The organism is Vibrio sp. G-C-1, assembly GCF_021728015.1.
In the GTDB taxonomy this organism is placed as follows: Bacteria; Pseudomonadota; Gammaproteobacteria; order Enterobacterales; family Vibrionaceae; genus Vibrio; species Vibrio splendidus.
Map to the genome: position 1 here is coordinate 57,383 of NZ_JAKKCR010000004.1, position 230,686 is coordinate 288,068.

175 protein-coding genes, 11 tRNA genes and 3 pseudogenes (2 of these 189 cut by a window edge) are annotated in these 230,686 nt (G+C 43.8%); 85 read left to right on the plus strand and 104 right to left on the minus strand.

What is annotated here, in order from left to right:
* From L3V36_RS07600 to L3V36_RS07620, 5 genes are all read right to left on the minus strand, one after another.
* Window positions 1–97: the 5' portion of a hypothetical protein gene (locus L3V36_RS07600; protein WP_102482662.1), read on the minus strand. 515 nt of this gene lie to the left of the window's left edge; 97 of the gene's 612 nt are visible here — the first part of the coding sequence; the start codon lies at window positions 95–97; its stop codon lies beyond the left edge, outside the window.
* A complete protein-coding gene (locus L3V36_RS07605) occupies window positions 94–429 on the minus strand; it encodes a hypothetical protein (protein ID WP_017079279.1) in 336 nt (111 codons plus the stop codon). Before L3V36_RS07605 ends, L3V36_RS07600 begins: the two co-directional genes overlap by 4 nt.
* 115 nt (window positions 430–544) lie before the next feature.
* A complete protein-coding gene (locus tag L3V36_RS07610) occupies window positions 545–1,381 on the minus strand; it encodes a DUF4198 domain-containing protein (RefSeq protein ID WP_017095754.1) in 837 nt (278 codons plus the stop codon).
* 100 nt (window positions 1,382–1,481) lie between these two features.
* Entirely contained in the window at window positions 1,482–2,000 is a 519-nt protein-coding gene (locus tag L3V36_RS07615) for a DUF2271 domain-containing protein (RefSeq protein ID WP_102447423.1), read from the minus strand.
* A 97-nt stretch (window positions 2,001–2,097) separates the two neighbouring features.
* Window positions 2,098–2,727 carry a PepSY-associated TM helix domain-containing protein gene (locus L3V36_RS07620; protein WP_102447424.1) on the minus strand — a complete coding sequence of 210 codons (630 nt, stop codon included), beginning with the start codon at window positions 2,725–2,727 and terminating at the stop codon, window positions 2,098–2,100.
* A 398-nt stretch (window positions 2,728–3,125) separates the two neighbouring features.
* Here L3V36_RS07620 and L3V36_RS07625 point away from each other — a divergent pair, with 398 nt between their 5' ends.
* Window positions 3,126–3,446 (plus strand): hypothetical protein, encoded by a 321-nt coding sequence (locus L3V36_RS07625; protein ID WP_017082146.1) that lies wholly within the window; start codon window positions 3,126–3,128, stop codon window positions 3,444–3,446.
* Window positions 3,447–3,612: 166 nt separating this feature from the next.
* Here L3V36_RS07625 and L3V36_RS07630 read toward each other — a convergent pair whose 3' ends face one another.
* From L3V36_RS07630 to L3V36_RS07660, 7 genes are all read right to left on the minus strand, one after another.
* Entirely contained in the window at window positions 3,613–4,791 is a 1,179-nt protein-coding gene (locus L3V36_RS07630) for a hypothetical protein (RefSeq protein WP_065607091.1), read from the minus strand.
* Window positions 4,788–5,408 (minus strand): energy transducer TonB, encoded by a 621-nt coding sequence (locus L3V36_RS07635; RefSeq protein WP_054542423.1) that lies wholly within the window; start codon window positions 5,406–5,408, stop codon window positions 4,788–4,790. The genes L3V36_RS07630 and L3V36_RS07635 overlap by 4 nt, the downstream gene beginning before the upstream one ends.
* 19 nt (window positions 5,409–5,427) lie before the next feature.
* Window positions 5,428–5,832 (minus strand): biopolymer transporter ExbD, encoded by a 405-nt coding sequence (locus tag L3V36_RS07640; RefSeq protein ID WP_004731145.1) that lies wholly within the window; start codon window positions 5,830–5,832, stop codon window positions 5,428–5,430.
* Window positions 5,829–6,389 carry a MotA/TolQ/ExbB proton channel family protein gene (locus L3V36_RS07645; protein ID WP_017081048.1) on the minus strand — a complete coding sequence of 187 codons (561 nt, stop codon included), beginning with the start codon at window positions 6,387–6,389 and terminating at the stop codon, window positions 5,829–5,831. Before L3V36_RS07645 ends, L3V36_RS07640 begins: the two co-directional genes overlap by 4 nt.
* Window positions 6,389–7,765: a MotA/TolQ/ExbB proton channel family protein gene (locus tag L3V36_RS07650; protein ID WP_102447425.1), complete on the minus strand. Its 1,377-nt coding sequence runs from the start codon at window positions 7,763–7,765 to the stop codon at window positions 6,389–6,391. The genes L3V36_RS07645 and L3V36_RS07650 overlap by 1 nt, the downstream gene beginning before the upstream one ends.
* Window positions 7,765–8,532, minus strand: a complete 768-nt coding sequence (locus tag L3V36_RS07655; RefSeq protein ID WP_102447426.1) for a DUF3450 domain-containing protein — start codon at window positions 8,530–8,532, stop codon at window positions 7,765–7,767. Before L3V36_RS07655 ends, L3V36_RS07650 begins: the two co-directional genes overlap by 1 nt.
* A 179-nt stretch (window positions 8,533–8,711) precedes the next feature.
* A complete protein-coding gene (locus tag L3V36_RS07660) occupies window positions 8,712–10,829 on the minus strand; it encodes a TonB-dependent siderophore receptor (protein ID WP_102447427.1) in 2,118 nt (705 codons plus the stop codon).
* 548 nt (window positions 10,830–11,377) lie between these two features.
* Between L3V36_RS07660 and L3V36_RS07665 the strand changes: the two genes are divergently transcribed.
* Entirely contained in the window at window positions 11,378–12,682 is a 1,305-nt protein-coding gene (locus L3V36_RS07665) for a dicarboxylate/amino acid:cation symporter (protein WP_017093555.1), read from the plus strand.
* A gap of 185 nt (window positions 12,683–12,867) precedes the next feature.
* Here the strand turns inward: L3V36_RS07665 and L3V36_RS07670 are convergent, their stop codons facing one another.
* From L3V36_RS07670 to L3V36_RS07680, 3 genes are all read right to left on the minus strand, one after another.
* The gene (locus tag L3V36_RS07670) at window positions 12,868–14,253 is read right to left on the minus strand and encodes a sensor histidine kinase (protein ID WP_102447428.1); all 1,386 of its coding nucleotides are present in this window, start codon (window positions 14,251–14,253) and stop codon (window positions 12,868–12,870) included.
* A complete protein-coding gene (locus L3V36_RS07675; RefSeq protein WP_017082140.1) occupies window positions 14,250–14,915 on the minus strand; it encodes a response regulator transcription factor in 666 nt (221 codons plus the stop codon). Before L3V36_RS07675 ends, L3V36_RS07670 begins: the two co-directional genes overlap by 4 nt.
* A gap of 80 nt (window positions 14,916–14,995) precedes the next feature.
* Window positions 14,996–15,469 (minus strand): NYN domain-containing protein, encoded by a 474-nt coding sequence (locus tag L3V36_RS07680; RefSeq protein ID WP_004731130.1) that lies wholly within the window; start codon window positions 15,467–15,469, stop codon window positions 14,996–14,998.
* Window positions 15,470–15,704: 235 nt separating this feature from the next.
* Between L3V36_RS07680 and L3V36_RS07685 the strand changes: the two genes are divergently transcribed.
* Window positions 15,705–16,256 carry a DUF4174 domain-containing protein gene (locus L3V36_RS07685; RefSeq protein ID WP_017079291.1) on the plus strand — a complete coding sequence of 184 codons (552 nt, stop codon included), beginning with the start codon at window positions 15,705–15,707 and terminating at the stop codon, window positions 16,254–16,256.
* A 51-nt stretch (window positions 16,257–16,307) separates the two neighbouring features.
* Here L3V36_RS07685 and cobA read toward each other — a convergent pair whose 3' ends face one another.
* From cobA to nirB, 4 genes are all read right to left on the minus strand, one after another.
* The gene (cobA, locus tag L3V36_RS07690; protein ID WP_102447429.1) at window positions 16,308–17,084 is read right to left on the minus strand and encodes a uroporphyrinogen-III C-methyltransferase; all 777 of its coding nucleotides are present in this window, start codon (window positions 17,082–17,084) and stop codon (window positions 16,308–16,310) included.
* 459 nt (window positions 17,085–17,543) lie between these two features.
* Complete coding sequence (locus tag L3V36_RS07695) at window positions 17,544–18,359, minus strand: formate/nitrite transporter family protein (protein WP_102447430.1); 816 nt, start codon at window positions 18,357–18,359, stop codon at window positions 17,544–17,546.
* Window positions 18,360–18,482: 123 nt separating this feature from the next.
* A complete protein-coding gene (nirD, locus tag L3V36_RS07700) occupies window positions 18,483–18,806 on the minus strand; it encodes a nitrite reductase small subunit NirD (RefSeq protein WP_004731122.1) in 324 nt (107 codons plus the stop codon).
* Window positions 18,807–18,821: 15 nt separating this feature from the next.
* Complete coding sequence (nirB, locus tag L3V36_RS07705; protein ID WP_017079295.1) at window positions 18,822–21,380, minus strand: nitrite reductase large subunit NirB; 2,559 nt, start codon at window positions 21,378–21,380, stop codon at window positions 18,822–18,824.
* Window positions 21,381–22,000: 620 nt separating this feature from the next.
* On the opposite strand from nirB, the gene L3V36_RS07710 reads away from it, so the two are divergent.
* Window positions 22,001–22,456: a plastocyanin/azurin family copper-binding protein gene (locus L3V36_RS07710; protein ID WP_228011024.1), complete on the plus strand. Its 456-nt coding sequence runs from the start codon at window positions 22,001–22,003 to the stop codon at window positions 22,454–22,456.
* A gap of 169 nt (window positions 22,457–22,625) precedes the next feature.
* Here L3V36_RS07710 and L3V36_RS07715 read toward each other — a convergent pair whose 3' ends face one another.
* The 5 genes from L3V36_RS07715 to L3V36_RS07735 are packed head-to-tail and all read right to left on the minus strand — an operon-like array spanning window position 22,626 to window position 28,642.
* Window positions 22,626–23,069: a CopD family protein gene (locus L3V36_RS07715; RefSeq protein WP_102447431.1), complete on the minus strand. Its 444-nt coding sequence runs from the start codon at window positions 23,067–23,069 to the stop codon at window positions 22,626–22,628.
* Between the two features lie 9 nt (window positions 23,070–23,078).
* Window positions 23,079–25,805, minus strand: coding sequence for an arsenate reductase (azurin) large subunit (locus L3V36_RS07720; protein WP_198595629.1), 2,727 nt, complete (start codon window positions 25,803–25,805; stop codon window positions 23,079–23,081).
* On the minus strand, window positions 25,805–26,389 hold the full coding sequence (locus L3V36_RS07725; protein WP_102447432.1) for an arsenate reductase (azurin) small subunit: 585 nt from the start codon (window positions 26,387–26,389) through the stop codon (window positions 25,805–25,807). Before L3V36_RS07725 ends, L3V36_RS07720 begins: the two co-directional genes overlap by 1 nt.
* Window positions 26,386–27,552, minus strand: a complete 1,167-nt coding sequence (locus L3V36_RS07730) for a cytochrome c peroxidase (protein WP_102447433.1) — start codon at window positions 27,550–27,552, stop codon at window positions 26,386–26,388. The genes L3V36_RS07725 and L3V36_RS07730 overlap by 4 nt, the downstream gene beginning before the upstream one ends.
* Entirely contained in the window at window positions 27,539–28,642 is a 1,104-nt protein-coding gene (locus L3V36_RS07735; RefSeq protein WP_102447434.1) for a cytochrome c peroxidase, read from the minus strand. Before L3V36_RS07735 ends, L3V36_RS07730 begins: the two co-directional genes overlap by 14 nt.
* 137 nt (window positions 28,643–28,779) lie before the next feature.
* On the opposite strand from L3V36_RS07735, the gene L3V36_RS07740 reads away from it, so the two are divergent.
* The 13 genes from L3V36_RS07740 to L3V36_RS07800 all read left to right on the plus strand — a co-directional run bounded on the left by L3V36_RS07740 (window position 28,780) and on the right by L3V36_RS07800 (window position 46,884).
* Window positions 28,780–30,768, plus strand: a complete 1,989-nt coding sequence (locus L3V36_RS07740; RefSeq protein WP_102447435.1) for a hypothetical protein — start codon at window positions 28,780–28,782, stop codon at window positions 30,766–30,768.
* 232 nt (window positions 30,769–31,000) lie between these two features.
* A complete protein-coding gene (locus tag L3V36_RS07745; protein ID WP_017087539.1) occupies window positions 31,001–31,516 on the plus strand; it encodes a sigma-70 family RNA polymerase sigma factor in 516 nt (171 codons plus the stop codon).
* Window positions 31,517–31,520: 4 nt separating this feature from the next.
* Complete coding sequence (locus tag L3V36_RS07750; RefSeq protein ID WP_237296642.1) at window positions 31,521–32,459, plus strand: FecR domain-containing protein; 939 nt, start codon at window positions 31,521–31,523, stop codon at window positions 32,457–32,459.
* An 86-nt stretch (window positions 32,460–32,545) separates the two neighbouring features.
* Complete coding sequence (locus L3V36_RS07755; protein ID WP_102447437.1) at window positions 32,546–35,671, plus strand: TonB-dependent receptor; 3,126 nt, start codon at window positions 32,546–32,548, stop codon at window positions 35,669–35,671.
* Window positions 35,672–35,905: 234 nt separating this feature from the next.
* Window positions 35,906–37,249 carry a PKD domain-containing protein gene (locus L3V36_RS07760; protein WP_017094791.1) on the plus strand — a complete coding sequence of 448 codons (1,344 nt, stop codon included), beginning with the start codon at window positions 35,906–35,908 and terminating at the stop codon, window positions 37,247–37,249.
* 359 nt (window positions 37,250–37,608) lie between these two features.
* The gene (locus tag L3V36_RS07765; RefSeq protein WP_017094790.1) at window positions 37,609–38,997 is read left to right on the plus strand and encodes a PKD domain-containing protein; all 1,389 of its coding nucleotides are present in this window, start codon (window positions 37,609–37,611) and stop codon (window positions 38,995–38,997) included.
* A gap of 194 nt (window positions 38,998–39,191) precedes the next feature.
* The gene (locus tag L3V36_RS07770; RefSeq protein WP_102447438.1) at window positions 39,192–39,920 is read left to right on the plus strand and encodes a Slam-dependent surface lipoprotein; all 729 of its coding nucleotides are present in this window, start codon (window positions 39,192–39,194) and stop codon (window positions 39,918–39,920) included.
* 90 nt (window positions 39,921–40,010) lie between these two features.
* On the plus strand, window positions 40,011–41,549 hold the full coding sequence (locus L3V36_RS07775; RefSeq protein ID WP_102447439.1) for a surface lipoprotein assembly modifier: 1,539 nt from the start codon (window positions 40,011–40,013) through the stop codon (window positions 41,547–41,549).
* 292 nt (window positions 41,550–41,841) lie between these two features.
* Window positions 41,842–42,798 carry a tonB-system energizer ExbB gene (exbB, locus tag L3V36_RS07780; RefSeq protein WP_017087532.1) on the plus strand — a complete coding sequence of 319 codons (957 nt, stop codon included), beginning with the start codon at window positions 41,842–41,844 and terminating at the stop codon, window positions 42,796–42,798.
* 2 nt (window positions 42,799–42,800) lie between these two features.
* Window positions 42,801–43,229, plus strand: coding sequence for a biopolymer transporter ExbD (locus L3V36_RS07785; protein ID WP_017087531.1), 429 nt, complete (start codon window positions 42,801–42,803; stop codon window positions 43,227–43,229).
* On the plus strand, window positions 43,229–44,119 hold the full coding sequence (locus L3V36_RS07790; protein ID WP_102447440.1) for an energy transducer TonB: 891 nt from the start codon (window positions 43,229–43,231) through the stop codon (window positions 44,117–44,119). The genes L3V36_RS07785 and L3V36_RS07790 overlap by 1 nt, the downstream gene beginning before the upstream one ends.
* Window positions 44,120–44,362: 243 nt before the next feature.
* Entirely contained in the window at window positions 44,363–45,553 is a 1,191-nt protein-coding gene (locus L3V36_RS07795) for a hypothetical protein (RefSeq protein ID WP_102447441.1), read from the plus strand.
* Between the two features lie 392 nt (window positions 45,554–45,945).
* Entirely contained in the window at window positions 45,946–46,884 is a 939-nt protein-coding gene (locus tag L3V36_RS07800; RefSeq protein WP_017093023.1) for a VirK/YbjX family protein, read from the plus strand.
* Window positions 46,885–47,390: 506 nt separating this feature from the next.
* Here L3V36_RS07800 and L3V36_RS07805 read toward each other — a convergent pair.
* The 5 genes from L3V36_RS07805 to L3V36_RS07825 form a co-directional block, all read right to left on the minus strand.
* Window positions 47,391–47,464: transfer RNA gene (locus L3V36_RS07805), tRNA-Cys, on the minus strand.
* Window positions 47,465–47,528: 64 nt separating this feature from the next.
* A tRNA-Leu gene (locus L3V36_RS07810) sits at window positions 47,529–47,615 on the minus strand.
* Window positions 47,616–47,695: 80 nt separating this feature from the next.
* Window positions 47,696–47,771, minus strand: a tRNA-Gly gene (locus L3V36_RS07815).
* Between the two features lie 50 nt (window positions 47,772–47,821).
* Window positions 47,822–47,895 (minus strand) — tRNA-Cys (locus L3V36_RS07820).
* Window positions 47,896–47,978: 83 nt separating this feature from the next.
* A tRNA-Leu gene (locus tag L3V36_RS07825) sits at window positions 47,979–48,065 on the minus strand.
* A gap of 349 nt (window positions 48,066–48,414) precedes the next feature.
* Here L3V36_RS07825 and L3V36_RS07830 point away from each other — a divergent pair.
* Window positions 48,415–49,203 (plus strand): lipase, encoded by a 789-nt coding sequence (locus tag L3V36_RS07830; protein WP_208775345.1) that lies wholly within the window; start codon window positions 48,415–48,417, stop codon window positions 49,201–49,203.
* 97 nt (window positions 49,204–49,300) lie between these two features.
* Here the strand turns inward: L3V36_RS07830 and L3V36_RS07835 are convergent, their stop codons facing one another.
* The 7 genes from L3V36_RS07835 to L3V36_RS07865 all read right to left on the minus strand — a co-directional run bounded on the left by L3V36_RS07835 (window position 49,301) and on the right by L3V36_RS07865 (window position 55,301).
* Window positions 49,301–51,166 carry a methyl-accepting chemotaxis protein gene (locus tag L3V36_RS07835; protein WP_102448425.1) on the minus strand — a complete coding sequence of 622 codons (1,866 nt, stop codon included), beginning with the start codon at window positions 51,164–51,166 and terminating at the stop codon, window positions 49,301–49,303.
* A 320-nt stretch (window positions 51,167–51,486) separates the two neighbouring features.
* Window positions 51,487–51,560, minus strand: a tRNA-Cys gene (locus L3V36_RS07840).
* A gap of 64 nt (window positions 51,561–51,624) precedes the next feature.
* A tRNA-Leu gene (locus L3V36_RS07845) sits at window positions 51,625–51,711 on the minus strand.
* A gap of 80 nt (window positions 51,712–51,791) precedes the next feature.
* Window positions 51,792–51,867, minus strand: a tRNA-Gly gene (locus L3V36_RS07850).
* A gap of 50 nt (window positions 51,868–51,917) precedes the next feature.
* A tRNA-Cys gene (locus L3V36_RS07855) sits at window positions 51,918–51,991 on the minus strand.
* A 197-nt stretch (window positions 51,992–52,188) separates the two neighbouring features.
* Entirely contained in the window at window positions 52,189–53,634 is a 1,446-nt protein-coding gene (gene viaA, locus L3V36_RS07860; RefSeq protein WP_065682476.1) for an ATPase RavA stimulator ViaA, read from the minus strand.
* Between the two features lie 11 nt (window positions 53,635–53,645).
* Window positions 53,646–55,301: an ATPase RavA domain-containing protein gene (locus L3V36_RS07865; RefSeq protein WP_017078724.1), complete on the minus strand. Its 1,656-nt coding sequence runs from the start codon at window positions 55,299–55,301 to the stop codon at window positions 53,646–53,648.
* A gap of 287 nt (window positions 55,302–55,588) precedes the next feature.
* Between L3V36_RS07865 and L3V36_RS07870 the strand changes: the two genes are divergently transcribed.
* The 12 genes from L3V36_RS07870 to L3V36_RS07925 all read left to right on the plus strand — a co-directional run bounded on the left by L3V36_RS07870 (window position 55,589) and on the right by L3V36_RS07925 (window position 67,755).
* Entirely contained in the window at window positions 55,589–56,104 is a 516-nt protein-coding gene (locus L3V36_RS07870; RefSeq protein WP_029222202.1) for an NUDIX hydrolase, read from the plus strand.
* A gap of 39 nt (window positions 56,105–56,143) precedes the next feature.
* Window positions 56,144–57,148 (plus strand): low-specificity L-threonine aldolase, encoded by a 1,005-nt coding sequence (ltaE, locus tag L3V36_RS07875; protein WP_017095444.1) that lies wholly within the window; start codon window positions 56,144–56,146, stop codon window positions 57,146–57,148.
* Window positions 57,149–57,918: 770 nt separating this feature from the next.
* Window positions 57,919–58,443 carry a hypothetical protein gene (locus L3V36_RS07880; protein ID WP_017095442.1) on the plus strand — a complete coding sequence of 175 codons (525 nt, stop codon included), beginning with the start codon at window positions 57,919–57,921 and terminating at the stop codon, window positions 58,441–58,443.
* Between the two features lie 77 nt (window positions 58,444–58,520).
* On the plus strand, window positions 58,521–59,018 hold the full coding sequence (locus L3V36_RS07885) for a hypothetical protein (RefSeq protein ID WP_004731190.1): 498 nt from the start codon (window positions 58,521–58,523) through the stop codon (window positions 59,016–59,018).
* A gap of 95 nt (window positions 59,019–59,113) precedes the next feature.
* Window positions 59,114–59,839 carry a molecular chaperone gene (locus tag L3V36_RS07890; protein WP_029222589.1) on the plus strand — a complete coding sequence of 242 codons (726 nt, stop codon included), beginning with the start codon at window positions 59,114–59,116 and terminating at the stop codon, window positions 59,837–59,839.
* Between the two features lie 2 nt (window positions 59,840–59,841).
* Window positions 59,842–60,528: a fimbria/pilus periplasmic chaperone gene (locus L3V36_RS07895; RefSeq protein WP_102454513.1), complete on the plus strand. Its 687-nt coding sequence runs from the start codon at window positions 59,842–59,844 to the stop codon at window positions 60,526–60,528.
* A gap of 91 nt (window positions 60,529–60,619) precedes the next feature.
* Window positions 60,620–63,004, plus strand: coding sequence for a fimbria/pilus outer membrane usher protein (locus L3V36_RS07900; protein WP_102447788.1), 2,385 nt, complete (start codon window positions 60,620–60,622; stop codon window positions 63,002–63,004).
* Window positions 62,994–63,875 (plus strand): hypothetical protein, encoded by an 882-nt coding sequence (locus L3V36_RS07905; protein WP_029405217.1) that lies wholly within the window; start codon window positions 62,994–62,996, stop codon window positions 63,873–63,875. The genes L3V36_RS07900 and L3V36_RS07905 overlap by 11 nt, the downstream gene beginning before the upstream one ends.
* Window positions 63,876–63,969: 94 nt before the next feature.
* Window positions 63,970–64,653 (plus strand): response regulator transcription factor, encoded by a 684-nt coding sequence (locus L3V36_RS07910; protein ID WP_208775344.1) that lies wholly within the window; start codon window positions 63,970–63,972, stop codon window positions 64,651–64,653.
* Window positions 64,654–65,027: 374 nt separating this feature from the next.
* Window positions 65,028–65,342: a cytochrome c gene (locus tag L3V36_RS07915; RefSeq protein ID WP_208775342.1), complete on the plus strand. Its 315-nt coding sequence runs from the start codon at window positions 65,028–65,030 to the stop codon at window positions 65,340–65,342.
* 167 nt (window positions 65,343–65,509) lie between these two features.
* Entirely contained in the window at window positions 65,510–66,445 is a 936-nt protein-coding gene (gene ylqF / locus L3V36_RS07920; protein WP_004731276.1) for a ribosome biogenesis GTPase YlqF, read from the plus strand.
* 284 nt (window positions 66,446–66,729) lie between these two features.
* On the plus strand, window positions 66,730–67,755 hold the full coding sequence (locus L3V36_RS07925) for a GGDEF domain-containing protein (RefSeq protein ID WP_181258492.1): 1,026 nt from the start codon (window positions 66,730–66,732) through the stop codon (window positions 67,753–67,755).
* Window positions 67,756–67,924: 169 nt separating this feature from the next.
* On the opposite strand, the gene L3V36_RS07930 is transcribed toward L3V36_RS07925, so the two are convergent.
* Entirely contained in the window at window positions 67,925–68,470 is a 546-nt protein-coding gene (locus L3V36_RS07930) for a GNAT family N-acetyltransferase (RefSeq protein WP_017095435.1), read from the minus strand.
* 166 nt (window positions 68,471–68,636) lie between these two features.
* Between L3V36_RS07930 and L3V36_RS07935 the strand changes: the two genes are divergently transcribed.
* The 3 genes from L3V36_RS07935 (at window position 68,637) to L3V36_RS07945 (ending at window position 71,978) form a co-directional block, all read left to right on the plus strand.
* The gene (locus L3V36_RS07935; RefSeq protein WP_004731281.1) at window positions 68,637–69,779 is read left to right on the plus strand and encodes a fatty acid desaturase; all 1,143 of its coding nucleotides are present in this window, start codon (window positions 68,637–68,639) and stop codon (window positions 69,777–69,779) included.
* Window positions 69,780–70,058: 279 nt separating this feature from the next.
* Window positions 70,059–71,480 (plus strand): endonuclease/exonuclease/phosphatase family protein, encoded by a 1,422-nt coding sequence (locus L3V36_RS07940; RefSeq protein WP_029406010.1) that lies wholly within the window; start codon window positions 70,059–70,061, stop codon window positions 71,478–71,480.
* Window positions 71,481–71,687: 207 nt separating this feature from the next.
* Complete coding sequence (locus tag L3V36_RS07945; protein ID WP_017090127.1) at window positions 71,688–71,978, plus strand: putative quinol monooxygenase; 291 nt, start codon at window positions 71,688–71,690, stop codon at window positions 71,976–71,978.
* 393 nt (window positions 71,979–72,371) lie between these two features.
* Here the strand turns inward: L3V36_RS07945 and manA are convergent, their stop codons facing one another.
* From manA to mngA, 4 genes are all read right to left on the minus strand, one after another.
* A complete protein-coding gene (gene manA / locus L3V36_RS07950; protein ID WP_017093749.1) occupies window positions 72,372–73,559 on the minus strand; it encodes a mannose-6-phosphate isomerase, class I in 1,188 nt (395 codons plus the stop codon).
* A gap of 2 nt (window positions 73,560–73,561) precedes the next feature.
* Window positions 73,562–74,728 carry a glycerate kinase gene (locus tag L3V36_RS07955; protein WP_208775341.1) on the minus strand — a complete coding sequence of 389 codons (1,167 nt, stop codon included), beginning with the start codon at window positions 74,726–74,728 and terminating at the stop codon, window positions 73,562–73,564.
* Between the two features lie 45 nt (window positions 74,729–74,773).
* A complete protein-coding gene (gene mngB, locus L3V36_RS07960) occupies window positions 74,774–77,443 on the minus strand; it encodes a mannosylglycerate hydrolase (RefSeq protein WP_208775340.1) in 2,670 nt (889 codons plus the stop codon).
* A gap of 237 nt (window positions 77,444–77,680) precedes the next feature.
* Window positions 77,681–79,615, minus strand: coding sequence for a PTS 2-O-a-mannosyl-D-glycerate transporter subunit IIABC (mngA, locus tag L3V36_RS07965; protein WP_017076045.1), 1,935 nt, complete (start codon window positions 79,613–79,615; stop codon window positions 77,681–77,683).
* 318 nt (window positions 79,616–79,933) lie between these two features.
* Between mngA and L3V36_RS07970 the strand changes: the two genes are divergently transcribed.
* The 4 genes from L3V36_RS07970 to L3V36_RS07985 all read left to right on the plus strand — a co-directional run bounded on the left by L3V36_RS07970 (window position 79,934) and on the right by L3V36_RS07985 (window position 83,918).
* Complete coding sequence (locus tag L3V36_RS07970) at window positions 79,934–80,650, plus strand: GntR family transcriptional regulator (RefSeq protein WP_017076046.1); 717 nt, start codon at window positions 79,934–79,936, stop codon at window positions 80,648–80,650.
* 220 nt (window positions 80,651–80,870) lie between these two features.
* Entirely contained in the window at window positions 80,871–81,767 is an 897-nt protein-coding gene (locus L3V36_RS07975; RefSeq protein WP_102447734.1) for a hypothetical protein, read from the plus strand.
* Window positions 81,768–81,946: 179 nt separating this feature from the next.
* Entirely contained in the window at window positions 81,947–82,771 is an 825-nt protein-coding gene (locus L3V36_RS07980; protein ID WP_208775351.1) for a DUF481 domain-containing protein, read from the plus strand.
* 235 nt (window positions 82,772–83,006) lie between these two features.
* On the plus strand, window positions 83,007–83,918 hold the full coding sequence (locus L3V36_RS07985) for a 2OG-Fe(II) oxygenase (protein ID WP_208775338.1): 912 nt from the start codon (window positions 83,007–83,009) through the stop codon (window positions 83,916–83,918).
* A 201-nt stretch (window positions 83,919–84,119) separates the two neighbouring features.
* On the opposite strand, the gene L3V36_RS07990 is transcribed toward L3V36_RS07985, so the two are convergent.
* The 4 genes from L3V36_RS07990 to L3V36_RS08005 form a co-directional block, all read right to left on the minus strand.
* Window positions 84,120–87,197 carry an efflux RND transporter permease subunit gene (locus L3V36_RS07990; protein WP_208775336.1) on the minus strand — a complete coding sequence of 1,026 codons (3,078 nt, stop codon included), beginning with the start codon at window positions 87,195–87,197 and terminating at the stop codon, window positions 84,120–84,122.
* Window positions 87,184–88,536, minus strand: a complete 1,353-nt coding sequence (locus tag L3V36_RS07995; protein ID WP_102447738.1) for an efflux RND transporter periplasmic adaptor subunit — start codon at window positions 88,534–88,536, stop codon at window positions 87,184–87,186. The genes L3V36_RS07990 and L3V36_RS07995 overlap by 14 nt, the downstream gene beginning before the upstream one ends.
* Window positions 88,537–88,730: 194 nt before the next feature.
* Window positions 88,731–89,924 carry an outer membrane protein transport protein gene (locus tag L3V36_RS08000; protein ID WP_102447739.1) on the minus strand — a complete coding sequence of 398 codons (1,194 nt, stop codon included), beginning with the start codon at window positions 89,922–89,924 and terminating at the stop codon, window positions 88,731–88,733.
* Window positions 89,914–92,133, minus strand: a complete 2,220-nt coding sequence (locus tag L3V36_RS08005; RefSeq protein ID WP_102447740.1) for an alpha/beta hydrolase-fold protein — start codon at window positions 92,131–92,133, stop codon at window positions 89,914–89,916. The genes L3V36_RS08000 and L3V36_RS08005 overlap by 11 nt, the downstream gene beginning before the upstream one ends.
* A gap of 357 nt (window positions 92,134–92,490) precedes the next feature.
* Between L3V36_RS08005 and L3V36_RS08010 the strand changes: the two genes are divergently transcribed.
* From L3V36_RS08010 to dcuC, 3 genes are all read left to right on the plus strand, one after another.
* Window positions 92,491–93,210 carry a winged helix-turn-helix domain-containing protein gene (locus tag L3V36_RS08010; protein WP_102441294.1) on the plus strand — a complete coding sequence of 240 codons (720 nt, stop codon included), beginning with the start codon at window positions 92,491–92,493 and terminating at the stop codon, window positions 93,208–93,210.
* Window positions 93,203–93,709 carry a hypothetical protein gene (locus tag L3V36_RS08015; protein ID WP_004731312.1) on the plus strand — a complete coding sequence of 169 codons (507 nt, stop codon included), beginning with the start codon at window positions 93,203–93,205 and terminating at the stop codon, window positions 93,707–93,709. The genes L3V36_RS08010 and L3V36_RS08015 overlap by 8 nt, the downstream gene beginning before the upstream one ends.
* 461 nt (window positions 93,710–94,170) lie before the next feature.
* Window positions 94,171–95,538 (plus strand): anaerobic C4-dicarboxylate transporter DcuC, encoded by a 1,368-nt coding sequence (dcuC, locus tag L3V36_RS08020; RefSeq protein ID WP_016785306.1) that lies wholly within the window; start codon window positions 94,171–94,173, stop codon window positions 95,536–95,538.
* A gap of 230 nt (window positions 95,539–95,768) precedes the next feature.
* Here dcuC and L3V36_RS08025 read toward each other — a convergent pair whose 3' ends face one another.
* Together L3V36_RS08025 and narQ are read right to left on the minus strand one after the other, a co-directional pair.
* Window positions 95,769–96,401 carry a response regulator gene (locus tag L3V36_RS08025; protein ID WP_017076057.1) on the minus strand — a complete coding sequence of 211 codons (633 nt, stop codon included), beginning with the start codon at window positions 96,399–96,401 and terminating at the stop codon, window positions 95,769–95,771.
* On the minus strand, window positions 96,388–98,118 hold the full coding sequence (narQ, locus tag L3V36_RS08030) for a nitrate/nitrite two-component system sensor histidine kinase NarQ (RefSeq protein WP_102447741.1): 1,731 nt from the start codon (window positions 98,116–98,118) through the stop codon (window positions 96,388–96,390). Before narQ ends, L3V36_RS08025 begins: the two co-directional genes overlap by 14 nt.
* A gap of 253 nt (window positions 98,119–98,371) precedes the next feature.
* Here narQ and napF point away from each other — a divergent pair, with 253 nt between their 5' ends.
* From napF to L3V36_RS08085, 11 genes are all read left to right on the plus strand, one after another.
* Window positions 98,372–98,851: a ferredoxin-type protein NapF gene (gene napF, locus L3V36_RS08035; protein WP_102447742.1), complete on the plus strand. Its 480-nt coding sequence runs from the start codon at window positions 98,372–98,374 to the stop codon at window positions 98,849–98,851.
* A 23-nt stretch (window positions 98,852–98,874) separates the two neighbouring features.
* Complete coding sequence (locus tag L3V36_RS08040) at window positions 98,875–99,180, plus strand: chaperone NapD (RefSeq protein WP_017076060.1); 306 nt, start codon at window positions 98,875–98,877, stop codon at window positions 99,178–99,180.
* Entirely contained in the window at window positions 99,177–101,666 is a 2,490-nt protein-coding gene (gene napA / locus L3V36_RS08045) for a periplasmic nitrate reductase subunit alpha (RefSeq protein ID WP_208775334.1), read from the plus strand. The genes L3V36_RS08040 and napA overlap by 4 nt, the downstream gene beginning before the upstream one ends.
* Window positions 101,667–101,790: 124 nt before the next feature.
* A complete protein-coding gene (locus L3V36_RS08050; RefSeq protein ID WP_004731324.1) occupies window positions 101,791–102,252 on the plus strand; it encodes a nitrate reductase cytochrome c-type subunit in 462 nt (153 codons plus the stop codon).
* Between the two features lie 29 nt (window positions 102,253–102,281).
* Window positions 102,282–102,863, plus strand: a complete 582-nt coding sequence (locus L3V36_RS08055; RefSeq protein ID WP_004731326.1) for a NapC/NirT family cytochrome c — start codon at window positions 102,282–102,284, stop codon at window positions 102,861–102,863.
* 11 nt (window positions 102,864–102,874) lie between these two features.
* On the plus strand, window positions 102,875–103,012 hold the full coding sequence (locus L3V36_RS08060) for a TIGR02808 family protein (protein ID WP_004731329.1): 138 nt from the start codon (window positions 102,875–102,877) through the stop codon (window positions 103,010–103,012).
* Between the two features lie 419 nt (window positions 103,013–103,431).
* Entirely contained in the window at window positions 103,432–104,640 is a 1,209-nt protein-coding gene (locus L3V36_RS08065; protein WP_208775349.1) for a TolC family protein, read from the plus strand.
* A 1-nt stretch (window position 104,641) separates the two neighbouring features.
* On the plus strand, window positions 104,642–105,868 hold the full coding sequence (locus tag L3V36_RS08070) for an efflux RND transporter periplasmic adaptor subunit (RefSeq protein WP_102447745.1): 1,227 nt from the start codon (window positions 104,642–104,644) through the stop codon (window positions 105,866–105,868).
* Window positions 105,858–109,013: an efflux RND transporter permease subunit gene (locus tag L3V36_RS08075; RefSeq protein WP_102447746.1), complete on the plus strand. Its 3,156-nt coding sequence runs from the start codon at window positions 105,858–105,860 to the stop codon at window positions 109,011–109,013. The genes L3V36_RS08070 and L3V36_RS08075 overlap by 11 nt, the downstream gene beginning before the upstream one ends.
* Window positions 109,003–109,689 carry a response regulator transcription factor gene (locus L3V36_RS08080; protein ID WP_102447747.1) on the plus strand — a complete coding sequence of 229 codons (687 nt, stop codon included), beginning with the start codon at window positions 109,003–109,005 and terminating at the stop codon, window positions 109,687–109,689. The genes L3V36_RS08075 and L3V36_RS08080 overlap by 11 nt, the downstream gene beginning before the upstream one ends.
* Window positions 109,686–110,987: a HAMP domain-containing sensor histidine kinase gene (locus L3V36_RS08085; protein ID WP_208775332.1), complete on the plus strand. Its 1,302-nt coding sequence runs from the start codon at window positions 109,686–109,688 to the stop codon at window positions 110,985–110,987. Before L3V36_RS08080 ends, L3V36_RS08085 begins: the two co-directional genes overlap by 4 nt.
* Before the next feature lie 161 nt (window positions 110,988–111,148).
* Here L3V36_RS08085 and L3V36_RS08090 read toward each other — a convergent pair whose 3' ends face one another.
* The gene (locus L3V36_RS08090) at window positions 111,149–112,111 is read right to left on the minus strand and encodes a DUF2860 domain-containing protein (protein WP_102447749.1); all 963 of its coding nucleotides are present in this window, start codon (window positions 112,109–112,111) and stop codon (window positions 111,149–111,151) included.
* 590 nt (window positions 112,112–112,701) lie between these two features.
* A complete protein-coding gene (locus L3V36_RS08095) occupies window positions 112,702–113,379 on the minus strand; it encodes an SH3 domain-containing protein (RefSeq protein ID WP_102447750.1) in 678 nt (225 codons plus the stop codon).
* Window positions 113,380–113,475: 96 nt separating this feature from the next.
* Here L3V36_RS08095 and L3V36_RS08100 point away from each other — a divergent pair, with 96 nt between their 5' ends.
* Window positions 113,476–114,051 carry a hypothetical protein gene (locus L3V36_RS08100; RefSeq protein WP_102447751.1) on the plus strand — a complete coding sequence of 192 codons (576 nt, stop codon included), beginning with the start codon at window positions 113,476–113,478 and terminating at the stop codon, window positions 114,049–114,051.
* A 269-nt stretch (window positions 114,052–114,320) separates the two neighbouring features.
* Window positions 114,321–114,563 (plus strand): hypothetical protein, encoded by a 243-nt coding sequence (locus L3V36_RS08105; RefSeq protein WP_017062621.1) that lies wholly within the window; start codon window positions 114,321–114,323, stop codon window positions 114,561–114,563.
* A 169-nt stretch (window positions 114,564–114,732) separates the two neighbouring features.
* Here the strand turns inward: L3V36_RS08105 and L3V36_RS08110 are convergent, their stop codons facing one another.
* Window positions 114,733–115,191: an Lrp/AsnC family transcriptional regulator gene (locus L3V36_RS08110; protein WP_017078313.1), complete on the minus strand. Its 459-nt coding sequence runs from the start codon at window positions 115,189–115,191 to the stop codon at window positions 114,733–114,735.
* 149 nt (window positions 115,192–115,340) lie between these two features.
* Between L3V36_RS08110 and L3V36_RS08115 the strand changes: the two genes are divergently transcribed.
* Both L3V36_RS08115 and L3V36_RS08120 read left to right on the plus strand, forming a co-directional pair.
* The gene (locus tag L3V36_RS08115; protein ID WP_102447752.1) at window positions 115,341–116,270 is read left to right on the plus strand and encodes a DMT family transporter; all 930 of its coding nucleotides are present in this window, start codon (window positions 115,341–115,343) and stop codon (window positions 116,268–116,270) included.
* A 158-nt stretch (window positions 116,271–116,428) separates the two neighbouring features.
* The gene (locus tag L3V36_RS08120) at window positions 116,429–116,911 is read left to right on the plus strand and encodes an exoribonuclease R (protein ID WP_102447753.1); all 483 of its coding nucleotides are present in this window, start codon (window positions 116,429–116,431) and stop codon (window positions 116,909–116,911) included.
* 152 nt (window positions 116,912–117,063) lie between these two features.
* On the opposite strand, the gene L3V36_RS08125 is transcribed toward L3V36_RS08120, so the two are convergent.
* The 5 genes from L3V36_RS08125 to L3V36_RS08145 form a co-directional block, all read right to left on the minus strand.
* Entirely contained in the window at window positions 117,064–118,437 is a 1,374-nt protein-coding gene (locus L3V36_RS08125; RefSeq protein ID WP_102447754.1) for a HAMP domain-containing sensor histidine kinase, read from the minus strand.
* Between the two features lie 66 nt (window positions 118,438–118,503).
* A complete protein-coding gene (locus L3V36_RS08130) occupies window positions 118,504–119,235 on the minus strand; it encodes a response regulator transcription factor (protein ID WP_017086843.1) in 732 nt (243 codons plus the stop codon).
* Window positions 119,236–119,317: 82 nt separating this feature from the next.
* Window positions 119,318–119,998 carry a spondin domain-containing protein gene (locus L3V36_RS08135; RefSeq protein ID WP_102447755.1) on the minus strand — a complete coding sequence of 227 codons (681 nt, stop codon included), beginning with the start codon at window positions 119,996–119,998 and terminating at the stop codon, window positions 119,318–119,320.
* 9 nt (window positions 119,999–120,007) lie between these two features.
* Complete coding sequence (locus tag L3V36_RS08140; protein ID WP_017093725.1) at window positions 120,008–120,691, minus strand: spondin domain-containing protein; 684 nt, start codon at window positions 120,689–120,691, stop codon at window positions 120,008–120,010.
* Window positions 120,692–121,078: 387 nt separating this feature from the next.
* Window positions 121,079–121,420, minus strand: coding sequence for a YggL family protein (locus L3V36_RS08145; RefSeq protein WP_004731398.1), 342 nt, complete (start codon window positions 121,418–121,420; stop codon window positions 121,079–121,081).
* Between the two features lie 254 nt (window positions 121,421–121,674).
* Here L3V36_RS08145 and L3V36_RS08150 point away from each other — a divergent pair, with 254 nt between their 5' ends.
* Window positions 121,675–123,711, plus strand: coding sequence for a PhoX family phosphatase (locus tag L3V36_RS08150; protein WP_017093724.1), 2,037 nt, complete (start codon window positions 121,675–121,677; stop codon window positions 123,709–123,711).
* Between the two features lie 206 nt (window positions 123,712–123,917).
* On the opposite strand, the gene L3V36_RS08155 is transcribed toward L3V36_RS08150, so the two are convergent.
* From L3V36_RS08155 to L3V36_RS08165, 3 genes are all read right to left on the minus strand, one after another.
* Window positions 123,918–124,538 (minus strand): LysE family translocator, encoded by a 621-nt coding sequence (locus tag L3V36_RS08155; protein WP_004731394.1) that lies wholly within the window; start codon window positions 124,536–124,538, stop codon window positions 123,918–123,920.
* 134 nt (window positions 124,539–124,672) lie between these two features.
* Complete coding sequence (locus L3V36_RS08160) at window positions 124,673–125,959, minus strand: DEAD/DEAH box helicase (protein ID WP_004731392.1); 1,287 nt, start codon at window positions 125,957–125,959, stop codon at window positions 124,673–124,675.
* Between the two features lie 182 nt (window positions 125,960–126,141).
* Window positions 126,142–127,125: a GTP-binding protein gene (locus L3V36_RS08165; RefSeq protein ID WP_017082085.1), complete on the minus strand. Its 984-nt coding sequence runs from the start codon at window positions 127,123–127,125 to the stop codon at window positions 126,142–126,144.
* Between the two features lie 541 nt (window positions 127,126–127,666).
* Here L3V36_RS08165 and clcA point away from each other — a divergent pair.
* On the plus strand, window positions 127,667–129,073 hold the full coding sequence (clcA, locus tag L3V36_RS08170; RefSeq protein WP_017078301.1) for a H(+)/Cl(-) exchange transporter ClcA: 1,407 nt from the start codon (window positions 127,667–127,669) through the stop codon (window positions 129,071–129,073).
* Between the two features lie 351 nt (window positions 129,074–129,424).
* The gene (locus L3V36_RS08175; RefSeq protein WP_004731381.1) at window positions 129,425–130,372 is read left to right on the plus strand and encodes a TDT family transporter; all 948 of its coding nucleotides are present in this window, start codon (window positions 129,425–129,427) and stop codon (window positions 130,370–130,372) included.
* Between the two features lie 156 nt (window positions 130,373–130,528).
* Here the strand turns inward: L3V36_RS08175 and hmpA are convergent, their stop codons facing one another.
* Window positions 130,529–131,725 (minus strand): NO-inducible flavohemoprotein, encoded by a 1,197-nt coding sequence (hmpA, locus tag L3V36_RS08180; RefSeq protein ID WP_102447757.1) that lies wholly within the window; start codon window positions 131,723–131,725, stop codon window positions 130,529–130,531.
* Between the two features lie 349 nt (window positions 131,726–132,074).
* On the opposite strand from hmpA, the gene norR reads away from it, so the two are divergent.
* Window positions 132,075–133,667 carry a nitric oxide reductase transcriptional regulator NorR gene (gene norR / locus L3V36_RS08185; protein WP_004731373.1) on the plus strand — a complete coding sequence of 531 codons (1,593 nt, stop codon included), beginning with the start codon at window positions 132,075–132,077 and terminating at the stop codon, window positions 133,665–133,667.
* 89 nt (window positions 133,668–133,756) lie between these two features.
* On the plus strand, window positions 133,757–134,116 hold the full coding sequence (locus tag L3V36_RS08190) for a glutaredoxin (RefSeq protein ID WP_208775330.1): 360 nt from the start codon (window positions 133,757–133,759) through the stop codon (window positions 134,114–134,116).
* A gap of 112 nt (window positions 134,117–134,228) precedes the next feature.
* On the opposite strand, the gene L3V36_RS08195 is transcribed toward L3V36_RS08190, so the two are convergent.
* Window positions 134,229–134,864, minus strand: a complete 636-nt coding sequence (locus L3V36_RS08195) for an OmpA family protein (protein WP_029222001.1) — start codon at window positions 134,862–134,864, stop codon at window positions 134,229–134,231.
* Window positions 134,865–135,134: 270 nt separating this feature from the next.
* Here L3V36_RS08195 and L3V36_RS08200 point away from each other — a divergent pair, with 270 nt between their 5' ends.
* The 6 genes from L3V36_RS08200 to L3V36_RS08225 all read left to right on the plus strand — a co-directional run bounded on the left by L3V36_RS08200 (window position 135,135) and on the right by L3V36_RS08225 (window position 140,759).
* Window positions 135,135–135,761, plus strand: a complete 627-nt coding sequence (locus tag L3V36_RS08200; protein ID WP_102503683.1) for a thioredoxin domain-containing protein — start codon at window positions 135,135–135,137, stop codon at window positions 135,759–135,761.
* 114 nt (window positions 135,762–135,875) lie between these two features.
* The gene (locus L3V36_RS08205) at window positions 135,876–136,349 is read left to right on the plus strand and encodes an FKBP-type peptidyl-prolyl cis-trans isomerase (protein WP_004731366.1); all 474 of its coding nucleotides are present in this window, start codon (window positions 135,876–135,878) and stop codon (window positions 136,347–136,349) included.
* 156 nt (window positions 136,350–136,505) lie between these two features.
* Window positions 136,506–137,096: a TetR/AcrR family transcriptional regulator gene (locus L3V36_RS08210; protein WP_102503684.1), complete on the plus strand. Its 591-nt coding sequence runs from the start codon at window positions 136,506–136,508 to the stop codon at window positions 137,094–137,096.
* A 138-nt stretch (window positions 137,097–137,234) separates the two neighbouring features.
* Window positions 137,235–138,266: an NADP-dependent oxidoreductase gene (locus tag L3V36_RS08215; protein ID WP_208775328.1), complete on the plus strand. Its 1,032-nt coding sequence runs from the start codon at window positions 137,235–137,237 to the stop codon at window positions 138,264–138,266.
* A 38-nt stretch (window positions 138,267–138,304) separates the two neighbouring features.
* Window positions 138,305–138,925, plus strand: a complete 621-nt coding sequence (locus L3V36_RS08220; protein ID WP_004731417.1) for a glutathione S-transferase — start codon at window positions 138,305–138,307, stop codon at window positions 138,923–138,925.
* Window positions 138,926–139,076: 151 nt separating this feature from the next.
* Window positions 139,077–140,759: an RluA family pseudouridine synthase gene (locus L3V36_RS08225; protein ID WP_208775327.1), complete on the plus strand. Its 1,683-nt coding sequence runs from the start codon at window positions 139,077–139,079 to the stop codon at window positions 140,757–140,759.
* Window positions 140,760–141,027: 268 nt separating this feature from the next.
* Here L3V36_RS08225 and L3V36_RS08230 read toward each other — a convergent pair whose 3' ends face one another.
* The 3 genes from L3V36_RS08230 to L3V36_RS08240 form a co-directional block, all read right to left on the minus strand.
* On the minus strand, window positions 141,028–141,321 hold the full coding sequence (locus L3V36_RS08230) for a YkgJ family cysteine cluster protein (protein WP_017076090.1): 294 nt from the start codon (window positions 141,319–141,321) through the stop codon (window positions 141,028–141,030).
* 167 nt (window positions 141,322–141,488) lie between these two features.
* Window positions 141,489–142,673 carry a D-alanyl-D-alanine carboxypeptidase family protein gene (locus tag L3V36_RS08235; RefSeq protein WP_017088884.1) on the minus strand — a complete coding sequence of 395 codons (1,185 nt, stop codon included), beginning with the start codon at window positions 142,671–142,673 and terminating at the stop codon, window positions 141,489–141,491.
* Window positions 142,674–142,851: 178 nt separating this feature from the next.
* Complete coding sequence (locus L3V36_RS08240) at window positions 142,852–143,442, minus strand: DUF4136 domain-containing protein (RefSeq protein ID WP_017081524.1); 591 nt, start codon at window positions 143,440–143,442, stop codon at window positions 142,852–142,854.
* A 267-nt stretch (window positions 143,443–143,709) separates the two neighbouring features.
* On the opposite strand from L3V36_RS08240, the gene L3V36_RS08245 reads away from it, so the two are divergent.
* On the plus strand, window positions 143,710–143,964 hold the full coding sequence (locus tag L3V36_RS08245) for a YgjV family protein (RefSeq protein WP_010430226.1): 255 nt from the start codon (window positions 143,710–143,712) through the stop codon (window positions 143,962–143,964).
* A gap of 134 nt (window positions 143,965–144,098) precedes the next feature.
* On the opposite strand, the gene L3V36_RS08250 is transcribed toward L3V36_RS08245, so the two are convergent.
* Window positions 144,099–145,562 carry a sensor domain-containing diguanylate cyclase gene (locus L3V36_RS08250; protein ID WP_208775325.1) on the minus strand — a complete coding sequence of 488 codons (1,464 nt, stop codon included), beginning with the start codon at window positions 145,560–145,562 and terminating at the stop codon, window positions 144,099–144,101.
* 295 nt (window positions 145,563–145,857) lie between these two features.
* The gene (locus L3V36_RS08255; protein WP_208775316.1) at window positions 145,858–149,025 is read right to left on the minus strand and encodes a glycosyl hydrolase family 18 protein; all 3,168 of its coding nucleotides are present in this window, start codon (window positions 149,023–149,025) and stop codon (window positions 145,858–145,860) included.
* Between the two features lie 450 nt (window positions 149,026–149,475).
* Between L3V36_RS08255 and L3V36_RS08260 the strand changes: the two genes are divergently transcribed.
* Complete coding sequence (locus tag L3V36_RS08260) at window positions 149,476–151,062, plus strand: BCCT family transporter (RefSeq protein WP_004731433.1); 1,587 nt, start codon at window positions 149,476–149,478, stop codon at window positions 151,060–151,062.
* Between the two features lie 120 nt (window positions 151,063–151,182).
* On the opposite strand, the gene L3V36_RS08265 is transcribed toward L3V36_RS08260, so the two are convergent.
* A complete protein-coding gene (locus L3V36_RS08265; protein WP_102462811.1) occupies window positions 151,183–151,545 on the minus strand; it encodes a RidA family protein in 363 nt (120 codons plus the stop codon).
* Between the two features lie 113 nt (window positions 151,546–151,658).
* Complete coding sequence (locus tag L3V36_RS08270) at window positions 151,659–152,423, minus strand: PhzF family phenazine biosynthesis protein (protein ID WP_208775347.1); 765 nt, start codon at window positions 152,421–152,423, stop codon at window positions 151,659–151,661.
* Between the two features lie 197 nt (window positions 152,424–152,620).
* Here L3V36_RS08270 and L3V36_RS08275 point away from each other — a divergent pair, with 197 nt between their 5' ends.
* Window positions 152,621–153,067 carry a DUF417 family protein gene (locus tag L3V36_RS08275; protein WP_102495030.1) on the plus strand — a complete coding sequence of 149 codons (447 nt, stop codon included), beginning with the start codon at window positions 152,621–152,623 and terminating at the stop codon, window positions 153,065–153,067.
* Window positions 153,068–153,243: 176 nt separating this feature from the next.
* Here L3V36_RS08275 and L3V36_RS08280 read toward each other — a convergent pair whose 3' ends face one another.
* The 9 genes from L3V36_RS08280 to L3V36_RS08320 form a co-directional block, all read right to left on the minus strand.
* Window positions 153,244–153,528, minus strand: a complete 285-nt coding sequence (locus L3V36_RS08280) for a YciI family protein (RefSeq protein WP_065682785.1) — start codon at window positions 153,526–153,528, stop codon at window positions 153,244–153,246.
* A gap of 44 nt (window positions 153,529–153,572) precedes the next feature.
* Window positions 153,573–154,091, minus strand: coding sequence for a GNAT family N-acetyltransferase (locus tag L3V36_RS08285; protein ID WP_208775315.1), 519 nt, complete (start codon window positions 154,089–154,091; stop codon window positions 153,573–153,575).
* Window positions 154,092–154,161: 70 nt separating this feature from the next.
* Window positions 154,162–154,626 (minus strand): acyltransferase, encoded by a 465-nt coding sequence (locus L3V36_RS08290; protein ID WP_208775313.1) that lies wholly within the window; start codon window positions 154,624–154,626, stop codon window positions 154,162–154,164.
* Between the two features lie 125 nt (window positions 154,627–154,751).
* Entirely contained in the window at window positions 154,752–154,901 is a 150-nt protein-coding gene (locus L3V36_RS08295; RefSeq protein WP_004731446.1) for a hypothetical protein, read from the minus strand.
* 145 nt (window positions 154,902–155,046) lie between these two features.
* The gene (locus L3V36_RS08300) at window positions 155,047–155,562 is read right to left on the minus strand and encodes a GNAT family N-acetyltransferase (protein WP_017081515.1); all 516 of its coding nucleotides are present in this window, start codon (window positions 155,560–155,562) and stop codon (window positions 155,047–155,049) included.
* 31 nt (window positions 155,563–155,593) lie between these two features.
* Entirely contained in the window at window positions 155,594–155,950 is a 357-nt protein-coding gene (locus L3V36_RS08305; protein ID WP_208775310.1) for a hypothetical protein, read from the minus strand.
* 241 nt (window positions 155,951–156,191) lie between these two features.
* On the minus strand, window positions 156,192–157,439 hold the full coding sequence (locus tag L3V36_RS08310) for a RidA family protein (RefSeq protein ID WP_208775308.1): 1,248 nt from the start codon (window positions 157,437–157,439) through the stop codon (window positions 156,192–156,194).
* Between the two features lie 621 nt (window positions 157,440–158,060).
* A complete protein-coding gene (locus L3V36_RS08315; protein ID WP_151408439.1) occupies window positions 158,061–158,531 on the minus strand; it encodes a hypothetical protein in 471 nt (156 codons plus the stop codon).
* Window positions 158,532–158,563: 32 nt separating this feature from the next.
* Window positions 158,564–159,448 carry an AraC family transcriptional regulator gene (locus tag L3V36_RS08320; protein WP_017108095.1) on the minus strand — a complete coding sequence of 295 codons (885 nt, stop codon included), beginning with the start codon at window positions 159,446–159,448 and terminating at the stop codon, window positions 158,564–158,566.
* A 193-nt stretch (window positions 159,449–159,641) separates the two neighbouring features.
* Here L3V36_RS08320 and L3V36_RS08325 point away from each other — a divergent pair, with 193 nt between their 5' ends.
* The 6 genes from L3V36_RS08325 to L3V36_RS08350 all read left to right on the plus strand — a co-directional run bounded on the left by L3V36_RS08325 (window position 159,642) and on the right by L3V36_RS08350 (window position 165,578).
* Window positions 159,642–160,790 (plus strand): iron-containing alcohol dehydrogenase, encoded by a 1,149-nt coding sequence (locus L3V36_RS08325; protein WP_208775307.1) that lies wholly within the window; start codon window positions 159,642–159,644, stop codon window positions 160,788–160,790.
* 225 nt (window positions 160,791–161,015) lie between these two features.
* Window positions 161,016–161,762: an amino acid ABC transporter ATP-binding protein gene (locus tag L3V36_RS08330; protein ID WP_017078274.1), complete on the plus strand. Its 747-nt coding sequence runs from the start codon at window positions 161,016–161,018 to the stop codon at window positions 161,760–161,762.
* Entirely contained in the window at window positions 161,762–162,559 is a 798-nt protein-coding gene (locus L3V36_RS08335; RefSeq protein WP_017072207.1) for an amino acid ABC transporter permease, read from the plus strand. Before L3V36_RS08330 ends, L3V36_RS08335 begins: the two co-directional genes overlap by 1 nt.
* A gap of 12 nt (window positions 162,560–162,571) precedes the next feature.
* On the plus strand, window positions 162,572–163,381 hold the full coding sequence (locus L3V36_RS08340; RefSeq protein ID WP_012600468.1) for a transporter substrate-binding domain-containing protein: 810 nt from the start codon (window positions 162,572–162,574) through the stop codon (window positions 163,379–163,381).
* Between the two features lie 133 nt (window positions 163,382–163,514).
* A complete protein-coding gene (locus L3V36_RS08345; protein ID WP_017081503.1) occupies window positions 163,515–164,441 on the plus strand; it encodes an amino acid ABC transporter permease in 927 nt (308 codons plus the stop codon).
* A 192-nt stretch (window positions 164,442–164,633) separates the two neighbouring features.
* Complete coding sequence (locus L3V36_RS08350; RefSeq protein WP_102512046.1) at window positions 164,634–165,578, plus strand: ADP-ribosylglycohydrolase family protein; 945 nt, start codon at window positions 164,634–164,636, stop codon at window positions 165,576–165,578.
* A gap of 249 nt (window positions 165,579–165,827) precedes the next feature.
* Here L3V36_RS08350 and L3V36_RS08355 read toward each other — a convergent pair whose 3' ends face one another.
* Window positions 165,828–167,834: a TonB-dependent siderophore receptor gene (locus L3V36_RS08355; RefSeq protein ID WP_208775305.1), complete on the minus strand. Its 2,007-nt coding sequence runs from the start codon at window positions 167,832–167,834 to the stop codon at window positions 165,828–165,830.
* Window positions 167,835–167,854: 20 nt separating this feature from the next.
* Here L3V36_RS08355 and L3V36_RS08360 point away from each other — a divergent pair, with 20 nt between their 5' ends.
* Window positions 167,855–169,057, plus strand: coding sequence for an AraC family transcriptional regulator (locus L3V36_RS08360; RefSeq protein WP_208775304.1), 1,203 nt, complete (start codon window positions 167,855–167,857; stop codon window positions 169,055–169,057).
* Window positions 169,058–169,158: 101 nt separating this feature from the next.
* On the opposite strand, the gene L3V36_RS08365 is transcribed toward L3V36_RS08360, so the two are convergent.
* The 3 genes and pseudogenes from L3V36_RS08365 to L3V36_RS08375 all read right to left on the minus strand — a co-directional run.
* Window positions 169,159–169,704: a hypothetical protein gene (locus L3V36_RS08365; protein WP_102444217.1), complete on the minus strand. Its 546-nt coding sequence runs from the start codon at window positions 169,702–169,704 to the stop codon at window positions 169,159–169,161.
* 88 nt (window positions 169,705–169,792) lie between these two features.
* Window positions 169,793–170,206 (minus strand): annotated as a pseudogene (locus tag L3V36_RS08370) (GNAT family N-acetyltransferase).
* A gap of 38 nt (window positions 170,207–170,244) precedes the next feature.
* Window positions 170,245–170,460, minus strand: a pseudogene (locus L3V36_RS08375) (hypothetical protein); the annotation flags it as partial.
* 6 nt (window positions 170,461–170,466) lie between these two features.
* On the opposite strand from L3V36_RS08375, the pseudogene L3V36_RS08380 reads away from it, so the two are divergent.
* Window positions 170,467–170,667, plus strand: a pseudogene (locus tag L3V36_RS08380) (LysE family translocator); the annotation flags it as partial.
* 57 nt (window positions 170,668–170,724) lie between these two features.
* Here the strand turns inward: L3V36_RS08380 and L3V36_RS08385 are convergent.
* The 5 genes from L3V36_RS08385 to L3V36_RS08405 all read right to left on the minus strand — a co-directional run bounded on the left by L3V36_RS08385 (window position 170,725) and on the right by L3V36_RS08405 (window position 174,297).
* The gene (locus tag L3V36_RS08385; protein WP_102447780.1) at window positions 170,725–171,282 is read right to left on the minus strand and encodes a hypothetical protein; all 558 of its coding nucleotides are present in this window, start codon (window positions 171,280–171,282) and stop codon (window positions 170,725–170,727) included.
* A 215-nt stretch (window positions 171,283–171,497) separates the two neighbouring features.
* Window positions 171,498–171,929: a GNAT family N-acetyltransferase gene (locus L3V36_RS08390; RefSeq protein ID WP_102447781.1), complete on the minus strand. Its 432-nt coding sequence runs from the start codon at window positions 171,927–171,929 to the stop codon at window positions 171,498–171,500.
* Between the two features lie 120 nt (window positions 171,930–172,049).
* Window positions 172,050–172,544, minus strand: coding sequence for a GNAT family N-acetyltransferase (locus L3V36_RS08395; RefSeq protein WP_102447782.1), 495 nt, complete (start codon window positions 172,542–172,544; stop codon window positions 172,050–172,052).
* Between the two features lie 72 nt (window positions 172,545–172,616).
* Window positions 172,617–172,955 carry a zinc ribbon domain-containing protein YjdM gene (locus tag L3V36_RS08400; RefSeq protein WP_004731484.1) on the minus strand — a complete coding sequence of 113 codons (339 nt, stop codon included), beginning with the start codon at window positions 172,953–172,955 and terminating at the stop codon, window positions 172,617–172,619.
* A gap of 178 nt (window positions 172,956–173,133) precedes the next feature.
* Window positions 173,134–174,297, minus strand: a complete 1,164-nt coding sequence (locus L3V36_RS08405; RefSeq protein ID WP_004731486.1) for a threonine/serine exporter family protein — start codon at window positions 174,295–174,297, stop codon at window positions 173,134–173,136.
* Between the two features lie 523 nt (window positions 174,298–174,820).
* On the opposite strand from L3V36_RS08405, the gene L3V36_RS08410 reads away from it, so the two are divergent.
* The 3 genes from L3V36_RS08410 (at window position 174,821) to L3V36_RS08420 (ending at window position 175,591) form a co-directional block, all read left to right on the plus strand.
* Window positions 174,821–174,895, plus strand: a tRNA-Gly gene (locus tag L3V36_RS08410).
* Between the two features lie 38 nt (window positions 174,896–174,933).
* A tRNA-Gly gene (locus tag L3V36_RS08415) sits at window positions 174,934–175,008 on the plus strand.
* 325 nt (window positions 175,009–175,333) lie between these two features.
* The gene (locus L3V36_RS08420; protein WP_102447783.1) at window positions 175,334–175,591 is read left to right on the plus strand and encodes a hypothetical protein; all 258 of its coding nucleotides are present in this window, start codon (window positions 175,334–175,336) and stop codon (window positions 175,589–175,591) included.
* Between the two features lie 108 nt (window positions 175,592–175,699).
* Here the strand turns inward: L3V36_RS08420 and L3V36_RS08425 are convergent, their stop codons facing one another.
* The 5 genes from L3V36_RS08425 to L3V36_RS08445 all read right to left on the minus strand — a co-directional run bounded on the left by L3V36_RS08425 (window position 175,700) and on the right by L3V36_RS08445 (window position 183,291).
* Window positions 175,700–176,284, minus strand: a complete 585-nt coding sequence (locus L3V36_RS08425; RefSeq protein ID WP_208775302.1) for a cupredoxin family protein — start codon at window positions 176,282–176,284, stop codon at window positions 175,700–175,702.
* A gap of 106 nt (window positions 176,285–176,390) precedes the next feature.
* Window positions 176,391–179,534 carry an efflux RND transporter permease subunit gene (locus tag L3V36_RS08430; protein WP_208775300.1) on the minus strand — a complete coding sequence of 1,048 codons (3,144 nt, stop codon included), beginning with the start codon at window positions 179,532–179,534 and terminating at the stop codon, window positions 176,391–176,393.
* On the minus strand, window positions 179,531–181,273 hold the full coding sequence (locus L3V36_RS08435) for an efflux RND transporter periplasmic adaptor subunit (protein ID WP_208775299.1): 1,743 nt from the start codon (window positions 181,271–181,273) through the stop codon (window positions 179,531–179,533). The genes L3V36_RS08430 and L3V36_RS08435 overlap by 4 nt, the downstream gene beginning before the upstream one ends.
* 11 nt (window positions 181,274–181,284) lie before the next feature.
* A complete protein-coding gene (locus L3V36_RS08440) occupies window positions 181,285–182,727 on the minus strand; it encodes a TolC family protein (protein ID WP_004731496.1) in 1,443 nt (480 codons plus the stop codon).
* 99 nt (window positions 182,728–182,826) lie between these two features.
* Window positions 182,827–183,291 (minus strand): hypothetical protein, encoded by a 465-nt coding sequence (locus tag L3V36_RS08445; protein ID WP_017059270.1) that lies wholly within the window; start codon window positions 183,289–183,291, stop codon window positions 182,827–182,829.
* A 233-nt stretch (window positions 183,292–183,524) separates the two neighbouring features.
* Here L3V36_RS08445 and L3V36_RS08450 point away from each other — a divergent pair, with 233 nt between their 5' ends.
* Window positions 183,525–204,731, plus strand: coding sequence for a VCBS domain-containing protein (locus tag L3V36_RS08450; RefSeq protein ID WP_237296649.1), 21,207 nt, complete (start codon window positions 183,525–183,527; stop codon window positions 204,729–204,731).
* Between the two features lie 233 nt (window positions 204,732–204,964).
* On the opposite strand, the gene L3V36_RS08455 is transcribed toward L3V36_RS08450, so the two are convergent.
* From L3V36_RS08455 to L3V36_RS08480, 6 genes are all read right to left on the minus strand, one after another.
* On the minus strand, window positions 204,965–206,278 hold the full coding sequence (locus L3V36_RS08455) for an HlyD family type I secretion periplasmic adaptor subunit (RefSeq protein WP_048614198.1): 1,314 nt from the start codon (window positions 206,276–206,278) through the stop codon (window positions 204,965–204,967).
* Complete coding sequence (locus L3V36_RS08460; protein WP_208775444.1) at window positions 206,271–208,517, minus strand: ABC transporter transmembrane domain-containing protein; 2,247 nt, start codon at window positions 208,515–208,517, stop codon at window positions 206,271–206,273. The genes L3V36_RS08455 and L3V36_RS08460 overlap by 8 nt, the downstream gene beginning before the upstream one ends.
* Window positions 208,514–210,160, minus strand: coding sequence for an ABC transporter ATP-binding protein (locus L3V36_RS08465; protein ID WP_065681744.1), 1,647 nt, complete (start codon window positions 210,158–210,160; stop codon window positions 208,514–208,516). Before L3V36_RS08465 ends, L3V36_RS08460 begins: the two co-directional genes overlap by 4 nt.
* A 208-nt stretch (window positions 210,161–210,368) precedes the next feature.
* Window positions 210,369–210,974 (minus strand): CatB-related O-acetyltransferase, encoded by a 606-nt coding sequence (locus L3V36_RS08470; protein ID WP_108189584.1) that lies wholly within the window; start codon window positions 210,972–210,974, stop codon window positions 210,369–210,371.
* 419 nt (window positions 210,975–211,393) lie between these two features.
* Window positions 211,394–212,506: an NADH:flavin oxidoreductase gene (locus tag L3V36_RS08475; protein ID WP_065681742.1), complete on the minus strand. Its 1,113-nt coding sequence runs from the start codon at window positions 212,504–212,506 to the stop codon at window positions 211,394–211,396.
* A gap of 301 nt (window positions 212,507–212,807) precedes the next feature.
* Entirely contained in the window at window positions 212,808–213,443 is a 636-nt protein-coding gene (locus L3V36_RS08480; RefSeq protein WP_065605620.1) for an SDR family oxidoreductase, read from the minus strand.
* 231 nt (window positions 213,444–213,674) lie between these two features.
* On the opposite strand from L3V36_RS08480, the gene L3V36_RS08485 reads away from it, so the two are divergent.
* Window positions 213,675–215,633 (plus strand): winged helix-turn-helix domain-containing protein, encoded by a 1,959-nt coding sequence (locus L3V36_RS08485; RefSeq protein WP_065681741.1) that lies wholly within the window; start codon window positions 213,675–213,677, stop codon window positions 215,631–215,633.
* A gap of 174 nt (window positions 215,634–215,807) precedes the next feature.
* Here L3V36_RS08485 and L3V36_RS08490 read toward each other — a convergent pair whose 3' ends face one another.
* From L3V36_RS08490 to L3V36_RS08505, 4 genes are all read right to left on the minus strand, one after another.
* Window positions 215,808–216,929: a phospholipase A gene (locus L3V36_RS08490; RefSeq protein WP_208775442.1), complete on the minus strand. Its 1,122-nt coding sequence runs from the start codon at window positions 216,927–216,929 to the stop codon at window positions 215,808–215,810.
* 4 nt (window positions 216,930–216,933) lie between these two features.
* On the minus strand, window positions 216,934–217,614 hold the full coding sequence (locus L3V36_RS08495; protein WP_208775440.1) for a DUF3313 family protein: 681 nt from the start codon (window positions 217,612–217,614) through the stop codon (window positions 216,934–216,936).
* A 126-nt stretch (window positions 217,615–217,740) separates the two neighbouring features.
* Complete coding sequence (locus tag L3V36_RS08500; protein WP_208775438.1) at window positions 217,741–220,788, minus strand: efflux RND transporter permease subunit; 3,048 nt, start codon at window positions 220,786–220,788, stop codon at window positions 217,741–217,743.
* 9 nt (window positions 220,789–220,797) lie between these two features.
* Window positions 220,798–222,021 (minus strand): efflux RND transporter periplasmic adaptor subunit, encoded by a 1,224-nt coding sequence (locus L3V36_RS08505; RefSeq protein WP_208775437.1) that lies wholly within the window; start codon window positions 222,019–222,021, stop codon window positions 220,798–220,800.
* 172 nt (window positions 222,022–222,193) lie between these two features.
* Between L3V36_RS08505 and L3V36_RS08510 the strand changes: the two genes are divergently transcribed.
* The 3 genes from L3V36_RS08510 (at window position 222,194) to L3V36_RS08520 (ending at window position 226,066) form a co-directional block, all read left to right on the plus strand.
* Window positions 222,194–222,454 (plus strand): hypothetical protein, encoded by a 261-nt coding sequence (locus L3V36_RS08510; RefSeq protein ID WP_054542538.1) that lies wholly within the window; start codon window positions 222,194–222,196, stop codon window positions 222,452–222,454.
* A gap of 146 nt (window positions 222,455–222,600) precedes the next feature.
* The gene (aspT, locus tag L3V36_RS08515; protein WP_208775435.1) at window positions 222,601–224,319 is read left to right on the plus strand and encodes an aspartate-alanine antiporter; all 1,719 of its coding nucleotides are present in this window, start codon (window positions 222,601–222,603) and stop codon (window positions 224,317–224,319) included.
* Between the two features lie 148 nt (window positions 224,320–224,467).
* On the plus strand, window positions 224,468–226,066 hold the full coding sequence (locus L3V36_RS08520) for a bifunctional aspartate transaminase/aspartate 4-decarboxylase (protein WP_208775434.1): 1,599 nt from the start codon (window positions 224,468–224,470) through the stop codon (window positions 226,064–226,066).
* A 112-nt stretch (window positions 226,067–226,178) separates the two neighbouring features.
* Here the strand turns inward: L3V36_RS08520 and L3V36_RS08525 are convergent, their stop codons facing one another.
* The 4 genes from L3V36_RS08525 to fhuB all read right to left on the minus strand — a co-directional run.
* Window positions 226,179–226,868: a hypothetical protein gene (locus tag L3V36_RS08525; RefSeq protein WP_017091282.1), complete on the minus strand. Its 690-nt coding sequence runs from the start codon at window positions 226,866–226,868 to the stop codon at window positions 226,179–226,181.
* Complete coding sequence (locus L3V36_RS08530; protein WP_208775432.1) at window positions 226,868–228,064, minus strand: outer membrane protein transport protein; 1,197 nt, start codon at window positions 228,062–228,064, stop codon at window positions 226,868–226,870. Before L3V36_RS08530 ends, L3V36_RS08525 begins: the two co-directional genes overlap by 1 nt.
* A 93-nt stretch (window positions 228,065–228,157) precedes the next feature.
* Window positions 228,158–228,970 carry a crotonase/enoyl-CoA hydratase family protein gene (locus tag L3V36_RS08535; protein WP_017094755.1) on the minus strand — a complete coding sequence of 271 codons (813 nt, stop codon included), beginning with the start codon at window positions 228,968–228,970 and terminating at the stop codon, window positions 228,158–228,160.
* Window positions 228,971–229,222: 252 nt separating this feature from the next.
* Window positions 229,223–230,686, minus strand: the 3' portion of a protein-coding gene (fhuB, locus tag L3V36_RS08540) for a Fe(3+)-hydroxamate ABC transporter permease FhuB (RefSeq protein ID WP_208775431.1). The gene runs 531 nt beyond the window's last position; the window shows 1,464 of its 1,995 coding nt (coding positions 532–1,995); the start codon falls outside the window, past its right edge — the gene reads right to left on this strand; it ends in the stop codon at window positions 229,223–229,225.

Here is a 230,686-nt window from a genome sequence, read left to right on the forward strand (position 1 = left end):
TAGCAACCGTGGCAAAGCTCAGAATGAACACAATGATCAGCCCTACCCATTTACCTTCTCTGCCGCCCGTGTCAGCACGTACACCTTGAATCATCATTTCTCGCTGATCTCAACAACGTCTACTTCAACAGGAAACTCGTGGCCAGAATCAAACACAAGGTAGAACTCAGTGTCAGGGTTTGGAAACTCAACGATAGAGCGCTTATCCGTCATCTCTTTTGCAATCAAATTATCTTCGTAGTCGTACATCTCAACCGCGTAATCAATCGCTTTACTACCGTCTGAATAGCCCGCTTCGCAAGCAACGGTTTTGCCTTCAAACCAGCAACTCATCAGGGGAAAGTGTGCTTGCGCAGGTAATGCAGCGAAACCAAGTCCCAAAGCCAAGCATGGAGTGATTATCGATTTTAGTTTTGTTTTTATTGTCATGGTTCGTACCCTAGCCACAGTGCAAATTCTCAGAAGTAAACTGAGCGATAAAGGGCTCAAATGAGCCCTTAAGTTTTTTGGTCGTTTAATCAGGGATCTAGCCCCGATATCACAATTATTGAAGCAGTGCTTCGAACGTTAGGTGAACGTTCGCGCTTGCTTTGTCTGCCAGTGGGTTGTCAATCAACTCACCTTTGTAGTTCGCTTTCATTACGTAACGACCAGCCACGTCTGGAGTGAACGTGATTTCGCCGTTCTCATCACTCACTACATCAATCTGTTCTTGGTGGTTGCGGTAAAGCGTGCCTTCACGAGTGATTTCCGCTTTCACGTCTTTTTGAATTTCACCGTTGTAGAAGAATTGGAACGTTACTGGTTCACCTTCAATGATGTCTGAAGGGTGCGTTACTGGCTTCATTTCAAGTAGCTTGCCTTCAATTTTGAAGACTGAATCCGATGGCTTACCCACTGTGATGTAGCTTTCTGCACGGGTGAAACTAATTTGTGTTACCACGTCACGCGATTTTTCTGGAAGAACTGAATCACGTTCCGCTTTGTTTGCTTTGATCCATTTCACTGTGTCACGACGACCCGCTTTGTATTGCGTGTAGTAAGAAGGCTCATTGTTGATTGCAACTTTGTGCGTACCTTCTTCTTCGAAGTAGAAATCAAAAATAGAACGACGTTTGCCGCGAACAACAAAGTTAGGACGTTCGCTACGGCCATCAGGCATGATGATATGAGCGTTTTCACTGCCTGCTGGCTTATCGAAAACGAACGTACCGTGAGATGCAGTCACGTCGAACGTTAGCCAATCGCCGCCTTCTTTCGATACGGTAAAGTGTGATGGCAAAATCCAGCGTGGGTGAGCTTGTGCCGTTGTCGTCGCTGCTAGGCCGAATGCCATCACACCCGCTAGTGCAAGTGCCTTAATTTTTGTCTGTTTCATCATGTTAAATTCCATTATTTATAATTGTTAGCCGTGTCGCTCTATCTGAGCCTACGATGACGACTGTCTATTCTGTTCAGTTTGCTTTTGCTATTCGCACTTACTATTTAGCGATGTAGTTCAGAGTGATTTCACCCGTCTCTTCTGTCGCCTTTAGCTCATAAGAAGCATTTACATCCGTTAGCGATACTTTTTGACGAAGGTAATTACGGCCGCCGTGTTCACGCACAACCTCGATATGAACCGTGTATTCGCCTTGCTCTAGAGTTTGGCCATCATCGCTCTTACCATCCCAAACGAAACGGTACTGGCCAGCAGGACGCGTTGCAGAAGTCACTGCATCAACCAATTCACGATCGTAACGCCCAACTTTTCTCCACCAGCTACGTAAGTCTTTAAGCCATTCATCTTTACCGACCCACAGCTCAATCGTTTTCACTGATTTTCGTTCACTGTTCTCTACCCACACCGCCACATAAGGACGCGCGTACATAGAGGTATCGATCTTTGGAAGCTTAAAGTTCACATCAAGTTTTGCCGTATCAGGGATCACTTGTGCCATACCTAGGCTTGGCAAAAGAGATAAAGCAAGAAGCGCCTTGCTCCAGTTCATTTTTTTCATGTTTAACAACCTTTTAAATCCGTTTAACCTTTTGTTCGTTCTTCAGGCTGATTCACTAAACTGACTCATCAGCCTAATTCATCAAGCTAACGAGGGGTTAAGGTACGGCGACAAAATAGATAACAAGCGAGATTGCAGACCCAAATACCGTCCATTTAATGGAGGTATTGAGTGTTTTTTTCTTAGGTAACAGTAAGCACACGCCAGTAAGCACAAAGAAGATCATCAACAGTGCAGTGATATCGATGAACCACTTCCATACTTCACCGCTATTACGCCCTTTGTGTAGGTCGTTCAAAAGTGCGATAACGCCGTAATTGGTGGTTTCGACTTCCACCATTTCAGACGCCACGTCAACGAACACAGAGGCGTTGTAGCCTGGTCCTTTGAAGTCCATAGACACTTCACCGATCAGCAACTCACCGCCTTCAATCTCGGCGTAGATGTCTAAACCTGAAGGAACGCCAGATAGGTTGGCTTCTTCAAGCAGAAATGTTTCAAAGGCCGTTTCGTCGGCTTTTAATCGCCCGTCTTGGATTGAAAATAAACTTGTAGGAAGCGTTAACGTAGACCGTTGGATATTGGGTTGGGTTGATTCAAATAACTCAGGTCGATTAAGGGTGATACCTGTCACTGAGAAGAAAAGAACAACGAACAGAAGCGCCATTGAAATATAAACATGAAGTCGACGAGCCCATGATTGAACCGCCCTACTTTTTAACGACATACAAACCAATACCTATAAATTTTATGGCGTCAATTTAGTTGATAATCATTCGTATTGGCATTCAATTTACATTGTTTACGTTTGCCGAGCGGCGTAAGCAAATTTACATAACATTACAAGGGAAGTAATCGAACTGCTTATCTACTCTGTTAACATGTAAATCTTGTTAACGTTTAGAGCTGGCGGTAATAACAGTTTCAAACGTCAATGTGATTCAACCCAAAGATCATCGATAGAAAGCAATAGGTGGATACACCGTGCATTTAAGAAAGGAAAGCTGGAAGTATTTAGAACTGAGATCACTATCAAGATCATTAACATCACGATCTGTTCAAGAGTAGTTTAAGCTTATTGTCTATAAAACGAGCATGGCGATACATGTTTAAAAGGATTTTGAAATGCGTATTATTATTTTAGCTTTTACCCTGTTGGTAACGGCTTGTACTAGCCAGATTATCGGCACTGACGAACATATCGAGAGTTATATCGGCTCCAATATTGCCGACGCCCAAAAGTTGTATTTAACGCCTCACTCTCAAGCTGTTTCATTTTGGGAGTCGCGCACGTTTGCTTGGGTAGAAACTCAAACCCCACTCGAGAATGGCGAAACACAACATGCTTTCAAAAACCCCTATCGTGACTGCACTATCAACTGGGTTGCTGACCAAAACGGAATGATCATCGCGGGATCGCACAGTGGCGAGATGTGTAGCCCTTAACTTTGCCTTTGCTCATACCTCGATCAAACACCAAGGCCTAATGAAACACTAAGGCTCAATTTTATTCAATATATAAAAAAGGGTGTCATTTGAACGATCAAATGACACCCTTTTGCTTTTCTTGTTTCTAATGTGCTGTTTCTTGTCTTCTGTTTGCTATGAGCGGTTAGACGTTTCCGTTGTCACTTACCGTTCTAAGCTGAGTCAGGTATTTGATCCAACCTTTCGCCTCAGAAGAGGGCTCAATGTTATTCGCACGCTTGGCTTGAGCAAGGGCGTTATCTAAGTTCTTAAGCTTGTACCATGAACGCACTTTCGCTAAAGCAACGTCGGCTTGTTTGTTTTTGTCTTTCACTTTGTCTAAAACAACCAACGCTCGGTCATAGTAACCTTGCTGAACCAATAGCTGTGCCACATTCCAGTGGTATTGAGTGTCTTTTTTAGAGGCTAACGTCCACACTTCAATGGCATTGTCCCACTCTTTAGCTAGCTGCCAGTAAGTTGCTTGCTCAGCCAGAAGTTGAACATCGCTGTTCGCGTCATCTAACTTACTTATTTCTTCAGCAGCTCGTTCTGGAATGCCGCGTTTGGCATAAAGCTGTGCTAATAAACGGCGATCCGAATTTTTAAGCTCAACGCCCTGTAAATCAGCCAGTGCTAACGTGTTCAATGCATCACGATTACGTTCCAATCTTAGCTGAATACCGACAAGTTGACGCCACCAGTTATCTTTCTCTGGTTGAAGTTCAATGAGGCTTTCCAGTGTCGGAATAGACTGCTTCCACTGTTTTAACTGAAGCTGTGCGCCCAATTTTAGCGATAGAGGCGACAACTCTGCTTTTGAATTGAATTTGTCTCGATTACCGATGGCAACTAAGACTTTCGACCAGTTTTCAATTTGGTATTCAGCTTGTGCAATTCGCATCCAAAGCGTGTCTTTCTTTTCTTTTTCTGGCGCTGTTTTCACTAACTCGTAATAGTGCGGAAGCGCGTTTTTAAACTGCTGATCGTTCAACAACAAATCAGCCAGCATGCGCTTCGTTATCCAAGCTTGCTCATCAACCAGTAAATTACTGTCGACCGCATAAGTAAGCTGCTTAATTGCCGTGTCGGTTTTTCCATCTTGCCAGTAAAACACACCCAGCATACGAGCTACGTATGCTTTGTCGTAGCCTTTAGAAAGCTCCAAGCCTGCAAGAACGTCAATCGCCTGTTTAACCTGTTCATCTTGAGCAAGCTTGTGCGCCTTTTGAACACGAATAGCAGTATATTGAGTTAGCTCTTTTGCTTGTGTTGTAAGGGGCATTAACAACAAGCCCACTAATATCCATATCTGTTTCATCATTTTGCCAACTTAAACTCTAGTTTCACGGTTTGACCAACCTGAGCTATCGCTTTTCCATCGACGACTTTTGGTTGATATTTCCATTTTTTAAGTGCTCTCATCGCTTCACGTTCAAACATACGACGTGGGTTTGCGTCAGTGACTTGAATGTCAATTGGGCGTCCCGTTTCATCGATGGTAAAAGACATAATGACATGGCCTTCAGCGCCGCGCTTCAGCGCTTTTGCTGGGTAACGAGGTTCTACTCGATACAGAGGCATTGCCTGTTGGTTCGACCCAAAATCAGAAAATGTCGGCGCGTTAATCGCTAAGCCATCAACCGATGTATTCAAATCCAATGACGGCAGTGAAGACATCGAATTCAGAGGCGTAACTTCAGCTTGTGACTGAGACGTTTTCGCTTCCGGTGGCGGCTCTGGCATTTCTGGTTTTTCAGGGACTGCACGCTGTCTTCTTTGGACTTCTTGTTCTTGTTCCACCATCACCATATTGAAACTTAACGTCTCACTATTATCTGGTGAACGTTGGTGGCCATTATCGACCATCCAAGCCATAAAAGAAAACAGAGCTAAGCCCAATGCGCCCGCTAGCGGTAAAGCAAGAAATAGGCGAATCATTTATGAAGATCCTCCAAGATCATCGCTTTTCAGCAGCAAGCGCAATGTTTTTAACACCCGCACCTTTAGCAGCGTCCATCACTTTAACAACCGTACCGTTGTAAGCGTGTTCATCCGCTTGAATAACCAAAGAAGCATCAGGTTGTTCTAGCAACAAGTGTTCTAACGTTGCTTGGACACGTTCAACATCAACAACACGTTTATCGATGAAGATGTCATTCGCAGAAGTAATCGCTACAAAGATGCCCGCATCCTTTTGGCTTACTACGTTAGACGCTTGTGGTCGATTGACTTCAACCCCTGACTCACGAACAAATGAACTGGTCACAATAAAGAAAATAAGCATGATAAATACAATATCAAGCATCGAAGTAAGGTCTATTTGAGCCTCTTCGTTTTTAGAATGACGTCGACCGAGTCTCATCGTTGACTCCTTAAAGATTTTTCTAATTTCAATTCTAAGCGGTTACACACTTTCGCTAAACGAGCGTGAACAAACATGCCCGCTAATGCAGCAACCATACCTGCCATGGTTGGCAGTGTTGCCAACGAGATACCTGAAGCCATCAATTTAGGGTCACTGCTTCCTTGAGTCGCCATGACATCAAAAACAGAGATCATACCGGTAACGGTACCTAACAAGCCCAACATAGGACAGATAGCGACTAACAGCTTAATAAAATTCAAGTTTTGGTTAAGCAAGATACTCGCTTGCCCTAACCAACCTTCACGAATGGCTTTAGCATGCCAAGAAGAGTGATCTTCTCTTTCATGCCACTTTGTAATCCAAACTTGGCGTTGCTTTGGAAAGTAGAACGCTAGATAAAGCACGCGTTCTACCACAAGCACCCAATACACTAGGACAACAGCGGCTAGCCACCACAGGACGAAACCGCCCTGCTCCATAAAGCTTGATAAAGACAGCAGCCAGTCACTCGTTAACCAACTCGCTGGTAATAGAGAACCCGACAAAATATCCATTACGCAGCAGTCCCAACTGGTGAAACAACAAGTTTTGATTCAACCGTCTTCTCTGCCTGTTCAGCAACAAGGCCAATCCCTTGTTTCTCAAGAATATTGCGAATGTTCTCTGATTGAGTGCTAAGAATGTTATGTGCCAGTAGTAGTGGCATTGCAGCAACAAGACCAAGTACGGTTGTTACAAGCGCCATCGAAATACCACCCGCCATCACTTTAGGGTCGCCATTGCCAAACTGTGTAATCACTTGGAATGTTTCGATCATGCCGGTTACGGTACCCAACAAGCCAAGCATAGGTGCGAGCGCTGCTAGAAGTTTCAGCATCGACAAACCTTTCTCTAGGTGAGTCTGTTCATCAACGACCGCTTCTAAAAGACGTAGCTCAAGTGCTTCAACCGTTTGGTTTTGTTCTTTGTTGTAAACCGCAAGAACGCGACCCAGAGGGTTGTCACCCGCTTGTTCAGGGTTCTTAAGTTGTGCGCGAATTTTCTGACGAGCGATAGCCAAAGAAATACCACGAACCAATGCGATGATTAAACCAATTGCCAACAAGCCAAGAATCACTTTACCAACAACACCACCCGCTTGAAGGCGGTCAGTTAGGCTTGGTTCCAAAGCTAATTGATCTAGCATGAATCCACGAGAAGGGTCGACAACCACGTTAGACACGTCGCCATTCGCTAATGCAGATAGCGATGCTAAAGTTGGACCATTCGATGGTTGTTTCAGATACGCAATCGCATCTTCACGCTGAGTGTTCCAGCTAACATAGCCTTGTTCTGTTACTAGGCCGATTGAGCCTAAGCGATAAGCGTCGACAGTTTGTGTGTTGCCTTCACCATTGATGAATGCAATTTGAGATTTGCTAAGCTCAGAGCTCGCTTGGATCTGTTCAACCATGCTCATCCACAAACCGGTCAGCTGTGGCATTGAAGGCAGTGATTTAGCATCAATGATTTGATCAACAGTTGCCGTGTGTTCAGCGCGATCAACACTGTTCACGGTTGAGCTAAGCTCTGCGCCCAATTCTTTTGCGTTCTGTCGAACGACACCGAATAGCTCACCAAGGCTGCCAGTTTCTAACCGTAACTTCTCTTCTAAACGAGCAAGTTTGTTTTCGTTATCGCTGAAGGTTTGAGTAAGAACGTCTGTAGCGCCTTGGACTGAAGTACGTTTCGCTTCAAGCTGCGCCTTGATCGCTTTCAGTTCTTGTTCAGTCTTTTTGAAGTCAGCTTCACGCACTACGTTGTGAGAAGCTTGGGTACGATTCTCTGATTTAGCCTTGTTAACTAGCTGAGCAGTCGTATCAGAAGCTGAGAAAGCAGAAAATGAAATTGAAGTAATACAAAGCAATGCTGCTAATGGCTTTAAGTTCATTACTTAACCTCCGCAACAGTTAAAGAAACAGGTAAAGTAATCAAGCTTGGAGCCGCTTGTTGACCAGCAATATCGTAGGCTTTATCTAGCTCAGACTTCATCGAAGAATCAAGCTCTTGCCATTGTTCTTCTGTTTGATCCCAAGACCAATATTGGCTGCCATTTAGATTGCGAGCGACTAAAGAGATGCGACCTAGGTGCAGTACATCAGCCTCAATCGTTTTTTCACTGGTCAATGCTACACGACCTTGATAAACACCCAGCTTGATACCGTAGTCCATCTCAATTTGATATGCCTCTAGGATACGACGATACTTTTCTGCATCACTTACATCCGCGCGAGTCATCATTGCTTGCAGCTTTTCAACTCTTTCTAGACGCTGTTCTTTCTTGATTGGCACATCTTGCTCAACTAACTGCTGAAGGCCATCAATCATTTGGTACATCAGAGGCACAACACCTTGACGTGTATATTTGATTTCGTCGATCTGCCCTTCAATGCTCTGAGCTTCTTGATTCTGGCTCTCAACCAATGCAGCAAGGTGATCGTGATAGATTTCTAAGTTCTTAACTTCTTCTTGCAGACGCTCAATCTCAGCTTGCAGCATTAAAGTCGCTTGTGAGCTTTTATCAATAACCTTTTGGCTCGAAGCCGACGCGTTATTGGTCTTGTTTTGAATTGATTGAGCTTGATCCAAGCTGTTTGCCATCGAAGACGTTGCAACCAAACTGATCGCAAGTGCTAGGCTAGTTTTTAAAAGATTCATAATTGTAGTCATTTACTATAAGAAGAAGGTCAAATGAGTTTTATTGATAAGCAGTCTCATTATCATTAAAAGTCACTCGCATTACTAGGGATATTTTTACTAAATAGCAGAATCACGAAAGGGGAAAGTCGAAACCTTCCCCTTAGTATTTAAGCTATCAATGACATCCTACAGACAAATTAGTATTTAACCTGTAGTGTTGCCATGTAGTTGCGACCTTCGCCAACAACTACGCTACTTGTGCTGCCGCCTTCAAGGTAATCTGTATCAAACAGGTTTTCTACATTGAAACGAGCAACGAAATCTAGGTTTTCGTCATACTTCATTGTATGGGCGATACCCATGTCTACACGAGTGTAAGCATCTTTCTTAAACGTGTTAGCGCTTTCTGTATAACGCTCACCTACATGGTAAACACCTAGGTTTACATCAGTACCATTGTTGAATGCATAAGTAGACCAAATACTTGCAGTAAACTCAGGAACGTCTGCTGGAGTTTTACCTTCAAGTGCAGGATCATTTTGGTATTCAGCATCCAAGAACATGGTTGATGCACTCAAAGAGAATGCTTCCGTCATGTAGCCCGTTGCAGCCAGTTCAACACCCGTATGAACTTGTTCACCAACTTGAGTTGTACGTGCGTCTTTACCGTTGTTGTTTGCCGGGTCTAGATCTTCCGTCACTTGCATGTTCGATTGAGTGATTTGGAAAACCGCTCCAGATACGAACAGACGTTCGTCAAACAGTTCCCACTTAGAACCTAGTTCGTAAAGCGTACCCTTCTTAGCATCTTGAGACTGACCAAAGTTCACGTCATCTTTATCTGTGATTTCGCCAACAGGTTCGAAACTTTCAGAGTAAACCGCGTAAATCGAACCATTAGGCGCTGGTGAATAAATCACACCAAGCTTAGGAAGGATGTTGTTGTAGCTTTCTTCTTGATTAGAACTGCTCGTCGTTTTGTCGTAAGCGAAACGTACGCCACCAAGTACTTGCCACTGTTCAGTCAGTGTTACTAGATCTTGAACGTAAAGACCGTAGTGTTGGCTTTCAGAGTGAGACACTTCATTGTCGTTCTTGTAGCTAACGTTAGAAGGCATATCAAAGCCGTTACCACATGCAGCGGCAGCTTCTGCTTCTGTTGCGTTGACACATGTGTAGCCAGAATCGTATAAACGCTCGTAATCGTAATGAAGACCATTCACACCAACAAGTAGGCGGTGGTTGACACCTAGTGCATCGAAATCACCAGTAAAATCTACATAAGCCGTATCAAACGTCCATTCATCGTGACGGTCTGATACCTTGTAGCCGTAACCGCCGCTCTTATCGCTATATACTGTGTTGTTTGATTCTGTACGTTGACGTTCATAGAACTGACGGCTGATGCCTGTCTTCACAGACCAAGCGTCGTTCAAGTTAGCGGTTACAGATGCACCGTAGTTTGCAACGTCGTTATCTGTTTGAGCAAAGCGTTGGTCATTAACCGTGTTAGGGTCGATAACTTTACCAGTAGAAGTATCGATTTTAGAACCGTTGTCTAAATCGCCCTCTTCAATAGTGCGGTCGTAGTGCACAGACAACATGATGTCTTCGTTAATATCGTAATCAACAAATAGACCACCAACGAAACGATCCGTCTCTACATCTGTACCATCAAAACGTGTGCGGTAAGAGTCTTGATTTTCTTGTGAAACAATGAGACGAGCACGTAAGGTTTGGTCATCGTTCAATGAGCCACTTACATCAGCAGTAGTACGAGTGTAGCTATCAGAACCAATATCTTGGCTTACGTTAACTTGAGTTTCATATGTTGGCTTCTTAGAAACCATATTCACAAGACCGCCGGGAGCAGACTTACCGTAAAGTAGACCAGCTGGGCCTTTCAATACTTCAACTCGCTCCAAAAGCTCTACCGGTTGGCGGTAATGAGACCAGTGTTGAACACCATCACGCAGGTAACCAGAGCTACTCTCCAAATTAAAACCACGAAGCGTGAAACGCTCACGGTTAGTTGACTTAGAACCCGCACCAACAGATGCGTCGTTCTTAAGAACTTCACCTAACGTACTTGCACGCTGTTCATCGATGATTTGCTCATCGATTACTGAAACTTGTCCCGGAGTCTCTAATTGAGTCGCCTCCATGCGCATTGCTGTTGTGTTTGTGTCGGCCTTGTAACCGTAGTCACGACCTTCAACAACCATGTGCTCGTCTGTTTTTACTGTTTCTGCCAATACTGCTGGTGAAGCTAATACTGCGCCGATCACTAAGGCCAATGGGCTCTTTGAAAACATGTCCTTTACTCCGCTTTTATTCTTTTGTACGAGCACTTTGTTATTTATTCGATGTGCTCTGTTGAACCGTTTCCGGTACCACTGAATCATTTCGGGAGTGAATATAAGTGATAACTATTACCATTTGCATTAAATTTACATTCTTTGCATTCGTAAAGATTTGTAAAGCCCACTGAACGTACACTTTCTTTAGCTCAACAAAATCAATTCAATACGTTAATTGAGCGTGCAGATCTGTAAACATGAATTCAACATTTCACTATAAGGTCATTGGTCTGATCAATCTAAACAGCCAAGAGCAATACAAATACTGTCTTGTCTTATTTACTACCTTTGAAACGACTGATTTATGTATAAAACCCTCGATAAATGTAAATAAATGGTGAATTATTTTGTTTTCATTTGTTTAATTTACACAATTATCAGTGACTCTGATCACATCTATAATTTCAAACTCATTTTTTGTTTTTCGATTTGATCAACCGACTGCTAATCTCCCGCTCACTTTGAAAAGGTATCAAAGTTATAAATAATAAGGAGTGTTCTAAATGAATACCAAGAAACCTATGTCTCTAACTGGTCGAGTTATCCTCGGTATGGTCGTGGGCATATTAACGGGATTTGCCATTCAATCCCTTTTTGCAGACAGCGGATTTGTTAACAACTACATCGTTAACGGACTCTTTGAAGTAGGCGGACAGATTTTTGTCGCCAGTTTAAAAATGCTTGTTGTGCCACTAGTCTTCGTTTCACTAGTGTGCGGTACAAGCTCTCTTAAAGACTTATCAACTCTTGGCCGTATGGGTGGCAAAACGCTTGCACTTTATATCGGTACTACAGCCGTTGCTATCACTCTAGCACTCACTATCGGTAACCTGTTCCAACCTGGAGCTGGTGCGGATCTTACTGCTGCGAGCTCTTTCAAATCAGCAGATGCCCCTTCTTTGGGCCAAGTAATCATCGACATGTTCCCAACCAACCCTATTCAGGCGATGGCTGAGGGCAAAACGCTGCAAGTGATCGTATTTGCTGTGTTGTTTGGTATTGCTATCAGTGCAGCGGGTAAACCTGGCGAGCGTATCGCAGCGGTATTCTCTGACTTGAACGAAGTGATCATGAAGCTTGTCGCACTTCTGATGAACCTTGCGCCTTACGGTGTGTTCTTCTTGATGGCAAAGCTGTTCTCTGGCCTTGGTTTAAGCGCAATTTGGAACCTAGCAGAATACTTCTTAGTACTTGCTGGTACCCTACTTCTACACGGTTTGGTTACCTACAGTGCAATGCTTAAAGGATTCACAGGCCTAAGCCCGATTACGTTCTTACGTAAGATGGAAGATGCAATCATGTTTGCATTCTCAACGGCATCTTCAAACGCAACGATTCCAGTAACGATGGAAACGGCTAAAAACCGCATGGGCGTAGACAACAAAGTCGCTTCTTTCACTGTACCGCTAGGTGCAACAGTGAACATGGACGGCACTGCTATCATGCAGGGTGTTGCAACGGCATTTATCGCACAGGCATACAACATCGACCTGACCATGGGTGATTACCTTATGGTTATCCTAACAGCGACATTGGCGTCTGTTGGTACTGCAGGTGTTCCAGGTGTAGGTCTTGTTATGCTAGCGATGGTATTGAACCAAGTTGGTCTACCGCTTGAAGGTATCGCGCTTATCATGGGTGTTGACCGTCTTCTTGATATGATTCGTACCGCAGTAAACATCACAGGTGATAGTGCCGTAACTATCATTGTGGCTAAGTCTGAAGGTTCTTTTGACGAAGCTCGCTTCAATGACCCTGCTGCTGGTGAGAAAGAAGAAGAAGTTAAGCTAACACGCCAACAGGCATAATCTAGCTTTTCTGTCGCTCTTACCTTCAAGCTAAGGCGTAATTAATGGCTATGCCTAGCTGATAATCAAAAGCATATAAACAAAAACGCCACTGCTAATGCAGTGGCGTTTTTTTATTGGGCTATGTTTCTTAGCACGCTTTCAGTCATAGTTATCTATGGAGCAAGACAGGTAACAGCAGGAAGCTAATCGGCGATTGGGAACATTAGATTTACTCTCAATCCCCCACCTTCTCTATTCTCAGCGGTTACATGCCCATTCATCACACCCATGGCTTCCTTCACGATCGCAAGGCCTAAGCCGTAACCGCCAGACTGTTTGTCTCGGGCTGACTCTATGCGAGTAAACGGATCGAAAATCCCTGCAATCTTGTTATCAGGAATGCCATCACCGTCATCTTCTACAGATATGACACTGTAACGTTTATCGGTTAACAGTTCATAGGTAGTCACGACAACATGAGCATTCTCACCCGCATATTTGATCGCGTTACTCACCAAATTACCGATAACTCGAAGGAGTAACCTTTCATCAACATTAACCATTGATGTCGGCGTCTCTAAATCACCAATCAAGGTTTGATTCGGTTTTAAATCATTTTGCATCTGCGCGATTAGCATCGAACAATAATGCTCAAGATGCATCAAGCTTAACTTGGAGTCATAGCGAGACGTTTCTAGACGGCTGAATTCAAGGATCTCACCCACCAACTTGTTCATCTCTTCCGTTTCACTTTCCATTCGCTCAAGCAAGCCTATGCTCTTATCATCTACCTTACTGCGCAACAGGTGCAATGCGAGGTTTTGCCTTGCCAATGGTGTTCTAAGCTCATGAGACACATCACGAATCAAACGGCGTTGCTTTTCAGCGAGAGACTTAATCTCTACCGTCATATGATCAAAATCATGAGCAAGTTCGTTGAATTCACGCGTCGTGGAATTTAACTCAGAAACAACACTGACAGTGAAGTCGCCTTGCGCAAGTCTGCGGCTCGCTTCTCTTAATCTATCCAGCGGCTGCTGCAGGCTTTTCGCCATGATAATTGAGAACAGAGACAACACGATCAAAGCTATTACCGCTTTCAACATGTAAGAATATGGCGCAAAGGATTTAGCCGGGTGGAACTGGTGTGGGAGTTGGATAACCAGTGTTTTACCGTTATTGAGTGGCAGGCCGAATATCGGCTTACTCACACGATCACTAAGTTGGTGATCTAACGTTCGCAAGTACTTGAGTTTGAATTCAAAGTGCGGGTGCATGTGTCGATGAGTAATGGGTCGATTGTTTTCGTCGATAACAAACAGATAGTAGCCTTGAGCATTACCCCAGTCGGCTAACTCATCCATGTCACCTTCCTCAATCAGCACATTGGCTTGGTAGGCGAGGTCGAGCATTTCAGATTTTACCGATTCAGGTACCTTCAATAAGGCTTTCATCAACGCTCGTTCCGCGACGCCTTGGAGGATCAAGATGCTTACTAGGATCACCGTCAGGTAGCTGAATAATTGAAACGTTAAGCCATCCTTACGCTTGGCAATAAAATCAGGGCAACGCAGCAGTTTTTGGCTCATACCCCTACCGACTCTAGGTAGCTATAACCTTTACCACGAACGGTTTTGATGTGTTGTTTAGACAAGCCAGCCTGAACAAGCTTTCGTCGTATATTACTGATGTGCATATCTAAATTACGATCGAAAGGACAAAGCTCTTTCTTTAGAACATGGATTTGAAGGTCAGATTTAGATACGACAATCCCGTCATTTTTGACAAGATAATCCAACAGGTCTTTTTCAGTGCCCGTGAGAGGTAAACGAGAAAGTTGTTCACACAAGCCCTGATTAGATGAAGCCAAAGATTGCCTTTGACGTTCAAAACCAACGCGGCGCAAGATCACCTTGATGCGAGTCAGTAGTTCAGGAACATTGAAAGGTTTGGCGATGTACTGGTCGGCTCCAGCTTGGTAGCCATCCAGCATAGAGGCATCGTCGTTTAGTGCAGTCAGCATAAGAATGGGAGTAGCAAAACGCTGACAAATACGCCTTGCCACTTGAATTCCGCTCAAGTTTGGAAGCATTACGTCTAGTAGAACCAAATCGACAGGGTTCGATTGAATAAACTCTAGCGCAGATTCACCACAATGAACGGTATCAACGTGATACCCCTCATTTTCCAATACTTCACCCAGTAACTCACACAACTGGATATCATCATCAACAACTAAAACGCGAGACATTGCACACACCGATAAATAAGAACAGTTTGCATTCTAATTATCGTTATTATTGATTTCAATTATAAAGTGCGGGATTTCCTCTATAGAAGAAAATCTTTTTCAATCGGTACAAATTTTGAGGCAGAATCGATAAGATTTTGAGCAGTTAACCCCGGAACACCATACACTTCAACAGGTTTGCCAAAACGCTCTTTGATTCGCTCTACAAGGATTTCGAAATCACCATCTCCTGATACCAAAACAATCGTATCAACCGTCTCTGCAAGTTCTATCGCGTCTAACGCAATACCTACATCCCAGTCGCCTTTTGCACTGCCATCTCGGCGCTGAATAAAGGGCTTTAACTTCACATTAAAACCCACACCACGAAGGATATGGTGAAATTGACGCTGCTTTGGATCTTGGCTTGAGATTGCGTAAGCATTAGCTGCCACAACGTTACGCCCTTCCGTGGCAACATACCAAAACTGGTTATAGTCGAAGTTAGAACGGTATTTGTCGCGCGTTGTGTAGTAAACGTTCTGAACGTCGACCAAAATTGCTATGTTTTCCATAATTTCATACCTTTAGATTTTCCGTATACCCTATTCTATTCAACTCTAAAATGCGAGCCGCTTTCTTTAATAAAAATGAACTCATTAGCTATGCTTAACGTAGTTGTTATTCGCTTAACGTAGCTGTTATTGGCTTAACGTCGCTACTATTAGCTTAACGTAGCTGTTATTGGCTCAACGTAGTTGTTATTCGCTTAACTCAGAGCTTGTTTGAGTTTATCAAGGAAGGTGGAACATGCAGTACCGACAAATAATCAGATCATATCTTCGCAGCGACAGCAACGGCTCAGTGTTGCCACGTTGCTGTGCAGCATTAGCCAGAGCACTATCCAAATCACTGAAAACTCTATTAACAAGCGCGGTTATGTTTATGATTCTGTCAGTCAACTCGTTACACGCTTACCCAGCCTACTCTCACTCCAAGGCCTTACCGCACCGCAGTGTGATCTATTTTGCACCGAAAGAAGATTCTGCCGTCAAAGAGTTTCTCAATGAAGTGTTGATCAATAACTGTCAATTGGATGAACGAGACGTGGTTATCATAGTCATCGCGGAAAGCGGCTACACAGTTCCTACTTGGCTTGAAGAAGAATTTAACTTAGAGGCGGTAACCGACAGCTATGGAATACCGAAAGGCTCACATACTGCTGTTTTGATAGGTAAAGACGGAAAAGAAAAGCACCGATGGAATGGGAAGACTGATTGGAACCTTATCACCAACATTATTGATGAGATGCCTATGCGCCAAAAAGAAATGCAGCGACAAAGTAGCCGCTGCAGTATTTGATTCTTAGTCAGCTAAGCGGTCGCTTAACACACTAACTTGTAAATTAATCAATTAAGCTTGCTTGTTAAACCAAGCCAATTTTTCATGAAGTTGGGCAACGCTACCTACCACAATCAATGCTGGGCTCTTTGCAACGCTCGCAAGATTGGCTAAGTCACTCAAACCACCACGGAACACTTTCTGCTCTTGACGCGTACCATTCTCAATAATCGCAACCGGCATGTCTGTTCGCATACCGTTATCCAGTAAGTTTTTCTGAATGTTCGGGCTCTCTTTGAGACCCATGTAAAACACGATCGTATGATTGTGTTGAGCAAGCGAACGCCAATCAATATCTTCACCATCTTTCTTTAGGTGACCAGTAATGAATTGAACGCTTTGTGCGTGATCTCGATGTGTTAGCGGAATGCCTGCGTAAGCCGTCGCGCCCGCCGCTGCCGTGATTCCGGGTACCACTTCAAACTTCACACCATTTTCAGCGAGAGTTTCACACTCTTCGCCACCACGACCAAAGATAAACGAGTCACCGCCTTTAAGGCGAACAACATGCTTGTTTTCTTGCGCTTTAGTCACGAGCAGTTGGTTGATCTGATCTTGCGGTACACAGTGATGGTCGAGCTTTTTCCCCACATACAGCATTTCTGCATCGGAGTTAGCCATTGCCAAGATATCTTTAGATACTAAGCGGTCATAAACGACCACATCAGCCTGCTGAATAACGCGTGCCGCTTTTAGGGTAAGTAACTCTGGATCACCAGGGCCCGCGCCTACTAATGAAACCAATCCTTTGGTTACTTCTTTAACATTCGATGACGATACTTCTGACATGCTGTGCTCCGAAGGTTTGCTTGTTTTATCTCAAGCTTCAATCTATGTGATAAGTCACTGTATTCATGATGACTTATCCAAATCCTTAACCCTTAGACTATCAGGTGTTGAGCTAAATATTCAGTCTAAATACTAACGAAGATAGAAGTAATTATAACAAAACAGTCTATTGCAGGTATTTTATACCAATCGTAGTAAATAACTGTTCATCCTAGCTGGTTAAAACGCTCGATAACTTCGTTAGAATTTTTGATTGTAGAATAACTACTTATCGAAAAATTCCGCCTTGTTCTCAAGCCTTTTTCCTGCGCTATTTCTGATCACTTACTTACTGTGATTGGTATTACTCAATAAAAATCAGCGCATTGATGATGTTTAAGGCTTTCGAACTAAAAAAGCCCCAAACATGTTGTTGGGGCTCTTAATCTCATACTAAATTACGTTTCACCGTATTCAGAATTACTTAGCACCTAAAGAAGGAGCGGTTCTAGCGTGTGTTAGGAACAAAGGTACACATGTTAAGAACAAACCACCTACGATGTTACCTAGGATTGTTGGGATAAGGTTGAAGTTCAACCATGTCGCGATACCGAAATCAGCGCCTAGAATCATACCCAGTGGGAATAGGAACATGTTTACTACTGTATGCTCGAACACTAGTGCGAAGAAGATGAAGATTGGGAACCACATCATTGCGACACGACCAGACACAGTACGTGCTGTCATGTTACCAATCACACCTAGACAAACCATTAGGTTACAGAAGATGCCGCGCACGAAACATGTGATCCAGCCGTCCATACCCATGTTTTCAAAACCTAGGCTGCGACCAGTAGAAACAGTGATGAATTTCTGCGCTACTGCATTTGGTTCTAGAGAGAAATTACCCGTTAATGAGATAGCAACCAGTACCGCAACGATTAGAGAACCGATAAGGTTACCAAGGCCAACGATACCCCAACAACGCAGTACACGACCCCAAGTCACACCTGGGCGGTTATCGAATTTCGCTAAAGGAGCAAGGCCGAATACACCTGTTACTAGGTCATAGCCCATTACGCTTAAAATGACAAAACCCACAGGGAACACAAGTGCGCCAACGATGCCGATACCTGTTTGCACGATAGCCGTGATTGCTACAACAACGGCAAGAGAAAGAATGATGCCTGCCATTGTGCTTCGAATCAGAAGATCACGAGTACTCGTTTTCGTTTTCGCTTCACCCACATCGATCATCGTTTGAACGAATTCAGCTGGTTTAAAATCAGGAGACATAAGGTTGTCCTTAAAAAGTTAAAATTAAAAGTTAAAATCGGATAGGAAAAGGTTCTAGTTGCCGAACTAAGGCAATGTCGATAACTAGAACCCTTGATCTATCAAATCTTGTTACGTATTCGATTATGCTGAGATTTCAACAGCACCTTTGGTAATACGAGCTTTATACGCTTTAACGCTGAAGTTCTCGTCTTCCATGCACACACCTGTTGCTAGGTTAAAGCGTTGTTTCTTAAGTGGGCTCGCCACCCAAAGCTCACCTTTGTGCTCAACCGTTAAACCGCGAGATAAAACGTTTGATTGGAAAAACGGGTCAGTATTACTAATAGCGAACACTTCTTCGGCTTTAGTTGGGCGGAAAATAGCAACTTGCTCACCACCAACCAATGCACAAACACCGGTACCTGGAATAATATCTTCGATCTTACAAACTTTGGTAAATGCCATGATGTCGTCTCCCAATTAAACCAGTTCAACGTGAAGGATGTCGCCCTTCGCTTCTGGGTGTTTTTCAGTAAATGTTGCTGGGCGGTGTTGTTCACGGCCATCGTCAACAAACACAACGTTTTCATCACGATCATCAGCATTGATGAAGTGTGAGAAGCGCTTAAGTTGAGCTTCATCGTTGATAGTGTCAGTCCACTCACAAGCAAAGTTACCCACTAGGCCAGCGACGTCAGCTTCAAGCTGGTCGTTGATGCCAAGTTTATTATCAACAATCACTTCACGTAGGTAGTCAACGCCGCCTTCTAGGTTGTCCATCCATACCGAAGTACGTTGTAGTGGTGCAGCCGTGCGGATGTAGAACATCATGAAACGGTCGATGTATTTCAGCAGTGTTTCTTGGTCTAAGTCGCTTGCCAATAAATCTGCGTGACGAGGCTTCATACCACCGTTGCCACACACATACATGTTCCAACCAGCGTCCGTTGCGATAATACCTAAATCTTTACCTTGAGCTTCAGCACACTCACGAGTACAGCCAGACACACCGAACTTCATCTTATGAGGAGTACGGATGCCTTTGTATCGGTTCTCGATCATCACGCCTAGGCCAACTGAATCTTGAACGCCGTAACGACACCAAGTTGAACCTACACATGTCTTAGCCATACGAAGTGCTTTTGCGTAAGCTTGACCCGTTTCGTAACCTGCAGCGATTAACTTCTTCCAGATTGCTGGTAAGTCATCTTTCTGAGCACCGAATAGACCGATACGTTGTGCACCAGTGATCTTCGTATATAGGTTGTATTCAGCCGCAACATCCGCAAGAACGCTTAGAGCTTGAGGCGTTACTTCGCCACCCGCCATACGAGGGATAACCGAGTAAGTACCATCTTTCTGAATGTTACCTAAAAAGTTGTCGTTGGTATCGTGCAGCTTTACTAGCTCAGGCTTAAGGATGTGGTCACCCCAGCAAGAAGCAAGGATAGAACCCGCTAGAGGCTTACAGACTTCACAGCCGTAGCCTTTACCGTATTTCTCAAGTAGCTCGTCGAATGTTTTGATTTCTTCGATACGAATCAGGTGGAAAAGCTCTTGGCGAGAGTAAGCAAAGTGCTCACAAACGTCGTTCTTCACTTCTACACCCGCTTTTGCAAGTTCAGCGTTTAGCACAGAAGTTACAAGTGGAATACAACCACCACAACCTGTACCTGCACCGGTTACTGCTTTGATATCACCAATGGTATGGTGACCTTCAGCAACCGCTTGAGCGATCTTGCCTTTGGTTACGTCGAAACAAGAACAGATAACGGCAGTTTCCGGTAATGAATCAGCGCCAAGCGTTGGTTTTTCACCACCAGCGTGTGCTGGAAGAATCAATGCATCTGGGTGTTCTGGTAGGTCAATTTCGTTCAACATAAGTTGAAGAAGGTCACCGTAATCAGAAGTATCGCCAACCATTACTGCGCCAAGCAGTTTCTTGTTGTCTTCAGAAACGATTAAGCGTTTGTAAACTTCTTGCTCTTCGTTTTGGTAAACGTAGCTTTTACAGCCAGGAGTACGACCGTTTGCATCACCGATTGAACCTACTTTCACGCCCAGAAGCTTAAGCTTCGCAGACATGTCAGCACCTTCAAATGTGCTTTCGTTACCAACAACGTGGTCAACGGCAACTGTCGCCATCTTGTAACCAGGAGCCACTAGCCCGTAGAACGTTTGGTTCCAAGACGCACACTCACCGATTGCGTAGATATCTTTGTCTGTCGTTTGACAGTGATCGTTGATCTCGATACCACCGCGAGGCGCAATACCTAGACCCATTTGACGAGCAAGTTTGTCTTGTGGGCGAATACCAGCAGAGAATACGATGAAATCAGTTTCTAGCTCAGTGCCGTCTGCAAAACGCATCACGTTACGAGCTTCAGTGCCTTCAGGAGCAATTTCAAGCGTGTTCTTGCTTGTATGGACATTGACACCCATACGTTCGATCTTTTGACGAAGCTGATTACCACCTGCAAGATCAAGCTGCTCTGCCATAAGCTTTGGAGCAAACTCAACAACGTGAGTGGTTACGCCAAGCGCTTTAAGTGCGCCTGCTGCTTCAAGGCCAAGTAAACCACCACCAACAACAACACCAGATTTAGAATTCTTAGCGGTCGCTTCGATAGCTTTTAAGTCTTCGATAGTACGGTAAACAAAACAGTCTTTGCCTTCGTGGCCTTTAATCGGCGGTACGAATGGGAAAGAACCCGTAGCAAGGATAAGCTTGTCGTATTGAATTTCACGACCAGTGCTTGAGTAAACTGTTTTCTTTTCACGGTTAACGTTGATAGCACGTTCGCCGATCAGCATATTGATGCCGTGTTTCTCGTAGAAACCTTCTTTAACTAAAGAAAGTTCATCTGCAGTGTGGTGTGAAAAGTAAGAAGAAAGGTGAACACGGTCATACGCAACACGTGGTTCTTCACAGAACACCGTAATGTCCATGTTTGCAACATCTGTCTTCTCGACTAAATCTTCGATATAGCGATGGCCTACCATCCCGTTACCGATTACGACTAGCTTCATCTTGCTCATAAGAATTCCTGAAGGTTATATATTTCTTAACTACACGAATAATGAATTATGAAAGAAAATGAAAATATGATGTAAATCAATTACGAAAACGAACTACCCGAAAGGGGTAGAACAAAAGAGGTAGATCTGCTTATTTATCGAGCTAAGCAAACGAATAACCTTGGTTCTGATAGGGTTTAGCGGGATTTTATATACACTTTGGCGCACTTGAAAGAGTGTTGTAAAGTTTCACAATAGGTTAGCAATAACGTAAGTAAATGACAATCATTTTCATTTACTGACTTAACACAACGCTGAAACTTACGTTAATTTCCAAATTCATGAAGAACTATGTGCAGTTATGAAAGGCTTTCGCCGAATGAATGATCAAAAAATGAACATTGAATCATAATGTCATCCATTTTATTAAATCCGAATCGTGACAAACAACTCGCAAAATGTCCTTAGATTATTAACGAGCCTTGAAGACAAAGCTTTCCCAGTTATCAAACTGTTAATTTAATTGATCCAGCACATATAGCATTCAGATTCACCGAAACTATATCAAATCAAGCTTTCAACCAAACAGTGAATAAATTAAAATTATTGGAAATAATTCTCATTTGATAGAGCCAACGACTATGCGTGTACTTCTACTGATCTTAACTATCATTGCCACTCCTGCACTTGCTGAAACAAAAGTCATAAAACAAGTGATGGACATGAATTCTGAGAACATCGACAAGATGTATCAATTTATTCCTGATTACGTAGAAATCGAACCTGGTGATAAGGTGCTTTTTAAAGGAACCGTTGGCTCTCATACAGCCCATAGTATTCAAGGGATGCTTCCTAACGGCGCTAAACCTCTTATGATATCCGGGTCAAACGCTCAGGAAGTCACTTTTGATAAGCCCGGAGTTTATGGCATAAAATGTAAAGTACATCACCGACACGGAATGGTGGCGCTAGTGGTCGTGGGTGACCCAAGTGTTAACTTAGAAGAAGCTCGCACTGCAGCCAAAAAACGTGTGAGTCGCCGAGCTCAGAAGAAGATGCAAGGCTTGCTCGATCAAGCAGAGCAAAAGGTTCAATAACCTTTGTCCCTACTTTTAAAGCACCGACTCTCCATTTGGTATTGAGATAGGAATGCCTGTCTGAAAACGGTTTTCGGGAGTCAGTAACAAGAAACAGCGCCGAATTAGCGCTGTTTCTTGTTATCTACTTAGACATGGTCAAATATTCCGCACTAAACGTACAAACATATCAAACTAGCCACCCCGTTCTGAATGAAACTCCGACAACCACAAACAAAATTGAAATAATAGTCACTGGCACAATGTGCAGCGCCATATCAACCAAGTTGTTCTTCGATAGTTTTGGAATCACACGAAAGCGTGCGTCTAGGGCCAGCAATACCGTCAGAGACAGCAACGTCAATTTAGTGGCAATGCCATGAGCCAATGGAATCGACATATCAAACCATAAGCTAACGTCCGGCAACATGTGATAAGCGAGCATCAACCCGGTCACCACTTGAACTACCAAAGCAGGCATTCCCACCTTTTCGTACCCTTGCTCGAATTCCAATAACATTTCTGGAGAACGGTGTTTCAAGACTTTAGGAAGGATAACGACGCTGAGAATAATGTGCCCTCCCGTCCAAATGGTGGCAGCCAATACATGCAAAACCAATAATACGCCAAACATAAACTTCCCTTACACAATGTTACGTGGTGCAAAGGAGAACCCTTCAAACTCACGCTTATATTTTGATTCACCAATTTTCTTTATTTTGGCGACGCCCATTTTGTAGTTGTAGTTACCACTGATTTGGTCAACTACCCTTGTTGTTAAAGCATTCGCTGGGTTCTTCATGTCCATCATATTGCAATACAACACACCTTTCTTCGTGGCTGAGGTGACAATCGCAACGGCTTTAATCTCCGCGTAATCCAGTTGAATGTGACCATTTTTCATTAGGTTACTAAACTGGAAATCGTCTGACTCGATACCCAGAATCGTATCTTTAAAATTGGCCACCCGCTCCGAGTACACCAGCACTTCATCTCCGGCTTCTATGCCCCGTTTTTCCGCATCTTCTGGGTGTACTTCAATCCAGTTTTCAGGCCAACGATGAGTGATGTAAGGCCTGCGCTCGGTATCATCAAACCCTGACTGCCAAATTTCGTTAATACGACCATTCGAAAACCATAACTCGTCCTGTTTTGGGGTAAGCCAAGCGTGGAAATCACTGAACAGATCCCAAGGGTGCTTTTGAAGATTGACCTTCCCCGTCTGACTATTAAATTGAGTGAGCTGTTTACGCATAATATTGGCGCCTTGAGGCCCATCTTGCAGCCCTTTGTCGACCAGATCACCCCAACTCATTTCAGTATCATGTAGGCGTTTAGTGCCAATCAGCTTTTTGGTGTCATAGTTATAAAATACAGGGCCTTGGATCCCTTCGGTACCAAATTCAGCGAGCTTTTGATGAAGTGTTTTTCCTTCAGAATGTGCTGCAACTTTGATCATATTGAAATCTTTACGGCTACCGCGACTAAATCGCGATGACTCTTCGGCTACGTCATTCGAGTTTTGCCAATCAAACCCGTCGTACCCCATTCGCGAAGCCATTTGAGCAACGATCCACCAGTCTGGCTTAGCCTGACCCGGCGCATCAGCGAACTGTTGGTAAAGGCGCAGCCGACGCTCACCATTAGCACGCATGAAATCCTCTTCCCCCCAAGTCGCAGCCGGAAAGATGATATCGGCAAACTGTTTACCTATAGGATCACGTAAGTAAATATCTTGATTGATGACGACCATTCCACCGGAATCTGCACGCTTTTTGAGTGTATCTATAATGTGCTGTTTATCACGTCGCGTCGCTTGGTGAGGGTTACGTGTCGTTAAATCAGTGAATTTCTCTTTCAACCCATAGCTGCCACACATAGCTTGAATCCATGTTGTACCAATGACATGTGCCATACGGGTATGCCCGGAATAGAGGTACCTATCGGTGTCTATTGAGCGTCTGCGTCTGCCCGCCACTTTTTCAGGAGACTTGTTCCTTGGAAGTTTCCCACCCGCTAACCCACCGCGTTGATGCCCACCAAATCGACCAATAACACGCCCTTCTCGGCCACCAGTACCGATGATCGTTGCAAGGGAGGCGATGGCGTTGGTATTTCCGGTATTGTTCGACCAATAAAAGCCCTTCTCTATACCAATTGATGCTTTAACTCTTTGACCATTCACTGGCATTGCCAACATCTCGGCAGCTTTGTGGATCTTCTCGACGTCGATACCCGCTATCGACGCGGCATACTCAGGTGCGTATTCTTTCTGCTCTAAATTCCATTGCTTATAATCATCAAAGCCATCGGTTTGGAACTTGCCCCAAGTGGTTCTCCACTGCCAAGGTGTGTTACGTGTACCTTGGCCAAAGCCAGAGCTTGATTCCCACTTATTATTGACCCAGTTTTCAATCCATTCATTGTCTTGCCAGCCTTGCTCTAAGATCACACGAGCAATTGCGCCAATCACAAGATTATCGCTACCGGGATTAATATCGAGGTGCAATCCACCTTGAGCTTTAAGCCACGCTATCCCTGCAGTTTCACGAGGGTTCAAAATCACGGTTTTCATTCCACGATGCACCGCAGGCATAATGAACTGCGTAAAAATGATGGTTTTGGTCTCATACGGATCCGTTCCGCAGATCATCAAAGTATCTGCCGCGCCCCAATCATCATAACTTGGAGCAAAATTATCAAAACCCGCATCTCGAAAGCCCGGGGTTGCGGTGACATCTGACGGCGTGTCATGAAACGAAAAATTCGCAGTATTGACATGACGCAATGCATACTTTGTTATTGCATAGGTGTTTTCAATATACTGATAAGAATACGTTTTTACGCAGTAACTGTTCGAACCGTGCGTATCAATCACGTGACGACCAACTTGGGCTGCAATATCCAGCGCAAAATCCCATTCTACAGGTTGTAACTGACCGTTAATTCGAACAAGTGGTTGTTTCAATCGATCTTTGGTTGGTGTTTCTGGGTTATAAAGCTTTCTTGCGAGCAGTCCACCACGAACAGAAGAATCACCGCCTTTATTGACGACCTGTATGTCTTTGTCTGCGACTACAACCACATGGTGTGGTTTGCCATTATGCGAAACAATATTATGTTGCTGTGGCGAAACCCAAGCTTGTAATGCATGAACGGGGAAGTCGACAGCAAACGCATTTTCGTTAGCGCGATCTCCACCTGAAGGGCTATTTACAGGCCAACGATAAACCTTATAACCGCACGCCACGATACAATAATCACAGGCTGTTGTGATAACTTCAGCATGAACAGGAGGCAGTAAAGTATTAGTCGGTTGCAGATACTGACGGTTTAAAGGAGATTGATTGCTTGAAGAAGATTCACTCATTAAACTACCTCCACATCGATCAGGTTTTCCATGCGACCAAAGATCAACCCCATAACGCCAACTGCATAGATGTCGTCACCTTCGAGCTCGAGCAGTACTTGAGGTAAGCTCTCAAAGGCTTGACCAGACACCATAATTCCATGGCGACGCAAATCAAATGTAGATAGATGGAATGGACACTGACCTACAATGCGATGCTCTCCTGTTGCTTTATAAGCACCGGTTAAAGGCCCACCTTGATGAGTACACGTCATCGAGTACGCCACAATATCGCGCTGTAACCCTATCCCACCGCCACATTCGATGTCGGATTTAACGAGCATCGCAATCGAGTTTTTTCCTCCATCTGGATATTGAAAGTGAACCGGAGTGTGGTTACTAAGTTGGCTTAACTGGGCGATTTTCTTACGCGGGTAACCGACAACACGACCTTCAACTTGAGTTTCAGAATCAGTCCCAGCAAATAAGGTAAGAGGAACCATAGATACGGCAGTAGCCGCACCGGAATAAAGTAAAAAATCACGTCGTGACATCATGCATTTGTTGTGTCGTTTACTCGAATTTTGCTCTGAGTTGGCGATCATTTTTCTGCTCCAGCAAGTTCTTCTTTAGTAAATAGCGGTTGGTATTCTGGAATGGTTGGCTCTTCAATAAAAATCTGCTCACCTGAAAATGCTTCTACAAAGCTCCGTAAGTTCTTTTTATCTTGTTCCGTTAAACCAAGAGGTTGAATCAAAGCAGATTTAGTCTGAGGGTATCCAGTAGTGCGCCCATCATCTGCCACACCACCTCGGTCGTAGAAATCAATCACCGCTTCTAAAGTTGGAATAGTGCCATTGTGCATGTAGGGCGCAGTGTATTTTGTATAACGTAGGCTTGGCGTTCGAAACTTACCTAACATCTCTTTACGTTTAGCACGAAAGTAAGCTCCGGGATCGGCCTTTGTGGTTCGGTACATCTCTTCGGTGACACCTTTAGAATAAAGCTCAAATCGAAACGTTATCTGTGCCAGTCCATCATCATCCCACCAAGGGCTTGGCGGCACGCCAATGTTGTAGAATTTTTGGTCAGATGCCAAAGCCCCGTTGTGACAAGCAATGCAATTCGCTTTGCCTTCAAACAGAGCTTTACCCTTCAATTGGGACTCAGACAAAGCGGTTTTGTCACCGAGTAAATAGTTGTCTATTGGTGTGTCACGTTGAACCATCGTGCGTTCAAACGCGGCTATAGCGCGCCAAGCGTTATGTATTTTCGGAGTATCATCACCAAACACTCGCTTAAAGCGTTCAACATACTCAGGAACTAAGGCTAAACGCGCTTCCATGATGTCATCTTCACCATTACCCGCGACCGCGCCCTTCGCTGCATCTTTGGCTTGCACTTCCAGTGACATAGCGCTGCCCGCCCAAAAAAATTTGTCATAATAAGCCGCATTAATAATCGTTTGGCTATTACGCCAATGTACCGTACCCGGATATCCCATGGATAAGTCATCAGGAAAACCCCAGCCCTGAGATTGAATATGGCAACCAGCACATGGGCTCGTCGTATCGCCACTTAGCCGACCGTCATAAAATAAGATCTTTCCCAACTCTATTTTTGCAGGCGTTTGTTTATTGTCCGCTGGTACAGGCACCTCCCCGAGAGGCTCAAGCTTTACTTTTGCATTAACAACATTGGGAAGCCCCGTTATCCCAATAAAAATAAAGAGTGCTGCCTTTAATACAGAGCGCTTAGTTACGAGCATTTGACCAATCCTCCGTGTATTCGTAGCCGAAGTCATAGTCTAACCATTCGTATTCTTCGCCTATAAGGGCGTCTCCAGATAACGATTCCAGAAAGGCCACCAGCGCCTTTTTCTCTTTTCCCGTTAAAGAAAGAGTGGTGAGTCGAGAGTCTTTATTTGAGTCTTCGCCACCGCCTTGATTATAAAACTCAACCACATCTTCAAGCGTGGCCAGCATGCCATTGTGCATATACGGCGCAGTTTGAGTCAGCTCTCGCAGCGTTGGCGTAATGAACTTACCGCGATCACTACCATCCGCTTTATGAGTTTGAACATGCGTACCAACATCACGCTTTAACGTTAAGTAATCTTGCACACCCATAAACATGTTGTAGGCGAGAAAAGATTGATGCCGCATTGGGTCTAAAAATATCTCATGATTTTCTGGCACTCCGGTATTGTGTGCCTTTCCGTCCGAAAACAGAGCGCCACGATGGCATTGGTTGCACCCCGCTTTGCCTGTGAACAGCTTTTCTCCCTGGCTCGCTAAGTCGCTAAGCTCACCCTTGTCAAAAGGGACGTTTTTCGAAGTCAATGTTTTTAGGTATTCAGGCAGAGCTTTACGTACTCCGCCATTTGACGGTTCTCCAAGATTGGCCGCTTTAAACATCTCGACGTATATAGGGTCTTGTTTGAGACGTTCCTGCATCAAACGCATGTCCATATTCATCAGCCAGTCTTCAGTGATATTCTCCCGCACCACATCGTTTAGATTGGTGCCAATACGACCATCGTGAAACCACACCTCTTTATAGGCTGCATTAATAAGTGTTGGAGCATTGCGAAATCCATCACTCCCCGTATAGGCAGGGCTCAACGGTTCAGGGTAAGAAAAGCCATTCGCCGGAATATGGCAACTGGAACACGAAATCGAGTCATCCCCTGACAAGCGCGTATCAAAAAACAGTCGTTTACCGAGTTCTGCTTGAGCTGGATCGATATCTAAAGGAAGCAAAGCAGCATGTAAATTCATCGTAAAAAAGGAGCACAATGCTACGCAGACTTTTCGAGCGAAGCTTTGAAGTGTGGACTGTGCTCGTAAAACACTCATCGGCATTCCTTTTTAAGGATTATTATCAATGAAGCCTATTATTAACACGTGAAACATTAAAGATATGATTAGGATCATACAATTCGGAATGATAAGAGTTATTATTCAAACTTGTTAGTTCAGTGGTACTAAACCCTATGTCTCTCGATAAATTCCTTCTCTGTGTCGAACATACCTATCTTGCTGGGAACGTATCCGATCAAATTCTAGCAACTCAGTTTCTCGCTCAATTTTCGCAAACTAAACACCTCTTGCTTACAGGTTTAGAATCCAGCGCTGTAGATGTTGTTATCACAAGCCTAGAATGTTTAGCTCAAGACAAGCATGCTCCTATCAAAGACATCATTCATTGCTTTCAACAGTGGGATGACAGCGAAGTAAAACTAGCCGCATTGAATGCTATTGAGCACAACAACGATTCAGAACAAGCGAAGGGATTATTGATAGACGTCGTTTGTGACGATATCGATTACTGGGAAGGTGAATGGAATGATGGTGATGATATCCGTTTGAATGCTGCACGTATTTTGGATAACCATGAAATTAATTTAGATTATATTCAAGCGAGTCGTTTACTGCCCCTACTTCGAAGTGACCCTGAGCCTGATGTTCAGGTCAAACTAGTCTCAGTGCTATCGCGTCACTCACCGGCACTACTTAAAGAGAACTTTGCAGTAACGCGCACAAGTGATATGCGTATGTTATTGAAAAGCACACCGGATAAGATAACGTTATTCAAAGCCACGCAACACCAAGATCTACGTTGCCAGCAAATCGCCTTTCAACGCCTGTCTCAAATGAACAGTCGTGAGTATTTGCAAATGTTTTTAACTGGCCTTTCGCACTTAGACCCACTGATAAGACAAACATCTCTCAGTACATTGGAAAAATGGAATTACCAAGTCGACATTAAGCACCTTGGTCAGCACGACTTATTGCAAGAAATTCCAATCGATATCCTTTCGGCACTGCTTAGCGATAATCACAAGCAACAACTCGTGAATCAATGGCAAGATAAACGGCAGCCCCCTCATTCAATAACGGCGATACTTCAGTTAATTTCGAGCTTAAACCCGCAGAGTAAACAAGCCCAACTTAGCCGATTTATGCCAGTCTTTTATGAGAAGTTTTCGAGCTTAGACGAAGCGACTCAACTTGATTGCTTGAATGTTTTATTAAGTGACGTATCACAAACCCTAAGCCTTGCCTTTATCCGTCAGCAACTGCAATCGGGCACTTGCAGTAATTCGGTGAGGCGACAACTCATTGAACACCTATCTTATACTCTAGCACCGAGTTCTCAGGCCTATCTAAAAGAGCTCATAGTCGACTTACCTGTAATTATTACAACCAATCAAACAGAAAGAGAAACGGCGACAACAGAAGTACCACATCGAGAACTTGACGGTCCGAATGATGACGCTAGTGCCACACAGCCTCCTATCACTTCCACGCTTGATTCGTTGAGGCAATCAGCGCATTCAAAACCTTCAACAAGACATGCTCGAACCAAACGAGTTGCAATCGAAAGCTTGTCAAACCTAGCGTTAGCGATTGAATACTGTCAAGACAAGCAATATCTGATGGAGCTTTGCTCGACTAAAAAATTTACCAGCCTATCCAACGCTGAATTTCACGCGCTAGTCATTGCCTTGCGTTGTCATCATATCAACTTGACCGACGTTGAGACGCCCTACTTCAACCAATCGGTATTAGATCTAGTCTTGAATGATGATTGTTCCAATCTCGAAAGTATCATCGATTGGCTTGGTACTCTCTGGATCGATCAACACCGTTTACAACTAATAGCCTCTGAAAGCCTCGCTCTACAAGTCTGTTTAGTGCGATATACCACTGACGAAACAGAATTACTCGGGCTACTAAAGCACCCTTATATTGGTATCCAAATCGCAGCGCTGAAGCAATTAAAACAGTCTGGTGGTTGCTCACATGAAGAGCTAGTTAGCTTGATCTTAAAAGAACCCGTACTTTATCCTCAAATCTCTCTTTTTGATGCCAATACAGTCTACAACGTACTTGCTGAGAAAATCCAAGGTTCACCTTCAATAGCTCTACAAGCTGCCCTTGCGTTTCTAGGTGCGACAGATATTGATATGACTCATTGACCAATGCATTAAGCATTAAGCATCAATTCTGGAATCCTATAATTTGGGGTAATGTTATGCCCCCTCAACCAGACTACGCTTAAATCAACCTTGCATCCTTTTTAATCACTTAACAAAATTAAATACATTTATAAAATATTTATGTAGCACATATTTGCATTTCTGATATATTTCTCAATCCGTAATGATAACAGTTATCATTACGATTCGAATTACTAGGGAGTATCAGGCAATGACATTAACAAGCCCTGCCAATATGGAACGTATAGACAATATGTACCAAGAGCATTATGGCTGGCTTTCGATATTTATTAGGCGCCGTTTAGGTTGTCCGGATACCACTGCGGACTTAGTTCAAGACACCTACCTCCGTTTACTGACTCGCGGAAAATTACCAGAATATAAAGATTCACGTAAATACCTGACCCATATAGCCAAAGGTCTAGTGATCGATTTGTATCGTCGGAAACGAGTTGAATCGGCCTATCTCGAACTGATCGAAAGCGAACCATTACAAATTACTGGCTCGCCAGAAAACCATACAATAGTAGTAGAAGCTTTAGTTGAGATTGACTCTCTGTTGCACCGGTTACCTATAAAATCTCGCCAAGCCTTGTTGATGCGTCAGATAGAAGGAAAGAGTTACAAAGTTATCGCAGAAGAACTGCAAGTCTCTATCTCTTCTGTCGAAAAGTATGTAGCTAAAGCCTTACAAGGTTGTATGCTAGCTATGTTAGACGATGCGTAATCCTATGCACAAGCTAACACGAGAAACCTTAACAGAAGCGTCAAACTGGATGGCTCGTCTATGGGCAGATGATGTCACACAACAAGACCAAGATGCCTTCCTTTGCTGGAAGAACGCTCATCCGCAGAATGCCGAAGCATGGAAAAAACTAGAACTAATACAAAATAAGTTTGCAAACGTTCCTCAATCGGATATTAGCCGACAAATCTTGACTCCGAAGAAATCGGCTCTTTCTAGGCGAGATATGCTTATGTTAAGTGGTCTTTCCTTCACTAGTCTAGCTGTTGGTATATCGACTTATCGAACAGCACCTAAAGGTGTTGAGTATGCAACTGCCACTGGTGAAATGAAATCAGTGATTTTATCCGATGGCACCGAGATCGCACTCAATACCGCTTCGCAGATCTATGTCGAGTTTAACCAACACCACCGCCAATTACATCTAGTTACAGGTGAGGTGTTGATTACAAATTCACACCATAGAACACCTCTATCTGTCTCGACTATTCAAGGTCGAGTACTACCTCTAGGGACACAATTCACAGTTCGCGAACATGATGCCGCCACCGAAGTGTGCGTTTACGAAGGCGAAGTGAAATTGCAACCGATGCTAGGAATGGGGACTTCCCATATTTTGGCAGGCCATCAAGCAAGCTTCAACCGACGTACAGTTTCCAGTATTGAAAGAAACAAAAGTACCGGAGCACTGTGGTTATCTCAAAAGATATTAGCCGAAGCTACGCCTTTAATTGAGTTCATAAACGAGTTATCTCGGTACCGTCGTGGAATACTCAATATTGACCCTTCATTGAAAGATTTGAAACTGACCGGTATTTTCTCAACGAGCAATATCGACCAAACACTATATAACATCAGTCAGATCTTACCTATCAAAATTCAATACCGCACACCTTTGTGGGTCACCATTAAACCTAAATATTGAAACTAAATCGTATAAACATTACGGATTTCAATTATTCATCCGGTGTATCAGACAGTTAAGCGAGTCTAAATACCAATAAGGAAATAATGGTGCCGTATAATACACCACGTCAGTTGCTCTCTGTGTTCATAAAAGCCAACCTTGGTGTGGCGGCGATAATGCTGCCTTACACCGTAATGGCAGATACATCCCAACAATATAATATACCAGCAGGAACTCTTGATAGCGTTCTTAACCAGTTTGCGGTTGAGTCTGGGGTTGAGTTCTATCTCAATTCTTCTCTTTCAGAAGAACTGTATACGCAAGGTTTAACTGGCGATTACCAGCCAGAACAAGCGCTGAATATTTTACTAGCAAATACGGGGTTAGATGCACAGAAACAACCTGATGGAGTGTACTATGTTTCCCCTTCATCTGATGAAATGACACTTGATGCCATTCAAGTAAGAACTCACTTTGAGGATGCCTACCAGCGTGATCAAGAAGGTGGAATGGCCGTATACGATGCCGACGTTGCCACGGCCTACTTAGGTAAAGAAGAAATCGAACGTTTCAAAGGAACAACAGCCGCCGACTTGTTTACAGGTGTAAGCAATGTTCACAGTGGCGAGTCTCGAAACGGTGGAGGAAGTATAGACCCCAACGTTCGCGGTGTGCAAGGGTTTGGTCGTGTACCTGTCGTGATTGATGGAACCGAGCAAGCCATTTCTGTTTACAACGGTTATCGCGGCTCTTCAAACAGGAACTACATTGACCCTAACCTCATAGGTAGCATGAAGGTGTACAAAGGTGCCCAATTGAGCTCCGACATCAATACCTCTACAGGTGGTGCTGTTCAAGTTACGACATTGCAACCACAAGATATAGTCCCTGAAGGTGATGAATTTGGTATAGAAATCATTACTGAAACAAGCAGTAATTCAGTTGCGCCAAACAAAGCGCGCTTGCATACGGGAAAGCGCTGGCAAGATGTTCCAGCTTATGCAGACATCGGGGGGGTACCACTTTATGATGATCCAGAATTACGTTTCCAAACTCGTGATAATAAAAGTAATGATCCTTTTAATGGTGAAGATATCGCTTACCGCCTTGCTCTCGCCGGAATAACACCAAAATTTGAATGGCTTGCCGCTTATGCTTATCGTAACCGTGGTAATTATTATTCGGGCACCAACAAAGACGAGTTTTATTCCAAACCGTCAAGTGAAGGTGGTGAGAATATAATCCAAGGTCGCAACCCATATTTAGAACCAGAACATATGGCTTTAGTACATAGGCCTGGGCATGAAGTACCTAATACATCCTCTGAAATGGAATCGGTACTGGTTAAAGGAACGTTTAATTTTAACGATTATTATAAATTGCAATTCAATGCCCGATATACAGAAAGTATTCACGGTGAAATACTCGCAAGTCGTTCAGATTATCGAAATACAAATGGATTACCTCAATGGCCTTTAGCCAATGCAAAAATGCAGGCTTATAGCCTAAAATATCGAGCTAACCCAACCAACCGCTTTCTTGATTTAAGCACTAATCTTTGGCTTACTAAAACCGATTCAAAAAGTAACACTGGTTATGGCTTTCCTAATTTTGTCAACAGAAGAAGCGAAACACCTGATACTATCATTAACACTTCAACCGTAAATCGTGATGAAAGTCGATACGGGTTTAACTTCAAAAATAAAATGCTATTAAGTAGCTCACTTGATCTGACCGTTGCTGGTAGCTATCAAAAACATGAACTTATGCCCAAAGAAGGGCTCGAGTACATGATTAACTTTTACCAAGGCGCGGTAAGAGCAGGCGAACGTGAAGAGTACAATGGCTCAGCCAAAGTCGAATGGCGACCGTTAGACTCACTAATTCTTAATGCTGGTGTTAGATACATCTCATACAACTCCACAGATTACTACATAGAAAACCGAGTCAACGCGGGTGACATTTCAAGTCTAAAAGAATACAAAAAAGATGGTTACCACCTCAGTTACCAAACTTTAGAAAACTATGCGGCAGAAGAAATCGCCCAAAACGTTGCTAACGCAGAACATGAAGTGCGAGTAACATTCAGCAAAAGTAACATCACTCAAGAAATAACACGTTTAAAAAATTTAATCTATCAATTCCCTAGTCAGGCAACTGAAAATAAAGCATCTCTTAAAACTAAGCAGCAGGAACTAGCTAACTTTGATTCGCTACTCGCCTCAAAGATTCAGCAAGGAACTAATGCAGCTCAAAACCAAACAACTTTCATCGAAGAACATTCAGCCGATTGGCTAGTAAATAGTCGCAATGATTTAAATCTAGCTAATAATGCTTGTAAAAATGCAATGCAAAAAGACAATTATGTTAAAGGCAGCTGCACTGCAAAAGCTATTGAATTAAAAGAAGTTTACAACACCGATTACAAAAATAGCGGAAGTGGCTGGATGCCCTCTTTAACTGCGACTTGGTTATTCAATGATAATAGCCGTATTTATGCCAGATACGCTGAAACTCTCCGCTTCCCTAGCTTATTTGAAAGTACCAGTGGCTTTAGTGGTAATCCAAGTGCCTCCGCTCCATTACAACCCGAAAGAGCACGTTTATTCGAAACGGCCTACGTCCATTACTTCGACAATGCCAGCGCTAAAATCACCTATTTCGACCAGATCATTGAAAACGTTATGGACCGAGATAGAGACAGTTTTGCGTTTGCAAATTTAGACAGCCAACGCACCAGCGGCATAGAATTAAATACTCATTATGACAATACCGACTATTTCGCCGATGGGTCTTTTGCCTATAATTTCCGCAATGAAGTTTGTGATAAAAATACAGCAGCACAACTCTACGCATACGACACGATTAAAAAAAATACGCCTTCGGATGAAACATGTGTTCGAGGGGGCTTTTCCAAACAAAGCTTCCTAGCCGCTCATGCGGCTCCTGAATACACGGCCAATTTGTTGTTGGGGGCTCGTTTTTTCAACCAAGATTTAGAAGTAGGTTTTAGGACCAATTATGTTTCAGGCAGCCATGATGAAGATGTAATAAAACGTACCGATGTGACAACTTACGATGCTTATATGAAATATAAATTCACTGAAAAGATCGCAGGCGAACTCGTGGGAACAAATCTGTCAGATGTTTACTACCTAGAAGCAGGTTCTGTTTCCGGCATGCCAGCTCCAGGAAGAACTATCGGTGTAAAACTAAGTGGAAAGTTTTAGATGCCATTTAGTTTGCCCTTGATAACTTAGCCTGCTTTCCTAACTTCATCCTGCTCTAGTTACTAAATAAGTAAATGGATAGATAACAAAATAAAAAACGCCTTAAATTGGGCGTTTTTTATTTACGGATTCGCTCAACTCAAACGGTATATATATGAAACTAAAAATCAGATATGGCTACGAACTGAACCAAACTACGTTCAAGTAGCCTTCAGCACAATTAGGATGAAATACATGAAGTCGAACTTTAAATGGACATTACTTGCTTTAACTATTCCAACTTTAATCGCATGTGGTGGAGGCAGTTCAAGCTCAAGCTCAAGTTCAACACCCGCAGCGCAAGATCCTTTGGGTTTAGCGGTGATCTCCGCGCAAAGTGTCGCGAAGGTTAACAGTCGAGTTCGAGTTGATGGGCTTCAGAGTGAAGGATTAGATGGAGAATCTCTTAGCTACCAATGGGAAATCAGTAATAAACCGGAAGGGAGCACAGCTTCACTTAATAACGCCAATGCTGTCTCTCCATACTTCACTCCGGATATAGCTGGTAACTACACCTTAGATTTGGTCACAAAAAGTGGTAGTAAAGACAGTGAAAAAGTCTCTTATGTAATCGATGTAAGTGATGCGAGCACTAATACGCAGCCGATTGTCGATCTAGATTTTCCTGACAGTGTCGCTATTGGTAAAACCGTCGATCTACATTCACAAGCTTATGATGCAGACGGTGATGTGCTGACTTACCAATGGGCACTACTTTCATCGCCAAGTAATGCCACAATGAAATTAACAAACAGTGCCACTCCAACAGCAAATCTCCTTTCCAACACTGCCGGAGATTACCAATTAAAGCTAACAGTGAGTGATGGCTACGAAACAATATCTGAAGAAGTGACTGTTTCATATTCTGCTGAAAATGTAGCGCCTAAAGCTAGCGTAAAAAACAAGCAAACATTTGAATTAGGTACAAGTGCACTGCTTGACGCAACAGCAAGTACTGACGGAAACGATGACCAAATAACCTACGAATGGAAAGTGGTTTCTCAACCAGAAAACAGCACGGCAACGCTAAGTAGCACAACAGATGAAAAACCGAATTTTACCCCTGATTTAATTGGCGACTATGTATTGTCCCTTACCGTTTCTGATGGCGAATTAACCAGTAAAAAAGAGTACATTCGTTTATCTGCAACAGAAGTCGGAACCAGTGACCTTATTCTTAAGTATGCGGAAGATACCACGGCTAGAGCATGGCCATTTGCTGAACAATTCACTTCGAATATTTCGACTACGGGCGATGCACCAGCTCATGTTCTACTAGGCACTTTTAGCCTTGAAGCTGTAGGTAAGGACTATACAATTAATGAGACAACCGCTATCGATTATATTGGTAATGTTGATGCGGTAATGACAGGAATGAATGCTGGTCAGGTACTAAATGCTGGCGATAAAATTAACGTAAAAATGTGGGCAGAGCCAACCCAAGGTCAATTATCAATGATTTCATATGGTTTCATTGTTGATACAACTTTAGAGCAATATATGGGACTGGGGTATATGTATACTTCAACGGCTGAATAATAAGAACGTAGTTGCTTGAAGCTAATGCTATAGCATTATCGCTAGGAATAGAGATAAGAACAACACTATTACGTTTTAACTATGTTCAAGAAACTCTTAATTCGTATCATCGACGATATGATGAGTTCTATGAAATGTTCAAATCCGAGTGTCAGAACACTCGGATTTTTCCTTATTCAATTAGACAGACTCTATTACTTAGCCTAACCCTCATTCAAAACTCAGGTTTTCCTTTAAGGGTTTTCATAGTTCGTTCGGTGTATCGGTTAGGACATCATTACAACTTTCAAAACCGACTGGATAAACGATGAGCGTATACCTCTTTGTATTCCATTCAAGATTTGTATCAGGAATTATAAATGCACATTAATTTTCATTGGGCACCCATCTTATTGTTTGCTGCGCTATCAACAGGCTGTAACAGTGGTGGGGATAGCAACACTCCAAGTACCGACCCAGGTTTACAGAACAACCAGAGACCGATTGCGATTGCAGGCATAAATCAGCAAGTGAAAGAAGGCGATCGGGTACAACTCGATGGAACCTCAAGCATTGATTATGATAAAGACGAAATTACCTATCAATGGTCTTTGAGTTCAACCCCGCTTCAAAGCCTAGCGGAACTGTCTCAGGTCGATGCAATCAAGCCCACATTTATAGCAGACAAGTTAGGAACCTATGTTGTTGATCTTGTCGTTCATGATGGAACCACCAGCAGCCGAACCAACCAAGTAAAAGTTGTTGCGGTTTCTGATGGAGAAAACTCACCACCGACGGTTTCGATATCTCGGGACCATTATCGTGCTAATCTAATTGATTTTGTTACGATTTTTGACAACGCAAGCGATGCTGACGATGACGAGTTAATATATCGCTGGAAAATCATACAACAACCAGAAAACAGTAACCCAAGTCTGGATAATACTTCTTCTAAATATCCAAGGTTAACGACAGATACTATCGGCGATTACATTGTGGAGCTTACTGTATCCGATGGTTTAGCATCCGCCAGTGATACAGCCACTGTTTCTTTCTACTATGAGAACGTCCCACCAATTGTTAGAGGGACAGGAAGCCCTATCGGTGCCATTGAAGGCATGACCATTCCATTAGACGCAAGTACAAGCGAAGATCCAAATGGTGACCCGATCACTTTCCAATGGTCATTCATCTCAAAACCTCAAGCATCAAACACTGTCATTGTTAACCCAAGCTCACCAAAACCTCATTTTTTAGCAGACGTAGCTGGTGACTATGGCATTACTGTCGAAGTCAGTGATGGAGAGTTGTCATCATTTCCATCAAAAGCTGCCTATGTGCGCGTGGCTTCGCTGACGGGCCCCCATGCAAAGGTAATGATTGATGATGACCCCAACCCTGTTCTATTACCGTATCGCAATACATGGACCATTGATAAGACACAAGATAGCGGTGACCTCCCAGACTATTATGAACTGGGCACTTATACATTTGAAGCCGTAACCAATGACATCACTCTAACGGTTAGTACCCTCCGAGATCGATCGAATACAGTACAACCAATAGCTCGAACCCCCTTTGGTGAATTAAAGGAAAGACAAATATACGTTATTCCAGCTGGCACAAAAGAAGTCATTACAATCCTTTCCCCTCCGACTTCAGGTCAAACCACGGATATAGGCCTTGGTTTTGCATGGAGCCTCTATGGCTTGGGTGATTACAGTCCAATCCGAAGAGCGGGTGGGAATTACATATTCACCAGTCGATAGCCAATATATTTACTTAGATTTATCCATTCAACAAAGCGCTTATGAACTTAGGCGCTTTTTTTTATTTTATATTTGTTTACGGGTTTGGACTTTTACTTCGGTGTATTTGATGAAAGCAAGTGAGATGTCTGTCGCGCGCACCGGGCAACTGGCTTGATTTCAATCATTTAAAATACATTTAAAAGGAATAGAAAATGAAACCAGTTCAACTTTCATGGATCGCAGCAGCATTTCTTGGTCTAAGCCCTGTCGTTCAAGCCGGTTTTGACGGTGCTATCAGCGACAATTCACTTCGCCAAGTTGGTGAATCAGAAGTTTATGTGCCATTTTTCCACTCAAAAGGCAAAGCAGGGATCGGCAGCGCTACCGGCAAACGCGTCGACATCGACGGCTTAGTCGATAATATTTTCAACAGCAAAGTACGAGACAATGTGATTAGTGTTGGGAGCAAGCACTTCAGTAAATCTCATTATAATTTCGTACAAGTTGCGAACCAAGACATTTGGTTTGGGGAATGGTATGAGGGTAAACAAGACGCAGATTTCGATAACCGAACGGTTTACTACGTAGGGAACGATGCAGGTACAACAGTACCAACTAGCGGAACTGCAACTTACAACATCACAGGCATTAATAAGTTTAGTGGCAGCAATAAATTGTCTGGAACATTTAATGCTGATTTCAATAACCAAACTTTAACGGGTAGTATCTCGAATGCAACCCTGGATGTTGATGTGAATAGCACTATAGACTCTGCAACGGCGTCGTTCAACGGAAGTGCAACCGCTACACAAGCTGGTTCTGTAACCCAAGGTTCATCTCAAGGTCACTTCTTCGGTGCGGATGCCGCATCTTTAGCCGGTATCGCGACATTCACTAGTAATAGTGATCTTGATACTGCCTTTGGTGGTGAAAAGCAGTAACACTTTAGCCTAAACCAAAGAAGCAGCACGCGCTGCTTCTTTCTTTTTCATCTGTGCTTCACTTATAAGCACTCGCGCATTAAGACATCCATGAAGTTCAACCTTTCACAACGATTATTCCTACCGCTTATTTCTTTTGTCGTCATTCCAAGCGCATTAGTCAGTTTGCCGAGTGTGGCATCTAACCCAGATACTAGCCTTCGAATTGAACAACAAGATGCGCTATCGGCAGTCGAAAAAGAAAACGCCATTTTAGCTGAAGAGCTGCAAGATGAAGAACAGCGACAAAACGCGCAGCAATCATCTTCTAATTTAATTGACCCTTCAATAGCGGATCCTGAGTCAACGTTCAACATAGATATTTCGGATTCAAACCAAGTCGCCCAAGCCTTGCACCTTTCTGCTCAGCAGCATAATTGGGGCTTAGCTCAGCAACTACTTAGCCATTATCAGCTATTCGATAACGCAGACCCGCTGCTTATTCACTATGTTCGAGGTGGTATTTATCGTTCACAAAGCGAGCTAAAACGTGCACAAGAGGAATACACTCAGTTAATCACGTTACAACCCAACTTTATGCCAGCGCAATTAGAACTAGCACGCGTTCTATTCGAAAACCACAACAACTCAGAGTCATTAGAATTATTCAAACAAATTGAAGCTTCACTCCCATCTAACAACCCTCGAACTCAAGGTATTCAACGAACCATAGATGTATTTTCAAGTGCGCTTAAAGCTCGTGATGACTGGGGCGGTTCCATTAGTTTCGGGCCATCGTTTAATGACAATCTAAACAGCTCTTCCGAAAGCTACACATGTTTAGTTCATAGCGATATTGGGCAATGCATCATCGATAGAGTCACCCCAAAAAAGCAACAGGCTTTTGGTATCGATTATGAAGCGAGCTTAAATAAACGAACCTCACTCACTGGTCATCATGGCGTTTCTTTTAGTGGGCTCACCTATGGCACTCGTTATTCAGGTCATGACGAATATGATGAGCAAACCGTCAAAGCGAGCTTTGGGTACAGTTATCAGAGCCAAAGAGATCGCGTGTCCTTCGCACCACAATTTGAGTTCAATACGTTTGCAGGAAAAAGCCTGTATTTAAGTTCCGGAATCAAACTGGATTGGTTCAAAACCGTAAACAAACAAAGTGCATTTAAATTCGAAACCAAAGCTGATTATCAAAACTATCAACCAGGAAAACTGGATTATCAGTCTGATTGGCAATTCTCAACCTTGTTCACTTATTGGTATCAATTACCTGAAAAATGGTTGTTATTTGGAGGCTTGGACTGGACAGATAAACGAAATGATCAAAAAGTTCATGCTTATACTTTGTCTGGCGTTCGACTTGGGGTTAATAAAAACGTCAGCCCATGGTTAGACATCAGTCTATTTGCTTCTTTGAGAGATCGCCGATATCAAGATTTCAGTGCTTTACTTGGAGATAAGCGACATGACAGAGAACAAAATTACACCTTAGTCATTCACTCACCAAGTATTGAGTATTTAGGCGTGTCTCCCACCCTTAGCTGGACTCATAAACGAGTGAAAAGCAATATTGACTGGCTTTATACTTACCAACAGAATGAAATCGGCTTAAAGCTCACTAAACGCTTCTAGATGGAGAGAAATTCACACGTAAAGGAAATATTTCGACCGTCTAAAAACCTTTGAGAAATAGAGTGTTCGAAAGATAGATTGATTGATTGATTGATTGATTAAAATAAGCGCTTTTAAACCATACAAAAAATTTCTTCATGTTTTGGTGAATACGAGCCTCAAAGGTAAAGATTATTTTAAATTCGATAAATTTTAAAATAATCTTACGGCTTTATCATTCTCATTCGGTATCCCTTTCAGAACATACTGCAAACCTTTTTTGCTAATACTTATTACCTAATGAGCAACCACAATGAATACGCTTTTTTTTCGCCTAATGTCAGTGCTTTCCGCACTGGCCATTACTTCGCAGGCTAACGCGACAGCAGAAACATCTCAAACATCTGCACTCTCAGCTTCTTCAACGACAGCGTCGTCTCAATTACAAGTAACTCAGCCACCACCAAATGAAACCTCAACTAACACATTGTTAGATCAACCCTATCTTGATCACCCCATTGTCGAACAACAACTAGCCCCGCCTTCAAATCCTCTAATTACACACGACTTTTCCGCTCTGGGCATGTACCACGCTGCGGATTGGATAGTGAAAACAGTTATGATCTCTCTTCTAATTGCGTCTGTAATGAGCTGGGCTGTTTTTATAACCAAGCACGTCCAATTATCCCTTGCGACTAAGCGAACGAAAAAATTACTTGCTACACTGGTAAACAGCGAAAGTATGATGGATGCGGAAACCGCCATAGCTCACCACAAAGCGAATGAAACATCGTTAATAACCGCGGTTCAACATGAGCTTTATATGTCCTCCCTTGGCCACGCAACTGGTGACGGTATTAAGGAGCGAGTGCAGTTGCGACTAGAGCGAGTTCAAACTGAACTCGGTCGCAATATGACATCGCTTACTGGTATTCTTGCCACTATAGGGTCGATTGGTCCCTTTGTAGGTCTGTTTGGTACGGTATGGGGGATCATGAATGCCTTTATCGGAATAGCAAAGTCCAAAAGTACTACCTTAGTTGTTGTAGCCCCAGGAATAGCAGAAGCTCTACTTGCCACGGCAATTGGACTTATAGCAGCAATCCCCGCTGTTATTATGTATAACTACTTCACTCGGTTTATTGGAAAGTACAGAGCGTTAGTCACAGATGTGTCTACAGCGAGTATGGTGTTAGTCAGCAGAGAGCTCGATAGAAGAAACAGCGACAATGAAAGCAACCTTGATTTAGATGTAAAAAAGGTAGGTTAATAATGGCTTTTAAAACCTCTGCAAACAATGATGAAATGACTGAGAATCATGAAATAAATGTCACGCCTTTAGTCGATGTGATGTTAGTGCTACTAATCATAGTGATGGTCGCCTCACCGCTAGCAACAGTTAATGTTCCCGTAGATTTACCGTCATCCTCAGCAACACCTCAACCACCACCAAAGAGCCCCTTTTATTTAACGGTACAAGAAGGGTTAGTTTTAACTTTAGGTGAAGACTTAACGGTTCCATTGAGTCAAATAAAGCCCGCCTTGGATCGGGCCTTAAAAGGGCAAGAAAAACGCATCTACCTCCGAGCAGACAAAGAGCTCAATTACCAAGACTTAATGACGGTAATGAATACACTCGTAGCGTCTGGTTATAGCCAGATAGCTCTAGTTGGTGTCGAATCACCATTGGAACGACAATAATGAGCTTATTGGCAGACCCTAACTACAGAATGATTGAACCTCGAAATAGATTTCTATTTTTTGGGTTGAGCGGAAGTATCATTCTACATATATTGTTTGTTGTTGCGTACATGTGGACCCCTGAATACAACTTTACCCCTCCAGTACAGGCAGCCCCAATAATGGTGAGTATTGTAGGCCCGTTAGCCGCCAGTAAGCAAAAATCAGAAGACACTGACTTAGGTGAACCCCAGCAAGAAATCATTCAACAAACGGTACAGAAGATGATAACGCCAGACCCCAGTTCTGCACCGAAAGCCCCTACTCCACAGCTAGTGAAAGGAAAAAAAACGTCTCCATTTTTGGCTCCAGAAAAACCTAAAAAAGACAGACAGAAAATACAGGCAAAACCCGTTAAGGCAGAGATCGATAAAATAAAACCAATAAAGCCTAAGCCTAAGCGACCAGAACCCAAGATAGTCAAAGCCATTGCAAAAGAGTATCCAGAACAAAAGCTTCAAACAATCATGCAGAAAGCCCAATCTAAGCAAAATATTGCGACACAAAAAACAGCAGATGCTGCATCTGCTTTACGAAAAGGCCAACTTTCAGAAAATGGACGTATGGCGAGGGTGAATTGGCAACAAACACTCCATGCTCATCTAGAGAAGCAAAAAAAGTACCCTAGAAAAGCAAAACGAATGAAACAAAGAGGAACACCTGTTATTCGCTTCACAATGGACAGAAAAGGCCATGTCCTTGACGTAGTGTTAGTGAAGAGCTCAGGGACTTCTTCCCTAGATAAAGAAGCCATTGATCTTGTTTATCGAGCTCAGCCTCTCACTAAACCTCCGAGTACAATCGCAGGCAATAAACTGAGCCTGACGCTACCAATCAACTTTACTTTTTAAGGTTGCAAACCTCTGGCGGTAGTCGGTTAATAACTCGCGAACGATGAGGTAGCAAAAATCATTTCTTAATGGCCTCTATATTATTGATTTAGGCTAAGTACAATTGGGGGTTGCCTGGCGAACCAACAGATCACGGGCATTGTAAGACATTGTATGGGTATGTATTACAGCAACTGCAATCACCCAATATCACATGACATCTCGGTATATTAGCACCACGTTCTAAATCATAAGATGTGTACTATGAAAGTGTTATCTTTAACTGCGTTCGCTGCCACTGTTCTTCTTGTCGGTTGTAATAGTTCAAGCCAAAGCAAGCCTGTGGCAAGCCAAGAAAATGTCAAACCATCCGTTGTTCACGGGATCACAATAGAAGCGGTCCCTTCTCAGTTCTCTGCGTATTCCAAAGCAGGTTATAACCGACATGTCGCGGTCAATGCCCCTAATGGCAAATCTATCCATATTCTAATTATGGATCGCCTGAGCGATTATCAGATAGTCAAAGCAGTCAATGTTCTCAACCACTATCTAACCCCCGTTGATGGCACTAAATACGGGAGCGCTGACTCAAAACGCGATATTGCAAATGCTATGGCGAACAATGGCGCAATATTGAAACTAATGAATTATCACGATGAGCCCCAATATAACGACGATTTGGATGGCCAACCCTTGTTCGAAGAGGAAATTCAAGTAGAAGGCGGAGAATGGTACGTTCGACAGGATTATGAAGAGCATCGCGATGCGTCTTACGAAGAAATTCTCCACCTAGTCCATGACTATGGTATTGGTGTTCTTAACTCCCCTCAAAGTGGCGAATCGGCATTACCTTTATTTCAAAAAGAGCTGAATACAATACAGACTCAGGCTTTACATAATGCCTATACACCTCCAGTTGACACTTTGGTAGAGTGGCAAGAAGAAGTCAGTGTTGACCAAGAGTACTTTGCAGCCGTCATTGATAGCTATTACGGGCTTTGGGGGGCGTATAGTGGCGAAGGTATGTGGGGGTTATACAAAGTTAAAACTCGCGACGACTTTTCTACAAGAGATCCTAACGCGCAATATATTACTGAACAGATTTTCTCTCCAACACTGACTTACGACGCATACATTGCTGATACATTCACCGGCACTTTTAAAATGCAATATGACCCAGCAACGCCCTACACTCATCACTCTCAATACCTGACGAAACTAACGCTATCGGGCAAGAATAACGCAAATATTGAGATCAATGGATATGATAATAAGGTAACCGGAAATTTAGGTGTTAATACGGTTGTAGTACATGGTCCTACAAGTGAATACCAAATCCACAATCTTGGGGGCGGTAAATTTCAGCTCAATGACACCGTTGCTTCGCGTGACGGCTTGAACGTGCTATCCAGTATCGAAAAAGTGCAGTTCACTGATCAGGTTTGGACTCTTTGATTCACATACACGCGTTTACTGAACAAGCAGAGATACGATTGATAGTACCTCTTCCCTTAGAAACTCCGCACAAGACACCGGAGGTAGATCGGGCACGAAGCTTTCAGAACATTCCTTTCCCAGGAGCAAACTCAGCTTGACGAGTTTTTCACACTTTAGCCTCTGATACACACATTGGCGAGAAACGTCGAACAATGAGCAAGCCTTACTTAAGCTTGCTTTTCTCTCTTTTTAAAGACATCTAATACGTCCATTATCGAGCTCTCGTTCAATCGTTTGTTTTTTTGGGCAGCCCTTCTTAGCTTTGTATAAATTTGAATTACATTAAATTACGTCAAATTACATTAAATCACGTTAAATTGCGTCATTCATTTCAAAAGAAGCACCGGCTAATGACTGATCATCAAATGACCATGAACAAATCCATCGTTCATCAAAGTAAGACTATTTACTCAGAGCAGTTTGCAGAGAACTTTCACCCGATCTGGATTTACCGCATAAAATTTATTGCGCGAGCGTTATTCTACAGAAAGGCATTCAACTACTTGGCTAATAACATTGAAGAGTCTGTGTTAGAGATGCTGTGTACACGCTCGCATCGCTTTTTGGAAAAACCTTTTCGCCCGTACATCATCAAAAACAACCCGGCTATCGATCGCTCAGAGCTTGTTATTGAGCATTACAAAACAGCATCAGAACTGATATCACCAACATTAATGAAACAGATCTATACAGATTCCAAAGGGCTCACTCTTATGACCTTTGAGATTAATGAGATCTTATACACTGTGAAATTGGTATATGAAGAGCGCTATCAAAAAGAAGGCGATATGAGCTTAGTACTGCATAGCCAAGAGGACGGTAACTTCTACACAATCTCCTTTATCCTCGGGAATGAAAATGGGATCCGTTGCATTAAGATTGGCGGGTTGCAAGGTCCACGCAGTAACGAGACCAGCAACGAGAAGATAAAAAACCTGACTCGTAAACTTTATGGCCAACGTCCAAAAAGTCTGATGGTAAGCCTACTGAGTATCCTTGCTCAGATCTGGGGTATAGAGACCATTCTTGCGGTGAAGACACAGTCTCACACTTTTGCGGCTAAACGCTATAAAAAAGGGCGAATTAAGACCGACTACGACGCATTATGGATTGAATTGGGCGGCACCGAATACGACCGTAACTTCTATTCGCTTAGCGTTAATGCACCACGTCGCGACATCGAAGGTATGTCTCGTTCTAAACGTTCTATGTACCGCCGCCGCTATGAATGGTTAGACAACACCAAAACGACATTCGAAGAAGCATTAAAATACTCTTATGACGAGTGATAAATTAGGCACTATGAATACACGAGTATCCACCACTTTTCTCCGAATCGTGAAAAGTAACGCGGTGTATATCCTCAAAATTAACAATCTCGATATCACCTGAATGACAGTTAGAACTCGTACTTAGTTAAATGGCAGTACCACTTCGATTCACGAGATCGCAGTCAGTAATGATCATCACTGACACCTTTGTGCCTAATAACATTTCAGTTAACACTTGCCAGCTAAAAGTTACCACCAACTCTACTAATTTTTTTATTTAAGCTTCGTGTACGCTTTCCGCCCGACAAGACAAAGATCAGAGACATACCAGAGGCTTTCCCTTCGGTATGTTCGCACCAAATTTCCACACAACTCATCAGCGCAGATATTTCCTCGCATACCCTTCCCCTAGAAATTCCGTGCAAGATACCGGAGATAGACAAGACAAAAAGCTATCGAAACCAAAACCACTTTCCTGAAGACGTAAAAAAGCCCGACCATTTCTGATCGGGCTTTCTAAATAATGGAGGCGCCTCCCGGAGTCGAACCGAGGTCCACGGATTTGCAATCCGCTGCATAGCCACTCTGCCAAGGCGCCTTCAATAGTGTTTTAAGAGAACAACTCTTTTGAACATTACCAAACAAGATAACAATCAAATAGATGGTGCCCCGGGCCGGACTTGAACCGGCACAGCGCGAACGCCGAGGGATTTTAAATCCCTTGTGTCTACCAATTCCACCACCAGGGCACGCAATTCTTTATTGCGATGCCGATTACTGAAAAGTAAAACACCATCTTAATGTCAAAATGAATCAACATTACAATATTTGGAGCGATACATCGGGTTCGAACCGATGACCTCAACCTTGGCAAGGTTGCGCTCTACCAACTGAGCTAGTATCGCATTTTCATTCTACTAATTTCTTACCTTATCAAAACGTAAGAGAAAGAGAATGGAGGCGCCTCCCGGAGTCGAACCGAGGTCCACGGATTTGCAATCCGCTGCATAGCCACTCTGCCAAGGCGCCTTTATCAACATAAAAATATATTGAAGTGTTTTAAGAGGACTACTCTTTGTTCAACACTCTACTCAAAGTAGAAACTAGATAGATGGTGCCCCGGGCCGGACTTGAACCGGCACAGCGCGAACGCCGAGGGATTTTAAATCCCTTGTGTCTACCAATTCCACCACCAGGGCAACGCAATCATGCGATGCTGATTACTGAAGAGTAAAACACCATCTCTCTTCGACCTAAGCCGTGAGAACGAGGTGTACTTTAACGGATAGAAAAAATTCGTCAACAGTAAATTTTATCTTTCAATTCAAGTGATTAATTATCGAACTCAAACGAATGAATTTAGTGCAGCTTGTACGGTTCTTATTCGTAGATTTTGAGTTTGAGTTGGAATTCAAAGGCCGAATTCCCATTTTCAGACTCACAAAATACTGTCAATTCCATTGAATTAAGGAAACACGCCTTCGTTTTCATGTGCTTTTCACATTCAAAGGCTAGAGTTTTAAGTAACGACTATTACGAAATGACAACGTGAAGCCACTAAAACGATACCAATATGAGCGCTACGCTGTGCTCTGCAACCTCGCCTACCCTAGAGTTTTTAAACAAACTCGTTACGGTTTTGACCCTAATGGACAGCGCATCATAAAGAACCAGTTCGGAAAAACCATGATTCGAGTCTTATGGAGCAGCGACAAAGATGAAGTCGTCGTGGTTATCAAGGGGTCACACAGCGTTTCTGACTGGCTACTCACTTTTGCACTATGGACCAGAAGCTGTAAAAGGATTGGGCTGAACTATCGTGTTCATGCTGGTTTCTATCATCTCATGTTCCAAGAAAGCCAACCAAGTCGTAACGAAGACAAGCTTGGACAAACCGTTATCGAACGCTTAGAAGCTACGCTCACACCTTTGTTAAAGCAAGGGAAAAGAATTTCGATCACCGGGCACTCTTCTGGTGGCGCTATTGGCTGTGTGTTTGCTGATTACTTCGACCAAAAATACCCAGGTTGTATTAAACGAATCGTCACGTTTGGGCAGCCCGCGGTCGGTGATTGGAGTTTCAAAAAGAACTACCGTTTAAGCAAGAAGACCTACCGAATATGTTGTGACATCGACATCGTGACCTTTATGCCCCCGGTTCCCCTATTGTATTGGCATGTAGGCAAAATACTTTGGCTCTATAACGGCAGGATTTACGAAAACACACCGACGTTAATACGCCTCGGGCGATCAATATTCAGTTGGTTAATCCGGCCTTTCTCTTATCACCTAATGAGTAAGTATATTCGTAACAAAGACTTCTTTGATAAACATTGAGCATGCTCTATAAATAAAAAAGAGCACACGCTTTTACAGCCAGTGCTCTTTCTAGTTTCTAATTGATCTTTGTGCTTAAGCTAATATTAGCCTGAACTTAAAGCTTGAATCGTGACAGCTCTTGTTTCAAGTCACTCGCTAAATGACTTAGCTGATCGGCTTGTGAAACCGCATCGGTCGCATCAACTGCCATCACATCACTCACTTCACGAACAGATTCGGTATTCGCATTGATTTCAGCGGTAACCAGTGACTGCTCTTCAGCAGCAGAAGCTATCTGAGTTGCCATATCGCTGATCATCTGAATTGCCTCACGGATTTGAGCTAAGCTCTCTCCGGCCATATCCACGTCATGTACGCTTGTTTTCGCCATATCGTGGCTTTGTGTCATCACTTTAACGGCACCACTAGTTGCTTGTTGTAAGCGCTTGATCTTGTCTTCGATCTCTTCTGTTGAAGCATAAGTTCGTTGAGAAAGCACTCGAACCTCATCGGCAACCACTGCAAAGCCTCGACCTTGTTCGCCTGCCCTTGCTGCTTCAATTGCCGCATTGAGTGCAAGTAAGTTAGTTTGCTCCGCTATTTCGCGAATCGTCGCCAAGATAGACGCGATTTGCTGGCCATGCTCTTCAAGCTCACTGATAATAGACACAGCGCTTGTTAGTTCTGTTGCAAGCTCATTGATCGATGATTGGCTTTTAGCCATCTGTTGGAAACCTTGTTCGCTCAACTCAACAGAGTGAGTCGCACTTTTGGCCGTACTATCAGCATTCGTAGCAATTTCTGCTGTTGCTGTCGCCATTTCTGTTACAGCTGTTGCAACCATCGTGATCTCATCTTGTTGCCTGCTTACACTATCACTGCGTTTTAATGCGCTGCTGTTGGCGTGTTCAGCTCCGTTATTCATTGCCGTCGAAACATCAGTCACGTTTTTCATCATTGCATGGAGTCTATCTACGAACACATTGAACTTGTCGGCAAGTTGCCCTACTTCATCTTTACTCGACACTTGAAGGCGCTGTGTTAAATCACCTTCCCCTTCCGCAATATCAGCTAATGCTGCACTCACTCGACCCAGCTCAACTAATTGACGAGCCACAAACCATGAGGTTGCTGCAGCCATAACGATCAATACAATCAAACCTGTGGTGATTTGGCTAATCAACATATCGAACAGGGGCTGCTCCAGTACGTCTTTATCCATTTCAATCACAAGTAGCCAGTCGGTGCCTTTAATAGGCTCAGCCATGATCACGCGCTCATCACCACTAACTTGTGTAAAAATTGTCGTTAAGTTTTGTGCAGCACTGTTTAATCCAGAAACACTTAATTCAGGTGCTATCTCTTTGACTTGCTTAAGGATGAAATCTTTATTCTTATGAGCAACAACCGTGCCTTGCTTATCAATTAGGATCGCTCGTCCATTACCTGGAACCTGAATAGCCAACACATCTTCAATTAGCTTGTCTAAGGCAAGGTTAGATGCGACAACACCTATGATCGAGCCATTCTCGGTCACAGGATCGGTCAATGTCACCACTAAGGTTTGCATGGTTACACTCACATACGGCTTGGTTGTTACTGCACGGTTCTCAGCTAAGGTTTGTTTATACCAACCTCGAACTCTTGGGTCATACCCCGCTTTATTCAATGAAGGATCATGACGGAACATCTCACCTTCTTTGTTACCGTAATAACTCAATCCAAACCCACCAGATACCAAGGTTTGACGTAAATGAGGAACGATATCTATTGAAGGGTTAAGCTGTACTTGTTGTTTAAGCCCATGTACTGCTTGTTTCTTATCGTAAAACCAGTCACTGATGCCCTTTGCATGGGCTTGAAGTGTATTACGACTTTCACTTTCTATAGCTTGCCAGCTGTTTGTTTGAAAAGTCTTATAACCCATGAAAAGAAGAATGGCAGATGTAACAGCAATCGCCAAAACTACAGAGAAAACCATTTTTCTCTTTAGACTAAATTGCATATTTAAGAACCTCTTATAGAATAATTAAAGAAATATAAAGAGGGACACTATCACTCATGCGCATGTTTTAATTAGGGTTATCCCATAAAACAATGAAACAAATTGAGCATTGTGGTTAATTGTGACTTTGATTTATTTAGCGGTTTATCAACAAAGGCTCGACTTAGGATTCCACCAAAACGGCGTTGGGCTTAGCAAATATCAAAGGGAGAAATGAAGAGGTAAGGATGAAGAAACAAGAAGCAAAGCACCAGAAACGAAAAAACCAGCCACGAGGACTGGTTTTTTCTAAATGATGGAGGCGCCTCCCGGAGTCGAACCGAGGTCCACGGATTTGCAATCCGCTGCATAGCCACTCTGCCAAGGCGCCTTCAATAGTGTTTTAAGAGAACAACTCTTTTGAACATTACCAAACAAGATAACAATCAAATAGATGGTGCCCCGGGCCGGACTTGAACCGGCACAGCGCGAACGCCGAGGGATTTTAAATCCCTTGTGTCTACCAATTCCACCACCAGGGCACGCAATTCTTTATTGCGATGCCGATTACTGAAAAGTAAAACACCATCTTAATGTCAAAATGAATCAACATTACAAAATTTGGAGCGATACATCGGGTTCGAACCGATGACCTCAACCTTGGCAAGGTTGCGCTCTACCAACTGAGCTAGTATCGCAATTTCATTCTTCTAATTTCTTACCTTATCAAAACGTAAGAGAAAGAGAATGGAGGCGCCTCCCGGAGTCGAACCGAGGTCCACGGATTTGCAATCCGCTGCATAGCCACTCTGCCAAGGCGCCATTTTTCAACACGTTAGTACCGACTAAACGTTAGCCCCGCTGTGTTCGGGTGCCTACTTTACGGATTGAGTGAAGATAGTCAAACAAAAATGTGAATTTAAATTCTGTTTGCTGACATTTAAATCAAATTGCTGCATGTTCGATCTCTTCAATCAAAAAACACACAGCAAAAACGATTTAAATAAGATGTTCTAGCGCTACCACTTCTTCATGAAGCGGCCAACGAGACTCGGATGATACGACCAACAGTGATCAAACATGGTCATAAGTTGAGGGTTACCATACTTAGAAAGACTAACCGCATGGAAACGGTTTTTGTGCTCTTTCAATTTTTCAACCTGAGCAATCATTTCATCAGATTGCTTAGGGGCAATAAAGTCAGAAAGTACGATCAAATCTGCGTTCTTGTATTTATCACCCGTCATCAGGTCAATCGACTTCATGAGTACAGGTTCTAGATCCGTACCGCCGTGGAATGAATAGCTTAAGAAGTCACTCGCTTCACGCAGGCCATCTTGTCTTGTTAACTCATAGGTAATCTGCTCAGAAGAGAACAGAATCACGTAACAATCTCTCTCTTCCGCAAGCGCGATTTGCATCAAAGCGTAAGCCATTGCTTTGGCTGACTGCTCTGGGAACCCACTCATAGAACCAGAGGCGTCTACACAGACGATGAACGGACCTTTTTCAATATCGACGTTTTTGCTATCGGGCTTTTGCGCTTTTACTTTACGTAACGTGCGTGACTTACCTTGCGAGCGATAGCTAAGTAAACGTTTGTCGGCCAAATGTTTATAAAAGATAACCTCAAGCTCAGGATAAGCTAGGAACATGGTCTCGTTCGGCAGCATTTTGTTCAGGTCATCACTTTCGTGAATTCCTACAATATCATCGACCGCCTCATCACTTTTCTCTTCAACCATCTGCAGTTCTTCTACAGGGGCTTTGTGTAACGAAGGATCATCTTCCTCGCTCGCCATACGACCTAGCTTTTCAGCGATATCTTGCAGGCCTTTGTGCTTATTCAGGAACTCAGCATGACGCTTCATGATGGTGAGATCAGTTTTGCTTAATTTGGCAGACGCCATGTCCCACAAGCGCCCTACGCTACCCTCATCACCCGACTCCGTCACTTTATCCATGTTTTTCATGGTTTCCATGCGTTGATAAAGATCAGCTAAGACTTTTTCTTTGCTTGTTTCGAGTTCGGTTACTTGAGCTTGCTTAATCGCGTCTGACAGTGATTGGTACCATTGGTCGCAAAAATAGTGTGGAAACATCGCGTTATAAACGCCTTTGTTGTTTTCCATCAAGCGTCTTGCTTGTAGATAAAACGCCGAGTGCCACTCCAGTTTTTTGATAACACTGTCTATCTCATCAAAGAACTGCGGTTCATCCCAATAGATCACTTCTTGGTAAAGTGCGATTTCCTCTTGGAAGCGATCAGTTTCACACACTTTAGTGACGCGTTTTTTTACTTTACCGCGCCATTTAACTAAGTGGTTTTTCACTGATGTTTTAACGCCTTTGTTCTCAGCAGCCATCATGACTTGAGAACGAGCGATGAGATCATTCATCGCGGTATCAATTATGCCTGAATCAGCCACCATCAAAGCGAGGTTTAAGCCGTCTGCTCCTAACATATGCTCTCCCCTTACTCGAAGTACTGACTCATGAACTTAATACGTTGTGCGATCTTGCTACTCTTCACTTTTGTCGTTTCGAGATCTTGCGTTACTGCTTGCAAGCTTGATTCCATCGCTTTCGGTAAATCAGGGTCTATATAGTTATGAGGTAGCGCGTCATGGAATTCAGTGCGAACTCGTTTTAACTTGAATTCAGCTTCAGTTAACTGCTCTAGGGCTTTCTCAGCACCACTCAACCACTTGTTGTACAATTCTTGGTCTAAACCGTCAGTTGTAACCACACTCACCAGTACAGAACGATTAGCAATATCTTTAATGACTAACTGGTTCGATGCATCCAAGTCGAGTTTTAAACGGCATAGGTTTTTATTTTCGTTAACGTAACCGTAAATGTCGCCATGGCCTTCTTTAAGAACTCGATCAAAATCGTCTTTGGCTACGTATACCCAACGGCTATCGCCTTTCTCAGATTCAGACACCGACATGTTGCTTTGTAACATCACCAGTTTAACTAGGTTGTATGCACTGCCGACGCTGTACATTTTCGCGTTCTTGATGTCATTCTGATAAACGTCTTTACGCAACAAGCCGCTGGTTGACTCCATAGAGAGCGACACAGACAGCGTTGATTCAACATCGTCTTGAATCTCTTCAAGTTCTTCACGGGACATTTCAATTTGAGCTTTCGACTCTTGTTGGTCGAACGCTCGGTTCAATGCAAAGTCTTTTACCACACTACGAACCACATCACGCGATTCTGGGCTATGCCATAAACAATCTTGCAGTAGCATAATATCCAGCGGGTTTACGCTATCACGACCACTGAAGAATGCACTAGCCTTCAACAGCTTGACCGCTTTCTTCCAGCGTCTGTCCGATACATATAGATCAGTTTCAGTAGCCGAACTTTGCTTTTTGACAGTCTCTTCGAGCATGGTTTTCAGTTCAAATAGCTTATTGAACGAGTTATCTGTCAATTCCAGGTTATCGAGCTCTTTCTGCCATTGATGGTATTCAATATCAGTAATCGCCAATCCTTTTGGAATCACAGCTTCCTGAGAGGTACCCGTCGTCAGCATCGATTTGAAGTTTTGTTTGTTTTGAATTCGGTTTACGAACACGCGAACGAGCATCCGGTCGTAAAGAGCTTCTAAGCCGCTGTCTTCATCTGGAAGTTCGTTGGATGCAGACACTAATAAGCGCATCGGTACGCGCTCGATGTCTGCGCCATTTTTGAATGTCTTTTCGTTAACGACCGTAAGCAACGTATTTAGGATTGCAGGACCTGCTTTCCAGATCTCATCAAGAAATACAACTTGCGCTGTTGGTAGGTAGCCTTCGGTCAGTCTGACATAACGACCGTTATCTTTTAATTCTTGAATACTTAGTGGGCCGAACACTTCTTCTGGAGTAGAGAAACGTGTCATTAAATATTCGAAATAGCTACTGTTGTCAAAAGCCTGGATGAGGCGTTTAGCGATGAGGCTTTTTGCGATGCCCGGAGGGCCTAATAGAAACACACTTTCGCCAGCCAGGGCCGCCAGTAAACAAAGCTTAATCGTGTCTTCTCTTTCATAAACGCCATCAGAGAGAGCATGTGCCAATTTGTTAATTCTTTCAGAGAGTAGCGCCTTGTCAGCATGTGAGGAAATAGAAGGGTTCATGCGTTACTCCGAAAATCTTTGAACAGTTGAGAGTGTAGATACGTTTTTATACATTTGTTAGCACTTTGTTACAAGTATCTTTTATTATTGAGTTGCCTTTATATCAGATGGTTACGCTGCAATTTTCGCGCAATCATAGATTCCAATTATGAGAGTAACATCACGAATGGCGTGAGATTAAATCTATTACTAAGCCTAATTTTTCTTTTATTTTCGACACCATAGACGTTATGGTGGTACACGTCTTCAGTTATACGAAAAATTGGCAAGGAATGTGGCCAAATTGCATGAGTAAAGTTATCCATCAATGGAAAAGTATTTCTCTCATCGAAGAGAACGTGACGCTCCCTACGAACGTCGTGGTAAAACATACAACAATACACCACCCTGGCGCGGCCGTTATTCTTCCTATCACTTCGTCAGGAAAAATCATCCTCATTAATCAGTTTCGTCCTTCTCTTAAGAAATGGCTTTTGGAGCTACCTGCAGGCACGATGGAAATTGATGAGACACCTCTTCAATGTGCCCAGCGCGAATTGGAAGAAGAAACCGGTTACAGTGCAACTTCTTTTCAGAGCTTAGGACAAGTCACACCTTTGGCTGGATTCTGTGATGAGATTCAGCATTTATTTGTCGCAAAACATCTTAGCCTCACTACCCGATTTGAATGCGACGAAGATGAAGTTATAGAAGTGATAGAGCTGAGCTTAGAAGAACTGCACAACAAAATACGACACGATCAAATCACCGATACAAAAACTATAGCTTGTTTAAGCAAAGCCCAACTATGTGGCTATCTATAGCCAACTATATGACTACCTAAAGTACTCTAGGAGAGAAGCATGGACTTTCGTTCTGATACCGTAACTAAACCTTCGCAAGCTATGCGTGATGTAATGGCAAATGCAGAAGTGGGCGATGATGTTTATGGCGATGACCCAACCGTAAACGAATTGGAACAGTGGGCTGCCAATGAAACCGGCTTTGAAGCAGCGATGTTCACTTCTTCAGGGACACAAGCCAACCTACTTGGTTTAATGGCACACTGTGAGCGTGGTGACGAATACCTTTGTGGCCAACAAGCGCATAACTATAAGTATGAAGCCGGCGGTGCCGCGGTACTTGGTTCTATTCAACCTCAGCCAATTGAAAACAACCCAGACGGCACACTTGACTTTAAAAAGCTTGCTGCTGCAATTAAACCAGACGACAGCCACTTTGCTCGAACTAAGCTGCTTAGTTTAGAAAACACGATCAATGGTAAAGTGCTGCCAATGTCTTACCTAGCGGAAGCACGTGAGTTCGTAAACCAACACGGCTTACAAATGCACCTAGATGGCGCGCGCGTTTATAATGCAGCAGCGGCGCTGGATGTACACATCAAAGAGATCGCACAGCACTTCGACTCTATGACAATTTGCTTATCAAAAGGTTTAGGCGCTCCAATCGGTTCACTACTCCTTGGCAACAAAGCGTACATAGCTAAAGCTCGTCGACTGCGTAAAATGGTCGGTGGCGGTATGCGCCAAGCGGGTATTCTTGCCGCCGCAGGTAAAATGGCGCTGACTGAGAACGTAGCTCAACTTAAAACTGATCACGAGAACGCGAAAAACCTAGCGATTGGCCTAAGTAAACTAGAAGGCTTCTCTGTTAATCCTGATTTCATTCAAACGAACATCGTGTTCGCTAAGTTAGATGAGTCTGTTGATATTAACCGCATCACACGAGAGTTAGGTGAACAAGGCATTACTATGTCGCCTGGTAATCCAGTACGTTTTGTTACCCATAGAGACATCAGTTCAGAAGACATCGTTACTTTCCTAACAAAGCTAGAAAATGCGCTTTAACTCTTGACGAGATTAGCCTCTATAGCAATTGAGATTTGAGCTTCCCCTGTGGGAAGCTTTATTCTTTCAGCAAAATCATTAACCAATTCCACAGCCCAAATAGCCTTCGACACATGCTAGTTTTCTAATAAACACACTTGATTGACTGGAACAGAACGCAATCTCGTTTTGGCCTATGAGAATACCCTCTGAGAATTATTCTAACATTTAAACATTAAATTATTGTTTAAGTTTAATTTATATTAATGGATTATCCGCATTGTATTATCACTAAAGGTAAATGACTTAGTCATAATAGCTTAAAGTGTTTAATCACCACGCACACGGTAATTAAAAATAGAATGCATCAATCCTAATAGACCCTTGTAAAGAACTAATTTTAATAAAGAAAAGTAGATAGTCGCTGTCCATTATTACAATCTAGAATCGCTACAATCAACTTATAAATTAAATAATCAAATTAGTGTTTTCGCTAACAATGCTGTCACATTCATGATGACAGTAACCCATCAAAAAACCCAAAACGTCCGTGTAGACCATAGTCCTATTTTAATCAATTAAATAAAAAACCTCCGTTAATACTAGCATTGAGTAAAACCAACCTATCTAATTGAATATTAAATTATTCTCTAATAATTTCACTTCTACCTCTCTGCTTAAAATCATACTAAAACTCATACTTCTCCTAAATAATAAACTTTTTTTACTACTTCACCATTTTTTAAAGCACTTATAGTTTTGAAAGTTAAGCAACAAGTTACATTCAATCAGTGAGAGGTGAAATTATGGTTAGAGTATTTCGGATTCTTCATAACTTCATCGTCTCCGTGTTAATTTTTAGTCTGTCACTTTCATTCTATGCTAGAGCTAACAACTTAACGTTAGGAATTAGTGGTCAGATCAAAGATCGATGCGAAATAAACTTTTTCTCTGGCAACATTATGAATTTTACGGAACACCGTGATGTGCAATCGCTGCCTTTTAATATGTATTGTAACCGTCCGTTGGGTATAACGATCAACTCAAAATATGGAGGCTTAAAATATCAACACCAAGGGGTTGATATTATTGAAAGTTACAATTTGTCATTACAAATAGACGAAATTCGTCTTTACGAAAGTAGGCACAGCAGCCAACTTACTTCACCGGTAATGATAAACAGTTCTGGTGTTATTCCTTTCGCTCAACATGGGAGCCTTAGGGTAGCACTCGAAAATAGCTTGCGTTTCGCAGGTTATTATCAAGACGTTATTGAGATCGAAGTTTACCCTTCGATTCATAGCGTGACAAAGTGAAAACTCTGCAATGTATCTGCAGAACAACAAACGCTCAGCAGTATTCGAGCCAATCATTTAAGATAAAGGAATTTCTAATGAAAAAGCTAACACTCTACGCAGCAACAGTCACTGCTATTTTTGGTGCTCAAGTCCAAGCCGCTCCTGGTGATGTCCAGTTAGTTGGTTTTGTTTCACCTGTATGTGAAGTTACTGGTCTTTCAACGCAACTGATGGACTTCGGTAACGTCTCTCAAATTCAAAACCTTTCTGTTAGTGGTCTTAACATGAAGTGTAATGACGTCGATGGTGCAACTGTGACACTGACAAGTGCTGAAGGTGGTCTAGAGTCAGACGATAGCGAAGACTACGCTCTTACCTACGATGCAACATTTAATCCTTCAGGTTTAGCTGCTTTCACGCTTAATGCACCAGGGGGCCCAGGTCTAAATGACGTTTCAGTCAGTAATTCTTATGGCGGTTCTGGAGCATTAGCGACAGGTGTTGCCGCATCTATTGATATTGTGACGACAGAAACCTCCCCGTGGGCAGGTGGCTACTCAGATACATTAACCGTAAATATCACCTCAAATTAGAGGTTAATAAGTCGGGGGCTATTATTTGGCCTCCGACTTAATCTCGATATCAATATCAATATCAACGACATAAGTTTAATTTGGAGCTCTTCGCTATGTATAAATGGATCATGCATAAATGGATCGTTCTTTTCCTATTGTCATTCACTTGTCTGTCCGCTCATGCGTTCAAAGTCGAACCGATGTCTATGGAAATGACACCGCTTGGCAAAAGAGCTCAAATGACCATGAGGGTTGAAAATTCTTCAACCGAACCACTCACGGTTGAATTGTCTCCAGTATTTATGACCATGAACGAATATGGAAAAGAGACCACGACGCCTGCAGATGACGAGCTATTAGTGATACCGGTGACCGCAATAATAGAACCTGGACGATCGCAATCCATTATGGTGCGGTATTTGGGCGATCCTTCCATCACAGAATCTAAAGCCTATCGCATTGCTGTTAAGCAAGTAAAAGTTCAAAGAGCGAGCAGTAATCAAGGGCAAGTAAGTCTTTTACTTCAGTTTAATACGCTTATCAACGTGCGACCTCAGAACACAGCTTCCCAGCTAGAAATTAAAAGCATCGAGCAAAATGACAAAAAGAACAAATGGGTTCTTGAAGTACTTAACAGTGGTAATAGTTATGGTCGATTAACCAATACAACATGGAAGATATCTGATGGTAAAAATTCAACCTATTTAAAAGGCGTAGAAATCGCTAAACGTATTCCGGGTACTTTGGTCCTTCCCTACTCCACTCGATTTTTCGAAATGCAGCCTCTTAAAAATTATGACGTGAACACCCTATCGATTGAAATAGAGCAGGATCAATAGCAATGAGACGCTATATCTTGGGTGGGCTCATTTATTGGCTTCTGTGTGCACAAACGTTTGGCATAACATTGTTTCCAACCGTCATCGAGCTCAATACAGATCACCGGGCAACATCGCAACTGGTTGTCACTAACAATTCAACACAAGCTCTCCCACTAGAAGCTAACGTTCGTCGTTTGAACTTCTTATCTGATGGCACGTTCCAAACATCAGATCTATCGAGTGAAGAGATGTTTGTGTTTCCACCAGCCGCAATGTTGGCACCCGGTGCACGCCAAGTATTCCGTATACAGTGGTTGGGAAACCGATCACTCGAAACCTCCCAAAGTTACTTTGTTCGCTTCAGTACCGTGAATATTGGCCAGAACAACGCGAGAATAAACAAACCCATCGGCTTAACAACCGGTATCAATTTACAAGTTCACTACAATGCGTTGTTACACATTCACTCATCCTCTTTAGAGCCTGACGTGAAATTACACATAGATGAACAAGGTAAACTAACACTCACTAATTCTGGGTCGCGATTTACCTATACATCGTTACTTCATTTTGCGGGGCTCGAATCTCAGAGCCAAAAAGTACATGCGGCTTTAGGTGAGCAGTTTATTCCACCACGCTCCACTATTACTTTCCCTTCTTCTTTAAATTACTTACCAATGGGCACTTACCATGGGCATGAAAACTGAAACCCATCACAAGATGTGGCAAGTTTTGTATGTCTTGGGATTAGTACTTTTTTATTGTGCCGCCTTAAGCCCTGTAGCTTGGGGTCAAGAAATGGTCTTGAACCCGACAGGACGAGATATTCAACTTACCTCTTTGTTAAGGATAAGTGACACCATACTTGGGGAAGCGGACATTATCATTACTGCAAACAATGAAATCTTGTTACCGAAGGAAAGTACGCTTTCTCTCCTTTCGTCCGTCGTAACTCAAGAAGGTATTGGGAAACTCACTGACACAACAGACGATAAGATGCTGTCCCAGCACCATTTTGAGAGCGTAGGACTGGGCCTTAGTTTCGATTTCTCTTCATTAGAATGCATCGTGACGGTACCGCCTGAATTTAGCTTAACCCAGCAATTGTCTATGAACGGTGCAGATGATTTTTATAACTATGTCGAGCCAAGTTTGCTTAGTGGATACGTTAACTTTGCCCTTTCGGCTAATGAGAGCCAATATGTCGATCAGAATTCGTCAAGGCAGGACCTCTATCGCAGTCAGTTTGACTCAGCACTTAACATTGGTTTTCTAAACTTTGAATATGAATCCTATTTAGAAAACAGTTCATCACAAGATTCGCGATACGTAAGAGAAGGATCTCGTCTTAATATTGACTTTGCAGAACAAGGCACACGACTTGTACTCGGCGATATGTACAACAGTGGTCAATCTTTTCAGGACAGCACCGACATACTTGGTATTGGCTTAACTCGAGATTTCACACTCATTCCAACCAGAAATGCACGACCACGGGCCAATCAATCATTCACACTTCAAAGAGCTTCAAATGTCGATGTCTATATAGATGGGATTGCAGTTCAGCGATTAACGCTAGGCGCCGGTAGCTATAACCTTAGTGACATACCTCTAGCGCAAGGTAGCAATGATATTGTACTCGTCATCACCGACCGCTCCGGGAATGAAGAACGCATCGAGTTCTCTGTTGCGACCGGGAACGACTTGCTCAATAGCGGTGAGTTTGAATATAGCGTCATGTATGGAGCACCTTCTGAATTACAAAATGGACAACTAGAATACCTAACCAACGAGCGTATTTTCCATGGTTATGTCGATGTGGGTATTAATCCTTGGTTAACGTTAGGTACCAACTTCCAAACCCGTGAAGATCTTTACCAATATGGTGCTACCGCGTTATTCGCTTCTACATGGGGCGTCACTGAACTCAATGCTTCGCGTAGCGAACACCCTACATTTGGAACTGGCGACGCTTACAAATTTGCGTTCGATGCGGAATTTTCCAATACGAATACGCTGTCCCCACAACTGAGTGTGAGCTATGAATATCTGACCAACAATTTTGCTGGGGTCTCAGGGTTTGATGCTTCCGATATCGATATCAACTTAACCACCCATTATGTATCTGCATTCAGCTCTATTTACCTTGGTCAGTCTTTACGCGCGGCCATGACCCTCAATTATCGCTCGGGAGTAGACAAAGAAAACGATTATTGGCTGATTAGCCCGAGTTTATCGGACGGACTGTTTGATACCCCCGCCACCTGGAGTGCCCGCGTTAACTATCGGCATAACGCAACCGAAGACGATGATATCAGCACTACTGTCACCATAAGTTGGCCTCTTAGTCGACAAACTCGTGTAGTCGGTCGTTACACCACAGAGCTTAATGAAGCCGCCTTAGATTACAGCTATCAGAATAATATTGGTAACACAGGGGGGATGTCGGCGTTTGCGAGTGTCATTACTAACGAAGAAACGGATGCCGATATGGATGCTGGTATTAACTACACGGCCAACCGTTATGAATTAAACGCGACCCACGCTTCGCGGCTTGAAGACATTAGTGGTGAAACACGAAATCACAGTACTGATGTGACTATAAGTAGTGCCCTTGCTTTTGCAGGTTCATCTGTGACGCTCGGCAGACCGGTGCGCGAAGCATTTGCTATTGTTAGCAAGCACGAAAGCCTCGCAAAAAATGACGTGGCTGTCGACCCAACAAAAGATGGTGAGTACGCACGCGTTTACCTTAAAGGAGATGCAAGTGCCATGGTTCCTGACCTTGTTGCTTATAATGGCCAAGTAGTCGGTTACGAGGTCGATAACTTGCCACCAGGGTATGACTTAGGCGATGGTGCTTTTTGGATTAAGCCTGGTTATAAACGGGGATTCCAGCTACAGATCGGATCTGATGCTGTATTAACTGTTATTGGCAAGCTATTCGATCGTCAAAGTAACAACCCTATTTCACTTGTCGCTGGTGTAGCACATTACCTTGGTGAGGCAAAACAGTTGCCGATTGACTTCTTTACCAATCGTAACGGCATATTCGCAATCTCTGGATTAAAGCCGGGAAAATATCAATTGGTACTCGACACTAAAGAACAAGAATCAGTCATCATTACCCTCAGTGAACGCAGTGACAACTTGATAAGACTAGGAGATGTTTATGTGGAATAAACAAGTTCTTTGTGGAGCCTTGTTCCTCATCGCCATAAGCCATGTACCTTCGGCATTGGCGTGTGAAGCCAGTGCCTTGGCGATTCAACCCGTCTCATCGAAATCACAATATGATGTTTTCAGCGCAGGAACGTTCGCAACAATAAACACTTACCGTATAGATGCGATCATAATAGGTGAACCCTGCAAATTAGATTTAATTTTACAACTTAACGATACAAGTCGATCGTTAAAAGGGGTAAACCAAGCAAAACTCGGCTTTGAATGGAGTGGGCAGATTGGTATGTCAGTGGCTAATCAATGGCACTTATCATTAACCGAAAACCAACCTTCGGCAACGATACAAATGCGTTTCCCAAGTAAACAATGGTTAGCGTCAGGAACCTATCGAGGGTTATTAGAAGTCTCGCCTTCTTATACCTCAAATAGTAAACAAATAGAAATTAGCCCTAGTTCACTCCCGGTATCTGTTAACGTTCCGCCTGCTGCAAAAATTCATTTTTATGGATTGACCCAACAACATTATGACCTTGATCTAGGGACTTTATATTCCAACAAGGTTATTCGTTCCGCACCTAACCTATGGGTTCAAAGCAATACAGCTTATACCATCGTTTTGGAATCATCCCATCAAGGAATGCTACGTCATGAGTCTAATGAGGCAAAATGGGACATTCCATACCAACTTTCCCTCGAAAACGACAGAGTAAACCTTGAACAACTTGACGCAAGAATTCAACGTCTTTCCGCTACGATTGGTCAGCCTATTCCTTTGAGTTTTGTCATCGGTGAGACAGAGAACAAACCAGGAGGACAATATGACGATACATTACAAATTTCTATCGAACCCCAACTTTCACAACAACCATAATTATGCAATTATATAAAAAGTGAGATATGCAACTCAATTATATAAAATCCATCATCATACAATCAAACACGATTTTTCAGTTTCGGAGTAAATTATGTATGAAAATAAAAATAATTTAAAGCACATACTCCTGGTAGGTGACAACGGTATTAACAACCAGTTTATTCAACGAGAAATAGGGAAATACAGTGATTTTTCTTTTAGCAGAGAATGTATTTTAAGCATTGAGCGCTCTCGTAATCATAAAACGTTCGATGTCGTTCTCATTAGCTACTTACTCTTGGAAAATATCGAAGATATCAACATCATCTTATCAAAAATAGAGTCCAGTAAATGGGTAGTCTATGACGTTCCCTCAGATATTACCGGACAGAGTATTACCGTAATGCAGCTATTCAACCTGTTTAATATAAAGGGGATGATTTATCAAGATGCTCCTATTGAACACCTTACACGTTGTTTAAAAACAGTATGTGATGACGATCTATGGCTACCTAGGAAGTTAATGTCACATATTTTATCCAATGCGTGCACTTATACTTTCAAGTCTCAGGTAATACTGTCTAATCTGACGAAAAGAGAGGCTCAGATATTTAAACGAGTTGTCAGAGGTGATTCAAATTTAGAGATATCAAGCGAACTATTTATTTCAGAAAGTACGGTAAAAACGCACGTATACAACATATACAAAAAAATAAATGTCACTAATAGAAAAGAAGCGATAAGAAAAGCACATTTTATCAATAGTTTAGAGACTATTATACAACCAGACATATAGTTGAAATTATGAACATAAATACAAAAATGCAGATTGCAGTTCTTTTTCAAACAGACGTATTAGAATTTAAGCCCTTGAAAGGTGACCTGATATTATTCAGTTCCTCATAGAATCACTGTCAGGGCAATAAACGAAGTTTAAATCGAATCGTCTGTGGTTTAATCACACTTTAAAAAATAGAAAAACATCCCGCCCTCTAAAATACGAGTCGAATTTGTCAACTCTCGGAAACATCACTTCTGCGGCCCCTCTACTTACCTAACAGAGCAAAAAGTACGCTTTAACTGTTAACACCATTAGTACCTATAGCAATTCAGACTTGAGCTTCCCCTTAGGGTAAGCCTTATTGTTATGTTTTTAACTGGAGTAAAAACATGACTTATCAATTCTTCGCTTTACTATTACTCACTCTTTCCCCTAGCCTTCATGCCTCTGATTTTGGCGATCCTGAACTGGGTAAAATGAAATCACCAAGTTGCGTTTTCTGTCATAGCCCCACGGGTGAAACAAGTAACACTGATTACCCCAAACTTTCGGGTCAAGATTCAACTTACCTCTATAACACGATGAAAGCGTACCAAAGCGGAGATAGACAAGGCGCTTACGCAGAAATGATGCGAGCACAACTCAGTAAGCTCGATGATCAAGACTTGAGAGATATAGCGGCTTTTTATGCTTCACAACATTAGCGGCTCCCATCTTTATTAGACCAATCATCAACTGAATAAACATCACCACGTCGCCTATACTTCAAGCAAACTCAATGAACTCATTGAAGGTCGGGATAGATATACCTTTACACGTATCATCCAAGCCTTACAATGTGCAGCAAATATATTTATCAAGGTTTATCTCTATGTCTATTCAATGGTTTCCGGGTCACATGCATAAAGCCCGCAAAGAAATCGAAGAAGTTATCCCACAGGTTGATGTGATCATCGAAGTACTGGACGCTCGTATCCCGTTCAGTAGTGAAAACCCAATGATCTCTTCACTGCGCGGCGATAAGCCTTGTGTAAAAGTGTTGAACAAGCGCGACCTTGCCGATCCTGAGCTTACTGAGCGTTGGATTGAACACTTCGAGAAAGAGCAAGGCGTTAAAGCGATTGCCATTACCACCAGCGTAAAAGAAGAAGTTAACCACGTGATGGAGCTAGTACGTAAACTGGCACCGCACCGTGAGCAAATGGGCAAGAATATTCGAACAATGATTATGGGTATCCCTAACGTGGGTAAATCGACCATTATCAACTGTTTGGCTGGACGTACGATTGCGGTAACGGGCAACCAACCTGCGGTAACTCGTCGCCAACAACGTATCAACCTGCAAAACGGCGTGATCCTTTCAGATACTCCTGGGATCCTTTGGCCTAAAGTAGAAAACCCACACAGCGGCTTCCGTTTAGCTGCGACTGGTGCGGTAAAAGATACAGCAATGGAATACGACGAAGTGGCATTCTACACAGTAGAATACCTAGCAAAGCAGTACCCTCACCTACTGCAGGAACGCTACCAAATTGAAGAGCTGCCAGAGTCTGACATCGAATTGATGGAAGCGATTGGTCGTAAGCGTGGTGCACTTCGTGCAGGTGGTCATATAGACATTCACAAATGTTCGGAAATCCTTCTTCATGAACTTCGCAGTGGTACTTTAGGTAAAGTAACGCTAGAACTACCAGAGATGATCACCAAAGAGTTGGTTGAAGTAGAAGAAGCGGCTGCACTGAAAGCTGAGCAACAGATTAAGAAGAAAGAAGAACGTCGTAAGCGTTACTTAAAGAACAAGCGCTAATCGCTATGAGTTTTTGTTAATCTCCATTAGTTTCTGTTAACCACTCTTACACCAGTCTCTAAGATATTCACGTTCTACCGATAATAGAGCGTGAATATTGCCTTGTACCGTTTGTTGATCTAGCCAACATACTGACAAATCTATAGAAATGGTCATTTACAATCCCAAAGGCTGTGACATACTACGCAAATTATTGTGTATTCATTTCGGCTAGTTTCTCAATGCGCTCTTATTCTGGGTTCAAGAATCAAAGATTTAAAACCTATTTCGATAATGAAATTTATTTGCCGTACATAAATTTTATCTACATCCCGATCTCAATATTCTGTGCTTTCATTGTTACCGACTACATTCACTTTGGTACAGAGTGTGTAACACCTATCATTTTCCGAGTCTTACTTTTTCTATTGATGATGGCTGTCGCCAGATACTGCATTACAAATAAACCCAACGCTTTAGAACTCATAGAAAGTACCTTCCTTGTAATTAGCGCGCTTTTCTTGGTCTATGTCGGCCGACTCGCTATCGAGCTGAGTAATTTCGATTACCAAGGCGGCATCATTCTCGTCATGATCTACATCGGAACCTTTTCAAGACTGTCTGTTAAATACAGCATCTCTACGCTGTCATTTATCTTTTTGGCTTATCTCATTGGCCTTGCCCCTCAGCTTTATGAAGCAGAGCCTAGTCACGAAATAGAAACCATTTCCGTATACGCTTCAGCTTATATTCTTATTGCAGCTTCTTGTTTAAGACGAGATTTCGAAGTGCATAAACGCTTCACTCAATCCGAACAGCTTCGTAAACAAGCAATACAACTCCGCAAGCAATCTAATATGTTTGAAGCCCTTTCTTATCAAGATGCGCTAACGGGTTGCTACAACCGCCTTTATCTTCATCAGGTGATCGAACCAAGCATAGACCGTCAGTTATCCATTACATCGATCATGATAGATATTGATCATTTCAAATCGATTAACGACACCTACGGCCACCAAATGGGTGATATGGTGATCAAAGAACTGGCCGATGAGATTCAAAAAAGACTACCAACCAGTAGTAACTGCTTTCGATACGGCGGTGAAGAGTTTTTGGTGATGGTCCAAGGAGAAACTGAGGCTTCAATTGAATCGCTAGTTAACTCCCTATTAGAATCTCCTTCTCTCCTTCGGTTAGAAGTAACGATTTCAATCGGTGTGAAACATGCGTCACAGGCTCTCGGCTCTGTCGAACAACTTATCGACGATGCCGATCAAGCACTCTATATTTCGAAGAAGAGCGGTAGAAATAAGATCACATGGAGTGATTAATCGCCCAGTATTTTACGCGCCTTAGCGATTCATTATAACGACCATTAATCCAATCAAAAAAGCCCCGAACAATTGAATGCTCGGGGCTTTTGTCTTTGTTCTTGTGCTTTAAAATAGCTTCGTTAAGAACCTGCTACTCAGCAAACAACCAGTACTCAACAAGAATCTACTAAGAATACACAACGCTCGCTGTTTTCTGTTCAAGTTCAACGGGAGAGCTCCAAGAAATCACTTTTTCATTCACTTGGCTGCCACATGGTGCGTTCCAAACTTGCTCTAGTTCTTCTTTGCCACCAATCGCCTGATAAAAAGCAATCGCTTGGTGGTTCTCAGACATCACCTCTAGGTAAAGCCCCGAATCAGAATAGTATTGCTGCAACCACTTTGACAATTCAGACAATAGACGCTTGCCAACACCACGACCGTGGTAATTATTGTCTACGTGTAACGCATCAATGAACGTACCACGTTCAAAGTTGTGATTACCAAACGCGCAGACGAAACCAACCAGTAAACCGCCTTCTTCAAGCAATAAAACATGTTGGTTGAAAGGAGGATTAATCAAACGAGTCTGCCAAATAACAGATCTGTCCTCCAAAACATCACTTTCTAGGTAATCATCAGCAAGAATGCCACGGTAATATAGCTTCCAGCTATCCGCGTGTAATTGGGCAATCCGCTCATAATCTTTATATTCAGCTACCTTAATTTCCATTTATTAGCCCTTAGTACTTCCATTTATGACTTGCTACTACATTTCACACTACCTTTATACAATATTTAAGCAAAACATACTAATACACGTTTACACTTTCAATATTGACTTACACGTGTACGCTGATATTCTAGCGAACAGATGTAAGCTCAATGGAAATTTACTAATGAATAGTGCCGATAAACCATCAACAAAAAAGCCACCACTAATCTGGCTCAATATTTTTGTATTCTCTTTTAGCATGCTACTTGCTGTTGTCGCGGCTCCCGTTTATGGCTACTTTTTTGGCTATGGTATGGAGCACTGGATATGGCTAGCGATCTGTTTTACGTTCTGTAACCTTTCTATCACGACGGGTTATCACCGCTTATGGTCACACAAAGCATTTGAAGCGCATTCAAGCCTAAGATTTCTATTTGCATTAGGTGGCGCATTTGCTCTACAAAACAGCGCGCTACACTGGTCTTCTGATCACCGTGTGCACCACAAGCATGTCGATAACAACGACAAAGACCCATACTCAGCAAAGCGTGGCTTTTGGTATTCGCACATCGGCTGGATGATTCGTAATTACAACACTGCAATGTACACAGATTACGAAAATTGTCGCGACCTGAAAAAAGATAAGATTGTTATGTGGCAGCACAAGCATTACGTTTTATTGGCACTACTTATGAACTTCGGTGTTCCAATCGCATTAGGTGTAATTTACGGTGACGTGCTTGGCATGTTGTTAATTGTGGGTGCAGTTCGTTTGGTCCTCAACCACCACACCACATTCTTCATTAATTCTCTTGCTCACATCTGGGGTAGCCAGCCTTTTACCGACAAAAACACAGCGCGTGACAACGGTGTGCTAGCGGTACTCACTTTTGGCGAAGGTTACCACAACTTCCACCACATCTTTGAGAACGACTACCGTAACGGCATCTACTGGTGGCAATACGATCCAACAAAATGGTTGATTAAGAGTGCTTCTTTAATGGGCTTAGCAAGCAAGCTTAAGAAAACACCACAAGCTCGTATTGAAAAGGCCGAAGCATCAATGTTATTAAAGCGCACGCAGCAAAAAATCATGCACCGTGCCGATAAGCAACAAATCGCGGAAAAGCTTCAACAGGAGTTCGATGCGCTTGTATCAAACATGAACGAATACTACGAAGTCAAAAAGCAGCTAATTGAAAGTAAACGCGAAGACGTTGTGAAAAAGTACGAACACTCAGTACTAAAGGTTCGTTACCAACAAATCAAAATGAATTTTGAACAGCAGAAGAAAAATTGGGCGATGACAGTGGAACAATATGCTTAAAGTAAAGCAATACGCTTAACACCCCAATAACAACACTGTTTGATTTTTAGACGAAAGCCTTCATTTTGCTATGGGGGCTTTTTTATTTCACAGATCTAATTAAATACATGAATTTTAAGTCTTTATTCTAATAACAGACACTAGTTCCAAATGTCACACTTTCACTGCAACAAGATGTCAACCTATAGAGCTTGCTGTGACAAATGTCACTTACAGAACGATACCCATCCCATAACATGCGCGTCCCAAAATTCTTTCAGCAATTAGCGGACCCATTTTATGAAAATGTTAAAATCATCACTAGCGCTAGCAATCTCTACTACCCTTTTATTCGGTTGCGGTGACGAGACAACAAATAACTACTACCCTCAAGAACCAACTGTTCCTTCTTCTACAGAAGCTAAAATTGCCGTATTTAATCTGTCTTTTGACCGTTATACCTACGAAGATCTTGTAGCTGAAATGAAACTGACTAAGCCAGAGCAAGATGCACTGGTTGAAGGTTGGAAAAATGACACTCTATCGGACGAAGACAAAGCGACTACGCTGAAAGTTATCCAAATTCGTAATGTTGCAGCAATCATTCAAACTGAGCGCCCAGCTGTAATCATGATGGCTGAATTTAACAACGATGGTACAGCTGAAAATAACGATGCTCTTATCGGTTTCCGCTTGAACTACCTATCTGTATCTCAAAACTCAAACAGCTTTGATCAAGACGGCACTCAGTTAGAACCGATCGTATTCCAGTATTTCACAAACTTCGCAACCAACACTGGCCTGCTTAATGAATTTGGCTTCGATCTGGATAATGATGGTGTTGCCGGAGCTCTACCTGGCGATGCATGGGGCTTTGGTAACTACCACGGACAATATGCGTTCGCTCTAATGTCTATGTATGAGATTGACCACGACAACATTCGTACATTCCAAAAGTTCAAATGGAAAGACATGCCTACAGCAACTATGCCAACAATCACTAATTGTAACGACTCTTGGAACCCTATCCCTGAAGGTATGAAGTGTGGTGATGATTGGTATACCGCTGAAGAGTGGGCAGAAGTTCGCCTTTCTTCTAAAAACCACGTTGACGCACCAATCCTAATCCCTCAAGAAGACGGTACCTCAGAGACGATTCACCTACTTATGTCTCACCCAACGCCACCTATTTTCGACACCGGTAAGAACAAAGTTCAAAATGCTGATGAAGTCAATTTCTGGGTCGATTACATCGAAGGTCAAAACTACATGTACGACGATAAAGGCGTGACTGGCGGATTAAGCACAGACGCTAAATTCGTTGTTATGGGCGACCTTAACGCTGACCCTCTTAAAGGTGATGGTGATTTGACAGCAATCAATGCACTTATGGACCACGACAAAGTTAACCGTTTAGCGACGTTCGGTCCATTAGCACCTGCCAGCCTTGGTGGCCCCGAATGTCTAGCTCTTGGCGAATGCAAAGAAGCAAACTGGGATACTCCATACCCAGGTCAAGTGACTAGCACGAGCGGACTACGCCTTGATCATGTTGTACCATCAGAAAACCTGACGATTTCAGACTCTGGTGTTTACTGGCCAGCAACGTTCGAAGACGGCCGTCTATTAATGAATGACGAGCGTGTAGGTAGCTACGGCAACGGAAAAGATGTTTCTTCAGATCACCGTATGGTTTGGATTAAAGCTGAAATCCACAACTAATACAGCCAGATAAACTCTATCAATCATGCCCGGTTCCTATAGTCGGGCATTTATTATTCTAACGTCCCTTTTAATATATCACTCCGATAACTTACTGAGGTTATGGACACAAAATCCCATAGTTATTGGATCCCAGAACTCTTTTTTCAGTCTGAATTTATACTTATATTACTTGCACTTATTGAATGGAACATCGAGGAATAAAGAATGGGCAAGCTAACGATTATTGCAACAATCGTCTCTAAAGAAGACAAAACTGAGCTTGTAAAAGCTGAGATGATTAAATTGATCGATAAAACCCGTGTTGAAGATGGTTGTATAAATTACGATCTGCACCAAGATAACAGTAACCCTGCTCACTTCGTTTTTCATGAGAACTGGGAGTCTGAAACTCATCTCGAGAAGCACTTAGCGAGCCAACACATCGCCGAGTACATGGCTGCGACTGAAGATTGTATCGAAACCTTTGTGCTTAATAAAATGACGCACATTGCCTAACCAATCACTCAGTACTGATTCAATAGAAAACCCTGCTCTGATCGCAGGGTTTTTCGTTTCTACACGCTTATATCTGCTCATTCTAATAATGAAAAAACCCGCCAGAGTAGCGGGTATGGTCAATAATCATGACTGTCAAAGACAATTAGATAATACCAATCGTAGTAAATAACTGTCAGCCTAGCTGGTTCAAAAACTTGATAACTGCGTTAGAATTTTTGATTGTAGAATAACTACTTATCGAAAAATTCTGCCTTGTTCTCAAGTCTTTTTCCTGCGCTATTTCTGATCACTTACTTACTGTGATTGGTATAACAACCATCAATCCAATATTGAGTGCCTCTTTACAGTGGCACTCTGACATTTCTTTTGCTGATCGCTAGCACGGGGGCACTAGTTAAAAGCACGAGCCAAAATGCCATTCCCTTGATATTGGTAAACACTTGAATTACTGCTTACAAAGACCGATTCTCCGGGCTTAAGAGAAACTGACCGTCCTTCTGAAGTGACGGTCGCCTCTCCTTCCACACAGAACAAGATCTCCGCGCTACGTAAATACTGTGACTTGCTCTCATCAGTCGCAGACAAGATATCAAAGCCAAAGTCATCCACTGGAATCGGATAGCTCATCTTACCCTCTTTCAATACAGGCTTAAGGCGAATATCTTCTGGCTTAATCGGCTCAAAGATCGTGTTGTCGATAAGCTCCCGAACGTCTATGTATTTGGGTGTGAGACCGGCACGCAGCACATTGTCTGAGTTTGCCATGATCTCCAAGCCTGTGCCTTGAACATAAGCGTGAGGTGTTTCTGCGAACAGGAACATCGCTTCACCGGGCGCCAGTTCAACCGTGTTGAGCATCAATGGTGCAAACAAACCAATATCACCCGGATAGTGCTGTTTGAATTCAATGCTGTATTGCAGAGCTTCACGCCCCATGGCCGTTTTGGCTGGTCGCGCATGCGCGGCATAAAGCTCATTAAGCGCAGAGGCTTTACGGTCACCTTTAAGAGACATAATTGCGCTAAAGAAAGACTTCAAAGAATCACTGTCGGCATTGGCTTTTAGTACATTACGCTCAATCGCTAACGAAGGAATATCTGCTTCTTCGAACAAGGCAATAATATCGTCGATTGGACGAAAGCCATTCATCGCTTTGTAGAAGGTCAACGCATAAACCAACTCAGGCTTGTGGTTTGGATCTTTGTAATTACGATTTGACGCATTCAAAGGGATGCCAAGTGCATTCTCTCGCTCAAAACCTAATTCAGATTTACGCTTATTCGGATGAACCTGAATCGACAACGGTGTTTCAGCTGCTAATACCTTAAATAAGAAAGGTAGTTCACCGAAACGTGCCGCCGTGTACCCACCTAAGACATCGATTCTATTTTCATCAATCATGTGAGAAAGCGGCTCACCGGTATCGCCTACTTTTGAGCAACCATTAGGATGAGCGCCCATCCAAATTTCTGCTTGAGGTTCTTGGTTTGGGTTCACAATACCAAACAGTTGGTTGATGGAGTCTTTGCTTCCCCATGCGTAGTTTTGAATAACATTGTCGAGTTTAAATAGAGACATAATTACTTCTCATTAAAAATCTGGCTGCCAAGCTTGAGCGTGGCGGCGATATTACGGGCAGTGCGAGTCAGGTTTTGATTCGCTTCTGATAAAACTTGGTCTAAAGACTGAGATGAACGTACAGTTCCAAATAAGCTAGACATTGAACCGTAAAGCTTTTCAACGTCTTGCCCCAAAGAGCCCGCAATTCCTATCGCTGGAATATTCAGCTTTTGAGCTCGCTGAGCGATACCGAAAGGTGTTTTACCTTGCAAGGTTTGGTTATCCATCTGTCCTTCTCCGGTCACGACCAGTGAAGCGCCTTCAAGCACCTTATCCGCATCTAAAGCGTCGAGTACCATCTCAATACCCGCTTTAATTTGGATATTGAATGCCAGGCTTAACCCTAGGGGTGTGCCACCAGCAGCACCAAAACCCTTGCTGTCGCGATGATTAACGCCTGTATGGGCTTGAGCGATATCGGCAAAGTGCCCAATAGCAGCATCAAGTTGTTGAACTTGAGTTTGTGAAGCCCCTTTCTGAGGACCAAACACGGCACTTGCTCCGCTTTCGCCACACAATGGATTATTCACATCACACGCGACCACGAACGTGACTTCTTTGCATCTCGGATGTAGCCCATCAAGATCGATGTTTGCTAGCTGACTTAATTCGGCGCCGCCACCAGATAACTCGTTGCTTTGCTTGTCTAGTAACTTGCCTCCCAACGCTTGTAAAATGCCAGCACCTGCATCATTGGTTGCGCTACCGCCCAAGCCGATAATGATTTGTTCAACGCCTTGGTCTAACGCATCTTTAATCAGCAACCCAGTACCGTAAGACGATGCAGTTAGAGGTGATCTTTCTTCTACGGTTAATAGGTCTAAGCCCGACGCTTGAGCAAATTCCAACAAGGCAGTTTTCACCTTAATTCCATCAAAAGTCTGCTCTAACGATGCCCAATAAGCCGTACATTCACGTCCGATTGGGTCCGTCGTTTGCAGCTGTTGTTTCTTACCATTGAGCGCCTCTAGCAACACGTCTACTGTGCCCTCTCCGCCATCGGCGAGTGGCATTTTCACAAACTCTGCGTGAGGAAAAACGTCAGCAAATCCACGCTCAATACAAGACGCAACTTGATGAGCGTCGAGTGATTCTTTAAATGAATCAGGGGCAATTACAATTTTCATTGTCGTTCACCATTCCCGCCCACCAAGGTGAGCGGGTGATTAAAATTAGAATTTGATTTGGAATGTTTTTGCTTGGCAAGATGCCAATTCACCAAAAGATAAGTCGCCAAAAGACAAGTCACCAAAGGTTTCAATTGCCACATCACTTTCACGAACTCGCTCGTCCATGCTTGTCTCTTTCCAGCTTGAAACCGCTTGAGTGAAAGAGATTGAATCTGACACTGAACCTGTTTCTGCTGGGTTGTAGACACGCATGATCAGTGCATCTTCGTCTTCCGCTTTCTTAAGTACGCTTAGTACCGCACCTGCCTGTTGCTTCGATAGCAAGCTGAAGCTCATTGGAAGGTTCTGCTCACCCACGTTTAGCTTCATCGCGTTGTAAGGGATCTTGTTGTAGCATTCGATTTGAGTGACATTGTCACGTGCTTGCGCCATGACGTTTGCGTCAATGTGGTTACCAGAGAAACCACACAGCGTGAATTCACACACTAGCTTGCCGCGCACTTGTGAATCAGGGGTCGGGATCTTGATACCTGAAGGACGACCCGGACGAAGCAATAGCTCTTCTTTGCCTAACACGCCGATACCGCGGAATAGTGTCAGTGCGAAGGTATCTCTATTTTCGTCACCTTTAGATGCAATCACTTCAAATTCACGCAGACCATTCGACATAATAGCCATACCCGCTTTGCCGTTTTCTAGCGCAGCAAAGTTCATTAACTGATACACAGGAACTGGCGCTTCTTTCCACTTCTCTTCCTCCCAAACCGCCATTGCTGGGTCATTGGTTGGTCGAGTAATGCAACCGAACTGGTTATCAGCAACCACAGTTTCAGATACAAATGGTGTTGGTACTAGCACACGTACACGGTGGTCGTCTGCTTGGTTGTCTAATTCCATGCGTACTTCAATGCGGCGGGAGCCTTGCTTCAACACCACTTGGCATTGCGCTTCAACAAAACCGTTTTGACCAGTGCGTTCTTCACGCTCTGCAAGGTTTGCTGGCACGTTCATGCGGAAAGCGATGTTCGCAACCGATTGGAAGCCTTGGTGGTCAATCGATGTTTCCACTGGGAATTCGTCTGAATACAGTAACCATTCTTGACGAGATGGAGAGTAATCGTACTCATCGCCGTCATCAGAACCGTCTTCTAAACGAAGCACTTGGTCGAATACTTGCTCTGTCTCTTTATCGAAAATAGTCAGAGTACCGTTGTCGTTTACATTGATTCGGTAGTATTCGTTTTCTAATAGGTAGTCCTTCTGCTCAGCAACTTTTACTGCGCCCTTCTCATTACCTTGAATGTGTAACGTGGTGAAGCCCATTGCTGGTACAGTGCGTTTGATTTGAATATCAAACTCCATGAACGGGTCGTAGTTACCGTAGTGAACGATTTGACGGTCTACTTTACCTGGGTCAATTTGGCGCTTGTCTTGAATGAAGTACTCAACTGGGTTTTCGTTTTCATCAAAGATAGAAAATTTTTGAGCACGGATAGTGATGGTTGTGTTCACCACTTCTTCACGCTCGTACGGAGAGAGGTTAAACATCGCCAGTTTGTCGCAACCTTCGCGATCCGGCATGTGGTCGACAATCTTACGCTTGTAGAAGTGGATTAGGTTTGTCGCCATGTCGTCCGCAAGGATGTAACGGTTTAGAATTTCTGCGTGTACCTTGTCTGAACAGCAACAACCAATCGAGTCATGAGCGTGGTTCTTCATGCTCTCTTTCCACATTTTCTCAATCAAACCATGGTGGTATTCAAAGCCTAATGTCCAAGCGATAGACGCTAGAGGCTCTAGAATATTTACAATCTTGTTTTCGATTTCTGCGTGGATCAGTTTGATGTCCATACGCGTCGAAGAGATCGTACGGTGAACACGCATGTATTTACCGTCGTTGAACTCGCCTTTGATTGTGTCGAGTTGATCGCGCGCTGCTTCTACTTTTTCGAATACTTCTTCAAAGCGACTCATTGAGAATTCGCGATCTGGGTAGATTTCGCGAAGCTTGTCCATTACTTCAAAGATATCTTTCTGAATAGGCATTTGATCGTGACCATTCGGCAACAAGATGTCTTTCGTTACCGATGGTTTTTCTAGCACTGGGAAGTACTTATCTAAACGAGCACGCAAACCTTCTTCATCTTGCGGAAGGTATTTACCAATCGCGTAACCCAGAGGGAGCACTTGTGCGGTTACTTCACTGCCGTCATTTGACTGCCATAAGAATTCTGTTTTGTTGGTGCCGTGACGCTCTGAACAACCACGCCAGAACATTGCACGCGTGATGTCGAATCCGTTGTAGATCATTGGCAGCTGTGAGCTCATGCTGAATGAATCTGGTAGGTAACCAATCTTCATTGCATCGCCAAACTTCATGCAGTCACGAATGCCATACATCATGTTACGTACAATTGACTCACCAGAAACTTGCATTGTGTCGGTTTGAGAATACCAAGGGCCAATAATTAGCTTGCCCGCTTCAACCAATGCTTTTACGCGTTCTGTATTTTCTGGTTTGATTGCGAAGTAGTCTTCTAGAACGGCTGTTTGACCATCTAGAACGTAGTATTTGTATTCTGGATCGCTCTCCAGACGGTTCATGATTTCTTCCATGTTGTTCACAAGAAGAATGCGAGATTCTTCTGTTGTGAAATACCATTCACGATCCCAGTGCATGTGAGGAGTAATGTGTACGCGTGATGTAGTCATAATCATTTACCTAAATGTATCGCTTCGAGTAAAACTAAAGTTCGAACTCAAATACGACTAAATTAAATTTTTTCAAGGGGTTAAAATTGGCTGCCACTAAATTTAGGGTGCAGAAAACCACGCCCAGAATCTGTGTGAATAAAACCGCTAGGAGCACAGGTATTTAGGACAGCCAAGTTGTTCGTTACTTTTTATATGGTGTTTTAATTACGAGCTAGAAGTGAGCTCAAAATTCAGTTAGTTCTGTGTTGCAGTACTTGCTTCAAATTTACCCTTTTTTACGGCGTGACCACGCCACATCAGAAGGGTAACGGTTGAAATCACTGTGCCGACAATCGCAGCACCGAACCAGATTGCAGCAGCAGAGAATGCGCCTAGACCTGAATCATGTAACAAGAAGATAGAGAAGATACCTGCACCCGGAGTCGATAGACCAATACCTGCCGCGCCAACCATTGCACCTGTAACGACAGAACCGAGTAAGAATGAGCCGATTACACGGATTGGATCTTCAATCGCCATTGGAATTGCACCTTCGGTAATACCCGCTAGGCCAAGAAGCCACGTTGATTTACCCGTTTCAATCTCAAAGTCTTTGAATAGACGTGGAGCGATCATGGTTGAAGCCGTTACAGTGAACGCCGATACCATTTTTACTGAACCAAAGATTGCGTAAGGGCCATAAACACCGTTCGCCATTGCACCTAAACAGAATGCGTAAGCGGCTTTGTTTACCGGACCACCCAAATCGAATGATACAAACAGACCAAGAATCGCACCCAATAACAATGCATTGGTGCCTGACATACCGTTCAACCAGTCCGTTAGACCTTGGTTTAGGAACGCTACAGGTTTACCGATAACAAATAGCATCAAGCTACCTGCCACCAAAGTACCGATCACAGGATAAAGGTAGAAAGTTAGGAAGCCGTTAAACGCAGGGCCTAATCGAACATGCTCTTTGACCCAACGCATCACATAGCCCGCAATCAAACCACCAACAACACCGCCAAGGAAACCAGAGCCAATAATGTTCGCTGCAATACCCGCGGCAAAGCCAGGGCCAAGTGCCGGTTTGTCTGCTAATGAGTAGGCTGTGTAAGCTGCCAGAACGGGAACCATTAATGTACCCAGTAGGCCGCCACCTAGTTTGCGATACATCCATAACCAAGAATCTTTTGTTGCGTAGAGCTCTTGCAGGTCAAAAATTTGCGCGATAAGAACAGCGACCGCTAGAACAGTGCCACCAGCAACAATTAGAGGAACGGCATAAGAAATACCAGAAAGTAGAGCTTGTTTTAGCTCAGTTTTCAGTGGCAGTTTCTTTGGCTTGTCGTCAGTAGCAACTTTGCGTTCGGCACCGTTACCTTTTTTCGATTCTTCAACCGCTTCATTTAGAATGCTCTCAGCGTGCTTGATAGGCTTCGCTACGGGTGTTTCTACACGAGGTATTCCGTTGAAACGCTCAACTTCTTTAATCGCAACTTCAGCAGCAAAGACACACGCTACTGCATTGTTTAATTGTTCAGCTGTTAAGCGATCTTCAATACCGTTTGCGCCCTGCTTTTCAACATGCACGTTGTAACCAAGCTTTTTTCCTGCTTTTTCTAGGTACTCTGCTGCCATATAGGTATGAGCGATGCCTGCAGGGCAAGCAGTAACACATACAATTGTCGGTGCATTTGTATCTAATTTGTCTTGTTTACCTTCTTGCTGGTTGTCGCCATCAAGCAGCGCAAAAATTTCATCGGCTGTGGTCGCTTTTAATACGGCTTCACGCACATCGTCATCAACCAGTGTGGTTGTCAATGCAGTAAGCAGATGCATGTGGGTAGAACCCGCTTCTGCATTTGGAATGGCAATTAGGAAGATAAGATTTACATCTTCGTCTTCATCCAAGCCTTTCCATTTCATGTCTTCTTTAAGCGTTGCTACAGCGAAGCCAGCTTCTTTAACCGCGTCAGTCTTGCCATGCGGTACTGCTAGGCCTTCGCCAAGCGCTGTCGGGCCTTGCTCTTCACGAGCAAATACTGCATCAAGATACTCTTGCTTGTTATGCAGTTTGCCTTGCTGATCCAGTTGGTCAGCAAGTGCGTAAATCGCTTCTTCTCGACTGCTAAACGTAGTTTGCAGATTTACGAGCGACTTATTAGTTAGAGTAGTAAGTTTCATAACCTTTTGTCCCATAGTCACGGATTAGTACGACAGTCGTCCCTGTCGACGTCATGAATAATACAACTTCAAGACATTTAATCCGTGATCACGATCTCATCAATACATATTTGTATCTAATTTGTATTTAAATGGTATTGGTAAATCCTTTAAGAAAGCTTGTTATGTATCATTTAATTTGTATTATATATACTACAAGATACCGATACGATGCTCACTCTAACCTTTTGAATTAGGATTATATAGAGCAAATCTACGCGTTTAAGGTACAGGTTCTTAAACAAAGTCTAGTTGTTCTAGCGTACAAATGAGGCAAAAATGGCAAGACTCCCGATGTATCGCCAAATCGCAGATGCAATAAGAGAAAAGATCAGCTTAGGTGAATATAAAGTTGGCGAAGCACTCCCGACAGAAGCTCAGTTGCGTGAAGTCTTTTCTGTAAGCCGTGTCACCGTAAGACAAGCACTTAAGCTATTAATCGAAAATGATGAGCTTGAAAGCGTTCAAGGCAGCGGCACTTACGTGAAAGAGAACAAAATCAATTACGACATCTATAAGCAGTCTAGCTTTCAAGAAAAGTGGGCGCATTTGGATGTGGTAACGCACAGTGAGGTTTTGGCCTTTGAAATGAAACCTTGCTCTTTGGCAATGTCTGAACATCTAGATATCAAAGAAGGCGAATTGGTTTTCTACGTAAAGCGTGTCCGTTTCATAGACAACAGCCCAATTACGGTTGAAGAAACTTGGTTGCCGGTTGCCCTATTCCCGGATCTTACCTATCAAGTAATGCAAACATCAAAATACGACTTTATTGAAAACACCAAAGGCATGGTGATTGATAGAAGTGAGCAAGAACTGGTTCCGATTCTTCCACCTGAAGACGTGGCTAAACAATTAGATATCGACCCAGCTCAACCGATTATTGAAAAGCGCACTCGTGGTTACCTTGCCAATAACACGGTATTTGAATACAGCCGAAACTACTTCACATCAAACGATTACCGATTCACTTTGGTCGCAAGACGGCAAAGATAAAACTCAATCAAGTAACGCTATGACTAACACAGAGGACGCCCGTCCTCTGTGAAAACCCTCATTCCCCTAACCGATACCCCCAACGCTACCACTACAAATATTCCTAAACCAATATCAAACAACCTCACGAAAGATCATTCACATTCATTGAAATATTCCGAGTGTCATTTGGCCATAAAATAAACGCCGAATTACAAAAACAACAGTCACAGGAATGTAGATGAATACTAAACAACTCGAGAGCGCGGTAAATGAGGTGACTTTGTTCAACCAGCATCTGCACTTAATCCAATCAGTCCATACCCTTCCGACACCAAAAGTAAACTGGGAATCTATTGCCATGGAACCCGCGCCGACAATGCCAACAGTTCGCTTCGACCATAAAGTCAAAGCCATGGAAACGCTTGATGAATACAAACCATACTGGCTGGATATGCTGTTGGGTAACAAATCTAAGTTGCACACCCTCACCACGAATATTGAGCGAGCAGCAGAAAAAGACATCGAACAATACAAAACTGAATTTGTACATTGGGTTCAGAACTACAACTACTGGGCAAAAGGCAATCAATTATCGAAAGGCGTTTTAAATAACGATAGCCAAGCAAAGCTGTCTGCCCTTTCTGAAGCTCAGCAGAACCCAATGAACGCCGCAGTGGTCGACACCAAGCTGATAAACCACAACTTTAATACCTACAAGAATGGTCACCTCTTAGAAGTCAACATTCAGGTTAATAAGCACAACGTCATCCCTAGAGAGAAAAAGGTGTTGTGCCAAGGCGAAGTAAAGTTAGAGACCCTATCCCTTTCTGAAAGTAACGCCTTATATCGTGAGTACGTGTGCAGCTGTATTCTTAAATGTGCGCTGGACTCTTTCAATGTCTTACCCGAGACAAGCGTCGTGATCAATGTTGAACAAGTTTCAGCAGAACATTCCAACGAAACTATTCTTTCGTGTCATATCGAAAAAGGATTACTGGAATTCTTATTGATTGAAGATGACAAGCCCTCTGAGATTCTTGAATTCTTTGTACATATTGAAGATTTCAACCCTCATCGAGGCAACGGATTTTCTGCGATTAAACCCATCTTCTCCCCTTTGCCTATCGCGTCGTAACTCACTCGATCTTTCGGTTAAATCATTGACTACTCATCACGACTAACCTTTGGTTGGTCGTGTTACATCACTTTATATACTTAACAATTATGTCGACAAACGCTATTTCAAAAACAACACATCCATTAAGAAAGACCGCTCTATACAAACGATATTGCAACCCGTTACCTTTAGTCGCGATGGTTCTGTCTGTGCAGGTATCCGCTGAAGAAACGGTACTGAAGGAAGAAGCAGCTTCAATTGAAGAACCTGTGCTTACAGAACCACACGAGCTTACAGAAGAGCAAGCCTTCCTAGACGAAGCGATATTGGCAGAAAAGTCGGAATCGGAACAAGAAGACGAGTCGCCTTTTACGACCCTGACTAAGCTCGGATTTATCTACTCACAAAACACAAGCTCATCTTTGTCGATCAACTCTGGAATCTCTGTTGGATACAAAAAAGAGAACTGGGGCCAACGAGTTCAATTTGATACCTACTATACCGATGCTGAAAACGATGAAGACGGCACCAATCGCTATACCACCAACTATGGCATTAGCTATGACCTGAACGAAGTCACCTATTTGGTCGCCACAACACGTTTTGAACACGACCACTTTGGTACTTATCGTAAGCAATTCATAACGGCTACAGGTCTGGGTCGCCACTTTTATGATACTGAAAGAATCAAACTCCAAGGATCTGCCGGTCCGGGTTACCGAATCAGTAAGCGACAGTCTTCTGATGAAGAGTTTCCAAACAAAGAGAACTATGAACTGATCGTCAATGCCAATATTGATGGATCATTAACCCTAACAGAAACGTTTTCTATGGGGGCAACGGCTAACATGGCTTACGGTGAAGAGAATACCAACTACAACCTAAAGGGCTATTTGAAGAACATTCTGATGGGCAATTTGGCACTCACGTTTGATACCGAATACATTTACAATACTACGGTTGCGTCAGACCAAAGTAACGCCGAAATCTACAGCTCAATGAACCTAAACTACGATTTCTAAATAACACTTCCCCCATCGATCATGCAAAAGGATTTGCATGATCGTCTAAGCTTCTCCATTACTCCGTAATTTGTTCATCATTAACTACTCCTGCCGCTTATTTACTTAAGCAGAACCGTTAAGCCACTATTTGATTATATAGAAAAAGTTAATTCTGTTTTGCCCAGTGCCCCGTTTATCTACAAACCTTGGTGTAATAGATTGGTCGCAAGCAAACAAAAGGAGCGAACACATTATGTTATCCAATCAACTAGAGCGCGCACGCGCCATCGATTTACCGACACGAGAAGCGATGCTTCAACGAGCTCCTTCTGTACAACAGTTTTGGGACAACAATAAGGGCTTGTTCAGCGAAGCTTGGAAAGAATGGGAAGCAAGTGCGGAAGGCAGCCAATTGGATTTCGATGATTCGCTGTTGGATGCCCGCCTGCGTGAAGCTGTCAGAGAAGCTTGGCAAAATCCAACGAAAGAAATCGCGGTAAAAGACTTGCTCGAAGAAATCTCTCCTGGAGTATTTAAGTTTCAGTTCTTTGATGCTGAACGTCTCGCCGAGTTGCGTGATTACTTGGAAGCGGTTTCTAACGCTCAAATTCCGCTGCGCCCACCATATGGCATAGTACTTAACCGCGGTGGAGCAATGTTAGACAGCCGTTCTGAAGGTTATTTAGCAGCGCCAAGTTTCCAAGCGTTTTACCGTGATTTGCTCGACAGTTACATGCGCCCTATCGCCCGTTTATTGTTCCCAGAAATCATGGGATACGATACACAAACTTTTGGATTCTCAATTCAGTATCAAGCGAACAAAGATACGTCTTTGCGCCTTCATACTGATGCGTCTTCTGTCACGCTCAACATTAACGTAAATATGCCAGATGAAGAGTTTTCAGGGTCAGAACTTAACTTTTATGACCTTACTACGGGTAAGATGAACCAAACAACATTCACGCCCGGTGTCGCTATGATTCATCGAGGAAACGTCGCACATGCGGCGCTGCCGATAACAAGTGGTGAACGTTCGAACTTGATATTGTGGTTGTATGGCGACCGTGGACAAATACCACACCACAATTCGCTACCAGAGCCTATAGATGCGTATCAACGTTGGACGGTACCAACCGTGGTACATGACAATTTTGTACCGTTCTAGACTGTTTTGTATCGTTCTAGATAGTTTCGTACCGCTCTAAACAGTTTCGCACCGTTCTGGACAGTTTGTACCATGTTAAATGATACAAACTCTCTTAGCCTTTCATGGCAATTGAGAGAATAAATACAAACGCGCCCACCATGGTCATGGTAGGCGCGTTTTAGTTTTCACTTCAATTGATTCGTCAGCCTATATTGCGAGTTAGGCGGATTTCGTTCTCAACCGAGTCAGTATGTCCATCTGTTTTAGATTCGCCATACCAACGTAAGCCACTGGCACTAAGAACAGTGAGAAGAACGTTCCGGCAGTCAAACCTCCGACCAACACCAAACCAATATTGATTCGACCTAATGAACCCGGCCCATCTGCTAATGCCAATGGCAATGAACCAAGGATCATCGTCAGTGAGGTCATCAAGATAGGACGCAGCCTTGAACGTGCACTGCTGATCGCCGCTTCTTTTGCACTCGTGCCAGATTTGCGTTTCTCGTTGGCAAACTCCACCAGCAAAATACCGTGTTTGGTCACTAGGCCAACCAATGTCAGTAGCCCGATCTTCGAATAAATATTGAGACTTTGACCAAATACCGACAGTGTCAAAATCGCACCCACGATACACAATGGCACCGTCAGCAAGATGATCATTGGGTCGACAAAGCTTTCAAACTGCGCGGCCAAGATCAGGAAAATAAAAATCAATGCTAATACGAACAGCACTTGTGCTCCTGCTGTTGAATCAACTAAGTCTTTAACAATTCCATTGAATTCGTAGCTCTGCGCCGGTTTCAATAAGCTTGGAACCGTATCATCAATGTAGGCTTTCACATCACTCGCCGTGTATCCGGGCATCAAATCTGCGGTAATTTCAGCGCTGTCTTTACCCATGAACGTCTTAAAGTTAGATTCCGATGTCACTTGTTTGATTGATACAAACTGAGACAAAGGAAGCCTTTGCCCCGACTGTGAATCCACATACAGCTTATCGAGAACCTTAAAGTCGCCGAGATCCTTTCGGTTAACTTGAACTTGAATGGGGTATGTATAACCGTCATCGGCTTGCAAATCTGCCGCTTTCACAGAACCAAGGAAGGTCGATAACGCGTTGGTTACGTTACTGTAATCAACACCAGACAACACAATCGCATTACGGTCAATCGACAAGTCATAACGTAATTGGTCGCGTAACATCGAATTATTAATGTTGGTCACGCCCTCATAACCCTCAAGCGCCTCAACGACCTCACTTGCGGTTTCAGACAGCACCGAGGTGTCGCGGTTAACCGTCGTCAGCTCAAGGATCATATTGGTCGCTATGCTTAAGTTATCCGCCGAGCGAACCTTGAAAGACATGCCATAAGCAGAGACCGAACTTTTCGCTTTGGCGATAAACTCGTTTACCAGTTCATCAGCTGACTGGTCACGTTCGCCCCATGATTTCAATAAAACGTGATTAGTCGGGGTCCCTTCGATGTAAGACAAGTTTGCCTCTACCGAACGATCACCTTTGAACACACTGTTAAGTTGCTCGTTGTTGTCTAGGTGATACTGACGTCCGACTCCTGTAGGAGGCGTTGAAGTGACCTCAACAAAACCAGTGTCTTCGGTTGGAAGTAGCACTTGAGGCATTGTCCAAACCGCCAAAGCAGATAGAGCAATCAATGCCAAAGCAATACCACTCATCAGTGTTTTACGCTCAAACCATTTGCTAAGCTCCTTGGTGTACAAGTCAGACAGAACATTCAGCTTCGCATCAACTTTTTTGTACCACCTTGCCGGCTTTGTAACTGGCTTAATTAAGTAAGCACACATCATGGGTGAGAGCGTTAGAGCCACAAACCCAGAGATGATCACTGCTGCAGCTAACGTGAAAGCAAATTGTCTAAATAGGTCGGCGGTTAAGCCCGACATCAAACCAATAGGGAGATACACGACCGCTAAAGTCAGCGTCATCGCTATCACAGGAAAGACAATCTCTCGGCACCCTTTGATTGCCGCATTAAAAGGGGTTTCGCCCTCTTCGATATGTCGGTAACAGTTTTCAGCCACAACAATGGCATCATCGACGACCAAACCAATCGCAAGAATGATGGCCAAGATAGTCAGCACGTTGATACTAAACCCGAGCACATGCATAACTGCAAACACACCAATCACACAGACTGGGATCGTGATAATAGGAATAGACGCCACACGAACTGAACCAAGGAACAACACGACAACGGCTGAAACAAGAACAATCGCCTCAACCAAAGTCATGAAACCTTCGTCAATTGCGGTTTTAATGAAATCAGCTTGGTTGTAGACCATCTTCATCTCAATGCCTTCTGGCAACTGAGGCTGAATCACATCTATTTGCTTCTTAACCTTATTGGCAACAGTCACTGGGTTTTCACTTTTCAGTGGCAGTACCTGAATCGACATTGCTAAGTTGTCATCGACTCGAAGAATACTCGGGGTTAAGCTTTCTTCTCCCATTTTAACTTCTGCAATATCGCCGACACGAATGATCTTGCCGTTATCAACACGAATCACCAAATCTCGCACATCATCAACACTTGTCACTTGGTTGACCGGGTTAATAGAGAAATCTCTCACCTGACCTTTGATAGTACCCGCGGTAAATGTCGCGTTGTATGAGCTTAATGTACCAACTACATCCGATGCACTCATGTTAAGCGCCATCATGCGATCGGGTTGAAGCCAAACACGCACCGCCTTTTCACTGCCGCCGTACGGTCCCCAAATACCGCCAACGCCTTGTATATGCTTAAATTGAGGCACAACCTGTTGGCTAATGTAATCGTACATATGTTGCTTCGACATCTTGCCAGTATTGACAAAAGTGATGATGTTACTGGGCATACTGGTGTCAGAAGAGTCATCAGTTACCGTTGGCTTATCCGTCATACTTGGTGGAAAATCGCCAATCGCTTCGACACTGCTGCGCAGGTTGTTCATTAAGCTGGTGTATTCGACGTCATTAATGTCATCTTCAAAGATGATTTTTAGATTACACGTTCCTTCCTGACAGTCGGTCGTCATGGTTTTCACGCTGTCTAAGCCTGTTGCCGCCGTGATCAGTTTATCTGCCACATTGCGCGACATGAACTCAGCGCTCGCGCCATTGATCGCCGCGGTTACAGTCGCCGACGGTGTTTTATGTTCAGGAAAGTATTGGATTGAGAGCTTTTGAAACGACAAAAGCCCAAGCAAAACAATGGTAATACTCAGAACAGACGCAAACACAGGGTGCTTGATACAAATCTCAGGAAGCTTCATTCAGATTCTCCTTTGTTACGGCTTCCTTGCGTTGGGTTTGCTTGCTTAAAGTTTCCTTGCTATGAGTTTCCTTGCTTTGGATTTCGCTCGATGATTGCTCAGCAGCCGCATTAGTTTGCCCACCCTCGCTATTTTCGTTGACCGCTTCGTCTACACCTTTTGTTGCTTCCGTCCAATCAACCGAAGGCTCAACCGGATGTGCTTCATCAATCTGTGTTTCGGTCTTTTCTACCTCGGGCTTAACGGTCTGCTTAGTGACCACTTTGTTTACCGGCTCCGTTATTAGCTCAACCGTTTTCTGCTCCGCATTAGGGTTCATTACCTTAACTAGAGACGCTTTCTTTAGGTTCTGTTGTCCCGTCACTACGACCTGATCACCCAGTTTCAATCCGCTTTCTACAACGACGTACCCATCGTTAGTGTTCACGCCCAATTCAACAATGCGTTGCTCGATTTTTTCGCCATTCACAATCCATACAAAACGTTGTGCATTTTTTGCTTGAACGGAATTTTGGGAAACCACCATTTGAGTCGTGTCTTCGCTCGTCATTTGGCTTACTTTGGCAAACATACCCGGAACTAAGCGATGATCTGGATTGGTCACGTGTGCGTGTACTTCTACGCGACCTGAGCTCTCATCAACCGCGGGGGCAATGTAATCCACCACACCAGAAAACGCTTCATCGACAAAAGCATCAACTTGGATAGAGACATTCTGTCCAAGTTTTGCGTTGCCCAAGTCCGACTGGCCAATGGAATACTGAACTTCGACAGGATCGAGTTTAATCAAACTCACCAACGCGGTTGCGCCATCAATTTTACTGCCCACTGAGTGGGTAAAGTTGGTTAATTGCCCATCAAATGGCGCAACCAATAAATAGTCATTCATTAGCGCTTCTTTCTGACGGAAATCAGCCGCAGCTAAATTCGCCTGCTCTCCCAGTTCTTCCACATCTTGTTGAGACATAGAGTCGGGCTGTTTCTTTAGTAATTCTTGTACTCGCTTTAATTTCGACTTTGCTAGCGCTAGAGAGCTTCTTGCTTTGTCTAGATCGGCTTTCGCTTTGGTATTGTCCAATTGAGCGATCAACTCGCCTTTTTTAACTGAATCTCCATCTTTGAAATGGATATTGAGAATTTTGTCGGAGGCACTGAATGTCAATGCAGCAGAATCCGTTGCCCTGATTTTGCCAACCTCGTTGATTGAAGATGTGAATGCTTGTTTGTGCGCTTTTTCGATAGTCACAGGAATCAAGTTTGAGTCTTGGGCAAACGATGGAGAGATATGTAAGGCAAACAGTGCCAAACAGATTGTTTTACTAAGCTTTGTAAATTTCATTTTTAATAACCATAACCGTTGAATTCGTCTGAATTAAAACGTTTTTCTAAGCAGCTATTTCTTACTTAATGAGCTTCCAGCTATTTAAATAATGCTAAAACAGCTAATAATGAGAAAAGGGCTCAACTCACTGTCGAGCCCTGCAATTTTTATATGATTCCTAAATTTTTACGTTCTGAACTCCAAAGTAAAAGTTAAAAACGATGTTGATATTGAACACCAAGCAAGAGAGCATCGGCAGTCACATCAGCAGTTATATTGGAACTCGTTCCTGGAATCGTCGTCAGGTTTTCGTCAATATCTTGTGATTCTCCGATGATAAATCCGACTCCAACGTCCACAGAACTGGCATCGGTGAAGTTATATGTCCCTCCGACCGTAAGCCAGTGACGGTTAACATCAGGAATAGAGAGCGATGTGAGTTCGTCAGTCGGGGAAATGTCGTACATGTAGCCCGCTCGTAGAACGATGTCTTTTGACATGGTGTATGTACCACCGACAGAAACATGTCCTGCATCTTTCCATTGATACTCTTTAATTGAGTCGTCATAAGAGTCAGACGTTAATGAATCAAACTCAGACCAATTCACCCACTGCAGGCTGTAGTGAAAAGCCCACTGTTCGTTGAGCTGGTGCCAACCGGAAAACTCTAGAGTGTCTGGTAGAGGTACGTTCATCTTGTCGGCAGGGACACCGCCTTTGGTAATGTCACCTTCCACTTCGATATCTGGGCTGTAACGGTAACTAATACCGAACTTGTTATGTTCGTTGACTTGGTAAGTCGCACCAACATTTGCACCCAGACCGAAACCGTCTGCATCTACATTTAACAAGTTTTGACGGTATATCTCACCCTCACCGTAGATAACATCTAGCCCTGCGCCCAAATTGATTTTTTCAGATAACTCGTAAGCCACAGCGAAACCAACATTGATACTGGAAAGCGCTGTTTTCCCTCCGAACTCATCCGCTTCGAACGACTCGTCAAACTCAACATCAGTACCGAAATTGGAATGAACTGTTGCGCCCAAGGTAAATTTCGAATCTTGAATTGGGTGAACATAATGAATGTTTGGGACTAGTGTCCCTGCGTCCAATGATTGGTCATCTAACATTTCAGTATCACCAATCATTGGTGTGTAGCTAACACTCGACACATCAATACCACTATCGATATAGATAGCGCCGACAGAGAGTGTTGGTTGCTTTATGTAAGCCATCGCAGCGCTGTTCTTAGCCACAATTGCCGCACTATCGGCCATAACAGCATCACCCGCGAATGCACGGCCTAAACCCGTTGCTGATTGTGCGTTAAGTTGGAATCCTGCGGCGTTTGTTAAACATGGAATGAGAGCAGCTGCGGTGCCCAATATGAGTTTATTCTTCATCTTGAGGCACCTCTGTTTCGATATGGTCTTCGTTATTAATGACAACAAGCGAACCGTCAGTCATCACCATCGAAGCAACAGCTAATTGTTGGGTTGTCACGGCTTCACGTACATCTGACATATTTTCGCCAGGCATACCCGGTAGGCCATTTTCATCAACGGGGCCTTCATAAGGAAACAAATACGTACCGTGTCCACCGGTTGTCGTTCTTATGACTCCACCGAGTTCGATCTGATCACGCTTTGTACCCGTTATAGGGTCTAAACCAAGGGCCGTAATTAAGGGCTCAGTGCCAGTTCGAATATTATCTGGCGCGGTATTAGGAATTACGCTATCAGGAACGTAATCAACGCCAACGTCACAGGTTTCGCCGCAATCTCCAACTGCAGCTAATAAAAGAGTCGGTTGCTCAGCCTGAACTTGACGAGAGATGAAGCTAGCAGGATCAGCACTATCAATTGTTGCTTGGACCCCTTGTTTAAGGTCGGTAACAACCAAATCGAAGATGTCATTCTCTAGCTGACTGACAAGTAGCGCATTATCGGACGAAAGTTCAACAAACTCTCTAAGTGCTTCAATACATTGTTGATTCGTTGCTTCTGCTGTACATGTATCTGGTATGACAGTTTCAGCAATACCGCGCTGAACATCTGGAGACTTCTTAACACCTTCAGACATTTCAGGTCCTAGGGTTTGAGAGGACAGAACCAAGTTGGTTAACCCCTGCCCCGGAACAACAAAGTTCACCGTATTAAATGCAAAATCAGAGTTGGTATGGAAATCAGGACTTACCTGACTAAATTCACTGACCATCACCGACATGATTCCGCCTAGGGATTGTCCAATTAAATGAACATCATCTTTTTTCACCCAGCGCTCTTGGTTCAACGCGTAACGAAGCCCCAAAAAGTCAGACACTGATTGCTGTAGGTTAGAGCGCAGTGCTAAAGGCGAATCTATGTTGATGAAAAACGCTTTGTTTGCTCTCGCGCTGATTTCCACGTGTTCCGGACTTGAGTCATAACGCATTCGCTCCCCGTGATATGGCATATCGATCGCAACAACGGCATAGCCTTTTTTCGTATATTCCGCAGCCATCAAAGAAGCAGTACCACGCTCTGCTGTAACACCATGAATAAAAATAGCTGTAGGTAACTGACTACTTTTATCCCATCCATTAGGAACATAAATATCTGCAGTTATATCTAACTCTTCGGTTATCTTCGGGGTTGGTTCTCTTTCTGTAGGAAAACCACCGTCGGTGTTTGTAATCCATTCGTAAAGTGGCGGGCAATTCTCCTTCGGTTCAAATTCATCAATGATACACTCTGATTCTCTCGCTTTAGTAAAAGGTAAATAGGAAGGAATTTTAAGTTGTTTGGTATATAGATCGTAATCTTTCTTCCGTTCTGTAATCGGATTTAACTGACCAGTAAAAGCGCTTCCAAATGCCTCATGGTTGTATTTCATCGCATCCAATGGAGAATAAGCACTCTGAGTTTTAAATTGTGCTGCATATACAGGAATACCCTTATCTGGATATAACGCATAATATGAATCAATAGCGCTTAATACTTGCTCTTGAAGAACTTCTTCTTTTTCGCTATTTAATGGCGCGTCTGAATAAATCAAATCATCAAAGCTGGCATCTGCTTTTAAATGTTCATTAAATTCAGTTTTTACCCCATCCGTTACTACAATCGAATAAGTACGACTCTCAGCTAAGCCTGATTCACATTGAATTTTAATATTGGAACCATCAGCTGATATTTGAGTGACAACTTCCTCACCTGTTAGGTCATCAATTAATACAACATTCCCGGCTAAGGTTTCGTTATTGAGTGGATAACGCTTATCAGAATTAACACTTTGTAGTGGAATTAAAATCGGTTCTGCACAAAGTCCCCAGCCGTCTAGGGCTGCGTATGAATTATTGTAGTCCTGATAATAAGCATCATTGGTCGATGACATTGCGGCAACGTCTTCACCGACTCCCGATATTGTTCCATCGTCGTCATACCCATAACCATCATTCGGTTTTGGTAATTCATTAATGTTGTAGGGAACCAATACCGAAACGGCATCTTGAGTCGAGTCTTCAGACTGACAGCCGAGTAAGGCAAGCGTAATTAGTCCACATATATATGGCTTATTGAAATCTTTCAAAACAGCTCCTTCGTAGCTTTCGCATTTAACTGGTGTGGTCATGCGATTTATCGTTATTTGAGTTGCCGATTGAGTCGGAGGTAAGCTCGACTTTTATTCGTAGAGAGCAAGGCAACACAGAGTTGGAATGACACGTTGATAAAACTACGTAAGAAATTTGAGCAGTTAACCCACACCCACTAAATCAGCGTCACCCGTTAATGATCCAATAGCTACTAACGGCAAGCACCTGAAACCGCATTAAACAACCTCAAAAAGGTATATAAGGAAATCTAATTAGGTTAATAATCAACATAAATTCAGTTACTTAAATATCAAAGACGATGAAATCAGTAAGTTTATGTTTGTTGTAAGATTTGTTATATTTAGGTTAGAACGCTTATAACAATGAGAACCCAGATGTCTGCTGAATTTATTATCAATGATGATATACAGGTCAATTTAGAAGAGAGTGAAATCCATCACTTTAAGACGGGCCGTACCTACCCAATAGGTTCTAATGAATCAGAGCTGCTTAAGTTTTTTATCTCGAGACCCAATGAGGTGATCACTCGCCAAGTTCTGATTGAACAAGTGTGGGTGTCTAAAGGTATCTACGTTGAAGATGGCAGCCTAATGCAGACCATCTCGATTTGCCGAAAAGCGTTAGAAGATAAGAGCGGGATGATCATCGTCACTGAGCGCGGTAAAGGCTACCGATTTGCAGGACAAGTGACACAAGACAAAGAACGCGCGCTGAGTAAAATTCAATCGCAACCCAAACAAGAAACGAAACAACCTGAAGACAACACGGCGACAGATAGCATAGCGACAGAAAATTCAACAACCGAGAAAACGGCCGCTACGAAAAAAACAAACAGTGTATTAGCACTGATTGCATTATTTGTAGTGACTGCGGGTTTATCCCATTATTTGTTTTCTTATTTAGATAGAAATAGCCTAGGCGAAGATCTCGTGGGTCAGCATTTTATCTCTTGTAAAATCGAATCCGACGAATTCACTTTTAACGAGTTATTCAACGTGACGCTTTATGAATATAAGGGACGAAAAATCATCATCGATAATTCAGGAAAATCTCTGAGCTTTCCAGCAGGATTTAAAGGAGTGACTTGTGAATAACAAAACGAATACAGCAATTTTTGTGGTACTGCTTGGCGTATTAGTCGGCTGGCTTTCTACTTTTATTCCTAAATCACACCTTGAAGGGCATTATTTAGCAAATACAGCATCGATTATTAACCCGTCTAATAATATGATTCATAACCAGTCTTCTATTAACATCGAATTTAAGAAGAATGACAGTTATGACCTATTATACGTGTCGACCAAGCAAGTCGGTTTTACGTCATCAGGATCTTACTCTGTCACTCAACACGACATCTCACTGGATGAGAACCAACACCAGCAAATCATCCCGAATCGCGAGTTGTCGTTTTACGAAAAAGTCATGATAAGTGAAGGTTCTACACTATCGTCTGACGCCATGCCTTACATTCCATTGAATAGAGAAGAGTTTTTACTGGTGACGCGTTATGGGATGATTCATTTTTGTAAGAAGGTAGTCTGCTCTGAGCTGTCAACGTATTCAAATGACATTCCTGACGTTGATATGAACTAAACTCGCTCGGCTATTTTTAAGCTTAATTATATTTAGTGCCAGCTTGTGTTTTAACGCTTACTTAGGCAAATAAGTAGGCGTTAAACGTAAGTAAGCGTCAAAGCTAACTAAGCATCAAAGCTAAGATTCTCACCTCTTTACTCCGATAAATACCCACTTCGTTACACATTCCCTTCCAAAGTACAAAAAACACTCACGGTTTATAAAACAACGCATCCATATGCAACTAGAACAACCAAAAGTGATCCAAGTTATATTCTAACGAGCCACAAAATTTGTTTATTAACATCTAAACAACAGTAGTTAATCACGATTTACAACCACAATTAACATCGAAAAAAATGTTTGTCTTAGATCATATCAACCTCAACTATGCCTCGTGCCACAGTGCAGTTTTCTGTACATTCATTGTCATATTCTGAAACACTTTCTTATATTTTTTAAACTTTGTGGAGATTTCTATGTTAGAGCTCTTGATCGGATTAGTGATTACCATCGCTGTTGGTTACTTTATTGTTAAAGGCTATAAAGCAGCAGGCGTATTACTAACTGCTGGCCTTGCCCTACTTCTTATTACTGGCCTTATTGGTCACACAGTCTTACCAGCTAAGGTCGCTTCTACAGGTAACATGGTTACCGACTCACTAGAATTCGTTAAGTACATGCTTCAGTATCGTGGCGGCGGCCTAGGCATGCAAATCATGCTTTTGTGTGGTTTTGCTTCTTACATGACGCACATTGGCGCAAACAACGTAGTAGTCAAACAGTTCTCTAAACCGCTTGCTGCTATTAAGTCTCCTTATGTACTGTTAGTTGCGGCATACATTGTGGCTTGTTTGATGTCACTTGCAGTAAGTTCTGCGACTGGCTTAGGTGTGCTACTTATGGCAACCCTATTCCCAATGATGACCGCAATGGGTATTTCTCGTCCTGCGGCGGTTGCGGTTTGTGCTTCACCTGCAGCGATCATTCTTTCACCAACGTCTGGTGATGTTGTTATTGCAGCTGAAAAATCAGGAATGTCTCTTGATGTGTTTGCCGTTCAAACGGTACTACCTGTTTCTATCTGTGCAATCATCGTGATGGCTGCGGCCGCTTTCTTCTGGAACAAGTATCTGGATAAGAAAGAAAACACACCAATGGAAAAAGTAGACGTTTCAGACATTGAAACAACAGCACCCGCTTTTTACGCTGCGCTGCCATTCCTACCAATCATCGGTGTTTTCCTGTTTAACGGTCGTACTATTCCAGGCCTTTCACTTGATATCTACACCATCGTCGTCGGTTCTATCTTTGTGGGCGCGATCATCGATTACGTTGTGAAAAAGTTCGACGGTGAGAAAACATTAGAAGATCTAGACTCTTGCTACCAAGGCATGGCAGAAGCATTCAAAGGCGTGGTAATGCTGTTGGTTGCAGCGGGCGTATTTGCTCAAGGCCTAATGTCTATCGGTGCAATTGATAACCTAATCGGCCTTGCTGAATCAGCTGGCGCTGGCGGCATCGCGTTAATGCTTATCCTTACGGGTCTAACGGTTGCTGCTGCTATCGCGACAGGTTCTGGTAACGCACCTTTCTATGCTTTCGTAGAACTTGCACCATCACTTGCGGCTAAAATGGGTTTGAACCCTGCGTTCCTAATCATCCCAATGCTTCAAGCATCGAACCTAGGTCGTACCATCTCGCCAGTCTCTGGTGTAATTGTAGCGACATCTGGCATGGGTAAAATCAGCCCGTTTGAAGTCGTTAAACGTACTTCCGTACCAGTAATCTGTGGTCTTATCACGGTTATCTTCGGTACGCTTGTTCTAGTACCAATGGCAGCTTAATTCTCAGTAAAATAGACATGATAATTCAGATATAAAATGCTTAAACAAAAGGCGCTGAACTTAATAAGTTCAGCGCCTTTTTAGTGTCTCTATTTGCTTATATGAGTCCCACGCTCAGATTTCAAGAAAAGCTATCGCAATTTAAATTGAGCATCATGACTATGCATCATCATTAAGCATCGAAATTAAGCAGTATGGCTTGAAATAGTTTCATTTCAAAGGAACAAGCCCTACTTCATGTCACCATAGCGTTCTAGATACAAAACCGTTGCAGCAGTACGAGAAGGAACTTGTAGCTTTTTAAGCAAGCTTTTCATATGTACCTTAACTGTCGATTCAGAAATAAACAGATGGTCAGCGATTTGCTTGTTGCGGTAACCTTTTGCGACTTCTTGAAGGATCTGCATTTCACGTTCAGTCAATTGGTCAAAAATGTCATTGCGGCTGTCTGCGTCGTTCAAGTAACGAGAAACAACACTGCTGTAGGCTTTGTCACCGCTATGTGCTTGCTTGAGCAATTCAATTAATTCATCAGGTTCAGTGTCTTTTAACAAGTAGCCATCAGCACCCGCTTTAACAATTGCTTCGATGTCTGCAGGGCTATCCGAAACAGTTAAAATGACAATGTTAGCGCTTGAACCATCAGTACGAAGAGCCTTTAAGGTATCGAGCCCAGACATGCCTTTCATATTAAGATCCAGTAGGATCAAGTCAGGCTCTTCTTCATGCGCCAGAGCGACCGCTTCAGTGCCGTTGCTTGCTTCTGCAATCACTTCGAATTCATCTTCAAAGCTCAGTAATTGGCTTATACCTCTGCGCATCAATGGATGATCGTCAACCAGCATTACTTTACAAATCGTCAACTTTAACTTCCTTCAAACTTTTATATTTTAATATGACTGTACAGCCTTTACCTTGCGCCGTTTCAATCGTTAGTTCGCCATTCAGTCTTGCCGCACGCTCCTGCATAATGCTCATCCCGTAATGGTTCATCTTCGAACTATTTGGGTCAAAGCCATCTCCATTGTCTTTAATCACGACGAGTACTTCACCGTCTTCATCGATACAGCATACATCTATCAAATCGGCATTGGCGTGTTTTATGGCGTTTATTGTTGCTTCACGAATCAATTGAAGCAAATGAACCTGGCTATGAGCATCAAGTTCAATGGATGAAAGATTATTATTTAGATTGATCTTTGCATCCGTTCTTTCACTGAGTTGTTCGAGCATTGTACTCAAAGCGTCTCCAAAGTTACCCTCTTTTATCGTTAATCTAAACGTAGTGAGTAACTCTCTTAATTGAGTATAGGCATCGGCTAAACCGTTGCCGATTTCTAATGCGATTTGTTCGGACTGTTCTCGGTGCTTATGTTCGGGTAGTTTACCAATAACACGCTTCAATAGCGTCACTTGGATTTTTAAATACGAGAGTGATTGAGCTAAAGAGTCGTGCAGTTCGCGTGCGATCGTCGCGCGTTCTTCCATGATGATCAGCTGTTCTGCTTTTTTCTGAGCACGATTATAATAAATTGCTCTCGATAACAGTTGAATAAAGCTTTCAATAAGTACCTTTGTTGTGTGCCCATGGTGATATGAGCAATAGAGGTAACCTAAAATGAGTTCATTATCATCAAGCTTCATTTCAAACTTTTCATAGTCTTGACTCGAGTCGTAACCCTCATCCAAAATCAATGAACGACCTGAATTATCGACAATCTCTAGCCTTAACGATTCAATGCCTTCAAGGCTAACTAAATGCTGCAGAATCGCCCTAAAATTTTCTGGAGCGATACGTGTAACCGTCAATTCTTGTGAGGAATAATAGAGCGCCTGCAATGATTGATTTGCGTTTTGCAGCTCTATTGTTTTCGCGTCAACAACATCTTCGAGGTTACGATAAAGAACCCCCAAGTCCTTAGCCATGGAGTTAAAGGTTTTAGTCAAAATACCCAATTCGTTATTATTCGTGACCTTTAATTGCACCTCAAAATCACTGTTTTTGATCCTCTGACTTGCTCGAACTAACGCATGTAAAGGTTTAACAACTTGCTTACGGACAAAATGAACAACAAAAAGAGATATGACTAAGATACCACCCAGACCAAATCCGCCAGCCCAAGCCAATTTTATCAGTTTATATTCTGAGTACTCTTGTAACTTGAAAACGAAACCATCAATTTCAGCGACGAAGTTTTCAACCAAAACTAAATAGTGCTTTCGGTCTTCGCTATTTAATACACGCTTAAGTTCATGCCAACGACCAATAATCAAATAGTAGTCTTCCGTTATGTCCGTAGGAACATCCCAACTGACTAATTCGGCCATTGAAGGCGAATATAAAGACTTTTCAAATTCATGGATGTGAGAATCGTAATCAACTGATTCTATTTGAATATCATGCGCTAAACGGTAACTCTGCATTCGCATAGAACCTGCCACGTTAACTGCTTCTGCGTCGTTGAGACTAGACGCCAATGTGAAGATTGCAAAACCAGTGGTAGCAACCGAAAGAAGCAATATAAATAGCAATGATTTCGCTATTGTACTTGTTACAGATGAAACCGGTTTAATAAGCAAAAGCAATGTCCTAGATAAAGGTAAGTGGCTAGCGAGAACCTATTGTCACACATCAAAAAACAGAGCTCCATTCAATATGTGACCAAACGCTTCGTAATTTATTGATCTAAGACAATATAGGATCCTATTTAGCCCTTAAGGGGTATTTATACAAATATTTCTAAAACTACACTACTTGTGAGGATAAATGACAAGATATTAACAAAACAATGATCTACAATTACAACATCTTAGCAACATCAGTAGGCAATTAGTGGTAGACCTATCGAGACGCCGCCTATTTTCTAGGCGAAAAGTAGATTCAAGCCAACTCCGATTGCCTTGGATTAAAAGCCTAGAAAGCTTCGCAGATGACTGTACACGTTGTGGCAAATGCATCGAAAGTTGCGAAACGCACATCATCATTGTTGGCGACGGTGGTTTTCCTACTGTCGACTTTTCTATAGACGAATGCACGTTTTGTTATCAATGTGCTGACGTTTGTCCTGAACCAATTTTCAAACCCAAGGAAGAGACGCCTTGGTTAGCTAAAGCAAACATCTCTGATAAGTGCTTAGCGCAACAAAACGTTGAATGCCGAAGCTGTGGTGACTTGTGTGAACCTATGGCAATTCAATTTCAACTTAGAGCAGGCAGTGTTGCTCTACCAAAAATCGAGTCAGATAAGTGTAGTGGTTGTGGCGCTTGCGTAGCAGTTTGCCCTACTTCAGCTATTCTTGTGAGTAATGCATAAAACAAAAATAACGAGAGCAATTTATGGCACTAAATGAAGTGCATATATCAAGTTTAGTCGTGCATGTGAGCCCAGAACACCTGAACGAAATCAAAGCTGAAATCGAGAAATACGATAATGCAGAGATTTACGGAGACAGTCCTGAAGGCAAAATCATCGTGGTCCTAGAAACCGAAAACCAAGGTTTTGTAACGGACACCATCGAAGCAATAAATAACATTAAGAACGTTTTAGGGACAGCTTTGGTTTACCACCAAATCGAAACTGAACTCGACGAAACGGATTTAGAAACTGGAAGCAACAATTCTCAACTTGAGGGTGAAGTATGAAAATGACAAGACGCGCGTTTGTGAAAGCAAACGCAGCTGCATCAGCGGCAGCCGTTGCAGGCGTATCACTACCAGCAACAGCAACCAACCTGATTGCTAGCTCTGATCAAACAAAAATCACGTGGGATAAAGCGCCTTGTCGTTTTTGTGGTACGGGCTGTTCAGTACTAGTAGGTACTCAAAACGGCAAAGTGGTTGCGACTCAAGGCGACCCAGAAGCACCTGTAAACAAAGGCCTTAACTGTATTAAAGGCTACTTCCTTTCAAAAATCATGTACGGCAAAGATCGTCTTGAAACTCCTCTTCTTCGTATGAAAGACGGTGAGTTCCATAAAGATGGTGATTTCACACCAGTATCTTGGGACACAGCTTTCGACGTAATGGCTGAGAAATGGAAAGCGGCTCTGAAAAAGAACGGTCCAACAGGTGTTGGTATGTTCGGCTCAGGTCAGTGGACAGTAATGGAAGGCTACGCAGCTGTTAAGTTGATGAAAGCGGGTTTCCGTTCAAACAACATCGATCCAAACGCTCGTCACTGTATGGCTTCAGCGGTAGGCGCATTCATGCGTACTTTCGGTATCGATGAGCCAATGGGTTGTTACGATGACTTTGAACACGCAGACGCATTTGTACTGTGGGGTTCAAACATGGCAGAAATGCACCCAGTATTATGGACTCGTATTACAGACCGTCGTCTAAGCCACCCACACGTTAAAGTAAACGTACTGTCTACTTACTACCACCGTTCTTTTGAGCTTGCAGACACGGGTTACATCTTTGAACCTCAATCAGATCTTGCGATTGCTAACTTCATTGCAAACTACATCATCCAAAACGATGCTGTAAACTGGGACTTCGTGAATAAGCACACGAACTTCAAGCAAGCAACGACAGACATCGGTTACGGTCTTCGTGATGACGATCCTCTACAGCAAGCAGCAGCAAACCCTAACTCAGGTGCAATGACTGCAATCACTTTTGAAGAGTACAAAGCTTCTGTTGCTGAATACTCCGTTGAGAAAGCATCTGAAATGTCAGGTGTCTCTCAAGATGATCTGATCAAACTTGCGAAGCAATATGCAGATCCAAACATCAAAGTAATGTCACTTTGGACTATGGGTATGAACCAACATACTCGTGGCGTTTGGATGAACAGCCTTGTGTACAACATCCACCTTCTAACAGGTAAGATTTCTACTCCAGGTAATAGCCCATTCTCACTTACTGGCCAACCATCTGCGTGTGGTACAGCTCGTGAAGTTGGTACGTTCTCTCACCGTCTTCCTGCAGATATGGTTGTTGCTAACCCTAAACACCGTAAGATTTCTGAAGAAATCTGGAAGCTTCCAGAAGGTACTATCCCAGCTAAGCCTGGTGCTCATGCTGTTGTTCAAGACCGTATGCTTAAAGACGGCAAGATCAATGCGTACTGGATAATGTGTAACAACAACATGCAAGCTGGTCCAAACATCAACACTGAACGTCTTCCAGGTTACCGTAACCCAGACAACTTCATTGTATGTTCTGACCCGTACCCAACAGCAACAGCTCAAGCTTCTGACCTTATCCTTCCAACAGCAATGTGGATCGAGAAAGAAGGTGCTTACGGTAACGCAGAACGTCGTACACAAGCATGGTACCAACAAGTTAAAACGGTTGGTGATGCGAAGTCTGACCTGTGGCAAATCATGGAGTTCTCTAAACGCTTCACTGTTGAAGAAGTTTGGGGCGAAGAGCTTCTTGCTAAAGCACCTGAGTACCGCGGTAAAACAATGTACGACGTGCTTTACAAAAACGGCAACGTTGACGCATTCCCATTGTCTGAAGCTCAAGAGCTTAACGACGATGCACAAGCTCAAGGTTTCTACGTACAAAAAGGTCTATTCGAAGAATACGCAACCTTTGGTCGCGGCCATGGTCACGATTTAGCACCATACGATACTTACCACAAAGTACGCGGTCTACGCTGGCCTGTTGTTGATGGTAAAGAAACACTATGGCGCTTTAAAGAAGGTTCAGATCCATACGCTAAGAAAGGTTCTGACTGGGACTTCTACGGCAAGCCAGACGGTAAAGCACTGATCATCAACGCGCCATACGAAGCGCCACCAGAAGTACCAAATGATGAGTACGACATGTGGTTATGTACAGGTCGTGTTCTTGAGCATTGGCATACAGGTACTATGACTCGTCGTGTACCAGAACTTTACAAAGCAGTACCGGATGCACTTTGTTACATCCACCCTGCAGATGCAAAATCTCGCGGCCTTCGCCGTGGTGATGAAGTTCTTATCGAAAACAAACGTGGTGAAGTTCGAGTCCGTGTTGAAACTCGTGGCCGTAACCGTCCGCCACAAGGCTTGGTATTCGTACCATTCTTTGATGCAAGAATTCTGATCAACAAGTTGATCTTGGATGCAACCGATCCGCTGTCTAAACAGACGGATTACAAGAAGTGTCCAGTTAAGATCACTAAGGTTTCTTAAGCGGAAATTGCTTTAGAACCTAGATACAAGATCTAACGTATTTAATATTGCGACTACTTTTCTCATCACTTTTTGAAAGAAGTAGTCCACTCAAAGAATTAGCCTTTAGGCGGAGAAATTAACCATGAAAAAACTGATTACTGCCCTACTATCAGCTGGTCTTTTGCTAGCTGGTGCAGTTCAAGCTCAAGCTGAACTGGATAACCCAGGCGGCATTGGTGGCGTAGAATCTCTACGTGGTGCAAGTGAACTTGAAGCTACTCGCGCAGCAGATGACTTCAAAAAGTTCCCTCGTGACCAAGTACTTGAGAGCGACTACGTATACCAACCACCTCTAGTGCCTCATACTATTCGTAGCTATGAAGTTTCTCTTAACGCTAACAAGTGTCTTTCTTGCCACAGCTGGAAAAACGCAAAAGAAATGGGTGCGACTAAAGTGAGTGTAACTCACTACATGAACCGTGAAGATGCGGTACTTGCAGACGTATCACCTCGTCGTTATTTCTGTCTACAGTGTCACGTACCTCAAGCTAATGCTAAGCCACTAGTTGAGAACGAGTTCAAACCTGTAGATTCACTGCGTTAATCGTAGCCAGACGGTAAGAGAGGCTATATATGATAAAATTACTTAAAGCGTTTTGGAAAAGACTCGCGACACCAAGTAAGGCAGCGGTAGGCGTTGTACTTTTCTTGGGGTTTGCAGGCGGTCTTTTATTCTGGGGTGCATTCAACACAGGTATGCAAGCAACCAATACGGAAGAGTTCTGTTCTGGTTGTCACGCTCCTATTGTTGCTGAAATCCAAGAAACAATTCACTACTCTAACCGCTCAGGCGTTCGTGCTATCTGTTCAGATTGTCACGTACCTCACGAGTGGACAGATAAAATTGTTCGTAAGGTTCAGGCATCTAAAGAGTTGTACGCGCACTTTATTGCGAAAACCATTAATACTGAAGAGAAGTTTAAAGCACGTCGCGCTCACCTTGCTGAACGTGAGTGGAAGCGCATGAAAGGCAATGACTCACTTGAGTGTCGTAACTGTCACCAGTTTGATTACATGGACTTCTCAGAACAGAGCCCTCGTAGTGCGAAACAACACTCAACTGCGCTAGCTTCTGGTGAAAAAACGTGTGTAGATTGCCACAAAGGTATCGCACATAAACTACCAGACATGCACGGCGTTGAAGGCTGGCAATAAGGAGCGATTGAATGAGTACTTTAGAAAGCGTAATTTGGCACATCCTAGGTTACAGTGCTATGCCAGTTATCATTCTTGGTGGCTTTGCAGGTGTTGCAGCCGTATCTCTTTGGCTTTTATCTATGACTAAAGACAAAGAAATCGATTAGAAATCGAAATTTCGTCAACTTTCACCAGTTATTTTTGAGATGAGTTGATACTAGAAAGCCACTGAATTCAGTGGCTTTTTTATTGTCTAAAAATCTTCGGCAAGCCCTTTACCACCCAAACACTAGCATTATTCTGACGCAGTTAAACAACTCTATTCTCCCCATATAATCACTCCCAAGCAGTAACCGGACTTTCATTTCACCTCCAATTTACTCGCTGTTAGGTATATCTAAAGATAAATACCTTAGAGTAAGACAGCATGAACACACACCGCCCCCTATCCGCGTTATTACTACTGGGTAGTCTGACCTATCTCACGGGTTGCGCTTCTCTATCACCAACGTCACAAACCCGTTTGAACAATACAACCCAGATTCCGGAGCAATGGGAAAGCTCTCAACGATACGTCAACACGACAATGTCGACACAATTGCTCTCGCTGTTCAACAATCAAGCTCTCGCCGATCTGGTTCAAGAAGCCCTCACCAATAACCACGACCTACATAAAACTGCACTTCGCTTGAAGCAAGCTGAACTATTAGCGGCGCAAAGTGGTCAATACCTTCAACCTTCTTTAAATACAGACTTTCAAGCCTCTAGACAAAAAACAAGTCAGATTCAGAACAGTCACAAACTGTCTTTGAATTTAAGTTGGGAGTTTGATGTTTGGGGACGCTTAGCTGACACAGCAAGCGCAGCTAACGCGAAACAACAGGCAACGCAACTTGACTATGTTTACGCACAAAACTCTCTCGCGGCTCGCGTAATAAAGGCTTGGCTTGATATCGCTTACAGAGCAAGAGTGATAGGGGTCGAGCAACGCTGGCTACAAAGTCTTTCAAACACAGAAAATATTGTACTAGAACAAGTGCTCGATGGGTTTAAAGAACAAGCAGACCTCGACACCGCTCGCGCTGCAACATCCAGAGTAAGAGCGAGTTTAGCGGCTAAAGAACAAGATCAACTTATCGCAATCAGAGGCCTTAATACCTTACGAGGTAAGAGCGACACCCAGCTTAACCAAATGATTTTCACGATCCCAGAAGTTGAAGCTCCGCCATTACGCCTTCCCGGAGAAATGATTGGATCACGTCCTGACCTCCTTGCCGCTTATCAGCAAGTGCTCGCCGCCGACAAAAGCGCGGCAGTTGCTTACAAAGATCTACTGCCTAAATTCACGCTGTCTGCCTCTGTTTATCGTAGCGGCTCAACACCAAACCAGCTTATCGATAATCCTTCCCTGTGGAATCTCGTTGGGGGGATCAGCGCACCTCTTCTTGACCAATCATCACTACAAACCCAAGCAAAAATAGCTCAGCTTCAAGCAGAAGAGAGCTTTGTTGATTACCAAAAGAAACTATTGGTTGCCATCAATGAGGTAGGAAATGCACTAGACAAAGAGTTCTACCTCAAACAACAAGAACAGCATTATCGAGATGCTTTTACATTCTCCAAGGCTAGTATGAAAAACTATCAAAACCTTTACCAGGAAGGAGCCAGTGACGTTTTGGCACTGCTTATCGCCCAACAATCTATTTACCAATCTAAAATCCAGTTGCTTAATACTCAGCGTACTCGGCTCTCAAACAGAATTACCTTAGGGTTAGCATTAGGAATGGGGGTTTAAAATGAAACAGATACTTGTTACGGCTTTGGGCTTGCTCAGTATCATTGCCACCGCGATGTACATCATGAAGTCAATCCCCGAAGAAACAACGTTAGCGCTGGAAGCTCAGCCTCGACAATATATCAAAGTCACAACAGTCGACATTGCTGCCGGGCAACACCGCTCTACCATTGAAGGTTACGGGCAGGTAATTCCAGAAGAAACTTTAACGCTCACGAGCCAGGTTTCAGGAGTGATTCTTTCGAAAGCAAAAAAATTTAAACTAGGAGAACAAATCTCTAAAGGTGATCTGCTATTTCACATTGACGATTCCAGTTACCAAGTACTGCTGGCTAACGCAGAAAAGGATCTAGCTAACGCACAACTTTCATTTTTCCAAGAACAACGCAAACATCAACGTGCTCAAAAAGAATGGAAAACTTCAGGTATAGAAGAGGCACCGAGTCCCCTCGCTTTGCGAGAACCTCAGTTTAAAGCAGCAAAGGCACGATTAAACGCCGCACTAAAAACGGTTGAAGATGCTAAACAACAACTAAGCAACACGAATATCCATGCTCCTTTTGATGCCATTGTCAGCCAAAGCAACGTCACCACAGGTGGTGTTGTTGCATCCGGAACCTCGTTGGGACAGATCAAATCCATAGAAACGGCTGAAGTACATCTTCAGCTTACGGAACGGGACTGGCAACAGCTCCCCTCCGATTTGAGTGCAATGTCGGTGACAATTCAGTCAGCATCTGATTTAGATTCAGGGCAACAATGGGCAGCACGGGCGAGTCACCTTTCACTGCTCGTGGAACAATCAACACGTATGCGTAACCTCATATTAAAAATAGACTCCCCTCTTCAACAGCCAGAGCCTTTGCTGATAGGGAGCTTTGTTAAAGTTGTCATTCAAGGTAAGAGCTACTCAGATAGTTTTGTAGTTTCATCCTCTTCCATTACTGCAGACAGCAATATTTGGTACGTCAAAGAAGGTCAACTTCATCGTCACAAGACTCAATCACTGTTTCAAGATATCGATGCGATTGGTTTTGAACAGGGCAACCTAAATCAACACATAACTTTGGTTGTAAAGCCGTTATCCAGCTACGTGGAGGGAATGCAAGTACTAGCACTCTCGGATAGCCCTCGGACAGACGACACGGACAAACTCGCATTAAATCGGAGCCTCCCGACTCCTGCCTCAGGGGCTAAATCACTTAAAGAGGTGAATGATGGACAATAACCTAAAAACTCATGGCGTTATCGCATGGTTTGTTCACAACCCTGTTGCCGCAAATCTTTTAATGGTTTTGATCATAGTCGCTGGTGGTTTTTCGGTTATCCAATCACGGGTAGAAAGCTTCCCCTCACTCCCCCCAACCAATATTACGGTAAGCGTCGAATATCAAAGTGGCTCAGCTCGCTCGGCTGAAGAAAGCATTGCGATAAAAATAGAAGATTCATTGTTAGGTGTAGAAGGCATCAAACAGATACACAGCAGTTCAAATAGTGACGGTGCCACGGTAACCATCACTAAGTCGAGTGGCTATTCACTCAACAAACTGCAACAAGATGTAAAAAGTGCGGTTGATGCTATTGGCGATTTACCTAGTGAAGCAAAAAAACCAGTGATCACACGTCAAGCCGACCTTGAAGAGGTAGTTTCAATTAACCTGTTTGGTGACGTGCCTATCGGTGCATTACAGCGTTATTTAGACGAGTTACGACACAAGCTCCTAAACTCTCCTTTGATACAAAAGGTTGATTACATTGGCCGAAAATCTCAGCAGGTCTCGATTGAAATTGACGAGGCAAAATTGCAAGCTTTCAGTCTCACGATGGAGCAAATCGTCAGCCAAATTAGAGCAGAATCATTAACCCAAACGGCCGGTCAGCTCAAAGGTTCTCAAGGGACGTTAGTTCTTAAAGCGGACCAGCAACACCGAAGTGCGAAAGAGTTCGCTTCGCTGCCAGTTAAACGCACAGCAACAGGGCAAACCATACTCTTGTCCGACGTTGCGCATATTGAATTAGGATTTGACGACGACGGCATAATTACTCGTTATAACGGCCATCCATCAGTAGGCTTAACGGTGAAAATGTATGGTCAATCAAACATCAACCAGCTAGCCCAAAAGACCAAATCCATCGTTGATGCTTACCAATTGACACTGCCGAACGGTATCCACCTAACCCAATGGAATGACCAAAGTGAGCCGATTAAGAACCGTTTATCTTTGCTACTTAAGAACAGTGCTCAAGGTATCGCTCTCGTTGTTATTTTACTGGCTTTACTCTTAAACATACGTGTGGCTTTCTGGGTTGCCGTTGGCCTACCTGTTACATTTGCTGGTGCAATGGTTCTTATGGGGGATTCTTTCTTTGGGCTCACCCTTAATGAATTAACCACCTTTGGCTTCATCATGGCACTCGGTATTGTCGTTGATGATGCCGTCGTCATTGGTGAAAGCATTTACGAACAAAGAGAGAAACACGGAGCTTCCGTTGAATCGACCATCGCTGGCGCGCAAAAAGTGGCAACACCAACCACCTTTGGTGTGTTAACGACCATCGTTGCTTTTATGTCTCTCAGCTTAGTTGAAGGAGAACTCGGTAAGATCTTTGCGCAATTTGCCATGGCTGCAACTTTCTGTCTGATTTTCTCACTCATTGAGTCCAAATTAATCCTCCCTGCTCACCTTGCCCGAGTCAGAATGGAACCGACTTCAGCGCGTGGTATTCCTGCCATATGGCACTATATTCAACAGCGTGTTCTGCGTGGTTTCAAATACATCACTTGGCATCTCTACAAACCCTGTTTGCAGCTGGTCTTACGTTATCGTTATGCCGTAATTGGTCTCTTTGTCTCTCTGTGTATCCTAATTGGCGAATCACTAATAACAGGCAAGCTTAAGTCGGTATTCTTCCCAGAGATTTCTAATAACTTCATCACTATCGAGCTCGCCTTTGAAGATGACGCTGGTTACGGATTAGTACAACGTGAAACACTTAAAGTTGAACAAATGGCTGCATCATTGAATGATTCACTAATGAGCGAATATGCGCTGTCTGTGCCTCCAATCCAAAGTGTATTGGTTGAAACCACCAATAACAGTTCGCAAATCATTGTTGGCCTTTCGAGCAACACTCAACGCCCAATCAGCGCGGGTGCTATCGCTAAAGAATGGCAATCCATGATCCCAATACTTGAAGGCATAGACAGCGCCAATTTCTTAGCCGATATGATCAGCGATAAAGCAATAAGCATAGAATTAAGAAGTCAAAATCAAGCAACGATCAGCAATGCAACTCGCGAACTGACCCATCACCTCAATAATGTACAAGGTGTTCATGGAATAAAAAGTAGCCTCGCGAATACACAGGCCCAAGTTGATATTAAAGTTAACGAAATGGGGCTAACCATGGGGCTCACCACATCGAATCTCCTACAACAACTCAACATGGTATATCAAGGTTACGAAGTGCAGCAATTTCAAGAAGGGTCGCATGAAATAAAGGTCAAGATTCAGTATCCACAGTCAAAAAGACAAACATTGGATAATCTCAAATACGCACAAATTCGCTTGAGCAATGATAAGTTAGTGCCACTCAATGCGGTAGCCAATATATCGACTCGATATGTGTCCAAAAACATTGAACGAATGAACCGTAACAGAGTCAATGTGATAACAGCTGATGTTGATAAAACTGCCGCCTCTCCAGAAGAGATCATTGATAAGCTAGATAGCGACCTGTTTAAAAGCTTACAGAATAAGTATCGTGACCTAAACATTGTCCTTTCTGGACAGCAACAAGAGCAGGAACAAATATCAAATTCACTGTATAGCGTGTTTGCTATCGCTCTTATCGGCATCTACGCATTGCTTGCAATACCACTCAACTCATATTTCCAGCCACTGCTGATCATGTGCACAATCCCATTTGGTATTGTGGGCGCCTTGATGGGACACTTAATCCAAGGGATACCCATCAGTATACTTTCTCTGTTTGGAATGCTTGCATTAACCGGGGTCGTCGTGAATGATAGCCTCTTACTTATCTCACGCTTTAATACCAAGATAATGAGCGGTGATACCGTATACGAGGCGTTAATTGAATCAGGAACAGGACGCTTAAGGGCTATTGTGCTGACTTCTGCAACCACGTATTTTGGCTTAGTGCCCTTACTGTCAGAAACCTCTCCTCAAGCTCAGTTTTTAATACCAGCAGCTACGTCAATGGGGTATGGAATCTTATTCGCAACGGTAATAACACTTCTTTTGGTACCCGTATTGCTAATGGTTCAGCAAGATATCAAGCAGCTGTATCACAACATAATTACCCAACGATCCGCTTCTTTTACTGGGGTTAAGAAAAATGAAATCTAACTTATCTATCAACGTGTTATTAGTTGAAAATGACAAGGAACTCGCCGCTTCAGTTGCAGAGTTTCTCGAATTTGAAAACATCAAATGCGATCATGCTTACAACGGGTTAAGCGGTTTTACACTCGCAAAACAAAACTACTATGACGTTATTCTCCTTGACCTAATGTTACCCAAAATAGATGGTTTTACTGTCTGTGAAAGACTTCGAGACGACGGTGACGATACGCCTATTTTGATGCTGACAGCAAAAGATACGCTGCAAGACAAAGAAGCTGGCTTCAATGCTGGCACCGATGACTACTTAATCAAGCCATTTGCAATGAAAGAGCTCGCCTTACGTATCAAGGCGCTCTCTAAGCGAAGAAGTAGCCAACAAAAAAGATTAGTACGAGGTGACCTAGTTTACGACTTACAAAACCAGCAAGTATCAAGATCAGATCAAATCTTAGAGTTAAATCGACTCAATCGAATGCTTTTAGAACTCCTCATGCGCCGAAGTCCACAAGTAGTGAGTCGCAGCGAGATAGAAGAGTGTTTATGGCCAAATGACGCACCAGAAAGTAACAACATCAAAGTGCAGGTTTATCAACTGAGACAAAAAATCGATAAACCATTTGAATCCAATTTAATTGAAACCGTCGTTGGTCAAGGTCTGAGGATAAAAGAGCAACCATGAGCATCAAAAAGAGCTTCCCAATACGGGGGCACCTAACCACCTTTTTCTTAGGCTTATCACTTCTGACAGCCTTACTATTCGGAGAGCTCTTAATCCGTCACTTTGAATATGGAATAGAAGATTCAGTAAAGATGCGACTCGCCAGTGAATGGTTGAGCTTTAACGAAGTGCGTCTTATAAATCCAGAGGCCAAACTGTCTAAATCCTACGTGGTGTCATTTTATTATGACCAATTGCCAGGCATAAAGATCGATGGCAAAGATGTACTTCGGGATGTGACATTGACAAACAATGAATTCACAGTCGTCTTCGTTGATGAAACCGTCACCAACGATATCAAGAAAGAAGCGGTCATTGGTGTCTATCGTTTTACTCTCGAAAACGGTCGTTCGGTATTTGGCGTTGCTCGGTACGACTACCGCCTGATCGGCGACACAATAGACGTGTGGTTCGATCATCGCTTCAATCTGATTATCTACATAGCTCTTGGCTATATCTTTTTTATTGTATTGGCACTTTGGCTCTACAGTTATCAAGTAGGGAAAAAAACCGAACAACTCGTCGAATGGTCAGAAAGTGCGTCCAACGACCTATTGACGAACCCCGCTCCCAACTTTAAATTTAGTGAATACAATCGCGTTGCGCTTTATCTCGAAAAGGCACTAAGTAAGAATGCGCACTTGGTAGAAAGAGAACAACGTTTCCTTTCTCATGCTAGTCACGAATTGAGAACGCCTATTGCAATCATACGAGCAAATATGGAGATTTTAGAGCGCATCTCCCTCCCCTCAGATTTACAGCGCCCGATCAATCGTATCGACCGCGCGAGCCGCAACATGCAGCAAATTACCGAAACCATGCTCTGGTTGGTCCGAAAGAGTGAAACCCCACCGAATCAGAACTCAGTGTCTATAGCCGCTTTGTTGGATAACTTAATAGAAGAGTTGGAATACTTAATTCAAGGTGAAGAGATCGACATAATTCGTGATTACGCTCATGCCCCAACGATTAAACTCCCAGAGACTCCAATCAAAATTGTAGTTGGCAATCTAATTCGTAACGCCTTCCAATACACACATAGCGGCACGATCCGTGTCTATTTCGAGAAAAACAGCATAGTGATCAAAAACATTAATACACAAGAACTTGATCTGCCATTTCAAGATAGCTTTGGCCTCGGGCAAGATTTAACCGAAAAAATATGTAAGAAGTTAGGGTGGTACCTTGAAGCACAGGAAATAGAGGGGGGCTTGCTGGCTAGACTTCACTTGCCGATTACGCCTAATACCAATGCCTAGCTGTATGTTTAATTGAGTGGCCAAGCTTCAACCTAAGCAAAGAATTCCTGTCTGCGTTAGCTAAATTTGAAGCATTGTTAATCAGATTCAGCCAGCAAATACGAGAAAGGGCTAGCAAACATGCTAGCCCTTTGAATAATCGAGAATCGGTAGTCAATAACTTAGAAGTGGTAGCTCACACCAACGCCCATAAAATACCCGCTGGTGTCATAAAATGCGATATTCGAATTGTTATTAGAATAACCAGCTAGCGCGTTGAAACCCCAGTTTTCCCAACCCATAAAGTCCATATATTCATAGCCGAGCGTTAAGCTATATTCATTATCTTCACGTGTTTTCTTAAAAACAGGGTTAGACGCATCATATGAGCTATAACTGTAATCCGCGTTCACCGAAAATGCATGGTCGTTAACTCTCTTTAGGTAAGTCAACGAGCCAGAATAACGAGAGAAGGAAACCGCATCACCATCTGCAAGGTGTTTTTGATAAGAGAAAGAGGGCTCGATGAAAGAGGTTTCAGTAATTGGCATTCCCATAGAGAGACTTGCATAATAACCTTTAGCGTCACGCTGAAGCACTTTAGTTGGTACCCCTAGGTAAAAGCCTGATTTCTCATTTTTAATATCTTGCTTGTAGACAGCAAAGTCGCCAGCTAGACCGATATCTAAGAAATTATCTAGTTGTAAACGGAAGGTATCGCCGGAAATATCTGTTTTGGTCCTTGCTGTATTGGCTATAAACGGGTCTTCCCATACTTCACCATTTGCAATAGTCGGAAGGTAAGAGAACGACATGCTCGATTCGTTGCCGTATTCCAATGTGTAACCAAATTCAAGAGCAAAAATGCCTTCGATGATATCGCCACGCGATGTACCCATAAACACCTGTTGGTCGTTATCTGCACCAAAGGTATAACGTAGCTGCCCTAATGGCACAGCAAGTGCGCTCGATTCCGAATCTCCCTTACTGTTCAAACTGCCTTTTTTAACAGAGTCTGAGTCATCTGTTTCACTACCAAATCCGACCAAAAGCCCAACTTCTCCTCCCCAACCTGGTTTATCAAGCTCAGCCAATACATTTGCACTAAACAAAATCCCGATAGGCAATAACATGCGGTAATTCATCGCAACTTCTCCTTATGAAAGTTGCCAATAGTTTGCCGACATGAAGGTAAATACAGGGTGAATAGAAGTGATATGTTTAGCTTAAATATACAGATAAAATATATAATTCAACCAATCTAAGAACCTTAGCTTTGGTTTTAAAAAATGTGGGATTATGTAATTTACCGATAAGTTACAATGAATAGAATAATTCGGAGAAGAACGGTTGATGCCCCGGCGGCAACCGAGCATTAACCATTAACGTACTGTAAGCTAGGCTTGGCTCTCAAGCACATGTTTTACATAGTGACCCGGCGCTTTGTCAATCACTGGGTTAAGTTCTGAGCCTTAATTAAATGGCTCAGGTTCCTCGTCAGCTTCAGAGCCCTGTAGCCACTGGTTTTACAGAATCCTTAACCGATAATCGTATCATAAAAACTGCAGATCCATTGTTTAAACGGAATAGCCAGATACTGCTTATATCGGATTAAATATAATGAGGTGCCAATAAAGAAGCCCACTCTGCGATAAAGTAAGATTTCAAAAATTTTACTTATGAACGGTAACCCTAAAGAATATTAATACGTCCAACACTTAAAATGGGGCGATTTTTACTTCGTAAATATTTCATTTGTATTTACATCGAAATAAATTTTATTTTCAAGAGACAGTCCGCCGCAATAAATAAAATAGACATCTCGGTCACTGTACTTCACCGATTTCACCCAACCACCTAACTCCTCGAAATCACTTGGGTCACATTCGCCATCCGAGATCAGCTCTGCAACCGTATTGCGGAACGTCTCTTTATGGAGCTTAAGATCGTCGGATTTAACCAAATATGAATCCAATATCTCTATGCTTTCTTTCTCGGAAATAATCACTTCATCATTGGATAGGCCAGACATCGAGACCCATTCGGCAGTCTGTGGCCCGCCTTCTTTTAGAACGATGTAATCTGAGATACGAGCCCATTCGCCTTGTTTCTCTAACACTTCGACCTTTTCACCTTTATAGAGGTAATCTGTTATCAACCCATCAATTTCAGGCTGCTCTACCACTTCGAGCTTTCTATCCAAAACGTAAAATTCGGTCTGTTCTGGTTCAGGCTGAAGATCCATGATAGGTGCGAGGTCAGAATCTGACTGCTGAGCAACTTCTGCAGCTGGCTCTTCCATTTTCTCTGGTGGAATTGGGTCTTTATTCATGACCAAGAAGTAATACGCCGCTCCTCCGCCCAATATTAACAACACAAGTAAAGCGATCAGCGCTTTTTTCATCAAATCCACCAGCTCTTCCGTTTTAGGTATCTTTCAAGTGTACATCAACTCATGCTGCTGCTCATCTATACTCTCTATAGAGAACGCAGTAAGTAGAGGAAAGTCATGAGTTTTTGGGTGAAGGTTATCATTGTGAGTATACCTTTGAGTGCTAATGTCGCGCTAGCAAACCATTGTGACCGTGAAAACTGGCAAGTACTGTTGGACCGCCAACTCTCATTTGAAGGGCGGTACAACCAATACACTAAAGAATTCAACCAAGTTCTCTCAACCTATGAGTCACAAACGCTGTTATCCAAACATTTCACCAGAAAGCAGATCATTGAACTTTGGGCAAAGTACGAACAAAGGTTTAATGTACAGCTCAATAGTCATATGAATACCGCTTACGATGTCTCTGAGGTTCTATTAAAACAGGCATACGTTGTGTCTACCGAGCTCGATGGCGCGGAATCTCTAACGTATTCTTGGCAAGCCGTCGCTAAACATTGCACCAACGCAAAGCTACCGCGACAGACAGAAAGTGCGCAGGTGCATGTACAAAGCTCACAATCACTCTCGCAAGATCTCCATACGCTCAGTGAAAAGTTCCGTCAGCTGTCTTCAAAATACCGCAAAGAAGCCACGATGATTGACGAAGCACGTCACACAAACCAACCGACAAACGATGGCCCAAACTGAAAACATTACTAGGTTTCATCGCTTTATCGACTGGATTTTTCCGATAAATATGCTTCCCTCTAGCCAAAATAGTCAGATAACTCGTTAATCAAAGCTTTATCAATAAGTTGTAAAACTAATGTGCGAACTATCAACAATAAAGTTCAATTTCCGACCAATGCAAGCGAGTATGTGAGATATTCATCACAAAATAGATTTACAAACGCCAAGAAATTGTTATCATGATTATTCATATAACTTAATAACAAGAAACATTTTGGCTAGGTAATATGCAAAAAACTATGGCTTTCAACTGCTTGAGTAACACGGAATGGACTGCGGAGATAAGAGGTAAACTTTTATCTGTAGCTAAACACATGGAAGAGTTCGGTTCAGTAAGTGAGCTAGAGCTATGTAAGATATTTGGAGAGACAATTTGGAATGATGGTGTGGATTATCATTCACATGCTTTTTCATTCAGAATTAACGCTCAAACTGGGGATTGTTCAATCTCTAACTTTAAGTATCACTAAGTTTTGCACCTATCATATACGGAGTGCCTTTCACGAGGCGCTCCGTTTTTTATTGCTGCGCATCTGGTATTTGACGACAGTCTTTAAGAGCAGCGGCCGCCTAGTTTAACAACGAAAGTCATTTCGTTTTCAGCTCATTTCACCCAAAGACGTCTCCCCTACCTATAGCTTAGTCAGTATAAACCGGAAGTGGCGCATTGCCTTTCACTTGCCTAATCGCAAGATGAGTATGTATATCTTTTACGTTAGAGAGTCGCTGTAGCTTTCTTGTAAATGCTTCATAAGCCATAAGATTTGGACTGACAACTTCTAAAAGATAGTCATAAGCTCCGGATACAACATGGCAGCTGATGACCTCTTCCATCTCGACAATTGCACTTTCAAATTTATCGATCGACACTTCTTGGTGGTTGTTTAAGCTCACCTCAACAAACACACTCATTGCGATGCCGACCTGTTCTCGTGACAGGCTCACACGATAGCCATCAATAATCCCTTTTTCTTCCAGTCTTTTGATGCGCCTCGCGCACGGTGAAGCCGATAAGCCAACCTCATCAGCTAACTCAGCCGTGGTTAGCCTGCCGTCTTTCTGAAGCAACTCAAGAAGATGTCTATCAATCCTATCCATAGCAAATACCGATCATTGGTTAAATTCGTTAACAATTTGGGAAATATTAGCAGAAATCATCAACCGTGACTCAAGTTCGAACAAAACTTGCCAACTTGTGGCACACCAAGTACCCCATAATGAGTCATCATCCACTTTCCTTGTTTATTATGAAGCTTGGTTACCTATCTATTATTGTCACTCTGCTCATCTGGGCGAGCTTTTTCCTTTCTCTTAAAGGCGGCGCAAATTCAGACTTAACACCTGCAGACATCGCACTGACTCGATTCCTCATACCTGCATTGGTGCTATTGCCTTTGATGTGGAAAGCACGCAGCACGATCGCTGCTGTCCCGAATCGATACTTGGCCGGTATGTTTGTGGGGTGCGGGTTACCTTATTTACTCGTTGCAGGGACAGCCATGCAGTTTGTTCCGGTATCACACGGGAGTGCTTTGGTTCCGGGAACGCTTCCTCTGTTCGTAACAGGAATCGCGGTACTCTTTTTTAAACAACCGCTTAGCCGACACCGTGTCATTGGTTTAGGTCTTGTTTTACTCGGGATATTGTTGTTTCTAGGAAATAGCTTAAGCAGCTTCAACTTTGAATACACCAAAGGTCACTTGTTGTTTTTGTGTGGCAGCTTAATGTGGGCGACTTTTACCATCTCAGCACGTGTTGCCAATCTTAATGCGCTTGTGAGTGCGGGTTTCATTTCATTTTGTTCCACTTTGCTATTGCTGGTCCTTATCCTTACAGGAACCCTCCCTAGCCATTTAATGAGTACACCAATTACTCAATGGCCAGTCACAGAGCTTGCCATACATTCAGCGGTGCAAGGCGTCGGCGCAGGCCTAATAGCGGCATTCACTTATCTCTATGCTGTCAATACATTAGGAGCAGAGCGTTCAGCCGCCTTTGGCAGTGCAACACCCGCCGTTGCAACGTTGTTGGCGATCCCACTGTTTAACGAGATTCCGGATACGATGACTTGGTTAGCGCTTGGTTCAATTTGTATCGGCAGCTTAGTCGCGAGCAACATTTTCATGAGAAACGACCAGTCTATGCAGTATCAACCGCCAAGCCATAGCAAAGCCTGATACTGCGTTCAAACCTAAATACAGTTCCCCTAAACATCAATTTTAGGGCTTGTAGTACATAGATAAGCCTACAAACGTAGGCTTATCTAAAATCTGCTTTTTCTGAACTCGCTTCTCCATTAAACTGTCCGACCTTTTTGCAGATCCAAGAGAACACCATGCAACGCGATTACACTTTAACTTGCTTAAACAACATGCCTCGTGAAGAACTAGAAGAATTTAGTTTAAGAATGATTCATCGCCTTGTCCCTGAAGATGCAATGACGGAACTGTTTACGTTCGAACAGGAAGAAGTAACCAATGAAGAGCGTATGCAATCAGCGAAGTTTGATGCGATGTTGCGAATGACAGCAATCGCGCTGAGTGAAGTGAATCTTGCGTTTAGTGAGTCGGATAACTCACAGCAAAACATCGAGCGCATGACTCGACTATTGCTTTGGCACTTCTATGCAATGTCGTTCAACCTTGAGCAAGCGATCAGCCTTGAAACTCACTGTGACAAAGTCGAGAAGATTTTGTTGAAAGCACCGGCAGAAGCATTTGGTTGGGTAAAAGAGCTAACAGAGTTGCTGCACTTCTATGCTGAACTAAATGAAGGCAATGAAGGCAATGAAGGCAACGAAGCCAAAAAAGACGCATAAAGTCCCTTCAACTTAAAAACTTCTCAACTTCTCAACTTAAAAGCTGCTCAACGAGTTGTTCGTTACTCAAAGAACAACTCGACTATCCCCTAGAACAGCGGCAAGTAGAACGATATCGAAAGAAAATAGAACTAAATCGAAGGCAGTCAGGGCTATACCGAAGGCAAATAGAAACTTTGTTGAAATGAGTTTTCTGCTTTTGTTGTTTCTAAAACACTATGATGCAGCATCAGTATCGACTGAGCGATTTTGGTGCCAATACCTAACGAACCATTAGGGGCCTCTCGTTCAACTTCATTATGGATAACGACCTTCACCCGTTTTGAATCCGATTCTAAACCTACATCTAACGACACCATTGTTCCGCTCGGGCTATGCCTCAACGCATTATCTAGCAGATTCAAGATCAGCCTCTCAAGTAAATCACCATCACCTACAGCCTTGATTCCTTGAGGCATATTGACGTTCAACTCAACATTCTTATGGCGATACTGGCTTTGAATCGTTTCTAAGCATTCGTTCATCAACACATTAAAATCAATTGAAGCGTATTGATACGTGGGCACAGGGTTATCATTCTTGGCGCTGTCGAGTAGTGAATGGAGCTGTTCAGACAACTTGTTGCCATTACGGTAAGCGACGTCAATCAACGGGTCTGACTTCGGGTTTTGAATCTTCCACGTTTCTAGGTAACCAAGAACACTCGATAATGGCGTTTTCAAATCATGACTGAGCTGTAATAAGCTTTGTCTGCGGTGTGATGACTGATACTCAAGCTGCAAAAACTGTTGTTGGATGTGTTTCGCCATCAATTGATAAGAACGTGCAATGGGCACCAATTCTGGCACTTGATGGACAAAGTTAGGTTCCAATCTAAAATCTTGCTCAGCTTGTTGCTGCAATTTATTGGTTACCGCCTCTATTGGGTTCAACAGACTGCGTTTCACTAGCAGATAAGCTCCAATCGCAAAGCCAAAAATAGAAACCAGCACAAGCCCTGCAAGTGCGATGTATGGTGTATCAACCTGAGAGTTGGTGATCACAGTATGGCGATTACTTCCTATCACCACATACAAATAACCCACCGTCGACCCTAGCTCTTCAATCGCCGCCACAGAAAATACTTTAGGAGAGCCTGGGTTGATCGGGTCTTCGCCCAAAATAGGATAAGGCTTGTCATTTAAGAACTGTTGAATGGGCGCTAGATCTATCTGATTGGCTAACACAGTGCCTTCAGGTGCTGCATTGGTGGTGATATTGCCCTGACTATCCAGAAAATAGATATCAAAATCAGGCCCTATCAACATCAAGGTATGGAATATAGATTTGAGTGCTTTGGGGTTGTAGTCGGTACCAATCATGAGAGGATTATCATCGCGCATATGAACCGCGAGCTCTTTATGTAAGCTCTGCTTAGTTCTTTGTTCTATGGTCTCTTTTTGCCAATGATAAGTGTAAGCAATTACCACACTTACCAACAAAAACCACAAACTTGTGAACAGCACTAAACGCGATTTGAAACTCATGTTCTCTCCTCGATGGCTCGTAGGTCTTACTGGCTTTTTAGTAAACTTAGGGCGCAACACATAGACCTAAGCTTTTGACTCAAACTTATAGCCAACACCCCAAACGGTTTTAATGAAATCATCATCACTATTGGGCATCGCAAGCTTGGTTCTTAGACGGTTGACCGTGCTACACACAGTATGGTGATAGCCAGAGTGATGAGTATTCCAAACGTGATCGAGCAGCTCGTCTTTGCTATACACACGCCCCGGGCGGGTTGCTAAGAAGTGAAGTAAGGTAAACTCGGTAGCAGTAAGCGGTACATCTCGGTTATTGAGTGAAACCTGATGGCGTTCAGGTTGAATAGTGAGCCCACCAAAATTCATAATCGATTCTGTTGTCATAGCCTCTTGAGTGACTGATTCAACATGGCTTAAACGGCGAAGTACGTTCCTCACTCTTGCTTGAAACTCGAGAACGCTGAAAGGTTTCGTTATGTAGTCATCAACACCGGCTTCTAAACCTGACACCTTATCTAGCTCAGCATCCCTTGCTGTTAGCATTAGTACCGGTGTCCAATCTTCTTTCTGACGGATCATCCGACAAAAATCGAGTCCATCACCATCAGGTAAACCTCGATCGAGCACGACTAGATCAAACTGACCATCCAGGTATAGATCCTGTGCTTTTTCAATCGTATTGGCTCTTTCGACAATATGGCCTTGGAACTTAAGATGCATCTGCACCAGTTCAGCTAGGTCATCATCATCTTCAACCAACAATATGTTTGCCATCAAATTTACCGCAGCACTATTCATGATCCCTGCTCTATTCGGAGTCTGCCTACCTTTCAATTGACCGGAACAGAGCAGGAATTCTTTCATCGTGCTTTCAACTCTATTATTCAGTTCGAGTAATGGTGATTCTTGCTCCTGGGTTGAGAAAACGATGATTAGCACTTAAAGCAGACGTCGTAAGGCCGTCATCTTGGCTGATTACACCAGAGTGGAAACTCACTACATCGGTGTCGTCTCGTGTGGTATTAAAACCCTCACCACCGCCCGCAGGTCCCGGAATCGTTGCAGCAAGCTCGTCGTTCAATTCCGTTCCTGAATCCCAAACATTCATGTTCATCACAAAGGTATCACCCACGGCTAATGACTTGAGTGGCAAACCGGATTCACCAACAAACGCATCATTGGTGTTCACCAACATGGAAGCAACTGAGATATACCCTTCTTGATTTGGGTCAACACGAATAGACACCGTGTCTTGCTCACCTGAAAGAATCAGCCCATTGCCTGAGATGCCTTGATAAACATTGGCGTCACTGTCACTGAGCGCAAGCAATTGTGCATTACTGCCTCCTTCCGCCAAATATTCCAGATCGACAGAGGCACTTTGCCCAACTTCAAACAGGTCAAAATTCGTATTATGAGTCAATACCGCGAGGGGCGACATAGGTTGATTGGGCGTTAGGTTAGCAACACTGACATCGTAACGATAGTAATCGTCGTCATCGTCCGGACAACCTGCTAACACAGCTACTGATGCAGCGATAAATAGAATTCTAGCTTTCATAAATCCCCCTTACTTCACAACAATGGTGATAGTTGCCACAGGGTTTAACCAACGATGACTGCTACTATCAAGGTCACTGATTCCGCCAGCCGCGTTACTATCACCAATGTTGCCCGGATGAATATGAACCTTAGCGTTTGACACTGCCGTTTCTACACCAGTACCACCAGCGCCAAAGGTAATGAATGGAGGGTTCGGCATGCTGCCCGCCAGCTCATCATTGGCTTCTGTACCCGCGTCATAACCATTTAGAGTCGCTTTGTAGGTGCCCGCTTGAGTTGGGATTTTCCAACTGTCTAAGCCAACAAAGCCGTCGTTGGTTGGCAGCAGCATGGCACCCAATGACAAGTAAGCTAAATCACCGGTGTCGATATCAAACGTAGTTGCGACGCCCGGATTAAGAATACCGGTAGCTGGGTTTTCAACCACCACACCACCCGCGTTTGCAATGACACCAGATAAACCTGAAATATCGCCACCTTCGGCCATGGATTCTAGTTCCGCAGAAGCCGTTTCACCCGTTCTAAACATGAACAAGCTGGAGTCATGAGCGGCTGCCAAGATAGGCGTAAAGTAGATCCCTTTCGTTGCGTTGGTAACGGTCACCTCAAGCTCTGCAGCCTGAACCTGAGCTGCTCCGAGGGTCAACATAGCCGAGCTGATCACTAAGCTGATTTGAGTACGTTTGTTCATTTTGATTCCATCCTTTATCGAGTCCTATCGTTGCCAACAAAACGAATAACAGCGATATACCGTTACCTTTGCCAGAACGAACTGTGGTGTTGTTAACTCTAAGAATGGCGATCAAATCTATCAGCAACTTCATTGAATTCTCATAAAACTCTCACAAGTTTATTCAAACTTCTTACAATCCAGAAAGACAGACCTAAAATACTGATATGTGAATAGAAACTCTCGTTCCAGAAATGAGAGATACACAAGGAATCATGGTTCAAGAATAGCGCAGACCAAACGCAAAAAGGCCCAATCGATATACCGACTGGGCCTTTCACTGATGTATAAAGCTTATCTCAGGAAAGCTCTATTCGCTTCCAACTGAGTTCGCCGAACAACACCAATTTAGAATGCGTAGTTTGCGTCAACAAGTTCGCTTACTTCTACTTTGCTTACTTCTGCGCGAGCTTCAAGCCACTGCGCTACTTGCAGTTGCTCTGCTTCTGTCACTGAACGATAGCGCTCAATAGAACATAAGAAACCTTCGAACAGCTCTAAACCACCGCCACCAAAGCACAGGCCGATGCTGTCGATAAAATCGATAAATTCATCGATGAACACATCGTATTGGTCAAAATCAGCAATCGAAGTCGTGCAGCTTACTTCAAAACCTAGAATAGCGAATTCACCTAGGTATAACTTCTTGCGTAGGCGGCGATTTTTGTTTTCGATTTTATCTAATTTCATAACTGTCTCTCTTTTCGTTTGATAAAGCATTTATACACAGTTCCTTGCTGATCCCCAAGAGTTTTGTATTACACGAGACGCTTAATGGCAAAAGTCGTGCTACAGAAACAAAACCTTAATCAAAACCATAACAATCTGTCACTTAACTGCTTCACGATTAGTCACACATTGACCCAGGTTATTAACTTATTCGCTGATAGCCGGGTTACTCATGAACAACTAATAATAGATACAGCCAACAGGAAGCAGTAACAATGAGCAAGGAAACATTTAATAGCACTCGTTTCAACAAGAGCAAAAACAAACCCTTCGACGAAGTCCTAGACGCTAACCTATCAAGAAGAAATGTATTGAAAGGCGGTTTAGGCATCAGTGCTATGACGGCCTTTGGTGCATTTGGGCTTTCTGGGTGCAACTCTTCTAGCCCAAACACTTCTGTAGGTAATGGTTCTGGCGTCTCAAATGCAGTACTGAATTTCGATTCGATCCCAGGCTCACTTACCGACGCAGTTTCCGTTCCACAAGGGTATGTTGCACAAGTTTTAGTTCCATGGGGAACGCCTCTAAACGCGCAAGGCAGTTCATGGAAGGACGACGGAAGTAATACAAGTACAGATCAACTCAACGCGCTTGGTATGCACCACGACGGCATGCACTTTTTCTCGTTAAACGACAGCGATACTGATGGCTTGCTGTGTATTAACCATGAGTATATAGACACTTCAGCACTGCACCCAAATGGCCCAATGATTGTGAATAGTGCTCGTACTATCGTCGATGAAGTTCGTAAAGAAATTAACGCGCATGGTGTATCTGTCGTTCGAATTCAACTTGAAGACAATATGTGGAAGCTGGTCGATACTGATCCACTAAACCGCCGTTATACTGGTGCAACCGTAATGGATCTCTCAGGTCCTGTTGCGAACACGGAACTGACAGTAACGCGCTTCTCACAAGATGGCAGCCAAGCACGCGGTACATTAAACAATTGCGGTAACGGCTTTACTCCTTGGGGCACTTATCTAACGTGTGAAGAAAACTGGCCGGGGTACTTTGTGAATACTGGCGTTCGTACTGAAGAACAAGACCGTATTGGCATCGATGATAAAAACACACGTTACTTATGGGAAACTTTGGCAGGTAATGCAGAAGAACGTTTGGATGAATTTACTCGCTTTAACGTAGAGCCTACGGGCACAAGCTCAATCGACGATTACCGCAACGAAGCAAATGGTCACGGTTATATTGTTGAAATTGACCCATATACGCAAAATTCTCGTGCCAAAAAGCGTACTGCCCTAGGTCGTTTCCGTCATGAAGGTTGTACGTTTGGTCAGCTTAAAGCGGGGCAACCAGTAGTATTCTACTCTGGTCACGATTCTCGCTTTGAGTACTTATATAAGTTTGAATCAACAGCTAACTGGAACCCAGCAGATGCAAATCCGTCAAACCGCTTGGCAACCGGTGATAAATACATGGATGAAGGTACGCTGTACGTGGCTCGCTTCAACGAAGACAGCACTGGTACTTGGCTGCCGCTAACGTTAGAGAGTACAACTGCTTCTGGGGGTACGCTGGCGGACAACTTTAACTCGTTAGCAGAAATTATCCTAAACACGGCAGGTGCAGCCGACCTTGTTGGAGCCACTCCAATGGATCGTCCGGAGTGGTGTACAGTAGACCCATACACTGGTTCTGTATATCTAACGCTAACCAACAACACTTCTCGCACAGATGAAACAAACGCAGCAAACCCACGTTTGAACAACAAATTTGGTCATGTGATTCGCTGGGATGAGGGGGAAGACGCAACAGACTTTACTTGGGACATCTTTGTGTTCGGTTCGCCAGCCAATGGTGATGCGGACACGAACCGATCAAGCTTAACAGACATGAACCAATTCGCGAGCCCAGACGGTTTGGCGTTTGATGCTCGTGGCATCTTGTGGATTCAAACCGATAACGGTGCAGATGAAGTGACCGGCTACACCAATGATCAAATGCTAGCAGTAGTTCCATCAAAGCTAACGGATGAAAATGGCACTCAAGAAGTCATTAGTGCCGAGAACCAAGCACAACTCAAGCGCTTCTTTGTTGGTCCTAACGGTTGTGAAGTAACAGGCTTTACCATCAGCCCAGACTACAAGTCATTGTTTGTAAACATTCAGCACCCAGGCAACTGGCCATACAGCGCAGACGCAGCAGAAGAGACTCCGTCAGGAATTTCAGTTCGCCCAAGAGCATCTACGGTTGTGATTCGTCGTGAAGACGGCGGTGAAATCGCGGTTTAATACGCTAATCTAGCTAAGTAAAATCAAAAAGAGCGATAAGGCCAAACGCCCTATCGCTCTTTTTATATTCTATACGCTCTTTGACTCAACTAATGGTCTGCGGCTTTGTAAACTGCTCTTCACTCCAAACCAAATCACGCACCGTCATCCTCGAGAAGGAGGAACGACTGAGTCGGTGATCTCTGCTCGTTGTAGGCTAACCAGAATTAGCTAACGAACAACCACACACCAACGCCCATCATTAACGTACCTGCAATGCGGTTCATCAACTTAACGTTATCGGCTTTACCAAGCATATGTTTTAAGCTCTTACCACCTGTCGCATACAAGGTCATGCAGACAAATTCAGAAACCAGAATAATAGACACTAAAATCAACAACTGCGGTGCTAAGTCTTTATTACTATTAATGAAAGGAGGCAATAACGAAATCATGAATGCCCAGCCTTTCGGGTTCGCAATCGCTGTCACGAAGCCTTGAACCACCAAGTCCCAATCATTGCTGACTTTTGTTGTTTGGTTGTCAGTGCTGATCGCCAGTTTACCTCTAGAACGCCACATCTGAACGCCTAGATAGAACAAGTAAGCTGCACCAACAAATTTGAAGCCCGTAAATAGCCACGGGTAGTTCAACATAATAGATGCAATACCCAATACCGCAGCAATAGAAACCACCGCAACACCAGCCAATTCACCGATCATCATCCATAATGTACGCTTGTATCCAACACTCATTCCTAGCGTCAAAGCCAAGGTCATACACATACCGGGCGTAATTGACACAAAGAAAAATGTGGGAATAAAAGCCCAAAGCAGTGCGCTATCCATATTATTACCTTATCGACTTATTTTTATTTAAGTGTTTAGCTTGTTGAGCTGTCTTTCTAAGGAGCTACCTTATATTTAGCGACACAACGAAAAAGAGCCACATAACAGTGGCTCTTTTTAGTCACCAACCGTAATTACTTACGACGGTTTTTAATTCGCTTCATCATAGTCAAACGACGTTCAGCGCTTGCTTGATCTTGAGGCTCTTCGTTTGCGTTGTTCTTACGACCCTGACGGTTTTTGTACGCCGATTTAGTGTTCAGCTTCTCGATGTAAGCATCACGTTTCTTCGGTTCATAACCCGGTTGTTCAACACGACGAATACGTTGTTGAATCAGTGTTTCAACTTGAACAACAGTCAACTCTTCTTCGCGATTAACGAAAGAAATCGCATGACCTTGTTTACCAGCGCGACCTGTACGGCCAATACGGTGAACGTAATCTTCCGCTAGGAAAGGCATGTCGTAGTTAATTACATGTGGTAAATCTTCGATATCAAGACCACGAGCTGCAACGTCGGTTGCTACCATCACACGTGCTCTGCCTTCTTTGAAGTCATCCAAAGCACGACGACGAGCGCTTTGTGCTTTATCACCGTGACAAAGTACCGCTTTAATGCCGTCTAATTTAAGCTCTTTAACAACGTCATTCGCTGTTTCTTTGTAGTTCACGAACACAAGCACTTGGCGCCAGTTTTTACGGCCAATCAGCTCAGAAAGCAGTTCTGTTTTACGCTCTTGATCCACAGGGTAAACCACGTGACCAACAGTAGAAGCCGTTGAGTTTTCGCGCTCAACACTGATACGTTTTGGTTTACGTAGAATATCAACAGACAGTTGGTTTAACTGAGTAGAAGTCGTTGCTGAGAACATCATGATTTGCGGCGATGTTTCTACATCCAACATGATCTTACGAACGGCATTGATAAAGCCCATATCAAGGATACGGTCAGCTTCATCGAATACTAGAAATTCTAGGTTTGCGATAGACACGTTACCCGCTTCTAAGTGCTCTTCCAAACGGCCAGGTGTTGCAACCAAAATATCCACACCCAGTTCTAATTGACGAACTTGTGAAGACATTTTGTTACCACCGTAAACCGCTGAAACGCTTAGTTCAGTGTATTTAACGTAGTCTTTAATGTTTTGAGCGATCTGCGCAGCGAGCTCTCGAGTTGGAGCAAGAATAAGGCCGCGAGCCGTTCCTCTAGACGCCTTTTTACCGCTGTTCAAAAGGTGCTGAATAACAGGCAATGAAAATGCCGCTGTTTTACCCGTACCGGTTTGAGCAGTAGCAAAAATATCATGGCCTTTACGAGCCATTGGAATCGCCTTTTGTTGAATTGGAGTGAGTTTTTCATAACCACACTCAGTCAACGCTTTGACTAATTCAGGAGCAAAACCTTGAGAGGAAAATGACATTGTTACGGGTTCCTTAAGCAGACAGCCTACATTCTTATTTCAGCCGAGCACTATAAAGTAATTAGAGTGATTTATCTCACATTTATCGTGATATAACGCAAACTTTCTCATTTAATCTGGTGTTTACCCCACCTTCAACGAAGTAAACACCGAGATCATCAGTTCAAACAGTAAAAATGGCGCTATTTGATGCCACACAGCTTGAGTAGAATCTGCTCGAGATCATCCCAAGGCATTAACTGCGAGTCGATCACTTCAAGACGAGACTCAAAGCCATCAAGGGAAATTTCATTCACTGACACCACTTGATTCGCCACGTTAAACGCATAGCAACCTTGGTCAGTATTCACCACGGCTTTTACACGCTCAGCCGTTAGATCCGACAGCATTGAAAACAGCGCATCAAAGTCGAACTTATGCTCTGCGCCAAATAGCCAACCGCAACTGAAATAGCCCTGACCTTTATTCTCTTTACGGATGAAAGCTTCACCGGGAGGAAGTTGGAATTGAGGCTCTTGTTCAGCGTGATCGTGATGATGTGCTTCAATATGAGAGGAAGCACTGCCGTATACTCTTTCAATGTCCAACACTTCCAATGGCACTTCACCATCGTGAATTAGCTTATGGAAGACTTTTGCTGGCGTTTGATCCGTCACCCAATCATTGAACACATCGATGTCTTCAGAATGAACAAGGTCAACCTTAGTACCAAGAATCACATCTGCACTGTCCAGTTGATCATTGAAATTCTGATTCGACGTGTACTTTTCATTGGATAGGTTTCGTGGGTCAACCAAGCCAAGCGTCGCTTTTAAATCAACATAAGGTGTGTATTGCTCTGAAGTGAGTGTCGCAATAACCTGTTTAGGGTGACCAAGCCCAGTTGGCTCAATCAATAAACGGTCCGGCTTTTGGCGCAGTAAGGCATTAATACCTACCGACATAGGCACACCTGCAGTACAACACATGCAGCCACCCGGTACTTCTTTAATTAAAGCACCTTGGTCTGTCATTAATGCGCCATCAATGCCGATTTCGCCAAACTCATTAACCAGGACAGCCCAGTTTTCATTCTCAGGTTTATTTTTGAGCAGGTTCAAAATAGCTGTCGTTTTGCCAACACCCAAGAAACCCGTAATTATGTTTGTAGGAACTTTTTTGGTCATATCAGTTCTCCTTTTTAAGGGAGTATATACACAATCACGGAGAAATTGACCCCAATCGCTTGTTTATACGGAGAATGATTTAAGCCAGAAGTTGTATGAGTGTCACTAGAAAAGGGGGGAACGAAGAAAAATGAATGCTCCAGATGAACTAAAGGCGTACTTATCAGTACGCCTCACTCTCGTTACTCAATCGTGAGTTCGCGAATCAGGAAGCCTTAAATATCGACCTGAACAATTAACGAGAAACTAAAACTTTGTATCTGAATCCATCCAAATTGTGTGTAAAACCTCACGTCTCCTTACGGTTTGTTATGTTGCTTTACGATTTAACTATGGTTCATTTTTGGGGATATTCAAGCCACCACCAGAGAATCGATCAAAATTGTGACGGGGATTCCACTATTGCCCATAGATTCCATTTATGTAACACGTACATTCCATAAATGAAATTCAACTTTTCATCTTTGCTGCTATAGGATATGCAGAGGACGCGTATAATTTATGACAACCCCGCCTTAACCCATTCAGGAGCCTTATCTCAATGACCAGAAGAGAGAAAATTAAGCAATCCTTATTAGCCAAAATGCCAAGGGATGCTATTAATCAATTTCTCTCAAGAGATAAGACACCCGCTTCCGTTCTCTTTCTTTCTTGTATTGTAGGTGTACTTGCTGGCGTAGTGGGTACCTATTTCGAAGTCGCGGTTCATTTCATCACAGAAACTCGTACCGATTGGCTTAAAGATGAAATCGGTAGCTATTTACCCCTTTGGCTAGCCGCTTTCCTTATTAGTGCTGCATTTGCCTTTATTGGTTACTTCCTCGTTCACCGCTTTGCTCCAGAGGCTGCAGGCTCAGGCATCCCCGAAATTGAAGGTGCGATGGACGGTATGCGCCCTGTTCGATGGTGGAGAGTATTGCCAGTAAAATTTTTTGGCGGTATGGGCGCATTAGGCTCTGGTATGGTTTTAGGTCGAGAAGGACCAACCGTTCAAATGGGCGGCAGTATTGGTCGCATGGTCACCGATATCTTTCGAGTCAAAGATGACGACACTCGCCACTCACTATTAGCTTCGGGTGCCGCAGGTGGTTTAGCCGCCGCATTCAACGCACCACTGGCTGGCATCATGTTTGTAGTCGAGGAGATGAGACCACAGTTTCGCTATTCACTCATATCAATTAAAGCCGTCATCATCTCCGCGGTTTCAGCCAACATCGTTTTTCGATCAATCAACGGGCAGTCTGCCGTTATCACAATGCCTCAATACCAACCGCCTGAACTGGATGCTCTGTGGTTATTCTTGTTGTTAGGTGTGTTGTTCGGCCTGTTTGGTGTGATTTTCAATAAGCTGATTACACTTTCGCAAGACCTGTTTGTGGCAATACACAAGAATGACCGTAAACGCTACTTAATGACAGGTTCCCTGCTGGGCGGTTGCTTTGGCTTATTGCTGCTCTATATACCAGAGTTGACTGGCGGTGGTATTGGTATCATCCCGAACATCACTAATGGCAACTACAGCGCAAACGTGCTGCTGTTAATCTTCTTAGGGCGCGTGCTCACCACGCTACTTTGTTTCGGCTCTGGTGCACCGGGTGGTATCTTTGCACCAATGCTTGCTCTAGGAACGCTCTTTGGTTACGCGTTTGGGCTTATCGCGGCGGCATTCTTCCCTGAACTGAATATAGAGCCGGGTATGTTTGCGATTGCCGGCATGGGCGCCTTATTTGCCGCCACCGTGCGAGCGCCTATCACTGGTATTCTGTTGGTTATTGAAATGACCAATAACTACTACCTGATCCTGCCGTTGATCATCACCTGCTTAGGTGCGGTAATCATTGCTCAAATGTTAGGTGGACAGCCAATTTACAGTCAGCTGCTTAACCGTACGCTGAAAAACGAGAAGCTAAGACAGCAAGACCTCCCTCAGCAAGAGGAAGTACGTTAACGACATTGAGAACGGTAGTTCAAATGTGGGACTTAAACGTAACTCGTTAAGTTCCACTAATACAGTCAAGTTCCACTGATACATGAGCAAACCAAGCTCGGTATTTATAAATCACTCAAAAAATAAAGCACACTTTCCTCGTGCTTAATGTCCCGATTTCGTATCAAAATCAAAAAAGCAAACGTTAAACTTGCTATCATCCACTCAAAATTATTTGAGTGTCCTTAACATCTATTGAGGACACAGCTGAGCGCTCACTCTAGAGCAAAAATTCTATAATTGACTCATATTCTATAAATAACTAGTTGGAGAAAGGCGTTGAACTGGAGAAGGTTAACCCAAGTAAAAAATGTGCCGCCATCTCAGGCGTCTTTGGCACTTGGTGTTATTGGACTAGGACAAGCTTGGGCATTATATCTGCCTGGGGTTGGTGAGATCATTCGCCCTTACCTTGCTGCATTTGGCGCACTGTTATTGCTACCCGTTTTACTTCGTTATCTCACCAGCTTTAATACTTTCATCAATGACATTCGTCATCCGCTTAGTGGAAGCTTGATGGCACCAATGAGCATGGCGTTATTGATTCTATGCGACTATTTAGCCGAAATCTCTCCAGTCATTGCTTACCCAGTCTGGTTCTGCGCGTTGTTATTGCATTTTACCATGATGGTGTTGTTCTTTAGTTTCCAGATCATCAACTTTAAAATGTCGAACATTGTACCGAGTTGGTTTCTGTATCCGGTGGGGTTAATCAGCAGTTCCTTAGCAGGCTCACAATTTGGGCACACCGTTTTTTCAGAAACACTTGCGGCCACTTGTATCGGTATCTATTTCCTAATGCTGCCAGTGGTGTTGTACCGCTTGGTATTCGAAGGAAACCTGCCACGCCGAGCAAGACCAACCTTAGCCATCATGGCAGCACCTGTGAACCTGTCTTTAGCGGCTTACTTGGTTAACTTCGACAACCCAGACCCGATTCTAACAGGCGCGTTGGCTGGCATTGCTATCACCATGACGCTACTGATCTACTTGTGTTACATACGATTGATGCGTCTGAAATTCCAACCTTCAATTGCTGCCGTCACTTTCCCTTCCGTGATCAGCGCTATTGCCATGCATCGTCTAACTACGTTTTTCGGCGCGGAATACCCGCAATGGTATTGGCTGCACAAGTTTGGTTTCTTCGAGTTAACCATCGCGACCATCCTAGTAATTTGGGTTGCAGGTGGATACGTGAAAATGTACTGGCCTGAGTTTTTTGATACTGACTACATGTCTAAAAAGGTCAAACGTTCTTGACCGAAGCTAGAAGAGCTTAGTTTGCTCGACCGAATTCTCCAATATTCGATATCTCAGACAGAAGAACCAAACCAAAAAAGGCCTCACAATGTGAGGCCTTTGAATAGGCAAGGTGTTAATAGTTCAGGCGAGTGTTAATAGAACTGGCGAGAGCTATTAGAAGTTAGCGTGAGGGCCAAATACTTCGTAGTGTACGCGTGAGCGATCGACTTTAAGTGCGTCTAACTGCTCTACGATGTTCTTCATGAAACCAACAGGTCCACAGATGTAGAAATCGCTCTCTTCAAAGCCTTTAGTATCGGAGATAGACGCTAGATCCATTTGGCCTTGATGCGTGTTTTCACATGCAGATTCGTCTTTGTTCATGTACCACGTTTTCGCTTCCCAACCTTTGTCAGCAACAATATCTTTAACACGAGTCGTGAAAGAGTGTTGGCCTACGTTTTCACAAGCGTGAAGGTAAAGAACCGGTTCGTTTTTCTGCTCGTTGTTCAAGAACTCAAGCATAGACTGCATTGGCGTTACACCAACACCTGCAGAGATGAGCGTTACTGGCTTGCTGCGCTCTTGATACATAAAGTCACCTGCTGGTGCGTATAGGCTAACTTCATCGCCGATAGCAACGGTATCGTGCATGTGGTTAGAAACAACACCTTGCGTTTCTTGACCTTGGCCTTCACGCTTCACAGAGATACGGTAGTATTTTCCGTTCGGCTTATCTGACAGTGAATACTGACGAATTTCGCTGTATTGTGCGCCTTCAGGTTTCACTTCAATACCGATATATTGACCTGGTGTGTAATCCAAAACCTCACCGCCATCTTTTGGCTGTAAGATGAAGCTTGTTACGAGTGCTGACTCTTCGATCTTTTCTGCGATTACAAACGCACGTGCTGCTTCCCAACCACCAACAGCCTGCTTGCGCTGTAGATAAAGTTCAGCTTCACGGTCGATGAATACTTGCGCTAAGAATAGGTAAGCGGCAGTCCATGCTTCTTCTACTTCTGGAGTAAATGCCTCAGTAGCTAATTCACGCAATGTTTCAATCAGGTGCAAACCAACAATTTGGTAGTGCTCTGGTTGAATGTTAAAGCTTGTGTGTTTCTGTGCAATACGTTCAACCGCGGTGGTTAACGCTGCTAGGTTTTCAATGTTTTTAGCATAAGCCGCGATAGCTTCAAACAGTGCCACACCTTGGCGACCTGTTCTTTGGTGAGTCATATTGAAGATATCTTTCAATTCAGGGTTATGCGTGAACATACGTTGATAGAAGTGTTGAGTTAAAGCAGGGCCTGCGCTTTCTAAAAGAGGAATCGTCGATTTGATGATGTTGATATGTAGATTGTTTAGCATTGATTTACTCCGAACACTTAGTCTTTTGACCACTTGAGTCAAATTGACTAGTTTTATTTAAAGATGACTTTATACCAATTCATTCTCAATGAGCTCTCTGGCTACATTTTTTATGAGAATCACGTGGACTGATAAATGGGCATTAATTGATTCAAATCAACTATAGGTCACTTATTCAGTCATATAGACAACACGTAATGGACACATTGCACAAACGGTGCCAACATGCGAAAGCTTGCTGTGTCTGGCATCCTTTCAAAAATCCACTTCAAACTTTAGTCAAAAAGACCTTTTTTTTGTGTCATAAAGACTCTACCATGTATAAAAATACAAATAGTATGAGCCCTTTATGCAAGATATCTCAGCATCCACTCTCATGGAAATGACCATTGGTTTAGCCAGCGGTGTGAACGATCAAGACCGTTTTAATCGCCTAATCGATGCCATTCGTAAAACCATAACGTGTGATTGCGTCGCGCTTTTAAGCCTTCAAGGCGACACGCTAGTACCCATCGCAATGCAAGGGCTCAGTCGAGATACATTCGGTCGCCGCTTTATCATTTCGGAACACCCTCGCTTTGATGAGATTTGCGCATCACGTTCTCCTGTTCGTTTTGATGCTGATAGCTCATTGCCTGATCCTTTCGATGGCTTACTGATAGACCACGACGGCGATTTACCAATGCATGCCTGCATGGGTTTACCTCTGCTGTTTGGTGACAAATTGTTAGGAGTGCTAACCCTAGACAGCCTAAAACCTGATGTCTTCGCGAATATTCCAGCTCGTAACCTAGAAGTTCTCGCTGCTATTGCGGCTTCAACCATGCAGATGGCGATGACTTTCTCGCAACTTGAGCATCAAGCAAAACAGTCAAAGCAATTACTGGAAGAGTTGAACGTAGAAGCGTGGGAACGTGACGGCGGCGAGTTGATTGGTAACAGTGACACCATGGTCGCGCTTAAGAACGACATCGCGGTTGTAGCACCGTCTGAGTTTAATATTCTGATTCATGGTGATACTGGTGTTGGTAAAGAGCTCGTTGCTCGTACCCTGCACCACCAATCACAACGTAAGCGTAATCCGCTGGTCTACGTGAACTGTGCTGCTATTCCTGAGAACTTGGTTGAGAGTGAACTATTTGGTCACGTTCGTGGCGCATTTACTGGCGCAGACAAAAACCGCTTAGGTAAGTTTGCTCTAGCCGATGGCGGCACACTGTTCTTAGATGAAATTGGTGAATTGCCTTTGGCAGCACAAAGTAAGTTACTGCGTGCGCTGCAAAACAACGAAATCCAACCGGTAGGCCAAGACAACATCCAAACCATTGATGTTCGTGTTCTGGCTGCAACCAACCGAGACTTAAAGCAAGAAGTTGAAGACGGACGATTCAGAGCCGACTTGTATCACCGACTTAGTGTGTACCCTATCGCGGTACCTGCATTGAAAGAGCGTGGTGACGACATCAGCTTATTAGCTGGTTTCTTCCTAGAACAAGCGCGCCGTAAGCTTGGTATAAACCAAGTTAAGTTCCGTTCTGATGTTCTGGTATTCCTAAACCGTTACGGTTGGCCAGGTAACGTTCGTGAGCTTGAACACGTTATCAGCCGTTCAGCACTGAAAGCATTGGCTCGCAGCACTAACAAAAACCTCGTGACAATCACTAAAGAAGATTGTGGTCCACTCGACCAAGATCAACCGATTGCGACGACACAGGTAAAAAACACACCATTATCAACACCAACGATCGACCTATCCGCTGGTTTACGTGGCGCGACGGACGATTTTCAACGCAGCATCATTACTGAAGTGTTGGAAGATGCCAACTTTAACTGGGCGCAAGCAGGACGAGTTCTGAAAACAGACCGAGCAAATCTGACTCGACTGTCTAAGCGTTTAGGGCTAAATGTGGCTAAGTCTCACACGATCGAACGGACAAAATAGATATTAGCGGTTTGTTGCGAGCATCTAGCAAAACTTGTGTATATAATGCTGCAAATTGTAACGCTAATTTTAAATATGTAGAGAGAGTTATGAAGTTTATCCGTTGGTTCTTAGGTCGTGTCATCTTGTTATTGAATTTTGTATTCAGCCCACGTGGTGTGAAGCGCTCTCAAGAAGATCAAAGCAAAGTGAATGAGCAAGCAAAGACGCACACGTTATACCAATTCGAAGCATGTCCATTTTGTGTAAAAGTGCGACGCTCGATGAAACGTCAGTCTGTTCAATTTGAACTTCGTGATGCAAAGAACAATGATCAACACCGTGCAGAGCTTGAAGCTGGTGGCGGTCGCGTTAAAGTGCCTTGCCTACGTATCGAAAAAGACGGCAAAACTGAGTGGATGTACGAATCTTCAGATATCGTGACTTACTTAGAAAAGCAATTCGCATAAGCTAACCTGCGAAACGAAAGTCAGATACAAAAAATCCCTCAAATATGAGGGATTTTTTATGTCTATTATTTAGAACTCGTCGCTTTCAATTTAGGGAAGAAAGCTCAAATGACTACTTCGACACAATCAGCATCAATTCTACACGGCGATTACACGCCTTGCCTTGCGGCGACGCGTTAGTACAAGCCGGAACGTATTCGCCAAAGCCGCGAGTGTAAATAGCACGACTCGAAACATAGTTACTTTCCAAGCGCGCTTTCACTTCTTTTGCACGTAGCTCAGAAAGCGGATCATTAACACGATCACTGCCCGTATTATCAGTATGGCCCTCAATCACCACATCAATATCTTGGCGTTGAGAAAGGTAACTGCCTAAAGTATCCAGCCATTGATTGTAGGCTGGCTCAGGGAATGCCGAACCCGTTTTAAAGTTCACGTGCTGTTCCAGCTTTACCATCACATGGTTGCCCGGCAGTACTTCAAAATCGATACGGTTTTGTCTTAAAAAAACTTCCAGTGGGTCATTAGTCGAGACACCACGTCCATAGTTGGTAGTGATGGTTTTTTGTTGATGAGTGCTGTTCTGGACTGAGTAACTGCGATTGCTCGCTACAGATGTCGTTTGAACCACACCCCATTCAGGATGCATAAGGTCGTAATCGGTTTGCGGCGCAGTTTCTAGCAGATCGTCACCTAACATACCCGTTGGTAACGTCGTTTCACACCCTGCCAAAGCTATGCTTAACATTATCGCTAAATATCTCATTACTTCACCAACCACTCATGCAGATAAACCATTCACTAATGTCTATATCGGCATCGAGAGAAAAACTTTAGACAAAAACTTTATACGAAAAAAAAGTACATCCAAAAAAGTGCTTTTGATCACAGTTAACCGTCAACTAGCCTGTCATCACCCGCTAGTTCGAACTGTTTGCATTTATTTACCTTATAATTGTTTTCCAATTCGTACTAAATAGTTAGAATCTCACGACTTCTCAACGCTAGAGCAAACATTATGTTTAAACCATTTACTAAATTCATCACAGCACTCGCTGCCGTACTTGTTATTGCGGGCTGTAGTGAAGCAAACGAGCCACAGAAAGGCGCTCAATACGAAGTACTTCCTACTGCTCTAACTGAATTTAACCTGTCTCCGATCACTGAAATCTTCTCTTTAAACTGTGGTCACTGCCGTCAAATGGAAAGTGCAATTCCAGAAATTGAATCACTAACTGATCAAACTATTGGCAAGATGCACGTAACGTTCAACGAAAGCGCTGAAATCAGTGCAATGATTTACTACACAGCCGTGATGCAACTTGACGCAACGCCTGACCACGCGTTCATGGACGACCTATTTGGTGCCGTTCAAATGGGTGCAGATGCAACGCCAGAACAGCGTCAACAAGCACTAGAGGCAGCATTTACTTCTCGTGATTTGTTTAGTCCATACCAACTGAATAAAGAACAGCAAGTCGCTTTGTTTGATTACGTTACGAAAGCACAAGAGATCTCAGTAAAAGGTCAAATCAGCTCAGTACCTACCTTCATCATCAATGGTAAATACCAAGTACTCACAGCCGGTCACCAAGACCTTGCTGGCATCGCAAAAACGATCAACTACCTTTTGACTCAACCCTAATCACGGCTTTAGCCAATTGATTAACACATTCTGTATTAACTGCGAAATTCTGCATTAACTGTCAAACTATGCATTAACTATGAAATACAGCATTAACTATAAATAGGTTTTACTATGTCTAAATTTATCATCCCGGTCATTGTCTTTATTTTGGCTGGCTTCATGATCTACCGCACTTGGATGAATCATAAATCTGGCGAAGAAAATATCGAGCAAGGCCAACAGTTCCTTGTCGAAAACGGCGCTAAAGAAGGGGTTGTTACGACTGAAAGCGGTCTTCAATACCTAGTTCTTGAAGAAGGTACAGGCACAGAGCACCCAACTAAGAACAGCAAAGTAACGGTTCACTACCACGGTACACTTATCGACGGCACTGTTTTCGACAGCTCTGTTGAGCGCGGCGAGCCAATCTCATTTGCTCTTAAGCAAGTAATCAAAGGCTGGCAAGAAGGTTTGACTTACATGGTTGAAGGCCAAAAAGTTCGCCTGTTTATCCCGAGCCAATTGGCTTACGGTAAAGGCGGTTCAGGCCCTATCCCACCATCATCAACTCTGATTTTTGATGTTGAGTTAATCTCTATCAAATAACCGATAGTGACTGATATAAGCCCCAACATACGAGCTATGTTGGGGCTTTTTTATATGTGAGCGTTTGAATAGTTGAAGCCACTTTTGCAACGACTGAATATACCGTCAAAAACCGGTCACTAGACGACTGGTCTAATTTAATTTATAGTACTGCCCATGAACGAAAAAACGAATGACACACGCCTGCATGTTTTAGATGTTGGCTACCAATTAATAGTGAACAACGGCTTTAACGGCGTTGGCTTATCGCAATTGCTTAAAGAAGCGGACGTGCCGAAAGGGTCGTTTTACCACTACTTTAAATCGAAAGAGCAATTTGGCGAGGCTCTGATCCAGCACTATTTTGAGACCTACATCAACAGAGTTGAAACTATTTTGGTTCATGGTGAAGGCAACCATTACCAGAGAATTATCAGTTATTTCACTCGATGGTCACAGATTGAAAACGGTACCTGTAACGCTCATAAATGCTTAGTAGTTAAGCTCAGCGCCGAAGTTTCTGATCTTTCTGATCCTATGCGTCAAGCCTTACTAAAAGGGGCTGAAAAAGTGACCTCTACGATACAACACTGTGTTGCTGGTGGTATTGAAGATGGCTCCATTAAAGTTGAAGACAGCCAAGAAACCGCTCAAAATCTATATTCTATGTGGTTGGGCGCAAGTTTGTTGAGCAAACTAAGCCAGAGCTCAAGCAGCTTAGAATCAGCTTTAAACCTAACCCAACAGATTTTAAAAGGTAAAAACTAACCACGTACTGTGTTTAGTCTTTATTAACGACAGATAACCCGCCCTCTTATCAATTTGATGACGGCGGGATTTTTAGATAACAAGACTAGACGACTGGTCTAATTCATAATGAACATAATATAAAATTAAGGATATCCAATGACTCAACAAGACAATCGCCGCATCGTATTGGCTTCTCGCCCAATTGGCGCACCGACTCAAGATAACTTCCGTTTAGAGTCAGTAGCCGCACCAACAATTAAAGACGGCGAGATGTTACTTCGCTCAGTTTATCTTTCTCTAGACCCATACATGCGTGGTCGTATGAGCGATGCTAAATCTTACGCAGACCCAGTTGCGATTGATGAAGTGATGGTTGGTGCAACCGTATGTCAGGTTGAAGAATCAAACCACGCTGATTACGAAGTTGGCGAATGGGTACTGGCTTACACAGGTTGGCAAGATCTTGGTGTGTCTAACGGTGAAGGCTTAATCAAACTAGGTAAAGAGCCAACACACCCTTCTTACGCACTGGGCATCATGGGTATGCCTGGCTTTACAGCTTACATGGGTTTGCTTGATATCGGCCAACCTAAACAAGGCGACACGCTAGTCGTTGCGGCGGCAACAGGTGCAGTAGGCGCAACCGTTGGACAAATCGGCAAACTAAAAGGCTGTCGTGTTATCGGCGTTGCTGGTGGTCAAGAGAAGTGTCAGTACGCGAAAGACGTGCTTGGCTTTGACGAATGTATCGACCACAAAGCTGACGACTTCGCGGAGCAACTGGCTAAAGCATGTGACAACGGCATCGACGTTTATTTTGAAAACGTTGGCGGCAAGGTTTTCGATGCCGTAATGCCATTGCTTAACACCGGTGCTCGTATTCCTGTATGTGGCCTTATCTCTCAATACAATGCGACATCACTGCCTGAAGGCCCGGATCGCATGTCTAGCCTTATGGGTACGCTGCTGGTCAAGCGTATTAAGATGCAAGGCTTCATTATCTTTGATGACTACGCGCACCGTTATAACGAGTTTTCTGTTCAAATGACAGAATGGTTGTCTCAAGGCAAGATGCACTATCGTGAGCACTTAATTGAAGGTCTAGACGAAGCGCCACAAGCATTCATGGGTCTATTAGAAGGCCAAAACTTCGGTAAGCTTGTTATCAAAACAAACGAAGCTAAATAAATTCAAAAACTGAACCCGTTAGTTAACTAGGTAGAATCATGATTACTTTGCATCACCTGAATAAATCACGCTCAAAGCGCATCATCTGGCTGTTGGAAGAGCTTGGGGTAGATTACCAGATCAAGCCATACCAACGAGACAGTGTCACTTTTCTTGCGCCACCAGAGCTTAAGTCCGTTCACCCATTGGGTAAATCTCCTGTCATTGAAGACGATGGCATCGTGATCACTGAATCAGGCGCTATCACGGAATACCTAATCGACAAATACGGTCAGGGTAAGTTCGCACCAACACGCGGCACAGCTGACTACGTAGAATATTCACAGTGGCTACATTTTGCTGAGAGTTCAGGTATTTTGCCGATGCTGCTTAAAATCTTTGTGATGAAAGACGGTTGCGAGACTAATTTCCTTGGCGGCTACGCTGACGATGAAAACCAAAAGATCTTAACTTACGTGAATAATGCACTTGAAGGTAAAACCTACTTAGTTGCAGACACACTAACAGGTGCCGACTTTATGATGTCGTTCATCGTAGAAATCGTTGGTAACTTTGGTGCAACTGCGCTTTACCCTAACATTGCTAAATACGGTAAGCTTTTGGCTGACCACCCTGCTTACCAAAAAGCAGAGCAAGTAGAGCTAGAACACTCGAACTGATCGAGTTTCAATCAAGCTTGGACGCGCTTAGGATAAGCACAAGCAACTAAATGAAGCCAAAGCCGATTTATCTTTCGCTTTGGCTTCTCATTTGCCTTCATTTCGACAACAATACCGAACTCTAACTGAACAGCCATAGAGTTTGATCTTCATGTCAGCAAACCTTGCTCAATACACACCACTGCACGCTTTAAACCAATCAGGGAACCAAGATTTATCGCTACCCACTCGGTTTACGTTTCCGTATTACTATACCTCGCACCCTACGTGTGAATTAGCTATGCTGCAGCTTCAACAGTCACTCATCGACTGTGGTGTGAATGAAACATCGCAAGGCAACCTCTATGCCGTGCTTCTTGTTCAGGATCCAATAACTCAAGAGCTAGGCTACCTTTCTGCATTTTCAGGTTTGCAGTTAGATCCGTCTTTGACCTCTCAGTTAAACAACATTAACTTTGTTCCACCAGCCTTCGATTCAGAACAGTTTCAATCTCACAATAGTGCAAACCTCGCTCGCCAATCACAACTAGCGGATGACATTAAGAAGCTACAACAATCGCACAACCTAGACGTATTAGTGACTGAGCTTGAAGAGTTAACAGTTGAATCAGCACAGGCTATCGACGCCTTTCAGTTGGCGATGACCGCGAATAAAGCTCAACGTAGCGAACTCAGAGAGCAAGCCAATCAAGAAAAGGCATTGGGGAATCTAGAGTCAGCGGCGAATTTGCTCAAACAACTGGGCAATCAAAGTAGCCAAGAGAAACGCGACCTAAAAGCGCTTCGTATCGAATGGAAACAAAAGATCGCAGAACGCCAATCACAAGTTGATTTGATCGAAAGCGAACTGAAAAACCGTAAGCAAGACCACCAAGCCATTTCAGAACAGTTGGAAACTCAACGTCTCTCTCACTATCGCTTTATCAATCAAGCTCTCGAATCAAAGAGCCTACTTGAATTGTTAGATGGCAAAGACGCTCTTGAAGGCTCTGGCGACTGTTGCCTGCCCAAGCTGCTTAACTTTGCTTTTGAACACGGGTTTAAGCCATTAGCTTTGTCTGAGTTTTGGTGGGGATTACCTCCAACAGCTGTCATTCGCCAACACGGAAACCTCTACCCGGTTTGTCAGAGTAAAAGCTTTGAGATCCTCGACCACCAGCTAAACGGCATCGAGCTAGAAGATAACCCCCTTATCGTGAACCCTGCGGTTGGTAAGTCTTTTGATATTGTTTATGAAGACGACGAGATCGTGGTGGTGAATAAACCCGAGGAGTTCTTGTCGGTTCCTGGTAAGTTTATCGAAGACTCGGTTTATACACGCATTAAAGCGCATTACCCGAATGCGACAGGGCCTTTGATCATCCATAGATTAGACATGTCGACGTCAGGCTTGTTGATCTTGGCGCTGACGGCGGAGTCAAACAAGCACATTCAGAAGCAATTCATTGATAGAACCGTCGAGAAACGATACACAGCTCTGTTAGATGGTCAAATCGACGGTAAATCTGGCGATATCAGCTTGCCTTTGCGCGGTGACATCACAGACAGACCAAGACAACTGGTTTGCCATGAACATGGACGTAACGCTGAAACTCATTGGGAAGCGATTGGTACCAGCAATGGTAAAACCAAGGTTCATCTGTATCCGAAAACAGGCCGTACCCATCAGCTGCGTGTGCATTGTGCTCATCCATTAGGCCTTGGTGTACCGATTCGTGGTGACGACTTATACGGATACAAACGCGAACGCTTGCACCTACACGCGGGTTACCTAAAGTTGATTCACCCAACAACCGGTGAATGGATGGAATTTGAAGTGCCTTCTGAGTTTTAAGCTGTTCTTATCGTGCTAAAACTATTAGCGCGATAAAACGATTACCACGATGAAACTATTACCGCGATAAAGTTTTTGTCCCATTAAAACTTTTTCTCGTTAAAGCTCTTATTCCACTTAAGTTATTGTTTCATTAAACTTTTTATCTCATTAAACGCATCAGGGTTCTAAATCTGCTTGAGATATAGAACCCTGAAGTTTAATTTTTTTATGTGCTTATCACAGGCCGGTAGCGTACTTTCGTTACTAACTTCAATGTTGCAGACGCCTAACCCATAACATCAGTGCGTTGTTCCACACATTCGTACGAGCCCATTTCGAACTCACGGCAGATCCATGGTCGGTTTTCGTAAATAGTACACATCAGTGTTTCTCTATCTACCGCAGAGCACCAACCGTCATCTAATCTCAGCATGGTTTCGCCGCCCCACTCGTCATAAGCAATATGCTCTTCAGGAACGCCGGTATCTGTGATGATCATAACCTCTAAACGACAACAGCATGCCTGACAATTGGCACAAGTTACTTCAGGTTCGGTTACGTTCTTTATCTCTATGGTCATAAGTGACTACACTGCTAAATTTTGCGTATAGTAATCGAAACCGTCCGCTACGGCTAATAAAGAAAGTAGATGACGGTGTTTTCATGGATGTAGAAATAACAATGGGCGTTGTGATTTGCTCACAACGCCCATTAAGTTTTCTCGTTTTAGCTGAATAACGACCCTATTTAGAATAGGCTCGCGAAAAACAACTTAACGTAATCCATCAGACGTTTGAATATTCCACCTTGTTCAACAGCCTCTAGCGCAATCAATGGCTGAGTTTGCACATCTTCACCATCGACTGTGTAATGAACCACACCTAATGTTTGACCTTCTGCAATCGGTGCCTTCAACTCAGAATCAAGTTCAATCGATGCCGTTAACTTTTTACTGTCTGACTTAGGCAGTGTGATAAACGTGTCTTCTGCAACACCCAGCTTCAATGTATCTTTAGCACCAAACCATACCTTTTCTTCAGCGACTTCATCTCCACCTTGATGTGGGTTTAGAGTATCGAAGAAGCGGAAGCCATAGCTCAACAACTGTTTGCTGTCTGACTCACGGCTCTTAACGCTTGATGCGCCCATAACAACCGCGATAAGTCTCATCTCACCTTGTGTCGCCGAACTCGCTAAACTGTAGCCAGCGCCAGAGGTGTAGCCCGTTTTCATGCCATCAACGGTTAAACTTCTATCACGCAACAAGCCATTACGGTTGTGTTGTGTGATGCCGTTGTAACTGAACGAACGTTCGCTGTATAAGCCATAAACATCCGGTAAATCACGAATAATGGCACGACCGAGCAGCGCGATATCATAAGGAGTCGAATAGAGATCGTCAGCGTCTAAGCCATGCGCGTTAGCAAAATGAGTGTTTTCTAATTTCAGAGACGTAGCCCAAGAGTTCATAAGATCCACAAATGCATCTTGTGAGCCCGCAACGTGTTCCGCAATCGCAACACTCGCATCGTTACCTGATTGAATAATCAAGCCGCGGTAAAGGTCCATCATTGCTACATCGGTGTTCACTTCGATGAACATTTTTGAAGAGTCAGGGAAGTTCTTCGCCCACGCGTTCTCGCTGATTCGTACCTGATCGTCAGCAGAGATGTTGCCTCGCTTCATCTCTTGCCCAGCCACATAGCTGGTCATTAGTTTAGTCAAACTCGCTGGGTTTAACTTAGTGTGTGCGTTTTTTTCTACCAGCACATCACCAGAATTAAAATCAATTAACACATACCCTTTTGCGCCTAGGCTAGGTGGGCTTGGTACTATAGAAGGTGCTGCGATAGCTGCATTACTTACCATCGCTGCGTTACTTACAATGAATATACTTAATAGAGGGAGAGAGTATTTGGAAAACAGTTTCATTGAATCAAACCTAAGTTAACGTTTTGAGCAGTATAGACAAATGCTAGCAAAAGAAGCGCGAACTTTACGTTGCTTTACGTATTTGTACCATTCGTTACAAATAAAAAAGTATAATCTGCGATCTGACCATATTTCCAACAACTAATATTGACTCAACGAATGCATCCAACGTCTAATTCTATCGCTCAGGCATGCGTCTAAATAACATTTCAACAAAGCCAGTAATACGCTGTTTGCTCTCGCTTGGCTCTAAATCAGGTTGAATGCCAGACTGTGCTAATGCTTGCCATTGTACGACCTGAGAGTTAGGTACGAAAAAAGCAATGTACAGCGATCCTTTCTCGGCGACCTTTCCGTCACCATCATAAAATGGCACCCCTGTTGAAAGCTTAATCGCATCGAAAATCGAGTCATCATTTAACTCTGATTCTTCGGCCAATCCAAAACCGACAACAACATCACCAACTGCACCATTTTGATTCAGTTGATAACCTTTCGTAGCGAGTTGATCTTCAATCGCATCACGCACTAGATCGGTTACTACGGTCTCATCGTATTTTTGAGAAAGGTAAATCTGCTCTGATTCAGGGTGCCACGAGTACGTCGTCACTCCGTGTTCCATGAACTCAAAATCACCACTGGTGACCACACCATAATTGTGCGTTGGCGGCATTTCTTGTGTGGTACATGCTGTCAGTCCAATCGCTATCAAAGCCAATAACGCTGCTTTTTTTATGCCTTTTGTTGCACAAATGGATCGTTTTATCATTCGCGGCTTCCTTACCTATATAAGAATAAATATCAATTAACCTCCCAACATAAATAGTAATTATGTTAATAGAAAGGTCATTAAACGTTTGCGTAATCGCTAACCTTCACTTCTGCCCGTTTTGGGGGTTTAATCGAAAAACAGAGTTGGTATAGTCTACCTCGTTAAACATAACCAGACCATTCGAGGCACGGAGCTTCCTCAATCATCTCATGAAGAGAAGAATTGGTACCGACAAAGTATCGGCAAATTTAAGAGGGTCAAACAATGGAATTCAATATGGTTGAAATTTTAGGTTACGCGGCATCTATTATGGTCGCAATTTCATTAACAATGAAAGATATCGTTCGTCTGCGTGTCCTTAACTTTATTGGCTGTACTCTCTTTACAGCATACGGCGTTATGATTGACGCATGGCCAGTGGTCGCGACCAACGGTTTCATCGCTTGTGTAAACATCTACTTCCTTGCAAAAATGCAAAAGGAAAAAAAAACGGAAGCGATGAAAGCAGCGAAAGCTTAAATTAGCGATTAGCATTTCAAATATTTCTGAAAAAGCCCAAATAGAGCGATCTATTTGGGCTTTTTTGTGTTTGTCGTTCTCAAGAGCATGATTTCCAATCTTCCAACCTTGAAGATATCGATTCTTTCAACTGATCACATATAAGCAACGCGATATTCGTTCTTTTGATACGTCTGAGTGTTGTTACGTCCTCTCTCTTTTGCTTGATAAAGCGCTTTGTCAGCTTTATCGATCGCTGTTTCAATATCAGTGAGCGCTCGATCGTGACAACAGCCAGCACTGATTGTGACAGGTGACACCAAACCTTGCAGTTGCTCTACACTTCGTCTGAGTTCCTCAGACAATTCGAATAACTCACGCTCATCACAATCAAACGTCACCAAAATAAACTCTTCACCGCCATAGCGTGCAATCAAGCGACGACGATTAACAAATCTCTTTAGCGATTTTGCGACCTCACAGATAACTCTATCGCCTTGAGCATGACCATATTGATCGTTCACTCGTTTGAAATGGTCAATATCAAGCAAAATGACACCGACATTTGTTAGCGGATAAGGCGACCTTTGAGCAATTTTCAGCTTTAACTGCTCGATAAAACTTCGCCGGCTAGGAAGACCAGTGAGGTAATCGAGGCTCGCAACATCCAAGATTTTGAGATGACGATGCCGCAGGTAAAGCACCAACACGATGATAATGCTCAATAGACTCACGACCAAAGCCATCAAACTAATGAACAGCAAACTATGATTTCTATTGAGCTCCTGCTCTAAAATACCGGCGGAAATGACCCAATTCAGATAGGGGTAAAACTTATAAAAGACGTTTTTGTTGGTCGTACCATTGTCACTGGAAATTGAATAGCTAAAGTGACCTTCTGGCTGGGTTGCGATTCGATCAATGAGCAGTTCGGACGAGTAGCCTATCAAGGCTTTCAATGACTTGTGTTCATAATCAGGATGAAGCACTAAGTTACCCTGAAGATCAATAATGTACACATATCCGCTATCACCGAACGCGTACTTTCTCAGCTTATCTTTTAAGCCTTCAAGATCGACCAAATACATCAATTCTTCTTTATAGGTCGTCGCGACCAAAGTATTGCCACTCGGTAGCCTCATCGAATAAGCGACTTTAGCTCTGCGGCTTATCTCATGAGGATTAGCGTGAAAGTACTCGATCATACCAGAGTCAATAGTGAGCTGTTTTTGGATATGAGTAAGATGCCCGCGCTTCTTACCTTGCAAGAATGGATGATAGAGATGGACGCCTTGTGGTGACATCAAATAGATATAACCGGATTGTCCAATGTGCAATTCACGGGCAATTTGGCTTACCTGTTCAACTTCTTGTTCTGGTGTGGTATGCCATACATGAGACGCAACGGTATCCGTAATTCCTTTAAGATATGTCTTTATCGCCTCATTAACTGTTGTGTCGACAATATCGTAACTCGCATTCACAATCGTTCGAAAAAATAGCTGGTTTGATTCCAACAGTGACCTTTCAGTTCGGTTAAATTGAAAGGCCGAAAGAATCATCGACACAATGGCGAGCGCAATAGAAAAACTAAGAATGTATTTACGTCTGACTTTCAAGATTACCCCATAGATTTATAATTTTAGGTAACGCTGTGACTTCTCTTATATACAGGCTGTTTTATATCATGGTTTTATTTTTTACTGAACGAGTGTCGATATTTTTAAGGGTTTCTATACGCAATCTGTGACTTAAAGCAAAAACGCCGAACTGGATTCAGTTCGGCGTTTTAATTTTACGTTGAAGTTGATGACTTAAATTACACTAAAACCCTGATAAATAGACTTAAAAGCATTCGTATTTACTGGCTATTACTGCGATCTATTGTCTATAAATGGATTAGTTAGCATTAAATTAAGAACAAACCTGAGTCCAGCTACCATCACTACCCGGTTCAGAACTTGTCCACCAGTTCGCTTGGTAAATACTACCGTTATGAACCACTTGGTCGCCAGTGTTTGCATGGCTTGGGTTACCCGCCCAATCTTTCTGAGGTAAGTCTGGGTAAACCGCTAAACCGGCTGTATCGCATGTACCTGGGTTTGTGCCGCCATCGCCAGGGTTACCGCCACCTGAACTGATATCACCTAATGGTAGGTCTGGTTGCTCAAAGCTAAAGGCATAATCGATACCGTTCACGCTTACTGCATAGTTAGCAGGGCCTGAGATTGGCAAGTAATACACCATATCTAGCTCATACACGCCACCAGCTGGAAGCTCTTCCCATGTAGGCAAAGTAAACGCCACTCGGTGCATGGTTCCATCTAATCCACCAATGTTATCAGCACGAGTATGACCCGAAGCAATCACCGTTAAACCACCACCCGATTGATCTTTTGCGTTATCAGGTGCTGACACTGGGATATCGAATTGGAACTCGGTACCACCCGGAAGTGCTTGGCCTGTGTTGTTTGTAAACGTGATCTTAGGGTTAATTGGGTAGTTTTGGTCACCGACTTTGAAGCCACCAACTGAAACCATAATATCTAACGCTTCTGTCGGGATAGCGCCAGTCGCTACCTTGTTTCCGTATGGGGTCGCAGACTTAAACTTATCGTAGATAGCTTTCGTCATTGTATTACCCATGTGGAACTCACCGTTACCGCTGTTACACGCTTGTTCGGTCGTATCGATAGACGTTCGGTTGCCACTTGCATCGAGTACATAACAGTTGTAATCCCCTGCTAGTTCCCAGAACATGATACCGCCGATCTCTTTGTCGATAACGTAGTCTGCTTTCACGTTGATAGAATCTTTATCTTCCGTTGAAAGGAATACGCCCTTCTCTGCGTTCCACAACCAAGGTGCAACCGCCACGCTGTCGTAGTTTCTCGTGTAAGTGCCCGTTAGAACATCTGAAGGATCATTCACAGGATCCAGCTTGTAAGCCTCTGCATAAGAACCCCAAATGCCTTTCTCTAGGTTCTTCGCGTGCCACATTGGGTTAGAACCCGCGCCCATTTCGTTACCTTTTGGATCGGTATCGTGCCACATGTTGTCGATACCAATTGCACCATGGCCACAGTTATTCTTCTCACCTTCCCCCGTACCTGCTGAACATTCAGCTTGGTTTGGAAGTGCAGCTCGGCCCCAAAGACCATTTTCGCCTCCGGTTACACCTTGCCAACCACGAGTGTAGTAAGGCACACCGATATTAATACGACCTGCTGGCATAGAACCACGGAAGTAATGGTAAGCCCAATCCGTGTTCAGATAACCGATACCACCGTAAGCCGCGGTGCCGTAAACGTTCCACTGTGCTAACTCTGAATCTTTACCCGTATCAAACAAGGCTGCGTTATGACCTACGTGATCATTCCACGCACCGTGAAGGTCGTAAGACATGATGTTTACGTAATCGAGGTACTTAGTCACATCGAACGTTTCCATACCGCGCAACAGGTAACCAGAAGAAGGCGCCGCGATCGTTAACATGTAATGATTGCCATCTTGCGCAGACGCCGCATCAAGCTTCTCACGAAGCACTTTCATCAAGACTTGGTACGAAGCCCACAGGTATTGGCGACGCGGCTCCATGAAGTCTTTGTCGTACGGATTACCAGCACCCGCCATAGAGGTTGGGTATTCATAATCAATATCTAGACCATCGAACTGGTACTTACGAAGCATTTCAACCGCTGAAGTGGCGAATGTTTCGATGCCTTGATGGTTAATAGAACCGTCGGCGTTGGTCGTCATTGTGTAGAAACCACCATCAGCTACTCGGCTACCGTCTGTCGCGAAATGACCACCGGTTTCAGCCCAACCACCGATTGAGATTAAAGTCTTAACATCGTGTTTTTTCTTAGCGGTCGCTAATGCACCGAAGTGACCTTTGAAGCCTAAGGTAGGATCAACTTCAACGCCCGGCCACTCTTTACCAACCGCTGCGTTGTTCGGATCATTCACATCACCCACGTTTACTTTGCCATCTGAGCCAATGCTCACGAAAGCGTAGTTAATGTGTGTAAGTTGTTCCCAAGGGATGTCATTTACTAGGTAAGCAGCTTGTGGGTCGTCCCCTGCACGCCAACTTGTGAAGTAACCAATGACACGACGTGGGTGATCCGCGCCCATTTTCTCACGACCTTCATCATCGTAAATCGTACAGTAAGGAACATCGACACCTTGAGTTTGATATAAGCCATCAGGTCGACAAGTACTCACCGTGGGTGCGCCATTCACCGTCAAAGAAGCCAGCGCTGAATCTGTCGTTGCCCCTTGATTGTCAGTCGCTTTTGCGTAAACCCCTAAAGAACCCGCTTGAGTGGTTGTGTAATCAAGCGTGTAAGGGCTAGTTGCAGCTGTGCCAATAAGAGCGCCTGCCACATAGAAATCTACCTTATTAACCGTGCCATCGCTGTCTGCTGCTGTTGCGGTAAGCGTTACTACACCACCAACATCGACCGAAGCTGCTGAAAGCGCAACCGAAACTGTCGGTGCTTCATTTCCTGGCAGAGCTGAATCAACAACCACTGAAACTTCACTAGCAAGGCTTGCCGCACCTTCGTTGTCTGTCGCGACAACAGAAACCTGATGATTACCCGACGTTGCAGCCCACGTTGCTTCAAATGGCGCCGCTGTAACAACCGCGACCGAAGAACCATCAACAAAGAATTCTACGGAAGCAACACTACCATCAGCGTCCAGTGCTGTTGCGCTTAATACGACATTGTCGCCTTCAACAATCACATCTGATGCTGTAGGCGTTGTTAATGAAGCCGTTGGTGCTTCGTTTGGTGTACCACCACCGCCATTACCACTACACACATCGACTTTCTTCCATTGTGCGTAATCGCCTTCAAATTGGCTTGGGTTGTTATTTTGATTCCAGTAGTTTGCTGAGTACGCGCTGCCGTCATGTGAAACCTGATCACCACCGGTATATACAGTGGCAGAGTCCCACGTTTCAAACGTTGAGCAATCCACAGCCGCATAGCTATTGAACGCCATTAAGCATGACGCGGTGAGAGTACTTAGTGTAAAAACCTTCTTGGCTACTCTTCCTTGGTTTAGGTGCATGTTAGCTATCCCTTAAGTTGTTGTTTCAAGATGTTTAATTTAAATGGGGCTTTACTCACCACTTAAATCTCTTCGCAAAACAACTGTAGGTAACAACGCAAACTTAACACCTAAAATATTCTCTATTTATAAAATGACTCGCATTAATTTGTTTATAGCATGCAATGAGTCGACACTTATTTTGCACCAACAACTAATATTAATTTATTTCGGAAAGCTAAAAAATAATGTCTCAAAAATCAGAAATGTGACTCAGCGTTGAGAAAAAATTCGTATCAAAACTAACCAAAAAGTAGAGATTTACAGTCGATTTGGCTTTCTTTTTGGAATTCGCCCACCTTTTGATAACAAATGTGTTAGTATCTGCGGCTTTTTTGACGAACCTCACACTTCTATGCAAGTGTGGGAGAAATACATAGGCTTGAAAGAGCCAAATATAGCGAAGAAATAATGTCCAACTTGACGCAAGTCGCCAACGAAAACATCAACGCAGAAGCTACTTCTATCGATTTCAATAAAGCTCAATCTTTGGGTGAAAAACTGGAACTCGGAAACCCAGTATTTTGGCTTAGTGGGAGTTTTTTAACCCTCTTTGTCGTCCTTGCTTTCACCAACACCTCCGTGTTGTCCGAACTTGTAAACATCGGCTTTAGTTACTCAACTAAGTGGTTCGGTGCTTTCTGGCAAGTCCTACTACTACTCAATTTCATTATCGGCTTAGTGCTTGCACTAGGACGCACAGGCCACGTTCGTTTAGGAACGCTTGCTCTCCCTGAAATGACCACCTTTAAATGGATGTCTATCGTCCTATGTACGCTGCTAGCCGGCGGTGGTGTGTTCTGGGCAGCCGCAGAGCCTATTGCTCACTTTGTTTCAGCTCCGCCACTTTATGGCAACGCTGATCCTCAAGCGATGGCGTTCAACGCCCTATCACAATCTTTCATGCACTGGGGCTTCCTTGCCTGGGCAATCTTAGGTGGTTTGTCTTCCATCGTGTTAATGCACCTGCATTACGACAAAGGTCTTCCTCTTAAGCCACGCACGCTGCTTTACCCAGTACTTGGCGACAAAGCAATCAACAGCTGGATTGGTAACGTAGTCGACGCGTGCAGCATCGTCGCTGTAGCCGCAGGTACTATCGGCCCTATCGGTTTCCTTGGACTGCAAATCAGCTACGCGTTGAGTGAACTGTTTGGTATTTCCGACAGCTTTGCAACTCAAAGTGTGGTTATCGTTTTCGCTATCGCAATGTACACACTGTCTGCATTGAGTGGCGTGAACAAAGGTATCCAACTGGTTAGCCGTTACAACATCATCTTATCAGTGTGCCTAATCGGCTACATTCTGCTAGTAGGCCCAACGAGCTTCATCATTGATGGCTACCTACAAGGTATGGGCGAAATGGTGGATAACTTCATCCCAATGGCACTGTACCGCCAAGATACAGCGTGGCTAGGTGGCTGGACGGTATTCTTCTGGGGTTGGTTCTTAGGCTATGGTCCGATGATGGCGATCTTTATTGCTCGTATCTCACGTGGCCGTACGATTCGCCAAATGATCGTTTCTATCAGCATCGTTGCACCGCTAGTAACATGTTTTTGGTTCAGCATCGTTGGTGGTAGTGGTCTAGCGTTTGAATTAGAGAACCCAGGCGTAATTTCTAGCGCGTTCGAAGGCTTTAACCTTCCTGCTGTGCTACTGGCAATTACCGCTCAACTGCCGTTCCCTACTTTGATTGCGATTCTGTTCCTTATCCTTACGACCACGTTCATCGTGACAACAGGTGACTCGATGACTTACACCATCAGTGTGGTAATGACAGGCACTACAGAGCCAAACGCAGCCGTACGTACCTTCTGGGGTATCATCATGGGTGCAGTAGCTATCGCGCTTATCTCAATGGGTTCTGGCGGTATCTCTGCCCTACAGTCGTTCATTGTGATCACAGCCGTTCCTGTATCGTTTATCTTGTTACCGTGTTTATGGCACGCACCGAAGATCGCGAAACAGATGGCCAGAGATCAAGGTCTCGCTTAATGCCTAATCCGATTTAGTTTCGGATAACCTAGAACACTAAAAAGCCACTCAAGTGATTCACCTGAGTGGCTTTGTTGTATTTATAACGTTCTATAAGGTTGTTGGTACCAGTATCTTCAATTACTGGAATTTTTCACCTGCAGCAACCATAAACGACATCTCAACCAATAGTTCTGGGTTGGCCAGTTCAGCTTTTACACATGCACGGCTTGGCGCGCTGCCCTCAGGGAACCACGAGTCCCACACTTCATTCAATGCATCAAAGTTAGCAAAATCTGTTAGGTAAATCGTTACCGACAATACGCGAGATTTGTCACTGTCTACCAAGCTCATCATTTCTTCAGCTTGATCAAAAATTTGCTGAACCTGACTCTTAATTCCTGCCGTTGTATCCGTCTCTGGTACCTCAACAAAACTTGCGATGCCATTAAATACAGTTACATCTGACCAACGTTTGGTCGGGTTAATTCTATGGATTTTCACGGTCAATTCTCTTCTTATAATTAGGGATTTACGTCAACGTAATCTAATCCAAATTCCTAATATTGAAAACATAAATTAGAAAGCTCTGCCTCTCCAGTGAGATCACCATTCTCTTATGGACGGCATTCAACTCGTGCCGACACCACAATTGAAGAGTCTGTCTTCCTCTCAACTTCAAAACAACCACCAGAGCTTGAAAGCTGACGAACTGAAAGCTTGTCTTTCCCTAGCTTATCAAACCAATATGGAGCCAGTGAACATTGTGCCGAACCTGTTGCTAAATCCTCCGAAATACCGATTTTCGGAGCAAAATAGCGCAGAACATAACTGTCATCTGAGCTTTTGGCTGTCACCATCACTGCATGCAGATCTTTAATTTTTTTATACAATTCAAAGTCAGGCGAAAAATTCTTTACGGCTTCCTCTGATTCCAAAATCAGCACTAAATCTCTTGTAGAAAAAGCTTCGACAACAGATTGATTTAAAGCCGCCAAATCAATAGAAACATCGTGTAACTGCGAGTAAGGTTTACCCTTCCAGCTTGGCAGCTCTATTTGAGACAAGCCTTCCTTTCTAGAAATCACGACCTGTCCATAATCACTATTTAGGGTAACCTCATTGAACTTATACTTTTCGATCAAACTAGTGCCTGCAGCCAAACTTCCGTGACCACAAAGGTTTATCTCACCATCTAAGGCAAACCAACGAATATCGAAAGCATTCCCTGATTTCACGACGAAAGCTGTGATTGGCAGTGTGAGTTGATGCGTTACTTCCAGTAATTCCGAGTCGGCTAACCATTGGCCAAGTTCTACGACCCCACAAGGGTTACCTTTCGCTGACTCCCCACCAAATACATCATATATAAGCGCTTTGATAACCTATCTCCTTATTCTGTCATCTAAAGCTCTCATTAAAAGCTCTAGTTTCTTTTTCTTTACACAAATCATTAGCATAGAGAACACCAAAAGTTGCCAAGCATTATGATTCATACAGAAAACTAATACTCTCATAGCGAAATTAATTTTGCACTAGTGCGGTCATATTCAGGGATTTTATTAAATGGAGTACTTTTATGCATGTTCAAACCTATGATTTAAAACAGAGTAATGTCGGATACAACCTAGGCGTGATTGGCGTAGCATTAGTGTTAGCTTGGATTGGTATTTACAAATTTACACCAACTGAAGCGATGCTTATAGAACCGCTAATCGCAAACCACCCAGCAATGAACTGGCTTTACAATCTGTTCTCGGTACAAGCTGTGTCTAACATGGTGGGTGGTGCAGAGATCATCGTCGCGATTGGATTGATCGTTGGATTTAAGAAACCGACAATTGCTTTCTACTCAGGCATTGCGGCAGCGGCTATCTTTGTTGTGACACTCAGCTTCCTAATTACAACGCCAAACGCTTGGAAAGTATCGGATGGCATCTTAGTCACTAACTTCTTCCTAGTGAAAGATATTCTATTTTTGGCGATCGCGATTAGCGTAATCGAACGTAACAAATCTCAGAAGTAACCGTAAATCTATAAGTGGCCGAAACTAGAAGTAACCTTAAACCTGAAAATAAAAAGGCTCGAAGCTGGCTAGAAGGACGCTGCCAGCTTCTAATATATAAGGCGATAATCTAGATAATAAAGTTTAATTAAAATAACAAGTTAAGATATTAATTAACTTCGTAGAATAAATGCACTCTATAACAAAAACTCGAACTCTTGAGACGCCTTGGTCGGCAATATCTCGATTACTTCATACTTAGCGATATTCTCTCGTAGAAAGGGATCCTCGGTCAAAATCATGTCTAACTGTTCCCTGTTACTAAGCGTGGATAAAATAACACCACCAGTTCGAGGGTTCTTACGACCCGACAACTGAAAGTGCCCGAGTTCATACTGCTTGTTTAAAAACTCAACATGTTCTGGAATGAAGCGATCTACTTCTTCCAAAGGCACTTGGTATTCAAGAGAAACAATAAACATAATCTTTCCTTACTATAAGATGAGTTAACATTGAAAGTATTCAGTTACACAGATAACGCTTTGCGATAATAATGAGCATCTTGAGCCTTCCCTTTGAACACGGCGTAACTTTCAACGCGTTCAACTAAATCAAATCCTGTATTGGATAATATTTTATTTGAGCCGACATTACCCACTAACGCATAGGCATCAACATATTTAAGGGATGAGTGCTCGGCCAAGTAGATAAGTAACTTCCTCACCGCGTTAGACGCAATACCCTTAGAACCAAAGGAATGACCTACTCGATAACCTAGTTCTCCACTTCCAGCGTTCTGGTCGATATCACGAACATTGATTCGCCCACAAATAGTGCCATTAGCGTCTTTGACCAACATAGGAATCATCTCTCCATTGTCATACTCTGTTAGAAAGCTTGTGATTTGCTCGACAACACCCGTATTAGAATAGAAACGGTCTTCCCGAGCTGGAACAAATTGCTCAAACCATTCTCTGTTTTCGATTTCAAATTCCAATAAAGCACTAACATCGCTTGGGTGAAGTACGTGTAAAAATACATCCATAATCAATACTCTGTCGCTTATCTAAAAAGCCGCACCTTATGATTCATACAGCTCAGCTTGTCTTATGAATCTAAAGTAAGTCTCTTAACTTCTTAGCAGGGTTGCCTGCATAAATACCTTTCTCAGTGATGTCTTTTGTCACCACACTGCCCGCGCCGATTACCACCCCTTCGCAAACACTGACAGGCAACACTGTCGCATTAGAACCGATGGTAACGTTATTTTCGATAACGGTACGTCCCCAACTGTCTGGGTTTGGATCTGGTTTGCCATCTTTGAACAAGTCATTGGCAAACATCACCCCGTGCCCAACAAAGCAGTCACTTCCGATAGTCACATACTCGCAAATAAAGGTGTGAGATTGAATCTTACTTCTCTCGCCTATCACGGTGTTCTTTTGAATCTCAACAAAAGGGCCAACGAACACATCATCTTTAAGCTCACAGCCATAAACGTTGCTTGGTTCGATGATCGTGACATTCTTGCCACAGGTAATGTCAGTAATCTGTACCTTTAACACTCTTGGACTTGCCATACTTCACTTCTTATCGACGTTAGCGTCACAACTCTACATAAGCGATTGTGCCGTAACCATTTAAGCACAAGCAAGTTGGAGTAGAGAGAGTTGGCAGTGGATCAAACATTCCACGAGTCTGTTTACTAAAACAACCCAACCAGCAAAACTGACAATAACACTCCACTGATAAAACTTGGGGCATGAAATGGGCGAGCTTTAGATTTTACGTACTCTTTCTGAAGATCTTCTTGATAAGTTTTAACAGCGAGTTCTTTTACGTAGTTATTTTGCATAATAAGCTCCTTCTTAATCAGTAAGAGAAGCTTAAGACTTGAAGTTAGGTTGAGGTAAAGTGAAAATTCAAATTAATTGAACACTTTATTTCGCAAGACCTTCTAATGTTCATTAGTCTAGAAGTTTAAGTGACAGACAAGAAGACTAGAGCTGAGATCGGTACACACACAACTCACGATCTTCGCCATGAATTTTGCGTATCTGTTTCTCGACGAATTCGACGCCGAGCTTGCAGATAACTGACTCTGAGCGTTTATTTTCAGACAAGTGCATCACTTCCAGCCCTGTTAATCCCAAATGAGCTTTACTATGTTCCACTAGCGCAGAAGAAGCTTCATACGCGATACCCTGTCCCCAAAACGGAACACCAAGCCAATAGCCAAGAATACCAACACCATCGACTAAACTAGGAAAGCTAACCGCACCAATGATCTCATCGTTACCTTTAAGAGTTATCGCATAAATCACACCCTTTCCTTCATTAAAGAAAGACTCGTGCGTGTTAATCCATTCGATCGCCATATTGGTTTTGTATGGATGAGGGATCGCTGCCGTCATATCCGCAATCACTTTCTCACCCGCTAGTTCAGCGACGCGCTTGCTATCACTCAACCTAAATGGCCTTAAGATTAATCGTTCTGTGATAATGTTCTGCTGCATAACCTTTCCCTCACCTATCGCCTTATAACGACTATTCAATAATGACTCTGAAGACATCGTTATTCACACCGCCAACATCTACTAACTCTCCCGGTTTCATTAGAAGCGAGGTGTTCAGCTGTCGTGTTGAACGTGGCTCTTTTGTTTCTCGAATCACTAACATATCGACAAAGTAGCCTGAGTCTTGCTTTGATATTGCGCCCGAGAAAGTAACACTCTCTTTTCTATTGGCTAGCACCGAATTAAATGTTTTATCCTCTAAAACACCTGCAGAGATGGATGTATCACCATAAAATAGCGTGATGGTTGTTGGGTCGGGAACCAACTCTTGATTGGACGAACACCCTATTAGGGTAAGGCATAGCAGTAAAATGGCTCGAAATTGCATAAGCTGGTTTTCTTTCTTACGTTAAGCGTCTGTTTTTCATATTAAAACACTTCGACTTAATAATCACCATATGTCGGGTCGAAGCTTGGTTATATTGCTTCGAATAAGTTGTGTAGCGAGGCTTGGGATTGGCAGTATCTGTGGTGAGTTAGCAGATCAGACCGCCGGCTTATGTTTCGACTCAATGTTTAAGAGCTAAAGCTGGGATCTGATCGCTATTATCGAGAAAGGTGCAATTAATTTAAGCAACGACGTCTTGTGGAGGTGTACCTTCACAGTTAGAAACGACAGCATCAATTTGCACTAAAGCATTCATTGGAATTTCTGAAACCCCGACTACCGTTCTTGCAGGCAGCTCAGCATTAAAGAATGTGGTGTAGATTTCGTTTACCGCATCAATATCTGAAATATCCTTAAGTTGAATATTAATTTTCACCGTATCGTCCATGCTATGGTCAACGCTTTCAATTATCGCCTTAATATTTTTTAAACATTGCTCAGCTTGTTCTTTTGCCCCACCAGCAACAATTTCATTTGTTTTCGGATCTAAAGGTAATTGTCCTGAAATATGATTGTAGTGAGAGAAAGCAACAGTATGCGAATAAGGCATGAATGGTGCTGAAACAGTATTATTGGTTTCAATAACCAGTAAGCGAGTGTCTTCTGGTAATTGCGGCGGTGTACCGTCGCCATGTGAAACGGATGTATCAATTTGAATTAAAGCACCCATTGGTAATTCAGCTGCGTTAACAACGGTACGAGCAGGAACGTAGCTTGGGAAGAATTTAGCACATACTTCATTTACCACTTCCGCATCTGCGATATTTTTTACGTAGATAGTCGTTTTAACCACATCATTCATGAAATGTCCGATGCTTTCTAAAATAGCTTTAATGTTTGATAGACATTGGACCGTTTGCGCTTCGATACCACCATCAACCAACTCACCTGTGGTTACATCTATCGGTAACTGAGCTGAAAGATTGTTATAGTGAGAAAAAGCCGCAGTCTGCGTGGACACAGCACTTTGAGGCGCATTATCCGTATTTCTTGATACCTTAACTAATGCGCAAGGTGCTTGTGGTTTAGTGCCTTCGCCGTTTGAAATAAGAGCATCCATTTGAACTAAAGCGTCACTGTTCGGCAACGCAGCGACACCCACGACTGTACGTGTCGGAAGGCTGTTGTTAAAGAAGCTTTTGTAAACTTCATCAATAGCATCGATATCAGAAATATTCTTAACGAAAACATTAATCTTCACGACATCATCCATAACATGGTTGATGCTTTCAACAATCGCTTTAATATTATTTAAGCATTGCGTTACTTGGTCTTTAATATCACCGATGACTATCTCACCCGTTTTAGGGTCAATCGGAAGTTGAGCAGAAAAGTTATTATAATGAGAAAAAGCGACCGTTTGTGTAGATACAGAATTAATTGGTGCGTTTTCAGTATTTCTTGAAATTTTAATGATATCGCTACTCATCGGAATTATCCTTTTAATAATATAGGCATACGTATTTATATTTAACAATCGTATTGGAAAGAATGATTAAAGTAGCGCCATGTTAAGTGAATTATTTTAGGGTAAACGTGATATCCATCAGACTCTCAGTTGACTATAAATCAGCAAGTTACAGAATAATTAGTCATCAAACGACTAATTATCCGTCATACTAGGCTTTATCAACTGCTAAATTCTCTTTAATTTTAAGTCTATTCAATAATCCTGAATACTCTCTCTGAGAATACGGTGAGTAATTCCCGAAATTTAGATAATATTTGATAGGTTGTTCACACTAAAACTTCGTTACTAGCTGAATTAGTGAGTTTCTCCCCTATACCGTGCATAAACTCTTAGGCTATTTAATTAATTATTTCACCGGACTCATTACACATAAATCCGGTTAATAATATATTCAAAAATCCAATACCAACAAACTGACAATGCCTATAATTAGATACATTTACTCATATATTTAAACAAGTGAGAGGTTTAGGATTGCCTCGTAAACCTATACTAAATAGTAAAAGTGAGGTTATGTGATATAAAAACGGCGCCAAGGTTTAATTATTGACACCATAACCATAGTTTATGTTGCTCATTCTAAGGAAGAATTTCGATTGAGTTCAGTATTACTTCATCTAAGTCCCTCAAAGACTCGTTCGAATCAACCGACTCAAGATAAAATACTGCGTTAGTCTTTTTAGTTGATAGAAGCCTGATAGATGTAAAAGGGCTACTTGTATTCTGAAACTGGTACTTTAACTCCGTAAATCCATCATTTCTTACAAAAGTGGTAGAAACATCTGCATCATTGCTCAATAACTCATATAACGAACTTGATAGCGACAATAGCTGCTCTCTTGATCCCAAAGGTATTGAATAATACTCTGTCGAGATACTGAGCCTATTCAGGCCGTTAGGAGAACTGTAGATTTGAATACTCTTATCATTTGACTGATATTCTGATACCCAAGAAGGCGGAATATCGACTTGGTATTGTGAAAACGCAATTGAGTCAGCAAAAACCAATGTGGATACAAAAGCTTGTAGTAAGACAATAATACCTCTCATCTGAACTCCAGTTTAATTGTAATTTAGAAGAACTAAACCGCTCTTGGAGTAGTATTGAAGTGGCGCTTAAATTCGCGGCTGAATTGAGATGGACTGGAGTAGCCGACTCGGCGTGCAGCATCGCTAATTCGTAGACCTTCTAGTTGAATCAGTTCTTTGGCTTTGTTAAGCCTGACCTTCTTCAAATATTGAAGCGGTGATTCAAAAGTGACATTACGAAACGCATTGTGGAAGGCAGACACACTCATGTTGGCTTCGTCGGCAAGCGATTGAACAGTAATAGTTTGGTCGTACTCTTCATGCACTTTAGATAGTGCTTTAGCGACACGTGCGTAATGGCCGTCATGATGAGCCAAATCAAACAGCACTCGCCCTTCTGAACCGGTTAAGGCACGGTAGACAATTTCGCTGACCATGGCATCACCCAATATGTTGGCTTCGATGTCGCAATGCAGCATTTTCACCAATCGAGTAAAACTTTCTAGCATTTGCTCTTCCATCGGCGTGGACTCTAAGCCGCTAGAATTCTGTTTGTGCTTATTGCAGTAGCTCTCAAGAAAGCCTTGGTCTTCTAACTTTTTTACCAAGCTGTGCAGGCGTTGAGAGTCAATGTTGATAGATAAACCAAGCAATGGTTCACCATTAACAGGCAAGGCCTCACACTCCAACGGCATTGGCACACCTACTACAAGGTAATCACCAGCTGCGTAAGTGACTGGGCGTTCGCCAATATAGATGTTCTTTTTACCTTGCCCCAGCATTATGATGCCAGATTGGTAAGTAAAAGGCTGGCGCTGATTGCCGCCGCTGCTTCTATATAACCACACGCCGTCAATTTCTGTTTCTCTGATCCCTTCAAGATCATCCCAACCTTTGTGTTCAACGTAAGACTGTAATAACTGCGCGAGTTCTTTCATAAGTGGCGACTTTCCATTCCAAGTGCTAAGAGTATGTAAGCTAAAGCAGAGGAAGAATATCAATTTTGTAGAAATAGGCAATTTATTTGGAGAAACAGCCCTTCATTACCCCGAATGACTGTACTAATATGCAAATATAGAAATTGAGCAATAAACCAAAATAACAAATTTAGCTTTACACAAGGAATCTCTAATGCAATTCACTTATGTTAACCCTACAGTTATCCACTTCGGCCAAGGCCAAATCAACGCTATCAGCCAAGCGGTTGATACTTCTAAGAAAGTGCTAGTCATCTACGGTGGCGGTTCAATCAAAAGCAACGGTGTTTACGACCAAGTTGTAGCTTCTCTAAAGGATCACGCTTGGATTGAGTTCGCAGGTGTTGAAGCTAACCCAACGAAAGAGACGCTAGATAAAGCCGTCGCTCTTGTTAAAGAAGAAAACGTAGAATTCATTATCGCTGTGGGCGGTGGTTCGGTAATCGACGGTTCTAAATACGTTGCTGCAGCGGCTAAATACGACGGCGACGGTTGGGATATCCTAGCGGGCAAACACCAAGTAACTGAAGCAACTCCTATTGGTGCAATACTGACACTTCCTGCGACAGGTTCTGAATCTAACATGGGTGCGGTAATCACTCGTAAAGAGACTCAAGAGAAACTGGCATTCATGAACCCTGCGGTACAGCCTAAATTTGCGGTTATGGACCCAGACGTAATGAAGTCTCTGCCAGAGCGCCAACTGATCAACGGTCTAGTTGATGCATGGGTTCACGTATGTGAGCAATACATCACAATGCCAACAGACGCGATGGTTCAAGACGGTTACGCAGAAACACTGCTTAAGAACCTACTTGTACTGGGTAAGCAATACGACGAGCGTGACAACGACGCATGGCGTGCAAACCTAATGTGGACTGCAAACCAAGCGCTTAACGGCCTGATTGGTACGGGTGTTCCTCAAGATTGGGCAACACACATGATTGGCCATGAGTTCACAGCACTATGGCACGTAGACCACGCACGTTCTCTTGCGATTGTTCAACCTTCACTACTTCGTAATCAAATCGAAGCGAAGCGTGGCAAGCTAGAGCAAATGGGTCGCAACGTATTTGACCTAGAAGCGGGTGCTGATTTAGCCGAGCGTACAATCGCGGCAATCGAAGCCTTCTACCACAGCCTAGACGTTCCAACCATGTTCGACGGTTACGAAGCAACGAAAGCGGCAGCAATCGACAACGTTGTTGCTCAACTTGAATCACACGGTTACCTGCAACTTGGCGAAAACCAAGCAATCACGCCAGAGAAAACGCGTGAGATTTTAGAGTCTGCTATTCACTAAGAATTGCTAAAGTAGAGAGAAAGCAAAGGCAATGGTCACACAAAGATGATTTTTTACATCTGACTGAACCCATTACTTATTTCTTTCGTACAAACAAAGCAGCGTTCATTTTGGGCGCTGCTTTTTAATTTGCCCTACAAGATGCTATTAAATTCTCATAAGTCCTTAATTTTATGTGCATTCAGATTTCTATATTGGTAAGGTAAACCTGTCTCTTTACTAGGTATGAACAACGATTTGAACAATCTCAAGGAAATGGTTAAGTTTAAGTCACTTAACAAGTGGTATGGTGATTTTCATGCCCTAAAGGATATCGATTTAAATATTGAACAAGGAGAGATAGTGGTGATTTGCGGGCCATCAGGTTCGGGTAAATCAACCTTAATCCGTTGTATCAATCAGCTAGAACCTTTCGAAAGTGGCGAGCTTTGCGTGTTAGAACAAGTACTTCCGAGTAAATTTAACACACCTGGCCAAGTCGGAATGGTGTTTCAGCATTTTCATTTATTCCCCCATCTTACCGTGCTTGAAAACCTAACTCTGTCGCCGATTCGTACGCTGAAAAAAAGCAAACGAGAAGCTGAGAAGATTGCAATGCACTATCTCGAGCGCGTACACATCGCTGAACAAGCCAACAAATACCCAGTGCAACTTTCTGGCGGTCAGCAACAACGTGTAGCTATCGCCCGTTCGCTGTGCATGAAGCCTGAATTACTGCTTTTTGATGAACCGACTTCAGCGCTTGATCCGGAGATGATCAACGAAGTGCTCGACGTGATGGTTGAACTGGCGAGCGAAGGTATCACCATGGTGTGTGTGACACACGAAATGGGCTTTGCGAAACAAGTGGCCGACCGCGTTATCTTCATGGATGAAGGACAAATTGTGGAATCGAATACGCCACAAGCGCTCTTTGAAAACCCTCAACATGAACGTACTCAAGCGTTCCTAAATCAGATCCTGACTTATTGATGTTGATTCGAATTATTAAACCCGCCCTATCTGCTTTGGTACAGATTGTTGTACTGGTGGCTGCTGTTGTTTGGATTCTCGACTCTGGTGCACAAACCATGGGATACAGCTGGCAATGGGAGCGTGTGCCGGACTATATTGCTTTCTATGAAGATGGTGAATGGTGGCCTGCAGAATTAGTTGAAGGGCTGCTGGTTACCATCAATATCTCTTTGATTTCTTTGGTTGCTACGCTGGTCATTGGTTTAACGACAGCGCTGTTGAGAAACTCAAATTCTGTGGTTGGACGCACCTTAGCCACCAGCTATGTTGAGTTGATTCGTAACACGCCGTTATTAGTACAAATTTATTTGCTCTATTTTGTATTTGGCCCCGTATTAGGGCTCGATCGCTTTAGCACTGCCGTTTTAGCCTTGGCACTTTTCCAAGGCGCTTATACCGCCGAGATATTTCGTGCCGGTTTAAATGGTATTGCGAGAGGACAATTTGAAGCAGCTCAATCCTTGGGCTTATCAAAGACCTATACTTACTGGGATGTGATTCTTCCTCAGGTGGTGCAACGCACCTTGCCACCTTTGACCAATGAAGTGATCTCTCTTATTAAAAACTCTTCAATTGTGAGTGTCATGGCTATTTTTGACCTGACGACTGAAGCCAGAAACATCGTTTCTGAAACCGCGATGCCATTCGAGATTTGGTTCTCTGTGGCGATCATTTATCTTGCTCTTACACTTTCACTTTCTGCCGTTGCTGCTTGGCTTGAGCATAAGCTCGGGGCTAACTGGCGAACACAATAAGGATTTATCAGCATGAAGCTATTTAAAACCGCGATTACAGCCCTACTTGCGCTTGCCGTAAGTTTGCCTGCACTTGCTTCTGAAACGCCTAACCTCGATAAAATCAACGAACGTGGCTCACTGCGCGTTGGTATGTCGACATTTGTTCCTTGGGCGATGCGTAACAAACAAGGCGATCTCGTTGGCTTTGAAATCGACGTGGCGAAACGCCTTGCCGAAGATTCTGGTTGGAAAGTCGAATTTGTACCTACGGCATGGGACGGTATTATCCCTTCTCTATTATCGAAGAAGTTTGATGTGATCATCGGCGGTATGTCTATCACTGAAGCTCGTGCTAAAAGCGTATTGTTCACTGAACCTTACTCGCACTCTGGCGTTCAACTGGCGGCTAATAAAGAGCTAGCGGAAGGTTTTACTCAGATCTCTGATTTTGACTCTCGCCGTGTAAAAATTGCAGCACGTCGGGGAGCATTCACAGTTCAAGTCGCTCGTGAAACCTTCCCTAAAGCGAAAGTTCTACAGTTCGATGACGATGCTCAAGCATTCCAAGAAGTGTTGAACGGCAACGCACACGCGGTTATCGCGTCTAGCCCGAAACCAGAACACGAAACGATCAAAAATGCAGACACGCTATTTATTCCATTTGAAGAGCGTCTATCAAAAGGTAACGAAGCATTTGCAGTTCGCCTAGGTGAAACTGACAAGGCAGAATTCTTCAACGAATGGATCAAAGCACGTACTGAAGACGGTTGGTTGAAAGAGCGTTACGAGTACTGGTTCTCTACTCTAGATTGGCAAGACCAGATTGCTCAAGGTCAGTAATCAGAACTTTTGCTGGTGAATCGAGGCAGTGCGTTGTCTGCACTGCCTCGATTCGGCAACTTGATTCGCTTTATTGATGATTTAAAACTCAACAAAACAGCCTACTAATTATTATTGTTTAAACAGGAATGACGTGAGTAGTACTAGCGCATTGACAACACCTAAGCCCAACGTTCATATGAAGCCTTGGTATCAACGCCTTAACCTTTTGGATGGCGTGTTACTCGCTGTCATGTGTGTGTTTGCAGGCTGGCTTTATTATCGCTCTGCTGTTGGTATTAACTACCAATGGCGCTGGGAAGATGCGTTTACCCTGATTTTTATTCCGCCTTCTCAAGGCAGTATTCCCTATTTTTTCCAAGGCTTGATCGCAACGCTGCGCTTAAGTTTATGGAGTATGGTGTTAGCACTCTCTTTTGGCACATTGTTAGGTGTGGCAAGACACTCAAAGATCGCTTTCTTCAAAACACCGGCACTGATTTTCATTCAGTTGGTTCGTAATATTCCGCCGCTGGTGTTTGTCTTTATCTTTTACTTCTTTGTTTCTAACCAGCTGATCCCATTGCTTGGTTTAGAAAGCATTTTACGTGAACACAACGGCGAGATTAATGCAGTTCAAGATTTCCTGTTCGGCCCAGCTAACCTTTGGGAAAACTTGGCGTCTGGTGTTATCTGTATTGGCTTGCTCTCTTCTGCTTATATTGCTGAAGTAATTAGAGCTGGCTTAGAAGGTATTCCTAAAGGCCAATGGGAAGCGGCCGATTCACTCGGTCTGTCTGCATTGTCTAAGTATCGATTTGTAGTCGGCCCGCAAGTATTAACGGCCATTACACCGCCATTGGCTGGCCAAGCAATATCTTTGGTTAAAGACACGTCGATTGTGTCTCTGATTTCTATCCAAGAGATGACGTTTGTTGGTACTGAGATGGCAAACTCTTCAGGTTTGATCTTTGAGATCTGGCTCATTGTTGGCTTCGTATATTTTGCTTTGTGCTTTGCGCTTTCACGTCTTTTCAAAGTGATTGAGCAGCGCTCTAGTGCCTATCTCAACCATCAATAACACCACCAATCAAAAATACGAATTCACCAGACTATTCATCGCCCTTATCAATTTCACCTGATTGGTTTAAGCTATTGAACAATCAGGATTTATCCCTTCATATTTCTTCTTAGAAACACAGCAAAATGCTCGCCTAATCACTATACTTAACGTATCGAACTACGTTGATTCTTCTCAAGGACATCACTCAACATGGACAATCATAAAGAAAGAGCTTTTTACGCCGTTGTTGGCGCATTGGTTGGAGACGCTGCTTCAATGGGGCTGCACTGGCTGTATGACCAAGAGAGGATCTTACACGTGGCTGGTTTTGAGCCTGAATTTCGCTCACCGAATCGGTTCGATTATCAAGACAAAGGCTACTTTGCGCACCAAGGTAAAACCGCAGGTGAGCAATCGCAATATGGTGCTCAGTTATTGGCGATGGTCGACAGCTTAGTCGACAACCAAAAATACGATGAAGCGAACTATATTCAACATTTCCGCTTCTGGTTTGATTTTGGCGGCAGTTGGCAAGGCTACATTGATAAAGCGACGCGCATGAGTTTGCTGAACATCCATCAATTAGAACTAGAGGACGCCCCGATTACTGCCTGTGGCGCAGACGATACGCAACTTCCCGCAGTCTCGAAGATCATCCCATTGGTGGCGTGTACTTACACCTCTCACACTTTGCCAGCCATGGTAGAGAGTGCGGTGCGAGTCACTAACAATAACGACAAAGCAGTGGAGTGGGCGCAAGCCATCACCCTATTGGTTCAAGCGGCAATTCAAGGCAACTCGCCCTTGCAGTCGGTAGAAATGGTGCGACAAACCTGCAGCAGATTTATACACGATCAAATCGATGAAGCATTGGCTGAACCTGAGCTTTCGATTACAGATGCCGCGAAGAAGTTCGGATTGCATTGTGAACTGAGTGCCGCATTTCCCATGCTGATTCGCATCATTGCGGGTGCTCAGAGCTATAAGCAAGGTATTCGAGACAATATCTTATGTGGCGGTGACAGCTGCGGGCGTGCGATTGTTATTGGCGCGGTATTAGCGGCGTGTTTCTACGAAGAAGATGGTGGAATTCCAACCGAATGGCTAAAACAAGTCGAACTCAATGGCGGTGTGCTGTCTTTGCCTATTGAATGACTCCCACAATAACGAACAAGGCAAAAGCGCCTTTCTTGCTCAAGAGCTCGAAAGGCGCTTTTCTTTTCACTAGCCACCTAAAGTAATCATTAAAAGTAATCACTAAAAGTAATCACTTAAAAGAATGACTTAAATGAATGCTTAAACGACTGACTTAAAGGAATAGCTTCAGTTTTGGTCAATAAACTTTGCGGATCCCTACGACCGCCAGTTTATTGCGCTAACCAACCCTGAGAACTAGAACCTTCTCTAGAACTGATACGCAGCGGAAAGCTTGTAGTTACGACCTGGTTCATAGTCATCCAAGGTAAATCCTCTAGCCGTGCCCGAACGAGACGCGTGTGAGGTGTATTGCTCATCAAACACGTTATCGATACCAAAGGTGACAGACAATCCATCCACATTTGATGGCACCCACTGAGCATACAGATTATGAACGTCATAGCTTTCTTTGATCGGCTGACCATCGAATACATTGTCTTCGTCTTTAACAAACATTGAATTCCAACCGAAAATCGTTTCCAACGCTTCAGATTGATAGTCCAGTGTTAGCGTGATGCTGTCGCCCATATCAATACTGCGTCCATTGCCACCCGCGACAGCGCCGCCTGTGTCTTTGTTTTTAGTATCTGAACGAGCATAAGAAAGCTTGCTGTTAAACATCTCGTAACCATAAGACAAGCTCGCCTCAAAACCCTTTATCTCGACATCACCTAAGTTGTAAATCAAGTAACTCTGGTTTGCGGGTTGATACTCTTCGGTAATGTAATCATCAATATTGGTTTGGAATACAGTTAGGTTTGCGCCAATAAAGTGATTATCTAAACGTTTATCGAAGCGCACACCACCTTGGGTGTTCTGCCCTGTTTCAGCCTTAATGTCGTCAGCTAAGAACGCTGCGTCTTGGTAAGCAATAAAGGTCTCCATCAACTCGGGTCCTTTGAACAGCGAACGGGTGCTCGCGAACAGCATCCAATCTTGGGTCACGTCCCATTGCGTTGCCAACGACCATGTTACGTCGTCAAAGTCATCGTTTCCTGTTTCGGCTTTACGCTGGTAATCATCAAAACGAACACCTGCAGTGATCGAAAAGGCTTGAGTAAAGTAGAACTGGTCTTCAACAAAAAGTGCGGTAGAAATTGCTGACTCATCCATAAACTTACTGCTGCCGTAATAGCTGCTCGATGACTTGTCCATGTAGTCAAAGCCATAAGTCGCGATATTATCAAACGACATCAGGCGATAGTCCGATTGGAACTTAGCATTCAGGCCAAAGTTTTGGTTTTTCGCCGTATTGTGAGATAAGCGGTTCGATGGCCAACGCGGTGCCATAACACTTTCATCACGCTGAATCTCGGTCTCTGTGTTGTACAGAGTGACGTTACCTTGATGACTTTCGCCACGTAGCTCATAACTTGCCGTAATAGTGTCACGGTCATAATCAGTTGGAATCAGGATGTCGCTAGACAAGCCTTCGTTAGCACCACCTGACATATCTGGACGTGGGCTGTAATCACCACTATCACGATACAGATCATAAGAGAGTTCAAAGCGGTGTAAGTCACTTGGCTCAAAACCGATCTTACCGAGAATGTTGTAAACATCGCCTTCTGACCCAAAGGTTTCATTACCGGCGCCGTCTTCGAAGTTATCACGACTCATGTAGTGACTGTAAAGCATGGCATCGACGTTATCTGACAACAAACCATACACAGTGAGTGAACCTTGCTGGCTTGCGTTGGTTGCGTAGCCGCCATAAACACGAGCGCCAAAACTCTCGTCATAACGAAGCAGGTCTTTGGCATCTTTGGTTTCAAACAGTACTGAGCCACCTAACCCATTTTGCGTCACCGAGTTATTACCCACTTGAATATCCGCCGACTTCAATATGTCTGGGTTTAGGGTTAAGTTACCGATATGGTGAAACATATTTGCGTGTTGAGAAGCACCATCCAGTCGAATATCTAAGTCAGTTTCACTCAAGCCACGAATAGTAATTCGTTGGTTGACCGAGTGCGTTCCCCCAACATCAACACCAGGGATTTCACGCAGCAGATCTGACATATGGTCAGCTTGCTTGAGTGACATGTCATCGGCAATGATCGATTCAGTGTTGCTTGATACTCTCGTTCCCCACACCACGACTTCATCAAAGTGCGATGTGTTCTCTTCTGCAGTTACAGTGCTGCTAAACGCGCTGGCAATAGCAATACAGAGGGCTGAAAGCTTGATTGTTGAGCTGACGGGGCTTTCCATAAATTCAATCCTAGATGTAAATGATAATAATTCTCAAATATGATAGAGTTGTAATTTATAAATGCACAGATGATTTGCTTATGCAAAAACGCACAGATGTTATGAGGAACGGTCAAATGGGTGAAGTAACATCAAAGCAGACTAAACTTGCCGAAACGGCTGTGGCAAAAGCAAATGTAATCGCCAAAAAGTCGACATTTACTAAGAAAATAGCCCTGACCAAAAAGCTAGAACAGACGGAAAAGCAGATCATCGTGACGCAAGGCCAAACCAAGCAAACGTCACTTGCTGAGGGGAAATTCCTTTCTTACCAATACAATGACCAGATTTTTGTACATGGCGGTCGTTGTGTTGAATTGGTCGACAGCAACATCGTATCGACCGCCCACTCCGCCATCCTGATTACGATTCTTCTTGAGGGAAAACTCACCTTTGGTTACGACGATCTCGAGTTCGATCTCGATGCCAGTACAGGGCCACAAGGTGTGGTGGTGAACCTTGCCAAGCCTGCCAACTTTAGACGTTCTTTAATCCAAGGTAATAAGATAAATAAGATCAACATCTTGGTTAAGCCGCAATGGGTCGAGCCTCGTTTAAGTGACCACTGTTCTAGCAAATCATTCCTAGATTCACACAAAGCGTTTTACGAGTTAGAGCTAAACCCTGACATCATTCAATTAACGAACATATTAACCAGCCAAGCGACACCAACTAATTTTCAAGACAAGTTAATAGTCGAAACACTCACCCAACAGTTACTTGCACAAACCCTGTCGCAGATGCCGATTCAATGTTGTCAGCTATGTACTTCCGATGATGACCTCACAAATACAGAGAGCACAGATCCAGTCATCGCCTCACACAATACAAACTCGAGTGTAAACCTTGATATGGCCAGTACATCAAAGAGTTTCGATGCCAAGATTGAAGACATCATCAGCTACATTGAAATCAACCTAGATCAACAACTCAGCCTTGAAAGCATCGCGAGTAAGTTCTCGATGAGCATTTCCAATCTTCAGCGTCGATTTAAGCAATCTTACAACCTGACTATTAACGGCTATATCCGGTACCGACGTCTGGATATCGCGCGCCAACACTTAGAGCGTGGCTTGGTTTCAATAACCGAAGCGGCCTATGAAGCGGGTTATCAGCACCCTTCTAACTTCACCAGCGCCTTTAAGAAAACTTTTGGCGTTCCGCCTCAAGATATAGCAGTATAAACTTAATATCTAATGATATAAGAGCGTTGAGTTTTAGCCTTTGGAAGGCTCAAATTACAATCAACCACCTTAATGCTATTATCACCAAGGTGGCCTCTCATTTAACTGTCAGGAAAAATTAACTTCCAGTTGTCGTCGATTGCCTCAGATAAAGAAGGTTCAATAGCTTTTACATACCCCGGCAATGCTTGAATACGAATACTAAAAGATAGATCCTCATCTTGTGTCGCGTAGATTAATTCCGGCGACACTGTTACTGCATTTGCTTCAATAGCTACACTTGTCTCAATATCAATTGAGAGATGCGATTTGCCATCAACTACGTAACCACGTTCTATATTGCATCTAAATTGAGAGAGAACGTAATTTCCTGGTTTAATACCATCAAAAAGTGCATATTCTTTATCTTCATATACAAAAAACCGAAGTGTTTCTGGTTCGACGGTCTCTACTTCACCTTCATTTTCGCGTTGCATATCAAATGTAAATGTTTCGCATGGATAAGTTGAGTCATATTTAGAGATAACGGTTGCAATCGCCAACGCACCATCGCCGTGTGGACTTGCTAAAGTGTTTGTTGAATCGTTTGGAAGTGTTTTACAACCAACTACTGTACTAGCTAGTGCAATAGCTAAAATTTTCTTCATACCAAGCCTTTATGTTTCTTATTAGATATATATGCATTATGAATTATATTAAGAAAAATACTATAAATTTAATCAGTTACACTCAAACTCACACCGAAAATTCTTCTCGCACACGATTTTTTAAAATCGGTGACAATTCATTGCCAATTCCAGTCGATACGTACCACATATAAACAAACTGATCGTTTTGCGAGATGGTTTCGAAGCCAAACCTTAGATACAGATCCCCAACTTGATTACCTTGTAGGTAACAAATTTCGACTGGTTTATTGAGGCTATCAGCCTTAGTTAAGCAATCTTTCAGTACTTGGCTACCGATGCCTCTACCATGATATTCAGGCAGTAAGAAGAATCGGCAAAAATAGAAGTGGTCGCCTTTATCTTGCTGAACTTGCTAATCCCAGCCAAATACGGCTTTGATCGGTTCAAACTCAGCAGCCTTCTTAAGCTCGAACAGAAATTCATAATCTGATGACTGAGCGGGTCTTGCTGAATGCTTCAAACACCTCCAACAATAATTGGCTATGGCTTCATTTTCGTTTAAATCGGGGCACGATAAAACCAACAAATGCTACGCTTAAGTTCTAGTTGGTAACGTAAGACTTCGTGTTTATCTTGCTCTGAATAAAAGGTATTCAGGAATTGTCCACCGCACTTCTCAATCACTTTTTGCGAAGCAATATTGCCCCTATCGCACGCAATAATAGCGCTTTCATTCAATACATGTTGTTGAACCCAAGACAACATACGACTTGCGTTTCCTCACCCCATGCAGAAAACCAACATCTCGCACTCGGCTATGGGCTTTACATGATCGTTCTTCACGGCTTGTGGTTTGGCGTTGTCGTTATGCTGTTTACTTCGAATACATTGCAAAAACATCTATTGAGAGCAAAGAAAAGGCTTAATCAAGCGTGTGGGGTTGGATTGGTATCTTTTGGCTTAGCGCTAGCATTAAAATAACCCGATGGGTCACAGTATCTATGGCAGCAATAAAAGCTGCCATAGTGATGAACTTATTTAGCCTTCAAAGCCACCCACTTCCCATTTATTACTCACTTCGTTCGTTAGTAGATTCTGGAAATGCACAACATCTTGCGATTGCCAAATACCAACGTTTAAAGCAAAAGACCGATCTTCATCTTGAGTCGCTTGAATGAAGTTTGAAGACATCGTTATTGTGTTCGCCTTGATGGTATGTTCAGTTTCTAGGTCAAGACTGAGATACGACCTGCCATCGTTAGCAACAAGGCCACGACGCATATTGCATCGAAACTGAGTTAATACATAGTCGCCCGGTTTGATACCATCAAACAGTGCGTACTTCGTGTCTTCATACACAAATACACGTAAGGTTTGTGGTTCAGAGTTAACTAATTTACCATCAACTTTTTCTTGTATGTCAAACGAAAATGTTTCGCATGGGTAACTTGAGTCGTACTTAGAGATGTTGGTCGCAATAGCTAACGCCCCGTTACCTTGAGGTTCTGACAATGTGTCCGTAGCCGAATTAGGAATACTTTTGCACCCTGAGATACTCGCAGCCGCAGATAACGCAACAATCAGAAACTTATTCATATAAAGCCTTTATTCTTATCAATATAATTATTCGGAGACCCTATCATTAAAAAACCGGACCGAAAACACAGATTCATAAAATATTGATATGGTTGGCATTATTTTATAATTCCACTGACAATTCTCTTATTTACACGACCTCTGTTGGCAGATTATGGCAACTATCTGATAGAGATACAGGCTAAAAGGAATGAGTTCATCTCTATTATTACTAACTATTTGCGACACATATAGACAAACTGATCATTTTGCGAAGTGATTTCGAAGCCAAACCTTAGATACAACTCCCCAACTCGATTACCTTGTAGGTAACAAAGTTCGACGGGTTTATTGAGGCTGTCAGCCTTAGTTAAGCAATCTTTCAGTACTTGGCTACCAATACCTTTGCCATGATATTCAGGCAGTAAGAAGAACCGGCAAAAATAGAAGTGGTCGCCTTTGTCTTGCAGCAACACACTGCCAATCGCTTTGCTTTGATATTCAATGATTTCAGGCCGTTCTTCTGCCCACTCTTCGGCGTGTATATCTCGTTGAATTTGCTCATCCCAGCCAAAAACAGCTTTGATTGACTCAAATTCAGCCGCCTTTTTCAGCTCGAACAGAAATTCATAATCTGATGACTGAGCGGGTCTTGTCGAATACTTCAAAATATCTCCAACAATAATCAATGAACTATAACCAATGAATAAGAAACAACAGCGGGTTCATTTCCAAAAAGCTCGCTCACGACAAGCAAGTGAGAATTGGAAGGTGCCATGCTTCAGTGTTCATTTAGGGTTTAGTTGATAGCGTAGAACTTCGCGTTTATCTTGCTGTGAGTAAAAGGTATTTAAGAACTGCCCACCACACTTCTCAATCACTTTTTGCGAAGCAATATTGCGGTACTCACAGGTAATAATAGCGTTTTCGGTCAGTACGTGACGTTGGACCCAAGACAACATATGACTTGCGATACCTTGCCCTCTTGCTTGTGGCAAAGTCTCGTAGCCTATATGTCCTATGACATCGTGAATGTACGGACTGGTGCCATGACGAACTCTTATCACTCCAAGAATACGTCCAGACTCGAAACAAAAATAAGTAGAAGCAGGCGTCCACCCTTCTGGCAAACCCTCACCTTTTGAATAAGCAATTCGTCTTTCCAAATAGGCATCACTGCCATCAGAAATGCCCGTGTAAATATCTAACCCATCTTCAGTACAGGCATTCACATAGTGATGAAAGGCAGTTGAATGCGAAAGAGCAGCTTTAACCATGTCCATATAATGTTGATTCTCCTCCGGTTTTTACGCTAATTAGTTCAGTAGCAACTCGCAATTTTGACCGATTATCGACTATTGCTTCTTAACGTACTTCGCCGTAACCAACATTTCACCGCCACCATCCAACTTGCAATCTAGCTGGTGATCTTTGCCTTCGTTGATGCGTCGAATCACGGCTTTAGTGCCGATTTTCAGTACGCTAGAACTGCCTTTGATTTTTAGATCTTTAATGAAGGTAACTTTATCGCCACTTTCCAATACAACGCCATTTACGTCCTTAACACGCGCGGCTTCTCTTTCTAAACGCTCTTCTTCTGGATTCCACTCATAGGCACACTCAGGGCAGATTAGGTTGTTTTGGTCTGGGTAGACATATTCAGATTGGCATTGCGGACAAGGAGGTAAAGACATACGTTAATACTTCATTTAAATAGAATTTGTTCCATTTTAATGACTCTTGTCAGGCTTAGCGAGCATAAATCTAACAAGTTTTACGGAGAGCTAATTGTCTTAAAAAAGAGCAGTACCTAAAACGAACAAACACAGCCGCTAAGCTGTGTTTGTTTAAAGGTTTGAAAAGCGGAACGGCTTAACGTTCGACTTTTGGTGAGTAAATCGAGTAAGCGGTGATTTGCCCTGCCACGATTGCAGAGAACATAAATAACGCCGACAAACCAATACTCGGGATAGGCAGAATCGATTGTTCAAACACCGATTGGCTGGCACTCACTAATACTCGGCTACCCGGAACCAAGATGATGATCCCTTGCACGATATAAATAGAGCCCGTGAGCTCCATCTTCTTGGCAATCCAAGTCCCGTACAAAGTAATAAGAACCGTCGTAACCCAAGTACCGACAACCCAACCACTATCAAAACCTAGATAGAACGGGCCCCACATACCGAGAACCGCTACTGGTAAACCAAGTAAGATGTCTTTAGGTCGCGCATTGAACATCACACCGATAGAAACAGAGATCAGCACCAAGCCAGATATGTGCATCCACATCGGTACCGCATTGGTATAGTCGATGGAGACCGCTTGTCCCCATATCGCTTCACCGATGTTGAGCCCCATGATAATCCCTACAAACAGCTTAATCAGGGTTAAGGCGCTCTGCCCTAGCAAGCTGGTACCAGAAACCAAGTCATTAAACGCCAAACATTCTAGTGCGTTGGCTATGGATAACCCGGGGACAAACAAGACGATCGAGGCGATACACAACGCCCACACAGGAATCGGCAACCCTGTGCTCGCCAAAAACGCTACAAAGATACCCGTTAACAATGCCGAGATGAATTCAACTGCGATAGCGCGACGTGAATGAAGGACTTGCTGACAGACCCAAACCATCAAACCCAATAACGCAGAAAAACCCACCGCTTCCAACGTACTGCCCACCAGCATCAAATACGCAGGCGGAATACCCATATTGGCAAGTGCCGTCACAAATTTAGAGTAACCGACAGGCTCTGGTACAGGCTCACTGCTTGGCTGGTTAATACGAATGATCGTATTGGCCAACAAACTCAGGTTAATTGACGCAGGCTTTAGACGCTTAAGAATAACGGCGTTGTTATCGTCTGGAAATTGATAGTTAATCGCAGTTGGCGTAGCTTGGATCATCACATCAACACCATGCTTTTTTGCATAGAATTGAGTGTATTTCTCTAGCTTGTAAGGAGCACAACCACTGCGGTGAAGAGTGTCACCAATTTCAACAATTTTGTTAATTCGGAACTGAGAAGGCATGGGTATTTTAGGGGAGACAAAATGTGCGGCAAATGTACCAAACGATAGACGGATTGACGAGACTTTTGCGTAAATTATCAACTCAACTCGTTACTTTTTTCTTCGAACGCTTAAAGGTGCGTATAACTCTACTCATTTGGGATTAGTTTCCTGAATACTTCGACTGGTTGGTAAGTTAAATTTATGCATCCATATTGTTATTAATGGACGCCAAAACACGATTAAAAATCAGTTTATGTTAACACTCCAAATTCCTTAATTTGTATGGGTTTTATGACAAGCTAACACCAACAAACTGGTTTATAAATCAAACCGAATTTGTCACAGAAATAGCGGGGGATTTTCCATTGTTTCTCGCCCTCCGTTTAGCGAGAGTTTAGTCACATTTTATTCACTCTGAAAACGCCGAACATGATTGAAAAACTAGCGGTGTGGTGGTTATGCGAGCACTTAGAATAAAAATGAAAGAAAAAGGTTTCGTTTTCAGTTAGATGTGGCATTATCACTCTCGTTAAGACGATGTGCGTACATCGTATAATGGCTATTACCTCAGCCTTCCAAGCTGATGATGCGGGTTCGATTCCCGCTGTACGCTCCAGTCTTCTTGATGCCTCAGTCTTACTCTTAAGACAGTGTGCGTGCATCGTATAATGGCTATTACCTCAGCCTTCCAAGCTGATGATGCGGGTTCGATTCCCGCTGCACGCTCCAACTTCTCCTTAAGCTCCATGACATGCTTTCTTCCAGCGATACCCTATTCAAAAACTTTCTCCGTTCGATAAATCCATAGTCATTAAATCTATACTGATTAAACTAATTTGGTTTAAGCTTAGATTGACGAATCAACGCTAAGTAACCAACCAAAGCTATTAACTCCTTAAATCGCTTCGTATTTCTGACACCTATCCAAATCACACATTGCAGTTCAGCTTTTAATGATTTTCAAAATTGTTCCAATTTAATAATCTTGGTCAATATCCGAAAAAACAGTTGTGTTAATGTGCGCGCATTAGCAACAACCCATAAATAATAAAAAATGTTTAAAAGCAATGAGTTAACAATTAATATCGATGCAATTAATGTCGCACTGTCAAAAGTCGAAAATGCGAACAAAATTCAGCTAGATACATTGAAAGGTTATGTGAACAGCGAACCAGAACAGGCCGTGCTTGCGTTTCGTTCTTTGAATGAAGTGGAATCGATCGACGACAAACTTAAGAAGATCATGTCCGAGCTACCGCACCTCAGTGGCGAAGCTCACCACCTACTAGAAACATCGATCCTATTACAGTAGTGGCCAAAAAAGATAAGTCTCAACTAGCGTGATGAGCTAAGACTTATCTTTTAGCTTTCTGTTTTTAGTACTTTTCTAGCCGCTATTTCTAGCTCTATTAGATAATGCCTAAAGCGTTAACGACTTCACCATACCCGCTTCCGCGTGACCAGGAATATTACACGCGAACTCTACGTTATTATCACCATGGAAATGCCAAAGTATCTGTTTCGCTTTGCCCGGCTTAACTGTAACTGTGCTGCCCGAGTCATGAGCGTGATTACCCATGTTTTTCATCATTTCACGATGCTCTAACTGCTCTGAAGCAGAACCAATCGAGAATTCATGATCAATCTTGCCTGTGTTCATTACAACGAACTGCACCACGTCGTTCGGCTCAATATCAACCTTGTTCTTAAATGTGATTTTCATATCGTCACTTAACAGAACATGAACCACTTTATCCGGCTTTGCGCCTGTCGCAGGCATACCCACTTCAGACATGCCTTCCATATTCATCATCGAATGGTCCATCTTTCCATCCTTCATCATGCTGTGATCCATTTTTGAATGATCCATCTCTCCACTTTTCATCATTGAGTGTTCCATGCCTGAATGATCTTTACTTGAATGGTCAACAGCTGAATGGTCCATTTCAGCAAAAGCCGTTGCAGTAGTTAACATCAGTGCAATCGCAATAAGTGTCTTTTTCATGATCGTTCCTTAGATTAATTCAGTTATTTATTTGTTAGTTTCACATGTTCATGTGGTACGCCCTTACCCACTCTGTATTGGTAAGTAAGGGCTAATAATCAATACGTTATTTGTTTGTCTCGTTTTGGCTATGCGTAATCTCACGCTGTTTCCAGAGCTTAAAGATTGCAGGCAAAACCAGTAGGGTAAGCAACAGTGCCGACGCCATTCCGCCTATCATCGGCGCGGCAATTCGCTGCATCACTTCAGAGCCCGTTCCCTCGCCATACATAATTGGAATGAGGCCAATGATCACCGTAAGTACTGTCATCATCACTGGGCGAACACGCAGTCCTGCACCCTCACGAATCGCATCCGTTAAGTCTTCACTCTGAAGTGCTTGCTGGTTCTGCTCCGCATCCAATTTTTTGTAGTGCCATGCTTGATTTAGGTAGACCAACATAATGACGCCTATCTCAACAGCTACCCCGGCAAGGGCGATAAAGCCCACACCCACCGCAATCGAGAAGTTGTAATTGAGGACATGCATCAGCCATAGGCCACCAACCATCGCGAGTGGCAATGTCAGCATAATCATCATCACCTCACCGACACGGCGGAAGCTGAGGTAGAGCAATAACATGATGATGGCGATGGTAATTGGCACAACGACACTTAAACGTTCTTTGGCGCGCTCCATGTATTCGTATTGACCAGACCATGCCAGTGAATATCCGGCAGGCAAGACGATTTGATCGGTAACGACTTTTTGCGCCTCTGCCACATAAGAACCAAGGTCGCGACCTTCGATGTCAACGAACACCCAGCCATTAGGACGCGCGTTCTCCGTCTTAATCATTGGTGGCCCATCTTCATAGCGAATATCCGCGACATCAGACAAAGCAATTCGCGCTCCATTTGGTGTCACTAACGGCAGGTTCTGCAGCTTAACGACAGAATCACGATAGCTTTGTGGGTAACGGACATTGATTGGGTAACGCTCTAGCCCCTCAACGGTTTCGCCCACGTTCATGCCACCAACCGCAGTCGAAATAACCTGTTGCACTTCTTTAATGCTCAAACCATATCGCGCAGCAGAACGACGTTTGATGTCTATCGTCACATAACGACCACCCGCAACACGCTCGGCGTAGACAGAGGCCGTGCCATTGACACCATTCAAGATAGGTTCAAGTTGAGAGCCAATATCCTCAATCACGCTCAGATCTGGGCCGGCGATTTTGATACCAATTGGCGTTTTAATACCGGTCGCCAACATGTCGATACGCGTTTTGATTGGCATGACCCAAGCGTTGGTCAAACCGGGGAATTGAATCAGATCATCAAACTCTTTACGCAGAGACTCCGTAGTGACACCGTCACGCCACTGTTCTCGCGGTTTAAGCTGAATAACCGTTTCAATCATAGTCAGTGGCGCAGGATCGGTTGCTGTCTCTGCTCGGCCAATTTTGCCCCAAGTGGTTTCGACTTCTGGAATGGTTTTGATGAGCTTGTTGGTTTGTTGCAACAACTCACGAGCCTTACCTATTGAGATACCCGGATACGTGGTTGGCATGTACATCAAATCCCCTTCGTCCAAAGGAGGGATGAATTCACTACCAAGCTTACTGGTTGGGTAATAAGCAGACGCCATTAAGCCAAGTGCGATAACAATCATCACCTTTGGATATTTTAGGCTGAGATTTAGAAGCGGCTTGTACATCGCCACTAGGCTGCGGTTTACTGGGTTTTTGTGTTCAGGTAGCACGTTGCCACGAATGAAGTAACCCATTAGCACAGGCACAAGCGTGATAGCCAAACCGGCTGCAGCGGCCATTGCATACGTCTTGGTAAACGCAAGTGGCGAGAACATCTTGCCCTCTTGCCCTTCTAGCGCGAACACAGGCACAAAACTCAAGGTAATGATAATCAGAGAGAAGAACAGCGGCGCGCCAACTTCTTCTGCTGCCTTACCAATCACTTGCCAACGGTTTTTGTCAGTGAGCGGAGTCCGTTCAATGTGTTTATGAACGTTCTCAATCATCACTATGGCACCATCCACCATGGCGCCAATCGCAATCGCGATCCCGCCAAGAGACATAATGTTGGCGTTAATACCCTGCCAATGCATAACGATGAATGCGCCTAAGATACCGACAGGCAGACTTAGCGCGATAACCAGTGATGATCGGATATGGAACAAGAACAGCGCACACACGACGGCGACCACGATGAACTCTTCAGCCAGCTTCTTCCAAAGGTTTTCAACGGCTGAATCAATCAAAGTAGAACGGTCATAAGTTGCGACAATCTCGACACCATCAGGTAAGCCAGCTTGCAGTTCAGCGAGCTTGGATTTCACCGAGTCGATCACTTCACTGGCATTTTCACCAAAGCGCATCACAATAACGCCGCCAACCGCTTCACCCTCACCATTGAGTTCCGAGATACCACGACGCATTTGTGGGCCAAGGTTAATGTCAGCAATGTCACCTAATAGCAGCGGAGTACCTTTGTCGGTCACTTTTAGCGGCAGAGATTGAATATCTTCGATGCTTGTCAGGTAACCGGTGGTACGAACCATATGTTCGGCTTCCGCAATCTCAACAACAGACGCTCCTGTTTCTTGATTACCATCTTGGATTGCCTTGTTGACTTGCTGAAGCGTTAGGTCGTAAGCACGTAACTTGGCAGGATCAATCTGTACTTGGTACTGCTTCACCATGCCACCAACGGTCGCCACTTCAGACACGCCTTCTACAGTTTGCAATTCATACTTCAAGAACCAATCTTGCAAACTACGAAGTTCCGCTAAGTCGTGCTGACCTGTTTTATCTTGCAACACGTAGCTGTAAACCCAGCCCACACCGGTTGCATCGGGTCCTAGTGTTGGCTTGGCACTCGATGGCAAGTTAGGTGCAACTTGGCTTAAGTACTCCAACACTCGTGAACGCGCCCAGTACATATCGGTATCGTCATTGAAGATGATATAGACATAGGAATCACCAAAGAACGAGTAGCCACGAACTGTTTCAGTACCCGGTACAGCTAACATGGCGGTGGTCAATGGATAGGTCACCTGATCCTCGACCACCTGTGGGGCTTGACCCGGATAACTGGTTTTGATGATTACCTGAACATCTGACAAATCAGGAATGGCATCGACCGGTGTATTTTTAACGCTGTATAAGCCGCCAAATACGATGGCTACAGTAGCAACCAGCACTAAGAAGCGGTTGCTAATAGACCAGCGAATGATTGCATTGATCATAGTTCGCCCTCACCCGTGCTATTCGTCGGTTCGAGAGATTTGAGCACGTAATCAGAACCTTGCTTCGCCACTAGAAACCGAATGGTTTGACCCTCGGCAAACTCAGATAAATCAAGGTCATCACTGGCTTGGAAATTCATTTCACCCGCTTTCCAATTCCACTCAGGGACTGGCTGATGTTTTACAGTGATCATGCCAAAATCTGCCATCAACATGGTGATGTCACCCGTTACCCAAACTTCGCCGGCGATCTTGTGTTTGTTGACCTTGTAATCAACAACCTCGTACTGCCCTGACTCTGTCTTTCTCATCTCAAAATCAATCGCCTTACCACGTTTCACGTCACTCATGTCCAAGCCTTCCGCAAAGGTGAAATTCATCACCATGCCCGGCCAATCCCATTCAGGAACAGGCTGATGGTTAATCGTCACCATACGGCTGCCTTGCATAACGTCGGAAATTTCACCGTTCGCCCATACGGTTTCAGCTTCTTCCTCAACACCATTGATGCGTGACAGATCAGCAGATTGGCTCGATTCAGAATCCAACATGAAGTGAGCAGAAGTGACAATGTTTTCGCCTTGCTCTAGCCCTTCAAGCACCTCTATTTTTTCGCCAGCTTCACGACCAACCTCAATACGAGCAGAGCGATACTTGCCAGAACCTTCTGACATCACCACTCGAGTCATACCACCGGAGTGAATCACCGAAGATCTTGGGATAGTAAGAACGGCTTCATCACTGATGGGTTTCAGCGCAATATTGGCAAACATATTTGGCTTAAGCTCGCCATGGGGATTGGAGAACTTCAAACGAACGCGCAAAGTTCGAGTTTTTGGGTCAAGGATTGGGTACACGTAATCGACATTACCTAACCACTCTTTGCCGGGAATGGCATCTAGCGTCATCACCGCATTGCTGCCTGATGAGATCCAGTGCGCTTGGCGCTCAAACACCTCAGCATCAACCCATACTTCGCCTAATGGACCAGCACTGATCACCGCTTGTGCAGGTGAAAGGTAACCACCTTCTCGGATATTCAGACTTGCAATGACACCATCGGCTGGCGCTTTAATTTCAATGGTTTGCGAAGCTTTGCCTTGTCGCGCAATAGCGCGGATTTGCGTCTTATCAACACCCAAGGTAATCAAGCGTTCAGTCGAGCCCTTGATCAAACCTTTACGACCCGCTTTATAAGCACTGATCAACTCTTCTTGTGCTTTAACAAGCTCTGGAGAATAGAGTGTGAAAAGCACATCACCTTTGTTTACCTTCTCACCCACTGCGTTGATGGAGAGTTTTTCCACCCAACCAGCTGCTCTTACGTTGGTTTGCCACAATGTACTTTCATCGAACGCCACATAACCCACGGTTTCAATCCGAGGAGACAGCGCTTCGAACTTAACTTTCGCTGTTTTGACACCCAGATTATTTTCTACCGACGAATCAATAAACACGGTTCCGGGCTTATCTTTGGCTCCGCCGTTCACATCGTCTGCATACACAGGGATAAGGTCCATCCCCATTGGCGATTGACCTGGCTTATCACGCTGATAATTTGGATCCATCGGAGCCACCCAATACAGAGGTTCATCCTTGGTTTGTTTACTTACTTCGGCGCCGGTACTCGTTGCCATTGCTGACATGTTATGTGCTGACCCAACGACAAAGTGATTCACACCAAAACCCAATGCACCACCGACCAATAAAGCGATAGTCGCTACTTTTACTGAACTCATTGTCTATTCCCTTATTGATTGGCTGTGTGTTTAGTCGCGCTTGAATTGAGTTGTGGTTGGTTTACTTGGTATTCAAAGCCACTGACTAACGCCGCTAGTTTGCTGTTAACGATGTTGAGATCGGTGATCAAACGTTGTTGCTCTAACTTAAGCGCTAGCTCATCGGTCGTTGCTAAAATGACATCGTTAAACTGAGCGGTATTGTTTTGATAGCCCCTCTCAACCGCGCTGATTCGTGCTGCGGTTTGAGGAAGCAAGGACGTTTGATAGCGATCTAATCGCTGGATCAGATTTGATCTGTCCACCAGCAATGCATTCACTTGCGCGTTCATTTGGGAAAGTAAGGTGTCTTTTTGAGATTTAGCCGCACCAACTTGATACTGAGCAGCCGATAAGTTCTTATCTTGTCGATTCCCCGTAAACAGCGGGATGTCGACAGTCAGATAGGCACTCACCAGATCAGAAGCAGGTTCACCTGCCATGTTATTGGCTTGACGGTGTGCATACATCACTTCCACCCCAAACTGCGGGGTATAAGCTTGCTCGGCTAACTCAACCTGAGTCTGATTCGAGGAAATACTGACATCGGAGATCTTAACCAAAGGATGGTCAGTCAGTAACTGGTAGTGCTTGGTTGAATCAATATTGGTCGCTAATTTGCTTTCCAAAAAAGACCAATCGATTTGGTTAGTTGCATTCAGTGTGCCCTGAGAATCAAGAACCTGAGAGCCTAGCCAATCAGAACCCAACCATTCAGAAAGCTGAGAGATTAAGCGGCGCTGAACTTGCTGGTTTGCCTGAAGTTTCTCATCAAGCTTGCTCACTTGAAGCTGAGCATTAAGCAGATCTTGCGCTTCACTTTTACCAATCGAGTAATTGGTTTGTACATAGTTTTCAAGCTCAACCAACAAGCGACGATTTTGAAGAATCACCGACTCAGCTTTTTGTTGATAACCTAACTCAAGCCAAAGCTGCGTCATGCTATTCGCAACCGTCAATTCTCTTGCTTGCACCTGCAAAGCTAAAGCATCTGCCTGTTGGCCTGCCTTTTTCTGTTGGAGGTTAAGCGTATCGCCACGCTCAAACTGCTGCATCAGCCCTACCGATATATTAGTCATCGGGTCTTCGTCGAATTGAAAGCTATCGACAGGCAAACCGCCAAATCCAACTTTCAATTTCGGGTCCATTAAGGTCGCGCTGGCAATGCCCGTTTCTCGCATCGCTTGAGACTGAGCAAAGTACTGTTTGCGATTTCCATCTTCGCTTAACGCTATCTCAATCAGTGTATTGAGTTGCTGCGTCGAGCTTGCTTGGTCATGTGCTGAAATGTGTTGAGCATTTGAAGCTGACGCCGTGGTAGCCGCGAGCGTAGCACTTGAAAACAAGGCCATAGGCAAGGCAGCAGCAACCACTAAGCTCGTGTTCATGACAAACACAGAGGTTGTTGGTTTCATATTCACAATGAATGTCCATATCTAGCGCTAATTAGCGCATAAAAAAGAATGGCTTATCAGATTTATCTAACTGATAGAGCTGTATTTTTAGATATAGATTTATGCGGAAGGTGGGCGTAGCAAAGATTGAGCGCGTGCGACTTTCTGGCCAATCGTGACCGATTGAAAACGAGCTAATGAAAAGGAAAGTTGATCAACGGCTTGAACAGCCTGAATTGGATAGGGACTTGCAGAACACATTGAGGCACAGCAATCGGCACTCGAACAATGGTTACCCATCATCGGACTGCCGTCTTCGCTCATTGAAGACATATCGAATTGAGCCATCAAAGCATGGGCACTCATGTTAGAGTCTTCAGCGTGTACTTCTTCACTCATCACATGACACCCTGCCATTGAATCATTAACCGAAGTATCGCTGTGGTAACAAGCCGACTTGCTCGACCCCATTTCCATCATCATTACTTCAGTCATCAAGGCTGAGGAGCTTGAGGCATAGCTAGACATCAACATCGCAATGATGCTGAAAACAATAATCCAAGTTTTTCGGAATGTGTTTGTCATAGCTTACCTTTGAATTTACAACGCAACTATAAACGTTCCCCTTAGGGTAAGGTCAATGCCATTGTGCCGATATTTACCTGACCGTTGAAAAAGTATTCATCCTCTCTTTCATCAAAATGAGATAATTCTTCGACTTTGCAGTTTTTTCTTTAAAAATTATCCAATTAGCTAGCGAAACCTCTATCTGTGTATTTTACTTAAGATAGTGCAACCACGATTCACGGATGATAAAAATGGCTAACAAAAAGAACGTCAAAGCAAACAAGAAAAATACAGAAATCAAAAATAAGAAAAGTAACGAGCTAGAACAAAAGAAACCAACACAAAAAAAGAAGCGCAGACTGCATTCACATCTAAAAGTGAATATCCCACTTTTTCAGTCACTCATGATGATTTTGCCATCATTGGCTAAACACGCTGCTGCAGAAAGTATAGACAATTCCAGCGACGCTGCAGATCAAGTAACCGCAAATAACGTGACCGAAAAAGATGTCACCGATGACCATAGCAAGGCGGACTCATCAGCGGTTGCTCTCCAAGAAGCTCAGACGAGTGACAGCGACGTAAACTCCACCTTAAATGCAAGTCATGCCCCCCATGGTTCGAGCTCTCACTTGGTTCCTTCTCATCATTTGTCGACGCTTTCTCACCCGCAAGTCCATTACATTCCTTCGGTATCGATGCCGACTATCTCCTCAGGAAGTAACGGTCAGCCGACTCATTCAAATGCGCCGACGACACCCGCTTTACCCGTCACCTTCATGCCAGAAGTCATAAAAGGTACCTACGGAGAGCTTCATGTTGATGCAAATGGTCAATACACATTCATATTGAATCCAAATTCTCCTCAATACATCCTGTTAAATCAGCACCAACCAGGTACTGACCATTTTGCGTTACATCTATCTAATGGCTCGAGCATCATTGTCCAGATACCAGTAACAGGTAAGCAAGACACGCCAAGTATTTCTGGAGACTTAACAGGTGTCGTAACAGAAGATCACAATATTGATTCACAAGGCTTGTTACATGCGAACGGCAAAATCGATGTCATAGACCCTGACCAAAATGAAAGTTCGGTTACACCGGAAGTTATCTCAGGTAAATATGGTTCATTAACTATCGATGCTGATGGACATTGGCAGTATCAAGTTGATAACTCGCTCTCTAATGTTCAAGCTTTAACCGCAGCCACTTCATTGCACGAAAGCTTCACTATTCACACCAAAGACGGCACACCGCAAACGATCGATATGACGATTGGTGGGAACGACGACAACGCCGTTATCACAGGTGTGGATGCAGGCACGTTAACTGAAGATTTAACGACACAAGTTCAAGGGCAGCTTTCGGTAACAGATTCAGATCTTGGAGAAGATCATTTTCAGGCATCACAAGTAACTAGCAATTTCGGTACGCTAAGCATCACCAAAGACGGTGCGTGGACATACAGTTTAGACAACAATAACCCAGTAGTTCAAAAACTTGGCCAAGGTTCAACTGCGACAGACATCGTCACTGTTCACTCAGCTGATGGTACAGCGCATCAAGTTATGGTTACGATCAATGGCACCAACGACCATGCAGTAATCACGAGTAGTACAGCAAATTCACCAAGTTCGTTTTTCGCTATCGGGACAAGTAATGGCTCAAGCCAAGTTACTGAAGATAAAGATCTAACGGTTTCGGGCCAACTCAACATCACCGATATCGACTCAAAAGAGGCGCATTTTTCTAATTCCGACCTCAAGGGGACACTGGGTACTTTACACCTTAAAGACAATGGCGATTGGAGCTACGACCTAGATAATAAAAACCCAAAAGTACAGGCTCTTGGTCAAGGCTCTGCGACAACAGACATCATAACCATCCACTCCGCCGACGGCACTCCTCATCAAATTGCAATTACCGTTAACGGCAGCAATGATAAAGCCGTGATAAGCGGAACCAGTGCCGGCGTGGTAACCGAAGAGTCCCAACTTCAGACCTCGGGCACACTTGCGGTAACGGATGTGGATACTGGCGAGGCACACTTCGCTACTTCATCCACAGGAAGTACCGATATTGCAGGCTCGTTTGGTACGCTTCATCTGACTGATACTGGTTCTTGGACGTACGATCTTGATAATACAAATCCTAACGTTCAATCATTGGGCAAAGGAGCAACCGCTACCGACACCATCACCGTTCATTCTGCTGATGGCACGCCGCATCAAGTGACTATCACAGTAAATGGCACTAATGACAAAGCTATTGTCAGCAGTGCGACCGTTGCCATCGATGAGACTGACAAAGCGGTGACAACCTCAGGCACCCTAACCAGTATCGACGTCGATAACCCAGATAACGCATTCACACCGGATTCGATTACTGGCACCAATGGCGACCTCACCATTGATGCCAATGGTCACTGGGTATTCACCGCTAACAGCGCGTTTAATCAATTGAATGTCGGCGACAAGATCGAAGAGACCTTCACTGTATCGTCTATTGATGGCACACCTTCGACCATTAAAGTGACAATTAACGGTACTAACGACACAGCTACTGTCAGCAGTGCGACCGTCGCCACCGCTGAGACTGACAAAGCAGTAACGACATCAGGAACGTTGACCAGTACCGATGTAGACAACCCAGACAATGCGTTTACGCCGGATTCTATTTCAGGTACCAACGGTGACCTGACTATTGATGCTAATGGTCATTGGGTCTTCACCGCCAACAGCGCGTTTAATCAATTGAATGTCGGCGATAAAGTCGAAGAGACCTTCACGGTATCGTCGGTTGATGGCACACCCTCGACCATCAAAGTGACGATTAATGGCACCAACGATGCAGCTACTGTCAGCAGTGCGACCGTTGCTATCGATGAAACTGACAAAGCGGTAACGACATCAGGAACATTGACCAGTACCGATGTAGACAACCCAGACAACACGTTTACGCCGGATTCTATTTCAGGCACCAATGGCGACCTTATTATTGATGCCAATGGTCATTGGGCCTTTACAGCCAACAACGCGTTTAACCAATTAAACGTCGGCGATAAGGTCGAAGAGACCTTCACGGTGTCGTCCATCGATGGCACCCCTTCGACGATCAAGGTCACGATTACTGGCACTAACGATGCAGCGACAGTCAGTACCGCAACAGTCAGTGTGGATGAGACTGATAAAGCGGTAACCACATCAGGCACGCTAACCAGTACTGACGTGGATAATCCAGATAATGCGTTTACGCCGGATTCTATTTCAGGCACCAACGGTGACCTGACTATTGATGCCAATGGTCATTGGGTGTTCACCGCGAACAGCGCGTTTAATCAATTGAATGTCGGTGACAAGATCGAAGAGACCTTCACTGTCTCGTCTATTGATGGCACAGCGTCAACGATCAAAGTGACAATTAATAGCACCAATGATAAAGCGACGGTCAGTACCGCAACGGTCAGTGTGGATGAAACTGACAAAGCGGTAACGACATCAGGAACGTTGACAAGTACTGACGTGGATAATCCAGATAATGCATTCACACCGGATTCTATTTCAGGCACCAACGGTGACCTGACTATTGATGCTAATGGTCATTGGGTCTTCACCGCCAACAGCGCGTTTAATCAACTAAATGTTGGCGATAAAGTAGAAGAAACCTTTACGGTATCGTCTGTTGATGGCACACCTTCGACCATTAAAGTCACGATTAACGGCACTAATGACGCAGCTACTGTCAGCAGTGCGACCGTTGCTATCGATGAGACCGACAAAGCGGTAACCACATCAGGCACGCTAACCAGTACTGACGTGGATAACCCAGACAATACCTTCACACCCGACTCGATTACTGGAGCTAACGGCGACCTGACTATTGATACCAATGGTCATTGGAACTTCACCGCGAGCAGCGCGTTTAATCAATTAAACGTCGGCGATAAAATCGAAGAGACCTTCACTGTCTCATCTGTTGATGGCACACCGTCAACCATCAAAGTGGCGATTAACGGCACTAACGACGCCGCTACTGTCAGCAGTGCGACCGTCGCCATCGATGAAACCGACAGAGCGGTAACCACCTCAGGCACCCTAACCAGTATCGACGTGGATAACCCAGACAATGCGTTCACACCCGATTCCATTTCCGGTACCAACGGTGATCTCACCATTGATGCCAATGGTCATTGGGTATTCACCGCTAACAGCGCGTTTAATCAATTGAATGTCGGCGATAAAGTCGAAGAGACCTTCACTGTCTCGTCTATTGATGGCACAGCGTCAACGATCAAAGTCACGATTAATGGCACTAACGATGCAGCGACAGTCAGTACCGCAACCGTCGCCATCGATGAAACCGACAAAGCGGTAACTACCTCAGGCACGTTGACCAGTACCGATGTGGATAATCCAGATAATGCATTCACACCGGATTCGATTACTGGCACCAACGGTGACCTGACTATTGATGCTAATGGACATTGGGTGTTCACCGCTAACAGCGCATTTAATCAATTGAACGTTGGCGATAAAGTCGAAGAGACTTTCACTGTGTCGTCTGTTGATGGCACACCTTCGACCATTAAAGTCACGATTAACGGCACTAATGACGCAGCTACTGTCAGCAGTGCGACCGTTGCTATCGATGAAACCGACAAAGCAGTCACGACTTCAGGAACATTAACCAGCACCGATGTCGATAATCCAGATAATGCGTTCACGCCGGATTCTATTTCAGGCACCAACGGTGACCTGACTATTGATGTTAATGGTCACTGGTTGTTCACTGCCAACAGCGCGTTTAATCAACTAAACGTTGGCGATAAGGTCGAAGAAACCTTCACTGTATCGTCTATTGATGGCACTGCGTCAACGATCAAAGTGACAATTAATGGCACCAATGATAAAGCGACGGTCAGTACCGCGACTGTAAGTGTGGATGAAACCGACAAAGCAGTAACTACCTCAGGAACATTAACCAGCACCGATGTCGATAATCCAGATAATGCGTTCACGCCGGATTCTATTTCAGGCACCAACGGTGACCTGACTATTGATGTTAATGGTCACTGGTTGTTCACTGCCAACAGCGCGTTTAATCAACTAAACGTTGGCGATAAGGTCGAAGAAACCTTCACTGTATCGTCTATTGATGGCACTGCGTCAACGATCAAAGTGACAATTAATGGCACCAATGATAAAGCGACGGTCAGTACCGCGACTGTAAGTGTGGATGAAACCGACAAAGCAGTAACTACCTCAGGCACGTTAACCAGTACTGACGTAGATAACCCAGACAATGCTTTCCAGCCGGATTCTATTTCAGGCACCAACGGTAACCTGACTATTGATGCCAATGGTCACTGGAGCTTCACTGCCAACAGCGCGTTTAATCAATTGAATGTCGGCGACAAGATCGAAGAGACCTTTACGGTATCGTCGGTTGATGGCACACCGTCAACCATCAAAGTGACGATTAACGGCACTAACGACACCGCTACTGTCAGCAGTGCGACCATTGCCATCGATGAGACTGACAAAGCAATAACGACATCAGGCACGTTAACCAGTACTGACGTGGATAATACAGATAATACCTTCACGCCAGATTCCATTGCAGGCACCAATGGCGACCTGACTATCGATGCCAGTGGACATTGGATGTTCACCGCTAACAGCGCGTTTAATCAATTGAACGTTGGCGATAAAGTCGAAGAGACCTTTACTGTGTCGTCTGTTGATGGCACACCTTCGACCATTAAAGTCACGATTAACGGCACTAATGACGCCGCTACTGTCAGCAGTGCAACCGTTGCCATCGATGAAACCGACAAAGCGCTAACGACATCAGGAACATTGACCAGTACCGACGTCGATAACCCAGACAATGCGTTCACGCCGGATTCGATTACTGGCACCAACGGTGACCTGACTGTTGATGCCAATGGTCATTGGTTCTTCACCGCCAACAGCGCGTTTAATCAATTGAATGTCGGCGATAAAGTCGAAGAGACCTTCACGGTATCGTCGGTTGATGGCACACCCTCGACCATCAAAGTGACGATTAATGGCACCAACGATGCAGCGACAGTCAGTACCGCAACAGTCAGTGTGGATGAGACTGATAAAGCGGTAACGACATCAGGAACATTGACTAGTACCGATGTTGATAATCCAGACAATACGTTCACGCCGGATTCGATTTCAGGTACCAATGGCGACCTTACTATTGATGCCAGTGGACATTGGGTGTTCACCGCCAACAGTGCGTTTAATCAACTAAACGTTGGCGATAAGGTCGAAGAAACCTTCACGGTGTCGTCTGTTGATGGCACACCCTCGACCATCAAAGTGACGATTAATGGCACTAATGACGCAGCTACTGTCAGCAGTGCGACCGTTGCCATCGATGAAACCGATAAAGCGGTAACTACCTCAGGCACGCTAACCAGTATCGACGTCGATAATCCAGATAACGCATTCACACCGGATTCGATTACTGGCACCAATGGCGACCTGACTATTGATGCCAATGGCCATTGGACATTCACCGCCAACAGCGCATTTAATCAATTAAACGTCGGCGATAAAGTAGAAGAAACCTTCACTGTCACTTCCGTTGATGGCACACCTTCGACCATTAAAGTCACGATTAACGGCACTAACGACGCCGCTACTGTCAGCAGTGCAACCGTTGCTATCGATGAAACTGACAAAGCGGTAACCACCTCAGGCACACTAATCAGTACCGACGTAGATAATCCAGATAACACTTTCACACCTGATTCGATTACTGGAGCTAACGGTGACCTGACTATTGATGCTAATGGGCATTGGACATTCACCGCCAACAGCGCGTTTAACCAATTGAATGTCGGCGATAAGGTCGAAGAGACCTTCACGGTGTCGTCCATCGATGGCACCCCTTCGACGATCAAGGTCACGATTAACGGCACTAACGATGCAGCGACAGTCAGTACCGCAACAGTCAGTGTGGATGAGACTGATAAAGCGGTAACCACATCAGGCACGCTAACCAGTACTGACGTGGATAATACAGATAATACGTTTACGCCAGATTCCATTGCAGGCACAAATGGCGACTTGACTATTGATGCCAATGGTCATTGGATCTTCACCGCTAACAGCGCGTTTAATCAATTGAACGTCGGCGATAAAGTCGAAGAGACTTTCACTGTCTCGTCTATTGATAGCACACCGTCCACCATCAAAGTGACGATTAACGGCACTAACGATGCCGCTACTGTCAGCAGTGCGACCGTTGCCATCGATGAAACCGACAAAGCGGTAACTACCTCAGGAACCCTAACCAGCACCGATGTTGATAATCCAGATAATGCGTTTACGCCGGATTCTATTTCAGGCACCAACGGCGACCTGACTATTGATGCTAATGGGCATTGGACATTCACCGCCAACAGCGCGTTTAACCAATTGAATGTCGGCGATAAAGTCGAAGAGACTTTCACTGTCTCGTCTATTGATGGCACACCGTCCACCATCAAAGTCACAATTAACGGCACTAACGACGCCGCTACTGTCAGCAGTGCGACCGTCGCCATTGATGAAACCGGCAAAGCGGTAACAACTTCAGGCACGCTAACCAGTACCGATGTTGATAACCCAGACAATACCTTCACGCCAGATTCTATTTCAGGCACCAACGGTGACCTGACTATTGATGTTAATGGTCACTGGTTGTTCACTGCCAACAGCGCGTTTAATCAACTAAACGTTGGCGATAAGGTCGAAGAAACCTTTACGGTATCGTCGGTTGATGGCACAGCGTCAACCATCAAAGTGGCGATTAACGGCACTAACGACGCCGCTACTGTCAGCAGTGCGACCGTCGCCATCGATGAAACCGACAGAGCGGTAACCACCTCAGGCACCCTAACCAGTATCGACGTCGATAACCCAGACAATGCGTTCACACCCGATTCCATTTCCGGTACCAACGGTGATCTCACCATTGATGCCAATGGTCATTGGGTATTCACAGCTAACAGCGCGTTTAATCAATTGAATGTCGGCGACAAGATCGAAGAAACCTTCACTGTCACTTCCGTTGATGGCACACCTTCGTCCATTAAAGTCACGATTAACGGCACTAACGACGCCGCTACTGTCAGCAGTGCGACCGTTGCCATCGATGAGACTGACAAAGCGGTAACAACCTCAGGCACCCTAACCAGTATCGACGTCGATAACCCAGATAACGCATTCACACCGGATTCTATTGCAGGCACCAACGGTGACCTGACTATTGATGCTAATGGTCATTGGGTCTTCACCGCCAACAGCGCGTTTAATCAACTAAATGTTGGCGATAAAGTAGAAGAAACCTTCACAGTGTCCTCTGTTGATGGCACACCGGCGACCATCAAGGTCACGATTAATGGCACTAACGACGCCGCTACTGTCAGCAGTGCGACCGTTGCCATCGATGAAACCGACAAAGCGATAACCACATCAGGCACGCTAACCTGTACCGACGTGGATAATCCAGACAATGCGTTCACGCCGGATTCGATTACTGGTACCAACGGTGACCTGACTATTGATGCTAATGGTCATTGGGTCTTCACTGCCAACAGCGCGTTTAATCAGTTAAATATCGGCGACAAGATCGAAGAGACCTTTACGGTATCGTCGGTTGATGGCACACCGTCAACCATCAAAGTGACGATTAACGGCACTAACGATGCAGCGACAGTCAGTACCACAACAGTCAGTGTGGATGAGACTGACAAAGCGGTAACGACATCAGGCACGTTAACCAGTACCGATGTTGATAATCCTGATAACACATTTACGCCAGACTCCATTGTTGGAGCTAATGGCGACCTAACTATTGATGCTAATGGGCATTGGGTGTTCACCGCCAACAGTGCGTTTAATCAATTGAATGTCGGCGATAAAGTCGAAGAGACCTTCACTGTATCGTCTATTGATGGCACAACGTCAACGGTCAAAGTGACGATTAACGGCACTAACGACGCCGCTACTGTCAGTAGCGCGACCGTTGCCATCGATGAAACCGACAAAGCAGTAACGACTTCAGGAACATTGACCAGTACCGACGTGGATAATCAAGATAATGCGTTTACACCGGATTCGATTACTGGCACCAATGGTGACCTGACTATTGATGCTAATGGTCATTGGGCGTTCACCGCCAACAGCGCGTTTAACCAACTAAACGTCGGCGATAAAGTCGAAGAAACCTTCACGGTGTCGTCCATCGATGGCACCCCTTCGACGATCAAGGTCACGATTAATGGCACTAACGATGCCGCTACTGTCAGCAGTGCGACCGTTGCTATCGATGAAACCGACAAAGCAGTAACGACTTCAGGAACATTAACCAGCACCGATGTCGATAATCCGGATAATGCGTTCACTCCAGACTCCATTGCAGGCACAAATGGCGACCTCAACATTGATGCCAATGGTCACTGGGTATTCACCGCTAACAGCGCGTTTAATCAATTGAATGTCGGCGACAAGATCGAAGAGACCTTCACTGTCTCGTCTATTGATGGCACAGCGTCAACGATCAAAGTGACAATTAATGGCACCAATGATAAAGCGACGGTCAGTACCGCAACGGTCAGTGTGGATGAAACTGACAAAGCGGTAACGACATCAGGAACGTTGACTAGTACTGACGTGGATAATCCAGATAATGCATTCACACCGGATTCTATTTCAGGCACCAACGGTGACCTGACTATTGATGCCAGTGGACATTGGATGTTCACCGCTAACAGCGCGTTTAATCAATTGAACGTTGGCGATAAAGTCGAAGAGACCTTCACGGTATCGTCGGTTGATGGCACGCCGTCGACCATAAAAGTGACGATTAACGGCACTAACGATGCAGCGACAGTCAGTACCGAAACAGTCAGTGTGGATGAGACTGATAAAGCAGTCACGACTTCAGGAACATTAACCAGCACCGATGTCGATAATCCGGATAATGCGTTCACGCCGGATTCTATTTCAGGCACCAACGGTGACCTGACTATTGATACTAATGGTCATTGGGTCTTCACCGCGAACAGTGCGTTTAATCAACTGAACGTTGGCGATAAAGTCGAAGAAACCTTCACGGTGTCGTCTGTAGATGGCACAACGTCAACGATCAAAGTGATGATTAACGGTACTAACGATGCAGCGACAGTCAGTACCGCAACAGTCAGTGTGGATGAAACGGACAGCGCTATAACAACTTCTGGAACCCTCACCAGTACCGATGTGGACAACCCAGACAACACGTTTACTCCGGATTCCATTGCAGGCACCAATGGCGACCTCACCATTGATGCCACAGGCCACTGGGTATTCACTGCCAACAGCGCGTTTAATCAACTAAACGTTGGCGACAAAGTCGAAGAAACCTTTACTGTCTCGTCTGTTGATGGCACATCCTCGACCATCAAAGTGACGATTAATGGCACTAACGATGTAGCGACAGTCAGTACCGCAACAGTCAGTGTGGATGAGACTGACAAAGCGGTAACCACCTCAGGCACGTTAACCAGTACCGATGTTGATAATCCAGATAACACATTTACGCCAGACTCCATTGTTGGAGCTAATGGCGACCTAACTATTGATGCTAATGGGCATTGGGTGTTCACCGCCAACAGCGCGTTTAATCAGTTAAACGTCGGCGACAAAGTAGAAGAAACCTTCACTGTCACTTCCGTTGATGGCACACCTTCGACCATTAAAGTCACGATTAACGGCACTAACGACGCCGCTACTGTCAGCAGTGCGACCGTCGCCATCGATGAAACCGACAAAGCGGTAACGACATTAGGTACGCTAACCAGTACTGACGTGGATAATACAGATAATACCTTCACGCCGGATTCCGTTGTTGGATCTAATGGTGACCTGACTATTGATGCCAATGGTCATTGGACGTTCACTGCGAACAGTGCGTTTAACCAATTGAATGTCGGCGACAAAGTCGAAGAAACCTTTACCGTCACTTCCGTTGATGGCACACCTTCGACCATTAAAGTCACGATCAATGGCACTAATGACGCTGCTACTGTCAGCAGCGCGACCATTGCCATCGATGAAACTGACAAAGCGGTAACCACCTCAGGCACCCTCACCAGTACCGATATTGATAATCCAGACAATACGTTCACGCCGGATTCGATTTCAGGTACCAATGGCGACCTTACTATTGATGCCAGTGGACATTGGGTGTTCACCGCCAACAGTGCGTTTAATCAATTGAACGTCGGCGATAAAGTCGAAGAAACCTTCACTGTCACTTCCGTTGATGGCACACCTTCGTCCATTAAAGTCACGATTAACGGCACTAACGACGCCGCTACTGTCAGCAGTGCGACCGTTGCCATCGATGAGACTGACAAAGCGGTAACAACCTCAGGCACCCTAACCAGTATCGACGTCGATAACCCAGATAACGCATTCACACCGGATTCGATTACTGGCACCAACGGCAACCTCACCATTGGTGCTAATGGCCAATGGACCTTCACCGCCAACAGCGCGTTTAATCAACTAAACGTTGGCGATAAGGTCGAAGAAACCTTCACGGTGTCGTCTGTTGATGGCACACCCTCGACCATCAAAGTCACGATTAACGGCACTAATGACGCCGCTACTGTCAGCAGTGCGACCGTTGCTATCGATGAGACAGACAAAGTGGTAACGACATCAGGAACATTGACTAGTACCGATGTTGATAATCCAGACAATACGTTCACGCCGGATTCGATTTCAGGTACCAATGGCGACCTTACTATTGATGCCAGTGGACATTGGGTGTTCACCGCCAACATTGCGTTTAATCAATTGAACGTCGGCGATAAAGTCGAAGAAACCTTCACTGTCACTTCCGTTGATGGCACACCTTCGACCATTAAAGTCACGATTAACGGCACTAACGACGCCGCTACTGTCAGCAGTGCGACCGTTGCCATCGATGAGACTGACAAAGCGGTAACAACTTCAGGCACCCTAACCAGTATCGACGTCGATAACCCAGATAACGCATTCACACCGGATTCGATTACTGGCACCAACGGCAACCTCACCATTGGTGCTAATGGCCAATGGACCTTCACCGCCAACAGCGCGTTTAATCAACTAAACGTTGGCGATAAGGTCGAAGAAACCTTCACGGTGTCATCTGTTGATGGCACACCGTCGACCATAAAAGTGACGATTAACGGCACTAATGACAAAGCCGTGATAAGCGGAACAAGTGCCGGCGCGGTCACCGAAGAATCTCAACTTCAAACCTCTGGCTTACTGACTGTGACTGATGTTGATGCCGGTCAAGCACACTTCTCCAATACCGATATTGCTGGGACTTTAGGCACCTTACACCTCACTAATTCAGGGACATGGACTTACGACTTAGATAACACCAACCCAACCGTTCAAGCGCTAGGTAAAGGAACAACCGCTACCGATACCATTACTGTTCATTCTGCTGACGGCACACCACATCAAATTACTATTACGGTTAATGGTACTAACGACAAGGCCATCATTGGCGGGACAAACTCTGGTGCAGTGACTGAAGAATCTCAACTTCAGACGTCAGGTACACTGACTGTCACTGACGTAGATACTGGTGAAGCACACTTCTCCAACACTGATATTGCAGGCACATTAGGCACTTTACATTTGACTGATAACGGCACTTGGACTTACGATTTAGATAATACGAATCCACAAGTTCAAGCCTTAGGTAAAGGCGCGACAGCGACTGATACTATTACTGTCAACTCAGCAGATGGTACGCCGCATCAAATTACCATTACGGTGAATGGGACTAATGATACGGCTGTAATTGGTGGGACTTCTGCAGGCGCAGTGACCGAAGAAACGCAGTTACAAACCTCAGGCTCGCTGACTATTATAGATACCGATACCGGTGAAGCACACTTCTCAAATACTGATATTAAAGGCTCGCTTGGGACATTGCATTTAACCGATGCTGGGCAGTGGACTTACGATTTAGATAACACAAACCCAACGGTGCAAGCCCTAGGTAAAGGCGCTGCAACAACCGATACCATTACAGTTACTTCAGCAGATGGTACAACTCACCAAGTGACCATTGCCGTTAATGGAACTAATGACAAGGCTATTATTACTGGTACAAATACGGGAGCAGTTACCGAAGATCAAGATTTAACAAATCAGTTGAATGTTCACCCAAACTACATGCTTACACAAGGCAAGCTATTCATTACCGATGTAGATACGAATGAAGCTACATTTCCGATGCAATCTGGCATTGTTGGCGACCACGGGATCGGCTCATTTACACTTATACCAAGTGGCATTTGGCTATTTTCCGCAGATTCAAAACAAGCGGCTGTTCAGGCTTTAGGTGTTGGTGAAACTTTAACAGAGTCGACAACAATAACCTCGGTTGATGGCACACAGAAAACTATTTTGGTAACCATCAATGGTACCAATGATGCACCTGTTATCACCCCTGTTGCGACGCAAACGGTAACCGAGGATGGCAGTAAAACCATTACCTTCCATGCAACGGATATTGATACGACGGATACGTTGACCCCGAGTGTGTCAGCGACACACGGTAGTGCCTCGCTGAATGCGCAAGGTGAAATCGTGTTTACGCCTGATGCTAATTACAATGGTCCTGCTACAGTTGTTCTTTCAGTGACTGATGGGCATACGACAACCAGTCAAACTATCAATGTTGATGTAACACCGGCAAACGATGCGCCTATTATTAATCCGATTGTGCCAGTGAACGCCACTGAAGATGGTGCAGTAGTCACAGGTCAACTCACCTCAACGGATATTGATGCGGGTGATACTGCAACCTTCACAACCACATCAACACAGGGTGGATTTACACTCAATGCAGATGGTAGCTACAACCTAGACCCAACAGATGCAAGCTTCCAACACCTTAAAGCAGGTGAGATAAGCACGTTCACTATCCCTGTTACCGTGACCGATTCTGCAGGTGCAACAGATACTAAAGATTTAGTGATTACGGTGACGGGCACGAATGATACGCCGGTCATTAGTGGTGTCGATACGGGGGCATTAAAAGAAGATGTGAGCGCTAATCCTCAGAGTAATGAACTGACTGCGACAGGTAAGTTAGATATTGTCGATATAGATACAGGTGAAGGTAGTTTTGTATCCCATGGATTTAACAAAACGGCCCTACAAGGTCATTATGGTAAATTGGAGATCAGTCAAGATGGGAGCTGGAGTTACTCTGCCGATAATTCTCAAACAGCGATTCAATCCTTAGGCGAAGGTGAGCAGTTAACAGACACAATTAAAGTGACTTCGAAAGACGGTACAACGCATGATGTCGTGGTAACCATCAATGGTACTAATGATACAGCTGTAATTGGTGGAAGTTCTACTGGCGCAGTGACAGAAGAAACACAACTGCAAACCTCAGGCATATTGACCGTTACGGATATCGATACTGGTGAAGCACACTTTGCGAATGCTGATATCCAAGGCACCTTAGGGACATTACATCTAACAGATAATGGCGCTTGGACGTACGACTTAGATAACACTAACCCAGCAGTTCAAGCGTTAGGTAATGGCGCAACCGCTACTGATACCATTACCGTTCATTCAGCCGATGGCACACCTCATCAAGTCACCATTACGGTGAACGGCACTAATGATAATGCTGTGGTCGGTGGAGTAGATACTGCAAGTGTCACTGAGAAAGCGGCTGGAGATAATATGTCGCCAGATCATGCTCAACCAGGTATGGCGACACTTCGAGTTAGTACACTCAACGCTAATGGACATTTATCTGTGGTTGATCCTGACTCTGGTCAGTCTGGCTTTGCTGATAATAATGTGGGGTATAATTATCACGGTACATATGGTGACTTAATATTAAATCCAAATGGAGATTGGAATTACTATGCCGATGCAGGAAGCCTCACTCAGATTGGTGGAAGGCCCACGACCAGAGGCTCCGCTATCGATAAATTAGGTGAGGGTGAAACACTCACAGACACTATCACCGTTCACACAAAAGATGGAACACCACATAATATAGTCATCACTATCAATGGTAGTAACGACAGGCCTTATTGCTCTTCAGAAGTACAACTCAACGCAGGTACTGAAGATACGAGACAAACCATTACAGCTGCACAACTGTTACAAAATTCAATAGATGTCGATAAAAATGACTCTGGACTGCTTACAGTAGCAAACCTTCATCCAGATCACGGCTCGATTTTAGATAACCAAAATGGTACATACACTTTCACACCAGAAAAAGACTATAACGGTAAAGTTCATTTCACCTATGATGTCAAAGATGCACATGGCGGTGTCACTCATACTGGAGCTACCAGCAGTTTAAGTGCAGTTGCTGATAAAGCGGTTATAAGCGGTAGTGATACCGGAACGATTATTGAAGATCATAATGTGGGTCACAGTTCATTACAGCCTGTCGTTGCATCGGGTTTGCTGAGTGTGACTGATCCTGATGCAGGACAAAACTATTTTCAGGTCAATCGGTTACTAGGAGAACAGGCGATTAACGATCCCTTTGGTGGTTTTTTACGCATTACACCAAGTGGCGCTTGGGGATATGAAGTAGCCAATAGTCGCTTGCAATCATTAGCTGAAGGTGAAGTAGAAAAAGTTGTATATCGTGTTTATTCTGCAGACCACACTGCTCACGATATAACAATAACGGTGACAGGCACCAATGATCAACCGACCATAACTGCGACGACACTTGCACATGGCACTGAAGATACACATTACCAAATGCAAGTCAGTCAGTTTGGATTCAGTGATATCGACACAGGCGATACGTTACATTCCATAGCAATCACAGATCTACCATCAGCAACACAAGGTAAGTTTGTGCTTGATGGACACGATGTTACAGCGGGGCAACACATCCCTACAGCTGACATCAGTAAACTTCAGTTCATTCCTGCGCAAGATTTTAATGGCGATGTTCAGTTTAAATATACTGTTAACGATGGGCATGATGACTCACAAGAGGCTACCAACACACTTCATATTGATGCGGTGGGAGATAAAGCCGTTATATCAGGTGTGGATACTGGCGATGTTTATGAAAACAGAAACCCTGATATGTCGCCAGACTTTGCCCAGTCAGGTATGGCGCATTTAACTAATAGTATGATTCATGTTGAGGGGCAACTAACAATCATCGATCCAGATACCGGCGAGAATAGTTTTGATTCTAAAGGTATTGGTTATACCTATCATGGAAAATATGGCCATTTGATTCTTAATACAGATGGTAAATGGTTTTATGGTGTTGCGACCGGCACTGCTGATGTAAATGGTGGATTAACAACAAAGGTAGGATCGACGATTGATCAACTTGGTGCAAATGAGACACTCACTGATACGATAACGATACAAAGTAAAGACGGTACTACTCATGATATTGTTATCACTATTCATGGCGACAACGACCGTCCATACTGCTCTTCAGAAGTGCAGCTCAACAGCGGTAAAGAAGACCTCGCGCAAACCATCACGGCCACCGAACTCTTAGCAAACACTATAGACGTGGATAGCAACGACCTAGGCAAACTCACCGTTGCGAATCTTCACGCTGATCATGGTTCTATTCTAGATAATCAAGACGGAACATACACTTTTACCCCAACCAAAGACTATAACGGTCAGATTCATTTTAGCTATGATGTGACAGATGCGCATGGCGGAACGACTCATACAGGGGCGTCGACCACACTCACCGCTACCCCAGACGGCGCCATCATTTCAGAAGTGACAACTGACCACGTCACTGAAGATGGTTCACACAGCAGCCACAATGCAGGGGTTACAACTGAGCTCGCGAATGGAAGACTACAAGTTGTGGATCCAGATAGCGGGGAGAATAAATTCCAATACAGCCAGTTTGGTGAATCAGCAGTTCACGATCCGTTTGGTGGCATGTTACGTATTGATAGCATGGGCAATTGGGGGTACAGCGTTAATAATGCCAATTTGCAACACCTTGCTCAAGGGCAAACTGAAACCGTTATCTACCGTGTTCATAGTTATGATGGAACGGCATACGAGTTGCACATAGACGTTGTAGGCACCAATGATGCGCCAACCGTTACCCAAGTTGCGCTAAGTAACGGCACTGAAGACACGCATTATCAAATGCAAGCGAGTCAGTTTGGATTTACGGATGTTGATAGTGGCGATACGCTACATTCAGTTGCAATCACAGATCTACCACCAGCAACACAAGGTAAATTTGTGCTTGATGGACACGATGTTACAGCGGGGCAACACATCCCTACAGCTGACATCAGTAAACTTCAGTTCGTTCCTGCGCAAGATTTTAATGGCGATGTTCAGTTTAAATATACTGTTAACGATGGGCATGATGACTCACAAGAGGCTACTAACACTCTTCATATTGATGCGGTAGGTGACACAGCAGTAATCACTGGAACGACAACTGGCGATGTCGATGAAGGGCATGGTACCTATCATGATCGGTCACCAAACTACGCACAGCCTGGGATGGCTAAATTAACCAATGACCCTTTATATACTGATGGCAAGTTAGAGATTATTGACCCAGACACTGGCGAAGCACAATTTGATACAAAAGGTGTAGGCTACTCCTACCATGGCACTTATGGTCAATTAATACTAAATGCCGATGGTAATTGGCATTATAAGGTTACCGTTGGTAGTAACCAACAAAACGTAGCCACAAAGATCGATCAATTAGGCGATGGGCAAGAATTAACAGATACGATTACCATTTATTCTAAAGATGGTACGGCTCAAGACATCGTTATTACCATTCATGGCGATAACGATAGACCTTACATCAGCTCAGAAGTGACACTTTCCATTGGTAGAGAAGACACAGCTCTTACCTTTACCAAGGCCGATTTGCTTACTAATACTGTCGACGTTGATGCCAATGACACAGGTAAGCTCTCCATTGCTAATCTGCTAGTCGATCACGGCTCTGTTGTCGATAACAAAGATGGTACTTATACCTTTACTCCAACCAAAGACTACAACGGCCAAGTGCACTTCACTTATGACGTGACAGATGCTCATGGTGGAACGACTCATACAGGCGCAAACACGTCTCTTGCTGCTGTTAATGATGTCGCAACATTTACTGGTGATTCAGGCAGCATAAGAGAAGATACAAACATTCACCACAACGTGCATACCACGGGGTCAGCAACCATTCCAGATGCCCTTGTTTGTAATGGACACCTGGTTATTTCTGATGTTGACGGACAAGGTGAAGCAACACTAGATCTCAAAGGGCAATCGCAAATATCACAGGATGGAACCTATGGCCATTTCACGGTCACTAGTCGTGGTATTTGGGTATATACAGCAGACAACAATAGTACGCCTATTCAAGACTTAGATAATGGACAAACACTCACAGATAGCATTGAAGTCACATCAAAAGACGGTACCAAGCATTCCATTACCGTCACAATTAATGGGACCACCGATGATCCTGTTCTCCACAGCCTCAGTGATTCAGGTGTTCAACATAGTGGTCCAATCGAAGGGAATCTACTTACTGGCTCTGGGACGGATCAAGGATTGAGTGGTGCAGCAACAGACGCAGATTCCAACGCACATCTGGTGTTGCAAGATATTCAAATAAATGACCCCGTATCAGGTTATGTCGCGGTAAGGCCGGGGCAACCACATACTATGGCCGGTATCGGTACACTCGCGATCGAAGCGAATGGTCATTATACCTTCACCCCGGAAGCTGGTTTTACAGGTAAAGTGCCAAGTATGGTTTATCGTGTCGGTGATGATGGGGGTAACTCAATAGGAGACTCTTCTCAAAACTCTCTCTCTATTGAAGTCACCCCACCTCTACAGCATACACCTACAGTCACAGGGCAAACCGTTTCTACAAATGAAGACATCACCAGAACTGTTGCTACCAGTGACTTTGGTTACAGTGATCAAGATGGCGACGCCCTGCAGTTCGTGACTATTAGCAGCATACCGAGTCATGGATTATTACTCCTAAACGGCAAAGCGGTAACCACCAACCAGCAAATCACAAAAGCGGATTTAGATGCAGGCCATTTAACCTTCACGCCAATCAGTAATGAAAACGGTGCCAACTATGCGCAATTTACATTTACTGCAAATGATGGCCATCAAGACTCAGCAAGTGCAACGATGATAGTGGATGTCAATGCCGTCAATGATGCGCCTATCGTTGGATCGAGTTTTATTAGTTCTTTAGAAGATAAACCTCATGCGTTCACCACTGCTGACTTTAAATATTCTGATATTGATGGCGATGCGCTAAACCATCTCACGATTACCAATGTCGCCCACGGCGTGTTAACACTGAATGGCGTCACTGTGAATATTGGTGATGACGTCAGCGCATCCGACGTTTCATCACTCATCTTCACCCCAACTCACAACTATTTTAGTTCTGGTGTCAGCGGGCTGGGTGCGGTGCAATTTACCGCAAACGATGGCCAAGCTGATTCAAAAGAAGGGTCAATATTCATTAACATTGCTAATGCCGCCGACCCAGCAACATTCGGAGGCGATTCCACAGGGGTAGCTCAAGAAGACATGACACTTCAAGCGTCAGGTACGTTGACATCTAGCGATCCAGATGGAACTACAGGCTTTATTGCCGTTCAAGGTGGTGCTGGGATAGTAGGAAGTAAAGGTTATGGGCATGCACACATTGATAGTAATGGTCACTGGACTTACGACCTTTACAACAAACACCCAATCGTTCAACAGCTTGGCGAAGGTCAGACAGACACTGAAACCATTACGGTTCAATCTGCAGATGGTACGCACCATGACATCGTGGTCACTATTACCGGAACCAACGACCTACCGACAGTTTCAGAGAAGCCACAAACAAGTCATGTTGTCGGCCAACACTCGGTCGATGAAGATTCAAACCTTAACCCTGCGGGCCAACTGATCATCAATGATGTCGATGGTGATACCACCACCGTAGCTCTAGATCCAGCTCACAGCGCCGCTTATGGTCATGTTGTGTTTGATTCGCATAGTGACACTTGGATTTATCACCTAGATAACAACAACCCAGCCGTGAATGCCCTTAACGATAACGACACGCTGCAAGACAAGTTTACTTTGCTTGTTGATGACGGGCACGGCCAAAAAGTACCACAAGAAATTACGATGACCATCAATGGTCATACCGATCCTGTGCCTTATACCCCACCAACAATCAGTGTCACTGTCGATACGAGACATGCACAACATATTACTGCAGGTATTACCGCCAGTACGGTTCAAACCTACGCCAGCTCCCTAGGCCAGCACGTAACAACGTCGAGCGGCAACCATGAAGTAAAGGGTCACGGTCATAGCGATATCATCATCGTAAATGGTCGACTCAACGAAGAAGCTGAGCTAGAAGGTGGTAATGATATTCTTTATATCGGCGGAAGACTCACTGATAAGGAAATAGAAGGTGGGCATGGTAGCGATACCCTCATTTTAGGCGCTTACAATCGTAATAATGCTCCACGCTTACGTGACCATGGCGAGAAACTCAGTGATGGACATGAAGAGATGGAACTGGAAAGCATCGAAAATATCATTCTTGGTGACGGTACGGTGCTGAAAGGTCATTTACCTGCAAACTTTCCTCTCGTCACGCATGACCACTATGAAGTACCAGTAAATATCCAAGCTCACTTATCTTCAGGTGACGAGTCAGTTTCCAGTATTCGACTCACCCACTTGCAGCAAGGGCTCACACTTCAAAGCAATGGACATAACATAAACGCTAACCATGACGGCAGTTACACCGTACCAACCAATGGTCACCTTGTGGTAGTGTCAGATCATCCAATGAGCAATGGACATCATTACTTCGAGACAGAAGTAACAACACATAACTCAGCAACGGGCGTCACTGCGGTAACAACTGAAGATTTACAAGGGCATATTCAAAGCCATGTAAACCCACCGCCTCCACCACCGCCGCCGGTCCAACACGATGAACCAGACTCACCTCTGACGTTTGAAGCATCTGTTACTATCGCTGATGACAGCAATAACCCAAATGAGCATCAAGTCAGTTCTACCGACTCTGAGCATCACGATGTCAGCCACCATGGTGCAGCAGCTTATCTGGATGCATTGGGCATAAAACCCGATGCGACATCGACAACGGTTCACGATCAACCTGCGGATATGGATATCGTACTTGCACAAGTCGACCAACAAGATATAACAACGCATGACCAAGCGCACTTGGATATGTCAGACGCGTTGGAACACCATGACGCGAACATTAACCATAACCAAGATGATGATCACCACCACAACGATATCGATGGGTTACCGGACATAGATCCTAACTCATAACTTCAAGTGTAAGGTGCCTAATGCCTAGTGCTTAGTGCTTAGTGCTTAGTGCTAGTAACTTACCGCTTAAACTCTAGGCAAGCACAATCGGGAGCATTAATTGCTCCCGATTGTTTCTCTCTAAAGAACATACAAACTTGAAAAAACGACAATCAAAAAGGGAGCACATGATGTGCTCCCTTTTTATTATTTGCTGTTGTTATTCGTATACTCTCATCGACTAGTTAACGTAGCTACCTTTCACCAAATGCGACGCTCACGTTCGTGTAAATTGGCTTCCACAGGTATTGGAAAACGGACTTCTCACCTGTTGTAATATCTACCTCGCCCGTCATACCTGGCAAGATAGAAAAGCTCTCCGGATTATCACGGAAATAAGGAACATCCACCGAGACGACGACTTCATAATAGATTTCACCGCGTTCACTTTGACTTGTGGTCGGTGAAATACTCTCAACCGCCCCTTTTAGCGCCCCAAAGCGGCTGTAATCAAACGCATCAATCTTGATACGAGTCGGCTGCCCTACACTCACAAAACCAATATCTCTTGGTGACAAACGCGCTTTAAAGTCGGCTTTCCCACCAACAGGAACAATTTCAACCACTGTCCCACCTGGCTGAATAACACCACCGTTTTGCGTGCTTGGCAGGCTTTGCACCAAGCCTTGTAGCGGTGACACCAACATGGTGTTGGTCAATTTAGCTTGGCTTGAACGAACTCTAGCATTCAATGCTGATAAGTCAGATACGGCTTTAGAACGATCATCGCTCACTTTAGCTTTCGCTTCCGCCAGAAGTTGTATAATTTTTTGGTCATTACTGTCAGCTTGTCTAATCAATACCGACTTCTTGCCACGAGCTTCTTCAATTTTCTGCTCAATACTGGCCAGTTTTTGACGCATTTCAAGCACACGTAAGCGTGAAATGTTACCCGACTTATAACCCTTTTCTAGTATGTTCAACTCTTGCTTAGTCGCATTTAACTCTTTCTCATAACTCGGCAAGGCCTTTTCTACGCTACGAAGCTGCTCTGCAATTTGCTCGCTCTCTTTCTCAAGCACCACACGCTTTTGGAAGTAGAGGGCTTTTTGCGCGTTTAGCTGCGCTTTTTGTTGGCTGACGATCTCTGGGTAATCGACCTCAAACTCAGCAAGATTAGGCTCACGTTGCTCAAGCAGCGCATTCATACGCTCCACACTGGCTAGAAGCGTCACTTGTTGGGACTTTAGCTCTTCAAGGGCGGTACGCTGGAAAGTGGCATCAAACTCAACAAGCGGCTGGCCTTTCTCAACCAACTGCCCTTCTTTAACGAGAATTTGCTTTAACTTCCCGCCAATCGCGCTTTGTAATACTTGCTTCTCGCCTTCTGGAATCACAGCACCTTTGGCTTTGGCGATTTCATCAACTTGAGTGACTACAGACCAAGTGGCAAAAGCAATAACACATAAGGCAACCGACCATGTGGCCAGCGCCAATGTACGAGCCGTATTTTGTGATTCAACAAGTTCACCGTAGCGCTTGCCCTTCTCGATAGATTGTTTAGTCATTAGCGACTCCTTGCTTAGACTTTGATTGTTGGGCTGCATTTTGTTGAGCAGACGCCTCTTGAGTTGACGGCTGTAGCTCTTGAGATAACGGTTGCTCAGATAACTGCGGTTCTTGAGAAGCTTGAGGCTCTGAAGGCTGTTCCTGCTTCGAAGACTGCTCCGGCTCTAATGGACCGGCATAAACCACTGCACCTTCATTTAATACCACCACTTTATCGGCAAGCTTGATTAAATCCGGATCGTGGGACGTGTAGATCACCGTTGCTTTTCCTTTTTTCGACTGCACAAACTCACCAAATATACGTTTAGCATTTGGGTGAGCATCAGGCACAGGGTTATCCATTAAGAACATTGGGTAGTCATAAACCAGCGCTTTCGCGTCAATGAGGATCTGCGCGACGCTGCCAGACAACATGTCAAAAAGGCTGTCCGGCTGAATACTGCTGATGGAAGTATCGAGCCCACCTGATAATGTCTCGAACCAACGCTTTCCGCCCACCATTTCAATTGCAGAGATCATTTTCTTATCTTCGACTTTGTGACCGTCGTTTAGCCACTCTCGAATACTCAGCGTAAGCAAATCAGGATATGCGGCTCGAATGAAACACCAGTGGCGATAGAGCTGCGGGTCGTATTGAACGAGGTTAACGCCTTCAAGCTCGACCATGCCGTTTTGGATAGGCTGCAAGCCAGACAGCACTTCAATTAATGTTGATTTACCGCTCCCAGAAGGGCCGGTAATCGCGACAATTTCACCGGCTTCAATATCAAAACTCACACCATTCAAGGCCGGGCGACTCTGTTTGGGATAGCGCAGCGTCACTTGGTCTAATTTCAAGTTAGGCGCTACCACAGGTAACGGGTGATGCTGGTAACTGAATTCACGCTCAGACGGCTGAGACAAAATGCGGTTCACTTGCAGCTTGGATTGATTAAAGCTATTAAAACGCATCGCACTGTTTGCCAACACCTGAGCAGGACCCGTCACCTTAGATATCAACATCATTGAAGCAATCAAACCACCAGGGGTCATCACTTGTTCAAAAATAAGTCCTATACCTAACCCCATCACGGCGAGTGTCGAACCCACACCAATGAAATAGTAAATCGAGGTGTACCGACTCTGGAGAACCGATTGATTAAAGGTCACTGTTGAAGCAAGAAGATTGGCTTTTTTGAAACGTTGAATCCAGTGCTCTGAGAATCCAGCACTGCGAATAAAGGCAAGCTTGGATGACAGCTCATTAGTCATGTTTTGACGATTCGTACCTGCCACTGTCGATTGCATCGAGCGCTTGCTGCTAGAGCGTATCGAACGTTTTGCTAGCAAGTAATAAAGGATTAAAGAGACGACTGGAACCAGTACCAACCATCCGCCTAAAACACCTATCGCAAGTACAAAAATAAGAATGAATGGTAGGTCAAATAACGCATTTCCTAATGGCCCCGATAACACGCCTGAAATACGCTCCGACAGCATCACTTGGTTTTGCTGACTAGAAGAAGCTGTTTGCTGATTTTGAGCATAGCTATTACGAAGCAGACGCTGCACGAGGGATTGAGAAATCTCACGACTTACTCGGTTGGAAACTGAAGCAAAAACTCGGCTACGTAATGTTCTCAACCAACCCATCATCACAAACAACAACGCCGCGCCAATGGCGATACCTTGCAACTCATGCCCTGCATCACCGCCAATCACATGGTCATAAATCGACATCGTGATGAAAGGAACGGCAAGCGCAAATAAGTTAGTGATAAAGCTGACCAACAACAATTTAGGAATGATGGGACGAAACGCATGTAACCTTTCGCCAACCCAATCAGGAGAGGCCTTCTCTAATGGTGGCCCTTCGATAACGATGCAAAACTGTGGGATCTGGGTAATGTCGTCATTGGCATTAAAGGCAACAAATTGCTTGGATTCTAAATGACCAGAGACCAGCTCATGTTCACCAAGTACCAGTAAGACCAATTTATGTTCACCAACTTCATCTAGGTTGGCAACCAAGCGATAAGGCAGTGCAAGCCTGTCGAACAAGGCAAACATATCGTCGATTGATTCAATGCCATTTTCATCGACCCATTGATGTGCGAACAACTGGATATTAGCATTAACTTCCAACTGCTTAAGAACGGAAAGGCTCTCGGTTTCTAAATGATTCATCACCTCTTGTCGACCGCTGGTATCTGCACGGTTGTTCGTACCTGAAGGGTTACCAATATCTAAACGATTCATACGACGGCCTCCTGATTGCTCTCGCTGTCGACCGTAATAGCTCGACTTTCCACTGTAATGATTCGATTAGCCAATTCGCGAAGCTTCGAATGGTAGCTCACCATCAGTATCGTGCGTCCTGCCGTTACTTCTTCCTCCAACACCTTAGCTAGATTCCCAAGGGCGTCTAAATCAAGTGAAGAATCCGGCCTTTCCAACATGATTATGGGTTTATCACTTGCCAATTGAGCCGCTATATTGAGCATTTTCACGTTACCCATACTCAACAAAGAAGCACTCGTATGGCCAATTTGTGTCTCGAGCCCATCGGGTAATCGAGTAATCTCTTTGGTTAAACCCAAACGCTTTGCATAGTCACTGGCGCTTTGCGTTTTCTCAGGGTCAAAGCCACACAAGTTGTCGAGAATAGTACCCGACACCAACTGCCCTTTAACGCCACAGTAGGCCACAATATTGGTTACGGATGCGATTGAAACTGCAGCTCCGTTAATGAAGCACTCACCCGCTTTTAGATCATCAATACCTGCAATCGACGACAATAAATGACTGTTGGTGTGGCGATCCTCACTCTCTAACAATATCAACTCACCTTTATTCAGTGTGACATCTGCATGAGAGAGTTCACCGTATCTTTCAACGGTCGCTTGCTTGATTTCCAACGTCTCAAAGTCAGATAAGTGGTTCTCAACTTGCTCAGATCCTGAAAAATCAGATAGTGACAAGTCACTCAATTTTTCTATTGCCTGATTAGCACTGTGTATTGAATTAAGCTTAATTCGAACTCCCACCAAAGCACTTAAAGGTGCGACGGCTCTGCCCGATAAGATAGAACATGCCGCCAAGCCACCAGTAGTTAACTGACCATCCAACACCCATAAGCTCCCCGTAATCACGAGTAAAACTGACGTGGCTAATGCAGCAAGCTGAATACATTCTTGGGCGAAGGCGTTCTGTTCTTCTTCTCTCGCTTTAGACTGAGAGCGAACGTTATTGAGGGATTTAAACTGATTGAAGATTCGAGACTCAACAGCCTGGCGTTTGATTCCCTGAATGGTTTGGCTAAGTAGAATCAAGAAGGCTTTTCGCTCCTGCTCATCTTGGGAAGCTTCTTCACTTAAGCTTTTAACGCGAATAGAAGATAACCAAACAATTCCGAGAGTAATCAGCCAAACTGCCAAAGGTATCGCCACCAGCTCACCGCCGATGTAAGCCACCAAGCCCAAGAAGATCAAGGCAAAAGGCAAATCAATAAAGCCTGCAATCACACCACCGGAATACCAATCTTTGACTTTGGATACAGAACCAAGCCCCTCTTCCACGCCGCCAACACCAATGTGGCGGAGATGGCCTGATGAAGCCGTTGTTACTCTTTCAACCAAGGTTTGATAGGTCGCTTTCTCGGTATTGCTGGCCGCGGCTGACAAAAGCCAAGTACGCACAAACCGGATCAATGCTTCCATGGCAACAGCCAACGCTGCACCCGCCAACAACAAAGTGGCAGTACCGTAACTTTGGTTAGGTAAAATACGATCGTAAATTTGTAAAACCGTTAACGGAACGGCGAGAGAGAGAAGATTTATGAGTAAAGAAGGCAGTAGGACTTTCCCCACCACCCCTTTGTTTTTCATTGAACTTGCGGGCATACACAATCCTTATCCATGCTTATGAAATAAGATTGGTACACCATGTTGAGTATTGCAAGGTAACGGACTGATTTAACGTGTTTTTCAATATAAATATGACACAGATCTTTCTACACAAATCTATGGCTATACCCGTACCTTAAAAACGCTCCTTACAAACGCTCGTTACAAGCGCTCCTTACAAACAATTGTCGTAATCCGTTATCGCCTACTTTAACTTTGAAAAGTCTGAGTTACATAAATGCGGTTTCAGCGCTTCAAATTTATCTGAGGGCCACTCGTATATTTTGAATGAAATGAGTTCGTCAATAACGGACTCATCAAAGCGGTGTTTAACGACTTTAGCTGGGGAGCCACCAACAATACTGTAGGGAGCGACGTCTTTAGTCACCACACTATTCGCTGCAACTACAGCGCCTTCGCCAATCGTCACACCGGGCATCACCATCGCTCTCATGCCTAACCACACCCCATCTTCAATGTGAGTGCCACCTTTGCCAATGTAGGCATCGTCGATGACATCCATAAATGGGTACAGCGAAAACCAATCAACTCTGTGGGTATGGTTGCCACCCATCAAAATCACGACCTCTGCGCCAATACAGACATAATCACCGATATGGAGTTCGTCGATTTCCCATCGAGGCTCCCACTGGCGGCTGACTTCGTCGCCGTGTAAATAACGCACTACCGATTGTTCAAAACCGTTATCCCAGCAATCGCTGTAATAACTGTGTTGACCTTTTACATGAATATTGGGGTTGGTTACGACTTCATGCAACAACTCGAATTTGGACCAATGCTTCTTTTGCATTTTTACCTCTGAATGATCTATTTAGTTTTATTCGTTAACTATCAGAATGTTCGACGATGCAAATCCAAGGTGCACAAACTAACGCCCTATAAACACAGGGTTCACTGGGATGAATAGTGAGTATCACGCTTAAATCATAGCAATGTCGCTAAAACTAAAGAGACGTCAGTGGATTCGAGGTTGCTTAAGAAGAGGAAGTAGTTTCAAAGTTTGCTCAGTTTTTATCGATAACTTGGTTGGATAATTTACAGGCGTAGTGTAACTGTTTAGTCGCGCCAATTTGACAGGAAGATGTGATTAATAAGGTTTCAAATATCGTTTCGTAGAATACGGCATGAACAAGAGCCTGCGCGATTACACAGGCTCAAACTTAGACTCGGCTATAAATTTCGGCTCACGCTTGGAGCTGGGTTCAGCGACTACATACGAGCAAGCTGTACTTTTCTGTCTTTATTCACCACGCAAAAATTACCGCGCTTAGTACGACATTTAGAGCATCGTTCGCATTCAACAGGGCTTCTATCCCCTTCCTTCCAACGCTTAACTAAATGGGGTTCAGAAAGCAGCGGTCTTGAAAGCGCGAAGTACTCAATGCCCGTGTTGTTTGCAATCGCTTCGATAGCATCAAAATCCGTTAGGCCACCTACCGTGATCACTGGGATGTTAACGTCTTGGCTGATCGCGTGACCATACTCATGGAAGTAGCCTTCAGCTTGAATGGTAAAACCATCGTGCGACTCGCCAATCATAGTGTCTGCTTTGCCATGAATATTGCCTGACACGACAATGCCATCCACACCCACTTGTTCAAGCTTTTTACAGACAATACGTGTTTCCTCAAAGGTGACGCCACCTTCAAAAAACTCGGATGCCGTGAGCTTAACTAAGATAGGGAAATCATCACCCACTAGCTTACGTGTCGCGGTATAGATCTCTAACAAAAACCTCATGCGGTTTTCTAAGTTACCGCCGTACTCATCTTCACGTTGGTTGTAGTAAGGGCTTAAGAACTGATTAATCAGGTAAGTGTGAGCAGCATGAATTTCAACGCCATCAAAGCCTGATTTTTGTGCTCTCAAAGACGCTTGAGCAAACGCATCAACAATGTAGTCGATCTCGTCTTTGCTCATCGCTTTGCCTAGTGTTTGAGTGCCTTTTTCTGGAACCTCACTTGGTGCGTAGATCACTCGTTCGCCAAGATCATGCGTGGTTTTCGTGCCACCATAAGCCAATTGCATCACGATTTTAGAGTCGTTGTCGTGCACCAGTTGAGTCAGCTTCTGATACTCTTCAATGAATGAGTCGTTATACATACCCATCATGCCCGCATTTGGCTTTTCTTCTTCAACGATGTTCGCGTAACCCGTTACGATCAGGCCGACTTCACCTTGAGCCAACTCTTCATAGATAGAGTACAGTTTATCTGTCATATGCCCATCTTCGGTGGCCATATTTTCCCACGTTGCACTTCTCATGAAGCGGTTCTTTAGTGTCATCTTGCCAATGTGGGTTTCTGTAAACAAAGTGCTCAAGTGTCTTCCTCTCAAAATCGTATTACGCGAGTTACCCATTAAGCATGGGCACTGATTCAGGCGGATACTACAGAGAATAAGGCAGGGAAAACTTAATCTAGATTAAGAGAGCGGCACTCTCATATGGAAAAAGGCAGAAAGAGACAGCAAAAGATGAGAAAAGAGAAATTAGAGGAAACAAAGGAAGTAAACAGAAGCCACTTAGTTTCACTAAACGGCTCCACAGATTTATAAGCTTATAGCTTTATAGCTTTATAGATTTATAGATTTATAGCTTTACTAAAAATCAGACTTAACAGCGTTATCCATATTGAACCGTAGGATCAACACACTGATAGATCTGCCCAATGCTCGCTTCATTGGTTAACAAGGCTTCAATAAGGCGCGCCACTTCTTGTCTATAAATCACACCATGAACTTCGACCTGCTGGGACAGCTCACCGTTGCCAGTCTCCTCGCCGTCTAACAAGCCACCCGGACGTAAGATGGTGTAATCCAGAGAACTCGAGGTTAGCCAAGCTTCGGCCAACGACTTTTCACGAACCGCTGCGCCAAACCCTTTTCGAGATCGCTCCGACAAATACTGCCAAGAGTCACCACAACCTAACGACGTTACCAACACAAATCGAGCAATACCATTGACTTCAAGCGCATCAGTCAGATGTCGGTGTCCAATGTAATCAACGGGAATGTCAGCTCTGAAGCTGCCCATACTAGAAACGACCAGTGTCGATTTAGGTAACTGAGCGACCACAGATTCAACCTGTTCTTTATCGGTAGCATCACAACGCAGTGTGGTGATACCAAGTTCAGCCAAGCGCGTGTTCTTCTCTGGGTTTCTCGCAATCGCTATCACTTGATAATCTTGTTTGTGAAAATGCTCAACAATTGCAGCACCCAGTCCACTTCCTGCTCCCCATACAACGACCGTACTCATAAAAAACCTCATAATATTCATGTTGTAGTGATACTAACCAGACAATTTAAACCGTTCCTTTATCGAGATCAATAAATGAGAATAAGTCTCAATATTATTTTTATTTTTTTGCGGGCTCTCACTAATCCGCTCAAAAGCACGACCACTTATCATAATTAGACATTGGTTAATTGAATTGCCCAAACATGTCTACTAAAGTAATTTTAATACAATGACTTAGTCTCGGTGGTTATGAAAAAAGAACGCATTCAATACTCTTTCGACGTGTGGTTATTTATTCCTGATGAAGACAAACTCATCATGAATGATGAAGACGTGATCATCGACAATCGCTTGTCCAAGCTACTCAACTTTTTCTGCCAAAATCCTAAGATCGTATTCTCACGAGATGAGCTGATTAATGAAGTCTGGAATGGCTCAATCTTGACGGATCAGGTGATCACGCAAGCCATTTTTGAACTGCGCAAAATACTCAAAGCGGCTGAACGACATTCAATGGGACACATCATCACCGTGCCCAAACGCGGTTATAAACTCGATGTTGATGTCCACAAAACCATCTTAGTACCTGCAAGTGTCACCACAAATACCGTGTCAGTTACAGACATGAATCATGCACCTAATGCTTTTGGTTCCTTTCCTACAACTCAATCAGACGCACCAGATACATCGCCAGTTTTGGATGAGGATAAAAAACAACAAGTTGAACCAAAAGCAGAATCGGTTACTGGTGAGAACCTAATAAGCGATCAAGGCTCAGAGGCCAAAACCGTACTCGAAGAATCTGAAGAGAGTTCAATCGATGCAACCTCAGAAAAACCTGCTTCACAAGAGCCTATTCAGCCTATTGATCCGCAACCTAGCGCTTCGAAACCTAGCGATCCACGACCTAGCGATCCACAACCTAGCGCTTCGAGCTATGTCGATCCAAGCCATACCGATTCGAGTACAGCACAGTTCATTCAACAGTCACCTGTAAATAAAACAGCTAACGACAAACAAGCGCCTATCGCAGAAAATAAACCTCAGAAAAGAACGTCTCGTGCTGTGATGTTTGGGGGCGCTATAGTTATTACGCTTGGACTTATTTGGTGGACGTTAAAACCGACCAGCCCTACATCGGACGCCTTCGATTTGAGCAGTTTAAATACCGCTGCTAATGAATCAAACCAACCACTCGCTGACTCAAATCAATCAACGGAACAAAATCGTCTTAATCAAACAGCAGACAGTCAAAACCTAGATGCCCACAAAGCACACGAATCTGTGCACTACTTATCTTTAGAACCTAGATACATTTACGTAAGTATCGATGACAACTTGAAGACGGATGCCTTTAAGCGTGGGATCATCCATAAATTAATGAGCTACTTGACCACCTATCGCGATTTCCGTGTCGTAGTCGATGAAACCTTGGTGCCGAATTCAGCCAACGTGATCAGTTTCAAGAGTGAAATTGATGGCGACAGAGAATACCTTGATATCACCTACTTCAACCGAATTTCTAATTTCAGACACCTAGGTCGAGATTACCTGATTGACCCGGCTTCACTCCACACGACCATGCGTTCAATGCTCGATGATCTATTGGATTCATTTAATTTGGATATTCAAAAATCGATATTGAAGCAGCAAATCTCTGAGTTACCCAAACAGGAAGAAGCCTTAAAGCTCACCCTTGAAGCGCTCGGGCTCACCTTCATGACGTTAGACAGAACCGACACCTTGTCTAAGATCGCCCAAGCCAATGAGCTAGAACCCGACAACCACTTCGTTATGTCGAACCGTTACATGTATGAGCTTGCCGACATTTTTATAATGAGATCGAAGAATAAGAATAAGCAGGTTGAAGCACTCAATAAGAAATTCAAAAAACAGTTACTCAATGCTCAGAACAATGCTAACTCTTATCGAGTCTATGACGCGTTAGCAGCCTACTTCCTCACTGAAGATAACCCTGACCAAGCCGAATACTATCTGAGCTTGATTCCGAGGAATGAATACAGTGTGATGTCTATGATTATCTTGGCAAAAATTGAAGAATCTCAAGGCAACCCTTCAATGGCGGAAGAGTATTACTATGAAGCGATATTAGAATCTGGCCACCCTGTGGTTTTGAAAGTCGCTCAAACACTGTTTTTCAAAAGTAACATCACCGAGATTGAATCCAAATTAGGTATCAACCAATGATTAAGCTCTTAACTATTAACTATTAACTATTAACTATTAACTATTAACTATTGGCTATTAGCCGTTAGCTATTAATATAGAAAACACACCGCTTACTCAGGCGGTGTGTTTTTGGGTTCTCACAAAAATCAGTAATCGTTAATCGCTCAATCGTTGATAAAAAAGCGATAGCCGCTATAAGGCATTAGTTAGCAGAATACCGACACCAATCCTTTCACTGTTGTAGTCATAATCAATCAAGCTTTCTCCATAGCCTTTGTAGTACTGGACATACCCTTGAAGCCGGCCATACAGAGGAAAGCTGAGTGATGTCTGTATTCCACCATACCCGGTTTGAAAGTTATAACGACCCAATGCTGAAACCTCAAAACCATCCCACTTGTAAGCGCCAGACAATTCGTAGTGACCGAGATAGTCTTGAATATCAGGGTTGTCATCGCTACTACTCGACTCAGGAATTCTGTACCAAGGCTGGAAATAAACCGCAAAGTCATCTTCGGTATACCCTAGCCCAACATAAGCGCGGTTCCAGCTACGACTCAGCTCTGCCGTTCGTCCGTTAGATTCATGCTCTAAACCCAAACGCGAAAACCACACACCATCAGCTGACTCGATGTTCAAAGGCGTTTCGTAAAAGATCTCTGGGCGATAGTTAGTCTCTCTAAATGGTGATGAGATATCAGAAGAGTACGCCTGCCAAAATGATTTGAGCGTAAAACCAAAATAGATTTTGTCCGCTTGATTAAAAACACCATCATCAACCACTGGAATTTTTAAACTTAACTGCAGTTTGATCTCTTCATCGCTGAGGTCATCCGCTTTACCTCCGAATCGCTCATCCCCATAGGGCTGTGTATTCACGTTGGTCATGTGAGTCACTGGCAAAATGTAGTTCAAACGATAAGGCGTTATAACAAACGGGTTATCTTCAGTTGTGTACTCCATCTTCAATCGCGTGACTTTAGACTCCAGTGCACTTTCGCTGATGGAGTCTAAACCGTCTTCGCGGGTTTCACCCGACAACTTATTCTCGGGTGTTTTGTTTGATGTAACGGCTTCTTGGGATGCGCATTGCTGCTTTAACCACTCAATACTTTGTTGATTGGTTGCTTTGGCCAATGAAGACAAAATACATTGCTCATAGCTTGCTCGTTCATCAACACCGCTAGTATTGGCATACGCTGAAGCATTCACAACGAGGCCAATAGCCAGTAGAGCAAGCGTGTTTTTGTGTCCAGCTAGCCTTTCACCAACCCCAAGGCGTTTACTAGCGCTGTTCTGTTTACGAGATCGCATGACTCTACCCTTGGTCTTTATCTTGGTAAGTCACTTCAAACGCAAAGTCGACCGCTTGCTGAGTAATTTGCTCAACGTTTTTATCAAGCATCTCAATGGTGATTTCTGATTTGTCGTTCTCAAGTACGCCATTATCGTTCACGACGAAAATACGACGACCAATAAGCTGAGATGAATTATGATCTTTCAGATCCACACTCGCTAATATACGAATAGAGCGATCACGAGTACCTGCTGCGTATTTTACAGCGCCGATAACCGAACCTACTGGGATAAACTCAGTCACACGCATGTCTTCAGGAATGTCATTGATATCATATAACTTCACGCTAATATCAAGCTCCTTGTTCTCCAAAACTACGTTCTTGTAGCCCTGTAATTTCTCAGCCAACTTCTCATCCATTTTCTTATGGATCTGTGCTTTAAATTGAGACTGAACCTCCTTTGATACATGCTGATCAACACCCGAGCTTTTCATGCTAACGGTTGTAAATTCAAATTGATTAAAGTGAAGTGACGCGCTGTCTTTCGCTATCCAAGAAACGCCTTTCCTATCATCATCAAACTGGCTATCAATAAAATAATGATTTGAGTCGACGCTCTTGATTTCTTGTTTATCTGGCATGTTGCTTGAACAGCCAGCAGTGAATAAAACGAACAATGGGAATAGGTAATGTAGTTTCATGTGAACCTCTAGTTTTCTAAATTTTGAGTGCACGAATCCCTGAGCGATAAGGCTCATAAAATGGGACTCGTGTTGATTAAACTTTTATGTTTATTGGCCGCGTAACGTTAGCAGCCAGATAACGGACTAAACTTCTTGCTCTTGCCCGCGGTGATCCGCAGCCAAGTAGGTGTATATCGTTGGCACAACGAACAGGGTGAATAATGTGCCCACCGACATACCAACCGTGATGACCAAACCAATCGAGAAACGGCTTTGAGCACCGGCCCCGCTTGCAATGAGCAGCGGTACGACACCGACAACCATCGCAGCTGTGGTCATCAATACTGGTCTCATTCGAACAGTCGCTGAACGAATAGCGGCCTCGCGTCGGCTACATTTCAATTCCTGTTGCATTTGGTTTGCAAACTCCACAATCAAAATACCGTGCTTACTGATTAAACCTATCAAGGTCACCAGCCCCACTTCGGTGTATATGTTGAGCGTATCAATGCCCAAGTACAGTGGCATCAGAGCGCCAAAGATAGACAATGGCACACTGGTTAATACCACTAGTGGGTCTCGCAAACTTTCAAATTGAGCTGCCAGAACCAAGTAAATAATCACAAGAGCAAGGAAGAACGTCGTAACCAGTGAAGAGCCTTCTTGTAGGAACTGTCTCAATTGACCCGAAGTATCCGTCGTATAAGACTTAGGCAATATCTTCGCTGCTCCTTCTTCCATCACTTTATAGGCTTCCCCGATACTGATTCCCGGCATCATTTTCGCTTCAATCATGGCGCTGTTAAGCTGTTGAAACTGATCCACTTTCGATGGCTGTACTGATTGGCTAATTTCAATCAATGACGCCAATGGCACCATCTCATTGGTGTTAGAGCGTACGTGGTAGTTCTTTAAGTCATCCCAAGAGTTACGGTTCTCGTTAGGTACCTGAGTGATAACTTGGTAGCTGCGCTGATCCATCGAGAAGTAATTCACGAAGCCTTCACTGATAAAGCGAGACAACACGGTACCGATGTCTTGTGCGTTCACGTTCATCTGAGCCGCTTTATCGCGGTCGATGCGAATCTCTACCTGTGGTTTATTAAAATTCAGGTCGTTTTGTACATAGATGAATTTGCCACTCTTCTGCGCGTACTCTTTCAGTTTTTCAGCGTACTGATAGAGATCCTGATAAGAACCCGTTGGCGTTTTCAGAACCATCTGGAATGGTAAACCTTGCGGCGTACCTGGTAAATCTGGTGGAGAGAAGGTGTACACCTGCAAACCCGGTAATACAGAACTCTCTTTTTCGAAACGTTGCATTACCTCTTTTGCCGTTGCTTCGCGCGAATCCCAATCTTTCAAAACACCCAAACCAAAGAACGCATTGTTGTTCATGTAACCGTTGTCTAGCATGGTCATTTCGACTTCATCGTTCTTGCTGATAGAGTCAATCAGAGCCGGAGTAAAGTGGCGAATGTAATCGGTATTCGCTTGTGCAGGACCTTGTCCCATCATAATCATCACGCCTTGATCTTCTTCAGGTGCCAGTTCAGATGAAGTATTCATAAACATGAACACCAGACTGATCAGCAACGTTCCTACCACAGGCCAAATATAAACACGGTTGTTCAACACATGTTCGAGCACTTTTCGGTAGCGCTCTGTTACGCCTTCAATCACCGCATCGATTTTCTTAACCAGTTTTCCGTCGAGAACCGATTTATTAAGCAGTTTTGAACACATCATCGGCGTTAGCGTTAAGGCGATGAAACCCGAAATGAGTACTGAACCTGCCAAAGTGAATGCGAACTCAGTAAACAGCTTACCGGTGAGTCCCCCCATGAAACCAATCGGCGCATACACTGCGGCCAATGTAATGGTCATCGCAATAACCGAGCCTGCAATTTCACGAGCACTGTCTATTGCAGCCTTAATTGGGCTAGTGCCATCTTCTAAGTGGCGAAAGGTGTTTTCTACAACAACGATGGCATCATCAACCACCAGTGATATTGCTAATACCATGGCAAGCAGCGTCAACAGGTTAATACTGAAGCCCATGCTCAACATGAAGAACATAGAGCCAATCAATGACAAAGGAATCGTTACAAGTGGTATCAACATCGCTCGCATTGAGCCCAAAAAGGCGAAGATAACGATGACAACGATCAGTGCGGCTTCGATTAAGGTTTTTGCTACTTCATCAATTGAGGTTTCGATAAACTTAGTCGAGTCATAGATTACATCCGCTTTAATACCTTCAGGTAAGCCTGCTTGGATCTGTGGAAGCAATTCGTAAATGCCTTCAACAACGGTCAATGGGTTAGATGTTGCCGTATTACTGATCGCCGTTGATACGGTAGTCACACCATTGAATTCAACGTCTGAGTCATAGTTTGCTGCGCCTAGTTCAACCGTCGCCACATCTTTTAAGTGCACCAGTTGCCCGTCGAGCGCTTTCAAAGCCATGTTCTTGAAATCGTCTACCGAACTTGAATCGGTATGAGCGTTAATATCAACTTCGATATAAGGGTTTTGCAACTTGCCCGCCGCACTCACAATGTTATTTGCACGAAGCGCGTTTTGAACATCTTCAGCCGTCAGACCATATGAAGCCAGTCGTTGAGGGTTCAGCCAGATTCGCATTGCAAAATCTTCTTGCCCCAATATGTCGACCTTTGACACCCCTTCAACAGTAGAGAAAGTCGGCTTAACCACACGGCTCACATAGTCCGAGACTTGCTCCGTCTTCAATGTGTCACTCGAAAATGAAACATATAAGATCGGAGATTGAGACGTCGATTTAAGAATACTCGGGTCCAATACACCCGACGGCAGCTTATATTTCACTTGCTGCACGAGAGACAAAATTTCGGTCAAAGCACTATCCGACGGATACCCTAGCTTCAAATAAACCGTGATAACCGACTTACCCAGAGCACTATCCGATGTCATGTAATCAATGCCCGCTGTTTGAGCAATTTCTGCCTGCAGTGGCTGCGTCACATACCCTTGAACGCTGGATGCACTGGCACCTGGATAACTCGTTGTAATGGTAATAACGCCCGTTTCAATTTCTGGATATTGGCGCACTTGCAGTGAGGTAAAAGCTTTAAGACCTAACACCAACAGTACAAGGCTTAATACCGTAGCCAAAACTGGACGTTTGATAAATACATCAGTAAATGTCATGGGAGTTTCCTAGTTACTTTGCTTAGTACTTTTGTCAGTAATCAACGGATGTTGGTTATTAACCAGAACCCATCCACTATTCTTGAGTTGGTGTTGGTTTGAAGTCACAACAACATCCCCCTCTTTCAAGCCCGAAACCACACCAACATAACCGCCTTGTTTGGGGCCGACTTCAACAGTGCGCTGCACAACCTTGTACTCGTAAAATGGTGATGCATCGTTGCTCGAATGTTCTCTGGCCTTTTTAGTCGACGTATCCAACACAAACACGGTGTTTCCGTATAAGGTGTAACTGATCGCAACAGAAGGTACTGCCACGATAGTGTCCGATTCTGATGTGATTAACGTAGCGTCGACATACATACCCGCCTCTAACGGCACAGCTTGGTTAGCCATGGCTCTCAATTCGATATTGTGCGTGTTGCTGTCTGAGCTTGGTTCAATGGCAGAAATAGTGCCGTGAAAGACTTCGTCGTTCGTTGCTTCTGAATAAAACTGTAAATCTTGCCCTACCTTCACATCGTGTAAATAAAGCTCTGGAATAGAGAAATCGACATATTGCTTTGATTTGTCTTCTAGCTCGACAATCGCTGTGCTTGAATTAATAAAGTCACCTACATCGATATTACGAATCCCAACGCTGCCAGAAAATGGCGCTTTCACTTTCATGTAGTCAATTTGCGTAGCAATATATTCAAGCTTTGCACCTTCAGCATTAAATTGAGCTTGTAGCTTATCAACCGAGTTTTTTGAAACACTGTTATTTCTAAGGAGCAATTTATTTCTCATCAATTCGACTCTTACCAATTCAACTTTGGATAGCTGGCTCTTATAGTTGGACTTCAATAACGCATCATCCAATTTAACAAGAACATCACCCTTATTTACTTGCTGACCTGAAGTAAAGAGAATCTCTTTTACTTGGCCAGACATTTGGCTCGTCACATCAATAGATTGATTAGAATGAATGTTACCAATGACTTTTAAACTTTTATCCCAAGTATCTTGATTTACTTTTTCCGTTGTTACAGATATAGCTGGCAATTTAAAATTAGCGACCTTCTCTTTGATCATTTCACCTTTTACATAATGAAAGCCAAATACAAAAGACAGTAATATAAAAAGAGCTGACCCGACAATAACGCCTTTATACTTGCTCATGTGTTCACCTTGTTTTTTAAGTCTGGTCATTCTATCTATCGACACTGCCAATAAATCAAACTCATATAACATCCACCAAATCTTATATAAAATAAAAATCAAATCTTAAAAATCAAATACTTACCATGAAAATATCAATCGACACTCAATTTTTGTTTTATTGCTATTTTATTTGAACATGATTTATCTATTTTCTCGATCGATATAATTCTCATCGTTCCTTAAACAAATAAACGAGTTAACTATGTCGAATCAAATTAATCACACTAAAGTCGCTATTAAAGAAAAGATGAAACGTATATATGGAGAAGATGTTACCCATAAACATAATAAAGACCATTTAGAATATAGAGAACATCAACCCTCTCATTCTGGTCAACATGGTGGCGACCCAGAAGGTCATAAGCATTTAGTCAATCACCATTCTGATGGTCATCATGATAAACATCACAAAGATAAAATTCATGACCATAAAAAATCATCGCGACTGCATCATAAAAAGTAGAAGACTGGATGAAGCCCAGATTATTAAAAATAAAGCATTAGATCAGTTCATCAACCAAATGTTGATTAATGCTTAATCAAACGTTAAACCAAATTAAAAAATGAAATAGCGAGTCAATGATGATGCTATTTCATTCAAGGATTACTATGTCATTTATTATTGAACAACTTAGAGACTATCCGTTTATAGCGCTCTTTTTATCACTCGGTCTCGGTTACTTAATCGGTAAAATTAAAATCGGTAAGTTTGAATTAGGTGGAATCGCAGGTTCACTGCTTGTTGCTGTAGCACTTGGTCAGATCGGCGGTATCACGATCTCTAACGAAGTAAAAAGCATCTTCTTTGCTTTATTTATTTTTATGGTGGGTTACAACGGCGGTCCGCAGTTTTTCTCGTCATTCCGCCTTTCATCGCTAACACGCTTATTCGCTTCGTTTGTGATGACGTTTGTAGGATTAATCACGGTTGTGTTGCTCTCTAAATGGGCAGGACTAGATAAAGGTTTAGCGGCGGGCCTTGCGGCTGGTGGCTTAACACAATCGGCAATCATAGGTACTGCAGGTAATGCTATCGATCAGCTGAACCTAGCGCCAGATGTCACCTCAACACTTAAAACAAATGTGGCTGTGGGTTACTCGATCACCTACATCTTCGGCTCTCTTGGTCCGATTCTAATGATGTCACTCATTCCAATGGTAATGGGTTGGAACATAACCAAAGAAGCGAAGAAGCTTGCGGAAAAAATGGGCGCTGGCAGCAAGCAACTAAACGAGGGTGAATTCTCTGCATTGAACCGCGTATCTTCTCGTGCTTATCAAGTGACCGCGAACTCTATGTTTGTTGGTAAAAGTGTTGTCGAGTTAGAAGAAGCATTCGATGCCGACCTCACAATTGAAGCTATCTACCGCTCACACCAAGACACAGAATCAACGTTAGATTTGGCGAAGAACCCTATTTTAGCGACGGGTGACAAAGTTTACCTTACTGGTCTGACTCAGGCATTTCCTAAAGTGACCTCGTTGGGTATCGAACTCGGTGAATTTAGTGAAGAAAGCAATGTTGTCCAAACACAACAGAAGGTCGTACTCACGAATAAGAAACTAGCGGGTATTACGCTACGTAAGCTTCACGATGAAACGAACGCACGTATTCGTCGTGGTGTTTATATCACTCAGCTATCACGCATGGGCCATGATATTTCGACATTGCCAGAAACTGAACTGCACATTGGTGACGAAATCACCTTAGTTGGACAAAAAGAAGACATAGCTAAAGTCATCAAAAAAATTGGCTACAACAGCCCACTGCCTAGTGTTACTGACTTCGTAACAATGTCTTTCGGCATGGTGCTTGGCTATCTGATTGGCGAGATTGGTTTCACTATCGGTGGTTCTCATATCGCTCTAGGTTCAGGTTTAGGTTGTCTGGTTTCCGGCCTACTTGTGGGCTACCTAAGAATGCGTACACCTCGTTTAGGCAGTGTTAACCACGGCGCAGCCAACTTTATGCAGACATTCGGCCTTGCAGTATTTGTTGCGGTTGTTGGTATTAATGCAGGCGCTCCAGCGCTGACGGCAATCAAAGAGAATGGCGTAACGCTTTTACTGCTGGGTGTGTTGGTCACTCTAATTCCTCAAGTACTGACGTTCCTATTCAACTACTACGTGCTCAAAATCAAAAACCCAGTAGAAGCGCTAGCGGTTATCGCGGGTAGCCGCAGTGCAAACCCTGCATTCGCATCGCTACTAGAAAAAACACAGAACAGCACACCAGTACCGAGTTTCACGATGACTTATGCGGTTGCCAATATCTTCCTCACCTTATGGGGTCCGATCATCATCAACCTAATTACCAAAATCTCGTAATCAACATCGAATCAGCCAATTGATGATTCGACTTATTCATTAACTACTTAACACAGTAGCTAGCCAAGCAGGCTAGCTGCTCAAAGAAATTAACTCATTGATATATCCAACAAACTTGGATCTTAAACAAATTTAAAGAGAAACGACTATGAAACGCACAGATGAAAAACGCCTAGAAACACTAAGCCCATTCGAAGTAAAAAACACACTGATCGACCTTGCTCAGCATTCACATGAAAAAACCATGATCAACGCTGGTCGTGGTAACCCAAACTGGGTCGCGACAGCGCCACGTGAAGCCTTTTTCCAATTAGGTATGTTTGCACTAGAAGAATCAAAATCGAATTTCTCAGGGTATGAAGGCTTTGGTGGAATGGGAGTTCAACAGGATATTAGCCTACGCTTTCTTCAGTTTTGTGAAAAATACGAAGACCAAGAAGGTGTGCAATTCCTCATTGAAGCCTTCCAGTTTATTACGGATCAATATCAGGTAGACGGTGATGCGCTTATTTATGAATGGGTTGAGGGGATTCTAGGTAACAACTACCCAGTGCCTGATCGCATGCTCAAATATTCAGAACTTATTGCTCGCAAATACATTGAGCAAGAAATGGCGGGCTCGCAGCCATTACCTGCAGGAAAGTTTGACTTGTTCGCCGTTGAGGGTGGCACAGCGGCCATGGTTTACATCTTTAACACGCTAAAGAGCAACCGACTATTGAACCCTGGTGACACCATCGCGATTGGTGCGCCGATTTTCACTCCGTATATCGAAATGCCAGAGCTAGAAGATTACGCGCTCAACAAAGTAGAAATCATGGCGGATGAAGCGTCTGCGTGGCAAATTCCAGACTCTGAATTAGAAAAACTGAACGATCCAAGTGTTAAAGCTTTCTTCCTCGTTAACCCAAGCAACCCTGCTTCGGTTCGATTAAGCGATGAGACACTCTATAAGATTGCAGAGGTTGCTAACCGCCGCCCTGACCTCATCCTTCTTACAGATGATGTTTATGGCACTTTCGCTGATAACTTCACATCACTAGCGATGCTGGCTCCGAAGAACACGATTCTAGTGTATTCGTACTCTAAGTACTTTGGTGCAACAGGCTGGCGTTTAGGCGTGATTGGCGTACACGAAGACAATAATTTCGACCGCATGATTCGAGATCTTCCAGAAGACACTCGAAGCACGTTATCTCAGCGATACCAAGGCATTGCACTTGAACCAAGTAAGATTAAGTTCATTGACCGTTTGGTGGCAGACAGCCGTGCAGTGGCACTGAACCATACCGCCGGTCTTTCAACACCTCAGCAGATTCAAATGACAATGTTCTCGCTGTTGTCTTTGATGAAGAGTGGCGAAGAGTACAAGCGACTCGCGAAACAAATTGTGCGTCGTCGCTACCACACTCTAATGCAGAAGAACTTAGCCGCGCCAATCGTTTCTGAAGGCGATCAAACCGGTGCGTTCTATTACGTGGAGATTGATCTCAAAGAGATTGCTCAAACGATTCACAGCAACGATTTCTTCACATGGTTAGAAGAAACGTATGAGCCGCTTGATTTCTTGGTACGCCTTGCAGAAGAACATGGTGTGATTGTGATGCCGGGGGCGGGTTTTGATGCGCCAACGTGGTCTCTGCGTGTGTCTCTAGCGAACCTAGAAGAAGCACAATACGCAAATATCACGAAAGCGATGAACGCGGTAATGCAAAGCTATGTTGAACGTTACGAAGCGGCTTGCTAGCACGGCTTCAACGCTAAAAAGATCCTAGAAAAGCATAAGTTCTGAGTGTAGATTCACTAAATCAGTGGGTCTACACTCAGTTCTTTTTATCTAAGACGATATATGAGAATAACTATTTGAACTCATAGGTGTAAGACGCACCAACACTGTTATTTTCACCGAAATCGTCCTCAGCAAAAATAGTGAAGAAGTTGAATGATTGAGCGTCACTCAACTTGTAGCTAGCACCGACGCCTGCCCAATACCCTGAATAATCATCAGAGCCCATTGAACCACCACCGAAGCCCATGATAGACCATTCATCCGTAATCGTTTTTAAACCAAACGCACCAATGTAGCCACCGTGTGTTGAGCTCGGCATCAATACATAGTCAGAACCAACATTATCGTCATCGAAAACAGCTACTTCGCCGTCATTATAGCTGTAACCAGCCATAGGGAAGATTTGCCAACCGAACGGCTCAATATCGAAATAGCTCAGTGGTATAAATGTGCCAATACTGTAGTTGTTCTTATAAGCATCGTTGTCATACTCAGAACGGCTAAAGTTGAAATTCACGATACCCATCGGCAACAGCCATGAACCGCCTAATCGCCACTCTTCACCGTCTGCATTGACACGAGCATTGATCATTCGCGCTTCATCTAAACCAATAGAGCCTGAGAACTGCAAATCTTCGTTATAAGCAACGCCAGCTTTGGTCACGATTTTAGTCGGATCATCAGGGTGCTTCTCTTCAGCCAAAGCACTCATCGAACCGAGCGTTGCCGTAGCAACAAGTAATAGATTACGTAATGTCATCAGAAGGTCGCACTAACCCCAACAAAGTGGATACGGCCGTCGAAAGAGCCATCTAACAAATTAACTTTTCCGAATCGACCATAACGATCCATCTCAACCGATCCTAAATCAGCATATTCGTAGAACACGTCGATCAAGATATCATCCCAATACGTTGAAGCACCTACCGAATAGCGATACTGTTCGCCAACAGGGAGGTCAACCCATTGCATTGATGGATCATCTTGTGGCGAGGTCTCGTAAGAGAAGCCGGCTTTTAGACGCCAGTCTGAATTCAATTGATAATCAGCACCAACCGCAAATTTCCAAACATCATCCCAGTCACGCTTGATTGGAATTCCGCCTACAGGGTCACCACCAACTGATGCACCAAAGTCTAGTACTGTCTCGTCCCACGCGCTCCAACGGTGGAGCTGAACACTTGCCAATAAATCTAACTGAGAGTTCAATGCATAACTCGCACTGACATCGATAATTTCAGGTAAAGCAATATCTGTCGATAACGAATTCAAAGCGTCAGCACCTAACTTACCGTTTACATCATTGTTGAATTCATGCTCGAGTTTAGAACGGTAGCTCGCACCTAATTTGAGTTTATCTGTCGGTGTGTACATTACGCCAAAGTTATAACCGTATGCCCAGTCAGTATCTTGCTTAGCAGTAAGCATTGACGTTGTTTGTTGAAACGCAGCCCAACTGAATTGAACACCCGCGCCCACTGACCACTGGTCATTCAGTTTATAACTCAGTGATGGATTCACTTGCATGGCAGTAAGAGTGATATCTTCCAGCAACAAGCGACCAGCCCATTCACTGCCATAATCTAGGCTTGAGCCACCCACAGCGCCAAGCGCAATACCAAGGTGTAATTTGTCTGTGACTTGATGCGCGTGGAAAGCACCAAATGAAGGCATGACTGAATGAGCTTTACCATCTTGCTTGTCGCCGTTGTCTTGATATTGCATCTCAAGATCAAACGCCATGGTATTGATAGTCGTTTTGCTTTCGCCCATATGTGACATGGTGGCAGGGTTCGTCCACATCGCAGCAGCAGAGCGAGTGTAAACACCATCACCGGCGCCGGTAGTACCAGCATTGGCGACGACAGCTTCTTGTAAAAACAAACCACTTGCGAAAGCATTTAAACTTGTAAAAATTGCGGTGGCAGCTAGCGAGTAAGTAAAAGTTTTGTTCATCAGATTGCTCATTTAGCCTTAGACATTAAATTGCTCTAAGGTTACCGCAAAGCCCCATAAACAAATGGAATATCCGTTATTCCTGTACAAACGCTATTTGAACTTTCTCGCGACGTATGAACGTGGCTTGTCTCGATGAATTTCACGTTGAGCAGCGATTGCTCTATTCTTGCCTAACCCTACCTTTATCTGATACCAGGTCTCGTAAAATACGGCCATGCCAGGGCTTGACCACCAAGTCTTGTTGTAGAGTTTCTTATTAGCAGCGACAACATCTGGTGACCGATTCGCACACTCAAGTGCCAACGCATAAGCTTCAGCGTAAGGATCTTCGGCAATCTTGGTTACCAGCCCATAGTCTTTCGCTGTTTCACAGTCGATCTCTTTAGCGGTCATCGCCATTTCTAAGGTGTGATCTTTACGCATTAACTCTCGAAATGCGATGGCGCCTCCCATGTCAGGAATCAAACCCCATTTGGCTTCCAATATCGAGAAAGTCGCGTCTGGACTGGCCATCCTAAAATCACCACCACTGGCTAATTGAAGGCCGCCTCCCCAACAACGACCATGAATCGCAAAAATGACAGGACATGGGATCTCTCGCCAACCAAGCGAAAAGCGCTGCGCAGCATTGGGTAATGTCGGTAACCATTTGAACAAGAGCTTCATCGCCCCTACTTTACTGTTCAATAACGATTTAACATCTAAACCAGAACAAAAATCTGAACCACTGCCTTTAACAATAACAGCTCGAATATCTCTGTTCTTCTTGAGCTCACTTATCATGTCATTAACGGCTTCAAACATTGCCATATCAATAGCATTGAGCTTATCGGGTCGATTCAACACAACCGTCGCAATTTGGTTTTCATCGATAGAACAAGTAATACGATCGAGGTTTGGCATGGTGGCTACCTTATAAGTGGTCAGACCTTTAGATTATACATTTTATTAACATATGCCAAACTTGCACATTAAGAAGCGAGACCTGTGTTGCTTAACACCGCTCCCTTACACAAACGACATCAATAAAAAAGCAGTGATGGATCGCTCCATTCACTGCTTTTCATTCGTAGCTTTTTCGCCAATAGCTTTGATTACCAGTAGTTTTGAATACCAATAGCTTTGATAGTCAAGGACTCTCAGTTTTGGGAGAACCTATGTTCTTCGAGATTTTAATAACAAGAAGATGAAGTAGCTACCACCAATAATGGAAACTAACGTCCCTGCCGCAAGCTGCGCCGGAAACACCACCACTTGCCCTAACCAGTCTGCAAATAGCATGAGTGCAGCACCAATTAAAAACGACAAGATGATCTGCTCTCGAACCAAACGAGCCCCCACCATTGCAGCGATATGCGGAGCTAACAAGCCAACAAAAGCGACAGGCCCCATGGTGGTTGTCACGACCGAGCATAAGATCGCAACAATACACAACAGTGCCACGTATGCGATATTGATATTCAACCCTCTGGCACTCGCGAACTGTCGTCCAGTCGCAATTAAGGTCACCCAACGGCTCAGTAACAGAGCAACACCAATACAAGCCGTAATCACGACAGCCATTATAGTGGCAGACTCAGGCTCCACACGGTAGGTAGACCCTGCTAACCAAGCCAATAATGTGTATTTCCCTTCACCCACTCGCGTTAGAGAGAATTGCACCAAAGCTTCCAATACCGCGGTCAGCGAAATACCAGTGAGGATCAAAATCGATGGCGCGAACTGATGCTTCTTGCCAAGGAACAATAACAAACAGAGTGCAATCGCACTGCCCAGAAACGCAACCCACGGGCTTAGCGAGTGAATCGAATAGCCCATGAATAAGCTACTGAAAATCAACGCCAGAACCGCACCCGCCGACACACCAAGAATATCTGGGCTTGCGAGCGGGTTGTAGACCAATCTTTGTAAAATCACACCCGCCACCGCTAAGCCGCCACCAGCGAATATCGCGGTTAACATTCTAGGCCAACGAATAGACCATTCAAATGCGTCTGGAATAACAAAGTAGCCCATATCAGAAGAAGGCTGAGACAATGAACTCAACGCCAGCAACCCGAAAATCATTGTGCCCAACAAGAAGTAAGCCACAGGTGAAATAAACTTCGGACCTTTAGGCATTGAGAAAAACAACTGATCTTGAGCAGACATTTGCTTTCTCGCAATAATGATCAACGCAGGAGCACCAATCACTGCGGTTGCCGTCCCTGTTGGAATCATGTCCAAAGACCATTGCGCCAAGAAGATCGCCAAGCTGTCGGTGACACAAAGTAATAGCGCACCTAATACGCAGCTTGCGATGAGTTCAGGTTTGGCCTTTAGAAAACCGAGATGCCTAGCGATGTTCGGGGCAATCAAGCCGATAAAGCTGATCACGCCAACTGAGGTAATCGATACTGAAACCAACCAAACGCCAACCACCATCAATACAAAGAATGTGGTGCCAATATTAAGCCCGCGCGCTGCTGCCCCTTCAGTACCAATCGAAAGCAAAGTCAGAACTCGCGGAGCTAAGAAGAATATGGCAAAAATCGGCAGTAACTTCGGCATCAACCAAAGCACTTGTTCCCAACCATTCTGTCCTAGGTCGCCCGCTCCCCACACAAACAGATTTTGTGC

Bases quoted from the DNA above. Each gene is read 5' to 3' on its own strand.
- L3V36_RS07605 (WP_017079279.1), bottom strand. From the start codon at position 429: ATGACAATAAAAACAAAACTAAAATCGATAATCACTCCATGCTTGGCT.
- L3V36_RS07610 (WP_017095754.1), bottom strand. From the start codon at position 1,381: ATGATGAAACAGACAAAAATTAAGGCACTTGCACTAGCGGGTGTGATG.
- L3V36_RS07615 (WP_102447423.1), bottom strand. From the start codon at position 2,000: ATGAAAAAAATGAACTGGAGCAAGGCGCTTCTTGCTTTATCTCTTTTG.
- L3V36_RS07620 (WP_102447424.1), bottom strand. From the start codon at position 2,727: ATGTCGTTAAAAAGTAGGGCGGTTCAATCATGGGCTCGTCGACTTCAT.
- L3V36_RS07625 (WP_017082146.1), top strand. From the start codon at position 3,126: ATGCGTATTATTATTTTAGCTTTTACCCTGTTGGTAACGGCTTGTACT.
- L3V36_RS07630 (WP_065607091.1), bottom strand. From the start codon at position 4,791: ATGATGAAACAGATATGGATATTAGTGGGCTTGTTGTTAATGCCCCTT.
- L3V36_RS07635 (WP_054542423.1), bottom strand. From the start codon at position 5,408: ATGATTCGCCTATTTCTTGCTTTACCGCTAGCGGGCGCATTGGGCTTA.
- L3V36_RS07640 (WP_004731145.1), bottom strand. From the start codon at position 5,832: ATGAGACTCGGTCGACGTCATTCTAAAAACGAAGAGGCTCAAATAGAC.
- L3V36_RS07645 (WP_017081048.1), bottom strand. From the start codon at position 6,389: ATGGATATTTTGTCGGGTTCTCTATTACCAGCGAGTTGGTTAACGAGT.
- L3V36_RS07650 (WP_102447425.1), bottom strand. From the start codon at position 7,765: ATGAACTTAAAGCCATTAGCAGCATTGCTTTGTATTACTTCAATTTCA.
- L3V36_RS07655 (WP_102447426.1), bottom strand. From the start codon at position 8,532: ATGAATCTTTTAAAAACTAGCCTAGCACTTGCGATCAGTTTGGTTGCA.
- L3V36_RS07660 (WP_102447427.1), bottom strand. From the start codon at position 10,829: ATGTTTTCAAAGAGCCCATTGGCCTTAGTGATCGGCGCAGTATTAGCT.
- L3V36_RS07665 (WP_017093555.1), top strand. From the start codon at position 11,378: ATGAATACCAAGAAACCTATGTCTCTAACTGGTCGAGTTATCCTCGGT.
- L3V36_RS07670 (WP_102447428.1), bottom strand. From the start codon at position 14,253: ATGAGCCAAAAACTGCTGCGTTGCCCTGATTTTATTGCCAAGCGTAAG.
- L3V36_RS07675 (WP_017082140.1), bottom strand. From the start codon at position 14,915: ATGTCTCGCGTTTTAGTTGTTGATGATGATATCCAGTTGTGTGAGTTA.
- L3V36_RS07680 (WP_004731130.1), bottom strand. From the start codon at position 15,469: ATGGAAAACATAGCAATTTTGGTCGACGTTCAGAACGTTTACTACACA.
- L3V36_RS07685 (WP_017079291.1), top strand. From the start codon at position 15,705: ATGCAGTACCGACAAATAATCAGATCATATCTTCGCAGCGACAGCAAC.
- cobA (WP_102447429.1), bottom strand. From the start codon at position 17,084: ATGTCAGAAGTATCGTCATCGAATGTTAAAGAAGTAACCAAAGGATTG.
- L3V36_RS07695 (WP_102447430.1), bottom strand. From the start codon at position 18,359: ATGTCTCCTGATTTTAAACCAGCTGAATTCGTTCAAACGATGATCGAT.
- nirD (WP_004731122.1), bottom strand. From the start codon at position 18,806: ATGGCATTTACCAAAGTTTGTAAGATCGAAGATATTATTCCAGGTACC.
- nirB (WP_017079295.1), bottom strand. From the start codon at position 21,380: ATGAGCAAGATGAAGCTAGTCGTAATCGGTAACGGGATGGTAGGCCAT.
- L3V36_RS07710 (WP_228011024.1), top strand. From the start codon at position 22,001: ATGCGTGTACTTCTACTGATCTTAACTATCATTGCCACTCCTGCACTT.
- L3V36_RS07715 (WP_102447431.1), bottom strand. From the start codon at position 23,069: ATGTTTGGCGTATTATTGGTTTTGCATGTATTGGCTGCCACCATTTGG.
- L3V36_RS07720 (WP_198595629.1), bottom strand. From the start codon at position 25,805: ATGAGTGAATCTTCTTCAAGCAATCAATCTCCTTTAAACCGTCAGTAT.
- L3V36_RS07725 (WP_102447432.1), bottom strand. From the start codon at position 26,389: ATGATCGCCAACTCAGAGCAAAATTCGAGTAAACGACACAACAAATGC.
- L3V36_RS07730 (WP_102447433.1), bottom strand. From the start codon at position 27,552: ATGCTCGTAACTAAGCGCTCTGTATTAAAGGCAGCACTCTTTATTTTT.
- L3V36_RS07735 (WP_102447434.1), bottom strand. From the start codon at position 28,642: ATGAGTGTTTTACGAGCACAGTCCACACTTCAAAGCTTCGCTCGAAAA.
- L3V36_RS07740 (WP_102447435.1), top strand. From the start codon at position 28,780: ATGTCTCTCGATAAATTCCTTCTCTGTGTCGAACATACCTATCTTGCT.
- L3V36_RS07745 (WP_017087539.1), top strand. From the start codon at position 31,001: ATGACATTAACAAGCCCTGCCAATATGGAACGTATAGACAATATGTAC.
- L3V36_RS07750 (WP_237296642.1), top strand. From the start codon at position 31,521: ATGCACAAGCTAACACGAGAAACCTTAACAGAAGCGTCAAACTGGATG.
- L3V36_RS07755 (WP_102447437.1), top strand. From the start codon at position 32,546: ATGGTGCCGTATAATACACCACGTCAGTTGCTCTCTGTGTTCATAAAA.
- L3V36_RS07760 (WP_017094791.1), top strand. From the start codon at position 35,906: ATGAAGTCGAACTTTAAATGGACATTACTTGCTTTAACTATTCCAACT.
- L3V36_RS07765 (WP_017094790.1), top strand. From the start codon at position 37,609: ATGCACATTAATTTTCATTGGGCACCCATCTTATTGTTTGCTGCGCTA.
- L3V36_RS07770 (WP_102447438.1), top strand. From the start codon at position 39,192: ATGAAACCAGTTCAACTTTCATGGATCGCAGCAGCATTTCTTGGTCTA.
- L3V36_RS07775 (WP_102447439.1), top strand. From the start codon at position 40,011: ATGAAGTTCAACCTTTCACAACGATTATTCCTACCGCTTATTTCTTTT.
- exbB (WP_017087532.1), top strand. From the start codon at position 41,842: ATGAATACGCTTTTTTTTCGCCTAATGTCAGTGCTTTCCGCACTGGCC.
- L3V36_RS07785 (WP_017087531.1), top strand. From the start codon at position 42,801: ATGGCTTTTAAAACCTCTGCAAACAATGATGAAATGACTGAGAATCAT.
- L3V36_RS07790 (WP_102447440.1), top strand. From the start codon at position 43,229: ATGAGCTTATTGGCAGACCCTAACTACAGAATGATTGAACCTCGAAAT.
- L3V36_RS07795 (WP_102447441.1), top strand. From the start codon at position 44,363: ATGAAAGTGTTATCTTTAACTGCGTTCGCTGCCACTGTTCTTCTTGTC.
- L3V36_RS07800 (WP_017093023.1), top strand. From the start codon at position 45,946: ATGACTGATCATCAAATGACCATGAACAAATCCATCGTTCATCAAAGT.
- L3V36_RS07835 (WP_102448425.1), bottom strand. From the start codon at position 51,166: ATGGTTTTCTCTGTAGTTTTGGCGATTGCTGTTACATCTGCCATTCTT.
- viaA (WP_065682476.1), bottom strand. From the start codon at position 53,634: ATGTTAGGAGCAGACGGCTTAAACCTCGCTTTGATGGTGGCTGATTCA.
- L3V36_RS07865 (WP_017078724.1), bottom strand. From the start codon at position 55,301: ATGAACCCTTCTATTTCCTCACATGCTGACAAGGCGCTACTCTCTGAA.
- L3V36_RS07870 (WP_029222202.1), top strand. From the start codon at position 55,589: ATGAGTAAAGTTATCCATCAATGGAAAAGTATTTCTCTCATCGAAGAG.
- ltaE (WP_017095444.1), top strand. From the start codon at position 56,144: ATGGACTTTCGTTCTGATACCGTAACTAAACCTTCGCAAGCTATGCGT.
- L3V36_RS07885 (WP_004731190.1), top strand. From the start codon at position 58,521: ATGAAAAAGCTAACACTCTACGCAGCAACAGTCACTGCTATTTTTGGT.
- L3V36_RS07890 (WP_029222589.1), top strand. From the start codon at position 59,114: ATGTATAAATGGATCATGCATAAATGGATCGTTCTTTTCCTATTGTCA.
- L3V36_RS07895 (WP_102454513.1), top strand. From the start codon at position 59,842: ATGAGACGCTATATCTTGGGTGGGCTCATTTATTGGCTTCTGTGTGCA.
- L3V36_RS07900 (WP_102447788.1), top strand. From the start codon at position 60,620: ATGGTCTTGAACCCGACAGGACGAGATATTCAACTTACCTCTTTGTTA.
- L3V36_RS07905 (WP_029405217.1), top strand. From the start codon at position 62,994: ATGTGGAATAAACAAGTTCTTTGTGGAGCCTTGTTCCTCATCGCCATA.
- L3V36_RS07910 (WP_208775344.1), top strand. From the start codon at position 63,970: ATGTATGAAAATAAAAATAATTTAAAGCACATACTCCTGGTAGGTGAC.
- L3V36_RS07915 (WP_208775342.1), top strand. From the start codon at position 65,028: ATGACTTATCAATTCTTCGCTTTACTATTACTCACTCTTTCCCCTAGC.
- ylqF (WP_004731276.1), top strand. From the start codon at position 65,510: ATGTCTATTCAATGGTTTCCGGGTCACATGCATAAAGCCCGCAAAGAA.
- L3V36_RS07930 (WP_017095435.1), bottom strand. From the start codon at position 68,470: ATGGAAATTAAGGTAGCTGAATATAAAGATTATGAGCGGATTGCCCAA.
- L3V36_RS07935 (WP_004731281.1), top strand. From the start codon at position 68,637: ATGAATAGTGCCGATAAACCATCAACAAAAAAGCCACCACTAATCTGG.
- L3V36_RS07940 (WP_029406010.1), top strand. From the start codon at position 70,059: ATGAAAATGTTAAAATCATCACTAGCGCTAGCAATCTCTACTACCCTT.
- L3V36_RS07945 (WP_017090127.1), top strand. From the start codon at position 71,688: ATGGGCAAGCTAACGATTATTGCAACAATCGTCTCTAAAGAAGACAAA.
- manA (WP_017093749.1), bottom strand. From the start codon at position 73,559: ATGTCTCTATTTAAACTCGACAATGTTATTCAAAACTACGCATGGGGA.
- L3V36_RS07955 (WP_208775341.1), bottom strand. From the start codon at position 74,728: ATGAAAATTGTAATTGCCCCTGATTCATTTAAAGAATCACTCGACGCT.
- mngB (WP_208775340.1), bottom strand. From the start codon at position 77,443: ATGACTACATCACGCGTACACATTACTCCTCACATGCACTGGGATCGT.
- mngA (WP_017076045.1), bottom strand. From the start codon at position 79,615: ATGAAACTTACTACTCTAACTAATAAGTCGCTCGTAAATCTGCAAACT.
- L3V36_RS07970 (WP_017076046.1), top strand. From the start codon at position 79,934: ATGGCAAGACTCCCGATGTATCGCCAAATCGCAGATGCAATAAGAGAA.
- L3V36_RS07975 (WP_102447734.1), top strand. From the start codon at position 80,871: ATGAATACTAAACAACTCGAGAGCGCGGTAAATGAGGTGACTTTGTTC.
- L3V36_RS07980 (WP_208775351.1), top strand. From the start codon at position 81,947: ATGGTTCTGTCTGTGCAGGTATCCGCTGAAGAAACGGTACTGAAGGAA.
- L3V36_RS07985 (WP_208775338.1), top strand. From the start codon at position 83,007: ATGTTATCCAATCAACTAGAGCGCGCACGCGCCATCGATTTACCGACA.
- L3V36_RS07990 (WP_208775336.1), bottom strand. From the start codon at position 87,197: ATGAAGCTTCCTGAGATTTGTATCAAGCACCCTGTGTTTGCGTCTGTT.
- L3V36_RS07995 (WP_102447738.1), bottom strand. From the start codon at position 88,536: ATGAAATTTACAAAGCTTAGTAAAACAATCTGTTTGGCACTGTTTGCC.
- L3V36_RS08000 (WP_102447739.1), bottom strand. From the start codon at position 89,924: ATGAAGAATAAACTCATATTGGGCACCGCAGCTGCTCTCATTCCATGT.
- L3V36_RS08005 (WP_102447740.1), bottom strand. From the start codon at position 92,133: ATGACCACACCAGTTAAATGCGAAAGCTACGAAGGAGCTGTTTTGAAA.
- L3V36_RS08010 (WP_102441294.1), top strand. From the start codon at position 92,491: ATGTCTGCTGAATTTATTATCAATGATGATATACAGGTCAATTTAGAA.
- dcuC (WP_016785306.1), top strand. From the start codon at position 94,171: ATGTTAGAGCTCTTGATCGGATTAGTGATTACCATCGCTGTTGGTTAC.
- L3V36_RS08040 (WP_017076060.1), top strand. From the start codon at position 98,875: ATGGCACTAAATGAAGTGCATATATCAAGTTTAGTCGTGCATGTGAGC.
- napA (WP_208775334.1), top strand. From the start codon at position 99,177: ATGAAAATGACAAGACGCGCGTTTGTGAAAGCAAACGCAGCTGCATCA.
- L3V36_RS08050 (WP_004731324.1), top strand. From the start codon at position 101,791: ATGAAAAAACTGATTACTGCCCTACTATCAGCTGGTCTTTTGCTAGCT.
- L3V36_RS08055 (WP_004731326.1), top strand. From the start codon at position 102,282: ATGATAAAATTACTTAAAGCGTTTTGGAAAAGACTCGCGACACCAAGT.
- L3V36_RS08060 (WP_004731329.1), top strand. From the start codon at position 102,875: ATGAGTACTTTAGAAAGCGTAATTTGGCACATCCTAGGTTACAGTGCT.
- L3V36_RS08065 (WP_208775349.1), top strand. From the start codon at position 103,432: ATGTCGACACAATTGCTCTCGCTGTTCAACAATCAAGCTCTCGCCGAT.
- L3V36_RS08070 (WP_102447745.1), top strand. From the start codon at position 104,642: ATGAAACAGATACTTGTTACGGCTTTGGGCTTGCTCAGTATCATTGCC.
- L3V36_RS08075 (WP_102447746.1), top strand. From the start codon at position 105,858: ATGGACAATAACCTAAAAACTCATGGCGTTATCGCATGGTTTGTTCAC.
- L3V36_RS08080 (WP_102447747.1), top strand. From the start codon at position 109,003: ATGAAATCTAACTTATCTATCAACGTGTTATTAGTTGAAAATGACAAG.
- L3V36_RS08085 (WP_208775332.1), top strand. From the start codon at position 109,686: ATGAGCATCAAAAAGAGCTTCCCAATACGGGGGCACCTAACCACCTTT.
- L3V36_RS08090 (WP_102447749.1), bottom strand. From the start codon at position 112,111: ATGAATTACCGCATGTTATTGCCTATCGGGATTTTGTTTAGTGCAAAT.
- L3V36_RS08100 (WP_102447751.1), top strand. From the start codon at position 113,476: ATGAGTTTTTGGGTGAAGGTTATCATTGTGAGTATACCTTTGAGTGCT.
- L3V36_RS08105 (WP_017062621.1), top strand. From the start codon at position 114,321: ATGCAAAAAACTATGGCTTTCAACTGCTTGAGTAACACGGAATGGACT.
- L3V36_RS08110 (WP_017078313.1), bottom strand. From the start codon at position 115,191: ATGGATAGGATTGATAGACATCTTCTTGAGTTGCTTCAGAAAGACGGC.
- L3V36_RS08115 (WP_102447752.1), top strand. From the start codon at position 115,341: ATGAAGCTTGGTTACCTATCTATTATTGTCACTCTGCTCATCTGGGCG.
- L3V36_RS08120 (WP_102447753.1), top strand. From the start codon at position 116,429: ATGCAACGCGATTACACTTTAACTTGCTTAAACAACATGCCTCGTGAA.
- L3V36_RS08125 (WP_102447754.1), bottom strand. From the start codon at position 118,437: ATGAGTTTCAAATCGCGTTTAGTGCTGTTCACAAGTTTGTGGTTTTTG.
- L3V36_RS08130 (WP_017086843.1), bottom strand. From the start codon at position 119,235: ATGAATAGTGCTGCGGTAAATTTGATGGCAAACATATTGTTGGTTGAA.
- L3V36_RS08135 (WP_102447755.1), bottom strand. From the start codon at position 119,998: ATGAAAGCTAGAATTCTATTTATCGCTGCATCAGTAGCTGTGTTAGCA.
- L3V36_RS08140 (WP_017093725.1), bottom strand. From the start codon at position 120,691: ATGAACAAACGTACTCAAATCAGCTTAGTGATCAGCTCGGCTATGTTG.
- L3V36_RS08145 (WP_004731398.1), bottom strand. From the start codon at position 121,420: ATGAAATTAGATAAAATCGAAAACAAAAATCGCCGCCTACGCAAGAAG.
- L3V36_RS08150 (WP_017093724.1), top strand. From the start codon at position 121,675: ATGAGCAAGGAAACATTTAATAGCACTCGTTTCAACAAGAGCAAAAAC.
- L3V36_RS08155 (WP_004731394.1), bottom strand. From the start codon at position 124,538: ATGGATAGCGCACTGCTTTGGGCTTTTATTCCCACATTTTTCTTTGTG.
- L3V36_RS08160 (WP_004731392.1), bottom strand. From the start codon at position 125,959: ATGTCATTTTCCTCTCAAGGTTTTGCTCCTGAATTAGTCAAAGCGTTG.
- L3V36_RS08165 (WP_017082085.1), bottom strand. From the start codon at position 127,125: ATGACCAAAAAAGTTCCTACAAACATAATTACGGGTTTCTTGGGTGTT.
- clcA (WP_017078301.1), top strand. From the start codon at position 127,667: ATGACCAGAAGAGAGAAAATTAAGCAATCCTTATTAGCCAAAATGCCA.
- hmpA (WP_102447757.1), bottom strand. From the start codon at position 131,725: ATGCTAAACAATCTACATATCAACATCATCAAATCGACGATTCCTCTT.
- norR (WP_004731373.1), top strand. From the start codon at position 132,075: ATGCAAGATATCTCAGCATCCACTCTCATGGAAATGACCATTGGTTTA.
- L3V36_RS08190 (WP_208775330.1), top strand. From the start codon at position 133,757: ATGAAGTTTATCCGTTGGTTCTTAGGTCGTGTCATCTTGTTATTGAAT.
- L3V36_RS08195 (WP_029222001.1), bottom strand. From the start codon at position 134,864: ATGTTAAGCATAGCTTTGGCAGGGTGTGAAACGACGTTACCAACGGGT.
- L3V36_RS08200 (WP_102503683.1), top strand. From the start codon at position 135,135: ATGTTTAAACCATTTACTAAATTCATCACAGCACTCGCTGCCGTACTT.
- L3V36_RS08205 (WP_004731366.1), top strand. From the start codon at position 135,876: ATGTCTAAATTTATCATCCCGGTCATTGTCTTTATTTTGGCTGGCTTC.
- L3V36_RS08210 (WP_102503684.1), top strand. From the start codon at position 136,506: ATGAACGAAAAAACGAATGACACACGCCTGCATGTTTTAGATGTTGGC.
- L3V36_RS08215 (WP_208775328.1), top strand. From the start codon at position 137,235: ATGACTCAACAAGACAATCGCCGCATCGTATTGGCTTCTCGCCCAATT.
- L3V36_RS08220 (WP_004731417.1), top strand. From the start codon at position 138,305: ATGATTACTTTGCATCACCTGAATAAATCACGCTCAAAGCGCATCATC.
- L3V36_RS08225 (WP_208775327.1), top strand. From the start codon at position 139,077: ATGTCAGCAAACCTTGCTCAATACACACCACTGCACGCTTTAAACCAA.
- L3V36_RS08230 (WP_017076090.1), bottom strand. From the start codon at position 141,321: ATGACCATAGAGATAAAGAACGTAACCGAACCTGAAGTAACTTGTGCC.
- L3V36_RS08235 (WP_017088884.1), bottom strand. From the start codon at position 142,673: ATGAAACTGTTTTCCAAATACTCTCTCCCTCTATTAAGTATATTCATT.
- L3V36_RS08240 (WP_017081524.1), bottom strand. From the start codon at position 143,442: ATGATAAAACGATCCATTTGTGCAACAAAAGGCATAAAAAAAGCAGCG.
- L3V36_RS08245 (WP_010430226.1), top strand. From the start codon at position 143,710: ATGGAATTCAATATGGTTGAAATTTTAGGTTACGCGGCATCTATTATG.
- L3V36_RS08255 (WP_208775316.1), bottom strand. From the start codon at position 149,025: ATGCACCTAAACCAAGGAAGAGTAGCCAAGAAGGTTTTTACACTAAGT.
- L3V36_RS08260 (WP_004731433.1), top strand. From the start codon at position 149,476: ATGTCCAACTTGACGCAAGTCGCCAACGAAAACATCAACGCAGAAGCT.
- L3V36_RS08275 (WP_102495030.1), top strand. From the start codon at position 152,621: ATGCATGTTCAAACCTATGATTTAAAACAGAGTAATGTCGGATACAAC.
- L3V36_RS08280 (WP_065682785.1), bottom strand. From the start codon at position 153,528: ATGTTTATTGTTTCTCTTGAATACCAAGTGCCTTTGGAAGAAGTAGAT.
- L3V36_RS08285 (WP_208775315.1), bottom strand. From the start codon at position 154,091: ATGGATGTATTTTTACACGTACTTCACCCAAGCGATGTTAGTGCTTTA.
- L3V36_RS08290 (WP_208775313.1), bottom strand. From the start codon at position 154,626: ATGGCAAGTCCAAGAGTGTTAAAGGTACAGATTACTGACATTACCTGT.
- L3V36_RS08295 (WP_004731446.1), bottom strand. From the start codon at position 154,901: ATGCAAAATAACTACGTAAAAGAACTCGCTGTTAAAACTTATCAAGAA.
- L3V36_RS08300 (WP_017081515.1), bottom strand. From the start codon at position 155,562: ATGCAGCAGAACATTATCACAGAACGATTAATCTTAAGGCCATTTAGG.
- L3V36_RS08305 (WP_208775310.1), bottom strand. From the start codon at position 155,950: ATGCAATTTCGAGCCATTTTACTGCTATGCCTTACCCTAATAGGGTGT.
- L3V36_RS08310 (WP_208775308.1), bottom strand. From the start codon at position 157,439: ATGAGTAGCGATATCATTAAAATTTCAAGAAATACTGAAAACGCACCA.
- L3V36_RS08315 (WP_151408439.1), bottom strand. From the start codon at position 158,531: ATGAGAGGTATTATTGTCTTACTACAAGCTTTTGTATCCACATTGGTT.
- L3V36_RS08320 (WP_017108095.1), bottom strand. From the start codon at position 159,448: ATGAAAGAACTCGCGCAGTTATTACAGTCTTACGTTGAACACAAAGGT.
- L3V36_RS08325 (WP_208775307.1), top strand. From the start codon at position 159,642: ATGCAATTCACTTATGTTAACCCTACAGTTATCCACTTCGGCCAAGGC.
- L3V36_RS08330 (WP_017078274.1), top strand. From the start codon at position 161,016: ATGAACAACGATTTGAACAATCTCAAGGAAATGGTTAAGTTTAAGTCA.
- L3V36_RS08335 (WP_017072207.1), top strand. From the start codon at position 161,762: ATGTTGATTCGAATTATTAAACCCGCCCTATCTGCTTTGGTACAGATT.
- L3V36_RS08340 (WP_012600468.1), top strand. From the start codon at position 162,572: ATGAAGCTATTTAAAACCGCGATTACAGCCCTACTTGCGCTTGCCGTA.
- L3V36_RS08350 (WP_102512046.1), top strand. From the start codon at position 164,634: ATGGACAATCATAAAGAAAGAGCTTTTTACGCCGTTGTTGGCGCATTG.
- L3V36_RS08355 (WP_208775305.1), bottom strand. From the start codon at position 167,834: ATGGAAAGCCCCGTCAGCTCAACAATCAAGCTTTCAGCCCTCTGTATT.
- L3V36_RS08360 (WP_208775304.1), top strand. From the start codon at position 167,855: ATGATAATAATTCTCAAATATGATAGAGTTGTAATTTATAAATGCACA.
- L3V36_RS08365 (WP_102444217.1), bottom strand. From the start codon at position 169,704: ATGAAGAAAATTTTAGCTATTGCACTAGCTAGTACAGTAGTTGGTTGT.
- L3V36_RS08385 (WP_102447780.1), bottom strand. From the start codon at position 171,282: ATGAATAAGTTTCTGATTGTTGCGTTATCTGCGGCTGCGAGTATCTCA.
- L3V36_RS08395 (WP_102447782.1), bottom strand. From the start codon at position 172,544: ATGGACATGGTTAAAGCTGCTCTTTCGCATTCAACTGCCTTTCATCAC.
- L3V36_RS08400 (WP_004731484.1), bottom strand. From the start codon at position 172,955: ATGTCTTTACCTCCTTGTCCGCAATGCCAATCTGAATATGTCTACCCA.
- L3V36_RS08405 (WP_004731486.1), bottom strand. From the start codon at position 174,297: ATGCCTTCTCAGTTCCGAATTAACAAAATTGTTGAAATTGGTGACACT.
- L3V36_RS08420 (WP_102447783.1), top strand. From the start codon at position 175,334: ATGTTTAAAAGCAATGAGTTAACAATTAATATCGATGCAATTAATGTC.
- L3V36_RS08425 (WP_208775302.1), bottom strand. From the start codon at position 176,284: ATGAAAAAGACACTTATTGCGATTGCACTGATGTTAACTACTGCAACG.
- L3V36_RS08430 (WP_208775300.1), bottom strand. From the start codon at position 179,534: ATGATCAATGCAATCATTCGCTGGTCTATTAGCAACCGCTTCTTAGTG.
- L3V36_RS08435 (WP_208775299.1), bottom strand. From the start codon at position 181,273: ATGAGTTCAGTAAAAGTAGCGACTATCGCTTTATTGGTCGGTGGTGCA.
- L3V36_RS08440 (WP_004731496.1), bottom strand. From the start codon at position 182,727: ATGAAACCAACAACCTCTGTGTTTGTCATGAACACGAGCTTAGTGGTT.
- L3V36_RS08445 (WP_017059270.1), bottom strand. From the start codon at position 183,291: ATGACAAACACATTCCGAAAAACTTGGATTATTGTTTTCAGCATCATT.
- L3V36_RS08450 (WP_237296649.1), top strand. From the start codon at position 183,525: ATGGCTAACAAAAAGAACGTCAAAGCAAACAAGAAAAATACAGAAATC.
- L3V36_RS08455 (WP_048614198.1), bottom strand. From the start codon at position 206,278: ATGACTAAACAATCTATCGAGAAGGGCAAGCGCTACGGTGAACTTGTT.
- L3V36_RS08460 (WP_208775444.1), bottom strand. From the start codon at position 208,517: ATGAATCGTTTAGATATTGGTAACCCTTCAGGTACGAACAACCGTGCA.
- L3V36_RS08465 (WP_065681744.1), bottom strand. From the start codon at position 210,160: ATGCCCGCAAGTTCAATGAAAAACAAAGGGGTGGTGGGGAAAGTCCTA.
- L3V36_RS08470 (WP_108189584.1), bottom strand. From the start codon at position 210,974: ATGCAAAAGAAGCATTGGTCCAAATTCGAGTTGTTGCATGAAGTCGTA.
- L3V36_RS08480 (WP_065605620.1), bottom strand. From the start codon at position 213,443: ATGAGTACGGTCGTTGTATGGGGAGCAGGAAGTGGACTGGGTGCTGCA.
- L3V36_RS08485 (WP_065681741.1), top strand. From the start codon at position 213,675: ATGAAAAAAGAACGCATTCAATACTCTTTCGACGTGTGGTTATTTATT.
- L3V36_RS08490 (WP_208775442.1), bottom strand. From the start codon at position 216,929: ATGCGATCTCGTAAACAGAACAGCGCTAGTAAACGCCTTGGGGTTGGT.
- L3V36_RS08495 (WP_208775440.1), bottom strand. From the start codon at position 217,614: ATGAAACTACATTACCTATTCCCATTGTTCGTTTTATTCACTGCTGGC.
- L3V36_RS08500 (WP_208775438.1), bottom strand. From the start codon at position 220,788: ATGACATTTACTGATGTATTTATCAAACGTCCAGTTTTGGCTACGGTA.
- L3V36_RS08505 (WP_208775437.1), bottom strand. From the start codon at position 222,021: ATGTTATATGAGTTTGATTTATTGGCAGTGTCGATAGATAGAATGACC.
- L3V36_RS08510 (WP_054542538.1), top strand. From the start codon at position 222,194: ATGTCGAATCAAATTAATCACACTAAAGTCGCTATTAAAGAAAAGATG.
- aspT (WP_208775435.1), top strand. From the start codon at position 222,601: ATGTCATTTATTATTGAACAACTTAGAGACTATCCGTTTATAGCGCTC.
- L3V36_RS08520 (WP_208775434.1), top strand. From the start codon at position 224,468: ATGAAACGCACAGATGAAAAACGCCTAGAAACACTAAGCCCATTCGAA.
- L3V36_RS08525 (WP_017091282.1), bottom strand. From the start codon at position 226,868: ATGACATTACGTAATCTATTACTTGTTGCTACGGCAACGCTCGGTTCG.
- L3V36_RS08530 (WP_208775432.1), bottom strand. From the start codon at position 228,064: ATGAACAAAACTTTTACTTACTCGCTAGCTGCCACCGCAATTTTTACA.
- L3V36_RS08535 (WP_017094755.1), bottom strand. From the start codon at position 228,970: ATGCCAAACCTCGATCGTATTACTTGTTCTATCGATGAAAACCAAATT.